The 228988-nt window shown below is 71.5% G+C and carries 206 protein-coding genes, 3 tRNA genes and 1 riboswitch (2 of these 210 only partly in view); of the genes, 117 read left to right on the forward strand and 92 right to left on the reverse strand.

Annotated elements, in window-relative coordinates; translation table 11 throughout:
- The 8 genes from IH50_RS38715 to IH50_RS0111155 all read right to left on the reverse strand — a co-directional run.
- Positions 1 to 557, reverse strand: the 5' end (the start) of a protein-coding gene (locus IH50_RS38715) for a glycosyltransferase (RefSeq protein WP_030859965.1). Its footprint begins 670 nt before the window's first position; only the first 557 of its 1227 coding nucleotides appear in the window; its start codon is at positions 555 to 557; its stop codon lies beyond the left edge, outside the window.
- Positions 554 to 1981 (reverse strand): MATE family efflux transporter, encoded by a 1428-nt coding sequence (locus IH50_RS0111125; protein ID WP_030859966.1) that lies wholly within the window; start codon positions 1979 to 1981, stop codon positions 554 to 556. The genes IH50_RS38715 and IH50_RS0111125 overlap by 4 nt, the downstream gene beginning before the upstream one ends.
- Before the next feature lies 1 nt (position 1982).
- Positions 1983 to 5567, reverse strand: coding sequence for an SDR family NAD(P)-dependent oxidoreductase (locus IH50_RS38720; protein ID WP_051767260.1), 3585 nt, complete (start codon positions 5565 to 5567; stop codon positions 1983 to 1985).
- Positions 5564 to 6418: an ACP S-malonyltransferase gene (locus IH50_RS40870; RefSeq protein ID WP_037872269.1), complete on the reverse strand. Its 855-nt coding sequence runs from the start codon at positions 6416 to 6418 to the stop codon at positions 5564 to 5566. Before IH50_RS40870 ends, IH50_RS38720 begins: the two co-directional genes overlap by 4 nt.
- An 18-nt stretch (positions 6419 to 6436) precedes the next feature.
- A complete protein-coding gene (locus IH50_RS40875) occupies positions 6437 to 7477 on the reverse strand; it encodes a hypothetical protein (protein WP_158801185.1) in 1041 nt (346 codons plus the stop codon).
- 22 nt (positions 7478 to 7499) lie between these two features.
- Positions 7500 to 8510 carry a hypothetical protein gene (locus tag IH50_RS0111145; RefSeq protein WP_158801187.1) on the reverse strand — a complete coding sequence of 337 codons (1011 nt, stop codon included), beginning with the start codon at positions 8508 to 8510 and terminating at the stop codon, positions 7500 to 7502.
- A gap of 620 nt (positions 8511 to 9130) precedes the next feature.
- Positions 9131 to 10405 carry a phosphatase PAP2 family protein gene (locus tag IH50_RS0111150; protein WP_030859971.1) on the reverse strand — a complete coding sequence of 425 codons (1275 nt, stop codon included), beginning with the start codon at positions 10403 to 10405 and terminating at the stop codon, positions 9131 to 9133.
- Between the two features lie 158 nt (positions 10406 to 10563).
- Complete coding sequence (locus tag IH50_RS0111155; protein WP_030859972.1) at positions 10564 to 11475, reverse strand: LysR family transcriptional regulator; 912 nt, start codon at positions 11473 to 11475, stop codon at positions 10564 to 10566.
- A gap of 92 nt (positions 11476 to 11567) precedes the next feature.
- Between IH50_RS0111155 and IH50_RS0111160 the strand changes: the two genes are divergently transcribed.
- The 8 genes from IH50_RS0111160 to IH50_RS0111195 all read left to right on the forward strand — a co-directional run bounded on the left by IH50_RS0111160 (position 11568) and on the right by IH50_RS0111195 (position 20561).
- Positions 11568 to 12398: an oxidoreductase gene (locus IH50_RS0111160; protein ID WP_030859974.1), complete on the forward strand. Its 831-nt coding sequence runs from the start codon at positions 11568 to 11570 to the stop codon at positions 12396 to 12398.
- A 200-nt stretch (positions 12399 to 12598) separates the two neighbouring features.
- Positions 12599 to 13798 carry a DUF4190 domain-containing protein gene (locus tag IH50_RS0111165; protein WP_037872295.1) on the forward strand — a complete coding sequence of 400 codons (1200 nt, stop codon included), beginning with the start codon at positions 12599 to 12601 and terminating at the stop codon, positions 13796 to 13798.
- A 147-nt stretch (positions 13799 to 13945) separates the two neighbouring features.
- A complete protein-coding gene (locus IH50_RS0111170) occupies positions 13946 to 14698 on the forward strand; it encodes a GntR family transcriptional regulator (protein WP_030859978.1) in 753 nt (250 codons plus the stop codon).
- Positions 14699 to 15162: 464 nt separating this feature from the next.
- Positions 15163 to 15351 carry a hypothetical protein gene (locus IH50_RS0111175; RefSeq protein ID WP_030859980.1) on the forward strand — a complete coding sequence of 63 codons (189 nt, stop codon included), beginning with the start codon at positions 15163 to 15165 and terminating at the stop codon, positions 15349 to 15351.
- Between the two features lie 49 nt (positions 15352 to 15400).
- A complete protein-coding gene (locus IH50_RS0111180; RefSeq protein WP_030859982.1) occupies positions 15401 to 15814 on the forward strand; it encodes a (deoxy)nucleoside triphosphate pyrophosphohydrolase in 414 nt (137 codons plus the stop codon).
- A gap of 142 nt (positions 15815 to 15956) precedes the next feature.
- Positions 15957 to 16385 carry an ATP-binding protein gene (locus tag IH50_RS0111185; protein ID WP_030859984.1) on the forward strand — a complete coding sequence of 143 codons (429 nt, stop codon included), beginning with the start codon at positions 15957 to 15959 and terminating at the stop codon, positions 16383 to 16385.
- A 265-nt stretch (positions 16386 to 16650) separates the two neighbouring features.
- Positions 16651 to 19266 carry a SpoIIE family protein phosphatase gene (locus tag IH50_RS0111190; RefSeq protein ID WP_030859986.1) on the forward strand — a complete coding sequence of 872 codons (2616 nt, stop codon included), beginning with the start codon at positions 16651 to 16653 and terminating at the stop codon, positions 19264 to 19266.
- Between the two features lie 146 nt (positions 19267 to 19412).
- A complete protein-coding gene (locus tag IH50_RS0111195) occupies positions 19413 to 20561 on the forward strand; it encodes a glycoside hydrolase family 18 protein (protein WP_030859987.1) in 1149 nt (382 codons plus the stop codon).
- Here IH50_RS0111195 and IH50_RS0111200 read toward each other — a convergent pair.
- The 4 genes from IH50_RS0111200 to IH50_RS0111215 are packed head-to-tail and all read right to left on the reverse strand — an operon-like array spanning position 20558 to position 24447.
- Complete coding sequence (locus tag IH50_RS0111200; RefSeq protein ID WP_030859989.1) at positions 20558 to 21322, reverse strand: succinate dehydrogenase/fumarate reductase iron-sulfur subunit; 765 nt, start codon at positions 21320 to 21322, stop codon at positions 20558 to 20560. The two genes, IH50_RS0111195 and IH50_RS0111200, sit on opposite strands and share 4 nt — an antisense overlap.
- Positions 21319 to 23253: a fumarate reductase/succinate dehydrogenase flavoprotein subunit gene (locus IH50_RS0111205; RefSeq protein WP_030859991.1), complete on the reverse strand. Its 1935-nt coding sequence runs from the start codon at positions 23251 to 23253 to the stop codon at positions 21319 to 21321. The genes IH50_RS0111200 and IH50_RS0111205 overlap by 4 nt, the downstream gene beginning before the upstream one ends.
- Before the next feature lie 16 nt (positions 23254 to 23269).
- Entirely contained in the window at positions 23270 to 24106 is an 837-nt protein-coding gene (locus IH50_RS0111210; RefSeq protein ID WP_030859994.1) for a hypothetical protein, read from the reverse strand.
- Positions 24107 to 24153: 47 nt separating this feature from the next.
- On the reverse strand, positions 24154 to 24447 hold the full coding sequence (locus IH50_RS0111215) for a hypothetical protein (RefSeq protein WP_030859996.1): 294 nt from the start codon (positions 24445 to 24447) through the stop codon (positions 24154 to 24156).
- A gap of 290 nt (positions 24448 to 24737) precedes the next feature.
- On the opposite strand from IH50_RS0111215, the gene IH50_RS0111220 reads away from it, so the two are divergent.
- The 14 genes from IH50_RS0111220 to IH50_RS0111285 all read left to right on the forward strand — a co-directional run bounded on the left by IH50_RS0111220 (position 24738) and on the right by IH50_RS0111285 (position 42633).
- Positions 24738 to 26900: an ABC transporter family substrate-binding protein gene (locus IH50_RS0111220; protein ID WP_030859998.1), complete on the forward strand. Its 2163-nt coding sequence runs from the start codon at positions 24738 to 24740 to the stop codon at positions 26898 to 26900.
- Positions 26901 to 27065: 165 nt separating this feature from the next.
- Entirely contained in the window at positions 27066 to 28973 is a 1908-nt protein-coding gene (gene typA / locus IH50_RS0111225) for a translational GTPase TypA (RefSeq protein ID WP_030860000.1), read from the forward strand.
- A 711-nt stretch (positions 28974 to 29684) separates the two neighbouring features.
- On the forward strand, positions 29685 to 31298 hold the full coding sequence (locus IH50_RS0111230) for a peptide ABC transporter substrate-binding protein (RefSeq protein WP_030860001.1): 1614 nt from the start codon (positions 29685 to 29687) through the stop codon (positions 31296 to 31298).
- 130 nt (positions 31299 to 31428) lie between these two features.
- Positions 31429 to 32358, forward strand: coding sequence for an ABC transporter permease (locus tag IH50_RS0111235; protein WP_030860004.1), 930 nt, complete (start codon positions 31429 to 31431; stop codon positions 32356 to 32358).
- Entirely contained in the window at positions 32351 to 33313 is a 963-nt protein-coding gene (locus tag IH50_RS0111240; protein ID WP_030860005.1) for an ABC transporter permease, read from the forward strand. Before IH50_RS0111235 ends, IH50_RS0111240 begins: the two co-directional genes overlap by 8 nt.
- A gap of 11 nt (positions 33314 to 33324) precedes the next feature.
- Positions 33325 to 34383 carry an ABC transporter ATP-binding protein gene (locus IH50_RS0111245; RefSeq protein WP_030860007.1) on the forward strand — a complete coding sequence of 353 codons (1059 nt, stop codon included), beginning with the start codon at positions 33325 to 33327 and terminating at the stop codon, positions 34381 to 34383.
- Entirely contained in the window at positions 34376 to 35524 is a 1149-nt protein-coding gene (locus IH50_RS0111250; protein ID WP_030860010.1) for an ABC transporter ATP-binding protein, read from the forward strand. Before IH50_RS0111245 ends, IH50_RS0111250 begins: the two co-directional genes overlap by 8 nt.
- 357 nt (positions 35525 to 35881) lie before the next feature.
- A complete protein-coding gene (locus tag IH50_RS0111255; RefSeq protein WP_030860012.1) occupies positions 35882 to 37507 on the forward strand; it encodes a peptide ABC transporter substrate-binding protein in 1626 nt (541 codons plus the stop codon).
- 6 nt (positions 37508 to 37513) lie between these two features.
- The gene (locus tag IH50_RS0111260; protein WP_030860014.1) at positions 37514 to 38437 is read left to right on the forward strand and encodes an ABC transporter permease; all 924 of its coding nucleotides are present in this window, start codon (positions 37514 to 37516) and stop codon (positions 38435 to 38437) included.
- Positions 38430 to 39410 carry an ABC transporter permease gene (locus IH50_RS0111265; protein WP_030860016.1) on the forward strand — a complete coding sequence of 327 codons (981 nt, stop codon included), beginning with the start codon at positions 38430 to 38432 and terminating at the stop codon, positions 39408 to 39410. The genes IH50_RS0111260 and IH50_RS0111265 overlap by 8 nt, the downstream gene beginning before the upstream one ends.
- Positions 39411 to 39416: 6 nt before the next feature.
- Complete coding sequence (locus IH50_RS0111270; RefSeq protein ID WP_030860018.1) at positions 39417 to 40391, forward strand: ABC transporter ATP-binding protein; 975 nt, start codon at positions 39417 to 39419, stop codon at positions 40389 to 40391.
- A gap of 231 nt (positions 40392 to 40622) precedes the next feature.
- The gene (locus tag IH50_RS0111275; RefSeq protein ID WP_030860020.1) at positions 40623 to 41204 is read left to right on the forward strand and encodes a TlpA family protein disulfide reductase; all 582 of its coding nucleotides are present in this window, start codon (positions 40623 to 40625) and stop codon (positions 41202 to 41204) included.
- Positions 41201 to 41767: a TlpA family protein disulfide reductase gene (locus IH50_RS0111280; RefSeq protein ID WP_030860022.1), complete on the forward strand. Its 567-nt coding sequence runs from the start codon at positions 41201 to 41203 to the stop codon at positions 41765 to 41767. The genes IH50_RS0111275 and IH50_RS0111280 overlap by 4 nt, the downstream gene beginning before the upstream one ends.
- A gap of 143 nt (positions 41768 to 41910) precedes the next feature.
- Positions 41911 to 42633, forward strand: a complete 723-nt coding sequence (locus IH50_RS0111285; protein ID WP_078913928.1) for an AfsR/SARP family transcriptional regulator — start codon at positions 41911 to 41913, stop codon at positions 42631 to 42633.
- A 40-nt stretch (positions 42634 to 42673) separates the two neighbouring features.
- Here the strand turns inward: IH50_RS0111285 and IH50_RS0111290 are convergent, their stop codons facing one another.
- On the reverse strand, positions 42674 to 44536 hold the full coding sequence (locus IH50_RS0111290) for an ABC transporter ATP-binding protein (protein ID WP_199822068.1): 1863 nt from the start codon (positions 44534 to 44536) through the stop codon (positions 42674 to 42676).
- Between the two features lie 12 nt (positions 44537 to 44548).
- Here IH50_RS0111290 and IH50_RS0111295 point away from each other — a divergent pair, with 12 nt between their 5' ends.
- A complete protein-coding gene (locus IH50_RS0111295) occupies positions 44549 to 45199 on the forward strand; it encodes a S26 family signal peptidase (protein ID WP_158801191.1) in 651 nt (216 codons plus the stop codon).
- 16 nt (positions 45200 to 45215) lie between these two features.
- Positions 45216 to 45743, forward strand: a complete 528-nt coding sequence (locus IH50_RS38725) for a MauE/DoxX family redox-associated membrane protein (RefSeq protein ID WP_051767262.1) — start codon at positions 45216 to 45218, stop codon at positions 45741 to 45743.
- A gap of 53 nt (positions 45744 to 45796) precedes the next feature.
- Here the strand turns inward: IH50_RS38725 and IH50_RS0111305 are convergent, their stop codons facing one another.
- The 5 genes from IH50_RS0111305 to IH50_RS43165 all read right to left on the reverse strand — a co-directional run bounded on the left by IH50_RS0111305 (position 45797) and on the right by IH50_RS43165 (position 52351).
- Entirely contained in the window at positions 45797 to 46567 is a 771-nt protein-coding gene (locus IH50_RS0111305) for an IS5/IS1182 family transposase (RefSeq protein WP_030860033.1), read from the reverse strand.
- Between the two features lie 60 nt (positions 46568 to 46627).
- Positions 46628 to 49750, reverse strand: a complete 3123-nt coding sequence (locus tag IH50_RS0111310) for an AfsR/SARP family transcriptional regulator (RefSeq protein ID WP_051767263.1) — start codon at positions 49748 to 49750, stop codon at positions 46628 to 46630.
- A 124-nt stretch (positions 49751 to 49874) separates the two neighbouring features.
- Complete coding sequence (locus IH50_RS0111315) at positions 49875 to 51092, reverse strand: hypothetical protein (protein ID WP_030860038.1); 1218 nt, start codon at positions 51090 to 51092, stop codon at positions 49875 to 49877.
- The gene (locus IH50_RS39590; protein ID WP_234328129.1) at positions 51089 to 52189 is read right to left on the reverse strand and encodes a HesA/MoeB/ThiF family protein; all 1101 of its coding nucleotides are present in this window, start codon (positions 52187 to 52189) and stop codon (positions 51089 to 51091) included. Before IH50_RS39590 ends, IH50_RS0111315 begins: the two co-directional genes overlap by 4 nt.
- 36 nt (positions 52190 to 52225) lie before the next feature.
- Positions 52226 to 52351 carry a hypothetical protein gene (locus IH50_RS43165; protein ID WP_267883272.1) on the reverse strand — a complete coding sequence of 42 codons (126 nt, stop codon included), beginning with the start codon at positions 52349 to 52351 and terminating at the stop codon, positions 52226 to 52228.
- Positions 52352 to 53058: 707 nt separating this feature from the next.
- Between IH50_RS43165 and IH50_RS0111325 the strand changes: the two genes are divergently transcribed.
- A complete protein-coding gene (locus IH50_RS0111325; RefSeq protein WP_030860040.1) occupies positions 53059 to 54108 on the forward strand; it encodes an ABC transporter ATP-binding protein in 1050 nt (349 codons plus the stop codon).
- Positions 54109 to 54208: 100 nt separating this feature from the next.
- On the opposite strand, the gene IH50_RS0111330 is transcribed toward IH50_RS0111325, so the two are convergent.
- Complete coding sequence (locus IH50_RS0111330) at positions 54209 to 56347, reverse strand: alpha/beta fold hydrolase (protein WP_030860042.1); 2139 nt, start codon at positions 56345 to 56347, stop codon at positions 54209 to 54211.
- A gap of 186 nt (positions 56348 to 56533) precedes the next feature.
- Between IH50_RS0111330 and IH50_RS0111335 the strand changes: the two genes are divergently transcribed.
- A complete protein-coding gene (locus IH50_RS0111335) occupies positions 56534 to 56728 on the forward strand; it encodes a hypothetical protein (RefSeq protein WP_030860044.1) in 195 nt (64 codons plus the stop codon).
- 377 nt (positions 56729 to 57105) lie between these two features.
- Entirely contained in the window at positions 57106 to 58533 is a 1428-nt protein-coding gene (locus tag IH50_RS0111340; protein ID WP_030860046.1) for an amidase, read from the forward strand.
- Positions 58534 to 58747: 214 nt separating this feature from the next.
- Here the strand turns inward: IH50_RS0111340 and IH50_RS0111345 are convergent, their stop codons facing one another.
- From IH50_RS0111345 to IH50_RS37600, 4 genes are all read right to left on the reverse strand, one after another.
- Positions 58748 to 59692: a phosphotransferase family protein gene (locus tag IH50_RS0111345; RefSeq protein ID WP_051767265.1), complete on the reverse strand. Its 945-nt coding sequence runs from the start codon at positions 59690 to 59692 to the stop codon at positions 58748 to 58750.
- Positions 59693 to 59825: 133 nt separating this feature from the next.
- Entirely contained in the window at positions 59826 to 61031 is a 1206-nt protein-coding gene (locus IH50_RS0111350) for an MFS transporter (RefSeq protein ID WP_051767266.1), read from the reverse strand.
- 355 nt (positions 61032 to 61386) lie between these two features.
- Complete coding sequence (locus IH50_RS0111355) at positions 61387 to 61848, reverse strand: pyridoxamine 5'-phosphate oxidase family protein (RefSeq protein ID WP_030860052.1); 462 nt, start codon at positions 61846 to 61848, stop codon at positions 61387 to 61389.
- Between the two features lie 311 nt (positions 61849 to 62159).
- Positions 62160 to 62333, reverse strand: a complete 174-nt coding sequence (locus IH50_RS37600) for a DUF397 domain-containing protein (RefSeq protein WP_037872301.1) — start codon at positions 62331 to 62333, stop codon at positions 62160 to 62162.
- On the opposite strand from IH50_RS37600, the gene IH50_RS39595 reads away from it, so the two are divergent.
- The gene (locus tag IH50_RS39595; RefSeq protein WP_078913930.1) at positions 62314 to 63258 is read left to right on the forward strand and encodes a hypothetical protein; all 945 of its coding nucleotides are present in this window, start codon (positions 62314 to 62316) and stop codon (positions 63256 to 63258) included. The two genes, IH50_RS37600 and IH50_RS39595, sit on opposite strands and share 20 nt — an antisense overlap.
- A gap of 144 nt (positions 63259 to 63402) precedes the next feature.
- Here IH50_RS39595 and IH50_RS0111370 read toward each other — a convergent pair whose 3' ends face one another.
- Positions 63403 to 65193: a leucine-rich repeat domain-containing protein gene (locus IH50_RS0111370; protein WP_158801193.1), complete on the reverse strand. Its 1791-nt coding sequence runs from the start codon at positions 65191 to 65193 to the stop codon at positions 63403 to 63405.
- Between the two features lie 128 nt (positions 65194 to 65321).
- Between IH50_RS0111370 and mshB the strand changes: the two genes are divergently transcribed.
- From mshB to IH50_RS0111385, 3 genes are all read left to right on the forward strand, one after another.
- Entirely contained in the window at positions 65322 to 66179 is an 858-nt protein-coding gene (gene mshB, locus IH50_RS0111375; RefSeq protein ID WP_030860058.1) for an N-acetyl-1-D-myo-inositol-2-amino-2-deoxy-alpha-D-glucopyranoside deacetylase, read from the forward strand.
- Positions 66176 to 66589, forward strand: a complete 414-nt coding sequence (locus IH50_RS0111380; protein WP_030860060.1) for a DUF6113 family protein — start codon at positions 66176 to 66178, stop codon at positions 66587 to 66589. Before mshB ends, IH50_RS0111380 begins: the two co-directional genes overlap by 4 nt.
- A gap of 194 nt (positions 66590 to 66783) precedes the next feature.
- Positions 66784 to 69039, forward strand: coding sequence for a hypothetical protein (locus IH50_RS0111385; protein ID WP_030860062.1), 2256 nt, complete (start codon positions 66784 to 66786; stop codon positions 69037 to 69039).
- A gap of 48 nt (positions 69040 to 69087) precedes the next feature.
- Here the strand turns inward: IH50_RS0111385 and IH50_RS0111390 are convergent, their stop codons facing one another.
- Together IH50_RS0111390 and IH50_RS0111395 are read right to left on the reverse strand one after the other, a co-directional pair.
- Positions 69088 to 69939 (reverse strand): transglutaminase-like domain-containing protein, encoded by an 852-nt coding sequence (locus IH50_RS0111390; RefSeq protein WP_030860064.1) that lies wholly within the window; start codon positions 69937 to 69939, stop codon positions 69088 to 69090.
- A gap of 17 nt (positions 69940 to 69956) precedes the next feature.
- Positions 69957 to 70979, reverse strand: coding sequence for a GNAT family N-acetyltransferase (locus IH50_RS0111395; protein ID WP_078913931.1), 1023 nt, complete (start codon positions 70977 to 70979; stop codon positions 69957 to 69959).
- A 140-nt stretch (positions 70980 to 71119) separates the two neighbouring features.
- Between IH50_RS0111395 and fdxA the strand changes: the two genes are divergently transcribed.
- Both fdxA and IH50_RS0111405 read left to right on the forward strand, forming a co-directional pair.
- Positions 71120 to 71437, forward strand: coding sequence for a ferredoxin (fdxA, locus tag IH50_RS0111400; protein ID WP_004926152.1), 318 nt, complete (start codon positions 71120 to 71122; stop codon positions 71435 to 71437).
- Positions 71438 to 71554: 117 nt separating this feature from the next.
- Complete coding sequence (locus IH50_RS0111405) at positions 71555 to 72652, forward strand: bifunctional succinyldiaminopimelate transaminase/glutamate-prephenate aminotransferase (RefSeq protein WP_030860069.1); 1098 nt, start codon at positions 71555 to 71557, stop codon at positions 72650 to 72652.
- A 228-nt stretch (positions 72653 to 72880) separates the two neighbouring features.
- On the opposite strand, the gene IH50_RS0111410 is transcribed toward IH50_RS0111405, so the two are convergent.
- Together IH50_RS0111410 and IH50_RS42005 are read right to left on the reverse strand one after the other, a co-directional pair.
- Complete coding sequence (locus tag IH50_RS0111410) at positions 72881 to 73183, reverse strand: hypothetical protein (protein WP_030860072.1); 303 nt, start codon at positions 73181 to 73183, stop codon at positions 72881 to 72883.
- A 181-nt stretch (positions 73184 to 73364) separates the two neighbouring features.
- Positions 73365 to 74357: a heavy metal transporter gene (locus IH50_RS42005; RefSeq protein ID WP_078913932.1), complete on the reverse strand. Its 993-nt coding sequence runs from the start codon at positions 74355 to 74357 to the stop codon at positions 73365 to 73367.
- An 84-nt stretch (positions 74358 to 74441) separates the two neighbouring features.
- On the opposite strand from IH50_RS42005, the gene dapE reads away from it, so the two are divergent.
- On the forward strand, positions 74442 to 75521 hold the full coding sequence (gene dapE, locus IH50_RS0111420; RefSeq protein WP_030860077.1) for a succinyl-diaminopimelate desuccinylase: 1080 nt from the start codon (positions 74442 to 74444) through the stop codon (positions 75519 to 75521).
- Between the two features lie 109 nt (positions 75522 to 75630).
- Complete coding sequence (locus tag IH50_RS0111425; protein ID WP_030860079.1) at positions 75631 to 76389, forward strand: TIGR00730 family Rossman fold protein; 759 nt, start codon at positions 75631 to 75633, stop codon at positions 76387 to 76389.
- A 123-nt stretch (positions 76390 to 76512) separates the two neighbouring features.
- Here the strand turns inward: IH50_RS0111425 and folP are convergent, their stop codons facing one another.
- Positions 76513 to 77373 (reverse strand): dihydropteroate synthase, encoded by an 861-nt coding sequence (folP, locus tag IH50_RS0111430; RefSeq protein ID WP_030860081.1) that lies wholly within the window; start codon positions 77371 to 77373, stop codon positions 76513 to 76515.
- A 251-nt stretch (positions 77374 to 77624) separates the two neighbouring features.
- Between folP and IH50_RS0111435 the strand changes: the two genes are divergently transcribed.
- Entirely contained in the window at positions 77625 to 77981 is a 357-nt protein-coding gene (locus tag IH50_RS0111435) for a DivIVA domain-containing protein (RefSeq protein ID WP_030860083.1), read from the forward strand.
- Positions 77978 to 78595 (forward strand): DNA-3-methyladenine glycosylase I, encoded by a 618-nt coding sequence (locus IH50_RS0111440; RefSeq protein ID WP_420709048.1) that lies wholly within the window; start codon positions 77978 to 77980, stop codon positions 78593 to 78595. Before IH50_RS0111435 ends, IH50_RS0111440 begins: the two co-directional genes overlap by 4 nt.
- A gap of 79 nt (positions 78596 to 78674) precedes the next feature.
- Here IH50_RS0111440 and IH50_RS0111445 read toward each other — a convergent pair whose 3' ends face one another.
- Positions 78675 to 79478, reverse strand: coding sequence for an enoyl-CoA hydratase/isomerase family protein (locus IH50_RS0111445; protein ID WP_030860087.1), 804 nt, complete (start codon positions 79476 to 79478; stop codon positions 78675 to 78677).
- Positions 79479 to 79857: 379 nt separating this feature from the next.
- On the opposite strand from IH50_RS0111445, the gene IH50_RS39600 reads away from it, so the two are divergent.
- Positions 79858 to 80025, forward strand: a complete 168-nt coding sequence (locus tag IH50_RS39600) for a DUF3117 domain-containing protein (protein WP_003966491.1) — start codon at positions 79858 to 79860, stop codon at positions 80023 to 80025.
- 102 nt (positions 80026 to 80127) lie between these two features.
- Here the strand turns inward: IH50_RS39600 and IH50_RS0111455 are convergent, their stop codons facing one another.
- Positions 80128 to 80826 carry an O-methyltransferase gene (locus IH50_RS0111455; protein WP_078913950.1) on the reverse strand — a complete coding sequence of 233 codons (699 nt, stop codon included), beginning with the start codon at positions 80824 to 80826 and terminating at the stop codon, positions 80128 to 80130.
- A gap of 276 nt (positions 80827 to 81102) precedes the next feature.
- On the opposite strand from IH50_RS0111455, the gene sigE reads away from it, so the two are divergent.
- From sigE to IH50_RS0111480, 5 genes are all read left to right on the forward strand, one after another.
- Complete coding sequence (sigE, locus tag IH50_RS0111460) at positions 81103 to 81762, forward strand: RNA polymerase sigma factor SigE (protein WP_030860091.1); 660 nt, start codon at positions 81103 to 81105, stop codon at positions 81760 to 81762.
- Entirely contained in the window at positions 81759 to 82718 is a 960-nt protein-coding gene (locus IH50_RS0111465) for an anti-sigma factor family protein (RefSeq protein WP_030860093.1), read from the forward strand. The genes sigE and IH50_RS0111465 overlap by 4 nt, the downstream gene beginning before the upstream one ends.
- A gap of 128 nt (positions 82719 to 82846) precedes the next feature.
- On the forward strand, positions 82847 to 84985 hold the full coding sequence (locus IH50_RS42500) for a S1C family serine protease (RefSeq protein WP_030860096.1): 2139 nt from the start codon (positions 82847 to 82849) through the stop codon (positions 84983 to 84985).
- A 126-nt stretch (positions 84986 to 85111) separates the two neighbouring features.
- On the forward strand, positions 85112 to 85549 hold the full coding sequence (locus IH50_RS0111475; protein ID WP_030860098.1) for a sec-independent translocase: 438 nt from the start codon (positions 85112 to 85114) through the stop codon (positions 85547 to 85549).
- A 226-nt stretch (positions 85550 to 85775) separates the two neighbouring features.
- On the forward strand, positions 85776 to 86450 hold the full coding sequence (locus tag IH50_RS0111480) for a hypothetical protein (RefSeq protein WP_030860099.1): 675 nt from the start codon (positions 85776 to 85778) through the stop codon (positions 86448 to 86450).
- Positions 86451 to 86512: 62 nt separating this feature from the next.
- On the opposite strand, the gene IH50_RS0111485 is transcribed toward IH50_RS0111480, so the two are convergent.
- From IH50_RS0111485 to IH50_RS0111495, 3 genes are read right to left on the reverse strand one after another with little or no spacing between them, the layout of a single operon-like run.
- Positions 86513 to 87646, reverse strand: coding sequence for an Mrp/NBP35 family ATP-binding protein (locus tag IH50_RS0111485; protein ID WP_030860102.1), 1134 nt, complete (start codon positions 87644 to 87646; stop codon positions 86513 to 86515).
- Positions 87647 to 87689: 43 nt separating this feature from the next.
- Entirely contained in the window at positions 87690 to 88298 is a 609-nt protein-coding gene (locus IH50_RS0111490; protein ID WP_030860104.1) for a DUF1003 domain-containing protein, read from the reverse strand.
- Entirely contained in the window at positions 88288 to 89583 is a 1296-nt protein-coding gene (locus IH50_RS0111495; RefSeq protein WP_030860106.1) for a magnesium transporter MgtE N-terminal domain-containing protein, read from the reverse strand. The genes IH50_RS0111490 and IH50_RS0111495 overlap by 11 nt, the downstream gene beginning before the upstream one ends.
- 215 nt (positions 89584 to 89798) lie before the next feature.
- On the opposite strand from IH50_RS0111495, the gene IH50_RS0111500 reads away from it, so the two are divergent.
- A complete protein-coding gene (locus tag IH50_RS0111500; RefSeq protein WP_030860108.1) occupies positions 89799 to 90554 on the forward strand; it encodes a hypothetical protein in 756 nt (251 codons plus the stop codon).
- Between the two features lie 102 nt (positions 90555 to 90656).
- Here IH50_RS0111500 and IH50_RS0111505 read toward each other — a convergent pair whose 3' ends face one another.
- Both IH50_RS0111505 and IH50_RS0111510 read right to left on the reverse strand, forming a co-directional pair.
- Complete coding sequence (locus IH50_RS0111505) at positions 90657 to 91172, reverse strand: hypothetical protein (RefSeq protein WP_030860110.1); 516 nt, start codon at positions 91170 to 91172, stop codon at positions 90657 to 90659.
- A 32-nt stretch (positions 91173 to 91204) separates the two neighbouring features.
- Positions 91205 to 92326, reverse strand: a complete 1122-nt coding sequence (locus tag IH50_RS0111510) for a magnesium and cobalt transport protein CorA (RefSeq protein ID WP_030860112.1) — start codon at positions 92324 to 92326, stop codon at positions 91205 to 91207.
- A 497-nt stretch (positions 92327 to 92823) separates the two neighbouring features.
- Here IH50_RS0111510 and IH50_RS0111515 point away from each other — a divergent pair, with 497 nt between their 5' ends.
- Positions 92824 to 93408 carry a suppressor of fused domain protein gene (locus tag IH50_RS0111515; RefSeq protein WP_030860114.1) on the forward strand — a complete coding sequence of 195 codons (585 nt, stop codon included), beginning with the start codon at positions 92824 to 92826 and terminating at the stop codon, positions 93406 to 93408.
- 30 nt (positions 93409 to 93438) lie between these two features.
- Here the strand turns inward: IH50_RS0111515 and IH50_RS0111520 are convergent, their stop codons facing one another.
- Positions 93439 to 94674 (reverse strand): MFS transporter, encoded by a 1236-nt coding sequence (locus IH50_RS0111520; protein ID WP_030860117.1) that lies wholly within the window; start codon positions 94672 to 94674, stop codon positions 93439 to 93441.
- A gap of 162 nt (positions 94675 to 94836) precedes the next feature.
- Here IH50_RS0111520 and IH50_RS0111525 point away from each other — a divergent pair, with 162 nt between their 5' ends.
- The 3 genes from IH50_RS0111525 to IH50_RS0111535 all read left to right on the forward strand — a co-directional run bounded on the left by IH50_RS0111525 (position 94837) and on the right by IH50_RS0111535 (position 97225).
- A complete protein-coding gene (locus tag IH50_RS0111525) occupies positions 94837 to 95478 on the forward strand; it encodes a DUF6758 family protein (protein ID WP_030860119.1) in 642 nt (213 codons plus the stop codon).
- Between the two features lie 213 nt (positions 95479 to 95691).
- A complete protein-coding gene (locus tag IH50_RS0111530; protein WP_030860121.1) occupies positions 95692 to 96549 on the forward strand; it encodes a PHP domain-containing protein in 858 nt (285 codons plus the stop codon).
- 70 nt (positions 96550 to 96619) lie between these two features.
- On the forward strand, positions 96620 to 97225 hold the full coding sequence (locus IH50_RS0111535) for a MarC family protein (RefSeq protein ID WP_030860123.1): 606 nt from the start codon (positions 96620 to 96622) through the stop codon (positions 97223 to 97225).
- Between the two features lie 112 nt (positions 97226 to 97337).
- Here the strand turns inward: IH50_RS0111535 and IH50_RS40890 are convergent, their stop codons facing one another.
- Complete coding sequence (locus IH50_RS40890; protein ID WP_106979586.1) at positions 97338 to 97490, reverse strand: hypothetical protein; 153 nt, start codon at positions 97488 to 97490, stop codon at positions 97338 to 97340.
- A 230-nt stretch (positions 97491 to 97720) separates the two neighbouring features.
- Here IH50_RS40890 and IH50_RS0111545 point away from each other — a divergent pair, with 230 nt between their 5' ends.
- The gene (locus tag IH50_RS0111545; RefSeq protein ID WP_030860125.1) at positions 97721 to 98614 is read left to right on the forward strand and encodes an NYN domain-containing protein; all 894 of its coding nucleotides are present in this window, start codon (positions 97721 to 97723) and stop codon (positions 98612 to 98614) included.
- A gap of 6 nt (positions 98615 to 98620) precedes the next feature.
- Here the strand turns inward: IH50_RS0111545 and IH50_RS0111550 are convergent, their stop codons facing one another.
- Complete coding sequence (locus IH50_RS0111550) at positions 98621 to 99481, reverse strand: alpha/beta fold hydrolase (protein WP_030860127.1); 861 nt, start codon at positions 99479 to 99481, stop codon at positions 98621 to 98623.
- Between the two features lie 95 nt (positions 99482 to 99576).
- On the reverse strand, positions 99577 to 102012 hold the full coding sequence (locus IH50_RS0111555; RefSeq protein ID WP_030860129.1) for a DEAD/DEAH box helicase: 2436 nt from the start codon (positions 102010 to 102012) through the stop codon (positions 99577 to 99579).
- 479 nt (positions 102013 to 102491) lie between these two features.
- Here IH50_RS0111555 and IH50_RS0111560 point away from each other — a divergent pair, with 479 nt between their 5' ends.
- Positions 102492 to 103247, forward strand: a complete 756-nt coding sequence (locus IH50_RS0111560; RefSeq protein ID WP_030860131.1) for a ferritin-like domain-containing protein — start codon at positions 102492 to 102494, stop codon at positions 103245 to 103247.
- Between the two features lie 314 nt (positions 103248 to 103561).
- On the opposite strand, the gene IH50_RS0111565 is transcribed toward IH50_RS0111560, so the two are convergent.
- The 4 genes from IH50_RS0111565 to IH50_RS0111580 all read right to left on the reverse strand — a co-directional run bounded on the left by IH50_RS0111565 (position 103562) and on the right by IH50_RS0111580 (position 105461).
- The gene (locus IH50_RS0111565) at positions 103562 to 103831 is read right to left on the reverse strand and encodes a hypothetical protein (RefSeq protein ID WP_030860132.1); all 270 of its coding nucleotides are present in this window, start codon (positions 103829 to 103831) and stop codon (positions 103562 to 103564) included.
- Between the two features lie 177 nt (positions 103832 to 104008).
- Positions 104009 to 104236: a DUF3107 domain-containing protein gene (locus IH50_RS0111570; protein WP_019522837.1), complete on the reverse strand. Its 228-nt coding sequence runs from the start codon at positions 104234 to 104236 to the stop codon at positions 104009 to 104011.
- 153 nt (positions 104237 to 104389) lie between these two features.
- Positions 104390 to 105034, reverse strand: coding sequence for a TetR/AcrR family transcriptional regulator (locus IH50_RS0111575; RefSeq protein ID WP_030860135.1), 645 nt, complete (start codon positions 105032 to 105034; stop codon positions 104390 to 104392).
- Between the two features lie 199 nt (positions 105035 to 105233).
- Positions 105234 to 105461 (reverse strand): hypothetical protein, encoded by a 228-nt coding sequence (locus IH50_RS0111580; protein ID WP_030860137.1) that lies wholly within the window; start codon positions 105459 to 105461, stop codon positions 105234 to 105236.
- Between the two features lie 243 nt (positions 105462 to 105704).
- On the opposite strand from IH50_RS0111580, the gene IH50_RS0111585 reads away from it, so the two are divergent.
- From IH50_RS0111585 to moeZ, 7 genes are all read left to right on the forward strand, one after another.
- Positions 105705 to 106760: an alpha/beta fold hydrolase gene (locus IH50_RS0111585; protein WP_030860139.1), complete on the forward strand. Its 1056-nt coding sequence runs from the start codon at positions 105705 to 105707 to the stop codon at positions 106758 to 106760.
- Positions 106761 to 106768: 8 nt separating this feature from the next.
- The gene (locus IH50_RS0111590) at positions 106769 to 108373 is read left to right on the forward strand and encodes a DUF3152 domain-containing protein (RefSeq protein ID WP_030860142.1); all 1605 of its coding nucleotides are present in this window, start codon (positions 106769 to 106771) and stop codon (positions 108371 to 108373) included.
- 172 nt (positions 108374 to 108545) lie between these two features.
- Positions 108546 to 110222, forward strand: a complete 1677-nt coding sequence (locus IH50_RS0111595) for a DUF3492 domain-containing protein (RefSeq protein ID WP_037872271.1) — start codon at positions 108546 to 108548, stop codon at positions 110220 to 110222.
- Positions 110219 to 111343 carry a hypothetical protein gene (locus tag IH50_RS0111600; protein WP_037872273.1) on the forward strand — a complete coding sequence of 375 codons (1125 nt, stop codon included), beginning with the start codon at positions 110219 to 110221 and terminating at the stop codon, positions 111341 to 111343. The genes IH50_RS0111595 and IH50_RS0111600 overlap by 4 nt, the downstream gene beginning before the upstream one ends.
- A 135-nt stretch (positions 111344 to 111478) precedes the next feature.
- Entirely contained in the window at positions 111479 to 112492 is a 1014-nt protein-coding gene (locus tag IH50_RS0111605) for an NAD-dependent epimerase/dehydratase (RefSeq protein ID WP_030860148.1), read from the forward strand.
- On the forward strand, positions 112480 to 113235 hold the full coding sequence (locus IH50_RS0111610) for a spherulation-specific family 4 protein (RefSeq protein ID WP_030860150.1): 756 nt from the start codon (positions 112480 to 112482) through the stop codon (positions 113233 to 113235). Before IH50_RS0111605 ends, IH50_RS0111610 begins: the two co-directional genes overlap by 13 nt.
- 63 nt (positions 113236 to 113298) lie before the next feature.
- The gene (gene moeZ / locus IH50_RS0111615) at positions 113299 to 114477 is read left to right on the forward strand and encodes an adenylyltransferase/sulfurtransferase MoeZ (RefSeq protein ID WP_030860152.1); all 1179 of its coding nucleotides are present in this window, start codon (positions 113299 to 113301) and stop codon (positions 114475 to 114477) included.
- A gap of 69 nt (positions 114478 to 114546) precedes the next feature.
- On the opposite strand, the gene IH50_RS0111620 is transcribed toward moeZ, so the two are convergent.
- A complete protein-coding gene (locus IH50_RS0111620) occupies positions 114547 to 116097 on the reverse strand; it encodes an alpha/beta hydrolase (protein ID WP_030860154.1) in 1551 nt (516 codons plus the stop codon).
- A gap of 70 nt (positions 116098 to 116167) precedes the next feature.
- Complete coding sequence (locus IH50_RS0111625) at positions 116168 to 118843, reverse strand: lysylphosphatidylglycerol synthase transmembrane domain-containing protein (RefSeq protein WP_030860156.1); 2676 nt, start codon at positions 118841 to 118843, stop codon at positions 116168 to 116170.
- Between the two features lie 185 nt (positions 118844 to 119028).
- Here IH50_RS0111625 and IH50_RS0111630 point away from each other — a divergent pair, with 185 nt between their 5' ends.
- From IH50_RS0111630 to IH50_RS0111655, 6 genes are all read left to right on the forward strand, one after another.
- Positions 119029 to 119415 carry an MGMT family protein gene (locus tag IH50_RS0111630; protein ID WP_030860158.1) on the forward strand — a complete coding sequence of 129 codons (387 nt, stop codon included), beginning with the start codon at positions 119029 to 119031 and terminating at the stop codon, positions 119413 to 119415.
- Between the two features lie 257 nt (positions 119416 to 119672).
- The gene (locus IH50_RS0111635) at positions 119673 to 122975 is read left to right on the forward strand and encodes an ATP-dependent helicase (protein WP_030860159.1); all 3303 of its coding nucleotides are present in this window, start codon (positions 119673 to 119675) and stop codon (positions 122973 to 122975) included.
- A 100-nt stretch (positions 122976 to 123075) separates the two neighbouring features.
- Positions 123076 to 126603 (forward strand): UvrD-helicase domain-containing protein, encoded by a 3528-nt coding sequence (locus tag IH50_RS0111640; RefSeq protein ID WP_030860162.1) that lies wholly within the window; start codon positions 123076 to 123078, stop codon positions 126601 to 126603.
- 10 nt (positions 126604 to 126613) lie between these two features.
- Positions 126614 to 128026, forward strand: coding sequence for a dipeptidase (locus tag IH50_RS0111645; RefSeq protein WP_030860164.1), 1413 nt, complete (start codon positions 126614 to 126616; stop codon positions 128024 to 128026).
- 149 nt (positions 128027 to 128175) lie between these two features.
- Complete coding sequence (nudC, locus tag IH50_RS0111650; RefSeq protein ID WP_030860166.1) at positions 128176 to 129120, forward strand: NAD(+) diphosphatase; 945 nt, start codon at positions 128176 to 128178, stop codon at positions 129118 to 129120.
- An 80-nt stretch (positions 129121 to 129200) separates the two neighbouring features.
- Positions 129201 to 129275, forward strand: a tRNA-Trp gene (locus tag IH50_RS0111655).
- 70 nt (positions 129276 to 129345) lie between these two features.
- On the opposite strand, the gene IH50_RS0111660 is transcribed toward IH50_RS0111655, so the two are convergent.
- Positions 129346 to 129603: a mycoredoxin gene (locus tag IH50_RS0111660; RefSeq protein ID WP_030860168.1), complete on the reverse strand. Its 258-nt coding sequence runs from the start codon at positions 129601 to 129603 to the stop codon at positions 129346 to 129348.
- 186 nt (positions 129604 to 129789) lie between these two features.
- Between IH50_RS0111660 and IH50_RS0111665 the strand changes: the two genes are divergently transcribed.
- The 5 genes from IH50_RS0111665 to IH50_RS0111685 all read left to right on the forward strand — a co-directional run bounded on the left by IH50_RS0111665 (position 129790) and on the right by IH50_RS0111685 (position 133674).
- Entirely contained in the window at positions 129790 to 131997 is a 2208-nt protein-coding gene (locus IH50_RS0111665) for an ATP-dependent DNA helicase UvrD2 (protein ID WP_199822070.1), read from the forward strand.
- Between the two features lie 163 nt (positions 131998 to 132160).
- Positions 132161 to 132475, forward strand: a complete 315-nt coding sequence (locus IH50_RS0111670) for a hypothetical protein (RefSeq protein ID WP_030860173.1) — start codon at positions 132161 to 132163, stop codon at positions 132473 to 132475.
- A gap of 167 nt (positions 132476 to 132642) precedes the next feature.
- Complete coding sequence (locus tag IH50_RS0111675) at positions 132643 to 133011, forward strand: WhiB family transcriptional regulator (RefSeq protein WP_030860175.1); 369 nt, start codon at positions 132643 to 132645, stop codon at positions 133009 to 133011.
- Entirely contained in the window at positions 133008 to 133331 is a 324-nt protein-coding gene (locus IH50_RS0111680; protein WP_030860176.1) for a hypothetical protein, read from the forward strand. Before IH50_RS0111675 ends, IH50_RS0111680 begins: the two co-directional genes overlap by 4 nt.
- Positions 133332 to 133464: 133 nt before the next feature.
- Positions 133465 to 133674 (forward strand): hypothetical protein, encoded by a 210-nt coding sequence (locus IH50_RS0111685; RefSeq protein ID WP_030860177.1) that lies wholly within the window; start codon positions 133465 to 133467, stop codon positions 133672 to 133674.
- A 34-nt stretch (positions 133675 to 133708) separates the two neighbouring features.
- On the opposite strand, the gene IH50_RS0111690 is transcribed toward IH50_RS0111685, so the two are convergent.
- Positions 133709 to 135076 carry an ABC1 kinase family protein gene (locus IH50_RS0111690; protein WP_030860178.1) on the reverse strand — a complete coding sequence of 456 codons (1368 nt, stop codon included), beginning with the start codon at positions 135074 to 135076 and terminating at the stop codon, positions 133709 to 133711.
- Positions 135069 to 136295 (reverse strand): TOMM precursor leader peptide-binding protein, encoded by a 1227-nt coding sequence (locus IH50_RS0111695; RefSeq protein ID WP_030860179.1) that lies wholly within the window; start codon positions 136293 to 136295, stop codon positions 135069 to 135071. The genes IH50_RS0111690 and IH50_RS0111695 overlap by 8 nt, the downstream gene beginning before the upstream one ends.
- 217 nt (positions 136296 to 136512) lie before the next feature.
- On the opposite strand from IH50_RS0111695, the gene IH50_RS0111700 reads away from it, so the two are divergent.
- The 4 genes from IH50_RS0111700 to IH50_RS0111715 all read left to right on the forward strand — a co-directional run bounded on the left by IH50_RS0111700 (position 136513) and on the right by IH50_RS0111715 (position 140429).
- Complete coding sequence (locus tag IH50_RS0111700) at positions 136513 to 137109, forward strand: M48 family metallopeptidase (protein WP_030860182.1); 597 nt, start codon at positions 136513 to 136515, stop codon at positions 137107 to 137109.
- A 136-nt stretch (positions 137110 to 137245) separates the two neighbouring features.
- On the forward strand, positions 137246 to 138964 hold the full coding sequence (locus IH50_RS0111705) for a TerD family protein (RefSeq protein ID WP_030860184.1): 1719 nt from the start codon (positions 137246 to 137248) through the stop codon (positions 138962 to 138964).
- A gap of 11 nt (positions 138965 to 138975) precedes the next feature.
- Positions 138976 to 139656, forward strand: a complete 681-nt coding sequence (locus tag IH50_RS0111710; RefSeq protein ID WP_030860186.1) for an AIM24 family protein — start codon at positions 138976 to 138978, stop codon at positions 139654 to 139656.
- 17 nt (positions 139657 to 139673) lie between these two features.
- Entirely contained in the window at positions 139674 to 140429 is a 756-nt protein-coding gene (locus IH50_RS0111715; RefSeq protein ID WP_030860188.1) for an AIM24 family protein, read from the forward strand.
- A 49-nt stretch (positions 140430 to 140478) separates the two neighbouring features.
- Here the strand turns inward: IH50_RS0111715 and IH50_RS0111720 are convergent, their stop codons facing one another.
- Both IH50_RS0111720 and IH50_RS0111725 read right to left on the reverse strand, forming a co-directional pair.
- Positions 140479 to 141000: an NUDIX hydrolase gene (locus IH50_RS0111720; protein ID WP_030860190.1), complete on the reverse strand. Its 522-nt coding sequence runs from the start codon at positions 140998 to 141000 to the stop codon at positions 140479 to 140481.
- Positions 140997 to 142442 carry a zinc-dependent metalloprotease gene (locus tag IH50_RS0111725; RefSeq protein WP_030860191.1) on the reverse strand — a complete coding sequence of 482 codons (1446 nt, stop codon included), beginning with the start codon at positions 142440 to 142442 and terminating at the stop codon, positions 140997 to 140999. The genes IH50_RS0111720 and IH50_RS0111725 overlap by 4 nt, the downstream gene beginning before the upstream one ends.
- A gap of 192 nt (positions 142443 to 142634) precedes the next feature.
- On the opposite strand from IH50_RS0111725, the gene IH50_RS0111730 reads away from it, so the two are divergent.
- From IH50_RS0111730 to IH50_RS0111745, 4 genes are all read left to right on the forward strand, one after another.
- Positions 142635 to 143798, forward strand: coding sequence for an SDR family oxidoreductase (locus tag IH50_RS0111730; RefSeq protein ID WP_030860192.1), 1164 nt, complete (start codon positions 142635 to 142637; stop codon positions 143796 to 143798).
- A gap of 92 nt (positions 143799 to 143890) precedes the next feature.
- Entirely contained in the window at positions 143891 to 144352 is a 462-nt protein-coding gene (locus IH50_RS0111735) for a molybdenum cofactor biosynthesis protein MoaE (RefSeq protein WP_030860193.1), read from the forward strand.
- Between the two features lie 115 nt (positions 144353 to 144467).
- On the forward strand, positions 144468 to 144632 hold the full coding sequence (locus IH50_RS42010; RefSeq protein WP_199822071.1) for a hypothetical protein: 165 nt from the start codon (positions 144468 to 144470) through the stop codon (positions 144630 to 144632).
- A 100-nt stretch (positions 144633 to 144732) separates the two neighbouring features.
- Positions 144733 to 145827: a PDZ domain-containing protein gene (locus IH50_RS0111745; protein ID WP_030860194.1), complete on the forward strand. Its 1095-nt coding sequence runs from the start codon at positions 144733 to 144735 to the stop codon at positions 145825 to 145827.
- Positions 145828 to 145836: 9 nt separating this feature from the next.
- Here IH50_RS0111745 and IH50_RS0111750 read toward each other — a convergent pair whose 3' ends face one another.
- Entirely contained in the window at positions 145837 to 146379 is a 543-nt protein-coding gene (locus IH50_RS0111750) for a PPA1309 family protein (RefSeq protein ID WP_030860195.1), read from the reverse strand.
- Between the two features lie 164 nt (positions 146380 to 146543).
- Between IH50_RS0111750 and IH50_RS0111755 the strand changes: the two genes are divergently transcribed.
- The 4 genes from IH50_RS0111755 to IH50_RS0111770 all read left to right on the forward strand — a co-directional run bounded on the left by IH50_RS0111755 (position 146544) and on the right by IH50_RS0111770 (position 151971).
- Positions 146544 to 149480, forward strand: coding sequence for a UPF0182 family protein (locus tag IH50_RS0111755; protein WP_234328138.1), 2937 nt, complete (start codon positions 146544 to 146546; stop codon positions 149478 to 149480).
- 55 nt (positions 149481 to 149535) lie between these two features.
- Positions 149536 to 149609: transfer RNA gene (locus IH50_RS0111760), tRNA-Met, on the forward strand.
- 223 nt (positions 149610 to 149832) lie between these two features.
- Positions 149833 to 151647 (forward strand): tetratricopeptide repeat protein, encoded by a 1815-nt coding sequence (locus tag IH50_RS0111765; RefSeq protein ID WP_199822072.1) that lies wholly within the window; start codon positions 149833 to 149835, stop codon positions 151645 to 151647.
- A 250-nt stretch (positions 151648 to 151897) separates the two neighbouring features.
- Positions 151898 to 151971 (forward strand) — tRNA-Met (locus IH50_RS0111770).
- A gap of 28 nt (positions 151972 to 151999) precedes the next feature.
- On the opposite strand, the gene IH50_RS0111775 is transcribed toward IH50_RS0111770, so the two are convergent.
- Positions 152000 to 152416 carry a Fur family transcriptional regulator gene (locus tag IH50_RS0111775; RefSeq protein ID WP_030860200.1) on the reverse strand — a complete coding sequence of 139 codons (417 nt, stop codon included), beginning with the start codon at positions 152414 to 152416 and terminating at the stop codon, positions 152000 to 152002.
- Positions 152417 to 152560: 144 nt separating this feature from the next.
- Here IH50_RS0111775 and IH50_RS0111780 point away from each other — a divergent pair, with 144 nt between their 5' ends.
- The gene (locus IH50_RS0111780) at positions 152561 to 154012 is read left to right on the forward strand and encodes a catalase (RefSeq protein ID WP_030860202.1); all 1452 of its coding nucleotides are present in this window, start codon (positions 152561 to 152563) and stop codon (positions 154010 to 154012) included.
- A 71-nt stretch (positions 154013 to 154083) separates the two neighbouring features.
- Here IH50_RS0111780 and IH50_RS0111785 read toward each other — a convergent pair whose 3' ends face one another.
- Both IH50_RS0111785 and hisN read right to left on the reverse strand, forming a co-directional pair.
- Positions 154084 to 154485, reverse strand: coding sequence for a cyclic nucleotide-binding/CBS domain-containing protein (locus tag IH50_RS0111785; protein WP_030860203.1), 402 nt, complete (start codon positions 154483 to 154485; stop codon positions 154084 to 154086).
- A gap of 170 nt (positions 154486 to 154655) precedes the next feature.
- A complete protein-coding gene (gene hisN / locus IH50_RS0111790; protein ID WP_030860210.1) occupies positions 154656 to 155456 on the reverse strand; it encodes a histidinol-phosphatase in 801 nt (266 codons plus the stop codon).
- Between the two features lie 128 nt (positions 155457 to 155584).
- Here hisN and IH50_RS0111795 point away from each other — a divergent pair, with 128 nt between their 5' ends.
- Positions 155585 to 156196 carry a TetR/AcrR family transcriptional regulator gene (locus IH50_RS0111795; protein ID WP_030860212.1) on the forward strand — a complete coding sequence of 204 codons (612 nt, stop codon included), beginning with the start codon at positions 155585 to 155587 and terminating at the stop codon, positions 156194 to 156196.
- A 6-nt stretch (positions 156197 to 156202) separates the two neighbouring features.
- Here the strand turns inward: IH50_RS0111795 and IH50_RS0111800 are convergent, their stop codons facing one another.
- The 4 genes from IH50_RS0111800 to IH50_RS0111815 form a co-directional block, all read right to left on the reverse strand.
- On the reverse strand, positions 156203 to 156526 hold the full coding sequence (locus IH50_RS0111800) for a DMT family transporter (protein ID WP_030860215.1): 324 nt from the start codon (positions 156524 to 156526) through the stop codon (positions 156203 to 156205).
- 119 nt (positions 156527 to 156645) lie between these two features.
- Positions 156646 to 157656 carry a ribosome small subunit-dependent GTPase A gene (gene rsgA / locus IH50_RS0111805; protein WP_030860216.1) on the reverse strand — a complete coding sequence of 337 codons (1011 nt, stop codon included), beginning with the start codon at positions 157654 to 157656 and terminating at the stop codon, positions 156646 to 156648.
- Between the two features lie 9 nt (positions 157657 to 157665).
- The gene (gene aroA, locus IH50_RS0111810) at positions 157666 to 158982 is read right to left on the reverse strand and encodes a 3-phosphoshikimate 1-carboxyvinyltransferase (protein ID WP_030860218.1); all 1317 of its coding nucleotides are present in this window, start codon (positions 158980 to 158982) and stop codon (positions 157666 to 157668) included.
- 125 nt (positions 158983 to 159107) lie between these two features.
- The gene (locus tag IH50_RS0111815; RefSeq protein ID WP_030860220.1) at positions 159108 to 159830 is read right to left on the reverse strand and encodes a M50 family metallopeptidase; all 723 of its coding nucleotides are present in this window, start codon (positions 159828 to 159830) and stop codon (positions 159108 to 159110) included.
- Positions 159831 to 159894: 64 nt separating this feature from the next.
- Here IH50_RS0111815 and IH50_RS0111820 point away from each other — a divergent pair, with 64 nt between their 5' ends.
- From IH50_RS0111820 to IH50_RS0111865, 10 genes are all read left to right on the forward strand, one after another.
- The gene (locus IH50_RS0111820) at positions 159895 to 160710 is read left to right on the forward strand and encodes an SOS response-associated peptidase (protein ID WP_030860222.1); all 816 of its coding nucleotides are present in this window, start codon (positions 159895 to 159897) and stop codon (positions 160708 to 160710) included.
- A gap of 1 nt (position 160711) precedes the next feature.
- On the forward strand, positions 160712 to 161461 hold the full coding sequence (locus IH50_RS0111825) for an alpha/beta family hydrolase (protein ID WP_030860224.1): 750 nt from the start codon (positions 160712 to 160714) through the stop codon (positions 161459 to 161461).
- Positions 161462 to 161716: 255 nt separating this feature from the next.
- Positions 161717 to 162403 carry an RNA polymerase sigma factor SigR gene (gene sigR / locus IH50_RS0111830; protein WP_030860226.1) on the forward strand — a complete coding sequence of 229 codons (687 nt, stop codon included), beginning with the start codon at positions 161717 to 161719 and terminating at the stop codon, positions 162401 to 162403.
- A complete protein-coding gene (gene rsrA / locus IH50_RS0111835; protein WP_030860228.1) occupies positions 162400 to 162711 on the forward strand; it encodes a mycothiol system anti-sigma-R factor in 312 nt (103 codons plus the stop codon). Before sigR ends, rsrA begins: the two co-directional genes overlap by 4 nt.
- Positions 162712 to 162856: 145 nt before the next feature.
- Positions 162857 to 164488, forward strand: a complete 1632-nt coding sequence (locus IH50_RS0111840; protein ID WP_078913937.1) for an HD-GYP domain-containing protein — start codon at positions 162857 to 162859, stop codon at positions 164486 to 164488.
- Positions 164485 to 165786, forward strand: a complete 1302-nt coding sequence (locus IH50_RS0111845; RefSeq protein WP_051767269.1) for an HD-GYP domain-containing protein — start codon at positions 164485 to 164487, stop codon at positions 165784 to 165786. The genes IH50_RS0111840 and IH50_RS0111845 overlap by 4 nt, the downstream gene beginning before the upstream one ends.
- Before the next feature lie 102 nt (positions 165787 to 165888).
- Positions 165889 to 166869: a tetratricopeptide repeat protein gene (locus tag IH50_RS0111850; RefSeq protein WP_030860234.1), complete on the forward strand. Its 981-nt coding sequence runs from the start codon at positions 165889 to 165891 to the stop codon at positions 166867 to 166869.
- A gap of 149 nt (positions 166870 to 167018) precedes the next feature.
- Positions 167019 to 167669, forward strand: a complete 651-nt coding sequence (gene def / locus IH50_RS0111855; protein WP_030860235.1) for a peptide deformylase — start codon at positions 167019 to 167021, stop codon at positions 167667 to 167669.
- 221 nt (positions 167670 to 167890) lie between these two features.
- A complete protein-coding gene (gene cyc1 / locus IH50_RS0111860; protein WP_078913952.1) occupies positions 167891 to 168976 on the forward strand; it encodes an epi-isozizaene synthase in 1086 nt (361 codons plus the stop codon).
- Positions 168973 to 170343, forward strand: coding sequence for a cytochrome P450 (locus tag IH50_RS0111865; protein WP_030860237.1), 1371 nt, complete (start codon positions 168973 to 168975; stop codon positions 170341 to 170343). Before cyc1 ends, IH50_RS0111865 begins: the two co-directional genes overlap by 4 nt.
- Positions 170344 to 170359: 16 nt before the next feature.
- On the opposite strand, the gene IH50_RS0111870 is transcribed toward IH50_RS0111865, so the two are convergent.
- A complete protein-coding gene (locus IH50_RS0111870) occupies positions 170360 to 171322 on the reverse strand; it encodes a GlxA family transcriptional regulator (protein WP_030860238.1) in 963 nt (320 codons plus the stop codon).
- 92 nt (positions 171323 to 171414) lie between these two features.
- On the opposite strand from IH50_RS0111870, the gene IH50_RS0111875 reads away from it, so the two are divergent.
- The gene (locus tag IH50_RS0111875; RefSeq protein ID WP_030860239.1) at positions 171415 to 171639 is read left to right on the forward strand and encodes a hypothetical protein; all 225 of its coding nucleotides are present in this window, start codon (positions 171415 to 171417) and stop codon (positions 171637 to 171639) included.
- Positions 171640 to 171663: 24 nt separating this feature from the next.
- Here the strand turns inward: IH50_RS0111875 and IH50_RS0111880 are convergent, their stop codons facing one another.
- The 7 genes from IH50_RS0111880 to nagB form a co-directional block, all read right to left on the reverse strand.
- The gene (locus IH50_RS0111880; protein WP_030860240.1) at positions 171664 to 172677 is read right to left on the reverse strand and encodes a ribonucleotide-diphosphate reductase subunit beta; all 1014 of its coding nucleotides are present in this window, start codon (positions 172675 to 172677) and stop codon (positions 171664 to 171666) included.
- Positions 172677 to 175037: a ribonucleoside-diphosphate reductase subunit alpha gene (locus tag IH50_RS0111885; RefSeq protein WP_030860242.1), complete on the reverse strand. Its 2361-nt coding sequence runs from the start codon at positions 175035 to 175037 to the stop codon at positions 172677 to 172679. The genes IH50_RS0111880 and IH50_RS0111885 overlap by 1 nt, the downstream gene beginning before the upstream one ends.
- A gap of 122 nt (positions 175038 to 175159) precedes the next feature.
- Positions 175160 to 175328: riboswitch (cobalamin riboswitch) on the reverse strand.
- Positions 175329 to 175343: 15 nt separating this feature from the next.
- Positions 175344 to 175850 carry a GNAT family N-acetyltransferase gene (locus tag IH50_RS0111890; protein ID WP_030860244.1) on the reverse strand — a complete coding sequence of 169 codons (507 nt, stop codon included), beginning with the start codon at positions 175848 to 175850 and terminating at the stop codon, positions 175344 to 175346.
- A gap of 78 nt (positions 175851 to 175928) precedes the next feature.
- The gene (gene mctP / locus IH50_RS0111895) at positions 175929 to 177557 is read right to left on the reverse strand and encodes a monocarboxylate uptake permease MctP (RefSeq protein ID WP_030860246.1); all 1629 of its coding nucleotides are present in this window, start codon (positions 177555 to 177557) and stop codon (positions 175929 to 175931) included.
- Entirely contained in the window at positions 177554 to 177820 is a 267-nt protein-coding gene (locus IH50_RS0111900) for a DUF3311 domain-containing protein (protein WP_030860248.1), read from the reverse strand. The genes mctP and IH50_RS0111900 overlap by 4 nt, the downstream gene beginning before the upstream one ends.
- 204 nt (positions 177821 to 178024) lie before the next feature.
- Complete coding sequence (locus IH50_RS0111905) at positions 178025 to 178789, reverse strand: GntR family transcriptional regulator (protein ID WP_030860249.1); 765 nt, start codon at positions 178787 to 178789, stop codon at positions 178025 to 178027.
- A gap of 157 nt (positions 178790 to 178946) precedes the next feature.
- Positions 178947 to 179732: a glucosamine-6-phosphate deaminase gene (gene nagB, locus IH50_RS0111910; protein WP_030860251.1), complete on the reverse strand. Its 786-nt coding sequence runs from the start codon at positions 179730 to 179732 to the stop codon at positions 178947 to 178949.
- 501 nt (positions 179733 to 180233) lie between these two features.
- On the opposite strand from nagB, the gene IH50_RS0111915 reads away from it, so the two are divergent.
- On the forward strand, positions 180234 to 181709 hold the full coding sequence (locus IH50_RS0111915; RefSeq protein ID WP_030860253.1) for a sensor histidine kinase: 1476 nt from the start codon (positions 180234 to 180236) through the stop codon (positions 181707 to 181709).
- 166 nt (positions 181710 to 181875) lie between these two features.
- Here the strand turns inward: IH50_RS0111915 and IH50_RS0111920 are convergent, their stop codons facing one another.
- Positions 181876 to 182133 carry a WhiB family transcriptional regulator gene (locus IH50_RS0111920; protein ID WP_030219886.1) on the reverse strand — a complete coding sequence of 86 codons (258 nt, stop codon included), beginning with the start codon at positions 182131 to 182133 and terminating at the stop codon, positions 181876 to 181878.
- A 318-nt stretch (positions 182134 to 182451) separates the two neighbouring features.
- The gene (locus IH50_RS0111925) at positions 182452 to 183420 is read right to left on the reverse strand and encodes a diacylglycerol/lipid kinase family protein (protein WP_030860255.1); all 969 of its coding nucleotides are present in this window, start codon (positions 183418 to 183420) and stop codon (positions 182452 to 182454) included.
- Between the two features lie 115 nt (positions 183421 to 183535).
- Here IH50_RS0111925 and IH50_RS0111930 point away from each other — a divergent pair, with 115 nt between their 5' ends.
- Positions 183536 to 183982 carry a hypothetical protein gene (locus IH50_RS0111930; protein WP_030860257.1) on the forward strand — a complete coding sequence of 149 codons (447 nt, stop codon included), beginning with the start codon at positions 183536 to 183538 and terminating at the stop codon, positions 183980 to 183982.
- 361 nt (positions 183983 to 184343) lie between these two features.
- On the opposite strand, the gene IH50_RS0111935 is transcribed toward IH50_RS0111930, so the two are convergent.
- The 3 genes from IH50_RS0111935 to IH50_RS0111945 form a co-directional block, all read right to left on the reverse strand.
- Entirely contained in the window at positions 184344 to 185483 is a 1140-nt protein-coding gene (locus IH50_RS0111935) for an RNA polymerase sigma factor SigF (RefSeq protein ID WP_078913938.1), read from the reverse strand.
- Between the two features lie 17 nt (positions 185484 to 185500).
- Positions 185501 to 185914, reverse strand: a complete 414-nt coding sequence (locus tag IH50_RS0111940) for an anti-sigma regulatory factor (RefSeq protein WP_004925829.1) — start codon at positions 185912 to 185914, stop codon at positions 185501 to 185503.
- A gap of 258 nt (positions 185915 to 186172) precedes the next feature.
- Positions 186173 to 186433: a UBP-type zinc finger domain-containing protein gene (locus IH50_RS0111945; protein ID WP_030860259.1), complete on the reverse strand. Its 261-nt coding sequence runs from the start codon at positions 186431 to 186433 to the stop codon at positions 186173 to 186175.
- Positions 186434 to 186493: 60 nt separating this feature from the next.
- On the opposite strand from IH50_RS0111945, the gene IH50_RS0111950 reads away from it, so the two are divergent.
- Positions 186494 to 188086, forward strand: coding sequence for a Na+/H+ antiporter (locus tag IH50_RS0111950; RefSeq protein ID WP_030860261.1), 1593 nt, complete (start codon positions 186494 to 186496; stop codon positions 188084 to 188086).
- Between the two features lie 24 nt (positions 188087 to 188110).
- On the opposite strand, the gene IH50_RS0111955 is transcribed toward IH50_RS0111950, so the two are convergent.
- The 3 genes from IH50_RS0111955 to IH50_RS0111965 all read right to left on the reverse strand — a co-directional run bounded on the left by IH50_RS0111955 (position 188111) and on the right by IH50_RS0111965 (position 190163).
- Positions 188111 to 189022 carry a 1-aminocyclopropane-1-carboxylate deaminase/D-cysteine desulfhydrase gene (locus IH50_RS0111955; protein ID WP_030860262.1) on the reverse strand — a complete coding sequence of 304 codons (912 nt, stop codon included), beginning with the start codon at positions 189020 to 189022 and terminating at the stop codon, positions 188111 to 188113.
- Entirely contained in the window at positions 189019 to 189444 is a 426-nt protein-coding gene (locus tag IH50_RS0111960) for a DUF6010 family protein (protein WP_030860264.1), read from the reverse strand. Before IH50_RS0111960 ends, IH50_RS0111955 begins: the two co-directional genes overlap by 4 nt.
- A 140-nt stretch (positions 189445 to 189584) precedes the next feature.
- Entirely contained in the window at positions 189585 to 190163 is a 579-nt protein-coding gene (locus IH50_RS0111965; protein ID WP_037872279.1) for an N-acetylmuramoyl-L-alanine amidase, read from the reverse strand.
- 306 nt (positions 190164 to 190469) lie between these two features.
- Here IH50_RS0111965 and IH50_RS0111975 point away from each other — a divergent pair, with 306 nt between their 5' ends.
- The 9 genes from IH50_RS0111975 (at position 190470) to IH50_RS37605 (ending at position 198179) form a co-directional block, all read left to right on the forward strand.
- Entirely contained in the window at positions 190470 to 191876 is a 1407-nt protein-coding gene (locus IH50_RS0111975; RefSeq protein WP_030860267.1) for a family 2B encapsulin nanocompartment shell protein, read from the forward strand.
- Between the two features lie 238 nt (positions 191877 to 192114).
- Entirely contained in the window at positions 192115 to 193122 is a 1008-nt protein-coding gene (locus tag IH50_RS0111980; RefSeq protein ID WP_234328139.1) for a family 2 encapsulin nanocompartment cargo protein polyprenyl transferase, read from the forward strand.
- Positions 193123 to 193312: 190 nt separating this feature from the next.
- Positions 193313 to 193927: a GNAT family N-acetyltransferase gene (locus IH50_RS0111985; RefSeq protein ID WP_030860271.1), complete on the forward strand. Its 615-nt coding sequence runs from the start codon at positions 193313 to 193315 to the stop codon at positions 193925 to 193927.
- A gap of 177 nt (positions 193928 to 194104) precedes the next feature.
- Positions 194105 to 194641: a hypothetical protein gene (locus IH50_RS0111990; protein ID WP_051767280.1), complete on the forward strand. Its 537-nt coding sequence runs from the start codon at positions 194105 to 194107 to the stop codon at positions 194639 to 194641.
- A 124-nt stretch (positions 194642 to 194765) separates the two neighbouring features.
- Entirely contained in the window at positions 194766 to 196469 is a 1704-nt protein-coding gene (gene ctaD, locus IH50_RS0111995) for a cytochrome c oxidase subunit I (protein WP_030860273.1), read from the forward strand.
- 3 nt (positions 196470 to 196472) lie between these two features.
- A complete protein-coding gene (locus tag IH50_RS40895; RefSeq protein WP_030860275.1) occupies positions 196473 to 197000 on the forward strand; it encodes a hypothetical protein in 528 nt (175 codons plus the stop codon).
- A gap of 133 nt (positions 197001 to 197133) precedes the next feature.
- Positions 197134 to 197718, forward strand: a complete 585-nt coding sequence (locus IH50_RS0112005) for a dihydrofolate reductase family protein (RefSeq protein ID WP_030860277.1) — start codon at positions 197134 to 197136, stop codon at positions 197716 to 197718.
- 26 nt (positions 197719 to 197744) lie between these two features.
- Positions 197745 to 197942, forward strand: coding sequence for a hypothetical protein (locus IH50_RS0112010; protein WP_030860279.1), 198 nt, complete (start codon positions 197745 to 197747; stop codon positions 197940 to 197942).
- 9 nt (positions 197943 to 197951) lie between these two features.
- Positions 197952 to 198179, forward strand: coding sequence for a hypothetical protein (locus tag IH50_RS37605; RefSeq protein ID WP_037872280.1), 228 nt, complete (start codon positions 197952 to 197954; stop codon positions 198177 to 198179).
- On the opposite strand, the gene IH50_RS0112020 is transcribed toward IH50_RS37605, so the two are convergent.
- The 4 genes from IH50_RS0112020 to sodN all read right to left on the reverse strand — a co-directional run bounded on the left by IH50_RS0112020 (position 198176) and on the right by sodN (position 200353).
- Complete coding sequence (locus IH50_RS0112020; RefSeq protein WP_030860281.1) at positions 198176 to 198919, reverse strand: VOC family protein; 744 nt, start codon at positions 198917 to 198919, stop codon at positions 198176 to 198178. The two genes, IH50_RS37605 and IH50_RS0112020, sit on opposite strands and share 4 nt — an antisense overlap.
- 29 nt (positions 198920 to 198948) lie before the next feature.
- On the reverse strand, positions 198949 to 199380 hold the full coding sequence (locus IH50_RS0112025) for a VOC family protein (protein WP_030860283.1): 432 nt from the start codon (positions 199378 to 199380) through the stop codon (positions 198949 to 198951).
- Positions 199381 to 199389: 9 nt separating this feature from the next.
- Positions 199390 to 199812 (reverse strand): helix-turn-helix transcriptional regulator, encoded by a 423-nt coding sequence (locus IH50_RS0112030; RefSeq protein WP_030860284.1) that lies wholly within the window; start codon positions 199810 to 199812, stop codon positions 199390 to 199392.
- Positions 199813 to 199957: 145 nt separating this feature from the next.
- Positions 199958 to 200353, reverse strand: coding sequence for a superoxide dismutase, Ni (sodN, locus tag IH50_RS0112035; RefSeq protein WP_004983535.1), 396 nt, complete (start codon positions 200351 to 200353; stop codon positions 199958 to 199960).
- A 146-nt stretch (positions 200354 to 200499) separates the two neighbouring features.
- On the opposite strand from sodN, the gene sodX reads away from it, so the two are divergent.
- Positions 200500 to 200934 carry a nickel-type superoxide dismutase maturation protease gene (gene sodX / locus IH50_RS39615; protein WP_030860287.1) on the forward strand — a complete coding sequence of 145 codons (435 nt, stop codon included), beginning with the start codon at positions 200500 to 200502 and terminating at the stop codon, positions 200932 to 200934.
- Here sodX and IH50_RS0112045 read toward each other — a convergent pair.
- Complete coding sequence (locus tag IH50_RS0112045) at positions 200817 to 201467, reverse strand: CGNR zinc finger domain-containing protein (RefSeq protein WP_030860288.1); 651 nt, start codon at positions 201465 to 201467, stop codon at positions 200817 to 200819. The genes sodX and IH50_RS0112045 overlap by 118 nt on opposite strands.
- 100 nt (positions 201468 to 201567) lie before the next feature.
- On the opposite strand from IH50_RS0112045, the gene IH50_RS0112050 reads away from it, so the two are divergent.
- A complete protein-coding gene (locus tag IH50_RS0112050; RefSeq protein ID WP_030860290.1) occupies positions 201568 to 202338 on the forward strand; it encodes a class I SAM-dependent methyltransferase in 771 nt (256 codons plus the stop codon).
- A 57-nt stretch (positions 202339 to 202395) separates the two neighbouring features.
- Here the strand turns inward: IH50_RS0112050 and IH50_RS0112055 are convergent, their stop codons facing one another.
- Genes IH50_RS0112055 through IH50_RS0112065 form a run of 3 tightly spaced genes read right to left on the reverse strand, consistent with a single transcriptional unit; the run spans position 202396 to position 205126 of the window.
- On the reverse strand, positions 202396 to 203148 hold the full coding sequence (locus IH50_RS0112055) for an amino acid ABC transporter ATP-binding protein (protein ID WP_030860292.1): 753 nt from the start codon (positions 203146 to 203148) through the stop codon (positions 202396 to 202398).
- A gap of 53 nt (positions 203149 to 203201) precedes the next feature.
- Positions 203202 to 204137: an amino acid ABC transporter permease gene (locus tag IH50_RS0112060; protein ID WP_030860294.1), complete on the reverse strand. Its 936-nt coding sequence runs from the start codon at positions 204135 to 204137 to the stop codon at positions 203202 to 203204.
- A gap of 32 nt (positions 204138 to 204169) precedes the next feature.
- Complete coding sequence (locus IH50_RS0112065; protein WP_030860296.1) at positions 204170 to 205126, reverse strand: ABC transporter substrate-binding protein; 957 nt, start codon at positions 205124 to 205126, stop codon at positions 204170 to 204172.
- 582 nt (positions 205127 to 205708) lie between these two features.
- On the opposite strand from IH50_RS0112065, the gene IH50_RS0112070 reads away from it, so the two are divergent.
- The 4 genes from IH50_RS0112070 (at position 205709) to IH50_RS0112085 (ending at position 208948) form a co-directional block, all read left to right on the forward strand.
- Entirely contained in the window at positions 205709 to 206947 is a 1239-nt protein-coding gene (locus IH50_RS0112070; RefSeq protein ID WP_030860297.1) for an NAD(P)-dependent malic enzyme, read from the forward strand.
- A 162-nt stretch (positions 206948 to 207109) separates the two neighbouring features.
- Positions 207110 to 208075: a zinc-binding dehydrogenase gene (locus IH50_RS0112075; protein WP_030860299.1), complete on the forward strand. Its 966-nt coding sequence runs from the start codon at positions 207110 to 207112 to the stop codon at positions 208073 to 208075.
- 100 nt (positions 208076 to 208175) lie between these two features.
- Positions 208176 to 208385 carry an HTH domain-containing protein gene (locus IH50_RS0112080; RefSeq protein ID WP_030860301.1) on the forward strand — a complete coding sequence of 70 codons (210 nt, stop codon included), beginning with the start codon at positions 208176 to 208178 and terminating at the stop codon, positions 208383 to 208385.
- On the forward strand, positions 208385 to 208948 hold the full coding sequence (locus IH50_RS0112085; RefSeq protein ID WP_030860303.1) for a Clp protease N-terminal domain-containing protein: 564 nt from the start codon (positions 208385 to 208387) through the stop codon (positions 208946 to 208948). Before IH50_RS0112080 ends, IH50_RS0112085 begins: the two co-directional genes overlap by 1 nt.
- A 353-nt stretch (positions 208949 to 209301) precedes the next feature.
- Here IH50_RS0112085 and IH50_RS0112090 read toward each other — a convergent pair whose 3' ends face one another.
- The 7 genes from IH50_RS0112090 to IH50_RS0112120 all read right to left on the reverse strand — a co-directional run bounded on the left by IH50_RS0112090 (position 209302) and on the right by IH50_RS0112120 (position 218661).
- The gene (locus IH50_RS0112090; RefSeq protein ID WP_030860305.1) at positions 209302 to 210339 is read right to left on the reverse strand and encodes a PadR family transcriptional regulator; all 1038 of its coding nucleotides are present in this window, start codon (positions 210337 to 210339) and stop codon (positions 209302 to 209304) included.
- Position 210340: 1 nt separating this feature from the next.
- Positions 210341 to 211213: a DUF4097 family beta strand repeat-containing protein gene (locus IH50_RS0112095; RefSeq protein ID WP_030860307.1), complete on the reverse strand. Its 873-nt coding sequence runs from the start codon at positions 211211 to 211213 to the stop codon at positions 210341 to 210343.
- Positions 211214 to 211647: 434 nt separating this feature from the next.
- Positions 211648 to 211827: a DUF6104 family protein gene (locus IH50_RS0112100; RefSeq protein ID WP_023586593.1), complete on the reverse strand. Its 180-nt coding sequence runs from the start codon at positions 211825 to 211827 to the stop codon at positions 211648 to 211650.
- 81 nt (positions 211828 to 211908) lie between these two features.
- Entirely contained in the window at positions 211909 to 215706 is a 3798-nt protein-coding gene (locus tag IH50_RS0112105; RefSeq protein ID WP_030860311.1) for a multifunctional oxoglutarate decarboxylase/oxoglutarate dehydrogenase thiamine pyrophosphate-binding subunit/dihydrolipoyllysine-residue succinyltransferase subunit, read from the reverse strand.
- A gap of 291 nt (positions 215707 to 215997) precedes the next feature.
- A complete protein-coding gene (locus IH50_RS0112110; protein WP_030860314.1) occupies positions 215998 to 217110 on the reverse strand; it encodes a HAMP domain-containing sensor histidine kinase in 1113 nt (370 codons plus the stop codon).
- A complete protein-coding gene (locus tag IH50_RS0112115) occupies positions 217107 to 217847 on the reverse strand; it encodes a response regulator transcription factor (protein WP_030834147.1) in 741 nt (246 codons plus the stop codon). Before IH50_RS0112115 ends, IH50_RS0112110 begins: the two co-directional genes overlap by 4 nt.
- A gap of 124 nt (positions 217848 to 217971) precedes the next feature.
- Positions 217972 to 218661, reverse strand: coding sequence for a spermidine synthase (locus IH50_RS0112120; RefSeq protein ID WP_030860316.1), 690 nt, complete (start codon positions 218659 to 218661; stop codon positions 217972 to 217974).
- Between the two features lie 150 nt (positions 218662 to 218811).
- Between IH50_RS0112120 and lon the strand changes: the two genes are divergently transcribed.
- Positions 218812 to 221226 (forward strand): endopeptidase La, encoded by a 2415-nt coding sequence (lon, locus tag IH50_RS0112125; protein ID WP_030860318.1) that lies wholly within the window; start codon positions 218812 to 218814, stop codon positions 221224 to 221226.
- Positions 221227 to 221372: 146 nt separating this feature from the next.
- Here lon and IH50_RS0112130 read toward each other — a convergent pair whose 3' ends face one another.
- On the reverse strand, positions 221373 to 222200 hold the full coding sequence (locus tag IH50_RS0112130) for a lysozyme (protein ID WP_030860320.1): 828 nt from the start codon (positions 222198 to 222200) through the stop codon (positions 221373 to 221375).
- Between the two features lie 262 nt (positions 222201 to 222462).
- On the opposite strand from IH50_RS0112130, the gene IH50_RS0112135 reads away from it, so the two are divergent.
- Positions 222463 to 222957, forward strand: coding sequence for a MarR family winged helix-turn-helix transcriptional regulator (locus IH50_RS0112135; protein ID WP_030860322.1), 495 nt, complete (start codon positions 222463 to 222465; stop codon positions 222955 to 222957).
- An 81-nt stretch (positions 222958 to 223038) separates the two neighbouring features.
- Here the strand turns inward: IH50_RS0112135 and IH50_RS0112140 are convergent, their stop codons facing one another.
- The gene (locus IH50_RS0112140; protein ID WP_030860324.1) at positions 223039 to 223833 is read right to left on the reverse strand and encodes a protein phosphatase 2C domain-containing protein; all 795 of its coding nucleotides are present in this window, start codon (positions 223831 to 223833) and stop codon (positions 223039 to 223041) included.
- A gap of 395 nt (positions 223834 to 224228) precedes the next feature.
- On the opposite strand from IH50_RS0112140, the gene IH50_RS0112145 reads away from it, so the two are divergent.
- The 4 genes in view from IH50_RS0112145 to IH50_RS0112160 are tightly spaced (each overlapping or abutting the next) and all read left to right on the forward strand, a layout consistent with a single transcriptional unit that may run on beyond the window.
- Positions 224229 to 227576: a nitrate- and nitrite sensing domain-containing protein gene (locus tag IH50_RS0112145; RefSeq protein ID WP_078913939.1), complete on the forward strand. Its 3348-nt coding sequence runs from the start codon at positions 224229 to 224231 to the stop codon at positions 227574 to 227576.
- The gene (locus tag IH50_RS0112150) at positions 227573 to 228079 is read left to right on the forward strand and encodes a roadblock/LC7 domain-containing protein (RefSeq protein ID WP_030860327.1); all 507 of its coding nucleotides are present in this window, start codon (positions 227573 to 227575) and stop codon (positions 228077 to 228079) included. The genes IH50_RS0112145 and IH50_RS0112150 overlap by 4 nt, the downstream gene beginning before the upstream one ends.
- Complete coding sequence (locus tag IH50_RS0112155) at positions 228076 to 228495, forward strand: DUF742 domain-containing protein (protein ID WP_030860330.1); 420 nt, start codon at positions 228076 to 228078, stop codon at positions 228493 to 228495. The genes IH50_RS0112150 and IH50_RS0112155 overlap by 4 nt, the downstream gene beginning before the upstream one ends.
- Positions 228476 to 228988, forward strand: the 5' portion of a protein-coding gene (locus IH50_RS0112160) for a GTP-binding protein (RefSeq protein ID WP_030860331.1). It continues 129 nt past the right edge of the window; only the first 513 of its 642 coding nucleotides appear in the window; it begins with the start codon at positions 228476 to 228478; its stop codon lies beyond the right edge, outside the window. Before IH50_RS0112155 ends, IH50_RS0112160 begins: the two co-directional genes overlap by 20 nt.

A 228988-nucleotide genomic window follows, 5' to 3' on the forward strand; every position in this document is an offset into this window, starting at 1 on the left:
ACCACGGCCACGTCCGCCTCCCGCGCCACCCGCCGGTGGACGCGGCCCCACCAGGCGATCGACCGCCGTGCCTGCACGCGCTGCCACGGCGTCAGCGGCACGTCCCACACGCCCCGGCCGAGCCGCGCCCAGCGGCGGATCAGCACGTCCTCGAAGTCGTCCACGTCGACGACGGTGCGGCCGGTGAACCGGCCGCGCAGCGGCAGCCAGGCGCGTTCCCGGTTGAACCACACCAGGTCGTAGCGGGTGCCGGTCGACCAGCCGGGCAGGACGGGCGCGAGCGTGCGCCGCTGGTGACCGGCGTAGGCGGCGGACGGCCCGCGCGCGGCGATCTCCAGGAAGGCGCGGGCGCCCGTGTACGGCGGTACGGCGGCGACCCCGGTGCGGGCGAAGCGGACGGTCTCCTCCGGCGGCGGCACGGTGTCCGGCGGTGCGAGGAAGAGCGCGTCCACCGGGCCCAGTTCGGCGAGCGCCCCGGTGACCAGGTCCATCCGCTGCACCGCGCCGCCGGCGGGGCGGCGGGGCAGGACGTCGCTGACGAACAACGACCGGATCACCGGACGGCCCTCCCGTCCGGCCGCGCCACCGGGGCGGCGTCCTCGTCGGAGCCGGCGTCCCCGGCGGGACCGGCCCGCGGCGCGGTCACCGCGGGCCGGACGGCCAGCAGCGTGCAGCCCAGCCCCACGGCCCAGCCGATCACCGTCGCCCACATGATGCCGTCGACCCCCCACGCGTGGCCCAGCGCGTACGACAACGGCAGCCGGACCACACCCAGCGAGGCCACCGTGCAGATCAGCGGCACGACGGTGCGGGCGATGCCGTTGAACCAGCCGTGCAGTACGACCGTCAGCGTGTAGCACAGGAAGAACGGCGTCGTGATGAGGATGTACCGCTCGGTCACCAGCCGGGTCTCGGCGCTGCCGGAGAACAGCGCGGCGATCGGCCCGCGTCCGACGAGCAACAGCAGGGACACCACCGCGGTGAGCGCGACACCCAGCCACACGGAATGACGGACCCCCTCGCGGACCCGCGCGGCCCGGCCGGCGCCGGTGTTCTGCGCGGTGAACACCATCAGCGCGCCGGACAGGTTGAGGAACAGCACGCTGGTCAGCAGCTCCAGCCGGGCGACGACGGTCAGCGCCGCGAGGGCCTCCTCACCGAACGGCGTGATGATCCACACCAGCACCAGCACGCCGACGCCGATCAGCAGGTACTGCACGGCCATCGGCGCGCCGATCCGCAGGCCGCGCCGCACCTCGGCGAGCACCGCGGCGGCCGTGACCGCGGCCGTCCCGGCTGTCCCGTCCGCCCCGTCCGCCCCGACCGGCCGCGGCCGGCGCTGCTCGCGCACCAGGCGGGTCAGGCCGACCACCGCGGTCAGCGCGTTGGAGGCCACCACGGCCAGCGCCGCGCCCGCCATCCCGAGCCCCCAGGGGCCCACGAACAGCCAGGCGAACACCGCGTTCAGCACGCTCGCGGCGATCATCAGGGCGGTGGCCCGGCGGACGTCGCCGCGGCCGGTCAGCACCGCGCACACCGCGCCGAGCGCGTAGACCGCGACCATGCCCGAGCACAGCGTCACCACGAAGGTCCGGGCCTCGGCGGCGACCTCGCCGGTCACACCCGTCAGCGCCAGCAGCGGCGCCGCGGCCAGGACCGCGACCGCGGCGCAGAGCGCCGACCACACCGCGGTGCAGACCGCCAGCGCCAGCAGCGCGCCCGGATCGTCCCGCCGCCCGGCGCCGGCGAGGTGCCCGAGCCGTACCGTGAACGCGCCGGACACACCGGTGAACAGCGAGGTCAGGATCGCGTACAGCGGCTGTGCCGCGCCCAGCGCCGCCAGCCCGGTGACGCCCACGTACCGGCCGACGACCGCGCTGTCGACCAGCAGGTAGCCCTGCTGGAGCAGGTTGGCCAGGGCCAGCGGGGCCGCGGTGCCGACGATGCCGGTCAGGACCGGGCCCCGGGTCAGGTCCGGCACGTCAGTCTCCGGGCAGGGTCAGCAGCTCGTCGAGCCACGCGTCGTCGTCGCCGTCGTCGTCCGGCGCGTCCGTGTCGTACTTGTTCTCGATGAGCAGGGCGACGGCGGCCACGGTGCGCTCGCTCATGAGGTCGACGGCGTCGAACTGGCGGCCGAGGCAGGCGGAGATGCTGTTGCCGATGGTCAGCGCCATGATCGAGTCGGCGCCCAGATCCCGGAAGTCGGCGTGGACGTCGATCACCGGGTGACCGAGGGTGTGCGCCAGGCAGCGGCCCACCATCCGTTCCCGGTCGGTGTACCCGTCGTCCGGACGCCCGGTGAGCCGTACCTCGGTGGACTCCACGGCCTCGCGCACGCGGGCGAGGCTCAGCCTGGACCGCTCCTCGAGCGCCGCCAGTCCCGCCTCGATCTTGCCCTCGAGGTCCGCGGACAGGGCGACGTGGTACGTCGGCAGGACGCTCATCAGGTCGCTGCCGTAGTTGATCTCACCGGCGAAGAACCCCGCCCGGTCCCCGCGCAGCGCCGCGTCGATCAGGCCGAGGCCGGTACGGGTGCGCAGCGACCGGAACACCAGGTCCTCGCTGACGCCGGTGGCGACCGCCATGCCGACCTCCCGCCAGGCCACCCAGTCGACGCTGACCACGCGGTGCTCCGGTGTGTTCAGTGTGCGGGCCAGGTGGTCCAGGTAGAGGTTCGCGGCCGCGTAGTCGGCCTGCCCGAGGGCCGGGAACACCGCGGCCACCGAGGACATGTGCAGCACGAAGTCCGGCCGGTCGTCCCGGGTCAGGTAGTGCAGCAGGAACGCGCCGCGCAGCTTCGGCCGCAGGACGGACGCGAACTCGTCGGCCTCCCGGTACGCGATGAGGTTGTCGCCGGGCACGCCGGCGGCGTGCACGATGCCGTCCACCCGGCCGTGCGCGGCGCGGATCGCGGCCAGCACGTCCGCCAGCGCGGCCTCGTCGGCGACGTCGGCGGCCACCGGGTGCACGCCGGCGCCGAGTGCGGCGATCTCGCGGACCGCCGTGACGCGCGCCGCGGCGGGGTGCTGCGGGTCGGCGGCGACCGCGTCCCACTCGGCCTCGGGCGGCAGGGCGGTGCGGCCGAGGAGGTACAGCTGGACGCCGGGGGCGCCGGCCGCGAAGTGCCGGGCCGTCTCCAGACCGATGCCGCCGAGACCGCCGGTGATCAGATACGCGCCGCCGGGCCGCAGGTACGCGTCGCGGACCGCCGGGACCTCGGGCAGCTCGGCGAAGGACTCGCGGTACTTGTCGGTGCCGCGCAGCGCGTACACGCCGGCCTGCGCGGCGAGGATCTCCGTGCCCAGCAGCGCGGCCGGCACCGCGTCGTCGACGTCGAGCAGCCGGACGGTCACGTACGGGTACTCCCGGCCGATCGCCTTGGCCAGCCCGGCGAGCGCCGCGTGCTCCGCGACCACACCCGTCTCGCCGGGCACGACCGCCAGCGCCCGCCGGGTCAGCACCACGAGGTCGACCGTCGCGCTCGCGTGCATCAGCGCCTTCGCCAGCCGGAAGAGGCCGGTCAGGTGTGCGTCGACGCGGCGGTCCAGTTCCGCGGGACCGTCCGCCGGTGCGTCGTCGAAGGCGAGCGCGTACACCAGATGGGTGTAGCCCTCGTCGACGAGTTCCTCGGCGAGCCGGTCCGGTCCGGCGTCCGCGGCGTCCGGCGTGCGCAGCACCGCGTCCGGCGGCAGGGCGGCGGCCACGGCGCCGGCCGCGGCCGGACCCACCAGGGCCAGCACACGGGCCGACGGGTCGCCGGCCCCGGCGAGCGGCGCCGGCGTGAACCCCACCTCGTGCGTCAGCGGGTGCTCGGCCCGCGGTGCGGCCAGCGCGAACCTCTCACGCCAGGTGTCGGGGAAGTCGACCCAGGCGCGGGTCTCGTCGAACTCGTACGGCGGCAGGTGCACGGTCCGCGGACCCGGCCCGCGGTACTGCGCCCTCAGGTCGAGGTCGGCGCCACCGGTCCAGGCGCGGGCGGCCTCGGTGCCGGCGGCGTCCGGCACCTCACCGGCCTCGGTGGCCGCCAGCGCCGCCCGCAGCCCGGCCAGGTCGGCGACCGTGTAGGCGAGCCGGTGCCGGTGTCCGGCGCGGGAGACGTTCGACGTCCAGCACACGTCCCGCACGCTCCCGTCGATCCGGCCGCCGTCGATCGCCTCGCGGTAGCGGGTGACCAGCCGGCCGAGCGACGCCGGGCTCTGCGCGCTGAGCGTGAACAGGTAGGGCGGCCGGTCCTCGCCGGACTTCGGCGGCGCCGCGGTGAACTCCTCCAGCACGACGTGCGCGTTGGTCCCGCCGAGGCCGAAGGCGCTCACCCCGGCGCGGCGGGGGCCGTCCCCCTCCGGCCACGCGTGGGCCTCCCGCGGCACGTACACCGGGCCGTCGTCGAGGTCGATCGCGGTGTTCGGCCGCTCGTAGTTCGCCAGGGGCGGGATCACGCGGTGCCGCAGCGCGAGCGCGGCCTTGATCACGCCCATCACGCCCGAGCCCTCGAAGAGGTGGCCGATGTTCGCCTTCACCGTGCCCACCGCGCAGAAGCGCCGGTCGTCGGTCCGGGCGGCGAACGCCCGCCGCAGCCCCTCGAACTCGATCGGGTCGCCGACCTTGGTGGCGGTGCCGTGCACCTCCAGGTAGCCGATCGTGCGGGGGTCGACGCCCGCGTCCCGCCACGCGGTCTCCAGCAGGCCGGCCTGGGCGCGGGAGTCCGGCGCGGTCATCATCTCGGACCTGCCGTCGTGGTTGACCGCGCTGCCCTTGACGACCGCGTACACCTGGTCGCCGTCGGCCAGCGCCCGGTCGAGACGCTTGAGCACGACCGCCCCGGACCCCTCGCCGAAGCCGGTGCCGTCCGCGCTCTCGTCGAACGTACGGGTCACGCCGTCGGACGACTCGATGCCGATCCGGGTGTGCGGGTGCCGCATCGGAGCCATCACGATCCGGGTGCCGGCCACCACGGCCATCTCGCAGTCGCCCAGCAGCAGCGCGGCCCTGGCCTGGTGCAGCGCCAGCAGCGACGCCGAGCAGGCGCTGTCGATCACCATGCTGGGGCCGCGCAGGTCGAGCAGGTACGAGAGCCGGTTGGCCAGCATCGTGACGATGTTGCCGGTGATGCCGAGCTGTCCCAGCGCGGGGTCGATGCGGCAGAAGTAGTCCAGGTACGACCCGCCGGGGTTGCCGGCGTAGCCGACGTACACGCCGGTGCGGCTGCCGGCCAGCCGCTCGCCGGTGTAGCCGGCGTCCTCCAGCGCGCGGTACATCGTGCGCAGGACCAGCCGCTGGTGCGGGTCGGTGACCGCGGCCTGCTTCGGGGTCATGCCGAAGAAGGCGTGGTCGAACAGGTCCACCCGGTCCAGGAAGCTGCCGTCGTGGAAGTCGACCCGCTCCTCGGCGTCCGGTACCAGCGCCGACTCCCGGTGGTAGCGCAGGTACTCCTCGATCTCCCGGCGCCGCCGCGCCGGGAACGGCCGGGTGAGGCTGCGGCCGGTGCGGACGACGTCCCAGAACGCGTGCTGGTCCGGCGCGTCCGGCACTTCGACGGACAGTCCGACGACAGCGATGTCCGTGGTCATACGAGTTCCTCCGTGGGCTGTGCGGCGATCCGTGCGATGAAGGCGGTGAGGGTGGTGCCGTTGACCTCGTCGAAGTGGTCGACGCCGGCCGCGCGCAGGGCCCGGACCGTGCGCACCCACTCCACCGGGCGGTGGATCTGTCCGCTGAGCAGCCGGACCGCCTGATCCAGGGCGAACTTTGTGCCGGTGACGCTGGACATCACCGGCGTGTGCCCGGCGCGGAATGCGTACGCGCGCAGGACCGTCGCGAACGCCCGGCCGGCCGGGGCCATGAGGGGGGTGTGGAACGGGCCGCTGACGGACACCGGCAGGACCCGGGCGCCCCGGCCGCGCAGCGCCTTGACCGCGAGCGCCAGTTGCGGCCGCTCCCCGGCCACCGTCACCTGCTGGTCGCTGTTGCGGTTGGCGACGTGCACCAGGTTGAGCCCGGCGCCGTGCAGCACCGCCTCGACCTGCGCCGGGCTCAGCCCGACCACCGCGACCATCGCGCCGCGGGTGACGTCGGCCATCAGTTCGGCGCGGCGCCGGACCAGCGCCAGGCCGTCCATCAGGTCGATGACGCCGGCGGCCACCAGCGCGTTGAACTCGCCCAGGCTGTGCCCGGCGACGTAGTCGTACCGCCGGCCGGCGCGCTCGAGGTCCATCCAGGACAGCGCGTTGACGAGGAAGACGGCCGGTTGCGCGTAACGGGTGTCGGCGAGCCGGTCGTCGGGGTCGTCGCGGCACAGGTCCGCCACGGGATAGCCGAGCAGCTCGGTCGCGGCCGCGGTCTCCCGCGGATACCGCTCGAACAGTTCCCCTCCCATGCCTCTGCGCTGTACGCCTTGGCCGGGGAAGACCAGACAGTGCATGCGTGGACGCTCCTTCACTCAAGCGGTCGGTGCGGGGACGCTGCGGTAGCGCAGGCCGTGGTGGCCGCCGCGCAGGGTCTCCCGGGTGAACACCCGGGCCGACGGGCCCGGTCCGAAGTCGACTACCTGGTCGGGCCGGCAGTCCTCGATCGCGGCGCGGACCGTTCCGGGCCAGTCCAGCGGGCGGCACACCGCGTGGGCGAGGACGTCCGGCAACAGGTCACCGCGGTGCTGGAGGTTGACCGGCGCGTCGGCGACGTACACCGGTACGGCCAGCCGGTCGCCGGTGAGCGGGAACGTCATGAAGTGCCGCTCCTCCAGCGTCGCGCGCACCGCCGGCTCCAGGAGCGGCGTGTGGAACGGCGCGGTGCTGCGCAGGTAGGTCCACCCCACCCCCGGCTCGGCCAGTCGCCGCGTGTGCCTCGTCCGGAAGCCGGCGAGGTCGTCCGGGTCCCCGGCCAGCACGTGCGAGCGGCCGGAGTTGGCGAGGGCCAGGTGCACCGGGGAGTCCGCCGCCAGTGCGCGCAGCTCCTCGGCCGGTACGCCCGTCACGGCCGCCATCGGTGTGGCCGCGCCCTTCCGCGGCGGTGTCAGCTGGTGGCAGCGGATCAGCGTCAGCGCGGTCATCGCGATCAGGTCGTGGCAGAGCGCCGTGTACTGCCGGCGGCCGGTCACCCTCAGGCCCGCGGCCATCGCGCCGATCAGGCCCAGGCTGTGACCGATGGCGGCCACCGGCGCGGGCCGGTCGTCGTCCGCGCGGCCGACGGCGGGCTGCAGCAGGCACAGGTGGTAGATGTGGGCGCACAGGCCGTCCACGATGGAGTGTTCCAGGGCGCCCGCCTCCGGCGGGTCGCCGCGCAGCCAGGCGGTCAGCGGGATGCCGCCGGGCAGCTCCCGGCGGTAGGCGTCCGGGCCGACGTGGTCGAGCACGCGCGCCACCGCCTCGGCCGCCGCGGTGAAGTACCGCGCGTTCTCCGGGCGGGCGTACAGCGCCCGCAGTGCGGCGAGCGGCGGGCCCTGTACGCCCGCCATGCCGCTGAACAGGTATAACCGTCGCACTTCTCTTCCCCGTGTGAGGTGGTTACCGGCCACGGGCCGGGACCGGCAGGATCCGCGGGAGGGTGGCCGCCTCGTCGACGAGGAGCCGTGCCGCCCGCTGTTCGTGCAGCCGTAGCTGCGTGAGGCCGCGGCGGATCCGGTCCGCCGGCAGGGCGGGCAGCCCGGCCTGGAAGGCGGTGACCCGGTCCGACAGCACGGTGGCCAGCTGCGCGACGCGGGTGTAGGCGGCGCGGACCCGCTCGCTGTGCTCGGTGAGCTCCAGGAACCGGCAGAACAGGGTCCGTGAACCGGCCAGCAGCGCCATGCTGTTGACGCCGGGCGCGCGATAGGCGGCGGCGACCGAGGCGCGCTCCACGACGAGGTTGTCGCCGATGACGTCGTAGAGCTCGAAGCCGTCGCGGAAGCCGGCCAGGAACGCGCGGTAGGCGTCCTCGAACCCGTCCCGGTCGGGCTCGGCCACCTGCCGGACGGTGGCGCAGCCGGTGAACCAGCGTTCGGGTTCCCGGGCGTAGCCGTCGCGCAGCACGTCCCATCCCACGGTCAGCGGGAAGTACTCGTGGTCGTCGGCGGTGTTGTCGACCAGCAGGACGCCGGTGCCGCTCGCCCCGCAGACGAGGAACGAGTGCAGGAGCCGGTACTCCTCGGGGAGCGTGCCGACCCGGCGCATGAACTCCACCCAGTGGGGGAAGTGGTGCCGGGGCGCGTAGAAGAACACCGGCTGTCCCGCGGCGAGGAAGTCGGTCAGGCCGGACTCGAAGCGGTCCAGGTCCACGGTCCCGGCCGAGAACACCTCGAACCCGAGCAGGCGCAGGTCGTCGTCGTCCACGTACGGGGTGTCGAACGCCCAGCGGTCCCCGCCGCGCAGGTGGCAGTGGCGGTGGATGGCCGAAGTGGAGCCCAGGGCCCGGTACATCAGCAGGTCGGACCAGGGGGTGTGGCCGCCGACGTACGCGAGGAGCTGGGTCTTGCGGCAGTGCAGGTGGTTGTTGGGGTCCCGGGTGCGGATCCGGTCCAGACCCGGTAACTCGATCATCTGGTCGACGGACAACAGCGTGAACCTCCGTTCGGCGACGCCTTCGCCGCGGGTGCAGGTAGCGAGGAGTGCCGTACTCCGGCGGGTTCGATCCGTCACACGGGACGGTGGTGCCGTGGTGGGCGCGACGGGTTCGGTGGGGCCGTGCACGACGATGTGCGGATGCTCTTCACGGCGCGCCGGGGATTCCCGCCATTGGGCGATCTCCGGCGATGCGCTCAGAAGCAACGAGCAGAGGGGTCCTGTGGGACCCGGTAGGCGAAACATTCGAAGTTGATGCGGATGACGTTCGACCGTTCACCCGGCGTTCAACATCATGACAGGCCCCAAGTAACGAGGCAATAAAAGTCATATGATTTGGTTCGAGTCGGAGTTCACCGCAGGTCAACGGGGTGGAGCGGGCGGCGCAGGTGTCGTGCCGGAGCGTGAAGGGGTGGCGGTCGCCCCGGACATGCGCCCGGATGGAGCGGAAACTTACGCGCCGATTGCTCGAAAGTGTCGATGGTTCCGGCGCATGTGAAAGTCGAGTCGTCCTCGGTTCCACCGAGCCGGTCGGCATGAAGCCCGGCGCCCACCGGGCCGGAGCCGTCCACGGCGGCCGGCTCCTGACGCGGCCCGGATCAGACGGGTTCCGGCCGTGGCTCCGGGGCCGGCCGCGCGGGTGCGGCCGTCGTCTCCCACCGCGCGGTGGCGCGCGCGTAGCCGTGGATCACCGAGGCCATCAGCAGGAGGAGAAGCGGACCGAACGCCCACGGGTACGCGGCCATCCGCTCCGGCAGCCACCGGTACGACACCAGCAGCACGGTGAAGACCGTCGCGCCGTGGACGACCAGCCAGGTGGCCGGCCGGTCCCAGCCGCGTGCGAGCGCGCGCATCGCCGCCTCGACCGTGAGCGCGAACACCACACCGGCGACCAGGTCCACGCCGTAGTGGTAGCCGAAGCCCAGCGTCGCCGAGAGGGTGGCGACCAGCCAGAACGTGCCCGCGTACCGCATCGCCCGCGAGCCCTCGCGGGTGTGGACGAAGAGGGTGACGGCCCACGCGGTGTGCAGGCTGGGCATGCAGTTGCGCGGGGTGATCCCGTCGAACGGGACCGGGTGCGGGGTGCCGATGGACGGCAGCGTGTCCGGCCACAGGTGGCCCACCGCCCACGCTCCGCCGTCGGCGCCGTAGGCGTAGACCGGTCCGACGACCGGGAAGATCATGTAGACGGCCGGTCCGAGCAGGCCGATGACCAGGAAGGTGCGCACCAGGTGGTGGGCCGGGAAGCGGCGCTCCACCGCCACACGGCGCAGCTGGTACAGCCCGACGAGCGCCGCCGCCAGCGGGAGCTGGCCGTAGACCACGTGGAGGAGGAAGGGGCCGACCGGATCGGTGGCCTCGACGATCCGGCCGGCCAGCCACGACGGGTCGCCCAGCGCGCGGTCGGCGAGCGCGACGTACGGGTCGAGCACCGTCGGGCGGGTCTTCGAGGTGATGAGCAGCCAGGTGTCGCCCGTCTTGTGGCCGGCCACCAGGAGCAGGCCCAGACCGGAGCCCTTCAGCAGCAGGAGGCGTTCCGCTCCGGTGCGGCGGGTGACGGCGACGACCGCGAGGCCCAGGACCACCCACAGCGCGCCGTTGCCGAAGTTCATCTCGGCGCCGGCCGCCCACCGCACCAGGAAGAAGACGACGTCGACGCCGATCGCCGTGCCCGCCGCGACGAGCCGCTGCCGCCAGGTGAGCACCACCATCGCCAGTGCGAGACCGGCGTACAGCAGCGGTCCCGAGTCGGGGGCGAAGACCAGCTCGCGGGCGTGGTGGGTGACCGGGCCCGGCAGGCCGTAGCGGCGCGCGGTGACTTCCAGGGCTATGAGGAATCCGAGGGTCGCGACGCCCGCGGCCGCCCACAGCATCGCCTGCGGCTGACGTATGCGCGCCGGTGCGCGGCTGGGTTCTGTTCTCACTGCCTGGTCTGTGTATGAAGATCGGGTGATCGGTGGGTCGCCATGGGTCCGCACATGCTAACGGCCCCCTGTGCGCCCGGTGCGAGCCAGGGCCGCTCCCGCCCGGACTACGCCCGCCCCGTCGCCCGGCGGCACGCCTGCGCGTACCCCCGGACCAGGGGGCGGGAGCCGTCCTCCACCCGCCAGGCCAGGACGTACCGGCTCGGGGAGAGGCCGTGGACCGGGCGGGTCGTGACGCCGCCGAGGGTGATCAGGGGGGCGTTGCCCGCGGCCACCAGACAGATGCCGAGGCCGGCGACCAGGGCCTCGTAGGTCTCCTCCGTGCCGGCGACCTCCGCGCCGACACGGGGCGGGCCGCCGGGGCGTTCGTCGAGGGCGAGCCAGTGGTCGCGCAGGACGCCCGCGCTCGGGGGCAGCGCCAGGAACGGCTCGCCGGCGAGGTCCGCGAGCGTGAGGTCCGTACGGGCGGCCAGGGGGTGCGTCTCGGGGAGGGCGACCAGGCGCGGCTCCTCGGCGACCACCGCCCAGCCGTAGCGGCCGGCGTCGGGCAGCGGCAGCCAGACGAACGCCACGTCCGCCCCGCCGTCCGTGAGCCCCGCCGTCGGGTCCTCCCAGCCGACCTGCCGCAGCCGGACCGCGGCGTCCGGGTACGCGGCGGTGAAGCGGGAGCGGATCGCCGGGAGCAGGCCGCCGCGGCCGGGGCTGGTGCTCATGCCCACGACCAGCGTGCTGCGCTGGGCCGCCCGCGCCCGCTCCACCGCCGCGGCCGCCTCCTCCCAGCCCTCCAGTACGCGCCGGGCGTGCGGCAGCAGTGCCGTACCGGCGGCGGTGAGCGCCACACTCTGCCGGTCGCGCCGGAACAGCTCGACGCCGAGCTGCCGCTCCAGCGCGCGGATCTGCTTGCTCAGCGCGGGCTGTGACACGTACACGCGCTCGGCCGCACGGGTGAAGTGCAGCTCCTCCGCCACGGCCAGGAAATAGCGCAGCTCCCGCAGGTGAACGTCCGTCCTCATAACCATCGGTTGTCAGCGTAGGTCTTGGACGGGCGCCCCGTCCCGGCGGCAGGGTGGTTCACACGAACCGAAGGGCGACCGAGGCACGAGGAGCCGGGATGAACAAGGTGTGGCTGATCACGGGCGCGAGCAGCGGATTCGGCCGGGCGATCGCCGAGGCGGCCCTCGCCGACGGCGATGTGGTGATCGGCGCGGCCCGCCGGCCCGAGGCGCTGGACGACCTGGTCGCCGCCCACCCGGACCAGGTGGAGTCGCTGCGCCTGGACGTGGCGGACGTCGAGGACGCCGAGGCCGCGGTGCGGGACGTGCTGGCGCGGCACGGCCGGATCGACGTCCTGGTCAACAACGCGGGCCGGACCCATGTCGGGGCGTTCGAGGAGACCACCGACGACGAGCTGCGCGAGCTGTTCGACGTGCACGTCCTCGGCCCCGCCGCGCTGGTGCGGGCCGTGCTGCCGAGCATGCGGGAGCGGCGCTCGGGGGCGATCGTGCAGATGAGCAGCATGGGCGGGCAGCTCTCCTTCGCCGGTTTCGCGGCGTACAGCGGAACCAAGTTCGCGCTGGAGGGCATGTCGGAGGCGCTCGCGGACGAGGTGCGGGAGTTCGGCGTCAAGGTGCTGATCGTCGAGCCGGGGTCGTTCCGGACCGGTCTGTTCGAGACGAGCCGGGCCGGGGTCAGCCCGGACAGCGGCCTTTACGCCAAGGTCGGCGAGACCCGTTCCGCCGTCGCCGGCGGTGACGGCACCCAGCCCGGCGATCCCGCGAAAGCGGCGGACCTGATCCTGGCCGCCCTGGAGGCGGCGGACACCCCCTTGCGGCTGCCGCTCGGTGCCGACGGAGTCGACGGGATCCTCGCGCACCTCGACCAGGTCCGCGCGGAGGTCCTGGCCTGGGAGAAGCGCGCCCGCGCCACCGCCTTCGACGACTGAACGGAACCGGGTGGTCCACCCCATGGACGGGTCACCCGCCGTCGTGCCGCCGGGGCAGCCGGTTCAGGTGCTCGCGCGGGGTCCTTGTGCGTTCCCTGCGCGGCCCCAGGGTCACCCGGCCGGCACCCGGGCCCCGCCGCCGAAGCCGGTGAAGGTGCCCCGGGGACGAGGGCCGTCACCTCGCGCCTACGATGCGGCTCGTGTCCATGCCTCCGCCCCACGGGCCCCCGCAGGAACCTCAGGTCCCCCCGGGGCAGCACCCCGCTCCCCAGGGCCAGGTCCCGTGTCCACCGCCGCGGTTCCCCCACGGCGGCGGGCCCGGTCCCGCGCCGTACGGGCTCTACGGGCCGTACGGTCCCCGGCCGCCGGCCGTCGTCAACGGTGTCGCCGTCGCCGCCCTGGTGTTCGGCGTGCTGTGCCTGGTGCCGGCCGCCGGGCTGGTGCTGGGGCTGGTCGCGCTGCGGCAGATCGAGCGGCGGGGGGAGCGGGGGCGGGGGATGGCGATCGCCGGGGCCGCGCTGTCGTCGCTCGGGCTCGCGCTGTGGACGGCGGCCTTCTCCTTCGGTGTCCTGGGCGACGTCTGGGAGGCCATCGAGGAAGGGACGCGCGGCGACAGCGTCCTCGCCCTGGCCAAGGGCGAGTGCTTCGACTCGCCCGGCGGGCTGGAGGGCTGGTCCGCCGACGCCGACCGGGTGCCCTGCGCGCGGGAGCACGACGGTGAGGTCTTCGCCGTCGTCCGCCTCCCCGGCGACCGCTATCCGGGCGACGACGGCCTCGCCGGCACCGCCGGCGAGCGGTGCCACGGCCTTCAGGACGCCTACGTCATGGACGGCTGGGCGCTGCCCGCCACCGTGGGCGTGTACCACCTCGTCCCGTCCCGGGAGAGCTGGCGCCTCGGCGACCGCGAGATCACCTGCATCTTCGGCGACCGGGACCCGCGGAAGACCCTCACCGGGTCGCTGCGCCGGGACGGGACCACCCTCGACGCGCACCAACTGGCCTATCTGGAGGCCGAGGCGGTCCTCGACGCGGCGCTCGACGCGTCCCCCGCGGCGGATTACCCCGAGGACGACCTGCCGGGACACACCGCGTGGGCGGCGAAGGTCGCGGACGCGCTCGCCGAGGAGGCCCGGATGCTGCGTGCGCACGAGTGGCCCGCCGGTGCCGCACAGGCGGTGGGGGACCTCGCCGCCGGTCTGGAGGAGGCGGAAGGAGCGTGGGCGAAGGCCGCCGGGGCCGACGACGCGGACACGTACATCGAGCACGCCGACGCGGGCTGGGAGGTGACCGATCCCTATGTCTCGGTCACCGCGCGCCATGCCCTGGGGCTGGCCTCCACGCCGCCCGCGTACGACGAGGAGGCCGAGCGCGACACCGGCGACGGTGGAATGAAGGTGTGAGAGCCGCCATAGCGGGGAGAAAGTGCCTGCGTAAAGCCCTCCCTCGGCAGATGTCATCACATCGAGTGATTCTTTGGCCTTCGCTTGCCTGAAACAACCTACGGTTGCCACGCTGTTGCTGTCTGTACAACCTGATGGGAGCGGCCCGTGACATTCGGTGAGCAGCCGGCGTACCTGCGTGTCGCGGGTGATCTCCGCAAGAAGATCGTCGACGGCCGGCTGCCGCCGCACACGCGGCTCCCCTCCCAGGCGAGGATCCGCGAGGAGTACGGCGTCTCGGACACGGTCGCGCTGGAGGCGCGCAAGGTCCTCATGGCGGAGGGGCTCGTCGAGGGCCGCTCCGGTTCGGGGACGTATGTGCGCGAGCGTCCGGTGCCCCGGCGGGTCGCCCGCTCCGGGTTCCGTCCGGAGCGGGGGGCCACGCCGTTCCGTCAGGAGCAGGCCGACGCGGGCGCCCGGGGCACCTGGGAGTCCAGCAGCGAGCAGGCCGAGGCCTCCGACGCCGTCGCCGGGCGGCTCGGCATCGAGCCCGGCGACCGCGTGATGCGCACCACGTACCTCTTCCGGGAGGCCGGTGAGCCGATGATGCTCTCCACCTCCTGGGAGCCGCTCGCCCTCACCGGCCGGACCCCCGTGATGCTGCCCGAGGAGGGGCCGCTCGGCGGCATGGGCGTCGTCGAGCGCATGCGCGCCATCGACGTCATCGTGGACAACGTCACCGAGGAGGTCGGCGCACGCCCCGGCCTCGCCGAGGAGCTGGTGCTGCTGGGCGGCGTCCCCGGGCACGTCGTCCTGGTCATCGAGCGCACCTACTTCGCCTCGGGCCGGCCGGTCGAGACCGCCGACGTGATCATCCCCGCCGACCGCTACCGGGCCGCCTACCACCTCCCGGTGAAGTAACGGCCCCACGGGACGGCCCCGCCTGCCGGACGATCCGCCGCCCCCGGCCCCCGGCGCTCCCGCGGAAACTCCCCGCACCCCGGGACCCGGTCCCCGGCCCTCCGTGTTCCCGTCGGGTGATCCTCGCGCGCCCTCACGCGCCCTTCCGCGCCTCTCGGTCCGTCTCCGCTCCGGCGCTCCGCCCGTGGCGTCACCGCCCCCGTGCCGTAGCAATCTGGCCGTTCTCCCAGGTCGCCCCCGGAGCACGGCGTGCCGGGCGGCGTGCCGCTGACCGGACGTGTCAGCCTTCCCGCACGGCGCGTTCGCCACCGTGCGCCCCCTGCGTTCTGGCTGGTTGCGTGCCTCTTTGTGAAAAGGCGTATTCGCTCAGTGAAGGTAAGGCGTAGGCTCGGGCATATGCGGACTGGGGTTTCCTTATCGGGCGGGGCGCGGCACCGGCCGCGGACGGGAAGTGGAGGGGAGCGATGAACGACGGCACGGTGACTCTTCCCTGGCTCGTCGTACGGCAGGACGACAACGGCAATCGCTACCGGGTGGGCAGGTACGCGACCCGCGCCGAGGCCGAGCGGATCGCGGACAGCCTCGACGGGCGCGGACACAAGCAGCTCTACTGGGTCGAGCGGATCGGCCAGAACGGAACGTCCGCCGACTGACCCGGACCGCCGGCGGGCCCCTGCCCGCACCTCCCGTAGGCTCCGGCGCATGAGCGAGCGGATCGTGGTGGCCGGTGCGGCCCTGTGGCACGAGGGGCGGCTGCTCGCCGCCCGCCGGAGCGCACCCGCCGAACTGGCCGGGCGCTGGGAGCTGCCCGGCGGCAAGGTCGAGCCGGGCGAGACCCCCGAGGCGGCCGTCGTACGGGAGTTGCGCGAGGAACTCGGGATCGACGCCGAGGCCGTGGAGCGCGTCCCGGGGGAGTGGCCGCTGCGGACGCCGTACGTGATGCGGGTGTGGACCGCGCGGCTGCGCCCCGGATCCGCCGCGCCCCGGCCCCTGGAGGACCACGACGAGCTGCGCTGGCTCACCCCCGACCGGATCTGGGACGTCGACTGGCTCGACCACGACGTGCCCGCCGTCCGCGGCACCCTCGCCCACCTCGGCCTCCGGGAGGGCGTGTGACGTACGAGTCCGGCGCGCGGGGGCAGGAGTGACGGTGTGTGGGCGCCCTCCCGCGCCGCTCGTGCCACGATGCGCCGTCGAACGCGGTACGCCGTCCGGGATATCGGGTATGTGCCCATTAACCCCATGAAACCGGACATGGGTGGACTCCCTTGCCGGGGAAGTGATCCGCGTGCTCGACACCGACGGCGACCACGCCGTGTGGACCTTCTCCGCGGACCCGGGAACCGTGCGCGCCGCCCGCCACGCCGTCCGTGACCAGCTGCGCCTGTGGGACCTCGACAGCGTCGGCGACCTCGCGGCCCTGCTCGTCAGCGAACTGGTCACCAACGCCCTGCGGCACGCCACCGCCCCCGTCGGCGTACGCCTGACACGCCCCACGGGCCGCACCGGTGTCCTCCTGGTGGAGGTCTCCGACCCCCTCCCCGAGCCCCCGCACGAACGCACCGCCCGGCCCGAGGACGAGGGCGGACGCGGGCTTCAGCTCCTGGCCTCCGCCTCCCGCCGCTGGGGCACCCGGCCGGGCGCCGTCGGCAAGACCGTGTGGTTCGAACTCGCGGTGCCGAGATGAGGGATCGCACGCCCGTTCACGGTGTACGCGCCCGCCCCTTCCGTCGAGTGACCGGCCGGGGGTCGCGGAGGTTGTCGAAGAAGGGGTTCGATGACGTGTCCGCTGGTTAGAAGACTGGAAGTGTTCTCACGGCGCGGACCGAAAAGCATCGGGACCGTGCTGTGATCGTGAACACCGTGTTGTGCGGCGCCGTAGTGCTGGATACTGCGGGCAGCCGCCCCCGGTGACCGGTGCCGGACGCGGTGAGCTGGAGGGGACGGTTCGCGTGAGCGAGATACCAGCGAAGGCCACGGAGTCCGAGGACTTGTCGGGTGGCGCGAGAAGCGGGGCCGCGGACGGTCCCGTCTTCGGCGATGCCCCGTCCGCCGACGCGATGTGGCAGAGCAGTCCGCCCGGCTCCATCTACGACTACATCAAGGTCGCCTCGTTCTCCATCGGCCCGGACGGGCTGGTCGACCAGTGGAGCCTGCGCGCCGAGCAGATCTTCGGCATCCCCGCCGAGCGTGCCGTCGGCACGGACCCCATCGAGGCGTTCATCGAGCCCGTCCGGCGGGAGCGCGGCCAGCGCAAGATGGCCGAGATCCTCGACGGCCGGGAGTGGACCGGAGTGGTGCCCTTCCGGCTGCCGTCCACCATGGTGGCCGACGAGCGCGACCGGGAGGGCCTCGCCGAGGTCTACGTCATGCCGACGCGGACCGAGGAGGGGGAGAAGGCCGCCGTCTGCATCGTCGTCGACGTCCGCACCCTGCGCCGCATCGAGACCGACCTCGCCGCCTCACAGGCCATATTCGGCCAATCCCCGTTCGGCTTCCTGCTGATCGACCCCGACCTGCGGGTGCGCCGCGCCAACCAGCGGTTCGCGTCCATCTTCGGCGGCACCCCCGACGACCACCGCGGCAAGGGCGTGCACGACTATCTGCCGCGCGGGGAGGCCGAGCGGGTCGCCGCGACCCTGCGCCGGGTCCTGGAATCCGGCGACTCCATCACGGACATGCACGTCACGGGCTTCGTGCCGGGCTCCGACGAGCGCCGTCACTGGTCCGTCAACCTCTACCGCGTGCACAGCGGAAGCGGCCGGCCCATCGGCGTCGCCTGGCTCGGAACCGACATCACCGCCCGCCGCGCCGCCGCCCGGGAGGCCGCCGCCGCACGGCGCAATCTCGCCCTCCTCAACGAGGCGGGCGCCCGGATCGGCAACTCCCTCGACCTGGAGACGACCGCCCGCGAACTCCTCGACGTCGTCGTCCCCGGCTTCTGCGACCTGGCCACCGTCGACCTGTACCAGGGCCTGCTGGTCGGTGACGAGACCGCGCCGGGTCTCGCCGACGGCAGCGCGGAGGTGCGTCGCGTCGCCTTCGCCAGCGCCGTGTCCGACGCGCCGTTCAGCGTCACCGGGGAGCCGGTGAAGCTGGGCGCCGTCCACCACTACCCGTTCAACTCGCCCTGCGCGGACGCCCTGCGCACCGCCCGCCCGCGGAACGTCCCCGGCGGGGACGGCGGCCTGGTGCAGTCCACGCTCGCCGTGCCGATGGTCGCCCACGACACGGTCGTGGGACTCGCGCAGTTCGCCCGCACCAAGGGCAGCGAGCCGTTCGGCGACCGCGACCGCGAACTCGCGGTGGAACTGGCCGCGCGCGCCGCCGTCTGCATCGACAACGCCCGCCTCTACCGGCGTGAGCACGAACGCGCGTTGATACTGCAGCGCTCTCTGCTCCCGCCCGGCGACCCCGAGGCCTCCGGCCTGGACATCGCCTGCCGCTACCTGCCCGGCAACGTGGCCACCGGCCGGCCCAGCGAGGTCGGCGGCGACTGGTTCGACGTCATCGAACTGCCCGGCCACCGCACCGCGCTGGTCGTCGGCGACGTCATGGGGCGCGGTCTGCGCGCGGCCGTCGCGATGGGCGAACTGCGCACCGCCGTACGGACCCTGGCCCAGCTCGACCTGGAACCCGCCGAGGTGCTCTCCCAGTTGGACGAGATCGCCCGGGGCCTCGGCGCCCCCGGAGGCGTCCAGCAGGCCACCCGGGCCGCCCGCCGCCCCCGCGAGGCCGACCTCTCCGAGGTCTACCTGGCGACCTGCGTCTACGCCGTCTACGACGCGGTGACCAGACGCTGCACCTTCGCCAACGCGGGCCATCTGCCGCCCGTCCTGGTCGAACCGGGCGAGCCCGCGCTGATGCTGGACGTACCGCCCGGGATACCGCTCGGCGTCGGCGGCGAGCCCTTCGAGGAGGTCGAGGTCGAACTGCCCGAAGGTGCCCTTCTCGCGCTCTACACGGATGGACTGGTCGAAAGCCGCGATCACCCCCTCGACGAGGGTCTCCAGGCCTTCGTGCGCGCCCTGACGGACCCCTCCGCCCCCCTGGAGGACGTCTGCGACCACGTCCTCAACACCCTCGACACCCACCACGGCGAGGACGACATCGCCCTGCTGATGGCCCGCGTCCAGGGGCTGCCCGCCGAGTCCGTCGGCGATTGGACCCTGCCCCGCGAGCCCCGCAGCGTGGGCCGCGCCCGCGAGTACGCCCGTGCGCAGTTGCTCGCCTGGGACATGGAACCCCTGGTCGACACCACGGAGCTCCTGGTCAGCGAGTTGGTCACCAACGCCCTGCGGTACGGCGAGGGGGAGATCAGACTCCGTCTCCTCCTCGACCGCACCCTGGTCTGCGAGGTCTGGGACTCCGGCCTGGTCCAGCCGCGCCGCCGCCGCGCCCGTGACACCGACGAGGGCGGCCGGGGCCTCCAGCTCGTCGGCCTGCTCAGCGCGGCCTGGGGCTCCCGCCGCACCCCCCGCGGCAAGACGGTCTGGTTCGAACTCCCCCTCCCCGGCACGGACACCGCCCTCACCGACCCGGCGGAGGCGCTGCTGAGCCTGTTCTGACGGTCCGTGCGGCACCACCTCGGTGCGCCCGAGGACACCGCCCGGCGCCGCATGATCGCAACCGGAACACCCGTTCCCCTCGTCCTCCCCCTCGACATCGGTCACGCGGCTGCCCAGGGGGCGTCGACGAGCGAAGGGGAGCCGGCATGGAGCGTACGGAGCCGCGGGAACCGGCGACCCCGCCGGACGGGACCTCTCCGGACGAGGCTTCCCCGCCGGAGCCGGCCGGAGGGGACTCCGTCGTGACCCCCGACGCGCAGGCCGGCAAGCGCCGTAGACCCTGGGTCCGCCGGGTCCGGCGTGGTGCTCTCGTGGTCGTGCTTCTCCTGGTCGTCCCTCTCCTGGCCATCGAGACCGCCCTGCGGATCACCTACATGGGCGACCCGGCGGACGGTACGTACACCCGGGACCGGGACGCCATGTGGCTCGGGCACGCCTGGGTCGACGGGCGGAAGAAGGACGCCGACGTCACCGCGCTCGCCCGCCGTCTCGAGGGCACCGGGATCCGGGACCTGTACGTCCACTCCGGGCCGCTGGAGCACGACGGGACGCTGCCGGAGTCCAAGTACCCCCGCGCCCGCTGGCTGATCGACGCCGTGCACCGGGAGCTGCCCGGTGTCCGGGTCCAGGCCTTCCTCGGGGACGTCCTCGCCACCGAGGGGCCCGACGGCATGCGGCTGGACCGCGCCGCCACCCGCGCGGAAGTCGTCCACAGCGCCGGTCAGGTCCTGGACGTGGGCTACGAGGGCGTCCACCTCGACCTGGAGCCCCTGCACTCCGACGACGCGGACTACCTCTCCCTCCTGGACGACCTGCGCGCCGTCACCCGCGCCCGGGACGCGCAGCTGTCCGTCGCCGCCCACCAGATCGACCCGCTCCCCGGCCTCCACACCGTCGCCGGCCTCTTCGCCGACCACCCCAAGTGGTGGTCCCAGAAGTTCTTCGGCCAGGTCGCCCGGCGCGTCGACCAGATCGCCGTGATGTCGTACGACACCGCCCGGCCCCTGGAGAGCACCTACGGCGGCTACGTCGCCCAGCAGACCTCCCTCGCCCTGGAGGTCACCCCGCCCACCACGCACCTGCTGATGGGCCTGCCCTTCTACTACGAGAGCAACCCCAGCCACTGGGGCCACGCCGAGACCGTCGCCGCCGCCGTCCGCGGCGCCCGCCTCGGCCTCTCCCGCACGGACCCCGACCGCGAACTCTTCGGCGTCGCCCCGTACATCGACTTCGCGGCGACGGAGACGAACTGGAGGGAGTACCGGGAGGGCTGGCTGCGTCCCGACGCCTCCTAACGCCTCCTGATCTTCGACCCCAGCCACACCAGCGGGTCGTACTTACGGTCCACCGCCCGTTCCTTCAGGGGGATCAGCGCGTTGTCCGTGATCTTGATCCCCTCGGGGCAGACCTCCGTACAGCACTTGGTGATGTTGCAGTAGCCGAGGCCGTGGTCGTCCTGGGCCGTGCGGCTCCGGTCCAGGCCGGTCTCCCCGGCCGCGTCCAGCGGGTGCATGTCGAGCTCCGCGACCCGCATGAGGAAGCGCGGCCCGGCGAACGCGGGCTTGTTCTCCTCGTGGTCGCGGACCACATGACAGGTGTCCTGGCACAGGAAGCACTCGATGCACTTGCGGAACTCCTGCGACCGGTCCACGTCCTCCTGCGTCATCCGGTACTCGCCCGGACCGACCCCGGCCGGCGGGACGAAGGCCGGGACCTCCCTGGCCTTGGTGTAGTTGAAGCCGACGTCCGTCACCAGGTCGCGGATCACCGGGAAGGCCCGCAGCGGGGTCACGGTGATCGTCTCGTCCCGCTCGAACACCGACATCCGGGTCATGCACAGCAGCCGGGGACGCCCGTTGATCTCCGCCGAGCACGAACCGCACTTGCCGGCCTTGCAGTTCCAGCGCACGGCGAGGTCGGGGGCCTGGGTGGCCTGGAGGCGGTGGATGATGTCGAGGACCACCTCGCCGTCGTTCACCTCGACCGCGAAGTCCTTCAGACCGCCGCCCTCGACGTCCCCGCGCCACACCTTGAAGCGGGCCTCGTAGCTGCTCATCCGTGGAGCTCCTCTTCGGCCAGGTACTTGACCAGCTCCTCCTTCTCGAAGAGGGCGAGCAGGTCGGGGCGGATGGGTTCGGTGGTCTCACGGGTGAGGGCGATCCGGCCGCGCGCCGTGCCGGCGTCCGTGAGACCGCCCGTCGGGTCGGCGAGCGCGCACAGCAGGTTCACGTTGCGCCAGGAGCGGTCCATCCCGGCGTGGTCCTCGCGGGTGTGCCCGCCGCGCGACTCGGTGCGCTCCAGCGCCGCCCGGGCCACGCACTCGCTGACCAGCAGCATGTTCCTCAGATCCAGGGCGAGGTGCCAGCCGGGGTTGAACTGCCGGTGCCCCTCGACACCGGCCCGGCGGGCCCGTTCCCGCAGCTCGGCCAGCTTGACCAGGGCCTGCTCCATCTCGTGCTCGCGGCGGATGATGCCGACCAGGTCGTTCATCGTCTGCTGGAGCTCCTGGTGCAGGGTGTACGGGTTCTCCGGCGGCCCCCCGTCCGGCTCCCCGCCCTCCGCGGAGAACGGGCGCAGGGCCTCCGCGGCGGCCTCGCCGACCTGGACGTCGTCCACCCGGGGCCGCTCGGCCCCCGCCCCGCTCGCGTACTCGGCCGCGTGCCAGCCCGCCCGGCGCCCGAAGACCAGCAGGTCGGACAGGGAGTTCCCGCCCAGCCGGTTGGAGCCGTGCATCCCGCCGGCCACCTCACCGGCCGCGAACAGCCCCGGCACCCCGCGCGCCGCCGCCGAGTCGGAGTCGACGGCGATGCCGCCCATCACGTAGTGACAGGTCGGCCCGACCTCCATCGCCTCCGCCGTGATGTCGACGTCCGCCAGCTCCTTGAACTGGTGGTACATCGACGGCAGCCGCCGCTTGATCACGTCGGCCGGCATCCGTGTGGACACGTCCAGGAAGACCCCGCCGTGCGGGGAGCCGCGGCCCGCCTTCACCTCGGCGTTGATCGCGCGGGCCACCTCGTCGCGGGGGAGCAGTTCGGGCGGGCGCCGGTTGTGGTCCGGGTCGTCGTACCAGCGGTCGCCCTCCTCCTCGGACTCGGCGTACTTCTCCTTGAAGACGTCCGGGATGTAGTCGAACATGAACCGCTTGCCCTCGGAGTTGCGCAGCACCCCGCCGTCCCCGCGCACCGACTCGGTGACGAGGATGCCCTTCACCGACGGCGGCCAGACCATCCCCGTCGGGTGGAACTGCACGAACTCCATGTTCAGCAGCGGGGCCCCGGCCAGCAGCGCCAGCGCGTGCCCGTCGCCGGTGTACTCCCACGAGTTCGACGTCACCTTGAACGACTTGCCGATGCCGCCGGTGGCGATGACGACGGCGGGCGCCTCCAGGACGAAGAAGCGCCCCGACTCCCGCTCGTAGCCGAAGACCCCCGAGACCCGCTCACCGTCCTTCAGCACGCGGGTGACCGTGCACTCCTGGAAGACCTTCAGCCGGGACTCGTACTTCCCGGTCTCCCGGAAGTCCTCCTGCTGGAGCGAGACGATCTTCTGCTGGAGGGTGCGGATCAGCTCCAGGCCCGTACGGTCGCCGACGTGCGCGAGACGCGGGTACTCGTGGCCGCCGAAGTTGCGCTGCGAGATCCGGCCGTCCTTCGTCCGGTCGAACAGCGCGCCCCAGGTCTCCAGCTCCCACACCCGCTGCGGCGCCTCCTGGGCGTGCAGCTCGGCCATCCGCCACTGGTTGAGGAACTTCCCGCCGCGCAGGGTGTCGCGGAAGTGGACCTGCCAGTTGTCCCCGGCGTTGACGTTGCCCATCGCCGCCGCGATGCCGCCCTCGGCCATCACGGTGTGCGCCTTGCCGAACAGCGACTTGCAGATCACCGCCGTACGGGCGCCCCGCTCGCGCGCCTCGATGGCGGCGCGCAGGCCCGCGCCGCCGGCCCCGACCACGACGACGTCCCACTCCTGTCGGTCGACCACGGACATCAGTCACAGCCCCCAGCTAGAAGAAGCGCGGATCGTCGAAGACACCGGACGCGACGAGATAGACGTAGAAGTCGGCGAGGGCCACGCTCAGCAGCGACGCCCAGGCGAGCTGCATGTGCCGGGCGTTCAGCCGGCCCACCCACTGCCACATCCGGTAGCGCACCGGATGCTTCGAGAAGTGCTTCAGCTTCCCGCCGACGATGTGCCGGCAGGAGTGGCAGGAGAGGGTGTACGCCCAGATCAGCGCGATGTTGACCAGGAACACCAGGGTGCCCAGGCCCATGTGGCCCCACGCGTAGTGCTCGTCGCGGAAGGCGAGCACGGTGTCGTAGGTCAGGACGCCGGCGACCAGGATCGCCGCGTAGAAGAAGTACCGGTGGACGTTCTGCAGGATCAGCGGGAAGCGGGTCTCCCCGGTGTATTTCGCGTGCGGTTCGGCCACCGCGCAGGCCGGCGGGGACGCCCAGAAGCCCCGGTAGTAGGCCTTGCGGTAGTAGTAGCAGGTCAGCCGGAAGCCGAGCGGGAAGATCAGGATGATGATCGCCGGCGAGATGCCCCACCAGCTTCCGAAGATCTCCCCGTTCGGCCCGGCCCGCATCGGCTCGCAGTTCTCCGCGAGGCACGGCGAGTAGAACGGCGAGACGTACGGCGCCGCGTAGTAGTCGGCGTTCGCGAAGGCCCGCCAGGTCGAGTAGACGACGAAGGCGAGCAGGCCGGCCGCGGTGGCGGCCGGGGCCAGCCACCAGCGGTCGGTCCGCAGGTGCGGTGCGGCGATCGCGGCGCGCGTACCGGTTCTCACACCGCCGCTTCGGGGACGGGGTTGTGTGGCGGGAGGTTCCGTACCAGTGGCCACTTGTCCACTCCGGTAGGGGTCGGGGGGCGTCGCGATCGGCGGGAGGGTCAGGGGGCGTGACGGTCACGGGCGCCGAGGCCCTCGTCGTCCGTGTCCACCCACAGCGAGGGGTCGTACGGCGTGTCGGAGATGGTCACGAGATCGGGGCGCTTCCGCGCGGCCGCGACGACGGGGGCCGTCTCCCGCAGCAGCGCCACGCTCTCACGCAGATGATCGGTGTCGACGCGGACGCGGCGCATCTCCAGGCCGCCGCTGCCGATCTCCTTCTCCAGGCGTCCCACCGACCGGATCAGGTCGTCGAGACAGCGCTGGACGGATGTCAGTTCGTCGTGCACGGACATGACTTGCCCTCACTTCCACGGGTCCTTCTGGCCCAAGGCGGCAACGTTCGTGCGCCTGCGAGTGTTGCGCGTCACACCTTGTGCTGTGAAGGGATGTGCATCGATTGGCCGAGGCGCACGGGTGCGCTCTCCGGTGCTTTGCGCCGCACGGGTGGGCTTGACACCCGTGGCCGCCGTGTCGCCCTGAGTTGCCGAACCCTTTCCTCTTCAGTGGGCCGCGTACATCGGATGAGCGCCAAATACCACCAAAAGTGATCGTAACGCCCGCGGCTTCCCGGAGGTACCCAGAGATGTCCTACGACGGTGTCGGCCCGCGCGCGGCTCTGCGCCCGCTCGCCCTCCTCACCGTCGGCGTGCTCGCGGTGCCCGCGCTGGCCGGATGCGGCTCCGACGACCCGTCGGGCAAGCCCCTCGCGGGAGCGGACATCGCACGCGCCGACCGGTCTGCGATCGCCGACGGAGGCACCCTGCGCTGGGCCGTGGACACCGTCCCGGAGACCCTGAACACCTTCCAGTCGGACGCCGACACCACCACCGCCCGGGTCGCCCAGGCCGTCCTGCCGTCGATGTACCGGATGGACGGCCGGGGCCGGCCGGTGCGCAACCCCGACTACCTGGAGTCCGCCGAGGTCGTCGACACCGAACCCCGGCAGGTGGTGCTCTACCGGCTCAACCAGCAGGCCGTCTGGAGCGACGGCCGCGAGATCGGCGCCGCCGACTTCGCCGCCCAGTGGCGCGCCCTGTCCGGCGAGGACACCGCCTACTGGAGCGCCCGCAACGCCGGCTACGACCGCATCGAGAAGATCGAGCGGGGCGAGAACGACCTGGAGGTCAAGGTCACCTTCAGCCGTCCCTACGCCGACTGGAAGTCCCTGTTCACACCGCTGTACCCGAAGGAGGTCATGGGCACCCCGGACTCCTTCAACGACGGCGCCCGCAAGAAGCTGAAGGTCACCGCCGGGCCCTTCACGGTGAAGAAGGTCGACACCCGGAAGGACGAGGTCACCCTCACCCGCAACGCGCGCTGGTGGGGCGACCCGGCGAAGCTCTCCACGATCGTGCTGCGGGCCGTGCCCCACGCCAAGCGGATCTCCGCGCTCGGCGCCGGCACCGTCGACCTGGCCGAGATCGGCCCGGCCGCCGCCCGCCGCATCACCGCCGCCGCGCTGCCGCGGAGCGCGAGCAGCCCCCTGATGGGCCCCGGCGCCGAGCGGTCCGCCGCGGACGCGCTGCGCTCCTGGGCCGTCGCCAACGGCTCCGACGAGGAGGCCGCCGACGAGGAGATCTCCGCCCGCGAGCAGCTGCGCGAGAAGAAGGTGAGGTACGCCCGTCAGCGGAAGGCCCTCACCGGCTTCGAGGTGCGCACGTCACTGGAGCCCGCCTACACCCAGCTCGCCCTCAACGGCGCCGACGGCCCCCTCGCCGACGAGCGGGTCCGCCGTGCCGTGGCCCGCGCACTGGACCGCAAGGCCATCGCCGAGACGGTCCTGAAACCCCTCGGCCTGCCCGCCGTGCCCCTCGGCAGCCACCTCGCGCTGTCCGGCCAGGCCGCCTACGCCGACGGCAGCGGCGCCCTCGGCGAGCAGGACGCCAAGGAGGCGAGGGCGCTGCTCGCGGACGCCGGCTGGGTGCCGGGCGGGCCGGTGAAGAAGGAGAAGGAGAAGGACGAGGAGGAGGCGGCCGGCCCGGAGGGCGGGGACTCCGAGGAGGACACCGAGTCCGAGGGCGACGACGGCACGTACATCGTCGGGGAGGACGACAAGGCCCCGCGGGACTCCGGCACCAGTACCAAGCGGCTGAAGCAGGGCGGCGCCCCCGGCGCCTACGCCCCCGAGGGCACCGCCGCCCCGGCACGGGCCGGGAACGCCCGCGTCGCCAAGGACGGCAAGGCGCTCACCCTCCGCTTCGTCCTGCCCTCGGGACCGGGCTCGGGCACGCTGCGCACCGTGGCCGGCCGGATCTCGGCGATGCTGGAGCGGATCGGCATCGGCACGAAGATCACCAAGGTCGACGACGAGAGCTACTTCAAGGACCACATCGCCTCCGGCGAGTACGACCTCGCCCTGTACTCCTGGCCCGCGACCGCCTACCCCGCCACCGACGCCCGCCCCGTCCACGCCAAACCGGTCCCGGCCGCCGACGGCTCGCTGAACGTGGAGCAGAACTACACCCGCGTCGGCACCGACCAGGTCGACCAGCTCTTCGACCAGGCCGTCACCACGCTCGACGACTCCGCGCGCCGCGCCCTGCTCCGCAAGGCGGACTCCCGCATCTGGGCGGCGGCCGGCTCCATCCCCCTCTACCAGCGCCCCCAGCTCATCGCCGCCCGCAAGAACCTGGCCAACGCCGGCGCGTTCGGATTCCGTACGCCGGTGTACGAGGACATGGGCTTCCTGAAGAAGCCGGCGCGGGGGCCGGGCGCGGAGAGCGCCAAGCCGTCGGCGGACGACTGACGGGCAGGTCACCGGGGTGTCGGGCAGACCGCGACGGCCACGCGAGCCCTTGTCGCCGTCGCCCCGTACCATGGGGTGAGGCCGAGGCGTGTTCAGCCCGGCAGGGCCCGCACACCACAGACGCTCGTGCGGGGCATTCCTCAGCACTCCGGGAGTACGCCTTTTATGGCCACGCGCCACGACATCCGCAACGTCGCCATCGTCGCCCACGTCGACCACGGCAAGACCACCATCGTCGACGGCATGCTCAAGCAGGCCGGCGCCTTCGCCGCGCACCAGCTCGACTCGGTCGACGACCGCATGATGGACTCGAACGACCTGGAGCGTGAGAAGGGCATCACGATCCTCGCCAAGAACACGGCGGTGAAGTACCACCCCAAGGACGGCGGGGAGCCCATCACGATCAACATCATCGACACCCCCGGCCACGCCGACTTCGGCGGCGAGGTCGAGCGCGGTCTGTCGATGGTCGACGGCGTGGTGCTGCTGGTGGACGCCTCCGAGGGCCCGCTGCCGCAGACCCGTTTCGTGCTGCGCAAGGCGCTCCAGCAGCGGCTGCCGATCATCCTCTGCATCAACAAGACGGACCGTCCGGACTCCCGGATCGACGAGGTCGTCAACGAGACCTACGACCTCTTCCTCGACCTGGACGCCGACGAGGACCAGATCGAGTTCCCGATCGTCTACGCCTGCGGCCGCGACGGCATCGCCTCGCTGACCAAGCCGGAGGACGGCACGGTCCCGGCGGACTCCGACAGCCTGGAGCCGTTCTTCTCCACCATCCTGGAGACCATCCCGGCCCCGTCCTACGACGAGGACGCCCCGCTCCAGGCGCACGTCACCAACCTCGACGCCGACAACTTCCTCGGCCGCATCGCCCTGCTCCGCGTCCACCAGGGCGAGCTGAAGAAGGGGCAGACGGTCGCCTGGATGAAGCGCGACGGGTCCGTCTCCAACGTGCGCATCTCCGAGCTGATGATGACCGAGGCGCTCACCCGCAAGCCCGCCGAGAAGGCCGGCCCCGGTGACATCTGCGCGGTCGCCGGTATCCCGGACATCATGATCGGCGAGACGCTGGCCGACCAGGAGAACCCGGTCGCGCTGCCGCTGATCACGGTGGACGAGCCGGCCATCTCCATGACCATCGGCACCAACACCTCCCCGCTGGTCGGCCGCGGCGGCACCGGCAAGGGCGCCGACAACAAGGCGGCCGTCAAGGACCGCAAGGTCACCGCCCGCCAGGTCAAGGACCGCCTGGACCGCGAGCTGATCGGCAACGTCTCGCTGCGCGTCCTGGACACCGACCGTCCCGACGCCTGGGAGGTGCAGGGCCGCGGCGAGCTGGCGCTGGCCATCCTGGTCGAGCAGATGCGCCGCGAGGGCTACGAGCTCACCGTCGGCAAGCCGCAGGTCGTCACCAAGGAGATCGACGGCAAGGTCCACGAGCCGGTCGAGCGCATGACGGTCGACGTCCCCGAGGAGCACATGGGCGCCGTCACGCAGCTCATGGGTGTCCGCAAGGGCCGGATGGACAACATGTCCAACCACGGCTCGGGCTGGGTGCGCATGGAGTTCGTGGTGCCCTCCCGCGGTCTGATCGGCTTCCGTACGGAGTTCCTGACCCAGACCCGTGGCACGGGCATCGGCCACTCCATCCACGAGGGCCACGAGCCCTGGTTCGGCACGCTCACCACCCGGAACAACGGCTCCCTGGTCGCCGACCGCGCCGGCGCGGTCACCGCGTTCGCGATGACCAACCTCCAGGAGCGCGGTGTGCTGTTCGTCGAGCCCGGCACCGAGGTGTACGAGGGCATGATCGTCGGCGAGAACTCGCGCTCCGACGACATGGACGTCAACATCACCAAGGAGAAGAAGCTCACCAACATGCGGTCGTCCACGGCCGACGTGGCCGAGTCGATCGTGCCGCCGCGCAAGCTGTCGCTGGAGCAGTCCCTGGAGTTCTGCCGCGACGACGAGTGCGTGGAGGTCACCCCGGAGGCGGTCCGCATCCGCAAGGTGAACCTGGACGCCCGCGAGCGCGCCCGCGCCGCGAGCCGCGCCAAGCACGGCTGACGCTCACCAGCAGCGGCTCCTCACGGACGGGAACGGCGCCGGACACCCGCACAGGGCGTCCGGCGCCGTTCGCGTGTATGAGGCGAGGGACGCCGTCGGGAGCAGCCCGGAGTCAAGGCAAGGAAAAGGGCGGGGCGGGAAAGGGAAAACACGGAGAGGGAAGCAGACGCGCGGGTAGGGAAAACCCTTGACCTGGCCGGTGCATGCCGTCGAAACGGCCGGATCGCACTAGCCTGCTCACGGAGCGGCGCGCCCCGCGGCCGACGGATCCGGGCCCCGAGGTCCCTGACCAACGGCCCTGCCGGCCGGGCGTGCTGAGCGCACGGCAGCCCTCAGGCACACCTTGCACGGCGGCCACGTTACGCGCAATCGGTTTTCCCCCAGGTGATCGTCCGATATTCGGACAGCAACCCCCGATAGATGTGTAACAAGTCCGTTTCGCAGGGATCTTTCACCAAACGCTTTGTCCGGATTTTGGAAGATGTAGGACCCAGCTGTGATCGAACCGATACCTCGGGGGTGTGGTTCGGCCGGTGACGAATGGCAGATAGTTAGGCGCGTAGAGCTCGGCTGAACGGGTCACGCGCTGACAGCGCCGACTCACGAGCGCGGGGGCACTTGACGATCTCCGGTACCGGCGACGGGCGGTGGACGGAGAGATGTCGTGTGCTCCTCTTTGCGGTGAACCAATGGACTCATGAGGAGGAACCCATGCGCGGTGCCAAGAGCGCCAAGTGGGTCGCGGGTGCGATAGTCGTCGCGCTGGCCGCTACTGCCTGTGGAGGCGGCGACAGTGGCGAGGGGGAGAGCAAGGGTTCCGGCCCTGCGGGGTATGTCTCGATCGACGTCGGTGAGCCGCAGAAGCCGCTGATCCCGGCCGACACCAACGAGTCCAACGGCTCGTACGTCATCCAGGCGCTGTTCACCCAGCTCCTGGACTTCGACGCCAAGGGTGAGATCGTCTACACGAACGCCGAGTCGGTCACCACCGAGGACTCGAAGACGTGGACGGTCAAGCTCAAGAAGGGCTGGAAGTTCCACAACGGCGAAGAGGTCACCTCCAAGTCGTACATCGACGCCTGGAACTGGTACGCCAACATCAAGAACAACCAGCAGAACTCCTTCTGGTTCCAGGACATCAAGGGTTACGACGACGTTCACCCGGAGAAGGGCGAGCCGAAGGCCGAGACCATGTCCGGTCTGAAGGCCGTGGACGACCACACCTTCACCATCGAGCTGAAGTACACGATGCCGTACTTCAACTACAAGCTCGGCTACACCACGTGGGCCCCGCTGCCCAAGGTCTTCTACGACGACCCGAAGGCCTTCGGCCAGAAGCCGGTCGGCAACGGTCCCTACACCTTCGAGAAGTGGGACCACAAGAAGCTCATCCAGGTCAAGGCCTGGGACGAGTACCAGGGCCCGAACAAGGCGAAGAACAAGGGCGTCCAGTTCAAGGCCTACACGACGCTCGAGGCCGCCTACAAGGACGTCGTCTCCGGCAACCTGGACATGATCCGCCAGGTCGGCCCGACGGACCTGCCGAAGTACAAGCAGGACCTCGGTGACGGCGCCATCGAGCAGCCGTACGCGGCCATCCAGACGCTGACCCCGGCGTTCTACTCCAAGACGTTCAAGGACATCGACCCGAAGGTCCTGCAGGGCCTGTCGATGGCGATCGACCGCGAGACGATCACCAAGACCGTCCTGAACAACACCCGCACGCCGGCCGAGTCCTTCACCCCGCCGGGCGTCAAGGGCAACCAGGACCTGGACACCGACGTGTTCACGTACAACCCGGAGAAGGCCAAGCAGCTCATCAAGGAGGGCGGTGGCGTTCCGGGCAACAAGTTCACCGTCCAGTACAACACCGACGGTGGGCACAAGGAGTGGGTGACCGCGGTCTGCGAGTCCATCCGCAACGCCACCGGCGTCAACTGCGTCGGCGACCCGAAGCCGGACTTCGCCACGGACCTCGAGGCCCGTGACAACGACCAGGTGAAGGGCATGTACCGCGGTGGCTGGGTCGCCGACTACCCGGTCAACGCCAACTTCATGAAGGAGCTCTACCACACCACCGCCGAGGCCAACAACGGTCGCTTCTCCAACAAGGAGATCGACGACCTGATGAACGAGGCCGACAAGGCCGGTTCCCTCGAAGAGTCGGTGAAGGCCTTCCAGGAGGTCGAGAAGAAGCTGGTCGAGCACATGCCGGCCATCCCGCTCTGGTACTACCGCATCAACGGCGGCCACGGTAAGAACGTCGACAACGTCAACGTCGACTTCCACGGTGACCTCGAAGTGTGGGCCGTCACCACCAAGTAAGAGGATCCTCGGGGATCTTCCCACTCGGCCGTAAACCCGCCGCCGCTCAGGCGGCGGTGGGAGGTGCGCGGGGCCGTCTCGTCATCAGGAGGCGGCCCCCCACCTGCGTTAACCCCTCACGGAGGCACCTATGGGGCGCTATGTCGCACGACGACTGCTCCAGATGATCCCGGTCTTCATCGGGTCAACCTTGATCATCTTCTGTATGATGTACGCCCTGCCCGGCGACCCCGTCCGGGCGATGATGGGGGATCAGGCGTACGACCCGGCGGTGGTCGCGAGCATCAAGAAGGACCTCGGTCTCGACCAGCCACTGCTGCAGCAGTACGTGCACTACATGACCGGGCTGGTCCAGGGCGACTTCGGCACCCAGATCGCCAGTCAGCGGCCCATCGGGGACGTCATCGCCGACGCGTTCCCGGTGACGATCAGACTGACGATCTTCGCCTTCACCTTCGTCACGCTCGTGGGCATCGGCCTCGGCGTCGTCGCCGGCCTGCGCCCCGACACGCTGCGGGACCGCGGACTGCTGACGCTGACCCTGTTCCTCGTCTCGATGCCGTCCTTCGTGCTGGGCTTCCTGCTGCAGTACCTGCTCGCGTTCAAGTGGTCCGTCACCACCCCCACGGTGACCGACTCGACGAACTTCTCCCAGCTCGCGCTTCCCGCCACCGTGCTGGCGTCGCTCTCCCTCGCCTACGTCGCCCGGCTGACCCGTACGTCGATCGCGGAGAACCTGCGCTCCGACTACATGCGCACCGCCATCGCCAAGGGACTGCCGCGCCGCCGCGTCATCGGTGTCCACCTGATGCGCAACTCGCTGATCCCCGTGGTCACCTTCCTCGGCATCGAGATCGGCAGCCTGATGACCGGCGCCATCGTGACCGAGGGCATCTTCAACGTGCGGGGCATCGGTATCGAGATCTACGAGGCGCTCAGCCGGCGTGAGGGCGCCACGGTCGTGGGCATCGCCTCGCTGATGGTGCTCATCTACCTCGCCGCCAGCTTGATCGTCGACCTGCTTTACGCGGTCCTGGACCCGAGGATCCGGTATGCCTGACAAGACCATCGAGAAGACGGTCGACGCCCTTCCGGGGGACACCGCGAGCACCGCCGGCGTCGTCGTGACCGACTCCGGCCCGGCCCCCGACAAGGCGCGCAGCCTCTGGTCCGACGCCTGGCACGACCTGCGGCGCAACCCGCTGTTCCTGGTCTCGGCCGTGCTGATCGTGTTCCTGCTGGTGATGGCGGCCTGGCCGGGACTGTTCACCAGCGCCTCGCCGCGCGACGCCGACCTGGCCAAGCACTACCTGGGCAAGCCGAACTGGGGCCACTTCTTCGCCCCGGACTGGTTCGGCTACGACGTCCAGGGCCGCTCGATCTACGCCCGGGTCGTCTACGGCGCCCGCGCCTCGATCACCGTCGGTGTGGGGGTCACCCTCGCCGTCACCGTCCTCGGCACGGTCATCGGCATGGTCGCCGGCTACTTCGGCGGCTGGACCGACACCCTGCTCTCGCGGCTGACCGACATCTTCCTCGGCATCCCGTTCCTGCTCGGCGCCCTGGTGATCCTCAACTCCTTCGACGACCGCACCGTCACGGTCGTCATCCTGGCCCTCGCCTTCCTCGGCTGGACCCAGATCGCCCGTGTGGCCCGCGGCGCCGTGATCACCATCAAGCAGGCGGACTACGTGGTCGCCGCCAAGGCGCTCGGCGCCTCGACGTCCCGGATCCTGCTCCGGCACATCCTGCCCAACGCGGTCGCGCCCATCATCGTGGTGGCGACCATCGCGCTCGGCGGCTACATCGCGGCCGAGGCCACCCTGTCCTTCCTGGGCGTGGGTCTCGGCGACACGGCCGTCTCCTGGGGCGGCGACGTGGCGCGTGGACGTGAGCAGCTCCGTATCGCCCCCCACACCCTGATCGTCCCGTCGGTGATGGTCTCGATCACGGTGCTCTCGTTCCTGATGTTCGGCGATGCGGTACGCAACGCCCTCGACCCCAAGCTGCGCTGAGGGAGGCGTACGTGACCATCATCGATGAAACGGCCGAGAGCCCCGGGCCGGACGGCTCGCAGGACGCCGGCCGTCCGCTGCTCGAAGTCCGCGACCTGCACGTGGAGTTCCACACCCGCGACGGGGTCGCCAAGGCCGTCAACGGCGTCAACTACTCCGTCGCCGCGGGCGAGACGCTCGCCGTGCTCGGCGAGTCCGGCTCCGGCAAGTCCGTGACCGCCCAGGCCATCATGGGCATCCTCGACATGCCGCCCGGCCGCATCCCCAAGGGGGAGATCCTCTTCCGCGGCCAGGACATGCTGAAGATGTCCGGCGAGGAGCGCCGGAAGATCCGCGGCAACAAGATCGCGATGATCTTCCAGGACGCGCTGTCCTCGCTGAACCCGGTGCTCTCCGTGGGCTACCAGCTCGGCGAGATGTTCCGCGTCCACCAGGGCCTGTCCAAGAAAGAGGCCAAGGCCAAGTCGATCGAGCTGATGGACCGGGTGAAGATCCCGGCCGCCGCGGCCCGGGTCAACGACTACCCGCACCAGTTCTCGGGCGGTATGCGCCAGCGCATCATGATCGCGATGGCGCTCGCCCTGGAACCGGACCTGATCATCGCCGACGAGCCCACCACGGCCCTCGACGTGACCGTCCAGGCCCAGGTCATGGACCTGCTCGCGGAGCTCCAGCGCGAGTACAACATGGGCCTGATCCTGATCACCCACGACCTCGGTGTCGTCGCCGACGTCGCGGACAAGATCGCGGTGATGTACGCGGGGCGGATCGTGGAGACCGCGCCCGTGCACGAGCTGTACAAGCGGCCCGCGCACCCCTACACCAAGGGCCTGCTCGACTCGATCCCGCGCCTGGACCAGAAGGGCCAGGAGCTGTACGCGATCAAGGGGCTGCCGCCCAACCTGACGCGCATCCCGTCCGGCTGCGCCTTCAACCCGCGGTGCCCCCAGGCACAGGACATCTGCCGTACGGACGTCCCGCCGCTGTTCACCGTCACCGAGCGGGACGGCGGCGAGCTGGCCGGCCGCGGCAGCGCGTGCCACTTCTGGAAGGAGACGATCCATGGCTGAGCTGGAGAAGAAGGACGAGGCCGTGGACGCCACCCCCAACGTCACCGAGGTCGAGACGGTCGACGCCGCGACCGAGGCCGAGGCGGTGGCCGCGCTCGACGCGCCCGTCGACCGCGGCGAGCCGATCCTCCAGGTGCGCAACCTGGTGAAGCACTTCCCGCTGACCCAGGGCATCCTGTTCAAGCGGCAGGTCGGCGCGGTCAAGGCCGTGGACGGCATCTCCTTCGACCTCTACCAGGGCGAGACGCTCGGCATCGTGGGCGAGTCCGGCTGCGGCAAGTCCACGGTCGCCAAGCTGCTGATGATGCTGGAGAAGGCGACCGCGGGCGAGGTCTTCTACAAGGGCCAGGACATCACCAAGCTGTCCGGGCGTGCGCTGAAGGCGGTCCGGCGGAACATCCAGATGGTGTTCCAGGACCCGTACACCTCGCTCAACCCCCGTATGACGGTGGGCGACATCATCGGGGAGACCTTCGAGATCCACCCCGAGGTGGCGCCGAAGGGCGACCGTCGCCGCAAGGTCCAGGAACTCCTGGACGTCGTCGGCCTCAACCCCGAGTACATCAACCGCTACCCGCACCAGTTCTCGGGCGGTCAGCGCCAGCGCATCGGCATCGCCCGCGGCCTGGCCCTCAACCCCGAGATCATCATCTGCGACGAGCCGGTCTCCGCGCTGGACGTGTCCGTCCAGGCGCAGGTCATCAACCTGATGGAGAAGCTGCAGGACGAGTTCAACCTCTCCTACCTCTTCATCGCGCACGACCTGTCCATCGTCCGGCACATCTCGGACCGCGTGGGCGTGATGTACCTCGGCAAGATGGCCGAGATCGGCACGGACACGGAGATCTACGACCACCCGACGCACCCCTACACCCAGGCGCTGCTGTCGGCGGTCCCGGTCCCCGACCCGGAGGCCCGCGAGGGCCGGGAGCGGATCATCCTCACCGGCGACGTGCCGTCGCCGGCCAACCCGCCCTCGGGCTGCCGCTTCCGCACCCGCTGCTGGAAGGCGCAGGACAAGTGCGCCGAGGAGGTCCCGCTGCTGGCGGTGCCCGAGCGCTTCAAGGGCGCGGACTCCCCGGTGGCCCACGAGTCGGCCTGCCACTTCGCCGAGGAGAAGGACGTCGTCCACGCGGCCTGACCGCACCACGGTGGCATGAGCCGGTCCCGGCACCCCGCACGACGGGGTGCCGGGACCGGCTTTTCTGGGTTCGGCCCCCGGGGCCGGACGGGTTCAGGGCTCACCGGGCGCGGGTTGTCCTGGGCCCGGTGAGGTGCTCACCGGGCGCGGGCCGTCCCGAGCTCCAAGGCGGTGCTCACCGGGCGGCCTCTTCCCCGAGGGGCGGCCGGTTCCGTGACGGCCCGCGTGGGTCATCCGTTCGGAGTCCCGCCGCACCCCGACGGTGGAACCGGATGAGCCGTGTGCGCCTCGTGCGGCGATATTGGCGGAAAGGACCGGCGTACGCACCCAGCCGGCCCACGTACGAGGAGGCACCCGATGCGCGGAGCCACGCACGCCCGATGGGCCGTCTGCGCGGTGGCGGTCGCCCTCACCGCGACCGCCTGCGGAGGCGCGAGCAGCGCCGACGACACCGGCGCCGTACTGAGCGCCTCCTGGGGCGACCCGCAGAACCCGCTGGAGCCGGCCAACACCAACGAGGTCCAGGGCGGCAAGGTCCTCGACATGATCTTCCGGGGGCTGAAGCGGTACGACCCGGTCACCGGCGAGGCGAAGGACATGCTCGCCGAGAGGATCGAGACCTCCGACTCGCGGAACTTCCGCATCACCGTCAAGGACGGCTGGACCTTCGGCAACGGCGAGAAGGTCACCGCCCGGTCCTTCGTCGACGCCTGGAACTACGGCGCGAGCCTGAAGAACAACCAGCGCAACGCCTACTTCTTCGGCTACATCGAGGGCTACGACAAGGTCCACCCCGAGGACGGCGGCAGACAGACCGCCGACACCCTGTCCGGCCTCAAGGTCGTCGACGAGCGCACCTTCACCGTCAGGCTCACCCAGAAGTTCTCCACCTTCCCCGACACCCTCGGCTACAACGCCTTCGCCCCGCTGCCCCGCGCCTTCTTCGACGACCACGACGCCTGGGTGAAGAAGCCCGTCGGCAACGGCCCGTACCTGGTCGACTCGTACACCCGCGGCTCGCAGATGTCCCTGCGCACCCGGTCCGACTACCCCGGCCCCGACAAGGCCCGCAACGGCGGCGTCGACCTCAAGGTCTACACCGACAGCAACACCGCCTACACCGACCTGATGGCCGGCAACCTCGACCTGGTCGACGACGTCCCCGCCGCCCAGCTCAAGAACGTGAAGAGCGACCTCGGCGACCGCTACCTCAACACCCCCGCCGGCATCCTCCAGACCCTCGCCTTCCCCTACTACGACGACGCCTGGAGCAGACCCGGCGCGGAGAAGGTCCGCAAGGGCCTGTCCATGGCCATCGACCGCGAGCGGATCACCGACACGCTCTTCCGCGGGACCCGCACCCCCGCCACCGACTGGACCTCCCCGGTCCTCGGCAAGGACGGCGGCTACCAGGCCGGCCTGTGCGGGGAGTACTGCGCCTACCGGCCGGACGAGGCCAGAAAGCTCATCCGGGAGGGCGGCGGCCTGCCCGGCGGCAAGGTGACCATCACCTACAACGCGGACACCGGCTCCCACCGCGCCTGGGTCGACGCCGTCTGCAACTCCATCAACAACGCGCTGGACAATGAGCGTGCCTGTGTCGCCGCGCCGGTCGGCACCTTCGCCGACTACCGCAACCGGATCACCGGCCGCAAGATGAGCGGCCCGTTCCGCGCCGGCTGGCAGATGGACTACCCGCTCATCCAGAACTTCCTCCAGCCGCTCTACTACACGGGCGCCTCTTCCAACGACGGCAAGTGGTCCGACGAGCGGTTCGACGACCTCGTCGACCGGGCCAACCGGGAGACCGACCCCGCCAAGGCCGTCGGCCTGTTCCAGCAGGCCGAGAAGGTCGTCCGCGACCACATGGCCGCCATCCCGCTCTGGTACCAGAACGGCAGCGCCGGCTGGTCCGAACGCCTCTCCCACGTCAGGCTCAACCCCTTCAGCGTCCCCGTCTACGACCAGATCAAGGTGAGCTGAACCGCCATGGGACGCTACGTCGTCCAGCGGCTGCTCCAGATGATCCCGGTCTTCGTCGGGGCCACGCTGCTGATCTTCCTGATGGTCAACGTGATGGGCGACCCCGTCGCGGGCCTCTGCGGCGAACGCCGGTGCGACCCGGCGACCGCCGCCCGGCTGCGGCGGGAGTTCGGCCTCGACCGGCCGGTCTGGCAGCAGTACCTGACCTACATGGGGAACGTCTTCACCGGCGACTTCGGCACGGCCTTCAACGGCCAGGAGGTCACCGAGCTGATGGCGACGGCGTTCCCCGTCACCATCCGCCTCACCCTGATCGCGATCGTCTTCGAGGTCGTCGTCGGCGTCACCCTCGGCGTGGTCACCGGACTGCGCCGGGGCCGCCCCGTCGACACCGGCGTCCTGCTGCTCACCCTCGTCGTCGTCTCCGTGCCCACCTTCGTCACCGGCCTGCTGCTCCAGCTGCTGCTCGGCGTGAAGTGGGACTGGATCCGGCCCTCGGTCTCCGCCGAGGCGCCCTTCGCCGAACTGCTCCTGCCCGGCCTGGTCCTGGCCTCCGTCTCCCTCGCCTACGTCACCCGGCTGACCCGCACCTCCATCGCCGAGAACCGGCGCTCCGACTACGTCCGCACCGCCGTCGCCAAGGGCCTGCCCCGCCACCGGGTGGTCGTACGGCACCTGCTGCGCACCTCCCTCATCCCCGTGGTCACCTTCATCGGCGCCGACATCGGCTTCCTCATGGGCGGCGCGATCGTCACCGAGCGGATCTTCAACATCCACGGCGTCGGCTACCAGCTCTACCAGGGCATCCTGCGGCAGAGCACCCAGACCGTCGTCGGCTTCGTCACCGTGCTCGTGCTGGTCTTCCTGGTCGCCAGCCTCGTCGTCGACCTCCTCTACGCCGTCCTGGACCCGAGGATCCGCCATGCCTGAGCAGCACTACGAACCCGAGCCCGCCGTCGCGGGCGCCGCCGTCGGCGGCACCGTGGACGTGGGCGTCGAGGAGGCCGGGACCCTGAAGGAGCGGCCGAAGGGCCGAGGGGGCTCCGGACCGCGGGACAAGCCGCGCTCCCTGTGGTCCGACGCCTGGCGCGACCTGCGCCGCAACCCCGTCTTCATCGTCTCCGGGCTGGTCGTCCTCTTCCTCCTCTTCGTCTCCCTGTGGCCCTCGGCGATCGCCCCCGGCAGTCCCCTCAAGTGCGACCTGGCCAGGGCCCAGGAGGGTGCCCGGCCGGGCCACCCCTTCGGCTTCGACGGCCAGGGCTGCGACGTCTACACCCGCACCGTCCACGGCGCCCGTACGTCCGTCACGGTCGGCGTCCTGGCCACCCTGGGCGTCGCGGTCCTGGGCAGCGTCCTGGGCGCCCTGGCGGGCTTCTTCGGCGGCGTCTGGGACGCGGTCCTCTCCCGCGTCACCGACGTCTTCTTCGCCGTCCCGGTCGTCCTCGGCGGACTGGTGCTGCTGTCGGTCGTCACCAGCGACACCGTCTGGCCCGTCATCGGCTTCATCGTGCTGCTGGGCTGGCCGCAGATCTTCCGCATCGCCCGCGGCTCCGTCCTCACCGTCACACGGAACGACTACGTCCAGGCCGCCCGCGCGCTCGGCGCCTCCCCCGCCCGGCTGATGCTGCGGCACATCGCGCCCAACGCCGTCGCCCCGGTCATCGTCGTCGCGACCATCGCGCTCGGCACGTACATCGCCCTGGAGGCCACCCTGTCCTACCTCGGCGTCGGCCTGAGGCCGCCCAGCGTCTCCTGGGGCATCGACATCTCCGCCGCCTCCCCGTACGTCCGCAACGCCCCGCACGCGCTGCTGTGGCCCTCCGGGGCCCTCGCGGTCACCGTCCTGGCGTTCATCATGCTCGGCGACGCGGTGCGCGACGCCCTCGACCCGAAGCTGAGGTGAGCCGCCGTGCTGCTCGAAGTGCGGGACCTGCGCGTGGAGTTCCACACCCGCGACGGGATCGTGAAGGCCGTCGACGGCGTCAGCTACGGCGTCGACGCGGGCGAGACCCTGGCCGTGCTCGGCGAGTCCGGCTCCGGCAAGTCCGTGACCGCGCAGGCCGTCATGGGCATCCTCGACACCCCGCCCGGCCGCATCACCGGCGGCGAGGTGCTGTTCCGGGGCCGGGACCTGCTGAAGCTGAGGGAGGACGAACGCCGCAGGGTCCGGGGCGCCGAGATGGCCATGATCTTCCAGGACGCCCTGTCGTCCCTCAACCCCGTGCTCACCGTCGGCGACCAGCTCGCCGAGATGTTCACCGTGCACCGGGGCATGTCCCGCAAGGACGCGCGGGCGAAGGCCGTCGAGCTGATGGACCGGGTGCGCATCCCCGCCGCCCGGGAGCGGGTGAGGCAGTACCCGCACCAGTTCTCCGGCGGCATGCGCCAGCGCGTCATGATCGCCATGGCGCTGGCCCTGGAACCCGCCCTGATCATCGCCGACGAACCCACCACCGCCCTCGACGTCACCGTCCAGGCCCAGGTCATGGATCTGCTCGCGGAGCTCCGGCGCGAGTACCGCATGGGCCTGATCCTCATCACCCACGACCTGGGCGTGGTCGCCGACGTCGCCGACCGCATCGCCGTGATGTACGCGGGCCGGATCGTCGAGTCGGCCCCCGTGCACGACCTCTACAAGGCCCCGGCGCACCCGTATACACGAGGCCTGCTGGACTCCGTCCCCCGCCTGGACCTCAAGGGCCGGGAGCTCTACGCCATCAGGGGCCTGCCGCCCAACCCCACGCACATCCCGCCGGGCTGCTCCTTCCACCCCCGCTGCCCGTCGGCCCGCGACGTCTGCCGTACCGGCGAACCCCCGCTGTACGAGGTCTCGCCGACGCGGGGGAGCGCCTGCCACTTCTGGAGGGAGTGCCTGAACGGCTGAGCCGGTCCTGGAGGCCGGCGCGGGCCCTCGCGTCCGGAGGAGCACGGAAAAGCTCCGGAAAGGTAATGGACAGGCATCCCGTCGACGATGGGGCCCCGGCCCGGACCGAGTCGGCGGACGGCTCCACGGACTCCTGCCGCCAGGAGACGGGTCGGTCGTGCACGAGCGGGCTGTACCGAACCGAGTGCCTACGACGACTACCACGCCGTTCATGGCTGAAGGGAACGTGACATGGTTGTTCCTATTGTCATTATATCGATCTTCGTCTCGTGTTTCAGTGCCTTCCTCGCGCTGAGCGTGGCGCTTCGTGTGAAGAAGACGCTCGATCCCCTCATCGAGGAGGGGGTGTTCAAGCAGCGGTCCGAGGCCGAGGAGTCCTCGGACGTGCCCCTGGGTACAGAGCTGCCGGCGGTCGGGAGCCTCGTGGACCACGAGGGGCGGACCGTCGTCCTGCCCGCACGGCAGGACGGCCCGTGGGTTCTCACCTTCCAGTCGACCGAGTGTGGCGAGTGCAAGACGCAGCTTCCCGTGTACCGCGGGTTCCTGGAGGAGCACCGGATCCCTCGGGAGCGGGTTCTCTCGGTGGTTTCCGGAGCGCGGCAGAACCTTGACGCCTACGTGTCCGGCGTCGGGGACCTGGCCACCATCGTCCACTCCGACGACGCGAAGTCACTCGCCGAGAGCATCGGCGTGCGGGCATGGCCCACATACCTGATCATTTCGCCTGACCACACGGTCATCTACTCGACCGACTACGCCGGGGCGCTCCCGGAGTTGGACCTGACGCCCGCACCCGACGAGGTGACGGTGTGATCGCGCTGGCACTGGTGGGTCTCGTCGTGGCGTGCTGCGGATGCTCCGTGGCGCTGGCGCTGGCGCTGCGGGTGAAGCAGATCACATCCGGGGCGCAGGTCCGTGCTCCGCGTGGCACGGACGTGGAAATCGGCGCGGCCGTGCCCGGCTTCCGCGGCCTGACGGGCCTCGACGGCCTTCCGTGGGAGAGGTCGCCGGCCGGGGGAGAACCATGGCTCTTGACGTTCGTCTCGCCCGAGTGTCCGGGGTGCAGTGAGCAGCTTCCCCGTTACATCCGCTATCTCCGGCATCACGGCATTCCGGCGGAGCGAGCTGTCTCGGTGACAGTCGGAGACGAGGTGAACCACGACTCGTTGCCGACGGAATTGTTGCGGTCCACCCAGATTGTTCGGGCTTCGGCCGCCTCCGCCCTGGTCATGGGTCTGAGAATCTCGTCCTGGCCGACGTATCTCATTGTGGACGGTGATGGAAAGGTCGCCTACGCGACACAGAGTGTGTCCCGGCTTGTCCATATTGATCCGCGTCTGCCGGAACGCGCCGGCGCCGCGCTCTCCAAGGCGTGAGAGACCGGCTTCCGGAAGAAGTGCGTACAGGGGCGTGGGTCCCCCCCCCATTCGGGGGGGGGCCACGCCCCCTTACCCACTTCTTCCGGAAGCCCGTCTCTCCCGCCCTGGAGAGCCGCACAGGTGACGAAGAATTGGTCGAAATGCCGGAGGGCGCCCGTCGCCTGCTGGCATCCCTCTCCTGGAACCCGAACGACATGGTGTCGGACGACATCATGATCGACCGCATATGGGATTCCGCCCTGCCGCAGAGCCCGCGGCAGACGCTCTATACACACGCAGCCAGGCTCCGCAAGGCACTCCGTGAGGCCGGTGGCGGTGACCCTTCCATCACAGTCGACCGCAGGCGCGGAGGATACCTGCTGTCCTGTGACGAATCCGCCATCGACCTGTTCCGCTTCCGCCAGGCGTCCCAGCGCGCGAAGAGTCACGGGCGGGCCGGCGAGGCGGACGAGGCGTTGGCCTTCTTCGACGAGGCCCTGCTGCTGTGGCGCGGTACACCCCTCTCCGGGTTGCGTTCCAGTTGGGCGACGTCCGTACGGGCCGCGCTCGCCCACGAGTACCGTGCGGCGCTCACGGGCCTCGTCAACGTGGGTCTGAGCAAGGGGACGTACGACGACTACCTGTCCGTTCTGCACAGGTTCTGCGCCGACCATCCCCTGGACGAGGGGATTGCCGGACTGCTGATGATCACGCTGCACCGGAGCGGGCGCCAGGAGGAGGCGCTCAACTGCTTCCGGACGATACGCCAGCAGATGATCGACAAACTGGGGGACGAGCCGGGCCAGGAGCTCCGGACCCTGCACGCTCAGATACTGAAGCGTGAGCCGGTGCTCCTGACCTCACATTTCGCTCAGGCACACTGAAGACGAGCACCGGCGGGGCTCCACTGCCGAAAGAAGCGAATCACCGGACGGGGCTCTGGTAGCTCGCTGCCTGCGTGGTGAAGAGACGGGCGTACACACCGGTCGTGGACATGAGTTCCTCATGTGTTCCACGCTCGGTGATGCGCCCGTTCACGAGAACCACGATGTGGTCGGCTTCTCTGACGGCGCCCAGTCGATGCGAAATCAGCAGACTCGTACGTCCCTTGCGGTATATCGCCAACGACTGATGGATCTCGTTCTCGGCCTCCGGGTCGAGGCCGGACGAAGGTTCGTCGAGTATCAGGAAATCCCTGTCGTCCCTCAGCAGAGCACGCGCCAGGGCCAGCCGCTGCCACTGGCCGCCCGAAAGCACCACCCCGGTCTCGGCGTTGTTCTTGTCGAGCTCGCTGAAGAACATGCGGGACAGCAGGGTTTCGTAACCGTGCGGGAGGGACTGAAGTTTCTCGTGCGCTCCGGCGCGGACGGCGGCGTGGCGGACCTTAAGCATATCGGCCATCGCGGTCAGATCACCCAGGCCGATGTTCTCCCGCACCGTGAGGTCGTATTCCATGTAGTCCTGGAACACCGCGCCCATACGCGCTCGAAGCTGCTCCGGATCCATGGTACGGATGTCCACGCCGTCCCAGAGGACCTGACCGCGGGTCGGGTCGTAGAAGCGGCAGAGCAGTTTGATCAGGGTGCTTTTCCCCGCCCCGTTGAGCCCTACGAGCGCTGTGGTCTGCCCGGCCCTGATCTCGAAACTGGCGCCGCGCAGCACCCAGTCCTGGTCCTCCCCGTAGCGGAACCACACATCACGGAGCTCGATCGACTCCGCCAGCGCGGGCACTGCCTTCGGCCGGGGTGCGACCGGCAGATCGGCCTCGGACTCCAGGACGTACAGCAGGTGCTGGAACATCAGCATGATCTCGTGCACTGTCGCGGCCCGGGCCGCGAACTCCGTCAAAGAACCCTGGACGGAGGAGATGGCCGAGATCAGCATCGTCACATCGCCGATGGAGATCCGCCCCTGATGCGCCGCCCAGACCGCCCAGACCAGCCCCGCCCCGGAAACGATCGAGGCGATCAGGCCGAGTCCCACCTGGATCCGCAGCGTCTTGCGGTCCACCAGGTCCTTGGCTGCGTTGATGCTGCGACGATCGGCCAGCATGCGTTCCCGGAAGTACGGTCCGAGACCGAAGAGACGGATCTCCTTCGCGGCCTCGACACTGGACAGCAGCTGATCGAAGAAGAACTCCCGGCGCTCGCTGGGGCTCACCTCCCACACCAGGTTGACGCGAGACGTGGCGAGCGAGAGCTCGGCGAGGAGGACGGCGGAGCCGAACAGCAGTACGAAGAGGGCGAGCACAGGAGCCACGGTCAGCAGGGACCCCATGAATCCGAAGACCGTCAGGAGTGCGCGTGTCATCCCCAGAAGGCTCTCGAGCAGTCCGACGGCCCCACCGCTGCCGGCCTGCTTGGCGAGCCGCAGCCGGTCCAGGAAGGCCGGGTCCTCGAAACGTGCCAGACCGGTCATGCGTTCCATCGCGCGGAACACGTCGGCCTGCGACCTCAACCCGACCGCCCTTGCGAGACGGGCGCTCGCGAAGGTGCTGAAGTGAGGCAGCACCCCCATCAGGACTCCCGAGGCCACCATTCCGCCTGCCGGCAGGACGAGGGAGAACATCGGGCTTCCTGAGGTGATGTGGTCCAGAAGCGCCTTCGTGAACCAAGCCATCGCGACCGGCACGATCCCCGCGGCCAGAGCTCCCGCCACGTACAGCGTGGTCAGCCATGGCGCTGTGCCGAAGACCAGGATCAGCGCCTTCTTCGCCGTCGCGGCCGTTCCGTTCAGTTTGATCAGCCCGTCCGGGCCACGATTTCGCAAGACCTTGCGCCCTTCCACGACCGTTGGTCAGTGAGCAAGCACTCTGGCGGAAGGGCATCTCGCAAATCGCTCCGTGATCTGTCTGAGGAGACCGGGGCCGAGGCCGCGACAGATCGCGGAAAGGTCGAAGACGGCACAGGGGGAGAGGCTGAGACGGAGCGACCACCCCGGTGGCTCCCCCTCGCAGCCGAAGGGCAAGCCATGTTGAAGGACCTCCAAGCCGTGGCCACGACCGTCGCGCTCGTCGCCGCCGTGACCGTCTGTGCTGCGGCGGTTCTTCTGGTGGTGCTCCGTCGCACGTTCGTGGTCATCACCGTGACCGGGCTGAGCATGCTGCCGACCTATCGGCCGGGGGACCGCGTCATCGTCCGGCGCGGGCGCGTGCCGGCCAGCGGCGGGGAAGTGGTCGTCGAGATGCCGTGCATCGAGGACCGGACCTGGCGGTCCGCGGCTGCGGGACTGGGAGCGCCGGGCGTCGATGTCGCCCGGCGTTCGTGGCTGATCAAACGGGTTGCGGGGGCTCCCGGAGACGTTTGTTCCCCCCTCACCGGTGAGCCGGTGGAAGTTCCCCCAGGGCATCTCTTCCTGCTGGGCGACAACGCCGATCGGAGCTTCGACTCCCGGCAGATGGGGCCCTTCCGGAGCGATCGCGTCCTTGGCTCCGTGTGGTACCGGCTTTAGAAACCTCGGAGGAGAAATGAGCTTCCTGCTCATCTTTTGCAAGCTCTCGCTGGTCGTCATGTTCGTCTGTTCGTCCGTCACCAAGCTGCGCGACATGGACTCCCTGAGCCGGCACATCGAGACGACGGCCCGGCTGCCGCTGCTTTCTCCCCGGTTCCTGGCCCGGACGGTCGTGGTCGCGGAGGTGGCGGCAGCCCTGGGGCTCGTGCTGACCGAGCGTTTCGGCTTCCTGGCCGCCGCCGGAGTACTGGCCGGCTTCACTGCCTACCTTGTGCACGTCCTGCGGTCGGGCCGTTCGATCTCCTGCGGTTGCACCGGTGCTTCGGGAGCGGATGTCTCAGGGATCCATCTGGTACGGAACGGAATCGCGCTGGTCCTGGCCCTTGCCGGTCTGGTGGTGCCGCATGTCCCCTTGCAGGGACACCTGGTGGAGTACGCGGTGATGACCGGACCGTCTCTCATCGCCGGCGGCGCGCTGCTGTACCTGGCCGAGCTCCGGGATCTGCTGTCCTTGGGCTCCGCCGACCTCGGCGTGCGTGGCTAAGGGGTGTCCCGTAAATGATCTTTGACATGCCTGGTGACCTGGTGGTTTCTGTGTCACCCGGCCAGCGTGAGGTTGTGCAGGCGGGCGATGCCGAGCATGGCGTGGTGGACGCCGTCGCCTTTGAGGCGGCAGTCGCGGAGGATCTTCCAGGTCTTCATGCGGGCGAAGGCGTGCTCGACGTGGGCGCGGACCTTGCGGTGTGAGCGGTTGTGCTCTTCTTTCCAGTCCGGGAGTTCGCTCTGCCCGGGGTCGCGGCGGTGCGGGATGACCAGGCCGGTGCCGCGGTAGCCGCCGTCCGCGATCACCGTGGTGTGGCCGACGGCGTCTTTGGCGCCGGACAGCTCCCATGCCTTGCAGTCGTTGCGGTTTCCGGTGACCGGCCGGCCGACGGCGACGACGAGCCGGGTGTCGGCGTCGATGACGACCTGGTGGTTGGTGGAGTACCGGTAGTTCTTCGACTGCTCGGCCACGGTGTGGTCGCGGGTGGGGACCAGGGTGCCGTCCACGATGAGCACGGTGTCCTTGCGGAACCGCTTGCGCTGCTGGAGCGCGAGCGCGGGCCCGAGGTGGTCGATGATGCGGTCGGCCGCCGACTTGGACACCCCGAACAGCGGGGCCAGCTGGCGCAGGGTGAGGTTGGTGCGCCAGTACGCGGCGACCAGCAGGACCCGGTCTTCCAGAGGAAGGCTCCAGGGCCGGCCCTTGCGTATCGGGTCCGCACCCTCACGCCGGAGCGCGGTGATCAGCTTGCCGAACTGGCGCGGGCTCAGCCCGGTGAACGGGGCTATCCAGGAAGGCTCCGACGCCGTGATCACACCAGACACGACAAGATCATCTCACCCGTGACCAGCAGTTACGGGACAGCCCTTAGCACCGTACCGGGGTCAGGCGTCCGGGGGCAGTCGGTCCATGACGCGAGCGATTCTTTCGACGAGCATTCCCCCCTTGGACATGTCGGTGAGCCGTGCCGCGTCGTTCACGGCCGACCTCGCGCCGGCGAAGTCCCCGATCGCGTACCTGGCCTCTGCTTCCGACAACCGCAGCCGTGCCGTGAGGAAGGGAGCTCCTCGTTCCACGAAGAATCCGGCTTCACGGATGTGCTGAAGCGTGGCGCCGGGTTTTCCCAGCGCCAGTTCCCAGTCGGCCCTTTCGAGCAGCAGAGTGGCCTGACTGATGGCCTCACAGGTACGGTCCACTATCTTCCCGGCGGACGCCAGGAACGTTTCGGCTGCTTCCAAGCGTCCGCGCGTCCGAGCAGCTGCCGCGAGACCGAGCAGACAGGCGACTTGGCAGTTCTCGTTCTGAACGGCCTCCGCTTTCGTCAGGGCGTCTCTGAAGTGTTGCTCGGCCATGGACGCGTCTCCTGCGTCCAGGTGCACCAGGCCGAGCGTTTCAAGGGTTATCGCCCTGGCGTATTCGGAATCCACGGCATCGGCGACTTCCAGCGCCTCCGACAGAACCGTTTCAGCCTCCTCGAAAAGGCCCATCCTTTGGCGGGTCAACCCCTGGTTCACCAGGATGATCGAGCGGAAATGCTGATTCTCGCAGGCCAGTGGCAGGGCCTTGGCCAGGGCTGCCTCGGCTTCCTCGAGTTCACCGAGAGCCAGATGTGCGGACGCGGTGTTGTTCAGCGCTGCCACTTGGTCGGAGATACGGCCATTGACCATGAACAGGGCGGTCGCCTGTTTGTAGTGGAGGAGCGCCTTGCGTGGATGCCCCTGTTGCTTTGTGGCCACTCCCATGCCCTGCAGCGCCACCGCCTCGCCCTGTACCCAGTCCTCCTTCCGCGCGAGCTCCCGAGCCTGGGAGTACTCGACGAACGAGCGTTCCAGATCGGTGGCCCGCCAGTAAGCCGACCCCAACGTCAGTCCCATGCACGCCGCGCCGAGGACGTCGTCATTACGGAGAGCGGAATCACGTACCAGGGTTGCTATTCTTATCACCTCGGTCATGGGGCGACGTAGCTGTAGCAGATCGTGCAGCGAAGAAATTATCTGCCATGTGGGATATTCTTTGTCTGATTGCGCCGCGTGGCTTACGACGACGGCTATGTGGGGCCATTCCTTGTCGAACCAGGAGATCGCCTCTGCCCGGTTCGTGAAAGCAGGAGGAATCGATCCGGTGCTTGCCGGGGGCAGATCGATTCGGGAGGCTCCGAAGCCGCAGGATATGGCGGCGTTGTAGGAACCGTGAAGATAGTGGTCCAGAATCCTGCGCGAGGCTGTCAGGATCTTTTCACCGCCATCGGCTTCCTCGCACAGTTCCGTTGCGAACTCACGAACCAGATCGTGCCATGCGTATACCCTGTCGTCGCACTCCTGTATCAAGTGGAGACGGCTCGCCTCCATGAGTACTTTCTCTACTTCGCGTTCGTCCGCGCATGCTCCTGCCGCGAGTGCAGCCAATGATCTTTTTGATCCCGGAAACACTCCGATGGACCGAAAAATAGCCTGGCTTGCCGGCTGGAGCGTTCTATAGGACAGATCCAAGGCGTGTCGGATCGCCAGGTCGTTGTCTCCGGCCACTCGCAGCTGGGTGAGGCGGCCCCGGAGCTTCAGATCGCTGACGTAGCGGGCCATGGACATGTTGGGGCGCTGGTTGATGGCGGACGCGGCGATCGCCATCGCAAGCGGAAGCCTTTCGCACATCGATATGAGCTGGCCCGCCGCCTCCGGCTCGGCGGCCACACGTCCTTCTCCGACGACGCGTCGAAGATACGCATGGCAGTCGGCCTTCCGCATGGTGCCGCATCGGACCTGATGGGCGCCGAACATGATGCTCAGGCCGTTCAGTTGGTCGCGGCTCGTCACCAGTACCAGGACGTCTTCGCCGGCCGGCAGCAGATCTCTTACCTGCGACGTGCTCGAGGCGTTGTCCAGGAGCAGGATGAGCTTGCGATCCGCGCAGAGCGTGCGCAAGAGGGCAGATTGCGCGATCGGTGACGTCGGAATCTCGTCCGGCTCACAGCCGAGGGCCTGCAGGAGGATGGGGAGGGATTCATCGAGTCCCATCGGGGCGGAGCGGTCGAATCCGCGGAGATCGAGAAATATCTGACCGTCGGGAAACTCGTGTGCGATGCGCCTGGCCCAGGCAATGGCCAGGGTCGTCTTCCCGGCTCCGGCTTCCCCCGATATCACTATCAGGCGTTCACCCCGCCTGAACGCGGACTCAAGTGATCCGATCTCTTCGGCGCGTCCGCCGAAATGAGGAGTGGCATGGGGCAGTTGACGAGGGACGACGTCTTTGAGTGCGTGCGTGCCGACGCCTTCGGTGCTTCCGGAGAGCAACGCGGTGTGCAACGCGGCCAGCTCGGTGGACGGTTCTATTCCCAGTTCCTCCACGAGACGTCGGCGCAGGAGGCGGAAGACCTCGAGGCCGTCCACCGTTCGCCCGACGTTGTGCAGCGCCTTCATGAGCAGTGCGTGAGGCTTCTCGCGCAGAGGATACTCCGTGGTGAGGCGCGTCAATTCGGTGACGGCGAGGCCGGATTGGCCACAGAAGATCCATGCTTCCAGCCGGGTCTCCGCCGCCGATGCGTAAAGCTCGTTCAACTGGTGGAGGTCGGGAGGGGACTGCAGGTCCGGCAGGGGATCGCCCCGCCACAGCTTGATCGCCGCGTCGAGTTTGTGCTGCGCTTTCTCCCATTCCCCCTGGGCGGAGTCAGCGATTCCCTCTCGGGCGATCCGGGTGAACTCGACGTAGTCCACCGACGCATCCGGTATCTTGAACAGGTATCCGCTGTCCGCAGTCCACAGTATTTCCGTGGCGTGCGGCCCTATCGCTCGCCGGATCTCCGCGATGAGTGAGCGGAGGCGAGCCGCGGCGCTTGCCGGTGGATGGTCACCCCACACCATCCGGGACAGATGAGCCTGGGACACCGCACGGTTCGCGTTGAAGATCAGCGCTGAGCAAACCGCGCGCTGAAGGCGAGCCATCTGTACGGCTTCGCTGTCGATGATGAGCTCGAAGGGCCCCAGGAGACAGGCCCGTAGAACGGGGTGGCGCATCCTCGCAGTGTAGTGAACGCCGAACCGTCACCTCGGTGGTGCGTCGACGGCCTGGGGCGCCTGGTCCCGTCGAGGGCCGCGCGCCCCGGTCGAGCGCGGTCTGGGGCGGCGGCGCTGAAGGAATTCAATGACCGCTGGCGCGCAGGAAGCGGCCCATGCGCCGCAGGGCGGCGCCGTGCCGCCTCCACCACAGAAATCCCCACAATGACTGCATGCACACCAATATGGCGAGAGTCGCCGCACTGTCCATCACGACCAGAGGGCGTCCGCCAATAAGCCCCTCCGCTGCCCGGAAAAGCAGCGGCATACCTGCCGAAAATATGACGTGGACGCCTACCAGAAAGCATAGGACGGAACCGATCGCACAAACAATCGCATAGATCCTGACGGATCTGCTTTCGGCGGGCCCCAGGGATCTGCTCGGGTCGACGAGGTTTCTGTGCCGAAGGACATGTCTTCGAGTCAGGTGGGCGAGGTACCTCGTCGCGTCAGTGTACAGATTTCGGCATCGAGACAGATCCTGCATGACGAAGTACAGATCGGTCCGCATGAATACGAGCAACTGATTGAAGACCGAAAGCATGAGCAGGACCGCAGCGATTCGGAGTATCGGGACCGAAGGTTCGAACCCCGCCCCGATGCCGATCAGGCAGAGGCCGTACACCGCACAGTCCAAGGTGATGCCTGCCAGATAGACGGTCAGTCGTGCTCGTCTTCCGCGAAGCCATATTCCAGTGACTTCCGTCTGGACGACAAGGAATTGCAGACGCGTCCCCAGGTACACTCTTCCCGGCACGTCGAATGCTCGGGCGGCGGCCAAGTGGGAGAGCTCGTGCAGAGCTATCAGAGCAGACGAGATGAGGATCTGCGCAGCGATGTTCAAGGTTCCATAGGGGGACCACAGGAGATCAGAGGCGGAGGGTATCTCGCCTCCCGCCAGGAACAGCACCGCAAAGCCGATAAAAGGCGTGAGAAGTGCAAGGCATTGCAGAACCGGATTGAGGACGAACTGCACATGATGCGGTTTGATCCAAGGTAGAGAAGCAGGCGGCCGACTGACAGTCGGCATTTCTTTGTCCGAGATTCCCGAGACGAAGCCGATCTCTACCATCCGGGTGACGAAACCCGAGATGTCGAGGTGTTTTCCGGTCGCCCTGAAAAGCTCGGACCTGGTTTCTCCGACAGTCTTACCGGACTGAAGGAGCCGCAACGCGTCCGCGCCGGCCTCGGGCATGCATATGACGCGCCGAACCGCCTGGACCCCGACGATCCACTCGTCCCCTTCCCGGCGGAATTCAAGTGGATGGAAACTTACCCGTCTCGAATCCGTTCCGGCGGTCACGAGCCGCACACCGTGCAGTCGGGGCGAGAAGGGTGGCGGACGTAGACAAGATGGTCGGGTGCGATCAAGTTCACGCCTCGTACGAACCCTGGGGCCTGCCGTGCGGTCCCTGTGACGATGCCGATGATCTCATTAGCGAGGAGGGCTCCCGCGAGTGCCGCGGAGGGGGACATGACGCCGCTGCTCCCGAGGGGAGGGTGCCACCCGTCCTTGAGTTTCGAAGACTCACCCGCGCCGAGGCACTCGTAGCAGGGTCCCCCGGGACCGAACACCCCCACTGTGGACAGGGGGCCGCTGTAACCTGCGCACACCCACCGGGTGCCGCTCTCGGCGCATGTCGCATTGACCATTCTGGTGAGGACGTCATTTTTTGGCTCGTCGGCGCACAATGCCAGGACGTCACAGTCGCCGACGACTTCTCTGATTTTTTCGGGTGAATCCACCCGGTCAGGAGAGTAGGTGAAAGTGCCGGCAGAGTTGATGTTCGCCAGACGCCGGGCTGCAGCTTTCGCTTTAGGGGCGCCCAGGTCCCGTTCGTCGAACAGGACCTGACGCGTCAGATTCGATTCCTCGACCATGTCGGGGTCGATCAGATGCAGCTGCCCCACGCCGGCGGCGGCCAGTGCCCATGCAGCATGACAACCGACCCCGCCCACGCCCAGAATTGCGATGCGAGAATTCATGAGGTCACACTGAGCTGCCACCTCGTGAGCCCCTGGTCGCAAATCTATGTGACGGAAGTACGCGAGGTTCCGGATGTAGCGCTTCATCTCGTGCGGAGATGCTCCACGGAAGGCGATTCCGTCTGCGGAATGCCCTGCTGCATCCTCGACGTACCCCGATTCGCACAGGAGGGAAATCACAGTGTCTGCACCCGTGTGCCCGAGGTCAGGATGTTTAGTGGAGAGCGAATCTCTTATGGCCTCGATGGAGGTTGATCCATCCATCTGCATGAGAGCTTCCCACGCCCACCCCCGGGGGTCCCGGATCTGCGCCGCCACTCCGTATACGCCACCGCCGATCTGGATCGATCCGTCGTCGAACCGGTGCGGTGTGTGCTCAGGCTTGACCCGAGGCAGACGCATCGGATAGTTCATCCGGGCAGCTCCAATCCTGTGATTTCCCGAAGCCGCCTAGCGCGCCACGGCCTTGCTGTCGATGGTTTCGATCGCGTCGAGAAGCCGTATCTCGATCATCTGCTCCTCGCCTTCCTTGGAGTCGAGGACCTGCTCGTCGTAGGTCTGCTCGTCAATGTTCACAGTCAGCTCCGATTCCAGTTGGTTCACGAAAAGAAAAGGGGCTGTGGAGGTACACGTTCCGCAGCCCCTTTCTGATGTTTCGACCTGTGAGAATGCCTCGGTGATTCAGAGACAGCTCAGGGTTCTCCGGCTAGATTCCGCCGCAGCGCTTCCCTCCCACGACGCCGAGCGCGCAGTTGGGGTAGGGCACGGCCGGGTCGCAGTAGTAAGAACAGGTGGGTGAGTACTGGCACCTGATGCGGAAGGCGCCTTGGCACTTGTAGCACGGATCAGGCGCACAGGCTGCTGCCGCGCTGGTCTGGGGCAGAACAGCCCCAGCCAGCCTCTCCAGAAGTCCTCGCACGGTAAACCCCTCTCGTAACCGTCAGGTCTGCATGTGAAGGCGTTCACTTCGATTGAATCCGCCTTCATGCGGAGTCAGTTAAGGTGTCTGGCCTTTCTGATCTATTTCTCCTATCTTTCCAACAGCTTTCGGGTATGAAGTCGGGTGGTGCGGACGATGCGCGAGACAACGGCCGGCAGGTGCCTTTTTCCAGCCGGACGGCGGATCGCATGCAGCCGTTGGCGGCATGGGCCGCCCGTCGTCCGACTGCGTGTCTCCTCGAATGGTCGGACCGGACGTGCGGAACGACAGCTATCAATGGATATTGGCTGAAATGCCGAGCGGATGAGTCAGGGGACGTGACACTTCTGGAGGGAGTGCCTGAATGGCTGAGCCGGTCCTGGAGGTCAGCGGCCTGGTCAAGCACTATCCGCTGACGCGGGGTGTCGTCTTCCGCAAGCAGGTCGGCGCCGTACGGGCGGTCGACGGCGTGGACTTCACGCTCGGCCGGGGCGAGACACTGGGCATCGTCGGCGAGTCCGGCTGCGGCAAGTCCACGGTCGCGAGGATGCTGGTCAACCTCGAACGCCCGACGGCCGGTTCGATCCGCTACAAGGGCGAGGACATCACCAGGCTGTCGGGCAAGGCCCTGAAGGCCGTACGCCGCAACATCCAGATGGTCTTCCAGGACCCGTACACCTCCCTCAACCCCCGCATGACGGTGGGCGACATCGTCGGGGAGCCGTACGACATCCATCCCGAGGCGGCCCCGAAGGGCGACCGGCGCAGGAGGGTCCAGGACCTGCTGGACGTCGTCGGCCTCGACCCGGACTACGTCAACCGCTATCCGCACCAGTTCTCCGGCGGCCAGCGCCAGCGCATCGGCATCGCACGCGGCCTGGCGCTGCGTCCCGAGGTGATCGTCGCCGACGAACCGGTCTCCGCGCTGGACGTGTCGGTGCAGGCCCAGGTCGTCAACCTGATGGACCGGCTGCGAGCCGAGTTCGGTCTGGCGTACGTGTTCATCGCGCACGACCTGTCGATCGTCCGGCACCTCTCCGACCGGGTCGCGGTGATGTACCTGGGGCGGATCGTGGAGACCGGCACGGACACCGAGATCTACGAGCACCCCACGCACCCGTACACCCAGGCCCTGCTCTCCGCCGTGCCCGTACCGGACCCGGCGGCGAGGGAGCACCGCGAGCGGATCGTCCTCAGCGGGGACGTCCCCTCGCCGGCGGACGTCCCCTCCGGCTGCCGCTTCCGCACCCGCTGCCGGAAGGCGCGGGAGCGCTGCGCGCGGGAGGTGCCGGCGCTCGCGGTGCCCGCGTGGTTCCGCACGGCCGGGGGGCCGGCGGCACACGACTCGGCCTGCCACTTCGCCGAGGAGAAAGTGCTGGTACCGGTGGAGGGGTACGGCGACGGGCCGGGGTGACATGGCGCACCCCGGCCCGTTTACGGCACCCGCACGGCCGTACGCTGATCAGCGTGCCGTGTCCGTATATCGGTACCGCTTCCGTCAAGTTGCGTGTGTGTTAACGCGGTTCGTCCCCGTTTGTGAGCCCCAGTGAGCGCTTGAGGAAGCCGAGCTGGAGCCGGAGCAGGTTCTCGGCGACCTCCTCCTGCGGGGTCATGTGGGTGACACCGGACAGGGGCAGCACCTCGTGCGGGCGGCCGGCCGCCAGCAGCGCGGAGGAGAGCCGCAGGGAGTGGGCGACCACCACGTTGTCGTCCGCGAGGCCGTGGATGATCATCATCGGGCGGTGCGGTCCGGCGGCGTCGACCAGGCCCGCGTCGTCGATCACCGAGTTGCGGCGGTAGACCTCCGGCTGTTCGTCCGGGTGGCCGATGTAGCGCTCCTGGTAGTGGGTGTCGTACAGGCGCAGATCGGTGACCGGGGCGCCCACCACGGCCGCGTGGAAGACGTCGGGCCGGCGCAGGGCGGCGAGGGCCGCCAGGTAGCCGCCGAAGGACCAGCCCCGGACGGCGACCCGGTCCAGGTCGAGCGGGAAGTCGGCGGCGAGTGCCTGGAGGGCGTCCACCTGGTCCTGGACGACGAGGGCGGCGATGTCGTCCCGGACGGACTTCTCCCAGGCGGGCGAGCGGCCCGGCGTCCCGCGCCCGTCCGCGACGATCACCGCGAACCCCTGGTCGGCGAACCACTGCGAGGTCAGGTGCGGGTTGTGGGCGGCGAGCACCCGCTGCCCGTGCGGACCGCCGTAGGGATCCATGAGCACCGGCAGAGGACTGTCACCGGCGTAGTCCCGGGGCATAAGCACGGCGCACGGAATTCGGCGTGCGCCCCCCTGGGTCAGCGTCACGCGGGGGGACATACCGGGGTCTTCGGCGTACGACGGGACAGTCGCCATCGGTTTCCCGTCACGCAGCACCTGGACCCGTGAACCTGGCCGGTCCAGGACCGCCGAGACGAGTACGGTCACACCCCCGGCACGTACCGCCGAGTGCACACCGGGCTCCTGCGAGACGCGCTCCACGCCGAGTTCGTTCACCCGGTAGACGTGCACCTCACCGATCTCGGGGCCGGCCGCCTCCTCGCCCGCCGACGCCGAGACCAGCACGTCGTCGTCGGAGACGTCCAGGACGGCACGGATGTGCAACTGCGCTCCGGTGAGCGGTCGTTCACCGACGGCGAGTCGTCGCGCACCCCCCTCGTCCGCGATCCGGACCAACTGCCCGGAAGGGCTCCAGCACGGCACCCCGGGGAAAAGTTCCAGCCAAATCGGATCTTCGTCGGCGTGCACCATCCGGGTCGCCCCGGAGTCCGGGTCCACGGCCAGGATCAGTGCGGCGCGCTGGTCGCGCGCCTGGACCAGCAGCAGCGGGGCACCCGCCGCTGACCAGTGCACATGCGCCAGATACGGGTAGCGCGCCCGGTCCCAGGAGACCTCGGTGCGCGCTCCGTCGAGGTCGATCACGAACAGCCGGACGTCCGCGTTCGGGGTGCCCGCCGCCGGGTACGCCACCCGCTGCGGCTCCCGTTCCGGATGTGCCGGGTCGGAGATCCACCAGCGCCGTACCGGCGTGTCGTCCACGCGCGCCACCAGCAGCCGGTCCGACTCCGGAGCCCACCAGAAGCCCCGCGAGCGGCCCATCTCCTCGGCCGCGACGAACTCGGCCAGACCGTAGATGACGTTCTCCGACTCCGGGGTGGCGAGGGCCCGTTCGTCCGTCCCTTCGGCCCCCACGACGCGCAGCGCGCCCCGGGAGGCGTAGGCGACGTACCGTCCGTCGGGCGACGGACGCGGGTCGATCACGGGTCCCGGTACGCGCAGTTCGCGTGCCGTCCCGGCCCGCAGTTCGGCCGTGAAAAGCCGCCCTGACAAGGCGAAAGACGCCAACTCGACGGCCGCGTCGGTGGCGTAGCCGACGATGCCGGCGCCGCCCTCACGGCTCCGCTCGCGCCGTGCGCGCTCCTCGGGAGAGAGGTTCTCGGAGGCCCCGCCCAGGAGGGCGCGCGGGTCGGCCGCCACACGTTCCCCGCCCCCTTCCGTGTCGAGGACCCAGAGCGAATTGGCCCGGTCCGTACCGGAACCGGAGCGCAGGAACACGACACGCGAGCCGTCGGGAGCCACGCTGAACGAACGCGGCGCGCCGAGGGTGAAACGGAGGGTGCGGGCGTGCCGCCGGGGGAAGGAGTCGGTCTCGGTCGTCATGCCCTGACCATATTGGCCATGCGCCCCCTTGTGCGGCTGTGCGCCGACAGATGCGCACGTACGGATAGTTATGATCGTTAGCGCATAGTGGGTATGAACCTGCTGGCTGCTGTGTCGCTTTACCTGCCCCCATGTTCCTACGTCTCCCTTACCCCCGCGCCCTGGGATCTTTGGAGGTGAACCGCCGTGGCACTCTCGATTTCGGCGGTGGTGCTGCTGGCGATCATCGTCTTCCTGCTGATCAAGAAGTCGGGCCTGAAGGCAGGGCACGCCGTGGTGTGCATGCTGCTCGGCTTCTACCTCGCCTCGTCGACGATCGCCCCGACCATCAGCGAGCTGACGACGAACATCGCGGGGATGATCGGCAGCATCAACTTCTGAGCGACCGTTCCGTCTTCCGGCCGGGTCCCGAGGCACGTCCCGGGACCCAGCCGGAGTCCACGTCCCACCCGTTCCTCCGGCATGCCCGTTTCGGTCCTGTCTTCCGGCCGGGTTCCGAGGTGTGTCGCGGGAGCCGGCGGGGGGGCGTGTCCTGCCCGCTCTTTCGGCGTGCCCGTTTCCGTCCTGCCTTCCGCCGGGCCCCGAGGCGCGTTCTGGGGTGCGGCTGGAGTCCCGTCCCGGACTCCGTGGGCGGTTGGGGCGGGGCCTCTCGGGGGACGGTGGACCGGCCGACTCGTGCTTGACGGCCCCTCGCCTGTTACTCGCGGGTAGGGAATGATGGCGGGCACTCATCCACGCGTTCAGGGGCGGAGCCGACGGTGACGACTTCCGAAGAACAGAGCGAGGCGCGGACCAGGGTGCACGTCTTCCGGGACGACGCCCTCGGCGACCACGACGCGGTCGGCCTCGCCCGCGCGATCCGCCGGCGCGAGGTCGGCGCCGCCGAGGCGGCCCGGGACGCGGCGGCCCGGGTCAAGGCCGTAGAGCCCCGGCTCAACGCGGTCCAGACGCACCTCGACGTCCCGGCACACGGCTCCGACTCCGGTGGCCTCCTGGCCGGGGTGCCGACCTTCGTGAAGGACAACACCGACTACCAGGGACTGCCGACGGGCCATGGAAGCGCCGCGTTCGCACCCCGCGCCGCCCGGCGGCACGCCCCGTTCGTCCGCCAGTTCCTGAGCACCGGCGTCACGGTGCTCGGCAAGACCCGGCTGCCCGAGTTCGGCTTCAGCCCCACCACGGAGTACGAGGACGCCGAGCCCGTCCGCAACCCGTGGCACACGGGCCGTTCGGCGGGCGGCTCGTCCGGCGGCAGCGCGGCGCTCGTCGCCGCCGGAGCGGTCCCGATCGCGCACGCCAACGACGGCGGCGGATCGATCCGCATCCCCGCCGCCTGCTGCGGCCTGGTCGGCCTGAAGCCCACCCGCGGCCGGATGGTGGCGAACGAGCAGGGCCGCCGACTGCCCGTCGACCTCGTCGTCGACGGCGTCGTGAGCCGCTCGGTGCGCGACAGCGCGGCGTTCCTGGCCGCCGCGGAGAAGCACTGGCGCAACCCGAAGCTGCCGCCCGTCGGCCTCGTCGAGGGCCCCTCGGAGCGCCGCCTGCGCATCGGATTCCTGCTGGACTCCCCGAACGGTGTCCGCTCCGACGCGGACACCCGGGCGGCGGTGACGGAGACGGCCGAGCGCCTGGAACGGCTCGGCCACACCGTGGAACCGGTGGAACTCTCCATCGACCCGCACTTCACGGACGACTTCCTCACGTACTGGGGCCTGCTGTCGTTCCTGATCGGCGTCACCGGCAGAACGCTGGGCGCGGACTTCGACCGCCGCCGCATGGACGGGCTGAGCCGGGGCCTGCGCGAGACGTACGTGAGGGCCTGGCGGACCACGCCGGCCGTACTGCGCCGGCTGAAGCGCACACGTGAGGCGTACGCGGCGGGGTTCCGCGGCCTCGACCTGATCCTCTCCCCGGTCCTGGCCCACACCACCCCGCCGATAGGCCACTTGAGCCCGACCGTCCCGTACGCCACGCTGATCGAACGGCTCCTGAACTACGTGGCGTTCACCCCGGTCGACAACGTCGTCGGCACACCGTCGCTCTCACTGCCGTCCGCGAGCACGACACCGGACGGACTGCCCATCGGCGTCATGTTCTCCGCCCGCCCGGGCGCCGAACGCACGCTGCTGGAGCTGGCGTTCGCCCTGGAGGCGGACCGGCCGTTCCGGCGACTCCGGGACGTCTGAGGGGGTGCCCTCTGTCTTTGGGCAAGCCATCTCAGGGGCTGACACGTCAAGCGTCGCCTGATGGGCTTGTGGATCACGAGGTGAACCCGTCGTACCCCTGTGATCCCGGCTCGCCCGGAAGACGGGTGATGCGAACGCGGCCGACTCGTCGTACGCCCCGGGTGACCGGCAGCATGACGGCCCGTGCCCTTGGCCGCAGGCCGCCGGTCCCGCTTCAGGCACAGCGCGCGAAGAGCGCCTGAAGGTATTCCTCCAGCCGCCTGGTCAGCAGGGTGGGGGTCAGATCGGCACGGCCCACCTCTCGCCATGGGACGGCGACCTTCTCCGCCTCCGGAGCGAAGGCCAAGGCGTCCAGCAGGCGCCAGTAGAGATGAGAAGCGGAATCCTCGGCCAGCGTCCCTCCCGCCGCGACATAGAGGTCCGCGAACCGCATGCCCGCGGAAACCCCGTGCAGCAGGGCGAGGGCCGTCGAGCAATGGGCTACGTCCAGGTCTGCCGGCCCCCACGAGGTCTCCACCCAGTCGACGACGCCGCTGACCCGCAGCCCGTCGCCGTCGCCTGTGAAGAGGACATTGCCGGGATGGAAGTCCCGGTGCAGGAAACAGGCCCGGTGGGCCGGGGGCTCGCGGCGGATCACGTCCACGGCCCATTGCCACAGCTCAGGCCGCTCGGTGTCTTCGGGCAGGCTCACCCGCTCGGAAGAGGTCCACGCCTGATACGCGCGCGGTCGTGTCTCCGCGGTCACCGACACCTGGTGGATACGCAGCAGTTGGCGGGCCAGTAGTTCGGCACGCCGGTCGGCCCCCTTGTCGCTCAGGCGCACGGTCCCGGGCAACAGGGACATCAGCAAGGAGGGGTGATCGCAGTACTGCGCTGTCGCGTCCACGGCCACCAGCGCGGCCGCGGGTACATCCGTGCCGCCGAGCAGACGCAGAACGGCTGCCTCGCGGTTCAGCAGGCCCTCCGCGTGCCGGACGAAGAAGGGCTTGACGAAGGACCGCAGGACCAGCGCGCGTCGACCTGCCGGCCCACAGACGTCCAGACGGCGCATCTCCGACGTCCAACCGCCGCGCAACCGCACGGCATCCTCGATGTGCTCCGCCTCGGTGAGTCCCTTCTCCACCCAGGCACGCGTCGCATCCCAGCCGTCCGCAACCATGGCGGCAGGCTGATCAGTTCGCCCGACGGATGCCTTCGGCCACCCCACTGCGGAGCCATGGAAAAGACACCTCAAGCGCATAAGAGCCAGGATCGGGGCCGGTGTTCTGCCGGGGCTGCCCGTGTCGAGTGCGTCAGGTGCTCGGAGTGCTGACCGGGTCCAATCGGGGTGGAAGACCGGTTCGGTCCTTGCGAAGCGGGCCGGAGGTCAATCCCAGCAGCCCTGCGCCGACGAGCATGGTGGCGCAGGCGGCAGTCACGACTGTCGGACCTTCGAGGTCTGCGAGTGTGCCGAGGAGGTTGTTCATGAGCAGCAGAGCGAGACTCTGGACGAGTACGAGTACGGCCTGCACACGAGACAGGTGGCTTTCAGGAGTCGCTGTGAGGATCAGCGGCGCGATGTGGGCGGAGAACATCCCGTTCCCGATGCCGATCACCAGGGAAGCGGCCGTCGCTTCCGCCACGCCGGGCGCGAGTGCGAGTGCGAGTACTCCCAGCCCGGCAAGCACCAGCGCGCTTGCCGACAGGAGCCCCGGCCGGCCCATCGGTCCACGCTTCACGACAACCGCGGTGACCGCCACCATGCCGACTCCTTGCGCTCCTATCGCGAGCCCGGTGGCTCCCGCGCCCCACTGCTCCTGGCGTGCGAGAAGGGGGAGGAGCAAGGGGAGTACAGGGAGCAGAAAGCCGGCTGCGGCTCCGGTGAGGCACAGCCCCGGTCGCAGCACGGGATGGGAGAACGCCACGCGCACACCGTCCATCGCGTCCTTGAGGAGACTGGACGCCCTTGTGGGCGGCACGTGGTGGCGTGGCCGGACGACGACGAGCACGGTGAGGGTGAGGGCGAAGGTGACGGCGTTGACCAGAGCAGCGCCTGCCAGTCCGGCGAGGCCGACGAGTACGCCGCCGAGCGGACCGCCTCCCATGTTGACGACCTGGCCGCCGATCTGCCGGAGAGACAGTGCGCGGGGGAGCTGCTCCTTCTCCACCAAGCGGCGAGGCATGGATCCGGAGGCCGGCAGGTAGAAGGCGTCGACGACACCGACGGCTATACCCGCTGTGATGAGCAGGACGGGCGGGGCTCCCAGGTGGTAGGCGACCGCGGCCAGGACGAGAGAGAAGGCCAGCATCGCCGCGTCACCCGCGATCAGTACGCGGCGCGCGCTGAATCGATCGCTGACCGCGCCACCGAGGAGCAGGAGAAGGACGCGGGGAAGCGTGATGGCGCTCAGAGTCAGTCCTGCGACCGTGCCGCCGTGCTCGCTGGCGGCCCAGCCGAGGGCGAAGTAGAAAACCGAGTTGCCTGCCAGGGACACCAGGATCCCGGCCAGCCACAGCATGTAGGAGCGGGGTAACCGGCCCTTGTCCCGCGGCTCGCCAGGTGCTTGGCGCGAGGCGACTGCGTGGGTCGTGGTGGAGGGTTTCGAGAGGCTCTCGTCAGGAGCTGACACCGAGCACCCCCGACTTGGTCCGACCGGGGATTGAGATCACGGACCGTACGGTCTCAGACGGCACTGACACTGGGACTGTCGCGTGTGTGGCGCAGCGCTACTGGGCGGGCCGACTTCCGCTTGTACCGCCGTGAGGTCAGCTGTCGACCCCATGACCTCACGATCTCGTGTCAGGTGTTCTGGTGCTCCAGCCGTAGATCGTGAGTTTGCTGGTGGGGAGAGGGGCGTCGGTCAGCGACGGCCGTTACTCCAGCCACGTCCCGTCGCGCATGATCACTCTGCCGCGTAGTTCCGGTTCGCCGCGCCAAGCGCGCACGCTCCTCGGCACCACACGCACGTACAGAAAGGAACCTTCCTCCGTACGCGGGTCCCACCCGAACTTGGCGGCGAACGCCTCGGCCGCGTCTTCGGGCACGTCCTGGTCCGAGAAGCATTCCGCCTCACCCTGGAGAAGCACCACGTCGAGGGTGTCCGGCAGCGCCAGGCGCACGCGCGGCTCCTCGCGGACGTTCCGCGCGGTCGCGGTAGTGGCACTGGTGCACACCCACACCGCTCGCCCGTCCCACAGGAACCACAGCGGCACCTGGTGCGGCCCGTGATCGGGATGTGCTGTCGACACCCATACATCCCGTTCGGTGGCGAGCCGTTCCAGAGTGTCGCGCCTACGCTCCGCCGCCTGGCGGCGGACGATCCCCGTGGTCTGCATGGGTGCCGACCTTAACCAGCAGGCTCAGGACACGCATGAGGCGAGGGACCTACGCCCGGCGACTGATGAACCTCTCAGCCTCCGTTCCGGAACGGCCGGTACAGGTCGACGACGAAAACCGTGAGCATCTTGGCCCTTACTGTCTTCAGCCTGCTCGTTTGAGCGTCTGGATGACGTTGCTCTGCCCACTGCTCACGCTTTCGGCGAAGTGGGGCTTCTCCGGCGGCGGGGCGTCACGGCAAGGTGACGCCGACCGGGGACCTTCGGCCTGTTCCGCGTCCCCGGCCAAGCTCCGTAAGCGGCCCGCTGGATCAGCCCTCGACCGCGTACGGCAGGAAACCGGCCCACGCGGCGGGGGCGAAGGCCAGCCGGGGGCCTTCGACGTTCTTCGAGTCGCGGACGTGGACGGTGCCGGGCTCAGCCGCGATCTCCACGCACGAGTCGCCCTCACTGCCGCTGCTGTAGCTGCTCTCGCTCCTCGCCATCGGGCTCGGCGTACACCTCCAGTCGCTGCCCGAGGGCTCCTCGGGCGACATCAAGAGCCTCAGCGCCCGGTTCCCCGAGGGGGCCACCCGTATCGCCGCCACCCTGCGCGAGCTGGAGCTCCACGGCTACCTGCGCCGCGAATGCGTCCGCACCTCCACCGGCCGCCTCGTGACCCGCACGATCTCGTGCAACCAGCCGACCGCGGCCCGCCCGCACCCCGAGGCCCCCTCCCGGGCCGTCGACCGGCCGGGACCCTCGGCAGCGGCGGAACCACAGCCGCACCCGCACCCGCAGGAGCCCTGCGAAGAGCGCGCACCACAGCAGACGCGTGAGCGGCGTGCACCGCAGGAGGCCTGTGAAGAGCGCGGACCGCAGGAGACGAGGGAGCGGCGTGCACCGCAGGAGGCCTGTGAAGAGCGCGGACCGCAGGAGACGAGGGAGCGGCGCGCACCGCAGGAGGTCTGCGAAGGGCGCGGACCGCAGGAGACACGTGAGCGGCGCGCGCCCCGCAAACCTCTCCCCGCCGTACCGCGCCCCGCGTGCAACGTCCCCGCGCTGTTCCGGGCCGCCACCGATCTCCTCGCGGACCTCCACCGCCACGAGCCCCGGCTGCTCCTCTCCACCGGTGACGCGGCCCACCTGGCCCCCGGCGTCGCCGCCTGGCTGGAGCGGGACGTCACCCCCGCCGCCGTACGCCGCGCGCTGACCGCCGACCTGCCGCCTGAGGGCGTACGCCGTCCCGCCGCCTTCCTGGCCCACCGCCTCGCCGCCCAGCTCCCGCCCCCGCCCCCGTTCCGTGCGTCGGCCGCCCCGCCGGCCGTACGGCACCCCCTGCAGAACTGCGACGGCTGCGACCGCGCCTTCCGCGCACCCCACCCCGGCCGCTGCCGCGCCTGCCGGACCGGCCTCCAGGAGGCCGCCTAGCATGAACGTGACGATCCTTGCCCCTGGGCACAGACGACGAGGAGCGGGCGCCATGACCATCGCATCCGACGACATGCGACGGAGCGCCTCCCAAGGGACGTGCTCAGGGCCGGGTGATCGATTCCGAGGGGGACGCCCGGAGGGTCAGGGTTTCGGGACGGTCACCCCGCGGGCCGTGAGTTCGGCCACGAGGGGGTGGGGCGGGTCCTGACGGGTACGGAGACTCATCCGCAAGGGCACCCTGGCGGTCTTCAGGGACGGCAGTTCGAACAGGGCGGTGCAGTCCTCGAGGGCGTAGCAGTGGGAGAGGTCGATCCTGACGAGGCCGGGCATGCCGGTCACGGCGCCGATGTCCTCCAGCTCGGTCAGATGGGCGACGTCCAGGGTGCGGAGCTGCTTCTGGCCCGCCAGGCGGGAGAGGTCCTTCCAGGACATGTGACCCACCGCGAGCTTCTCGAAGGGCCCGGCGGGGATGTCCGTCACCCGTGAGCACTCCGAGAGGTACAGGGTCCGCAGCCCCTCGCACGTGCCCAGGGCGCGCAGCGACTTCAGGGCCGGCAGCCGGCGGAGGACCACCTCGGACGCCGGGGAGCCGGCCAGGCCGTCGACGTTCCCGAGGGCGTGGCATTCGTCCACGTACAGCTTGTCCAGTGACGGGAGGCCGCCGAGGTGGTCGAGGTCGGTCAGGGAGGGGCAGTTCTCGATGCGCAGCTTGCACAGTGCGGGCAGGCCGCCGAGGTCACCGGGGGAGCGCAGCAGGCGGCACCCGCTGACCTGCAACTCGGTCAGGCGGGGGAGGCTGCCCAGAGCCTCCAGACTGTGCAGCCGGTTGCACCCGACGACGTACAGGCGTTCGAGGCGGGGCAGGGTGGCGAGGGCGGAGAAGTCCCTCAGCGCGGCGCAGTCCTCGAGGCTCACCGACACCAGGGTGGCGAGTTCCTTGGCGTCCTCGAGAGACGTGATCCGCTCGCACCCGCGGATCGTCAGTGAACTCATCCGCGTCAGGTGGGACACCGCGCTCACGTCGGTCAGTTCGGGGCAGCCCTCGATGCGGACCCTCTGGAGGTGGGGGTGCGCGCCGAGTCCGTCGACCGTCCTCAGCCGGGGGCAGTCCTCGATCACCAGGCGGCTGAGGGCGGTCAGCGCGTCGATGCCCCGCAGACTGCGCAGTTGGCCGCAGTTGCGCAGGTCCAGCTCGGTGACCGCGGGGACGTCGTGCAGCCCGGCCAGGTCACGGATGCCGGTCCAGCCGAGGTCGAGGACGGTGAGCCGGGTCAGCCCGGACAACTGCCGTGTGTCCTTGAAGGACCGGCAGCCGCGGAGTGTCAGCTTCTCCAGAACGGGGAACGCCGCGTCGAACCCCTGAGTGGAACGCACCCTGGTCATGCTCAGGTCCAGCTCACGCAGCCGGCTCAGCGTCAGCAGCGGTGTGACGTCCTCCACGGTCCGGCACCGGCGCAGGCCGAGCCGGGTCAGTGCGGTGAGGCGGCCCAGGGGTGCGAGGTCCTCGACGCCCGTGCAGCCGTTCAGGTCGAGACCGGTCAGTCCGGTGAGGGCGCCGAGTTCGGTGAGGTCCGTCACCTCCTTGCAGCGGTCGATCTCCAGCGTGCGGAGCGTGGTGAGGTGGCGCAGGCCCCGGAGCGACGTCATGCGGCGCAGCCGCAGCCCGGTCCGTTCCTCCTGGGCGAAGGCCGGGGCGAGCAGATGCTCGCAGAAGCCGTCCGGGTCGGCGGCCGTCGGCCATAACCGCAGCAGCGCGTCGGAGCTGTACGCGGCGGTCGGTGTGAACCGGGCGGCCAGTTCGAGCGCCTCCCCGCCGTCGCTGATCAAGACGAGTTCCCGGATGGCCTTGCGGGCGCCGGCCTGCTTCGCAAGGCCCAAGTGGCTGCGATATTCGTCGAGTTGTGCGGTGGATCCGTGGGTGTCCGAGGTCATGGGGCGGACAGTAGGGGAGGAAGGTGACCACGCCGTGTCCGCGGCCCGCCCGACGGGAGGGGCGGAACAGAATGACGGGCGTCCGGGGTGCGGGCGTGGAGGGCCCCGCGCCTCATAGGGTGGAACCCATGACGGAACTCCCCGACCGGCGTCTGCTGCTGGTGCACGCCCACCCGGACGACGAGTCGATCAACAACGGCGCGACCATGGCGCGGTACGCCGCCGAGGGCGCCCATGTGACGCTGGTCACCTGCACGCTCGGTGAGCGGGGCGAGGTCATCCCGCCCGGACTGAGGCACCTGAGCGGGGCCGCCCTCGGCGGACACCGGCTCGGGGAGCTGAAGGACGCGATGCGGGCGCTGGGGGTCGAGGACGTCCGGCTGCTCGGCGGGGCCGGGCGGTACTGCGACTCCGGGATGATGGGGCTCCCCGACAACGACGACCCCGGCTGCTTCTGGCAGGCCGACGTCGACCGGGCGGCGGGGCTGCTCGCCGAGGTGATCCTCGAGATCCGCCCCCAGGTCCTCGTCACCTACGACGACGACGGCGGTTACGGCCACCCCGACCACATCCAGGCCCACCGCGTCGCCATGCGCGCCGTCGAGCTCGCCGCCGACGGAGGGTGGGACATCCCCAAGGTCTACTGGAACCGGGTGCCCCGCTCCGTCGCCGAGCAGGCCTTCGCCCGCCTCGACGGCGACCTGCCCGGCCTGCCCTTCGAGAAGGCGGCCGCCGTCGGCGACGTACCGGGTGTCGTCGACGACGAGCAGATCACCACCGCGATCGACGGCACCGCGTACGCCGCCGCCAAGGCCGCTGCGATGCGCGCCCACGCCACCCAGATCACCGTGGCCGAACCGTACTTCGTGCTCTCCAACGAACTCGCCCAGCCGCTCTTCACCACCGAGTACTACGAGCTGGTGCGCGGCGGGCGTCCCGGAGAGCGGGAGGGCGACCTGTTCGCCGGGATCGGGGAGGCGCCGTGAGCGACCGGTCGCCCTCCGTGCTCGCCCAGCCGCTGCGACCGCCCTCCGCGGGGCGGGTCGTCGCCTGCCTGGGGCTGTTCCTGCTCGGCGCCGTGGTCGGTACGGCCGGGGCGCTGGTGCAGCCCGCGTGGTTCCCCGGCGGGCTGCTGCTCGCCCTCGCCGCCGAGGCGGGGCTGGTCCTGGGGGCCACCCGCGCGCTCCGCAGCCGGGCCGGGGGCGGCTGGGCCGCCGGCGGCTGGACCCTCGTCGTCATCCTGCTCACCACCAGCCGCCCGGAAGGCGACTTCCTGTTCGCCGCGGGCGGCGGCTCCTATCTCTTCCTCCTCGGCGGCATCGCCGTGGCTGTGATCTGCGCCACCCTCTTCTCCGGACGGCAACCGGACGGCCCTCCCGCCCGACTTGGCAAGTGACGTACCACTTCGCCACGTCACGGGCGTGCGGGTCCGGTGTGGGTTTCCCCGGCGGTACTGGGATACGGGCCGGACAGGGCCAGTAAGGTGGTGCGCGCCGCCGAGCCTCCCTCGAACCCTCGGCTTCGCCCGAGCTGGGAGGACTCCCACCGTGAGGTCGTGACGGGCGGCGGAGCCAACCGGGAGAACCTGCCTTGAGTCGTGAAACTGACACTCCGTCCTCCGGGCCCGACGGGCGCGGCGGAGCCGCCTACCCGTCGGGCACGCCGCCCTACGGGATTCCGGCGATTCCGGACGCGGGTACGGACGCGGGCCGTTCGGCCGCGCGGCCGGAGGAACGCAAGACCGAGACCACGCTGACCACGCGGGTCCGCATCAACATCCCCGGATCGCGGCCCATTCCGCCGGTCGTCGTCCGCAAGCCCGTCGCGGACGCGGAGGGCAAGAGCGGCACCACCGACGCCGAGGCGGCGGCGCCGTCCCCGGCTCCGGCCGCCGACGTGGCCGAGTCTCCCGCCCAGCCCGCACAGCCCGACGGGTCCGACCGGCCGGCGGCCGAGGAGAAGCCGGCCAGCGACTGGTTCGCGCCGCGCAAGTCGGGCGGGGGCAAGGGCGGTCCGGCCGGCGGCTCCGCCAACGGCGCGGGCGCGCCGAGCGGTTCGGGCCCCGCCGCGGGCGGCGCCCCGAAGGCCCCTTCCGCGCCCGGTGGCGCGCGGCCGGGCGGCGGCGTCGGCTCCACGGGCGCGCCGGGCGGTTCCCTTCCCGGCGGCACGCGGGGCTCCGGACCCACCGGCGCGACCGGTGCGACCGGCGGACCCGTGGCCCCCGGGCACGGTGGCGGCACCGGCTCCTTCGACGTGACCGAGGCACTGGCCGCCGGGCCCGCGGGCCCCGGCACCCGTCCGGGGACGGGGCACGGCGACGAGCCGCGCCGCGACGACCTGCCGTTCTTCGCGGACGAGGCGCCCCGGCCCGGCCGGCGCGGCCCGCAGGGCCCCACGGGCCCGACCACCGGGCCGGCGACCGGCTCGAGTCCGGTCGCCCGCCAGACGGGCAAGGGCTCCGGCGCTCCCGCCGTCCCCGGCGGTTCGGGCCTCCCCGCCCTCCCGGTCCGCCCCGGTGCCCAGTCCGGTCAGGCGGGTCAGGCGGGTCAGGCGGGCCGGAGTGCCCCCGCACGCCCGGCACGCCCCGGCGCCCAGGCGTCCCAGGGCGCCCCCGCCGGCTTCACCGGCCAGGGCGGCGGCCCCGGCGCCCCCGGCGGCGGTCTGAGCGACGACACCGCGATCCTCACCCCGCAGCGGCCCGCCCAGCCCGGCACCCCGGGCTACGGCCCCCGCCACGACAACGTCTCCGGGCACACCGTCACCAGCGGCATCCCGGTCGTCCCGCCGGGCGCGGACTTCAACGCCCCCGGCACCCCGGCCGACGGCCCGCGGCCGCACACGCCCCCGAAGCTGCCCGAGCCGGTCTCCACGCCCCCGGCGAGCTCCTCGAAGCCGGCGAAGAAGAAGGGGCGCAACAAGCTCGTCCTGCTCTGCGGCTGCGTGGTCCTCCTCGCCGGTGTCGCCTACGGCGCCGGACTGCTGATGAACCGCTCCGACGTCCCGAAGGGCACCACCGTGCTCGGCGTCGACATCGGCGGCGGCACCCGCGACGAGGCCGTGAAGAAGCTCGACGCGGCCCTCGACGACCGGCTGAACCAGCCGCTGAAGCTGTCGGTCGGTGGTAAGACCGTCGAGCTGGAGCCGGACAACGCGGGCCTGCAGTTCGACACCGACGCCACCGTCGGCGGGGCCGCGGGCAGCGACTACAACCCGGTCAACGTGATCGGCTCCCTCATCGGCAACGAACGCGTCGTCGAGCCGGTCATGCCCGTCGACGAGGAGAAGCTGCAGGCCGCCCTGGAGGCCGCCGCGGGCGGCTCCGGCTCGATGGTCGAGGGCTCGATCAAGTTCGAGTCCGGCAAGGCCGTCCCGGTGTACCCCAAGGGCGGCCAGGGCATCGACGTCGCCAAGGCGGCCGACGTGGTGGCGGAGGCGTACCGCACCCAGGTCGAGACCGGGAAGTCCGCCACGGTGAACGTCCCGACGACCGCCCAGCAGCCGAAGGTCACCAAGGCCGAGGTCGACCGGATGATGAAGGAGTTCGCCGAGCCGGCGATGTCGGGCATCGCGACCGTGCAGACCGACGCGGCGCACTCGGTCCCGCTGAGCCCCGAGAACTCGCTGTGGAAGTTCCTCGGGGTCCAGGCCGTCGACGGCAAGCTGGCGGAGAAGCCCGACCTGAAGGCCCTGGAGGAGCTGTACGGCCAGGCGTTCGACGGGGTCCTCATCACCCGGGGCAACGGCAAGAAGACGCCGGTCACCCCCCAGGACGTCTACGGCGCCCTGCGCCTGGCGCTGACCAGCAAGACCGACCGCGTCGCCGTCATCGACACGGACCCGAGCTGACGCGACGTCCAAAAGCGGGCGCCCGGTGATCCACCGGGCGCCCGCTTCCTAGTTGAGCAGTGCCCGCGCCGCCTGCGCCTGGCCCCGGATCCGTTCCGCCGCCGGCCCGTCCACCGCCGCCACCGTCTCCGCGTACGCCTCCAGCTCCCGCGCGCCGTCCCGGAAGTCACCGCGCCGCACCAGCAGCTGCGCCCGCTCGTAGCGCAGCCGTGCCGGGTGCGAGGGGAGCAGCAGGGACAGGTCCACCGCCCACAGCCCCACACCGGAGTGCTCGGGACGCGCCGCCGACCACGCCCGGACGTTGTTCAGGATCCGCAGGACGACGTCCAGCGTCCCCGCCGGCGTCAGCATCGACGCGTCCAGCGGCGCCCCCGTCGCCCCGGTGACCAGCAGCTCCGCGTCGGCGCCGGTCAGCACCCGGCCCCCGTCGAAGGGGTCGGCGAGCACCTGCCCCTCCGCCTCCCCGAAGCCGACGACGAAGTGCCCCGGCAGCGCCACCCCGTACACCGGCGCACCCGCCCGCCGGGCCACCTCCATCCACACCACCGACAGCAGGATCGGCAGCCCGCGCCGCCGCCGCACCACCTCGTGCAGCAGCGACGACTCCAGCCGCCGGTAGTCGTCCGGAACGCCGTGGAAGCCGTACCGCTCGCCCAGCAGCTCCCGCAGCGCCCGCGCCCACGCGTACGGCGAACCGGGCCGGTAGGGCAGCTCACCGGCCAGCCGGTCCAGCTCCACCTCCACGGCGTCCATGCCCGCCTCGTCCAGCGTGCCGTCCGCCTCCGCGCCGACCAGCAGGCACAGCGTGGTCAGGTCCGGCCGCTCGCAGCGGGCCTCCTCGGCGAACCGCCGGCGCAGTTCGGCGGAGCGCTCGGGCGACGGGGGGCGTGGAGCGCGCATACCCGGTTCGTGCCCGCTCACGGCGCTCCCTCACCCGCCGGAGCCGACGATTCCGGAGCGCGGTGGTGGTGGTACGCGTGGTGTGCGGCGAAGCCCATGCGGTCGTACAGCGCCCGTGCCCCGGCGTTGTCCTCCTCGACCTGGAGCCAGGCCGCCGAGGCGCCCTCGTCCAGCGCCCGCCGGGCCAGCGCCGCCATCACGGCCGTCGCCAGCCCTCGCCGCCGCCGCGCCGGGTCCACCTCGACCGCCGCGAACCCGGCCCACCGCCCGTCCACGACACACCGCCCGATGGCGGCCGGAGCGTCGTCGCCGGGCACGGTCGCGAACCACACCGAAGGCCCGCTCCCCAGCACCCGCAGGGCCACCTCGCCCACCCCCTTGCGCCGGTACCGGGCCAGCCACGCCTCGTCGGCCTCCCGCGACAGCACGACCCCGGACGGCTCCCCGCCCAGGTCGGCGACCGGCGCCAGCGGACCCGTCCACAGCTCGGCGGTCACCTCCCGCACCCAGCCCCGCCGCTCCAGCTCCGCGCAGAGCGGCTCCTGCGCCCCCTCGGCGCCGGTCGCGGTCTGCACGTACGCGGGCAGCCCCCGCGCGGCGTACCAGCGGCGTACGGCCGTCAGCGCGTCGTCCAGCGGCACGCCCGGGTCGCCGAGCGGCAGGACGGAGTTGGCCCGCCGCGTGAACCCTTCGGCGGCGCGCAGCTCCCACTCGCCCAGCCGCTCGTTCTCCACTGGCCGCCACGCCCGCGCGGAGACCCGGGCCAGCTCCTCGTACGAGGCCGCCGGACCCCGGCGCCGCGCCGGGGCGGACGGGACTACCTTGCCCGCGACCAGCGAGGACTCCGCGATGCGGACACTCTCGCCGTTCTTCCTTGTGATCCGCAGCACACCGTTGTCCCATGATGTGAGAACACCGACCGTGTCGGTGAACCTCTCACCCGAGGGGCCATGTTCGATCAAGCACCGTACGGAGACCCGTTTTCCCACGTCAGCAGTGGTGATACGGACCTCGAGGCGCCCGGCGGCAGAGATTTCCACAGGTCAGTTCACCCCTCCTGTTCGGATCATGCCCAAGAACGGAGATACTAGGGGCGGGCATCGACGACGCCGCGCTCCCGCGCGCCAGGCGGCGGAGCCTGAGGAGGCCCGCCAGCGCCCTATCGAGGAGGAACGACAGCGTGACCTACGTCATCGCGCAGCCTTGTGTCGACGTGAAGGACAAGGCGTGCATCGAGGAGTGCCCGGTCGACTGCATCTACGAGGGCCAGCGGTCCTTGTACATCCACCCGGACGAATGCGTCGACTGTGGTGCCTGTGAGCCGGTCTGCCCGGTCGAGGCGATCTTCTACGAGGACGACACTCCGGAGGAGTGGAAGGACTACTACAAGGCGAACGTCGAGTTCTTCGACGAGCTCGGCTCGCCCGGCGGCGCCAGCAAGCTGGGTCTGATCGAGCGGGACCACCCGTTCATCGCCGCGCTGCCGCCGCAGGCGTAGCCGTCCCGCCGGAGACGGCCCCGCATCGACGTGCCGCCCCGGTCCCGTACGGTCCGATCCTCCCGATCGCCGTACGGGACCGAGGCGTTTACCGGATCAGAAAGTGAGCCCGTGACCGTGTCCGCAGTCTCCGACCGGCTGCCCGTCTTCCCCTGGGACAAGCTGGAGCCGTACAAGAAGACGGCCGCCGCGCACCCCGACGGCATCGTCGACCTCTCGGTCGGCACCCCCGTCGACCCGGTGCCCGAGCCCGTCCAGAAGGCCCTGATCGCCGCGGCGGACTCACCGGGCTACCCCACGGTCTGGGGCACGCCGGAACTGCGCGACGCGCTCACCCGCTGGACGGAGCGCCGGCTGGGCGCCCGCGGGGTCACCCACCACCACGTCCTGCCGGTCGTCGGCTCCAAGGAACTGGTCGCCTGGCTCCCCACCCAGCTCGGACTCGGCCCCGGCGACCAGGTCGCCTTCCCGCGCCTGGCCTACCCGACGTACGAGGTCGGCGCCCGCCTCGCCCGCGCGGACCACGTGGCGTACGACGACCCCACCGAGCTGGACCCGGCGAACCTGAAGCTGCTCTGGCTGAACTCCCCGTCCAACCCGACGGGCCGGGTGCTGTCCAAGGAGGAGCTGACGAGGATCGTCGCCTGGGCCCGCGAGCACGGCGTCCTCGTCCTCTCCGACGAGTGCTACATCGAGCTGGGCTGGGAGGCCGACCCGGTCTCGGTGCTGCACCCCGACGTCAACGGCGGGTCGTACGACGGGATCGTCGCGGTCCACTCCCTGTCCAAGCGGTCCAACCTCGCCGGTTACCGCGCCGCGTTCCTGGCCGGCGACCCGGCGGTCCTCGGTCCGCTGCTGCAGATCCGCAAGCACGGCGGGATGATGACCTCCGCGCCGACCCAGGCGGCCGTGGTCGCGGCCCTGGGCGACGACGAGCACGTCCGCGTCCAGCGGGAGCGCTACGCGGCCCGCCGCACCGCCCTGCGCGAGGCCCTGCTGGGGCACGGCTTCCGCATCGAGCACAGCGAGGCCAGCCTCTACCTGTGGGCGACCCGCGACGAGTCCTGCTGGACCACGGTCGCCCACCTCGCCGACCGGGGCATCCTGGTCGCCCCCGGCGACTTCTACGGCCCCGCGGGCGAGAAGTTCGTCCGCGTGGCCCTCACCGCGACGGACGAACGCGTCCAGGCCGCGGTGACCCGCCTGACACCCTGAGCCGGCCGGCCTGACTGCGGACCCGCCTGCCCCGGCCTGGCTGTGGGCAGTCGTTCCGCAGGGCGATGGGGGTACCTCCCATGCCTTTCGGGCAATGGGGGAGGGTGGGCACAGCCCACCAACGCCGGGCCACCGCCCGGCACACGTTCACCGCACCGACGTGAACGACGGGGCCTGGGAACACACCCCAGACCCCGTCGTCGTGACAGGCCGGCCGCAGGCCAGGCCTCAGCCGACCGGCAGCCCCTTCACGGGTGCACCCTTGGTGAGGGACCCGGCGGTCTTCTTCACGGTCTTGCCGGCCGCCGGCGCCACCTTGTCGGCGCCACCCGTGGTCTTCGTGACGTCCCGCGTCACATCGTCCACGGTGTCGCCGGCGGCCCCGTCCACGGCGGTCAGCCCGCCGAGGTCCGGCGCGGCCGGCAGCGCCGGAGCCGCACTGGCGGAACCGGCCGCGCCGACCCCGGCGGCCGCTCCCGCAGCGACGAGCAGCGCGGCACGGGCGATCCGACGGGTCAGGGGGAGGGACATGGTGCTCCTTCGACGGGAGAGAACGCTGACGCCGTGACTACCGTCCGACCGCCGGGAAGGTTGCGGCGGGGCAACGCAAAGAGTTGGCAATGCGTCGCATTATCGGCCGTACACGACGCCCGCATGACGCCTGCGGGTGACTCCCCGCACGCCTGCACGGTCGTCCTCCCGCGCGGACGCGCTACGGCATCGTCGTGATGGTCACGACCCCCGCACCGCCCGTGGCCCCCGAGCCCTCCGTGTTCTTGCCGTCCACCGGCCGCCACCGGCTGTCGGTGTGCCCGGCCGTCCACTCCCGCCCCGCGTACGACACCCGCCTTATGCGCAGCTCGGAAGCGTTGGCCACGGCCCAGTGGGCCAACTGCCAGCCACGCGCCCCGGCATCGGCGCCCTCCTCGACGGTGACCGGAAGCCGCACGGTCCCCCCGCCGGACTCCACCGGAGCGGCGCTCACCGAGGGCGAGGGTGAGGGGGAGGGCGAGGACGCGGCCCCCACCTCCGCACCGGCCGGTTCCAGCGCGTCCCGCCCGAAGTCCCGCGCCAGCGCCGCCCGCACCGCGTCCGCGCCCGCCGCCCGCGTCGCCGCCGGCCGGCCCTCGCAGGTCAGCGTCGCCGCCGAGCGCCCGGTGAGGGCGGCGGCCAGCAGCGCGGCGTCCGGCTCGTGCTTGGCGTACGCCTGCGGATAGCCGCTGCGCTGCACCCGCTGCGCGGCGACGGTGAGCGGCAGCCGGGTGTAGCCCGGCACCTCCTCCAGGTGCTCGTAGAACTTCCCCGCCGCGTACGTCGGGTCCATGATCTCCTCCGGCGTGCCCCAGCCCTGTGAGGGACGCTGCTGGAACAGGCCCAGCGAGTCACGGTCGCCGTGCTCGATGTTGCGCAGCGCCGACTCCTGCAGCGCGGTCGCCAGCGCGATCGTCACCGCCCGCTCGGGCAGCTCGCGCGCGGTGCCCACGGCGGTGATCGTCGCCGCGTTCACCGCCTGCTCGGGTGTGAACTCGTACATCGCCCCGTCGCCCTTGCCCGAGACGACCTTGCAGCCGGGAGCGCCCGCGCGGCCGGTGTCGTACTGGACCACGACGTATCCGGCGACCGCGGACAGGACCGCGAAGCCCGCACTCCAGCGGAGAAAACGGCCACGGCGTGTGCGCTTGGAAGGAAGTGACGGCTCTGACACGCGTACAAGGTACTGGAGAGTACGGTTCCTCGTGCGCCAGGTGCGGACAGTGGCCGGGACGCCCGGCGCGCTAGGGTCGACGGCATGGCCGACACCCCGCTTGACCTCACGCTGGACGCCGCGCGCCTGACCGCGCGGCTCGTCGACTTCCCCTCCGTCAGCGGCACCGAGAAGCCGCTCGCGGACGCGATCGAGGACGCGCTGCGCGCCCTGCCGCACCTCACCGTCGACCGTTACGGCAACAACGTGGTGGCCCGGACGCGGCTGGGGCGCCCGGAGCGGGTGATCCTCGCCGGCCACATCGACACGGTCCCGATCGCGGACAACGTCCCCTCCCGGCTCGACGGCGACGGCGTGCTGTGGGGCTGCGGCACCTGCGACATGAAGTCCGGCGTGGCCGTCCAGCTGCGCATCGCGGCCACGGTCCCCACGCCCAACCGCGACCTGACCTTCGTCTTCTACGACAACGAGGAGGTCGCCGCCGACCTCAACGGCCTGAAGCACATGGCCGAGGCGCACCCCGACTGGCTGGAGGGCGACTTCGCGGTGCTCCTCGAACCCTCCGACGGACAGGTGGAGGGCGGCTGCCAGGGCACCCTGCGGGTACTGCTGAGGACCACCGGCGAACGCGCCCACTCCGCGCGGAGCTGGATGGGCTCCAACGCGATCCACGCCGCCGCCCCGATCCTCGCCCGCCTGGCCGCCTACGAACCCCGCTACCCGGTGATCGACGGACTGGAGTACCGCGAGGGCCTGAACGCGGTCGGCATCTCCGGGGGAGTGGCCGGCAACGTCATCCCCGACGAGTGCGTCGTCACCGTGAACTTCCGCTACGCCCCCGACCGCAGCGAGGAGGAGGCCCTCGCCCATGTCCGCGAGGTCTTCGCGGACTGCGGGGTGACGGACTTCGTCGTCGACGACCACAGCGGCGCGGCACTGCCCGGCCTGTCCCACCCGGCCGCGGCCGCCTTCATCGAGGCGGTGGGGGGCACCCCGCAGCCCAAGTACGGCTGGACGGACGTCTCCCGCTTCTCGGCACTGGGCATCCCGGCGGTCAACTACGGTCCCGGCAACCCCCACCTGGCGCACAAGCGGGACGAGCGCGTGGACACCGCGAAGATCCTCGCGGGGGAGGAGCGGCTGCGGTCCTGGCTGACGGCGTGACGCGGACCGGGTTTGCGCCGCTGTGTTCCGGACATGCTCAGGTCCCTCGTACGTAACCCCTGTGGATCTACGCTGAGGCGGAACGACCGGCACGACGGAGGGAGCGCACATGGCTACCGGCAACCCCGAGGGGAAGCAGCAGCCGCCGGAGGAGAAGCGCCTGGGGCCGGTCCTCCGCCGGCGGGACCAGGTGCAGGCGAGCACCACCGACCAGCGGCTGCTGGACGAGCGGGCGCCCACGGACTGGGTCCACACCGACCCCTGGCGGGTGCTGCGCATCCAGTCGGAGTTCATCGAGGGCTTCGGCACGCTCGCCGAACTCCCGCCCGCCATCAGCGTCTTCGGCTCGGCGCGCACACCGGTGGACTCGGCGGAGTACGAGGCGGGCGTCCGGCTGGGCCGGGGCCTGGTCGACGCGGGCTTCGCGGTGATCACCGGCGGCGGTCCGGGGGCCATGGAGGCCGCCAACAAGGGCGCGTGCGACGCGAAGGGCGTCTCGGTCGGCCTGGGCATCGAACTGCCCTTCGAACAGGGGCTCAACCCCTACGTCGACATCGGCCTGAACTTCCGGTACTTCTTCGTCCGCAAGATGATGTTCGTCAAGTACGCCCAGGGCTTCGTGGTCCTGCCCGGCGGCCTGGGCACCCTGGACGAACTCTTCGAGGCCCTGACCCTGGTCCAGACCCAGAAGGTCACCCGCTTCCCCATCGTCCTGTTCGGCACCGACTACTGGGGCGGCCTGGTCGACTGGCTCCGCCACACGGTCATCGCCCAGGGCAAGGCGGCGGAGAAGGACCTGCTGCTGTTCCACGTCACGGACGACGTGGACGAGGCGGTGGCCCTGGTCTCGAAGGAGGCGGGCCGCTAGAGGTCTTTCAAAGGGCGCCTTTTCAACGCACCGAGCCGGGCGGCGGGTGGGCAAAGGCCGGGGGGCCGGGGGCGGAGCCCCCGGAGGACGGGAAGGGAAGGGGCGGCGGGGGCGAAAAAATCCCTACGCCAGCCCCCTCCGAGCAACAGCCGGCTCCCGCTCCCCGGCGATCGCCGACACCATGTCCAGCACCTGCCGGGTCTCGGCGACCTCGTGCACCCGGTACACCCGCGCCCCCAGCCACGCCGACACCGCCGTCGTCGCCAGCGTCCCCACCACCCGCTCCTTCACCGGCCGGTCCAGCGTCTCCCCCACGAAGTCCTTGTTGGACAGGGAGACGAGCACCGGCCACCCGGTGGAGACCATCTCCCCCAGCCGCCGGGTCGCCTCGAGACTGTGCCGCGTGTTCTTCCCGAAGTCGTGCCCCGGATCGATCATCACCGACTCCCGGGGCACCCCCAGCGACACCGCCCGCTCCGCCAGCCCCACGGTCACGTCGAGGATGTCGGCCATGACGTCGTCGTACGTCACCCGGTGCGGCCGGGTCCGCGGCTGCGCACCGCCCGCGTGGGTGCACACCAGCCCCGCCCCGTACCGCGCGGCGACCTCCGCGAGCCGCGGATCGACCCCGCCCCACGCGTCGTTCAGCACGTCCGCGCCCGCCTCGCACACGGCCTCGCCGACCTCGTGCCGCCAGGTGTCCACGCTGATCACGACGTCCGGGAAGCGCCGCCGCACCTCGGCGACGAAGCCGACCGTCCGCCGCACCTCCTCCTCGGCCGTGACCTCCTCGCCCGGCCCGGCCTTCACCCCGCCGATGTCGATGATCGCGGCGCCCTCCGCCACCGCCTGCTCCACCCGCGTCAGCGCCGGCTCGTCGTGGAACGTGGCGCCCTGGTCGTAGAAGGAGTCCGGGGTCCGGTTCACGATCGCCATGACGACCCGCTCGTGCGGTGCGAATTCCCGCCTGCCCAGCCTGAGCATCCCCTGTGACCTCTTCCTCTTCCTCGTGCGATCCCGTCCTCGCGCCGCCTCACGAACACCTGGCGGCCCGAGGGCCTGTCCTCCGGATCACCCCGGCCCGCTCACCGGTGTGTGCGAGGCTCTGTACCCCGGAGTCGGGTTGATCCGAAGGTCAGGCCCCGACTGTCAGACTCGCATGGCACGATCGGAGCCACACATCCGACTCCGAATCGCATCCGACTCATCCGACCGTGGGGGCCCCGGCGATGGTTATGTTCCTGTTCCTGGTCGTCGCGCTCGCCGTCGTGGTCGCCGCGGTGACCCTCGCCGTGGTGGGCGGCGGCGACAGCGCCCCGCTGCCCGAGGCGGCCCCCGAGCGCCTGCGGGACACCCTGCCGCCCGACCGGCCGGTCAGCCGCGCGGACGTGGACGGCCTGCGCTTCCCGCTCGCCGCCCGCGGCTACCGCATGGCCGACGTGGACGACGCCCTCGGCCGCCTCGGCGCGGAGCTCGCCGAGCGCGACGACCGGATCGCCGGCCTGGAGTCCGCGCTGGCCGGCGCCCGCGCCGCCGCGGCCCGCGTCTCCATGGACAAGCCGGCCCCGCACCACGAGGACGAGCAGCCGTGAGCGACGAAGCGGTCGTGAGCGGCGAGGCAGCCGCTCCCGTGGGCCCGGACGGCCTCCCGCGCTGCCCCTGGGCACTGTCCACCGCGGACTACGTGACGTACCACGACGAGGAGTGGGGCCGCCCGGTCCACGGCGACGACGCCCTCTTCGAGCGCCTCAGCCTGGAGGCGTTCCAGTCGGGCCTGTCCTGGATCACCATCCTGCGGCGCCGCCCCGGGTTCCGCGCCGCCTTCGCCGGCTTCAGGATCGCGAAGGTCGCGGAGTTCACCGACACCGACCGCGAGCGCCTGCTGGCCGACACGGGCATCATCCGCAACCGCGCCAAGATCGACGCGACGCTCGCCAACGCGCGCGAGCTGGCCGGATGGGCGCCCGGCGACCTGGACGCCCTGATCTGGTCCCACGCCCCCGACCCGGCCGGCCGTCCGGCACCGAAGACCCTCGCCGACGTCCCCGCGGTGACCCCGGAGTCGACGGCCCTGTCCAAGGCCCTGAAGAAACGGGGCCTGCGCTTCGTCGGCCCGACCACGGCGTACGCCCTGATGCAGGCCTGCGGTCTGGTCAACGACCACCTGGAGACGTGCGTGGCAAGAAAAAGCCCGTCCGGCGATTGAGGACGAGGCCCTTCGGGCCGACACGGGGGTCCGGGGGCGGAGCCCCTGGTAAAGGCCCGCCCCCTATAGGGGCGAGGGCTCACCGCCCCGAATACGTCGGCTTCTCCTTGTTCACGAACGCCCGCACCGCGATCGCGTGGTCCTCCGAGGAGCCCGCCCGGGTCTGGAGCTCGTCCTCCTTCTCCAGGGCCTCCTCCAACGAGTGGCTCAGCCCGTACGCCACGGACTCCTTCAGCGCCGCGTACGCCACCGTCGGCCCCTCGGCCAGCGCCCGTGCCACGTTCTCCGCCTCCGCGCGCAGCTCCGCCGCGGGGACCAGCCGGTTGGCGATGCCCAGCTCGTACGCCTCCTGCGCGGAGACGTTGCGCGGGAAGAGCAGCAGGTCGGTGGCGCGCCCGGGGCCGATCACACGCGGCAGCGTCCAGGAGATCCCGGAGTCCGCGGTCAACGCGACCCCGGCGAACGAGGTGTTGAACGCCGCCGTGTCCGCGACGATCCGGTAGTCCGCGGCCAGCGCGAAGCCGAAGCCGGCGCCCGCCGCGACCCCGTTCACCGCCGCGACCACCGGCTTCGCGGCCCCGGCGATCGCCTTCACGATCGGGTTGTAGTGCTCGCGCACCGTGCTCATCGTCTGCCCCGAACCGGTCTCCCGGTCCTCGGTCAGCAGCCCGATGTGTTCCTTGAGGTCCTGCCCGACGCAGAACGCCCGGTCCCCGGCCGCGGTCAGCAGCACGGCGCGTACGGCGTCGTCGTCCGCGGCGGACCGGACCGCGTCCCGGAGGGCGACCTTCGCCGCGACGTTCAGCGCGTTCATCGCCTCCGGGCGGTTGAGCGTGATCGTCGCGAGTCCGTCGCTCACCTCGTAGAGCACGGTGTCGGCCATGGCGTATCCCTCCGTGTGGCGGCTCGGGGCCTACCGGCCGGTAGGCGCCGTCTGCAGGACAGCATGACGGAGATCACCGGCCGTGGCGGGTGGCCGACGTGTGACCTGCGTCAAACAATCCCTGTCCGTTTCCGATCGGCGGATGTGTGCGCGGTGGCGCAGTATCGCAGTCACATCGCCGAATTGAGTGGTTTTGCTCGCGTGCGTTGCCCAAGCGATGCCGACCGATGTTGGTCATCGGGTCCCGCCATGCGGGATAATGACCTGGAAGCAATGTGTTCGATGCCGGTGGCGTGTGTCCTGCTTCAAGGACCGCAGGTGCCCTTCAGTGGGCCGTCGGCTCAGACGGTTTAGCCGGGTTTCAGGAAGGGGAACGAGCATGGCGGCCATGAAGCCGCGGACGGGTGATGGCCCGCTCGAGGTGACCAAGGAGGGGCGGGGCATCGTCATGCGCGTTCCGCTCGAAGGCGGCGGTCGGCTCGTCGTCGAGCTGACCCCGGACGAGGCCGACGCGCTCGGCGACGCCCTCAAGAAGGTCGTCGGCTGACGCGCAAGCGACCATACCCTTTCGGCCGCCCCGGCACCGCACGCGGTGCCGGGGCGGCTGTTTCGCGTACGGGCGGAAGGGCGCGCGGACCGGGTCCGCCGGTCACCGCTTGACGGCGCAGAGCAGCCCGTCCCCCACCGGCAGCAGTGACGACACCAGTTCCGTGCTCTCGCGCACGGTCCGCACCAGCTCCCGCAGGCGCAGCACCTCGGTCGGCTGCGGTCCGGAGTCCACCGTGCGTCCGTTCGCGAAGAGCCCTTCGAAGGCGACCAGCCCTCCCGGGCGCAGCAGACGCAACGATTCGGCGAGATAGTCCTGGTACTCGTGCCGGTCGCCGTCGCAGAAGACCAGGTCGTAACCGGCGTCCGCGAGACGGGGCAGGACGTCCAGCGCGCGGCCCGGGATGAAACGGGCCCTGTTCCCGGCGAAACCGGCGTCGCGGAACGCCTGGCGGGCGGACTGCTGGTGCTCCGGCTCCTGGTCGACCGTGGTCAGCACCCCGTCCGGCCGCATCCCGTGCAGCAGGTGGATCCCGGAGACTCCGCAGCCGGTGCCGATCTCCGCGACCGCCTTGGCGTCCACGCTGGCGGCCAGCAGCCGCAGCGCCGCGCCCGTGCCGGGCGACACCGAGCGCAGCCCCGCGTCACGGGCCCGGTCACGGGCCCGGTGCAGCGCTTCGTCCTCGGCGACATAGGCGTCGGAGAACGCCCAGCTCGTCTGCCGGTTGGCGGTAATGACCCTCTCCTGTCCCCGTGGAAGCCTCGGCGTGACTGTATCCGTTGGCGTCGGGAACCCGCAGATGGGACCGGTCGTTTGAAGGGGTGAGCAAGTGGCGTGTGCCGTGACGGGGGGCAGGCAGTGGACGAGGACGCCGAGCAAGTGCTGACGCAGCCGTACGAGCCGTGGCAGCCCAGATCAAATTCTCGTAAAACCGCTTATCCGGAGCTAACGGGCGAGGTGGCTATGGTAGGGGCTCCACTGGACACCACCAGAGCCGATAGGGGAGGTGCGGCTGCGCCTGTGGATCGCGCAGGAGTGCTGCGGCGCTTCCTCGGATCGGCGGGCAGGCCGAAATCCGTGAACAACACCGCTGCTGACCATCACCGCGCCGGCGACCCGGCCCAGACCGCGACTTTCTCCACCGACGCGGACGGGCAGGCGTGGACTCCGCCCACCTGGGAGGAGATCGTCAGCATGCACAGCGGCCGGGTCTACCGGCTCGCCTACCGCCTCACCGGCAACCAGCACGACGCCGAGGACCTCACCCAGGAGGTCTTCGTCCGCGTCTTCCGCTCCCTGTCGACGTACACGCCGGGCACCTTCGAGGGCTGGCTGCACCGCATCACCACCAACCTCTTCCTGGACATGGTCCGCCGCAAGCAGCGCATCCGTTTCGACGCGCTGGGCGAGGACGCGGCCGAGCGGCTGCCCAGCAAGGAGCCCACGCCGCAGCAGGTGTTCCACGACGCCCACTTCGACGCGGACGTCCAGCAGGCCCTCGACACCCTCGCCCCCGAGTTCCGCGCCGCCGTCGTCCTGTGCGACATCGAGGGGCTGTCGTACGAGGAGATCGCGGCCACCCTGGGCGTCAAGCTCGGCACCGTCCGGTCCCGGATCCACCGCGGCCGTTCCCAGCTGCGCAAGGCCCTCGCGCACCGCTCGCCCAAGGCGCGCGCGGAGCACCGCTCCTTCGTGCCGCGTGTTCCCGCACTGGGAGGAGGGGGCGCGAGCGCGTGAGCGGTTCACGGCCGAAGTCTGCCGAGGGACACCTCGCAGAGCAGCACCTGGGAGACCGGCTTTCCGCCCTGGTGGACGGAGAGCTCGGTCATGACGCGCGTGAGCGCGTACTGGCGCACGTCGCCACCTGCGCGAAGTGCAAGGCGGAGGTGGACGCGCAGCGCCGTCTGAAGAACGTGTTCGCGCAGGCGGCGCCCCCACCGCCCTCCGAGAGCTTCCTGGCCCGCCTCCAGGGGCTGCCGGCCGGGGGCGACCTCGGCGACGGCGGCTCGCCGCTGGGCGGCGGAGGGCTGCCGGGCGGTACGCCGGGGCGGTTCGGCGGGGACTCCGGGGTCTTCGGGACCAGGCGGGGCGAGCGCTTCGAGTTCGCCTACGAGCCCGTCCGGCGGCACGGGGCCGCGCTGCCGGCCGCCGCGGACGGCCGGGGCTTCGCCGTCCACGACGTCAGCCGCCACGAGAGCGACCGGCCGTCCTCCCGCGGGCTGCGGTTCGCGTTCGTCGCCGCCGGGGCGGTGTCGCTGGCTGCGATCGCGCTCGGCGGGGTCACCGCCACGGGCACACCCACCGAAACGGAGGTGCGCGGCGCGGGCAAGGGCAGCAACGTCACGCCGATGCGCACGCAGGGCACGGGCGCGGCGGTGCCCGAGTCCCAGCGGCGCCGCGGCGTGGGTCCGCTGCTGGGCCAGTCGACGGGCCGGAGCGCGCCCGCGGACACCCCGGTCGCCCCGACCGCGGTCTCCGCGCCGCTGCTGCCCGGCATCCCGGCGCCGACGGAGCACCGTCCCGTGCCGGGCACGCCGATGACGGGCGGTGCGACGGCGATGTCCCCGCTGATACGACCGCTCACCTCGACCCCGCCGCTCACCCTGACCACGTGGGCCGTCTCCGCCGGGCTCAGGGACCCCGGCCTCCTCACCGCGGGTACGACACCGGCTCCCACGCCCACGTCCCGCTGAACCGTTCGGTGCGCGAGGGCGCGCGACCTGGTTGAATCCAGGGGCGCGCCCAGGCCCAGCCGGGTGCCGAGCCTGTAGTTTCGCGGCCACCGCTGTCGTGCGGTGCCGTGTCCAGCCGTGGGGAGAGCATGAACGAGGGGAAGCCGGGCCCATCGGGGGAGGAGCCGACCACGCGTCCCGAGGGACACGACGGCGACTTCGAACTGGCCCGCCCGCACCGCGGGCCGGCCGCCGCCGGCGACGGCCACGAGGGCGACTACGAACTGGACCGCCCCCTGCGGCCCGAGGGCTCCGAGGACCGGCCCCTCGAGCCCGCTCCCGGCGCCCCGGACCCTGTGGCCTCCGCCACACCGCCCGGCGCCTCCGCCGCCGGGACCGACATCCCCGACGAGCCCGCCCGGGACACGCCCCCGTCCGCCCCGGCCCCCGGCGCGTCCGACACCCCTGCCGGGGAGACGCCCCCGTCCGTCCCGGCCCCCGGCCCCTCCCTCGTGAAGGCCGACGCCCCCGCCGGGGCCGTGTCTCCGTCGGCCCCGGTCCCTGGCGCGTCCGACGCCTCCGCCGAGGACATGCCCCCGTCCGTCCCGGCCCCCGGCCCCTCCCTCGTGAAGGCCGACGCCTCTGCCGGGCCCCTGCCCCCGTCCACCCCGGCCCCCGGCGTGTCCGACGCCTCCGCCGGGGACGCGCCCCCGGCCGTTCCCGCACCCGCGGTCTCCGGCCCGCCGCCGGTGGCTTTCGGGCCCTCCGCCCCCGAGCAGCGGACGCCCCTGCACGACCCCGATCCCTACAGCACCCCGCCGTACGGCGAACCGGGCCCCTGGGCGCCCGCCCCGCCCGTACAGCACCCGGCGACGACACCCGCGCACGGCATGACGCTCGCGGCGCCTCCCACGTCCCCGGACCCGACGCCCCACACCGGTCCCGTACCGCAGGGCGCACCCCCGGCGCCTCCCTCGGTCCCGGGCGCGGCACCGCACGGCGCCCCCGCAGTGCCCGTCATCCCCGCGCAAGCGCACCCGGACAGCCAGGTGCCCCCGGCCCAGGACGCCCCGGCCGCCGACCCCTGGGGGCGTTACGACCCCTGGGCGGCGGCCGCCGCCGCGCCGCTGCAGCAGGCCGGGCCCACCGTGGTCAGCGAGAAGCAGAAGCGCCGGCGGGCGCGGCGGGCGCTCATCGGGGCCGCGCTGGTGCTCGCGCTCGTCTCCGGCGGCATCGGCGGGATCATCGGCACGTATCTGGAGCGCAACGGCGGCGTGGGCACCGTGGAGCTGCCGCAGGCCGGGAAGGAGGATGCCGCACGCGACCCCGGCAGCGTCGCCGGAATCGCCGCACAGGCCCTGCCCAGCGTCGTCACCCTGCACGTCAGCGGCTCCGGCGAGGCCGGCACCGGCACCGGCACCGGCTTCGTGCTCGACGGGCGCGGTCACATCCTCACCAACGACCACGTCGTCCAGCCCGCGGGGGACGACGGCGAGATCACCGTCACCTTCCACAGCGGTGACACCGCCGAGGCCACCGTCGTGGGCCGGGACAGCGGCTACGACCTCGCCGTCGTGAAGGTGAAGGGCGTCAGCGGACTCACCCCCCTGCCGCTGGGCAACTCCGACAACGTGCGGGTCGGCGACCCCGTCGTCGCCATCGGCGCCCCCTTCGACCTGGCCGGCACCGTCACCTCCGGCATCATCAGCGCCCGCGAGCGGCCCATCACCGCCGGCGGCGAGGAGGGCGACGGCAGCGACGTGTCGTACGTCGACGCCCTGCAGACCGACGCGCCGATCAACCCCGGCAACTCCGGCGGCCCCCTGCTCGACGCCAGGGCCCGGGTGATCGGCATCAACTCGGCCATCCGCTCCGCCGGCGGCGGCGCCGACCCGGACGCCGGTCAGGCAGGCTCCATAGGACTCGGCTTCGCCATCCCCATCAACCAGGGCAAGCGCGTCGCCGAGGAGCTGATCAACACCGGGAAGGCCACCCACCCGGTGATCGGCATCACCCTCGACATGCAGTACGGCGGCGACGGCGCCCGCGTCGCGGAGAAGGGCGGCGACGGCGGACCCCCGGTCAGCACCGGCGGCCCCGGCGCCCAGGCCGGGATCAAGGCCGGTGACGTCATCACCGAGGTCGACGGCCGGCGCGTCCACTCCGGTGAGGAACTCATCATCAGGACCCGTGCCCACCGCCCCGGCGACCGCCTCGAACTCACCCTGGAGCGGGACGGCGAGGAGCGGACGGTCACCCTGACGCTCGGTTCCTCGGCGGGTGACTGAGGCGGATGAGCCCCGGGACGGTACCGGACGCACGGGGTGGCCGGGTACCGTGGACCCGGCCCGGACCACGGAAGACCGCAGGCCGCCCCGGGGACCGAGGACCGAAGGCATCGCGAGGAGCTTCAGGTGTTCAATGACATAGGACCGCTCGAGCTGGTGACGCTGATCGTCCTCGCCGTGCTCGTCTTCGGTCCGGACAAGCTCCCCAAGGTCATCCAGGACGTGACGCGCACGATCCGGAAGATCCGGGACTTCTCGGAGAGCGCCAAGCAGGACATCCGGCAGGAACTCGGCCCGGAGTTCAAGGACTTCGAGTTCGAGGACCTCAACCCCAAGACGTTCATCCGCAAGCAGCTGGACAACGACGACCTGGGGCTCAAGGAGATCCGTAACGGCTTCGACCTGAAGAAGGAGATGGCCGAGGTCGCGGACGCCGTCCACGGCCGCGACACCGACTCCCCGTCCTCCGCCCCGTCCGCCTCCGGTGGCCGTGTGGACATGACCAAGAAGCCCGAGACGCCGGCGGCAGACGACCGCCCGCCCTTCGACGCGGACGCCACCTGAGCCGTCCGGCGCCGGGGCGTACACCCCCGCGTACGTGATGTGTCTCATACTCCACCCGGGCCCCGCACGGCCTGATCAGGGCGTCCGCACGGCCCACGCGCCGGGCGGTTTCCCAGCCTCCGACGTCAAGGTGGTTATGCTGCCGAGTTGTTGTGCGGAACGGACGAGTACGCCCGAAGGGGGGCGGGCCGCCCGGTCCGACGAGAGCGAGGAGGCGTCCGGCCACATGGAGACGACGAGTTCGGCAGTCGCGCAGGCGCCGGCCGCGGAGGGCGGAGAACCCGTTCCCTCCGCCCGGCGCAGTGTCGACGGCTATCTGCGTGCGCCCTTCCCCTGGTACGGCCTCGACGAGGCCTTCACGGGGCGGCGCTGGCTGATGCAGGTCGGACTGGCGGCCGACGGGGCCGTCGAGCACGGATCGGTCGGGCACGGCGACGAGCCCTCGGTGCGCAGCGAGTACACGGCCGGGACCGACCAGGAGGCCAAGGAGAGGTTCGCGGTCGTGGTGACCGTGGCCGCCAACCCGGTGCGCCGCAGCGCCGACGGCACCGGTCTGCTGGAGGCCACCTCGGTCTCCTCCGCCGCCTGGCTCGCCGGGGTGGGGCTGCTGTCCTTCACCTGGCCCGGCCAGATGGACCACTCCCTGCGCGACGACTGGCTGGACCAGCAGACGGAGACCGCCTGGGTCCTCGCGGACGACCTGGAGAGCGAGGACTGGTCGACGCTGACGCTACCCGTGGACGGGACGCCGACGCCGTTCCACTACCGGGAGTCCGAGTTCGGCTGGGTGCTCGCGGGTTCCACGGCGGCGGGCGTGCACGTGGGGGCGTACGGCAGGGGGATGAGCGCGTACGGCCTCGGCTTCGCCGTGGTCAAGGACATCACCGCGTACGACGCCTGAGCGGGTCCGTACACGGAAGGGCGCCGTCCGGCAGCGGACGGCGCCCTCGTGCGTGAGAGACCTCAGAACTTGTTGCGCGGGGTGATCCCCAGGGACATGCCCGACAGCCCCCGCTGCCGCCCGCCCAGCTTGCCGGCGATCGAGCGGAGCGCCGAGCCCGCCGGGGAGTCGGGGTCGGACAGCACCACGGGCTTGCCCTCGTCGCCGCCCTCGCGCAGCCGGACGTCGATCGGGATGGCGCCGAGCACCGGCACGGTCGCCCCGGTCGTCCGGGTCAGGCCGTCGGCGACGGTCTGGCCGCCGCCCGTGCCGAAGACGTCGACCATCTCGCCGCAGTGCGGGCAGGGCAGCCCGGACATGTTCTCGACCACGCCGACGATCTTCTGGTGCGTCTGCACGGCGATGGAGCCCGCCCGCTCGGCCACCTCGGCCGCCGCCTGCTGGGGCGTGGTGACGACGAGGATCTCCGCGTTCGGCACGAGCTGGGCCACGGAGATCGCGATGTCACCGGTGCCGGGCGGCAGATCGAGCAGCAGCACGTCCAGGTCGCCCCAGTACACGTCCGCCAGGAACTGCTGGAGCGCGCGGTGCAGCATCGGACCGCGCCACACCACGGGCGCGTTGCCCGGGGTGAACATGCCGATGGAGATCACCTTCACGCCGTTCGCCGACGGCGGCATGATCATGTTCTCGACCTGGGTGGGACGCCCGTCGGCGCCCAGCATGCGCGGCACCGAGTGGCCGTAGATGTCGGCGTCCACGACACCGACCTTCAGCCCGTCGGCCGCCATCGCCGCCGCCAGGTTCACCGTCACCGAGGACTTGCCGACGCCGCCCTTGCCGGACGCGACCGCGTAGACCCGGGTCAGGCTGCCCGGCTTGGCGAAGGGCACCTCGCGCTCGGTCTGGCCGCCGCGCAGGGCGCTCGCCAGCTCCTTGCGCTGCTCGTCGCTCATGACGTCCAGCGTCACGTCGACCTGGGTGACCCCCTCGACCCGGGAGACCGCGTCCGTCACACGCTGCGTGATCGTGTCCCGCATGGGGCAGCCGGAGACCGTCAGGTACACGGTGACCGCGACCGCCCCGTCCGCCCCGATCTCCACCGATTTGACCATGCCGAGTTCGGTGATGGGCCGGTTGATCTCGGGGTCGTTCACCGTCGCCAGTGCCTCGCGCACCGCGTCTTCCGTAGCCATACGGACGATGGTACGGCGCCGGGTACACCCGCCGGTAAGGACGTCAGCGGTCGTCTGCGTCACGTCCCGGCGGGTGTTCCGCCCGCATCGCCGGGAAAGTGCCCTGATGGTCCTTGTGGCCGTTCTGCCGTCCCTCCAGTTCCTTGACCATGTCCTGGAGCTCCGAGCGGATCCAGTCCCGCGTGGCCACCTCCCCGAGTCCGATCCGCAGGGCGGCGATCTCCCGGGTCAGGTACTCGGTGTCCGCGATCGACCGCTCGTTCTGCTTGCGGTCCTGCTCCAGGTTGACCCGGTCCCGGTCGTCCTGCCTGTTCTGCGCGAGCAGGATCAGCGGGGCGGCGTAGGAGGCCTGCAGGGACAGCATCAGGGTCAGGAAGATGAACGGGTACTCGTCGAAGCGCAGCTCCTTCGGCGCGGACACGTTCCACACCACCCACAGGACGATGACGAACGTCATCCAGACGATGAACCGCCCGGTGCCCAGGAACCGCGCGACGCTCTCCGAGAGCCGCCCGAAGGCCTCCGGGTCCCACTCGGGCAGGAAGCGGCGCCTGGGAGGGCGCGGCTGGTCCAGACGGGGCGTACGCGGCCGTCCGGCGGCCGTGGCGCCCGCCGGCACGCGCTCGCGCACGCCGTCGCGCTCAGGAGCCATCGGTCACCACCCCCTCGTCCTCGTTCTCGTCGAGGTGGAACTCGGTCTCCCGCCAGTCGTCGGGCAGCATGTGGTCCAGTACGTCGTCCACCGTCACCGCGCCCAGCAGCGACCCCGCCTCGTCGACCACCGGCGCCGCCACCATGTCGTACGTGGCGAAGAACCCGGCGACCACGGGCAGCGCCGCGTCCGGGTCCAGGGGCTGGAGGTCGTCGTCCAGGATCGAGCCGACCAGCGTGTACGGGGGGTCGCGCAGCAGGCGCTGGAAGTGGACCGTGCCCAGGTACTTGCCGGTGGGCGTCTCCTCGGGCGGGCGGCAGACGTAGATCTGCGCGGCGTGCGCGGGGGAGAGGTCCGGCTCGCGGATCCGGGCGAGGGCGTCCGCGACGGTCGCGTCGGGCCGCAGTACGATCGGCTCGGTCGTCATCAGACCGCCCGCCGTGTGCTCCTCGTACGCCATCAGGCGCCGCATGTCGGCCGCGTCGGAGGGCTGCATCAGGCTCAGCAGCCGCTCCTTGTCCGCCTCGGGCAGCTCGCCCAGCAGGTCGGCCGCGTCGTCGGGGTCCATGGCCTCCAGGACGTCGGCGGCGCGCTCCTCCTTCAGCTTGCCGAGGATCTCGATCTGGTCGTCCTCGGGCAGCTCCTCCAGGACGTCGGCGAGCCGGTCGTCGTCGAGGGCGGCGGCCACCTCCGCGCGCCGTTTGGGGGAGAGGTGGTGCAGGACGTTGGCGAGGTCGGCGGGGCGGAGCTGTTCGAAGGTGGCGAGCAGGTTCTCGGCGCCCTGCCCCTGCTCCTCCAGGGAGAACCCGGTGACCGCGGACCACTCGACGGTCAGCGCCTCGCCCTTGCCGCGCCGGAACGCGCCGCCCTTCTTCCCCTTGCGCACGAAGACCCGGTCGATCTCCCACTCGCGGCGGGCCGGGAGCTGATGCACCGACAGGTCCAGGACGGTGACCTCCTCGCCGCCCTCCACGAGCGTCACCCGCCGGTCGAGCAGTTCACCGAAGACGAGCCGCTCGGTGGGCCGCTGCTCGAAGCGCCGGACGTTGAGCACCCCGGTCGTGATGACCTGGCCGGACTGCACGGCGGTCACCCGGGTCATGGGCAGGAAGATACGACGGCGGGTGGAGAGCTCGACCACCAGGCCGAGCAGCCGCGGCGGACGCCGGCCCGGCCGCAGGATGACGACCAGGTCGCGCACGCGCCCCACCTGGTCGCCGGCCGGATCGAAGACGGCGACACCGGAGACGTGCGAGACGAAGAACCGGGGGGCGCCCCCTGCCATGGCCGCCACTCCTTTCCGCGCGGGGTCTTTCGTTGCCGTGTACTGCCTGCCGCGTCTGTTATCCGGATTGCCCGCTCGGGTGGGCTTCAGGCTAGCCCGTACCGATCATCCGTGCGCCGGCGACCGGTCCGGACGGACTGGCTCCGCCCCGTCCACCCGGCCCCGGTACCCTGCGGTACGCCGTTCAGGTCCCCCGTCAGAGAGGCAGCCCACCTGTGATTCCGATCTACCGGGGCCGTTCCCGCAGGGCCGTGCTGGCCGGCGCCGTGTGCGCGCTGCTCGTGACGGGGACGGTGCTCACGGGATGCTCCGAGGATCCGAATGAGGGCACCAACGGTGTCGGCAGACTGCCCGCCGACCAGATCCGGAGCAGAGCCCAGAAGGCCGCCGAGTCGGCCGGCACCGTACGGCTGCACGGCACCGTGGTCACCAGCGGACGCACGTACACGCTGGACATGCGGCTGAAGGAGGAGGGCGGCATCGGCTCGGTCACCACCGAGGGCGAGACGTTTCGCCTGCTGCGGGTCGACGACGAGCTGTACCTGAAGGCCGGTGCCGAGTTCTGGGGGCACGAGGACGGTGAGGCGGACGACGGCAAGGCGGACGCGGCGGCGGCCGGCAAGCTCGCCGAGAAGTATGTGAAGGTGCCGCAGGACGATCCGTCGTACAAGAAGTTCATCGGCTTCGCGGACAAGAATGTCCTCCTCGACGGTCTGCTGACCCTGCACGGCGAACTGGCCACGGACGGCCACCACGAGCAGTCGGGCGTCCGCACCATCCGCGTCACCGGCGACGAGGGGGCGGGCGGCACCCTGGACGTCTCCCTGGAGGGCAAGCCGTACCCGGTGCGCCTGGTGCGCGCCGGCAAGGCGGGCACCCTCACCTTCTCCTCCTGGGGCACCGACTTCGACCTGAAGGAACCGGCCAAGGACGAGACCCTCGACTACGGCAAGCAGCTCCCGACGTCCTGAGGAGCGCCGTCCGGGCCGGGCCCGCCCCGGGCGACGGCGCGCCCTCGTTGAGGGGGGCGCGTGCCGGGGCCCGCGCCCCCGGCCGGATCCGCACGGCACCCCTCAGGCCCGCCGCTTCCTGTTCTTGAGCAGCAGTCGGGGCAGTCCCGCCGGGACGGGGTGCCGGGTCGTCGCCGGTGTCGGCAGGGGGGACTCGGCCAGGGAGCCGTCGGGGAGCGGAGCCGTCGCCCCGGTCGGCTCCAGGCGCAGGACGCGGCACTCGCGGGCCCAGCGCCCGGTCATCGCCTCGCCGTCGGGCGCGTTGAGCCGCTTGCCCTTGAGGTCGGCGACCGCCGCCTCCCACTCCTCGGAGCCCGGCGGCAGTTCCACGACCGTCGCCGTCCAGGAGACCAGCCGGCCGCCCTTGTCCTTGCTGCGGACCGTCACCTCGACGGAGGCGCCGTCGGCCAGCCCCGGCAGCGGCTGCTCCCCGGGCCCGTCGCCGACCACGCACGCGGCACCCTCGTGCCACACGTGCCACAGCGCACGGGCCGCGGCGCCGGGTCCCTTGACCCAGACGAGGCCGGACTTCTTCGTGGCCTCCTCGATGAGGGCCCGGTCGAGCAGCGCACTTGTCATGGGCCCAGCCTATCCAGGCGCTCCCGGGGCGCTCAGAGCCAGCCGTTGCGCTTCAGGGTGCGGTGGATGCCCAGACAGATGGCCACCGTGACACTGAGGATCACCGGGTAGCCGTACCTCCAGTGGGTCTCCGGCATGTAGTCGAAGTTCATCCCGTACACCCCGCACACCATCGTCGGTACGGCGATGATCGCGGCCCACGAGGTGATCTTCCGCATGTCCTCGTTCTGCGCCACGGACGCCTGGGCGAGGTTGGCCTGGAGGATGGAGTTCAGCAGTTCGTCGAAGCCGATGACCTGCTCCTGCACCCGGGCCAGGTGGTCGGCCACGTCCCGGAAGTACTTCTGGATGTCCGGGTCGACCAGCCGCATCGGCCGCTCGCTCAGCAACTGCATCGGCCGCAGCAGCGGCGACACGGCCCGCTTGAACTCCAGGACCTCACGCTTGAGTTGGTAGATCCGCCCGGCGTCGGTGCCGCGCGGGGAGCCCTTGCGGCCCGGCGAGAACACCTCCGTCTCGACCTCGTCGATGTCGTCCTGCACCGCGTCGGCCACCGCGATGTAGCCGTCCACCACATGGTCGGCGATGGCGTGCAGCACCGCCGAGGGGCCCTTGGCCAGCAGTTCGGGGTCGTCCTGGAGGCGGTGCCTGAGGGCCCGCAGGGAGCCCTGCCCGCCGTGCCGGACGGTGATGAGGAAGTCCCGGCCGGTGAAGCACATCACCTCACCGGTCTCGACGACCTCGTTGCTGGCGGAGAGTTCGTCGTGGTCGACGTAGTGGACGGTCTTGAAGACCGTGAACAGGGAGTCGTCGTAGCGCTCCAGCTTGGGCCGCTGATGGGCCTGGACGGCGTCCTCCACGGCCAGCGGGTGCAGGCCGAACTCCCGCGCGATCCCGGCGAATTCGGCCTCGTTCGGCTCGTGCAGACCGATCCACACGAAGCCTCCGTCGCGGCGCACCAGCCGCATCGCCTCGTGCGGGGTGAGCGGGCCGTTCTCGGCCGGCAGGCGGCGGCCGTCGCGGTAGACGGCGCAGTCGACGACGGCGGTGGTCGTCGCGGGGTCGCGGGTGGTGTCGTACGGGCCGCTCTCCTTGCGCAGCGGGACACGGGAGGAGGGACGGACCACGGCGCGCAGGTCGCGGATCATCGACATGGCGGGCTCCTTCGCGGGCGGGCAACGAAAGGCGCCGGAACGACGGGTGGAACAACCCGGAATGAGGACGTCCTGGACTGCGGATGTTTGGCGCGTCCACAAAGCGGGGAGCACCGCACCGTCGCGGTGGCGGGCTTCGTCGCTGATACAGCTACTGGGGCAGATCAGGCGGAACGAAACAAAGTGCTCTTCCGATGAAGACGCGCGAACGAAAGGCGGGAGCCAGACAGGAGCAGCTACATCAGAGGGCGGAAGAGCGGGTGCTACTGCACGGTCGACTTCGGTCCATGCCAGCCCCACCTCCTCCGGCCGGTCCCTCGTAAGGGACGATTTACAATCCCCTCGGGGATTCCTCCCTCTGGACGGGGAGTGTCACACAGGCGTTCGGGACGATCGGACGCTTCTGCGTGCTGCCCGAACCACCGGCCAAGCGTATCAGCCGACTGCCATGTCAAGGCTCTGCTTTGCCCGGTACTGACGAGTTCTATGCTCGCCGCATGGCTGATGTTCTTCCTCTGGTCGAGGCCCGGTTGCGTACGACGCTGGGCGAACCGGACGCCCGCGCGGCGGTCACCTTCCTGGGCACGGACCGCATCGAGGTGCTGCGCTTCCACGAGGGCGACCTCGTGCGCTACGCCACCCTCGGCATGTCCGCGCAGCCCATGACCGACCCCACGGCGGTGATCGCGGACCCGGTCAAGGGGCCGCGCGCCGAGCTGGTGCTGTCCGTCCGGGGCGGCGCGGCCGACACCGACAAGGTGCTCCGCCCGCTCGCCGTGCTCGCCGCGTCCCCGCAGGTCGAGGGCGTGGTCGTGGCCCCGGGCGCCTCGCTGGACGTGGGTGAACCGCTGTGGCCCGGTGCCCCGTTCACCTCGGTACTGGTCGCCGAGCCGGGCGGACTGGTGGAGGACCTGGAGCTCGACGAGCCCCTGGACCCCGTACGGTTCCTGCCGCTGCTGCCGATGACCCCGAACGAGGCCGCCTGGAAGCGGGTGCACGGCGCCCAGGCCCTCCAGGAACGCTGGCTGAACCAGGGAACGGACCTGCGGGATCCGTCCCGCGGGTCCGTGCCGCTGGAGTGAGTGAGGTCACCAACACGCTCCGGGTTCCGGTCAGTTGGCGAAGACGGTGACGCCGTCCTCGGCGGCGTGGCGCGGCTGGAGCTCCTCGGTCTCGTGGACGAGCGCCCGGCGCCGTACGACGACCACCAGCGCGCCCAGCACCGCCGTGACCGCCGCGACCACGAACGGGACGTGGACGTCGGTCCACTCCTCGATCTTCGGCGCGAAGAAGGGCGCGGCGGCCGCCGCGAACCAGCGCACGAAGTTGTAGCCGGCGCTCGCCACCGGCCGGGGCGCGTCCGACACCCCGAGCGCCAGCTCGGTGTAGACCGTGTTGTTCACGCCGATGAGGGCGCCGGACAGGACGGTGCAGACGACGGCGGTGGTGTGGTCGCCGTAGCCGAGGACGAGCACGTCCGCCGCGAGCAGCAGCAGCGAGCCGCCCAGCACCTTCAGCGAGCCGAACCGCTTCTGCAGCCGGGGTGCCACGAGCACCGAGAAGACGGCGAGCAGCACGCCCCAGGCGAAGAACACCGCGCCCGACCGGTACGGGGACATGTCCAGCACGAACGGCGTGAAGGCCAGCACGGTGAAGAACGTGTAGTTGTAGAAGAACGCCGAGACCGCCGCGGACGCCAGTCCGCCGTGCCCGAGCGCCCTGAGCGGGTCGAGCAGCGAGGTCCTGCGGGCCGGCTTCGGCTGTTCCCTCAGGAACACCGCGATGCACAGGAAGCCGACCGCCATCAGAACGGCCGTACCGAAGAACGGGTAGCGCCAGCTCGCGTCGCCGAGCAGCGCGCCCACCAGCGGCCCGCAGGCCATGCCGAGGCCGAGGGCGGACTCGTACAGCAGGATGGCCGCCGCGCTGCCGCCCGCCGCCGCGCCGACGATGACCGCGAGGGCCGTGGAGACGAACAGCGCGTTGCCGAGGCCCCAGCCCGCCCGGAAGCCGACCAGCTCGCCGACCGATCCCGAGGTGCCGGACAGTCCGGCGAAGACCACGACGAGCGCGAGTCCGAGCAGCAGGGTCTTCCGCCCGCCGACGCGGCTGGAGACGAAGCCGGTCACCAGCATCGCGAGCGCGGTGATGAGGAAGTACGAGGTGAAGAGCAGGGAGACCTGCCCGGCGGTGGCGTCGAGGCCCTTGGCGATGGAGGGCAGGATCGGGTCGACGAGCCCGATCCCCATGAAGGCGACGACGGACGCGCCGGCCGTCGCCCACACGGACTTCGGCTGGCGGAGGATGCCGCCCGATCCCGTGTCGAAGGGGTCGTTGGGGTCGTCCATGGGTGCTCCAATCCCGGACAGAGAGCTGTGATTGGGTCGTACACACAATAGCTTAGCTAAGCTAATTAATGCAATCTACATCTAGTTCCTCACGTGGCCGGTTCCGCCCGGACGGGTGATCGTCCTTGACGTGGCGCGGCCGGGGTAGGACCGTGGGGCCCTATGAGGGGCGAACCCAGTTGCCCGAAGTGTGGTGGCCGGGTCAGGGCTCCCGGCCTCTTCTCGGATGCCTGGCAGTGCGCTGCACACGGCACCGTGCACCCGATGCAGCCCGTGATACCGCCGAGCGTCGAGGCCCTCGAAGTCGCCGTGCGCCGCGCGAAGGTGCCGGTGTGGATGCCGTGGCCGCTGCCGGTGGGCTGGCTGTTCACGGGTGTGGCCAGCGCGGGCGACGATCGCAGCGGGGGCCGGGCGACCGCCGTCGCGTGCACCGGGCCGGGGCCACTCGGCGGCATGGGCGAGCTCATCCTGGTCGCCGAGGAGCTCGGCGTGGGCCTCGGCGCGCGGTACGCGGGCGTCGACGGCCCGGACCCGGGGCCGTACATGAACGTCGAGAAGCCGCCCCAGGCCAAGGTGCTGGCCGCCGGCCGCCCGACCCCGCTCTGGCACGTCGCCAAGACGCCGGACGACCGCGCCGTCTTCGCGGGCGAGGCGCTCGGGATGTGGCTGTGGGCGGTGGTGTGGCCGGAACAGTCCGGGCTGCTGATGTACGACGAACTGGTCCTCGCCGACCTGCGGGACGCGGGGGCCGAGGTGGAGCTGATGCCCTGCGGGGCGCTGTCACCGCGCCTGCTGGAGACGTAGGCGTCCGGAGGCGTGGATGCCTGGAGGCGTGACGCCTGGAGGTGCGGACGCCTGGAGGCGTGACACCTGGAGGTGCGGACGCCTGGAGGCATGGGCGCCGCACAGCGGGCTGGTAGGGGGCGCACAGCGGGTTCGGGTGTGACAGGGGACGTGTGAAAATCCGGTTATCCTGGAGCGTCCCCGTCCGTCCGTCACCGCTTGGAGTCATGCGTCGTGCGTATCGATCTGCACACCCACTCCACCGCGTCCGACGGTACGGACACGCCGGCCGAGCTGGTCCGCAAGGCGGCCGCCGCCGGTCTCGACGTCATCGCGCTGACCGACCATGACACCACCCGCGGGCACGCCGAGGCGCTCTCCGCGCTCCCGGCGGGACTCACCGTGGTCCCCGGAGCGGAACTCTCCTGCCGGCTCGACGGCGTCAGCATGCACATGCTGGCCTACCTCTTCGACCCCGAGGAGCCCGCGCTGCTCGCCGAGCGCGAGCTGGTCCGGGACGACCGGGTGCCGCGGGCCCAGGGCATGATCGCCAAGCTGAACGCGCTGGGCGTGCCGGTCACCTGGGAGCAGGTGGCGCGGATCGCCGGTGACGGCTCGGTGGGCCGTCCGCACGTGGCCAGCGCGCTCGTCGAGCTGGGCGTCGTACCCACCGTGAACGACGCGTTCACCCGGGAGTGGCTGGCCGACGGCGGCCGGGCCCACATGGAGAAGCACGAGACCGACCCCTTCGAGGCCCTGCGGCTGGTCAAGAACGCGGGCGGGGTCGCCGTCTTCGCGCACCCCGCCGCGAGCAAGCGGGGCAGGACCGTGCCGGAGTCCGCGATCGCCGAGCTGGCCGAGGCCGGCCTCGACGGCATCGAGGTCGACCACATGGACCACGACCCGGAGACCCGGGCGCGGCTGCGCGGCCTCGCGAAGGAACTGGGGCTCCTGGTGACCGGCTCCAGCGACTACCACGGCAGCCGGAAGACCTGCGTCCTCGGCGAGTTCATGACGGACCCCGAGGTGTACGGCGAGATCACGCGGCGCGCGACCGGGGCGTTCCCGGTGCCGGGGACCGGCGGAGTCTGAGGCTTCCCCTTTCCTCCCCGCACCTTTTCCTCCCCGCACCTTTTTTCACCTGTTCCCCAGCAAGGCTGTCATGCTCGACGTCGCCGTCTTCGGCTCTCTCTTCCTGACCCTTTTCGTCATCATGGATCCCCCTGGGATCACCCCGATCTTCCTCGCCCTGACCGCCGGCCGGCCGGCCACGATGCAGAAGCGGATGGCCTTCCAGGCCGTCTGTGTGGCCGGTGGTGTGATCACCGTGTTCGGGCTGCTCGGCCACCAGATCCTCGCCTACCTGCACGTGTCGGTGCCCGCGCTGATGATCGCGGGCGGGCTGCTGCTCCTGCTGATCGCGCTGGACCTGCTCACCGGCAAGACCGACGAGCCCAAGCAGACCAAGGACGTCAACGTCGCGCTGGTCCCGCTGGGCATGCCGCTGCTGGCGGGGCCGGGTGCGATCGTGTCGGTCATCCTCGCCGTGCAGAAGGCCGACGGCGTGGGCGGTCAGGTCTCGGTGTGGTCGGCGATCCTCGCCATCCACGTCGTGCTGTGGCTGGTGATGCGGTACTCGCTGCTGATCATCCGGGTCATCAAGGACGGCGGCGTGGTGCTGGTGACGCGCCTGGCCGGCATGATGCTCTCCGCGATCGCCGTGCAGCAGATCATCAACGGCGTCACCCAGGTGATCCGGGGCGGTTGAACCCGGCACCGGACGCACGGAGCCCCCGTACCGATGGCGGTACGGGGGCTCCATGGCGTACGTCCTCGGGGCGCCGGCCCGTGCGGCCGGTCGGTGTCCCGCGTGCTGCGCGTTATGAGGCCGGGGTGTCGGCCGGGCGGATCCACAGGCGCTGCCCGATGGCGGCGGCCTGCTGAACGATGCGGTTGACGGAGGCGGCGTCCACGACGGTGGTGTCCACGGGCGTGCCGTCGACGTCGTCGAGTCGCATGATTTCGAAGCGCAAGGGGCTTCTCCCTTCGTCTGGTCATCCTCCTGGAGGAGAACTACTCGGTGAGGCGGCGCACGGACCGGTCGGGGCCGTGTTCCATGACGGGTTCAACGAGATGCGTGAGGCAAACATTCCCTACGCTAAGGAAATTTTTCGATCGACTAAATACTGACCGGTAAGGGTTTCGAAGGAGACCGACCGGGACCGGTTGTGTTCGTAGCGTGACCACCGGGACAATGGAGATGATGAACGAAGACCTCGCGGCTCTGCACGCCCGTATCGACCGCACCAACGAGCTGCTCCATCGCATGCTCGCCGAGGTGGCGAAGACACCCTCGACCCATGCCATCTTCGTCGACGCGGGCTACCTGTACGCCGCCGCGGGGCGGCTCGTGGCCGGGACGGAGGACCGCCGGGCCTTCGACCTCGAAGCCGAGGGACTCATCGACGCGCTCATCGACCGCGCCCGCACCATCTTCGCGGACAGCAGGCTGCTGCGGGTCTACTGGTACGACGGGGCCAGGCGCCGCATCCACACCGCCGAGCAGCAGTCCATCGCCGAACTCCCGGACGTCAAGGTCCGCCTCGGCAACCTCAACGCCAACAACCAGCAGAAGGGCGTCGACTCCCTGATCCGCAGCGACCTGGAGTCACTGGCCCGGCACCGTGCCATCAGCGACGCGGCCCTGCTCGGCGGCGACGAGGACCTCGTCTCGGCGGTCGAGGCGGCCCAGGGGTACGGCGCCCGGGTCCACCTCTGGGGCATCGAGGCGCCCGAGGGCCGCAACCAGGCCGAGCCGCTGCTCTGGGAGGTCGACAGCCAGCGCACGCTCGACCTGGACTTCTTCAAGCCGTACGTCTCCCGGCGCACGGCGGCGGCGTACGAACCCGCGACGGGCCGGCCCGCCCGCGAGGACGTCCGGTTCGTCGGCGCGCAGATCGCCGCGAAGTGGCTGGCCGCGCGGGGCCGGGACACGCTGGTGGAACTGCTTCCCGGCCACCCCTACCTGCCCGGATCCGTCGACCAGGACCTGCTGGTGGAGGCGGAAGGGCTGCTGCAGTACTCCCTGCGGGGCCAGGCGGACCTGCGGCGCGCCCTGCGCGACGGCTTCTGGGACCACCTCCAGGCGCAGTACTGAGCGGCGCTAAGGGGTGGCCGTGAGCCCGTCCCAGAAGTCGGCGAGGGCGCGGGCGGTCGGTGCGGGACGGTCGGCGGCGGGTGAGTGCTCGGCCCCGTCGACGACGGTGCGGTGCGCCCCGAGGCGGAGGGCCATCGCGTCGAGGTCCGGCACCGGCCAGGTGTCGTCGCGCGCCCCCGACAGGACGTGGAACGGCAGCGGGACGGCGGCCAGTTCCGCGACCCGGTCCGGCTCCGTGCACAACTGCCTTCCTGTGGCCAGGAGTTGCGCGGGGCTGGTACCCAGCCAGCGGCGCCGCGGGTGCTCCGGACCGCCGGGCCCGCGCGCCGGACCGCCCACCTCCTCGGGCGGGCCCATGGCCAGGATCGCCTCCCAGCACTCCGCCATCGACATCACCGCGAGCGCGTCCCGCAGCAGCTTCACGCGCTGCTCCTGGGAGACGGAGATCCGCGCGGGGCCGGAGGAGACGAGCGTGAGCGAGCGGAAGGGGGAGTGGTCGAGGAGGACGGCGGCACGGGCGATCTGGCCGCCGAGCGAGTGCCCGACGAGGTGCACGGGCGCACCGACCGCGTCCGCCTGCGCGAGGACGTCCCGCGCCAACTCCTCCTGCGCGTAAGCGGATTCGTCGTCCGCGGGCCCGTCCGACTCGTACTGGCCCCGCCCGTCCACGGCGACGGTGCGGTAGCCGCGCGCGGCGAGCGGTTCGTGCACCAGGGTGAAGTCCTCCTTGCTGCCGGTGCATCCGGGCAGCAGCAACGCGACCCCCCGCGCCGTGACGCCGGCGGCCGGCGGCACGTCCACGACGGCGAACTCCCCGCGTGAGGTACGGAGTCGGCGGGTGCGGGCGGAGGGGGAGTGGCTGGTCACGGGGTGAGGGTAGCGGGTGGCGGACACGCCGACGGCCCGGCCCCACGGGTGGGGACCGGGCCGTCGGCGCGTCGCGCGTCAGCTTTCCGTGCGCATCAGCTTTCCGTGGACTCCGCGGCGGCTGCCGTCTTGCGGGTCCGCCGGACCTTGGGCTTCGCCTCGTCCGCGGCCTGCGCCGGGATCTCGGCGACCTTGCGGGTGCGACGCCGAGGCGTGGCCTCGGTGTCCTCGGCGACGGCTTCGGCCTTCTTGGCCGCGGCCTTCCGCGTACGGCGCGGCTTGGCCTCCGCCGCCTCGTCCTCCGGAACCGCCTGCGCCGGAATCCCGGTGGCGACGGCCGGCTCCGGCGCGGCGACCTTACGGGTCCGACGACGCGGCTTGGTTTCGGCCGCCTCGGCCGGCTCGGTGTTGCCTTCGGCGGTGTCGACGGCGGCTTCGGCCTTCTTGGCCGCGGTCTTGCGCGTACGGCGCGGCTTGGTCTCCGTCGTCTCGGCCGGCTCGGTGTTGCCTTCGGCGGTGTCGACTGCGGCTTCGGCCTTCTTGGCCGCGGTCTTGCGGGTGCGGCGCGGCTTGGCCTCTTCGACCGGCTCGGTGCCGCCCTCGACCGCGTCGACGGCGGTCTCGGCCTTCTTGGCCGCCGTCTTGCGCGTACGGCGCGGCTTGGTTTCGGCCGCCTCGGCCGGCTCGGTGTTGCCTTCGGCGGTGTCGACGGCGGTCTCGGCCTTCTTGGCCGCCGTCTTGCGCGTACGGCGCGGCTTGGTCTCCGTCGCCTCGACCGGCTCGATGGTCGCCTCCGCCGTGTCCACCGCCGCGGTCTCCGCAGTCTTGCGGGTGCGGCGGCGGCGCGGTTCGGCGGCCGGAGCCTCGGGCTCCGCGACGACCGGGGTCTCCGCGACGGCCGGGGTCTCCGCGACGACCGGGATCGCCTCGGCCGCCGGGGTCTCCTCGGCCACCGGGGTGACGACGGCCGTCACCGTGTCCGCCGCGCCTCGGCGCGTCCGGCGGCGGCGCGGCTTCGCGGGAGCCGTGTCGGCCTCCGCCGCCGTGCCCTCCGCCGTGTCGACGGCGGACTCCGCCGCCTCCACCACGGTCGCCGCTCCGTCCGTGACCCCGCCGCGCGTACGGCGACGGCGGCGCGGGGTACGGGCGGCCGTGCCGGCCTCCGCCTCGCCGGCGCCTTCGGCGGCCGGGCCCACGGGCTGCCGCGCGGCCTCGTCCAGCACCGCACCGCCCCGCGTACGGCGGCGGCGTCGCGGTGTACGGGTCGAGGTCTCGCGCTCGGCGGGACGGGAGCCGTCGCGCCCGTCCCGGCCACCGCGCCCGCGCGGTGCACGCCCGCCCGGCTCGCCCAGGTCCTCCAGCTCCTCCGCGTCCAGCCCGGCGCGCGTACGCTCCGAGCGCGGCAGGATGCCCTTGGTGCCCTCGGGGATGCCGAGGTCCGAGAACAGGTGCGGGGAGGTGGAGTACGTCTCCACCGGGTCGCCGAAGCCCAGGTCCAGCGCCTTGTTGATCAGCTGCCAGCGCGGGATGTCGTCCCAGTCGACCAGCGTGATCGCCGTACCCTTCGCCCCCGCGCGGCCGGTGCGGCCGATGCGGTGCAGATACGTCTTCTCGTCCTCGGGGGACTGGTAGTTGATGACGTGCGTCACGCCCTCGACGTCGATGCCGCGGGCGGCGACGTCGGTGCAGACGAGCACGTCCACCTTGCCGTTGCGGAACGCGCGCAGCGCCTGCTCACGGGCGCCCTGGCCGAGGTCGCCGTGGACCGCGCCGGAGGCGAAGCCGCGCTGCTTGAGCTGGTCGGCGAGGTCGGCGGCGGTGCGCTTGGTACGGCAGAAGACCATGGCCAGGCCCCGGCCGTCGGCCTGCAGTATCCGCGCGACCATCTCGGGCTTGTCCATGTTGTGCGCGCGGTAGACGAACTGCGTGGTGTTCGCGACCGTCGCACCCTCGTCGTCGGGGGACGTGGCGTTGATGTGCGTCGGCTGCGACATGTAACGCCGGGCCAGACCGATCACCGCGCCCGGCATGGTGGCCGAGAACAGCATGGTCTGGCGCCTGGCCGGAAGGAAGTTGATGATCTTCTCGACGTCGGGCAGGAAGCCCAGGTCGAGCATCTCGTCGGCCTCGTCGAGGACGAGGGCCTTCACGTGCTTGAGGTCGAGCTTCTTCTGCCCGGCGAGGTCGAGCAGCCGGCCCGGGGTGCCGACGACCACGTCGACGCCCTTCTTCAGCGCCTCGACCTGCGGCTCGTAGGCCCGGCCGCCGTAGATCGCGGTGACGCGCACATTGCGCACCTTGCCGGCGGTGAGCAGATCGTTGGTGACCTGCGTGCACAGCTCGCGGGTGGGGACGACGACCAGCGCCTGCGGCGCGTCGGTGAGGTCCTCGGGCTTCGCGCGGCCGGCCTCGACATCCGCGGGGACGGTGACGCGCTCGAGGAGCGGAAGGCCGAAGCCGAGCGTCTTTCCGGTGCCGGTCTTGGCCTGGCCGATGACGTCCGTGCCCGACAGGGCCACGGGGAGCGTCATCTCCTGGATGGGGAAGGCGGTGATGATGCCGACGGCCTCCAGGGCCTCGGCGGTCTCGGGGAGGATCCCGAGCTCTCGGAACGTCGTAGTCAGGGTGCTGCCTCTTCTGTGTGCGCGGTGCGAGGCGAGCGCGGGGGTCGTGTCGGGACCGTGCCGGGGACGACGGCCGCCTTACGGGCGGGCCGTAGGACACGGGACCACTGCCGACGCTCGAGCGCTCGTACCGCTGAGGGTCCCCCTCCGGAATCCGCACGCAGTGTGGCGTACGGCAAGGAGGGCTGTCGGGTCGGAGCCGATCGGGCCTCCGACCGGGCATCCTCATACATGCGGCCTGTCGAGTACGTCAGAGTGCTCAGCAGGCGCATTACCACCATACCCCGGATTCGCGCACACGCCATGGCCGATTTGGTCACGTAGTCGTCGTCACACTGATCGAGCGGGGCCTTCCGGGGTGCGGCAAGCGGGCTATTGTGCGCTTCATGACGAGCTCTGACAAGCCTGACAACGCCGCGGACACCCCCGACACCTCCGCCGGACCCACCGGCATCGCCGCCATGGACTGGGCGGCCGCCTCCGCCGACCCCCAGTACCGGGCCGCCGTCGTGGATCTGCTCGGCGCGCTCGCGTACGGCGAGCTGGCGGCGTTCGAGCGGCTCGCGGAGGACGCCAAGCTGGCGCCCACGCTGGCGGACAAGGCGGAGCTGGCGAAGATGGCGTCGGCCGAGTTCCACCACTTCGAGCGGCTGCGCGACCGGCTCGCCGGGATCGGCGAGGAGCCGACGCTCGCGATGGAGCCGTTCGTCGCCGCGTACGACGGTTTCCACAAGCAGACGGCGCCCTCCGACTGGCTGGAGGGGCTGGTCAAGGCGTACGTCGGCGACTCCATCGCCAGCGACTTCTACCGCGAGGTCGCGGCCCGCCTGGACTCCGACACCCGCGCCCTGGTGCTGGCCGTGCTCGACGACACCGGCCACGGCGGCTTCGCCGTCGAGAAGGTGCGCGCGGCGATCGACGCGGACCCGCGCGTGGGCGGACGGCTCGCGCTGTGGGCGCGGCGGCTGATGGGCGAGGCGCTGTCGCAGTCCCAGCGGGTGGTCGCCGACCGGGACGCGCTGTCGACCATGCTCGTGGGCGGCGTCGCGGACGGCTTCGACCTCGCCGAGGTCGGCAGGATGTTCTCCCGCATCACCGAGGCACACACCAAGCGCATGGCGGCCCTGGGCCTGGCAGCGTAGGCCGGGGCATGGAGGGGCGCGGGGCTGTGTCGACATGCGGCTCCGCCGCGTGGGCGCGAAGGGGGTCTGGGGGCGAAGCCCCCAGGGACGGGAAGGGAAGGGGCGGCGGGGGCGAGAAAACGTCCAGCCACCCGGTCGACACGGGACGCGGAACCGCGAAGACGCTCCCGCGGCACCACGGTCAAGCCGGGCAAGTTCCGGTGTCGTGCACCGCGGTGCCAGGGCTCGCGAGCCAGGTAAGGGCTGAACGACGCTCCGGGGCGCCGCACGCCGCACCCGGCCGCTTCACCCCCGGCGCCGCCAACGGCGACCGCTCACGCGGTCGCCGAGCGACGACGCAGTCTTCCCGCCGGCCGCAGCAGCAGCGACAGGGACGCCACGGACACGATCACCGCGCCGAGCAGAACCGTCACCATGTTCCCGGCGTCCAGCGCGGTGTGGATGAGGAAGGCACCGAACAGCGCCCCGGCCACGCCGGTCGGCAGGACCAGGGCGCGGGCGGGCAGACGATGCGGCAGACGGCGGGCGGCCACCCACGCCAGAGCCAGGCCGAGGATCGCGGAGCTGAGCGCTTCCAAGAGCATGTCGGGGTCCCTCCCACATGGCCGGCCTGCTCACATCGGTCGTAGCCCGGTCTACCCCTGACCTGCGAAATCCAATCCTCCCTGTGAAGGATCTGTGCGCCGTTCGTGCACATGCGAAGGGCCCGGCGGTCTCGCACCGCCGGGCCCTTCGCACGACCACTCGACTGCCGGTCGCGCCTACAGCGCGCCGAAGCCCACCTTGCGCGGGGCCGGCTCGCCGATCTCGACGTAGGCGAGACGGTCGGCCGGAACCAGGATCTTGCGGCCGTGCTCGTCCACGAGGCTCAGCAGCTGCGACTTCCCGGCCAGCGCCTCGGCCACCACGCGCTCGACCTCCTCGGCGCTCTGACCGCTCTCCAGAACGATCTCGCGGGGCGCGTGCTGCACGCCGATCTTGACCTCCACGGCTATGTCCCTCCGACGGTCAGTGAAGTGCGCGACCTTCCGCGCCGTACCAGCACACATTAGCCCGGTGAGGGGACGTACACGCTGCGCCCGGCAACGCCAGAAGCGAACAGCCGGCGGGAACAAACGGCCGCCGGCGCCCGCCCGCCTTCCTCAGTGGTGCTGTTCGCTGCCGTGCAGCGGGAATCCCGCGATGCCCCGCCAGGCCAGCGAGGCCAGCAGTTGCACCGCCTGGTCACGCGGCACGCTGCGGTCGCTGTGCAGCCAGGACCGCGCCACCACCTGGGCGAGACCGCCGAGCCCCGAGGCGAGCAGCATCGACTCCGCCCGCGACAGCCCGGTGTCCTCGGCGATCACGTCGCAGATCGCCTCCGCGCACTCGTTGGTCACCTTGTCGACGCGCTCGCGCACGGCGGGCTCGTTCGTCAGGTCCGACTCGAAGACCAGGCGGAAGGCACCGCCGTCGTCCTCGACGTACGTGAAGTAGGCGTCCATGGTCGCCCGCACGCGCTGCTTGTTGTCCGACGTCGACGCCAGCGCGTGGCGCACCGACTGGATCAAAGCCTCGCAGTGCTGGTCCAGCAGGGCGAGATACAGATCGAGCTTGCCCGGGAAGTGCTGGTAGAGCACCGGCTTGCTGACGCCCGCGCGCTCGGCGATGTCGTCCATCGCGGCCGCGTGGTAGCCCTGCGCGACGAAGACCTCCTGGGCGGCGCCCAGCAGCTGGTTCCGTCGGGCACGGCGTGGCAGGCGTGTACCCCTCGGGCGTACCGCGTCTGTCTGCTCGATGGCTGTCACGCCGCCTCCCATTGTCGTCCACGTGCGGTGTGAGCCGCGCCGCCATCGTACTTTTCGGTAACCGTGGTGTGCGCGGTGAGAGCGCAGAATTTCACGGACCGGACGGCGGTGAAAGCCATACGGACGGTTTCAAAAGCTGTCAGAGCGGGCAAGAAGTCTCCTCCTCACTGCTCGACGACGGCCCTCGTCGGCGTGCTCGTCACCGGTAGTCGTCCTCGTCGAGGGAGACGATCCTGGCCTGTTCCACCAGGTCCGCCTCACTGGCGCGGTCGGGATCGATGCCGGTCATCGGGTCGTCGCGGTCCGGCTTCACCTCCGCGTGCTGCTCGGCCGCGTCGACCTCGGGCGCCTCGACGTCGAACTCCTCGTCCTCACGGGCGTCCTCGTCCTCCACGAACGTCTCGGGGTCGGTCGGATCTACCGCCATGCCGGGCTCCCTTCCTGCGAACATCTGCTGCGAACGCCCCCGGGACTGCGGGAGCGGTATGCGGGTGCCCTCCCTACGAGCCTAGGAGACACCCGATCCGGACGCTATGCGATCCGCGACCGGGGTGTGACAGGGAGCGCACGACGGATCCCGCGCCTTGCGCCGGTGCGGAACCCGTCCTCCGTGACAGCTTGTGACGGCGAACACATGAGCCAGTGCGTGATCGTCTCGTAACATTGCCGCATGTCTTCGACCGAGCTGCCCTCCGTGCCGCCCGCAAACGTGCTTCCCGAGGTGGCGGCGGTCAGGGTCGCGGAGGGCGAGCGGCTCAGGTCGGTGGAGTTGCCCGGGATCACCCTGTCGGTACGGTCCCGGCCGCCCGCGCGGGAGGGGCTGCCCCCCGCTCTCCACGTCCACGGACTCGGCGGTTCCTCGCTGAACTGGTCGGCGCTCATGCCGCTGCTGGAGGACGTCGTCGACAGCGAGGCCGTCGACCTGCCGGGTTTCGGCGACTCCCCGCCCCCGGACGACGGCGACTACTCCCTCACCGCGCACGCACGCGCGGTGATCCGTTATCTCGACGCGACCGGCCGCGGCCCGGTGCACCTCTTCGGCAACTCGCTCGGCGGCGCGGTCGCGACCCGTGTCGCCGCCGTACGCCCCGACCTCGTCCGCACCCTCACGCTCGTGTCACCGGCCCTGCCGGAACTGCGGGTGCAGCGCACCGCCGTCCCCACGGGACTGCTGGCGGTGCCCGGCATCGCACCGCTGTTCACCCGGCTCACCCGCGAGTGGACGGCGGAGCAGCGCGTCCGGGGCGTACTGCGGCTCTGCTACGGGGACCCCGCGCGGGTGTCGCCGGAGGGGTTCCGCGACGCCGTGCAGGAGATGGAGCGGCGGCTGCGGCTGCCGTACTTCTGGGACGCGATGGCGCGCTCCGCGCGGGGGCTCGTCAACGCGTACACGCTGGGCGGCCAGCACGGGCTGTGGCGCCAGGCCGAGCGGGTGCTCGCGCCGACCCTGCTCGTCTACGGCGGCCGGGACCAGCTCGTCGGCTTCCGCATGGCCCAGCGGTCGGCGCGCGCCTTCCGGGACTGCCGGCTGGTGACGATCCCGGAGGCGGGGCACGTCGCGATGATGGAATATCCGGAGACGGTGGCCCTCGCCTTCCGCGAACTCCTCGCGGATACAACGGATTCGGCGGATCAGGGGGATACTGGTGAGCCGGGCGCGCAGGGTGCTCCGGGTCAACCCGCCGACACCGGTGGGGAGACCACCGTCGAGAACATGAGGGGCTGAGGCGCGACGTGGGACGCCACAGCCGCCGTGGACCCGCCCCGAAGGGCGACGCCGCGGACAGGAACGCCGTACGGGAAGGCCGTTCGGCACCGGGCGATCCGTCGGGATCCGGGCAGGCGGGCAGACCGTGGCAGGCGAACGGCCCGGCCCCGCGCCGGACGCCCGCACCCGCACCGCGGCAGGGACCGGCCCAGGGATACGGGACTCCGCCGGCGTACGGGACACCGGGACACGGGACACCGGCCGGCGGAACGCCGCGTTTCCCGGACGGTACGCCCGCGCACGGTGTTCCGCGTTTCCCGGATGGTACGCCCGCACATGGTGTCCCGAGCCTGCCGGACGGATGGCTCCCGGGCGGTGCGCCCGCGCAGGGCGGTGTCCCGCACCTGCCGGACGGAACGCCGGCGCACGGCTTTCCCCGGCTGCCCGACGGGACCCCCGCCCACGGCGTCCCGCAGGCCCGTGGCGGGCATCCGGAGCAGCGGGAGTCCGGGGGCGGCTGGGGGTCGCCGGACGGTCGTACGGCGCCCGGGCCCGGGCCCGGGCCCGGGCCCGGTTACGGCAGGCCGGCGGAGCCGGGCACGCCCCTCCCGCGGCAGCGGCAGGCGCCTCCCGGAGGGCCGCGCCAGGACTACCTCGACGCCTTCGGCGAGGCCACCGACCGCTTCTCCCCGCGCACGCCCGCGCCTCGCCCCGCGGATCCCTACGCCGCCGTCACCGACTGGAGCGCGGCCCCGTCCGCCGGCGCCCCCGCCGCTCCCGATGACGACGACGCGCCGCCGACCGGGCGGCCCGCGCCGGCCAAGGGAGGCAAGGGGCGGACGTTCACCGGGATCGCGGCCGCCGCCGTCACGACCGTGCTGGCCGTCGTCGTGGCCGGCCAGGTCGCCGACGAACGCGACAGCACCGGCGGCGTACAGTCGCAGGCCACCGGCGAGCAGGCGCGTGACGTCCGGGATTCCGCCTCGCGCGGGGACGACCGGGAGACGCCCTCCGCGCCCAGCGCCGAACCGCTGACGTACGAGCAGAAGATGGCCAGGAAGTACCCGCTGAGCGCCGCGCGCGGAGGCACGGGGAAGTTCGACGCGGTCCCCGGCGTCGACAAGGCTCCGGGCAAGGGGGAGAAGGTCACCTACCGCGTCGACGTGGAGCAGGGACTCGGCCTCGACGGCGAACTCTTCGCCGAGGCGGTCCAGAAGACGCTCAACGACGACCGCAGCTGGGCGCACAACGGCGCACGCACCTTCGAGCGCGTCCACTCCGGCGAGGCCGATTTCGTGATCACCCTCGCCGGTCCCGACACGACCGCGGACTGGTGCGCCAAGTCCGGTCTGGACACCACCGTGGACAACGTCTCCTGCGACTCGGCGGCCACCCCGCGCGTGATGATCAACGCGGACCGCTGGGCGCAGGGCGCGGACACCTACGGCGACGAGATCCACGCCTACCGCCAGATGCTGATCAACCACGAGGTCGGCCACCGCCTGGGCTTCAACCACGTCACCTGTGACAAGGACGGCGACCTGGCCCCGGTCATGCAGCAGCAGACCAAGTTCCTCGACCACGACGGAATCAGCTGCCGCCCGAACGCATGGCCGTACCCGAAGAGCTGACCCCCTAGCGGGGCGAAACGCGCCCCGCGCGGGAAGGTTACGCCCGTTCACCCCTTTTGGTGGCGTGATGGACAACCGTCCATCACGCCACCTCCTTGTCCGCATACGTTCGTCCCGCTGCGAGCCGCCGGACCAACGGCGGCTCCCCACACGGGAGATCGGGGGTGCACACGTGCGCATCGGACTGCTTACGGAGGGTGGTTATCCGTACGTGGGCGGTGAGGGCGGACTCTGGTGCGACCGCTTGGTACGCGGACTCGACCGGCACGAGTTCGACGTCTACGCGTTCAGCGGCAGTGAGGCCCAGGAGGACGCGGGCTGGGTCCCGCTGCCGCCCCAGGTCGGCCGGGTCCGCACCGCACCGCTGTGGGCGGCCGAGGACGACGGGGTGGTGTACGGCCGCCGCGCACGCCGGCGCTTCTCGGAGCACTACGGCGAACTGGCCGCCGCCCTCTGCGCCGCGACGGACCCCGCCGCCCCCGGCCCGGAGCCCGCGACACCCGAGGCGGACCGTTTCGCCACCGCGCTCCGGGGCCTCGCCGAACTCGCCCGCGACGAAGGCGGCCTGGTGGCCGCGCTCCGCTCCGAGACGGCCGTACGCGCCCTGGAGCGCGCCTGTCGTGCGCCCGGCGCCCTGCGTACGGCGCGGGAGGCCCGCGTACCCGATCTGCTGGCCGTCGCCGCACACCTGGAGCGCGCTCTGCGCCCCCTCTCGCTCGACTGGTACGAGGAGGACGGGCTGGGCGCGGTGGACCTGTGCCACGCCGCCGCCGGCGGAGCGGCGGCCCTTCCCGGCCTGCTCGCCCACCACTTCTTCGGCGTCCCCTTTCTCGTCACCGAGTACGGCGTACGCCTGCGGACGCACTACCTCACCCGCCCCGACGCCCCACCCGCGGTCCGCTCCCTGCTCGCCGCCTTCCACGGCAGGCTCGCCGCCGAGACCTACCGCCGGGCCGCGTTCATCACACCGGGCAACACGCACGCCCGCCGTTGGCAGGAGCGCTGCGGCGCCGACCGGGCGAAGCTCCGCACGGTGTACCCCGGCATGGACGCCGCGCCCTTCGCGGAGGCGGGGGAGTCCCCGGAGAGCGCGGACCCGCACACCGTCGTCTGGGTCGGCCGGGTGGAGCCCGCCAAGGACCTGGTCTCGCTGCTGCACGCCTTCGCGGAGATCCGCAAGGAGGAACCGAGGACCCGGCTGCGGATCATCGGCGGTCCGGCGGACCCGGAGGGCGCCGCCTACCTCGGCCACTGCGAGGCACTGGCCGCGCAGCTCTTCCCGGACGAGGCCGAGGGCCCGCACTCCGTGGGCACCAACCCGGTGTCCTTCGAGCGGATCGGCGGCCCGGAGCTGCCCACCCCCGCCGCCGCGTACGCCTCGGGCGCCGTGACCGTCCTGTCCAGCGTCGTCGAGGGCTTCCCGGCCGGCCTCGTCGAGGCGATGCTCTGCGGGCGCGCGACGGTCTCCACGGACGTCGGCGCGGTCGTGGAGGCCATCGGCGGCACCGGTCTCGTCGTACCACCGCGCAATCCGCGGGCGCTCGCCGAGGCGTGCGTCTCCCTGCTGCGCGACCCCGAGCGCCGCGCACGCCTCGGCGCCGCCGCGCGCGCCCGCGCACTCGAACTGTTCACCGTCGACCAGAACATCTCCGCCTTCCACGGCATCTACCTGGAGATCGTCGCGAGCACACCGGTCCGCCGGCCCCTCCTCGACGGCACCGGCGACCTCCTGCCCTTCGCCACCCCCGCCGAGGCCCACGTCCCCGGCCACTGGACCGACCACGCCCCCCGCGCCGTCCCCACCTGGGCCGCGGACACCCCGGTACCCGCGACGGAGACAGCCCGATGACCGACCTCGGCGAACTGAACCGCAGCACTCCGCCCGGCGCGGCCGACCCGGTCAAGACGCTGCTGCACCGCCACCGCGACCTGTGCGAGCAGGCGGTGGACCCCCTGGAGATCGCGGCGGGCCTGGAGGCCCACGGCATCACCGACCGGACCGCCGCCCGCTTCCGCCACCGTGACGTCTTCTCCCTCGCGGAGGAGCTCTACGCCCGGGTCCCCCGCGACGACGCACCGCCCCGGCCCGCCCCGGCCGCCACGACCGGGGGGCCACGCGCCGGCTGGGCCGTCCTCACCCTGCTCCCCGGCGCCCTGTGCGTGGCGACGGTGACCGCCCTGCGCCTCACCCACGGCCAGACCCGCCTCTACGCGGCGGCCACCGGCATCCTGGCCGTCGCCCTCGCCCTGCGCGCGGCACTGCGCCGGGGCCCCCTGAGCACCCGGTCCGACATCCCGCCCCGCTCCACCACGACGTCCTGGACCTGCTGGCTCCTCGGCTACGCCCTCCTGGGCGACGGCCTGCTCGACGCGGCGGTCACCGGCGGCCCCGACGGTCTGCCCGACGGCACGGCGGAGGGCGACTGGCCGCTCACCGTCGCCCCGGTCGTGGCGCTCGCCCTGTCCTGCGCGCCCGCCGCCTGGACGGCCCACCTCCTCGCCGCCCGGGCCCGCCGCAGGCTGGCGTCGAGCCGTGGCCTGGAGGACTTCTCGGCCTCGGTACGCCCCGCGCTCATCGGCGTGTTCACCCTGTTCCTGGGCGCGGTGGCCGTTCTGCTCACGGCGACGGCCGAGCTCCTCGACGAGCCGCTCGCCCTGCCCCCGACGCTCGCCCTGGGCGGCCTCCTCTTCCTGGCCCGCCTCCTCACGATCCACGGCTTCGCCCACGCGCCGAAGGTGATCCTCACGGTCACGGCGACCGCCCAGGCGACGGCCCTGGCCACGCTCTTCGCGGCCCGGCTCCCCGGCTGCGACGCCCTGGCCACCCCGGTCCAGACCCTGACCGCGGCCTGGGGCCCCGCCGCCCTCCCCACCCTCACCTGCGGAACGGCGGCACTGGCCCTGCTGATCCACGCCTCCCGCACACTCGCCCGAGCCTCGGCGCACATCGGCCCGGAGCCGCGACAGTGACGTCGCGCGCGCCGACGCGGCCCCGCCCCGCCCACCGGCCGCGGACACCCGCGCCGCGGCACCCACGCACCCGCACCCGCACCCGCACCTGAAGGAGACCCACATGACCATCCCGGACGCCGAAGGAGTCGCCCGATGAGAGTCCTCCTGATCGGAGCCAACGGCTACATCGGCCGCTTCGTGGCCGACCGCCTCCTCGCCGACCCCGCCGTCCAGCTCACCGCCCTCGGCCGCGGCGACGACGCCGACGTCCGCTTCGACCTCGCCACCGGCAGCCCCGGCGCCCTCACCCGCTTCCTCGACGCCGTCCACCCCGGCGTGATCGTCAACTGCGCCGGTACCACGAGAGGCGGCGCCCGCGAACTCACCCGGCACAACACCGTCGCCGTGGCCACCGTCTGCGAGGCCCTCCGCCGCAGCGGCTGCGGCGCACGGCTCGTACAGATCGGCTGCGGCTCGGAGTACGGCCCCAGCCAGCCCGGCTCGTCCACGGCGGAGGACGCCGTCCCCCGCCCCGGCGGCCCCTACGGCGTCAGCAAACTCGCCGCCACCGAGCTGGTCCTCGGCTCCGGCCTGGACGCCGTGGTCCTCCGGGTCTTCTCACCCGTCGGCCCCGGCACCCCCGCCGGCTCCCCCCTCGGCCGTCTCGCCGAGGCGATGCGCCGCGCCATGCAGTCCGGCGACAACGAGCTGAAGCTCGGCGGTCTCGGCGTACAGCGGGACTTCGTCGACGTCCGCGACGTGGCCCGCGCCGTCCACGCCGCCTCCCTCTCCGCCGCGCAGGGCGTCATCAACATCGGTTCGGGCCGTGCCGTCCGCCTCCGCGACGCCGCCGGAGTCCTCGCCAGGGTGGCCGGCTACGGCGGCGCCCTCAACGAACTGGACACCCCTCCGGGCCTGCACCCACCGCACGTACCCCACCTCACCCACACACCCCACCCCACCACCCCCATCCGCACCACGATCGGCCATCCCCGCCCCGACCCCGACCACCCCACCACCCCCGTCGCCTTCCCGTACCCCGACGGCTGCGGCAGCTGGCAGCAGGCCGACGTCCGTACCGCCCGCGACCGCCTCGGCTGGCGCCCCCGGATCAACCTCGAGGAGTCCCTCGCCGACATCTGGATGGAGGCGGCGTGTCGCATCTGACCAGCGTCAAAGCCGGCACGGCGAGCACCGGCGTCCGCACCGGCTTCGGCGTCCCCGGCCTCGCACACCCCCTCGTCGCCCCGACCGAGTGGAGCGAACTCACCCGCCCGGGCATCCCTCTGCACTGGGTCGTCCTCGACGTGGCCGACGGCCCCGGCACCCGGCCCGACCCGCGGTGCCTGGAAGCGGCCGGCCGCCTCCGCAACGGCGGTGTCCGCGTCCTCGGCCATCTCGACACCGCGTACGGCCTCCGTCCGTTCGGCGAGGTGCTCTCGGACGCCCACCGCTTCATCGACTGGTACCAGGTCGACGGCTTCCTGCTGGACCGCTGTCCCGCCGGCCGGGCCGCACTCCCCGGGGTCCGACGCACGATCACCACGCTCCGGGCGCTCCACGACGCCCACATCGTCCTCGGCCACGGCACCCACCCGTACCCGGGATACGCCGAACACGCCGACCAGCTGATCACCTTCTCCGGACCGTGGAACGACTACCGCTGGTCGCAGGTGGCGGAGTGGACCGCCGACCACCCGCCCGAACGCTTCTGCCACGTCGTGCACGGAGTGCCCCGCCCGCACCTGGACGAGGCCCTGCGCATCGCCCGCTGGCAGGGCGCCGCGACGATCTACTTCACGGACCACACCCATGACGCGGATCACCGTGCTCGCACTGCCTCCTGGGAGCCCCTGCCCGGCTACTGGGACGACATCGTCTCGCGTATCGGAACGGGTGTCTCGGAATGAAAAAGGCCATGGCACTGTTAAGCGAAGAACAACCGTAGTGATCGACCGACCAACGGAGTCCCCGTGTCGCTGCCACCCCTGGTCGAGCCGGCCCCCGAGCTCACCGTAGACGAGGTCCGCAGGTACTCCCGCCACCTGATCATCCCCGACGTGGGCATGGACGGGCAGAAGCGGCTGAAGAACGCCAAGGTGCTGTGTGTGGGCGCCGGTGGCCTGGGCTCGCCGGCGCTGATGTACCTGGCCGCCGCGGGCGTGGGCACGCTCGGCATCGTGGAGTTCGACGAGGTCGACGAGTCGAACCTGCAGCGCCAGATCATCCACAGCCAGGCCGACATCGGCCGTCCCAAGGCCGAGTCCGCGCGTGACTCGGTCAAGGGCATCAACCCCTACGTGAACGTCGTCCTGCACGAAGAGCGGCTCGAGGCCGACAACGTGATGGACATCTTCAGCCAGTACGACCTGATCGTCGACGGCACGGACAACTTCGCGACCCGCTACCTGGTCAACGACGCCTGCGTGCTGCTGAACAAGCCGTACGTGTGGGGTTCGATCTACCGCTTCGACGGCCAGGCGTCGGTGTTCTGGTCGGAGCACGGCCCCTGCTACCGCTGCCTCTACCCGGAGCCCCCGCCCCCCGGCATGGTCCCCTCCTGCGCCGAGGGCGGCGTCCTGGGCGTGCTCTGCGCGTCCGTCGGCTCCATCCAGGTCAACGAGGCGATCAAGCTGCTGGCCGGCATCGGTGAGCCGCTGGTCGGCCGGCTGATGATCTACGACGCCCTGGAGATGCAGTACCGCCAGGTCAAGGTCCGCAAGGACCCGAACTGCGCGGTCTGCGGCGAGAACCCGACCGTCACCGAGCTCATCGACTACGAGGCCTTCTGCGGCGTCGTGTCCGAGGAGGCCCAGGCGGCGGCGGCCGACTCCACGATCACTCCCAAGCAGCTCAAGGAGTGGATCGACGACGGCGAGAACATCGAGCTCATCGACGTCCGCGAGCCGAACGAGTTCGAGATCGTGTCCATCCCGGGCGCCCGCCTGATCCCCAAGAACGAGTTCCTCATGGGCAACGCCCTGGAGGGTCTGCCGCAGGACAAGAAGATCGTCTTGAACTGCAAGACGGGTGTCCGCAGTGCGGAAGTCCTCGCCGTCCTGAAGTCCGCGGGCTTCGCCGACGCCGTCCACGTGGGCGGCGGCGTGATCGGCTGGGTCAACCAGATCGAACCGGAGAAGCCGGTCTACTGACCGGCTCCGGCACGCACACGAGCCGACGGGGGCTCCGGGCACCACGAGTGCGCGGAGCCCCCGTCGTCGTCAAGAGCAGGTCTTGCCGTCCTCGGGCACCGCGCCGTCCAGGAGATAGCGGTGCACCGTGTCCTGCACACACGCGTTGCCGCTGTTGTAGGCCCCGTGCCCCTGCCCCTTGTACGTCAGCTCCACCCCCACGCCCGCACCGAGCGCCCGCGCCATCCTGCGCGCCCCCTCGTACGGGGTGGCCGGGTCGCCGGTGTTGCCGATCACCAGGATCGGAGCCGCGCCGGGGGCGTGGACATCCGGATGCTCGGCGGCTCCGGGCACCGCCCAGTCGGCGCAGCCGGTCATCCCCCACGCCAGGTACTCCCCGAACAGCGGGGACGCGGCCCGGAACGCGGGCAGTCGGCGCTCCACGTCCTCAGGGGTGTAGCGGGGTCTGTCGTCGGCGCAGTTGATGGCCACGTTGGCCGGGACGAGGTTGCTGTACTCGCCGTTCTCGCCGCGCCCGTTCATCGAGTCGGAGAGCACCATCAGGATCGTCCCGTCACCGTCGTACGCCCGCTCGAGGCCGTCGGTGAGGAACTTCCAGAAGTCCTCGGAGTACAGGGCCTGCACGATCCCGTTGGTCGCGGCGGTCTGGGTCAGTTCGCGCGGGAAGACGCCGGGGAGGGGCGTGCGGTCGAGGTCCTTCAGCAGGGTGGCGATGCGGTCCTTCACGTCCTGCGCGCTGTCGCCGACGGGGCACTCCTCGGCCTTCGAGACGCAGTCCTCGGCGTAGTTGTCGAGCGCGAGCTGGAATCCCCGGGCCTGTCCCAGCGAGCCCTGTTCCGCGTTCTCCGTGGGGTCGACGACCGCGTCGAACACCGCGCGGCCCACCTTCTCCGGGAACAGGTGGGCGTAGACGCCGCCGAGTTCGGTGCCGTAGGAGACGCCGAAGTAGTGCAGCCGGTCGTCGCCGAGGACCTGGCGCATCAGATCCAGGTCGCGGGCGGCGTCCGTGGTGCGCACATGCGGCAGCACCCGCGCGGAGTTCTTCTCGCAGGCCGCGTTGAACTCCTCGGTGCCGTCTAGGAGCTCCGTACGCTCGGCGGCGTCGTCGGGGGTGGCGTCCTGCTGGAGGTACGCGTCGAGCCGCCGGTCGTCCAGGCAGGTCACGGGCGCGCTGCGGCCGACCCCGCGGGGATCGAAGCTCACCAGGTCGTAGCGGGTGCGCAGGGTCGCGTAGTCCTCGCCGAACGCGGGCAGGGTGGTGACGCCCGAGCCGCCCGGGCCGCCGAAGTTGAAGATCAGCGAGCCGATGCGTTCGCTCGCCGGGCCGCTCGCCCTGGCCCGGATCAGCGCGATGCCGATGGTGTCGCCCGCGGGGTCGTCCCAGTCCAGCGGCGCCTTCATGGTGGCGCAGCTCCATTCGCCCCGGCCGCCGGGCAGGGGCGACGGGGCGGGGCCCCCGCCCTGCTCCTGGGACGGAGCCGGGCAGTCCTTCCAGTCGAGCCGCTGTCCTGTCAGGTCCTCGGCCTGGTCGTCGCCCTCACCGCAGCCGGCCAGCAGCGCGGACAGCAGCACGGCGCAGACGGCCGGGACGGCGGCACGCGGGCGGAAGGGTCGGGGCATGATCCCATCCTGCCGCCGTCCGGAGCGGGACGCGCGGGGCACGGGCCGTACGGGGGTAAGGGACCCTCGCTCACAAGGCCGCCTTGCGGGTGAGGTGGTTGAAGGCCAGCCAGCCCGGCAGCACCGGCAGCCAGAGCGTCAGGAGCCGGAAGAGCAGCACCGCCGGCGCGGCGACCTCCTTGGGGAGCCCGACCGCGATGAGACCGACCGTGAGGGTCGCCTCGACGGCGCCGACACCGCCCGGCGTCGGGGCCGCCGACCCCAGGGCGTTGCCGGCGAGGAAGACGACGGCGACGCTGGCGATGCTGACCGAGGTCGTCTCGTCGCCGAACGCCCGGATCGAGGCGTCCAGGCACATCACGAAGCAGGCCGTCAGCAGCAGCATGCCGCCGATGCCGGTGACCAGTTTCTGCGGCCGCTGCAGCACGTCGAGCATGCGCGGCACGACCCCCGCGAAGAGCGACCGCACGCGCGTGACGACGAATTTCCGCAGGAACGGCACCGAGGTCACCACGAGCACCAGCACCGCCACCGTCAGCAGACCCCCGATCACCGTGCGGGACGGCGAGAGGGAGGGCGTCTTCTCGGTTCCGGTGAGATAACCGAAGGCCAGCAGCATCAGGATGTGGCAGCCGAGCCCGAAGAGCTGCGACGCGCCGACGCTCGCCACCGCGAGCCCCGGCCGTACCCCCGCGCGCTGGAGGAACCGCGTGTTCAGGGCGACGCCGCCCACCGCGGCCGGGGCGACGATCTTCACGAACGACCCGGCGACCTGTGCCGCCACGGTCCGTACGAACGGCACCCGTTCGGGTACGAACCCGAGGAGGGCCATGGCGGCCGCGACGTAACTGGCCGCCGAGAACAGCACCGCCGCGGCCACCCAGCCCCACTCCGCGTTCTCGACCAGCGGGCCGAACTCGATGTGGGTGAGCTGCGTCAGCAGGAAGTACGCGCCGATCGCACCGGCGATGAAACTGATCAGGGTCCGCGGCCGGACCCGCTCCAGGCGGGCCGGTTCCACCGGGGCCTGCGGCCTGATCCGCAGCACCTCGTGCCGGATCTGGGTGAGCAGGTCCTCCTCGCGCGCCTCCTCCATGGCCTCGTCCACGGCCCGCTTCTCGGCCCGCTGCTCCGCGCGTACGGCCTTCTTGTCGGGCTTGTCGAGCACGACCTGGTGGGCGCCGTGCTCCGCGCGGGCCGGCTTGGACTGCCGGTAGGCCTCCAGGACCGCCTCACGTTCGCGTTCCGCCCGCTCCCGGGCCAGCTGCCGCAGGGTCCCGCGTGTGGAGCGGCTCAGCGCGATGGGCTGGAGCATCGGCAGACAGTCCGCCACGGTGTCGGGGCCGAGGACGCTCAGCGCGGAGGCCACCGCGCGTTCGGCGCCCACCCTGAGACCCAGGGTCACCAGTAGCTGGGAGGTGTCCATGCGCAGCAGCAGATCACCGGCCGCGATCTCGCCGCCGCGCAGATCGGTGAGGATCACCGTGCCGGAACGATCCACCAGGATGGCGTCGCCCACCAGCCTGCGGTGCGCGATACGACGGGACTGCAGGGCCCGTACCTGGTGCCAGGTGTCGCGCAGCAGGTCGTCGGTGATCTCCTCGTCCGGCAGCGAGTCGAGGGTGCGTCCGCCGCTGTGCTCGTAGACGAGCATCACCGCGTCGGGGCCGAGCTCGGAGGTCGCGATCAGCTTGGGGGCGTTGGCGCCGGCCGCGATGGCCGCGTAGGCCAGCAGCGCCTCCTGCTCCAGTGCCTGGCGCAGCGACTGCAGGCTGCTGCGGGTGGCGAAGCCGCGCAGGGCCAGATTGCGCCACGCGCGGTAGAAGAACCCCTGCGCCTGCTGCTCACGGTCGACCACCGTGACGTCCAGCGGCGGGCCGTCCTCCAGGGTGACGAAGTACCGCCGTCCCCGGTCCCCGGCCTCGGAGGCGTCGCCGGACTCCACCCGGGACGCGGTCACGGGGCGGAAGCCGACGGTGCGCAGGCCCGCCATCAGGGTGCGGCCGGTGGGGCGCACATTGGGCGAGCCGACCGCGTAGAGGGTGCCGTAGGCGACGGTCCAGCCGATCAGGACCGTCAGGATGATCGAGAACGGTGTGGTGTACCCGGTGACGAGCATCGAGAAGGCGTCGAGGAGCAGTACCACCCACAGCACCGCGCGCCACCGGGGTCTGCGGGACATCCCGACGGCCGTCATGTACGCGATCACCGGGGCGAGATAGCCGTGCACCGGGTCGGTCAGGGCGTGGATGTCGCCGGGGGAGGGCTGGGTGAGCGCCTCCTGGATCGAGTCCGGAGCGGCACGCGCGACCCACAGGTCGGTGGCGAGTGTCACACCGTGCGCGAGGACGGCGGCGAGCACGCCGTCGGCGATCCGCAGTCCGTCCCGTTTGATCAGCCGCTCGATGGCGAAGGCCACCGGCACCAGGAGGATCGCGATGCTGGAGGCCAGGCCCGCGATCTTGATGAGCAGGTCGGGCGCCTGTCCGGTGCCCTTGTTGATGTCCTGTTCCAGGCCCGAGGTGGTGCCGTGGGCGAACGCGGCGACCGCCAGCAGCACCACGACGGCGAGCACGCCCGCCAGGAGCCGCATGAGGTCGGACGGGCGGTGCACCCGCGCGGGGAGCAGCGGTTCGTCGCCCTCCACCTCGTCGATGTGCGCCGCCCCGGGGGCCGCGGTGTCCGGGTGCGACGAGGCGTCAGGGGTGCCCTCCGTGTCCCCGGGGTGCGCGCCCTGCTGCTTCATCGTCTCTTCTCGGTCTTGTATCACCAGTCACCGCCCGCACGATGGTGGCATGCCGTACCGGCACAAGGGGGCATCAGGGTCGGAACGCGGGCCGCACAGTCTGCCCGAAGTGCCGCTCCGGGGCGAGCCGCGCGTACGCGCGCGAGCGCGTCACGTTGTCGGTGGGGTGGGGCAGGATGGGCCGGATGAGCCAGGAGAGCCTTCCGTCCGACGGCGGCCCGGAGCACCCGGACGCCCTGCCCGAGTACGCCGAGCGGGTCCTCGAGGTGACCGAGCTGATCCCGTCGGGGCGTGTCATGACGTACGGGGACGTGGCCGAGTGGCTGGGGGAGGGCGGACCCCGGCAGGTCGGGCGTGTGATGGCCCTGTACGGAGGAGCGGTGCCGTGGTGGCGTGTCGTCCGCGCGGACGGCGTGCTGCTGCCGGGCCACGAACTGAGGGCCCTGGGCCACTACCGCGCGGAGGGCACGCCCCTGAAGGAGGCGGGCCGGGCCGCGGAGGGCCATGTGCCGCGCCTCGACATGGGGCGCGCGCGGTGGGACGGCGGCGGGTACACCGAAGGTCACACCTGACAGCTTCCGCCCTCGCGCACGCCGTCGTGTGACCTTTGACCCCTTGAGGTGATATGGGGCACATGCGTGGCATGGCGTACGTTCGTGAGACGAGGGACACCTGTGGCCGGAGTGCCCGGAGGGAAGAAGCGGAAAGCCTGCTTCCGCACTTCTCACCGGCGTAGCGTCGGCCGCGCGTGCCCCCTTCACCCCGCGCCCACCGCCCCGCACGCGCGGCGAACAGCCCCACAGCACACCCACCAGGACCGGCGAACCACGTGAGCTCCTCTTCCTCCACCAGCGGCCTGCCGCACCCCCAGGTGCGGCGGGGGAACCGTGGCGCTTATCGACTGGTGCGTACCCCGCCCGCCCGGGTGAATCCCCCTCGCATGGACGCCGCACAGCGCTCCGTGGTTGAGCACACGACCGGCCCGCTGCTCGTTCTCGCAGGTCCGGGCACCGGCAAGACCACCACCCTGGTCGAGTCCGTGGCCGCGCGGATCGCCCGGGGAGGGGACCCCGAGCGGATCCTGGTGCTGACGTTCAGCCGCAGGGCCGCCGTCGAGCTGCGCGACCGCATGGCCTTGCGCATCGGGACCGCGCGCGCCCCGCAGGCGACCACCTTCCACTCGTTCTGCTACGCCCTGATCCGCGCCCACCAGGACAGCGACCTCTTCGTGGAGCCGCTGCGGCTGCTGTCGGGCCCCGAGCAGGACGTCACCGTCCGCGAGCTGCTCGCCGGCCAGGTGGACCTGGAGCGGCTCGGCCTCGCCCATGTGCGCTGGCCGGACGAGCTGCGCGCCTGCCTGACCACCCGCGGCTTCGCCGACGAGGTCCGCGCGGTGCTCGCCCGCAGCCGTGAGCTGGGTCTCGGCCCCGAGGCCCTGGACGCCTTCGCCCGCCGCATCGGACGTCCCGACTGGCGCGCCGCCTCCGCCTTCCTCGCCGAGTACCTCGACGTCCTCGACCTGCAGGGCGTCCTCGACTACGCCGAACTGGTCCACCGCGCGGTGCTCCTCGCCGGCCGCCCGGAGACCGCCGGACAACTGGCCGCGCGGTACGACGCCGTCTACGTCGACGAGTACCAGGACACCGACCCCGCCCAGGTACGGCTGCTGCGGGCGCTGGCCGGCGGCCGCACCCTCGTCGCCTTCGGCGACCCCGACCAGTCGATCTACGCCTTCCGGGGCGCGGACGTGGGCGGCATCCTGGAGTTCCCGCACACCTTCCCCCGCGCGGACGGCAGCCCGGCCCCGGTCGAGGTGCTGCGCACCTCCCGGCGCTCCGGCGCCGCCCTGCTGGAGGCCACCCGGCGGGTGACCCGGCGCATGCCGCTGCCCCGCCTGCCCGCCGAGAAGGTCCGCGCCCACCGGGAGCTGACCCCGGACCGGGACGGCGGCCGGGTCGAGGTGTACACCTACCCGACGTCCGGCACGGAGCTGGACAACATCGCCGACATCCTGCGCCGGGCACATCTGGAGGACGGCGTTCCCTGGAAGGACATGGCCGTCCTGGTCCGGGCCGGCGCCCGGACCCTTCCCGCCGTCCGCCGCGCGCTCACCTCGGCGGGCGTCCCCGTGGACGTCGACGGCAACGACCTGCCCCTGCGCCACGAACCCGCGGTGGCCCCGCTGCTGACGGCCCTGCGCGCGGTGGCCACGGCGGAGGCGGGCGAACGGGAGGACGCCGGAACCGGTGCCGACGCGTGCTGGCTCGACACCGAGACCGCCCTCACCCTGCTCACCTCCCCCCTCGCCGGCATGGACGCCGCCGACCTGCGCCGCCTCGGACGGGCCCTGCGCGAGGAGGAGCGGGCCGGGGGCAACCCGCTGCCGCCGCCCTCGGACGAACTGCTCGCACGGGCGCTGGCCGAACCGGAGCGGCTCGCCGTGCACGACCCCGTCTACGCGCGGGGCGCCCAGCGTCTCGGCGGCCTGCTGCGCCGCGCCCGCGAACGCCTGGCGGGCGGCGGTACGGCCGAGGAGGCCCTGTGGGACCTGTGGGACGGCACGCCGTGGCCCAGCCGCCTGGAACGCGCCGTCCGGCGCGGCGGCGCGGCCGGCCGCAACGCCGACCGGGACCTCGACGCCGTGTGCGCGCTGTTCGCGACCGCCGCCCGCGCGGAGGAACGCACCGGCGGCCGGGGCACCCTGAACTTCCTGGAGGAGATCGAGGCCCAGGACATCGCCGCCGACACCCTCACCCGGCGCGCCGCCCGCCCCGACGCCGTGCGCCTGATGACCGCGCACCGCTCCAAGGGCCTGGAGTGGCGCCTGGTCGTCGTGGCCGGCGTCCAGGAGGGCCTGTGGCCGGATCTGCGCCGCCGCGGCTCCCTGCTGGAGGCCGACCGCATCGGCCGCGACGGACTCGCCGAACCGCTCACCCCCGGCGCGCTGCTCGCCGAGGAGCGCCGCCTGTTCTACGTCGCGGCCACGCGCGCGCGTGACCGGCTCGTCGTGACGGCGGTGAAGGCGCCCGCCGACGACGGCGACCAGCCCTCCCGCTTCCTGACCGAACTCGGTGTCGAGCCCCAGGACGTCACCGGGCGCCCGCGCCGCCCCCTGGCCGTCGCCGCGCTCGTCGCCGAACTGCGCGCCACGACGGTCGACCCCCGGGTCTCCGACACCCTGCGGGAGGCCGCCGCCCAGCGGCTGGCCCGGCTTGCCGCGCTCGCCGACGAGGACGGCCGCCCCCTGGTGCCGTCCGCGCACCCCTACCGCTGGTGGGGCATGTTCGAACCGACGGAGAGCAAGGTGCCGCTGCGCAGCCGCGACCAGCCCGTCGTGCTCTCCGGCAGCGCCCTCGACCAGCTCGCCAACACCTGCGCCCTGCAGTGGTTCCTGAGCCGTGAGGTGAAGGCCGACGCGCCCGCGAACGCCGCCCAGGGCTTCGGCAACGTGGTGCACGTCCTCGCCGACGAGGTGGCCTCCGGGCACACCCCGGCCGACCTCGCCGTCCTCATGGAGCGCCTCGACTCGGTGTGGAACGCGCTCGCCTTCGACGCGCCGTGGAAGTCGGCGCAGGAGAAGGAGCACGCGCGCGTGGCGCTCGAACGCTTCCTGAAGTGGCACGTCATGGACCGCGCCGGCCGCACCCCGGTGGCCGGCGAGCACGACTTCGACGTCACCCTCGAAGCGGGCGACTACGAGGTCCGCATCCGCGGCCAGATGGACCGCGTCGAGACCGACGGCGAGGGACGCGCGTACGTCGTCGACTTCAAGACCGGCAAACAGGCGCCCAGCGCCAAGGAGGTGGAACGCCACCCCCAGCTCGCCGTCTACCAGCTCGCCGTCGAGGAGGGCGCCGTCGACGGCCTCTTCGGCGGCGAGCGCCCCGAACCGGGCGGCGCCGAGCTCGTCCAGCTGCGCCAGGGGGCCGCCAAGCGGGACGGCGGCGAGACCCTGCCCAAGGTGCAGACCCAGGAGCCGCCGGAGGGGGAGTGGGTCGGCGATCTGCTGGCCACGGCCGCCGGGAAGGTCCTGGACGAACGGTTCAGCCCGACCGCGGGCCAGCACTGCGCCCACTGCGCGTTCTGGGCCTCGTGCAGCGCCAGACCCGAGGGCCGGCACGTGGTCGAGTGACCGGAGTGACGCATCGCACCACCCGTGCCGACCTGCGGTTCTCCGCCCCCGGAGGGCTCCGGCGGTCCCCGCTGTCAGTGTCCGCCGCTAGATTCTGCGTGTGCCCGCCCGTATCACCGACGCCGATCAGCTCAAGGAGCTCCTCGGCATCCCGTTCACCCCGGAGCAGACGGCCTGCATCATCGCGCCGCCCGCCCCGCAGGTGATCGTGGCCGGAGCCGGGTCGGGCAAGACGACGGTGATGGCGGCCCGCGTGGTGTGGCTGGTCGGCACCGGCCAGGTCGCCCCCGAGCAGGTGCTCGGCCTCACCTTCACCAACAAGGCCGCCGGTGAACTCGCCGAGCGCGTCCGCAAGGCGCTGATCAAGGCCGGCGTCACCGACCCCGACCCCCTCCCGTCACCCGGCCACCACCCCTCGACGACGGCGCTTCGCGCCGACCCCTTCCCGCCGGACCCGGACAACCCCCCGGGCGAGCCCGTGATCTCCACGTACCACGCCTTCGCCGGCCGCCTGCTGGCCGACCACGGCCTGCGCGTCGGTCTCGAACCGACCTCCCGCCTCCTCGCCGACGCCACCCGCTACCAGCTCGCCGCGCGGGTCCTGCGCGAGGCCCCCGGCCTCTACCCGGCGCTCACCCGCTCCTTCCCCGACCTGGTCGGCGACCTCCTCGCCCTCGACGCCGAGCTCTCCGAACACCTCGTACGGCCCGAGGACCTGCGCGCCCACGACGCCGAGCTGCTGCGCACCCTGGAGAACACCAGGCTCACCAACGCCGACCTGCGCAAGGTCCCCGAGGCGGCCGCCGCGCGGCGCGAGCTCGCCGACCTGGTGCTGCGCTACCGGGCCGCCAAACGCGAACGCGACCTGCTCGACTTCGGCGACCAGATCGCCCTCTCCGCCCGGCTCGCCGCCCTCCCCGAGGTGGGCCGCCTGCTGCGCGACGAGTTCCGCGTGGTCCTCCTCGACGAGTACCAGGACACCTCCGTCGCCCAGCGCGTCCTGCTGGCCGGCCTGTTCGGCGGCGGCACCGGCCACCCCGTGACCGCCGTCGGTGACCCCTGCCAGGCGATCTACGGCTGGCGCGGCGCCTCCGTCGCCAACCTCGACGACTTCCCCGAGCACTTCGCCCACGCCGACGGCCGCCCCGCCACCCGCCAGTCGCTCAGCGAGAACCGCCGCAGCGGCGGACGCCTCCTCGACCTCGCCAACGGCCTCGCCGAGCCGCTGCGCGCCCTGCACGCGGGTGTGGAGGCCCTCCGCCCGGCCCCCGGCGCCGAACGCGACGGCATCGTCCGCTGTGCCCTGCTGCGCACCCACGCGGAGGAGATCGACTGGATCGCCGACTCCGTCGCCCACCTCGTGAACACCGGCAAGGCCCCCGGCGAGATCGCCGTGCTGTGCCGTACGGCCGGCGACTTCGCCGAGATCCAGGGCGCCCTCGTCGCGCGGGACGTCCCCGTCGAGGTGGTCGGCCTGTCCGGGTTGCTGCACCTGCCCGAGATCGCCGACCTGGTCGCCGTCTGCGAGGTCCTCCAGGACCCCGGCGCCAACGCCTCCCTCGTACGGCTGCTGACCGGCCCGCGCTGGCGCATCGGCCCCCGCGACCTCGCCCTGCTGGGGCGGCGCGCACGACGGCTCGTCTCCCACGCGCGCGTGGACGGCGACGACGACCCCGACCGGCGGCTCGCCGAAGCCGTCGAGGGCGTCGACCCGGCCGAGGTGATCTCCCTCGCCGACGCCCTCGACACCTTCCTGGAGACACCGCTGGACGGCCGTGGCGACGACGGCCTGCCCTTCTCACCGGACGCGCGCGTCCGCTTCGCCCGCCTGGCCACCGAACTGCGCGAGCTGCGCCGCTCCCTCGCCGACCCCCTCATGGACGTCCTGCACCGCGTCCTCGCCGTCACCGGCCTGGAGGTCGAACTCTCCGCCTCCCCGCACGCCCTGGCCGCCCGCCGGCGCGAGACCCTCTCCAACTTCCTCGACATCGCCGCGTCCTTCGCCGCCGGCGACAACGAGGCCACCCTGCTCGCCTTCCTCGCCTTCCTGCGCACCGCCGCCCAGTACGAGAAGGGCCTCGACAACGCGCTGCCCGGCGGCGAGAACACCGTCAAGGTCCTCACCGCGCACAAGTCCAAGGGCCTCGAATGGGACGTCGTCGCCGTCCCCGGACTGGTCACCGGCACCTTCCCCAGCGGCCAGGGCCGCGAGAAGTGGACCGCGCAGGGCAAGGTGCTGCCGCACGCCCTGCGCGGCGACGCCGACACCCTGCCCGACGTCGAGTCCTGGGACTCCCGCGGCCTGAAGGCCTTCCACGAGGCCATGAAGGAACACCAGCACACCGAGGAACTCCGCCTCGGCTACGTCACCTTCACCCGCCCCCGCTCCCTGCTCCTCGGCTCCGGCCACTGGTGGGGGCCCAGCCAGAAGAAACCGCGCGGCCCCTCCGACTTCCTCCACGCCCTCCACGCGCACTGCGCCGCCGGACACGGCGAGATCGAGGCATGGGCCGACGAGCCCGCCGAGGACGAGGAGAACCCCGCCCTGCACCGCGCCGGCGACGACCAGGTGTGGCCCCTGCCCCTCGACGACGCCGCCCTCGCCCGCCGCCGCGCGGCCGCCGACACCGTCCTCGCCCACCTGCACCGCCTCGCCGCCCACCCGGACGGCCCTGCCACGGCCGTACACGACCCGGACACCCACGACGACCCGGACTGGCCGCCGCCGCCCGACGACGAGGACCCCCTCCCCGAGGAGGACCCCTTCGCCGACGCCGGCCCGGACGACTGGGACTCCTGGAGCACCGACCGCCCCACCGTCCCGCACCAGGCGACGGCCCCGGAACCCACCGCACACCCCGGCCCGGCGGAGCCGGCCCCTCCGCCGCGCCCCCGTCTCACCCCCGAGGAGGCCCGCACCGTCGCCTCCTGGGACCGTGACCTCGACGCCCTCACCGGCGAGCTCCTGCATCTGCGCGAGAGCGTCACCGAGGTGCGGCTGCCCGCCTCGCTGACCGCCTCCGAACTGCTGCGCCTGGCCGCCGACCCGGACGGCTTCGCCCAGGAGCTGGCCCGTCCCATGCCCCGCCCGCCGCAGCCCGCCGCGCGCCGCGGCACCCGCTTCCACGCCTGGGTCGAGGCACGCTTCGAGGAACTGACCCTGCCCATGCTCGATCCGGACGAACTGCCCGGCAGCGATGCCGAGATCGCCGACGAACGCGACCTGGAGGCCCTCAAGGAGGCCTTCGAACGCACCGAGTACGCCCACCGCACCCCCTACCGCGTGGAAGCACCCTTCCAGCTGTCGATCGCCGGCCGGGTCGTCCGCGGCCGCATCGACGCCGTCTACCGGAAGGACGACGGGGACGGGACCACGTACGAGATCGTCGACTGGAAGACCGGCCGCGACCGCACCGCCGACCCGCTCCAGCTCGCCGTCTACCGGCTCGCCTGGGCCGAACAGCAGGGCGTCCCCCCGGAGAGCGTCGCGACCGCGTTCCTGTACGTGCGCACCGGTGAGATCGTCCGCCCCGGCCCCCTGCCCGGCCGCGCGGAGCTGGAGCGGCTGCTGCTCGGGGAGCCGCCCGGTGAGATACCGCACTCCGAGGACACCGGCGCGGGCCGATAGGCTCGAGGACATGAGCCAGCCCGTTGACACCGCCGTCAGCGCCGTCCGTACGTACATCGCACAGCACCGCGTCGCCTTCCTCGACGACCTCACCGAGTGGCTGCGCATCCCGTCCGTCTCGGCCCAGCCCGACCACGCGCCCGACGTGCGCCGCAGCGCCGACTGGCTCGCCGCCGCGCTCAAGGAGACCGGCTTCCCGACCGCCGAGGTCTGGCCCACCCCCGGCGCCCCGGCCGTCTACGCCGAGTGGCCCTCCGCCGACCCCGGGGCGCCCACCGTGCTGGTCTACGGCCACCACGACGTGCAGCCCGCGGCCCGCGAGGACGGCTGGGACAGCGAGCCCTTCGAACCCGTCGTCCGGGACGGCCGCCTCCACGCGCGCGGCGCGGCCGACGACAAGGGCCAGGTGTTCTTCCACACCCTCGGCGTCCGGGCCCACCTCGCCGCCACCGGCCGCACCACCCCGGCCGTCCACCTGAAACTGCTGATCGAGGGCGAGGAGGAATCCGGCTCCCCGCACTTCCGCGCGCTCGTCGAACAGCACGCGGACCGGCTCACCGCCGACGCCGTGATCGTCTCCGACACCGGCATGTGGTCCGAGGACACCCCCACCGTGTGCACCGGCATGCGCGGCCTCGCCGAGTGCGAGATCCGGCTGTACGGCCCCGACCAGGACGTCCACTCCGGTTCCTTCGGCGGCGCGGTGCCCAACCCGGCCACCGCCGTCGCCCGCCTGGTGGCCGCCCTCCACGACGAGCACGCGCGCGTGGCGATCCCCGGCTTCTACGACGGCGTCGTCGAGCTCACCGACCGCGAACGCGAGCTCTTCGCCGAACTGCCCTTCGACGAGGACCGGTGGCTGCGCACCGCCAGGTCCCACGGCACCCACGGCGAAGCCGGGTACAGCACCCTGGAGCGCGTCTGGGCCCGCCCCACCGCCGAGGTCAACGGCATCGGCGGCGGCTACCAGGGCCCCGGCAGCAAGACGGTCATCCCGTCCTCCGCCATGGTGAAGCTGTCCTTCCGGCTCGTCGCCGGCCAGGACCCCGAGCACGTGCGCGAGGCCGTGGGCGCCTGGGTGCCCGGACAGCTGCCCGACGGCATCCGCCACGAGATCACCTTCAGCCCCGCCACCCGCCCCTGCCTGACACCGCTGGACCACCCGGCCCTGCGGTCCGTGGTCCGCGCGATGGGCCGCGCCTTCGACGCACCCGTCCGCTTCACCCGCGAGGGCGGCTCCGGACCCGCCGCCGACCTCCAGGACGTCCTCGGCGCACCGGTGCTGTTCCTCGGCATCTCCGTCCCGTCCGACGGCTGGCACGCCCCCAACGAGAAGGTCGACCTGGACCTGCTCCTCAAAGGCGTCGAGACCAGCGCCCACCTGTGGGGCGACCTCGCCGAGCACTGGCGGCCCGCCCCCTGACCCCGCACACCGTCCGGACCGGACACCCGCGCGGGGCACACTGGAAGGGACCCGCCGCCACGCCCCGCAGGACCCGGTCCCTCCCGCCGCACGTCCCGCCGAACCGCCCGCCGACCCAATCCGTTCCACCGGGGGAGTTGGAAGCACCCGTGACCACCTGGACCGACCACACCGCCGACCGTCCCATCTCGCTCACCGCCCCGAGCGGCATCGACCGCGCCGCCCACCACCGGCTCGACGAGGCATGGCTCGCGGCGGCGTGGAGCCACCCCTCGACCCGCTGCTTCGTGGTCTCCGGCGGCCAGGTCCTCATCGACGAGACGGCGGACGGACGTACCGAACTCGTCATGACCCCGTCCTTCGAGGCCCCGCTCACCGAGGCCCACCGCTACTTCCTCGGCAACGACGAGGACGGCGTCAGCTACTTCGCCCTCCAGAAGGACTCCCTGCCCGGCCGCATGGACGACTCCGCCCGCCCGGCGGGCCTGCGCGAGGCGGGACTGCTCCTGTCACCGCGCGAAGCCGGCCTGATGGTGCACGCGGTCGCCCTGGAGAACTGGCAGCGGCTGCACCGCTTCTGCTCCCGCTGCGGCGAGCGCACCGTCATCGCCGCCGCGGGACACATCCGCCGCTGCCCCGCCTGCGGCGCCGAGCACTACCCGCGCACCGACCCCGCGGTGATCATGGCCGTCGTCGACGACCAGGACCGCCTCCTGCTCGGCCGCCAGGTCCACTGGCCCGAGGGCCGCTTCTCCACGCTCGCCGGATTCGTCGAGCCGGGAGAGTCCATCGAGCAGTCGGTGCGCCGCGAGGTCCACGAGGAGGTCGGCATCGGCGTCGGCGAGGTCGAGTACGTCGCCAGCCAGCCCTGGCCCTTCCCGTCCAGCCTCATGCTGGGCTTCACCGCCCGCGCCACCACGACCGAGATCAATGTCGACGGCGACGAGATCCACGAGGCCCGCTGGTTCTCCCGCGACGAACTCGGCGCCGCCTTCGAGTCCGGCGAGGTGCTCCCGCCGTACGGCATCTCGATCGCGGCCCGCCTGATCGAACGCTGGTACGGCAAGGAGCTGCCGACCCGCGGCGCCTTCTGACCGGACCGCCGCTTCGACGGAGCCCCGGCGCCGGACCGCCGGGGCCCGTTCCCCGTACCGGCTACGCTGTCGGGCCGGGCGGAGCCGTAGCGCAGAGGTCGTCGCGCGCGGTCTCCAAAACCGCGAGGACGCCGGTTCGAATCCGGCCGGCTCCGCCTCCCCGCCCCCGAAGACACGTCGGCCCCCTCCGGTCATCTCGACCGGAGGGGGCGCGGCGCCGGAACGTCAGACCGCGAGAGCCTGCTTCACCTGGGCGAGGCTCGGGTTCGTCATCACGACCTCGTCGCCACCGACGGAGGGAACCACGCGGACCGTGGGCACTGTCTGGTTTCCGCCGTTCGCCTTCTCCACGAAGGCCGCGGAGTCCGGGTCCTGCTCGATGTTGATCTCGGTGTACGCGATGCCCTCACGGTCCAGCTGGCTCTTCAGCCGGCGGCAGTAGCCGCACCACGTGGTGCTGTACATCGTCACAGTGCCCTGCATGCCTCTCGCGCTCCTTCGGCGGCTCGGGGAAGTCCTTGTCGTGGGAGGAACATACGGGAGGGCGCCGGCATTCCCGCCGGCCGGCCGCACGGGTCCCCCGTGATACCCGCCGCATTAGTACGACTACGGGGGCCTCCCTGTGGACAACCGGCTCGCCTGTCTCCGGCGACCTGGCAGCATGGCTGTGTGACAGCAGCAACGCACTCCACTCTCTTCCCACAGGTACCGGACTCGGCCGACGCGGTGCTCGAGGGGCTCGACCCCGAGCAGCGCGCCGTGGCCACCGCCCTGCAGGGTCCGGTGTGCGTGCTGGCGGGCGCCGGCACCGGCAAGACCCGGGCCATCACCCACCGGATCGCCTACGGGGTGCGCGCGGGCATCCTCCAGCCCTCCAGCGTGCTCGCCGTCACCTTCACCAACCGCGCCGCCGGTGAGATGCGCGGCCGGCTGCGCCAGCTCGGTGCCGTCGGCGTCCAGGCCCGCACCTTCCACTCCGCGGCGCTGCGCCAGTTGCAGTACTTCTGGCCGAAAGCGATCGGCGGCTCCCTGCCCCGGCTCGTCGACCGCAAGATCCAGCTGGTCGCCGACGCGGCCACCGCCTGCCGTATCCGGCTCGACCGGGGCGAGCTGCGGGACGTCACCGCGGAGATCGAATGGTCCAAGGTCACCCAGACCGTCCCGGCCGACTACGCGGCCGCCGCCGCCAAGGCCGGCCGGGAGTCCCCCCGCGACCCCGCCGAGATCGCCCAGCTCTACTCCGCCTACGAGGACCTCAAGCGCGAGCGCGCCGTCATCGACTTCGAGGACGTGCTGCTGCTGACCGTCGCCGTCCTGCAGGACCGGCACGACATCGCCGAGCAGGTCCGCGCCCAGTACCAGCACTTCGTCGTCGACGAGTACCAGGACGTCAGCCCGCTCCAGCAGCGGCTGCTGGAACTGTGGCTCGGCGAGCGGGAGAACCTGTGCGTGGTCGGCGACGCCAGCCAGACGATCTATTCGTTCACGGGCGCAACCCCCGACCATCTGCTCGACTTCCGCACCCGTCACCCCGGGGCCACCGTCGTCAAGCTGGTCCGCGACTACCGCTCGACCCCCCAGGTCGTCCGCCTGGCGAACGGCCTGCTCGCCCAGGCCCGCGGCCGGGCCGCCGACCACCGGCTGGAGCTGGTCTCCCAGCGCGCCGCGGGGACCGAGCCGGTCTTCACCGAGTACCCCGACGAGCCCGCCGAGGCGGAGGGCGTCGCCCGACGTATCCGTGAACTGACCGACGCCGGGGTCCCGGCGAGCGAGATCGCCGTCCTGTTCCGGACGAACGCCCAGTCCGAGACCTACGAGCAGGCCCTCGCCGATGTCGGCGTGCCCTACCAGCTACGGGGCGCCGAGCGGTTCTTCGACCGCCCCGAGGTGCGCAAGGCCGGCATCGCCCTGCGCGGCGCGGCCCGCTTCGGCGGTAACGACGCCCTCCTCGACGACGCCCCCGACCTGCCTTCCCAGGTGCGTGCCGTGCTCTCGGGCGAGGGCTGGACGACCCAGCCGCCGGCCGGCTCCGGAGCGGTCCGGGAACGCTGGGAGTCACTGGCCGCGCTGGTGCATCTCGCCCAGGACTTCGCCGCCGCCCGGCCCGGTGCCACCCTCGCCGACCTCGTCGCCGAACTCGACGAGCGGGCCGGCGCCCAGCACGCCCCGACCGTGCAGGGCGTCACCCTTGCCTCGCTGCACTCGGCCAAGGGCCTGGAGTGGGACGTCGTCTTCCTGGTCGGCGTCACCGAGGGCATGATGCCGATCACCTACGCAAAGACCGACGAACAGATCGAGGAGGAGCGCCGTCTCCTCTATGTCGGTGTCACCCGTGCCCGTGAGCGCCTCCAGCTCTCCTGGGCGCTCTCCCGTTCGCCCGGCAGCCGGCCGAACCGCCGCCCCAGCCGCTTCCTCCACGGACTGCGCCCCGGGTCGAACGCCGCCGCGGGCCGGGGCGGCGCGGCCGGCGCGGGAGGTGTGGAGCGCGGCTCGTTCGGGGCGGCGTCCCCCGCGGTCGTCCCGGGCCCCAGACACGGACAGCGCAGCCCCGCCCGCTGCCGGGTGTGCGGCCGCACGCTGACCGACGCGGGCGAGATGAAGCTGATGCGCTGCGAGGACTGCCCCACGGACATGGACGAGGGCCTGTACGAGCGGCTCCGTGAGTGGCGCGCCGTCCAGGCGGGGCGCAGCGGGCAGCCGGCCTTCTGCGTCTTCACCGACAAGACGCTGATGGCCATCGCCGAGACGGTCCCCGACGACGAGCACGCGCTGGCCAGGATCCCCGGAGTGGGGATGCGCAAGCTGGGCCGCTACGGAGCCGATGTTCTGGCCATCTGCGCAGGTCGTGACATCCATGAGGAACAGGATCAGGACTGATCCGAACTCGTCGGAAAAATAGTTTGCGCATGCCCCGGCAATCCCCATAGGTTCTTAGGCACGGGGATGGCGGCCTTCTCCAAGGCCCCACTACCGTGTTGTACTTGTACGTCCGCGGACCGGTTCACCCCGGTCCCCTAGACGCCGAGAGGAGGCGAGTCCAGTGATCAGCATCAACACCAGCTCCATCGTCAAACTGACCGATCGCTCGGCCGTCTCCCTGTGCATCCTCGGCGCCTCGAACCAGGGCACCGGTCTGTCCGGCATTCACGCCGAACGTCTGGTGTCCTCCCTCGCTCCCGCGGCTCCTGCCGTCCGTGAGCGCGATGAGCGACCGACCAAGGCACTGGAAGCGGTAGTGGCACAGGCGAAGGCCTATGCCTTTGCGGCGGCCGGTGCCGGATTCCGGAAGCAGACGACGCAGCACCACCTGATGTGGGCCTTCCGTGGGCCAGAACCCTGGAGTGATCCAGCCTGATGCGATCAGGCCGGCGCCTTCAGGGCCGCGGAACCCCATCCGGGATCCGCGGCCCTTCTGTTTTCCCTCAAGCGGGGAGAGCGAAGCGCCTCGGGACAAGAAAAGAACCCGGTTCCAGCCGCCACCCGGCCAACAGGCCGGAAACGACCAGACGAGGAAGACGAACCGTGCAACTCGAAGCGCACGTCCCGTCCGTACCGCCTTCCGGCACGATCCCCAAGCCCGGCTCCACGGAGGACCCGACCTTGACTCCGCTCACCGCGCTCACCGCGCTCGACGACGCCATCGAGAACCTCGGCGTGCCCGTCCCGTGCCGCTCCTACGACCCGGAGGTCTTCTTCGCCGAGTCGCCGGCGGACGTCGAGTACGCCAAGTCCCTCTGCCGCACCTGCCCGCTGATCGAGGCCTGCCTCGCCGGCGCCAAGGAGCGGCGTGAGCCCTGGGGCGTCTGGGGCGGCGAGCTGTTCGTCCAGGGAGTTGTCGTCGCCCGCAAGCGGCCGCGTGGCCGCCCGCGCAAGAACCCGGTCACGGCATGAACACCCCAGGAACGATCGACCGCCCCCTCACGCACGACCCCCAGAAGCAGGCCCCGATGATGCCGTCCACTCACGAGCCCTCAGGCTCCGCGACCGAAGACTTCACCACCAGCGGTGCGAACGACTCGCGCCAGAACAGGACCCGAGAGATGCAACTCATCCCAGAAGCCCTGGCCCGTGCGCATATGCACGAGCGACTGCAGGAGGCGCAGCGGGAGCGCCAGGCCGTGCGCCTGGTGACCGCTCGCCGGATGCAGCGCCGGGCCGAGCGCGCCTCCCGGCGCGCCCGCCGCGCGCTCGCCATGGCGGTCATGCAGTAACCCGTCCCACCTGAAGCGGTGGCCTCCCTCGCCGGAGGCACAGCTCTCCCCGCGGGGCCGGCCCGTGCGAACGGACCGGCCCCGCGGTGCGTCGCGTGGGGCGGGCCGTCGGGAACGGCGTTATCGTCGCCGGGTGACGAGTCATCCCGGTGGCGGTGACGACGACGGCTCCGCGGCGGAGCCGGAGCCGCTGGTGTGTGCCCGCTGCGGCACCCGCGCCGAGGGACCGCGGCCGACCTGGACCTTCTCCGTGGAGGGCGGCGCCCGCCGTCACTACTGCGAGGCGTGCTCCCGCGACAACCTGCGGGCGATCGAGGGTCGCCTGGACGCGCGGTGGTGGTAGCGGCCGGCACGGGAAGCGCCCGCCGCCGCGTCCGTCATGCCCGGGCGGCCGGTTCCTCCGCCGCCGGTTCCTCCGGGACGAAACCCGGCAGCCACTCCTCCAGCTCCTCCCGCAGCCGCACCGTCGCGCCCAGCTGACAGAGCACGCCGATCGTGCTCAGGGTCACCCGGTGGATCAGCAGGTAGGCCGGGGGAAGGTTGAGCTGCTTGGCCAGCTGGGAGGCGGGAGAGCGGGGGTCGGCTATCCGGGCCGCCTGGCTCCGCATCCAGCCGCGAGTGAAGGTGAACTCGTCGGCCGCGGCCGGCTCGATGATCGGCAGGAGGTAGTCGAGGACGGTGTCGGGGTCCAGCTCGATCGACTCCTTGACGAAGCCCTCGGCGCAGAGCATCTCGTAGACGGCCTCCGCCTCTCCGTCCAGCGTCATCCGCAGGGCCTCGCCGATGGGCTCGGGCAGCCCGCCCGGGAGCCGGTCGACGGTGCCGAAGTCCAGCACACCCAGACGCCAGTCGTTCTCGCCCCGCGGCCCGCCGGGCAGCAGACGGAAGTTCCCGGGATGCGGGTCGGCGTGCAGCAGACCGGTGCGGGCGGGACCGGAGAACAGGAAGCGGGCCAGGAGCTGGCCGACCCGGTCGCGCTGTGCCTCCGTGCCGTCCGAGATGATCTCCGACAGCGGTATGCCGTCCATCCACTCGGTGATCAGCACCTGCTCGCACTGGTGGACCACATCCGGCACGACGACGTCGGGGTCGTCCGTGAACTCCTCGGCGTGGGTCCGCTGGGCCTGGGCCTCCAGGCCGTAGTCCAGCTCTTCGGAGACCCGGTCCTTGAGCTCCGTGATCAGTGGCTTGACGTCCATGCCGGGGATGAGCGGACCCAGCAGACGGGCGAAGCGGCTCAGCTGGTTCAGGTCGGACAGCAGGGCCTCGCCGGCGCCCGGGTACTGCACCTTGACCGCCACCTCGCGGCCGTCGTGCCACACCGCCCGGTGCACCTGGCCGATCGAGGCCGCGGCGGACGGCTTGTCCTCGAACTCGAGGAACAGTTCCTGCCAGCCTTCGCCCAGCCGCTCCGCCAGCACCGTGTGGACGGTACGGGTGGGCATCGGCGGGGCTGCCTCCTGCAGCTTGGTCAGCGCCGCCCGGTAGGGGCCGGCGACCTCCTCCGGCAGTGCCGACTCGAAGACCGACAGGGCCTGGCCGAACTTCATCGCGCCGCCCTTGAGCTCGCCGAGCACCTTGAAGAGCTGCTCGGCGGTGCGCTGCTGGAGCTCGCGGCCGACAAGCTCCGCGGACTCACCCACGATCCGCTTGCCGAGGCCCCACGTAGCCCGCCCGGCGAAGCCGAGCGGGAGCGCGGCCAGTTTGGCGGTCCGGGTGACCGCCTTCCGGGGAAGATCAGACATGCGCCCTCCAAGTCCCTGCCGGCCGTTTCGTGTCCGCCTCGCGGCGCCACTCCTCCGACGGCCCGTGCCCGGCCATTGTCTCGTGCGACCCCCCGTCCCCGGGGATGTGTTCTCCCTTACCTTTTTCCGGACCTTTGCGCACGGCTCCGCACGGGCAGGCCGGGTGCGGCCGGACCGGACGCGCATCCCAGCGCAGAGCGGGAAGGGAGACCTCCCAGCGTGCGCAGGCGCTGGACGGAACCCGGCCGTCCAGGAAGGCGAGCGCGTGGGCGGCCGCCAGCCCGGCCACCGTCGTGGCCAGCGTCAGGTCACAGGCGCCCACCCGGCGCTGCCGCCCGGAGCGCCACTGGGCGGCCAGACGCGGCCAGGCCGGGTCCCGGTCGGTGCGGTCCTGCTGGAGACAGCCCGCACAGCTCGTCTCGCCGGGCAGGACCAGCGGGCCGACCACACCGGTCCCCTCCACGACACCGGCGTAGAGATGGGGTGTGCCCGAGGACACGAGGGGTTCGGCGGCCGCCGGATCGGGCGCGTGCACGGCGACGTCGTCCCGCGGGGCGAGGACGACCAGACCGAAACCGGGATCGCCCCCTTCGAGGGGAGACCGGGCGGTCCGGCGCGGCGGGCGGTCCGGGGCGGCCCGGCGTACCGCGCGGCGGGCCGCCTCGTCCCTGCGGTCGCCGACGGCCTCGGCGGGCAGTCCGCCCGGCACGACGTCCCACGGCTCGACCTGCCCGACGTCACGCACGTCGACCTCGCCCACCCCGGCCCCCGACAGCAGCGCCGCGAGGGCGGCACCCACCCGGCCCGCGCCTCTCACCTGCACCCGCATACCGCGGCGCGCCGCCAGCCGGCGCAGCGGATCGCCCGGTTCGGAGGTGGTCAGGGCGAGGGACGCCAGGTCCGGACGGAGCCGGTCGAGGACCTCCGGTTTCTCCCGCAGGGCCTCGGCGGCCGGCCCGCCGCCCCGCGAGTCGTCCAGCAACCCGGCCCGCGACAGCCGGCGCACCAGCCGGTCGACATGGCCCTCGGGCAGGTCCATGCGCCGTGCCTCCTCCCGCAGGAGCTCCAGCCCGCGGGCACCGTTGAGCAGGTCGAGAAAGCTGCCCGTGGCCGTGTCCACCGGGCCCAGCGTCAACGCGTGGGCCGGCGTCATCCCGAACTGCACGGTGTTGAGATCGCGCCATCCGCGCCGCAGCGCGGGCTTGACCATCGGATGCATGAAAGGCCCCCGTATGTCCCGGATCATCCCCGTCGGGCGGTCGAGCCCTTCACGGCTCGTCCGACGCATGCCAGCATGCCGGGACGGGCCGGAGGCCGCCGAAAGTTGTCCACAGGCGACGGGATTCATCGTACAAATCCGGCGCCCGGTGGGGGGGATCGCCGTGGAACCGTCCCGGAGCCAAGACTTCCCCGTGTGCAGCGGGTACCGTCGGGACGTGCCCGCCGACCCACTGCACCGCGCCGGAAAGTCACAGCGCAGCACGACGAGCCAGCCGGCGAACGGCTCACGGGCGAGCGCGATCGAGGTCCGCAGGAGCGCCCGCCGCCGCAGAACGGTCTCCGCGTACCGCGAGGGCGATCGCACCGTCGTACTCATCCCTGCCCGGATGTCCGAGGCGGAGGAGCAGCGCTGGGTGACCGTCATGCTCGACAAGCTGGCCGCACAGGAGAGCAGACGGACGCTCGGGGACACGGAGCTGGCCGAGCGCGCCCGGCTCCTGTCCGAGCAGTACTTCGGCGGACGGGCCAGGCCCGCCTCGGTGCGCTGGGTCACCAACCAGAACACGCGCTGGGGCTCGTGCACCCCGTCCGAGGGAAGCATCCGGCTGTCGCACCGGCTGCAGGGCATGCCCGAGTACGTCGTCGACTACGTCCTCTGCCACGAGCTGGCGCACCTTCTGGTGCCCGGGCACGGCCCGCGTTTCTGGCGGCTGCTGGAGGCGTATCCGAGGACCGAGCGGGCCCGTGGCTATCTCGAAGGAGTGGTCGCGGCCGGGCGGCTGCCGCATGTGCCGGGTGCGCGCGATGCGTGAGCACCGCCCGAGGTGAGCGCACCGTAGGCCTGTGCGCGCGTTGTGTACCGGGTCTGTACCGACTTCATCCGGTGTCCGGGTTTGCCGTTAGCCTGGCGCGACGCACTCACATTCGGGATGGGGGACGGTCGTACGTATGGCCAGGGAATTCCAACGCGGCCACAAGGCCAGGATCAGTGACCTCACGGCGGGGACAGATCTGTACGTAGGTGTGCAGATCTCCGGCCCGGGGCTGACCTTCGACATCAGCTGCTTCGGCCTCGACGCCGACGAACGGCTCTCCGACGACCGGTACTTCGTCTTCTACAACCAGCCGAAGTCCCCCGAGGAGTCCGTTCAGCTCCTGGGCGCCCAGGCGGGCGACACCGAGTCGTTCCGCGTGACGCTGGACCGGATCCCGCAGCAGATCAGGAAGCTGTCCTTCACGGCGACCCTCGACGGCGCCGGGCAGATGTCACAGATCGGTCCCGGGTACATCCGTATCGTCGCGGGCGGCGAGGAGGTGGCCCGGTATCCGTTCAACGGCTCGGAGTTCTCCACCGAGCGGGCCGTGATGCTGGGTGACTTCTACTTCAAGGACGTCTGGCGGTTCGCCGCCGTCGGGCAGGGTTTCGACGGCGGGCTCGACGCGCTGCTGCGGAACTTCGGCGGTGAGGTGGCCGAGGAGGAGCCGGCCGCCCCGCAGCAGCCGGCCGCCGGTGCGGCCGCGCCCGGTTTCGCCCCGCCCGCCCAGGCCGCAGCGCCGCCCGCGTTCGGAGTACCCGGCGGCGGCCCGGCCCCCGTGCCGGCTCCGGCTCCGGCCCCCGCGCCCGCCCCGGCTTCCGCGCCCCAGCCCGCCGCACAGGGCTTCGCGCCGCCGCCGGCCCCCGCACCGTCCGTGCCGCCGGTGCACACCGCGCCGACCGTCGTCGCGCCCTTGAACACCCCGCCCGGCGGCTCCCCGGTGCCGCCCCCGGCGCCGGCCCCCGCACCCTACGGTCAGCCGGGCCAGCAGCCGCCGCCGTACGGCCAGCCCGCCCCGCCGCCGGGCTACGGGCAGCCGCCGGCCCCGCAGGCACCGCCCGGCCACGGACAGCCGACGCCCCCTCCGGGGTACGGACAGCAGCCGCCGCCCGGACAGCCGCCGGCCCCGCAGGCCCCCTACGGGGCACCGCAGGGCGCTCCCCACGGCATACCGCAGGGCGCACCGCAGGGCCCCGGTGTCCTCGGCGCGCTCCAGCAGTTCAAGGAGACGCCCACCGGCCAGCGCTGGACGCAGCAGAACAAGAAGCTCGTCCGTGCGGACCTCGGCATCGGCGGTCAGCCCGTGCTCGCCCGGCAGGGCAGCATGGTGCTCTACCAGGGCAAGGTCGACTTCAGCTACAAGGGCGCCGGCTTCTCCGGCCGCATCGTCGGCAACGCCACCGGCCAGGAGATGCAGCTGATGCGCTGCACCGGCCAGGGCCAGGTGTTCTTCGCCGAGAACTCCACGATGCTGCACCCGATCGAGCTCCAGGGCGACGCCGTCTGCGTCTCCGCCGAGAACGTCCTCGCCTTCGACGAGAGCCTGCAGTACGAGGTCCGCCGCATCGAGGGGCACGGCATCCCCGGCGGCGCGCTGTTCACGATGCAGTTCCAGGGGACCGGCACCCTCGTCGTCAAGACCCACGGCACGCCCGTGGTGCTGCCGGTCACGCCCACCACGTTCGCCGACTGCAACGCCGTGGTCGCCTGGTCGGCCGCCTCCCAGGTGGTCGTCTCCAGCCAGGTGCGGATGCGCCGCAACTCCTACCCCGGCGACACCGGGGAGAGCGTGAACCTCCAGTTCAGGGGTGCACCCGGCAACTTCATCGTCGTCCAGCCGTACGAGATCTGAGGGAGCCCGTCATGAACCAGCCACTCGCGGGCTACGCCCCCGCCCCCGTCACCGCCCGCATGGAGAACCACGGCAACCACATGGCGAAGATCGCCATGCAGACCGGGAACGACCTCCTCGCGCGTGTCGGATCGATGGTCGCCTACGAAGGGTTCGTCCAGTACGAGCCCAACCCGCCCGCCGTGCGCCAGATCGCCAAGGACTGGCTCACCGGTGAGGGCGCGCCGCTGATGAAGTGCTCCGGCGACGGCCTGCTCTACCTCGCCGACTACGGCGCCAACGTCCTCGTGATCAACCTCAACGGCGACGGCATCTCCGTCAACGCCACCAACCTGCTCGCCTTCGACGCCCACCTCACCTGGGGCGTGGAGCGGGTCAAGGGCCTGGCGAAGTTCGCCGGACAGGGCCTGTGGAACACCAGGATCTCCGGGCAGGGCTGGGTCGCGCTGACCTCGCGCGGCAAGCCCATCGTCGTCGACTGCGGTGGCGGCGACGACGAGACGTACGTCGACCCGGACGCCCTCGTCGCCTGGTCCCCGAACCTCAAGGTGAAGGGCAAGCGCAGCTTCCGCGCCCAGTCGCTGATCGGCCGCGGCAGCGGAGAGGCCTACCAGATGGCCTTCTCCGGTCAGGGCATCGTCGTCGTCCAGCCCAGTGAGGACAGCACCGACCGTCTCCGGGTCCGGGGCTGAGGGGGAGCAACCACACCATGCAGAGCCCGCTTTTCGCCTTCAACGACCAGCAGACCCAGGAGCGCTGGAGCCTGCAGAACCAGCAGATGCTCCGCGTCGCCCTGGAGGGCCACGACGACATCCTCGCCCGCAAGGGCACCATGGTCGCCTACCAGGGACTCGTCGAGTTCGACGCCGAGTTCCAGGGCAACAGCGCGTCACGCGCGCGTGCGCAGACCGGTGAGGGACTCGACCTGATGCGCTGCCACGGGCAGGGCACGGTCTACCTCGCCAATCTCGCCCAGCGCATCCACGTCATGGAGGTGAAGCAGGACGGGCTGACGGTCGACAGCAGTTATGTGCTCGCGATGGACTCCTCGCTGCACCACGAGGTGATCGCCGTCGACAGCCTGTACGGCATCTCCGGCTCCGGGAAGTACCAGCTCAACATCACCGGCAACGGCAGGGTCGCCCTGATGACCTCCGGCATGCCGCTGCTGATGCGGGTGACGCCGGACAAGTACGTCAACTGCGACGCCGACGCGATCGTCGCCTGGTCCACGTCCCTGCGCGTGCAGATGCAGGCCCAGACCCACTCCTCCGGGGTGTGGCGGCGCCGCGGCAACACCGGCGAGGGCTGGGAGCTCAGCTTCATGGGCAGCGGCTTCGCGCTCGTCCAGCCCAGCGAGCTGCTGCCGCCGCAGAACGCCCAGATCGGCTCGGGCGTCGCCGCCCAGTACGGCGTGGGACAGCAGGGGGCCCGCGGCCAGAACCAGGGCAACGTCTGGAGCTGAACGCACCGGTGAGGGGCGTCCGCCGAGGCGGACGCCCCTCACTCCTGTGTCAGACGCCCAGTCTCGTCCGGGTCGCTTCCACCAAACGGGTGACCGAGGTGTCGGCCACGTCCGCCACCTCGTCGTACGGGAACCAGCACAGGTCGAGGGACTCGTCGCTGATGGCCTCGACGGATCCGGACGGAGCCAGCGCCGCGTACTGGACGTCCAGGTGCCAGGCACACGGTGTGTGATGACGGTCCAGACGCACGGGGCCGCCGGGGACCAGGGTCAGTCCCGCGATACCGGACTCCTCCGTCGCCTCCCGCAGGGCCGCCGCCGCGAGCGAGACGTCACCCGGCTCGCAGTGCCCGCCCGTCTGGAGCCACATCCGCAGCTTCCGGTGCAGGGTCAGCAGCACCCGGCCCCGCTCGGGATCGATCACCAGGCCGCTGGCCGTGATGTGGCCGTCCGTACAGGCCTTCCACATGCCGTCCGGATGCGCCGCGAGGTGGTCCAGATAGGTCTGGCGCAGTCCGGGCTGGTCCTCGTACCCCTTGAGCACGAGGACCGCGTCGTCATGGAGGCTCACTCGGCGTCGTCGCCCTTGTTCTTGCCCTCGTCCTCGCCCTCGTCCTTCTTCTTGAGGTCGGGCTTCCCGCCGGCGGCCTCGCCGAGCATCTTGTCCAGCTCGGAGAAATCGATCTGCTCGCGGTGCACGAAACCGTCCGGATCGTCCAGGTCGGTCGCCGTCGGCAGCATGTCCGGGTGCGCCCACAGGGCGTCCCGGCCGTCGACCCCGCGCGCGTCGGTGAGCGAGGCCCACAGGCGCGAGGCGTCGCGCAGCCGGCGCGGGCGCAGCTCCAGACCGATCAGCGTGGCGAACGTCTGCTCCGCCGGGCCACCCGAGGCGCGGCGGCGGCGCAGCGTCTCGCGCAGCGCGTCGGCCGACGACAGCCGCGGCTTGGCCGCGGCGTGCACCACGGCGTCCACCCAGCCCTCGACGAGTGCCAGCGCCGTCTCCAGACGGGCCAGGGCGGCCTTCTGCTCCGGCGTGTCCTCCGGCTGGAACATGCCCTGCTGGAGGGCCTCCTGCAACTGCTCCGGATTCTGCGGGTCGAACTGGCCGACGACGTCCTCGAGCTTGCCGGTGTCGACCTTGATCCCGCGCGCGTAGCCGTCGACGGCGCCGAACAGGTGCGAGCGCAGCCACGGGACGTGCGCGAACAGGCGCTGGTGGGCGGCCTCGCGCAGGGCGAGATAGAGCCGCACCTCCTCCTGGGAGACGCCCAGGTCCTTGCCGAACGTCTCGATGTTCAGCGGCAGCAGCGCGGCCCGGCCGGCCGGGCTCAGCGGCAGGCCGATGTCGGACGAGCCGACGACCTCACCGGCGAGCACGCCGACGGCCTGCCCGATCTGCGTGCCGAACATGGCGCCGCCCATGGAGCGCATCATGCCGATCAGCGGGCCGGCCATGGCCTGCATCTCCTCCGGCAGCACATCGCCCATCGCGTTCCCGACGCGCTCGGCCACCGGGTCGACCAGCTCCCGCCACGCCGGAAGGGTGGCCTCCACCCACTCCGCGCGGCTCCAGGCCACGGCGGAGCCGGCGCCCGACGGCAGGGAGGTCGCGTCGTCCAGCCACAGGTCGGCCAGACGGACCGCTTCCTCCACGGCCCTGCGGTCGGCGGGCCCGACGCTCGTGTCCTTCGAGCCCTCCGCGGTGCCCTGCGAGACGGTCTGCCGGGCGATCTGCTTGGCCATGTCCCAGTTCACCGGCCCGCCCTCGTAGGAGAGCATCTGGCCGAGCTGCTGGAACGCCGCGCCCAGGTCGTTGGGGTTCAGCGACCCGAACATCGCGGCGAACGGATTGTCCGCGCCAGGGCCGCCAAAGCCTCCGGCTCCGGGCACGCCGAAGCCGAACGGGTTGGCCGGGCCCTGACCACCACCGCTCTGCGGGTCCTTCTTCTTGCCCTCGTCGCCGTCGTCCGGCTCCTCCGGCGGAAGGCCGAATCCGAATGGGGTGTCACTCACGGGTTTCCTCGGCTGGTAGGGCCACCGGTTCTTTCCGGCGGCACGGCTGCCCGACAACACCACCCAGCGTAGACACCTGAAGCGGTTCGGGCCTCGGTGCTTCGCCGACAGAAGGCCTGCGGCAGGATGGATGCCACCTGGTACGTACGCGTCGCTCGCGCCCGTACTGAAGACAACCGCTGGAGACGCCCGGTGAGTTCCCCAGATCCACAGGTTCGCGCAGCGCGAAACGAGTCGGCCCACCCGCCGCCCGACCACCGCCCCTCGACGACGGCGCTTCGCGCCGGCGGAACGACCGCGGCGCGCGGGCCCGTCGTCGCGGTCACCGGTGCCGCGTCCGGCATCGGCGCGCTGCTCACCGCGCGGCTCGCCGCCTCGGAGGAGATCAAGCGGGTCATCGCCATCGACGAGCGGCGCGGCGAGTGCGCCGAGGCGCGCTGGCACATCCTGGACGTACGGGACCCGGCCATCGCGGACAAGCTGCGCGGGGCCGACGCGGTGGTCCATCTCGCGCTCGACCTCGATCTGGAGACCGATGCCGCCGCCCGGACGGCCTACAACGTACGGGGCACGCAGACCGTGCTGACGGCCGCCGCGGCCGCCGGGGTGCACCGCGTGGTGCTGTGCACGTCGACGATGGTCTACGGGGCGCTGCCGGACAACGAGCTGCCGCTGTCCGAGGACGCGGAGCTGCGGGCCACGGCGGAGGCCACCGGAGTCGGCGACCTCCTGGAGATCGAGCGGCTCGCGCGCCGGGCGCCCAGGGCGCACCCGGGGCTCAATGTCACGGTCGTACGCCCCGCCGTGCTGGTGGGAGGCACCGACACCGCGCTGACCAGGTACTTCGAGTCGCCCAGGCTGCTCGTGGTGGCCGGGTCGCGGCCCGCGTGGCAGTTCTGTCACGTCCAGGATCTGTGCAGCGCCCTGGAGTACGCCGTCCTGGAGAAGGTCGACGGTGAGCTGGCCGTCGGCTGCGACGGATGGCTGGAACAGGAGGAGGTCGAGGAGCTCAGCGGGATCCGGCGGATGGAGCTGCCGTCGGCGGTCGCGCTCGGCGCGGCGGCCCGGCTGCACCGGATCGGGCTCACCCCGTCCCCGGCCGGGGACCTGGCCTACACGATGTACCCCTGGGTGGTGAGCGGGAGCCGGCTGCACGACGCCGGGTGGCGGCCCGCGCACACCAACGAGGAGGTGCTCGCGGAGCTGCTGGAGGAGGTGTCCGGCAGACACACGGTGGCCGGCCGGCGCCTGGGGCGCAAGGACGCGACGGCGGCGGGCGCCGCGGGAGCGACGGTGGCCCTGCTGGGCGCGGCCGCGGTGGTACGACGGGCACGCAAGGCCCGGCGCCGGATCTGACGCGCCTCCCGCGGGAGGCACCGGAGGGGCACGCGCGCGTGCCGGACGATGACGCTGTTCCGGGCCGTCGCCGGGTGGGGCACGATGGAGACATGGCATCCACGCACGATCACCCGGGTGAGCAGGCCGCACAGGACCCGCTCAAGCTGATCTCGATACGCGACACGCCGTTGTCCGTGGACGAGGTCCTCCACGCGGTCGGGGACGACGCGGCCGGCGGAACGGCGCTGTTCGTCGGGACCGTGCGCAACCACGACGGGGGCGCCGACGTCGACGGGCTCGGCTATTCGTGCCACCCCAGCGCCGAGGACGAGATGCGGCGGATCGCCGAGAAGGTCGCCGCCGAGTACCCCGTCCGGGCGCTTGCCGCCGTGCACCGGGTGGGGGACCTCAGGGTCGGTGACCTCGCCGTGGTCGTCGGCGTGTCGTGCCCGCACCGGGGGGAGGCCTTCGAGGCCTGCCGGAAGCTGATCGACGACCTCAAGCACGAGGTGCCCATCTGGAAGCACCAGAGGTTCTCCGACGGGACCGAGGAATGGGTGGGGGCCTGCTGAGCAGGCCCGGACCTCCGGTTGCGTAACCCCACCCCTGGCGTGAGCGTTGTCACTGCGGATGGTTAATCTGCTGATCAGTCAGTGTTGCGGACGCTCATGGGGTTGGGAGGTCGGCATGGCGGTGCTCGCCTGGTTGCTGATTCCGCTGGTGGCCGCGATCGGGGCAGGACTGTGGGGCAGTTGGGCCAATCGCACCCGCAAGGTGCGGGGCGACGGCCCCGAACTCATCGGTTACGCCCGGTTCCGCGAGGCCATGGAAAAGTCACACTCGGGTAGCTGAGGGCCGAAGAACAGCAGGTCACGGCAGACGAAGCGAGCAGGGCCGCCCGTCCGGGCGGCCCTGACGGTGCGCTGACAGGCCCGTCCCGTACTGTCGAGGCATGCCACGCCGCACCGCGACGATGCTCGCCTCCACCCTGATGCTGATCGCGCTCCTGTGCGCGGGAGTGTTCATCCCCGTGCCCTACTCGGAGATGTCCCCGGGGCCGACGGTGAACACGCTGGGCGAGCACGACGGCGAGCCGGTGCTGCAGATCTCCGGGCACAAGACCTATCCGACGGACGGTCACCTCAACATGACCACGGTACGGGTCACCAGCGCCGACTACCGGATGAACCTGGTCGAGGCCGTCTACGGATGGCTCGCGCACGACAACAAGGTCGTCCCGCACGAGACCCTCTACCCCGACGGCAAGACGGAGGAGGAGTCCACCCAGGAGAACGCCGAGGAGTTCAGCCAGTCCCAGGAGAGCGCCAAGGTCGCGGCCCTGAAGGAACTCGACGTCCCGGTGAAGTCCTGGGTGATCGTCTCCACGGTGGTCAAGGGGTCCCCGTCCGAGGGCAAGCTGCACGCGGGCGACGTGATCAAGGCCGTCGACGGCGAGGCGGTGAAGGAACCGGCCGATGTCGCCGAGCGGGTGACCGAGCACAAGCCGGGCGAGGACGTCGTCTTCACCATCGTGCCCGCCGAGGAGCAGGCCGCCGCCGAGAAGGGGAACCGGACGGCGACGCGGACCGAGAAGGTGACGATCACCACCACGGCCTCCGAGGACGGCGGTGAGAAGCGCGCCATCGTCGGGATCTCCGCCGGGACCGACCACACCTTCCCGTTCAGCATCGACATCAAGCTCGCCGATGTCGGCGGGCCGAGCGCGGGCCTGATGTTCGCGCTCGGCATCTACGACAAGCTCACTCCGGGCAGCCTGACCGGCGGCGAGTTCGTCGCCGGCACCGGCACCATCGACGACGACGGCAAGGTGGGGCCGATCGGCGGGATCCAGATGAAGACGGTCGGCGCGCGTGACAAGGGCGCCGAGTACTTCCTCACGCCGGCCGACAACTGCGCGTCCGCCGCCAAGGACACCCCCGAGGGCCTCACCCTGGTGAAGGTCGACACCATCGACGACGCCCTGGGGGCCCTGGAGGACATCCGCTCCGGCGACACCTCGGACCTGCCGACGTGCACGGCCTCCTGACCGGCCCCGCTACTCCTCGAACGTCGCCGACAGCGCCTGGGCCAGGCCCGGCACCAGCTCGGAGCCGGTGAGGACCTCCGTGGCGGAGTCCTTCTCACGCAGCCGCAGGGCCGACTCGCGGGTCCCGTCGCGCAGCACCGCGACCGTCATCCGGACCTCCTGACGCTCCGGGTGCCGCGCCACCCACTTCGTCAGCGCGGCCTCGTCCAGGTCCTCGGGGACCTGGGCCTCGGCCGACGGCGGCAGCATCAGCCGTTCCACGGTCAGGGCGCAGCCGGTCACCGCGTCGGGCCAGGCGATGGTGCCCAGGAACTCGTCGAGCGGCTTGCCCGTTGGAATCTCGTCCTGCTCGATCGGGGTGAGAGCGGTTGTCTCCTGTTCGTCGCCCAGACCGAGCCGGTCCGCGAGCGAGGGCTGTTCGGCCCGCAGCCGGGCGGTGTCGACGAGGGCGAACAGGCGGGCGGGCTGGTCCCAGCCGAGGCCGGAGACGTACTCGTCGATCTCGAGTACGGCCCGGGTGAGCGGGTTGGCCGCCATGGGTGTGTTGGACATGGTCACAATCCTCTCTCGTTCCTGGCCGGAATCGGGAACCGAGTAAAGGGTGAGTAAGTTGCATAGGTGTGGGCCTGCGATCACGGGGGACCACATACGGTCCGTGAAGACGCGGGCCTGACGAATCAACAGCGAACTTCGAGGTGCCTACCTTGGCTTTCCAGATGCCGGACCGCGGCGGAGGCCCGACGGGGCCACGGATCAGAGTGGGCCGCCCGTCCCGGCGGGTCCGGACTCTGCTCATGACACTGGGCGTCCTGGCCGTCCTCGGCATGGTGTTCACCATGTTCGCGGGCTTCTGGACCGACTGGCTGTGGTATCGCTCGGTCGACTACTCGTCGGTGTTCACGACGACCCTGTGGACCAAGATCGGGCTGTTCTTCGTCTTCGGTCTGCTGATGGCCCTCGCGGTCGGTTTCAACGTCTGGCTGGCGCACCGCATGCGGCCGCCGCTGAGCGCCATGTCGATGGAGCAGCAGAACCTCGACCGGTACCGGATGGGCATCGCCCCGTACAAGAAGTGGCTGCTGCTCGGCATCACCGCGCTGGTGGGCCTGATCGCCGGCGCCTCGGCGTCGAGCCAGTGGCGGACCTGGCTGATGTGGGTCAACGGCGTGTCCTTCGGCCAGAAGGACCCGCAGTTCAAGCTCGACGTCTCCTTCTACGCCTTCGACCTGCCCTGGTACCGGTTCCTGCTCGGCTTCGGCTTCGCCGCCACGATCCTGGCGCTGATCGCCGCCGCGCTCACCCACTACCTGTACGGCGGGCTGCGCATCACCAGCCCGGGCGCGCGCGCCACGGCGGCGGCCACCGGACACCTGTCGGTGCTCCTCGGTGTCTTCGTCGCCCTGAAGGCGGTCGCCTACTGGCTCGACCGGTACGGGCTGGCGGTGAAGTCCAGCGACTTCAAGGCCACCGACAGCTGGACGGGCCTCAGGTACGTCGACGCCAACGCCTATCTGCCGGCCAAGACGATCCTGTTCTGCATCGCGGTGATCTGCGCGCTGCTGTTCTTCGCCACCCTGTGGCGGCGTACCTGGCAGCTGCCCGTGATCGGCTTCGGCCTGATGGTGCTGTCGGCGATCCTCATCGGCGGCCTGTACCCGGCGATCGTGCAGAAGTTCCAGGTCCAGCCGAACGAGCAGGCCAAGGAAGCGCCGTACGTCGAGAAGAACCTCAAGGCCACGCGTGAGGCCTACGGCATCGACGACTCCAAGGTCACCGACTACCCGGGCACGAGCCAGACCGAGGACAAGACCCGGCTGCGGGACGACGTCACCGACACGGCGAGCATCCGGATCATGGACCCGAACATCGTCTCGCCGACGTTCCAGCAGCTCCAGCAGATCAGGAACTACTACGCGTTCCCGACCAACCTGGACGTCGACCGGTACCCCATCGGCGGCGAGGAGCAGGACACGGTCATCGGTCTGCGCGAGCTGAACCTGAACGGCATCCCCAAGCGGAACTGGATCAACGACCACTTCCGCTACACCCACGGATACGGTGTCGTCGCGGCCGAGGGCACCAGCGTGGACTCCGGCGGCCGTCCGAACTTCATGGAGTCCGACCTGCCCTCCCAGGGCGAACTCCCCGAGTACGAGCAGCGCGTCTACTACGGCGAGCGCACCACCACGTACTCGATCGTCGGCGGTCCCCAGAAGGAGATCGACTACTCCGACGACAGCGGCGAGAAGACGTACAGCTATAAGGGCGACAGCGGGGTCAACCTCGAGAACCCGGTCAACCGGGCCGCCTACGCGGTCGCGTTCAGCGAGCCGCAGATCCTGTACTCCGGGGCGATCGGCGAGGGATCGCGGATCCTGTACAACCGCACGCCCAAGGAGCGCGTCGAGGCGATCGCCCCGTGGCTGACCATCGACGGCGACGCCTACCCGGCGGTCGTGGACGGCCGTATCCAGTGGATCGTCGACGCCTACACCACGACCAACGGCTATCCGTACGCGTCGCGGACGACCCTCGGCGACACCACGGCCGACTCGCTGACCGCCACCAACGACCAGCGCGCGGTGGTGGCCCAGCAGAACCAGGTCAACTACATCCGCAACTCGGTGAAGGCGACCGTCGACGCGTACAGCGGCGAGGTCAAGCTCTACCAGTGGGACACCCAGGACCCCGTCCTGAAGACCTGGATGAAGGCCTTCCCGGACACGGTGCAGCCGAAGACCGAGATCTCCAGCGCGCTGATGGCCCACCTGCGGTACCCGCAGGACCTGTTCAAGGTGCAGCGCGAACTGCTGACCCGCTACCACGTGAAGGACGCCACCACGTTCCTCTCGGGCAGCGAGGTGTGGGAAGTGCCGGACGACCCGACCAACAAGACGGGCGACGCGGTGCCTCCGTACTACCTGAGCATGAAGATGCCCGACCAGCAGGAGCAGACCTTCTCGCTCACCACGACGTTCACACCGAACGGCCGTGACAACCTCAGTGCCTTCATGGCGGTGAACGCCGATCCGGGCACCGAGGACTACGGCAAGATCAGAGTGCTGAAACTGCCGACCAGCACCACGGTCTCCGGACCCAAACAGGTGCAGAGCCAGTTCAACTCCGAACAGGACATCGCCGAGTCGATCAGGCTGCTGCGAGGCGGTGACTCCGAGGTCGAGTACGGCAACCTGCTGACCGTCCCGCTCGACGGAGGGCTGCTCTACGTCGAGCCGGTCTACGTCCGCGGTGGCGGGCTGAAGTACCCGCTGCTGCGGAAGGTGCTGGTGACCTACGGAGGCCAGACCGCCTTCGAGGACACCCTCGACCAGGCGCTCGCCAAGGTTTTCGGAGGCGAGGGAACGCCCACCGAGCCACCGGGCGAGGACGAGGGGACCGGCGAGGAGGAGGGCACGACGCCACCGCCGACGTCCGACAACCCCACGGTCCAGGAGGCGCTGAACGACGCCCAGAAGGCCTTCGAGGCCGGCCAGGAAGCCCTGAAGAAGAACGACTGGGAGGCCTACGGCAAGGCGCAGAAGGACCTGGAGGACGCGCTGCGCAAGGCCGAGGAGGCCCAGTCGGCCGAAGGAGGCGGTGGCGCCGGCGGCGGGGAGAGCGGTCCCCGTCCCGACGCGAGTCCGAGCAGTTAGCGAGCAGGCTGGTCAAACGCCCCTCCCGCGCCGTGCTACGGTTGCAGCACAACGGCGCGGGGTGGAGCAGCTCGGTAGCTCGCTGGGCTCATAACCCAGAGGTCGCAGGTTCAAATCCTGTCCCCGCTACTCAGGTCGCGAAGTCGGCGACGTCAAAGGCCCGGATTCCTCAAGGAATCCGGGCCTTTGTGATGGGCGAACGCATGTGCCTGGGTGAGGGACGGCCGTGCCGCCGACGGGAGTTGGCCGATCTGTGTTTGACTTGTCTCTCTGTGGGCATGTCGACAAAACGCTGTAGTGACCTCACTGACTGCGGTATACCAGGTGTACCCAGGTTGCAGGTGGTGCGACGATGGATGGTATGGGGGACAAGGCAACTCTGTTCGGGACAGGGCGTTTTGTGAAGTCCTCCTCGCAGGAGGAACCCCGGGACGAGACGGGGGAGGCCGCCGACGAGGCGGCCGAGGAGCTGCGTCAGCGGCTCGCCGCCGAGGCCGGCGACGTCGAGGCGATGAGCGTCCTCGGCGCCATGCTGCTGCGCCGCGGTGATCTCGACGGAGCCGAACCCCATCTGCGTGCCGCCACCGCCGCGGGCGACCGCGCCGCCGCCAACAACCTGGGCGTCCTGCTGCACCAGCGGGGCTACGCCGACGAGGCCGCCGGCTGGTGGCGGATCGCCGCCGTGGCCGGCTCCACCGCGGCGGCCCACGCGCTCGGCCGCCACCACCGGGAACGCGGGGACGAACCCGCCGCCGAGTACTGGTTGCGCCAGTCCGCCGAGCAGGGGCACACCCTCGGCGCGTACGCCCTCGCCGACCTGCTGGAACACCGTGGGGACACGGCCTGGGCCGAGCGCTGGATGCGGGCCGCCGCCGAGCGTGGGCACCGGGAGGGCGCGTACCGGCTGGCCCGCGCGCTGGACCGCCGGGCCGCACGGGAGAGCGACGACGCCGCCGCGCTGCTGCGAGAGGCCGAGCAGTGGTACCGGCAGGCCGCCGCGCGGGGACACCGCCGGGCCGCGCTGCACCTCGGGGCGATCCTGGAGCGGCGCGGCGAGCTCAAGGAGGCCGGCCGCTGGTACCTGACCTCCGCCAAGGACGGCGAGCCCCGGGCCGCCTGCGCGCTCGGCTTCCTGCTGCGCGACGCCGGGGACACCGAGAACGCCGCCGTGTGGTGGCTGCGGGCCGCGCAGGACGGCGACGGCAACGCCGCCAACGCGCTGGGCGCCCTGCACGCCGAGCGGGGCGAGACCCAGACCGCCGAGCGCTGGTACCGGGCCGCGATGGACGCCGGCGACATCAACGGCGCGTACAACCTCGGGCTGCTCTGCGCCGACCAGGGCCGGACCGGCCCGGCCGAGCAGTGGTACCGCCGGGCCGCGTACGCCGGTCACCGCGAGGCGGCGAACGCGCTGGCGATCCTGCTGCTGCGGGCCGGGGACGAGACCGGCGCGGAGCCGTGGTTCTCCAAGGCCGCGGAGACCGGCAGCGTGGACGCCGCCTTCAACCTCGGCATCCTGCACGCGGGCCGGGGCGACGAGCGGTCCGCGCTGCGCTGGTACGAGCGGGCGGCGGCCGCCGGGCACATGGAGGCGGCGCTCCAGGTCGGGATGGCGCGGCTGCGGGAGGGCGAGGAGGGCGAGGCGGAGCGGTTCCTGCGGTGCGCGGCGGGCGGGGGGAGCGCGGAGGCGGCGTACCGGCTGGCGACGGTGCTGGACGCCCGTAGACCGCCTGAGCCGGCGCACGAGCTGGGGGAGCCGGTGAACCGGCGCAGCGAGTGCGAGGAGTGGTACGAGCGGGCGGCCTCGCAGGGGCACCGGCGGGCGCAGGTGCGGGTCGGGATGCTCGCGGCGGCGCGGGGGGACGTCGTCGAGGCGGCACGGTGGTACCGGGAGGCGGCGGAGGCCGGGTCGCGGAACGGGGCGTTCAATCTGGGGTTGCTGCTGGCCCGTGAGGGGAGTGAGCCGGAGGCGGTCGTGTGGTGGACACGGGCGGCCGACGCGGGGCACGGCCGGGCGGCGCTGCGGCTCGCGCTGGTCTGTGCGCGGCGGGGGGAGCTCGCGGAGGGGCAGCGGTGGGCGGAGCGGGCGGCCGCGCTGGGGCCGGCGGCGGTTGCGGAGCGGGCCGCTCGGCTGCGGGACGCGCTGCGTGAGGAACTGTCCGCGTGAGGCCGGGAGGGGGTGTACGAGGTGAGGCAGCGGTGGGCGGAGCGGGGGTGGGTTCCGCAGCCCGGCGTTTGCGGGGTGCTGCCGCGCCCACCCTCCCCCACTCTCGGCTCCGCTCGAGCGGGGGGACCCCCATCGCCCTGGGGGTACCTCCCAGGCCCTTGAGGCACTGGGGAGGCACGACTGCCCGCAGCTACGCGCGGAAACGGATTTGCTTCTGTCGGATGCCTTGACGTAGTGTTTCATTCATCGACGCGGGGTGGAGCAGCTCGGTAGCTCGCTGGGCTCATAACCCAGAGGTCGCAGGTTCAAATCCTGTCCCCGCTACTGAAGGCCGAGGGCCGGAATCTGCGTCTCAGGCCGCCGCGCAGTTCGGGCAGATTCCGCGGTACGTCACCTCGACGTCGGAGACCGTGAAGCCGAAGCGCTCCGTGTCGGGGAGGTCGGCCAGCGGATTGCCGGTCGGGTGGACGTCGCGGATCGCGCCGCACCGCGCGCACACCAGGTGGTGGTGCGGGCGGTGCGCGTTGGGGTCGTACCGCTTGGCCCGCTTGTCCGTGGCCACCTCCAGCACCTCACCGAGCGAGACCAGCTCGCCCAGGGTGTTGTAGACGGTCGCCCGGGAGATCTCGGGCAGCTTGGCGACGGCCCTGGAGTGCACCTCGTCGGCCGTCAGATGGACGTGCTCGCCGTCGAGGACCTCGGCCACGACACGGCGCTGTGCGGTCATCCGCCATCCACGTCCACGGAGCCGTTCCAAAAGGTCACTCATAGGCACCAGCCTAGCAGTAAGGGGACAGAAGTCCCGAACGGGTGTGACTTTGGAGCTTTACTTGACTTAGACATTGTCCATTGTAGGATCGAGATCGGATCTGGCCAAGGCACAGACTGGTCAGCGATGAAGCAGGAGGCGCACGTGACGCAGGGACCGCTCACTACGGAGGCCGGTGCCCCGGTTGCCGACAACCAGAACAGCGAGACCGCGGGCGTCGGTGGCCCGGTCCTCGTCCAGGACCAGCTCCTCATCGAGAAGCTGGCCCACTTCAACCGTGAGCGCATCCCGGAGCGTGTGGTGCACGCCCGCGGCGCCGGTGCCTACGGCACCTTCACGGTGACCGCCGACGTCACGCGGTACACGCGGGCCGCGTTCCTCTCCGAGGTCGGCAAGGAGACGGAGACCTTCCTGCGCTTCTCGACGGTGGCCGGCAACCTGGGCGCCGCGGACGCCGTGCGCGACCCGCGCGGTTTCGCGCTGAAGTTCTACACCGAGGAGGGCAACTACGACCTCGTCGGCAACAACACCCCGGTGTTCTTCATCCGGGACGCGATCAAGTTCCCGGACTTCATCCACACCCAGAAGCGCGACCCGTACACGGGCTCGACGGAGGCGGACAACGTCTTCGACTTCTGGGGCCTGTCGCCCGAGTCCACGCACCAGGTGACCTGGCTGTTCGGTGACCGCGGCATCCCGGCGTCGTACCGCCACATGGACGGCTTCGGCTCGCACACCTACCAGTGGAACAACGAGGCCGGCGAGGTCTTCTGGGTCAAGTACCACTTCAAGACGGACCAGGGCATCAAGAACCTGACCGCCGAGGAGGCCGAGATCCTCGCGGGCAAGGACCCCGACTCCCACCAGCGGGACCTGCGCGAGGCCATCGAGCGCGGCGAGTTCCCGTCCTGGACCGTCTACGTCCAGGTGATGCCGGCGGCCGAGGCGGCCACGTACCGCTTCAACCCGTTCGACCTGACCAAGGTCTGGCCGCACGCGGACTACCCGCTGATCGAGTTCGGCAAGCTGGAGCTGAACCGCAACCCGCGGAACATCTTCGCCGAGGTCGAGCAGTCGGTCTTCAGCCCCGCCCACTTCGTGCCGGGCATCGGCCCCTCCCCGGACAAGATGCTCCAGGGCCGCCTCTTCGCGTACGGCGACGCCCACCGCTACCGCGTCGGCATCAACGCCGACCACCTGCCGGTGAACCGCCCGCACGCCACCGAGGCGCGCACCAACTCCCGTGACGGCTACCTGTACGACGGCCGCCACGACGGTGCGAAGAACTACGAGCCGAACAGCTTCGGCGGCCCGGCCCAGACCGGCCGTCCGCTGTGGCAGCCCATCTCGGTGACCGGCGTCACCGGTGAGACGGTCACGCCCGTCCACGCCGAGGACAACGACTTCGTCCAGGCGGGCAACCTGTACCGGCTGATGACGGAGGAGGAGAAGGAGCGCCTGGTGAACAACCTGGCGAACGCCATCTCCGGCGTCACGCGCGACGAGATCGCCGACCGCGCGATCAACAACTTCCGTCAGGCGGACGAGGACTTCGGCAAGCGGCTGGAGGCCGCGGTGCAGGCCCTGCGCGGCTGATCCCAGCGCTGGACCGCTTGCCGGAACACGGGCCGGACTCCCTCGCGGGGGCCGGCCCGTTCGGCATGTCACTACGCCGGCACCCGCTGGGCCGGCTGCCGCCGGGGTGCCCAGCAGCGGATGATGTCGCGGACCGAGACGATGCCGGCCGGCCCGCCCCGGTCCAGGACGATCAGATGGCGGAAACCACCGTGGGCCATGGCGGTGGCGGCCTCCTCCAGGGTCCAGGACGGGGCGGCGAACACGACGTCGGTGGTGGTGTGGGCGTGGGCGCGCTCGGTGTCGGGGTCCTGGCCGAGCCCGACGGAGTTGAGGACGTCCCGCTCTGTGAGGATGCCGATACCGGTGCCGTCGGGATCGAGGACCACGGCCGCGCCCACCTGGCGGGCGGACATCAGGGCGGCGGCCTGGCGCAGGGTGTGGGCGGGGCCGATGGTGAGGACCACGGTGCTCATGGCGTCACGGACGAGCATGGATGGAGCCACCTCCTACCGGAAAACGCGAGGTCACGGGTGTGGAAGTCCGTTCGTTCGCGATTTCACAAGTTCACAAGTGGGGGAGCTCCCAGAGTGGCAGGCAGAGCGGGGGTCAACAAGAGGGCGCGTGCGGCCGGCCGGGGGCGCGCACGCTCACCCCATGCCGCTCAGTAACGCTGGTTGAGGTACCCCAGCAGCTCGTCGTGCAGCAGCCCGTTCGACGCGGCCGCGTTGCCGCTGTGCGGCCCCGGGCGGCCGTCGAGCCCGGTGAAACTGCCGCCCGCCTCCGTGACCACGATCGCGGTGGCCGCCATGTCCCACAGCGACAGCTCCGGCTCGGCGCACAGGTCCACCGATCCCTCGGCGACCATCATGTACGGCCAGAAGTCGCCGTACGCGCGCGTGCGCCACACCTCGCGGGTGAGGTCGAGGAAACCGTCCAGGCGTCCCTGCTCCTCCCAGCCGCTGAGCGAGGAGTACGCGAAGGAGGCGTCGGACAGCTCGGAGACGCGGGAGACTCGCAGCCGGGAGGCCGACGACAGACTGCGGCCGCTGAAGGCGCCGTGCCCCCGCGCGGCCCACCAGCGACGGCCGAGAGCGGGGGCGGAGACCACCCCGACGACCGGCTGGAAGCCCCCCTCACCGGCCTCCATCAGGGAGATCAGCGTGGCCCACACGGGCACCCCGCGCACGTAGTTCTTGGTGCCGTCGATCGGGTCGATCACCCAGCGCCGGGGCCCCGTGCCCTCCACCCCGTACTCCTCGCCCAGGATCGCGTCCCTGGGGCGGGCGCGTTTGAGGTGGCCGCGGATGAGTTCCTCGGCGGCCTTGTCCGCCTCACTCACCGGCGTCATGTCCGGTTTGGTCTCCACCTTGAGGTCGAGAGCCTTGAACCGTTCCATCGTCGCGGCGTCGGCGGCGTCCGCCAGGACATGGGCGAGACGCAGGTCGTCGAGGTAGTCGGGCATGCAACGAACGGTATCCGCCGAGGTCGGTGCGGGGCCACCGGGGGGCGGCTCCCGCGCACCCTTGACAGTGCCCGACGGCGCGTCAAATCTAACCGCAGGGTCGGCCGCTCGCCCCGAGGGAGGCGAAGATGCCTGCAGCGCGGGAGTCTCTGCTGGACGCCGCTTACACGGCACTGGCGCGTCGCCCGTGGTCCGGGGTGCGGATGGTGGACGTGGCCGCCGCGGCCGGGGTTTCCCGCCAGACGCTGTACAACGAGTTCGGCAGCAAGGACGGCCTCGCCCGGGCCCTCGTCCGCAGGGAGGCCGACGGCTACCTCGCAGGCGTCGACCGCGCCCTCACCGGCCACGCGGACCCGCGCGACCGGCTGACCGCCACCGCCGAGTGGATCACTGCCGGCGCCCGCGAGAACGCCCTGGTCCGCGCCATGCTCACCGGCTGCTGGGGCGAACGCCTGCCCGCCCTGGACCTCGCGGCCGTGACGTCGGGATCCACCGCGCCCGCGCAGCGCCGCGCCGACGGCCCGCTGCCCTCACCCGCCGACCTCGTCGCCCTCGTCCGCGACCGTGCCGTCGCCGTCCTGGCCGGCCCCGGCGTCCCCCGCTCCGACACCGCCGACCTGGCCCGCTCCTGCGAGCTGGTGGTCCGCCTCGCCCTGTCCTGCGTCACCGCGCCCCCGGCCGGCACCGGCGTCGCCGACCTGGTGCGCGGCGCCCTGCGCCGGCCCCCGGCGATGCCGTAGCGGGGCTCAGTGCGCGGACCCCGACAACTGCAGCCCGATCACACCGACGATCACGAACGTGATCGACACGATCTTCAGCGTCGACACCAGGTCCCCGAGGAACACCATCCCGTAGATGGCCGTCCCCGCCGCGCCGATGCCCGTCCACACCGCGTACGCGGGCCCCACGTCCAGCTTCTTCAGCGCCAGGGTCAGCAGCCCGAAGCTGCCCAGCGCGAACGCGCAGAACGCGACGGTCGGCCACAGCCGGGTGAAGCCGTGCGACAGCTTCAGACACACGGCGAAGCCGGTCTCGAGCAACCCGGCCACTATGACCAGCAGCCACGCCATGTGTCGTCCTCCCGCATTCCCCACATACAGTGACCGCTTCGCCAGGTTCGACGGGTTCGGGTCCGGCTCGGTGCGATTATGCACTTACCGCCCGGCGGCCACGACAAACAACGCGGAGGTCAGTCGCCCTCCGTGCGCTCCCGCGTCGCCAGCAGCCGGCGCAGCGAGTACAGCCGCGCCGGATCCGCGTGCCCCTCGGCCACCCACGCGTCCAGCGCGCAGTCCGGCTCGTCGTGACCGCACGCGCGCGGACAGCCCTCCGTGCCCGGCTCCAGATCGGGGAAGGCGTGGATCACCCGGGACGGGTCGACGTGGGCGAGCCCGAAGGACCGCACCCCCGGTGTGTCGACCACCCAGCCCTCGGCGCCCGACAGCGGCAGCGCCAGCGCGGACGTCGTCGTGTGCCGCCCCCGCCCGGTCACCGCGTTGACATGTCCGGTCGTACGCCGCCGTTCCTGAGGCACGAGCGCGTTGACCAGCGTCGTCTTGCCGACCCCGGAGTGCCCCACGAACGCGGTGATCCGGCCGTCCAGATGCTCCCGCACCCGGTCCGCCGCCTCGCCGCTCTCCAGTTCCGCGCGGCTGGTCACGACGTACGGGATGTCGAGGTCGCCGTAGAGCTCCAGCAGCTTGTCCGGCGGCGCGAGGTCCGACTTGGTCAGCACCAGCAGCGGCTCCAGGCCGCCGTCGTACGCCGCGACCAGGCAGCGGTCGATCAGCCGCGGACGGGGTTCGGGATCGGCGAGGGCGGTGACGACGGCGAGCTGGTCGGCGTTGGCGACGACGACCCGCTCATAGGGGTCGTCGTCGTCCGCGGTGCGGCGCAGCACCGACGCGCGCTCCTCGATCCGTACGATCCGCGCGAGCGTGTCCTTCTTCCCGGACAGGTCGCCGACGAGCGCCACCCGGTCACCGACCACCGCCGCCTTGCGGCCCAGCTCACGGGCCTTCATCGCCAGGACGACCCGGTCCTCGACGAGGCAGGTCAGCCGGCCCCGGTCGACGGTGAGGACCAGGCCCGGGGCCGCGTCCTCGTGTTTGGGCCGGATGTGGGTGCGCGGCCGGTTGCCCTTGCGGTTGGGGCGGGAGCGGATGTCGTCCTCGTCGGTGTGCTTGCCGTAGCGGCGCATGGTGAACCCCTATGCTCCGAGCATCCCGGTCCACAGCTCGGGGAAGTCCGGCAGGGTCTTCGCCGTCGTCGCCACGTTCTCGATCCGCACGCCCTCGACCGCGAGGCCGATGATCGCGCCGGCGGTGGCCATGCGGTGGTCCTCGTAGGTGTGGAAGACCCCGCCGTGCAGCCGGCGCGGGCGGATGTGCAGGCCGTCGGCGGTCTCGGTGACGTCGCCGCCGAGCTCGTTGATCTCCTTGGTCAGCGCGGCCAGCCGGTCCGTCTCGTGCAGCCGGAGGTGGGCCACGCCCCGCAGGGTCGACGGGGAGTCCGCGAGCGCCGCCACGGCCGCGATGCCGGGCGTCAGCTCGCCGACCTCGCCGAGGTCCACGTCGATGCCGTGGACCGACCCGGAGCCGGTGAACACGAGCCCGAACTCGGTCAGCTCGCAGGAACCGCCCATCTCGGTGAAGATCTCCCGCAGCCGGTCGCCGGGCTGGGTGGTACGGGCCGGCCAGTCCGGGATCACGACCTTGCCGCCGGTCACCAGCGCCGCCGCCAGGAACGGCTGGGCGTTGGACAGGTCCGGCTCGACGGTCAGGTCCCGGCCCAGCAGGGCGCCCGGCGTGACCCGCCAGACGTTCGGCTCGCCGCCCGACTCGGGGGTGTCCACCTGGGCACCCACCGCGCGGAGCATGTCGACGGTCATCCGGATGTGCGGCAGGGACGGCAGCGTCGCGCCGGTGTGGCGGACCTCGACGCCCTGGTTGAAGCGCGGCGCGGACAGCAGCAGGGCGCTGACGAACTGGGAGGACGAGGACGCGTCGACCTCCACGGTGCCGCCGTCCAGGGCGCCGCCGCCGTGCACGGTCATCGGCAGCGCGCCGCGCTCCTCGTCGTCGATCCGCGCGCCCAGCCGGCGCAGCGCGTCGATGACGCCGTTCAGGGGACGCTCGTAGGAGCGGGGGTCGCCGTCGAAGCGGACGGGGCCGTCGGCGAGGGTGGCGACCGGGGGCAGGAAGCGCATCACCGTGCCGGCGTTGCCCACGTCGACGGTGGCCGGGCCGCGCAGGCCCGTGGGGAGCACCCGCCAGGCCTCGCCGGTGCCGTCCGGACCGACGCCCTCCTCGATCTCCACGCCCATCGCGCGCAGGGCGCCGGCCATCAGCAGGGTGTCGCGGGACCGCAGCGGGCGGCGCAGCCAGCCCGGTTCGGAGGCCAGGGCGGCGAGGACGAGGGCGCGGTTGGTGACCGACTTGGACCCGGGCACGTGGACCGTCGCGTCGACGGCTCCGCTCGCGTGCGGGGCGGGCCAGAGGGCGGTGTGTGCGGGGTTCGGGGCCATGGGGCCCACTTTATAAGGAGGTCCGGGGGCAGGCCGTCTTCCGGGTGCGGCCAGGTGAGGGCCTGTCGCGCCCGCGCGGCGGAGCCGCGTCGCGTTCCGGGGAGCCGCCGACGGCCCTCGCCGCCTCACAGCCCCAGGAGCCACCTGCCGCCGCCCAGCAAGGAGCACAGGGACACCGCGTGGAACAGGAACAGCCACAGGCCCGCCGGGACGTGGGTCAGGCGCGAGAGCTGGTCCGCGTCCGAGTCGGGTGCGCCGCCGTGGGAGCGCTTGGCCTGGAGTTCGAAGGCCGGGCGTACTCCGCCGAGGAGGAGGAACCAGACCACGGCGTACGCGAACGCCGCCTGCACCTGGGGGCCGGTCAGCCAGGACACCAGCAGGAAGGTGCCGCCGGTGAGGACCACGGTCAGCGCGCCGTACGCGTTGCGGATCATCACCAGCATCGCCACCAGCAGCACCGTGGCCAGCCACAGCAGCAGCGTGACGCGGCCGGCGCCGAGCAGCGCGGCGCCGCCCAGACCCAGCAGCGGGGGAGCGGTGTAGCCGGCGGCGGCCGTGAGGATCATGCCGACGCCGTGCGGTTTCCCGCGGCTGACGGTCAGGCCGCTGGTGTCCGAGTGCAGACGTATCCCCGTCAGCGTGCGGCCGGTGAGCAGCGCCACCAGACCGTGTCCGCCCTCGTGGGCGATCGTGACGGCGTTCCGGGACAGCCGCCACAGCCCCTGCGGTACGACGACGGCGGCCGCGGCGGCCAGGGTGGCGACGACCACCCACATGTCCGGGTCGGGCTGGGTGCCGGAGACCTCGTCCCAGAGGGAGGCGAGTGAGGCGGACGCGGTACTGACCATGCTTTCCATCTGTTTCCGGTTGCTCCCTCTGCCTGGGCGTACGGAGTCTGGCAGTGTTGCACGTATGTGCGGACGGTATGCAGCGAGTCGCAGGCCCGAGGATCTCGCGGGAATCTTTGAAATCGACACGTGGGACCCGGAGGAGACCCTGGAGCCCGACTACAACGTGGCGCCGACCAAGGAGGTCTACGCCGTCCTCGACCGTGCCCTGAAGGACGCGGCGGACCCGCGCCCGGTTCGGCAGCTGCGGAAGCTGAAGTGGGGCCTGGTGCCCTCCTGGTCCAAGACGCCCGAGGGCGCCGCCCGGATGATCAACGCCCGCGCGGAGACCGTCCACGAGAAGCCGTCCTACCGCCGGGCCTTCTCCTCCCGGCGCTGCATCCTGCCCGCCGACGGCTACTACGAGTGGGTCACCGGCAAGCAGGAGCGGGACCTGGAGGTCGAGGGGAAGAGGAAGCGGCCCCGCAAGCAGCCCTACTTCGTGACGCCGGCCGACGGTTCGGTGTTCGCCATGGCCGGGCTGTACGAGTTCTGGCGGGACAAGACGCTGCCGGACGACCACCCCCGGGCCTGGTGGGTGACGTGCTCCGTCATCACCACCGAGGCCGAGACAGGACCGCTCGCCGTGTCACCGGCGGACGGCCCGCACACCCTCGCCGAGATCCACCCGCGGATGCCGCTGATGCTCACGCCGGACCGCTGGGACGCCTGGCTCGATCCCGCCCGCACCGACGCCGGCGAACTGCGCGAGCTGCTCGCCCCGCCGCCCTCCGGCCTGATGCGCGCCTACCCGGTCCCCACGGCCGTCAGCAACGTCCGCAACAACGGACCGGAGCTGCTGGAGGAGCTGGCCGCGCCGGAAGAGGGCACACTCTTCTGACGTGACCCCCGACACGGCAGACACGACCGACACGGCAGACACGACCGACACGAGCGGCGCGGCCGTCTCGGCCGAGACCGTCGAGACGGACGCCGGCACCGCCCGCGTCACCTGGCACCCCGCCGTGCGCCGCGCCCGCCTCGTCCTCGCGGTGAGCCACGGCGCCGGCGGCGGCATCGAGGCCCGGGACCTGAAGGCGCTCGCCGCCGTCCTGCCCGCACACGGCGTGACCGTCGCCCTGGTCGAACAGCCCTGGCGGGTGGCCGGCAAGAAGATCGCCCCCGCGCCGAAGACCCTCGACACCGGCTGGCGCGGCGTCTGGCCCGCGCTGACGAAGCCGGGCCTGCCGGTGATCTCGGGCGGGCGCAGCGCCGGAGCCCGCGTCGCCTGCCGCACCGCCGCGGAACTCGGCGCCCACGCCGTACTCGCCCTGAGCTTCCCCCTGCATCCGCCGGGCAGGCCCGAGAGGTCCCGCGCCGACGAACTGCTCGGCACGGGGGTGCCCACCCTCGTCGTCCAGGGCGGCAACGACCCGTTCGGCAGGCCCGGGGAGTTCCCCGGGTACGGGAGGGGCCGCGCACGGGGCGATGGTGCGAGGACGGTGACGGGAGACGGGTGGGCGTACGAACTGGTCGAGGTGGACCACGGCGATCACGGCTTCGCCGTGCCCAAGCGGGCGGACCTCACGCAGGAGGAGACCGTGACGGTGATCACGGACGCGGTCGTGCGGTGGACCGGCACCCTCGGATGAGGCCCGGGAATGCCCGGACGGATCCCGCTGTTGGGACGGACGTACATGCCGGTCAGCGGCATCACCGTCCTAGGAGAGGGAGTCCGCCGCATGGGTTCGACCTTCTGCCCGAGTCGCAGTGCCCGCGCCGATCTGGACTGGACGGTGCTGCACGCGGCCAAGACCGTCCCTGTTCGGGCGGCGGGTGGACCGGATCGTCGTCTATCCTCCGATTCGGGTGAGACCGGTTTCGGTCTCACGACAACTCTGGAGGAGGTGGGTCCGGTTCCCGGTACCGACGCAGGGACCGAACACGGCCAGGCGGAGCAGCCCGAGGGCCAGGGCAGCACGGGCGCGGAGTCGACCACGGAGCGCAGCGCGCGCTTCGAGCGGGACGCGCTCGAGTTCCTCGACCAGATGTATTCGGCCGCGCTGCGCATGACGCGCAACCCGGCCGACGCGGAGGACCTGGTGCAGGAGACGTACGCCAAGGCGTACGCGTCCTTCCACCAGTTCCGTGAGGGCACCAACCTCAAGGCGTGGCTGTACCGGATCCTCACCAACACCTTCATCAACTCGTACCGCAAGAAGCAGCGCGAACCCCAGCGCAGTGCGGCCGAGGAGATCGAGGACTGGCAGCTCGCGCGCGCCGAGTCGCACATGTCCACGGGTCTGCGCTCCGCGGAGTCGCAGGCGCTGGACCACCTGCCCGACTCGGACGTCAAGGAAGCGCTCCAGGCGATCCCGGAGGAGTTCCGCATCGCGGTGTATCTCGCCGATGTCGAGGGCTTTGCCTACAAGGAGATCGCGGACATCATGGGGACACCCATCGGTACGGTGATGTCCCGGCTGCACCGTGGCCGCCGCCAGCTGCGCGGCATGCTGGAGGACTACGCGCGTGAGCGCGGACTGGTCCCGGCCGGCGCCGGAGAGTCGAACGAAGCGAAAGGCTCGGGGTCATGAGCTGCGGAGAGCCGCACGAGACGGATTGCAGCGAAATCCTCGATCATCTCTACGAGTTCCTCGACCGTGAGATGCCGGATTCCGACTGTGTGAAGTTCGAGCACCACTTCGAGGAATGCTCGCCGTGCCTGGAGAAGTACGGGCTCGAGCAGGCGGTGAAGAAGCTGGTCAAGCGCTGCTGCGGACAGGACGACGTGCCGGGTGACCTGCGTTCCAAGGTCATGGGCCGGCTCGACCTGATCCGCTCCGGCCAGGCCGTCCCCGACCAGGACATCACGGCCTCGCCGGCCGCACCGCAGGAGTCCTGACACTCCGCGGTTCCCCGGCCCCTGTGTCACTCGAACGTGCTAATCCGCGGGTTATCGGCCCGTGGAGGCACCCCTCGCCGTCCTAGGCTCCAGAGCCTGGCAGACGGCAGGTCGGGTGCCGACGGGCACGGTCGGGGAGGGGCACATGGAGGCGTTACCGGCACGGGTCCGCGCGTATGTCGCCTGTGTCACCGTGCTGGGCCTGCTCTGTCCACTGCCGCTGGTTCCCTCCGTCCCGGTGTCACCGCCGGGCGGTGCCCGCTTCTCCTGGTGGGCGGTCGCCCTGCTCGCCGCGCTGTACGCGGGCTGCGAGCGTCTCGCCCGATCGCGTCCGGTCGCCGCCCCGCACCCGGGCGGAACCTTTCACCCCGTCCTGCTCGCCGGCGCCTTCCTGCTGCCACCGCCCGCCGCGGCGCTGGTCGCGCTCCCCGGGGCGCTGCTGCTCCCCGGGGAACAACGCCCGTACCCGGCGCGCGGGCTCTGGCGGGCCGGCAGGCTGATGCTCGCCGTATGGGCCGCGAGCCGGGTCCACCTGGCGGTCGGCGGACGGGACGCGGTGGCGGACTGCGACGTCCCGGCCGCGCTCGGCACGGCCGGGGCCGCGGTGCTGGCGTTCTGCCTGGTGCTCACCCTGCTGGACGGCGGCATCCCGGCGTCGGCGCCCGGCGTGCTCCCGCGCGGGAGGCGGATTCCGGCCCCGGCCGCCTGGTGGCGGCTGTTCCTCGGGTCGCTGGCCCCGATCACCGTGCACGGCCTCGCCGGCCTCATGATGGCGCTGCTGTGGCGCAGCCCCTACGGTCCGGTGGCCGCGCTGCTGGTGCTGCCGCCGATGGGCGTCTCCTGGTGGGCGTTCGTCCAGTACCACCGGGAACGCGCCGCCCATCAGGCGACGATCCGCGCCCTCGTCCAGGCCGTCGACATCAAGGACGGCTATACGCGCGGGCACAGTGAACGCGTCGGACAGGCGTCCATGATGATCGCGCGGGAACTCGGCATGGACGACGAGCGCGTCGAGGTGCTCCGCTTCGCAGGCATCCTGCACGACGTCGGCAAGCTCGGCGTGCCCACCCGGCTGCTCACCAAGAACGGCCCGCTGACCCCCGAGGAGCGCCGGGTGATCGAACTGCACCCCGAGTACGGGCACGAGATGGTGCGGGGGATCTCCTTCCTCGGCGAGGCCCGCGCGGCGGTGCTGCACCACCACGAACGGCTGGACGGCACCGGCTACCCCTACGGGCTGGCGGGTGGTCAGATCCCGGAGTCCGCGCGGGTGGTCGCCGTCGCCGACGCCTTCGACGCGATGACCTCCACCCGCTCCTACAGCAGGGCGCGGCCCGTGCCCGTGGCGCTGGAGGAACTCCGGCGGTGCGCGGGTGCCCACTTCGACCCGCGGATGGTGGCCGCGCTGGTCCGGGCGATCGGCCGGACCGGCTGGCACCCGGCGGTGACCGCCGACGAAGCACGCCCCGCCCCCGGTGACGCGCGGTCCGCCCCCGGCGGCCCCCGGCCGGCCGACGGTGCCTCCGGGCCCGCTACGGGCGGCAGCCGACCGGCTCTTGGTGACGCGCGGTCCGCCCCCGGCGGCCCCCGGCCGGCCGACGGTGTCCCCGGGCCTGCCACGGGCGGCAGCCGGTCGGCTTCCGGTGGCACGCGGCCCGCCGACGGTGGCGCGTCGTCCGCCACCGAGGGCACTCGGTCCGCCACCGGGGACACACGGTCCGCGGCCGCGCCCGGAGCCGCCGGGCCGGCCGTCGGCCGGCCGGGAACGCGCCGATGAGGCCCCGGCTGCACACCGTCGTGCACCTGTGCGCCGCCGTCCTCGCCGCCGGTTCCCTGGGCAGCACGCTCTACGACGGCGTCGAGGAGCGCGGTACGGCCCTCGCCTTCGGGGTCCTCATCGCCGTCGGCGAGCTCACCCGGCGCAACGGAACGCGGATCAGGGAGGCCGCGCCGCTCGCCGCCGCGGGTTCACTGTCGTACGCCCTGCTCGGCGAGACCGCGGCCCGGCCCACCCACCACGGCGCCGCCCAGGTCGTCACCGTGGTGCTCGCCGCGTCCCTGCTCGGCAGCGTGCCGCACGTCGGGCGCGGTGCGGGGCCCGCCCTCGACCCGCCGGCCCGCAGGGTGCTGACCGTCGGCTTCGTCGCCCTGTGCTTCCAGCCGCTGTACAACCGGGGCACCTTCGACGGCTGGAGCGGCCCCGCCCACGCGCTGCTCCTGCTCGCCCTGCTCTCCCTCACCGCGCTGTACGACGCCGTCCTCGCCGCCGCGCTGTCCCACTCCCGCACCGGCTGGCCCTTCCCGCCGACGCTGCGCGACGAACTGCGGGCCCTGCCCGGCATCGGGGCCGCCGTCATCGCCACGGGCGCGGTGATGGCGCTCGGGGTCGCGGTCGTGGGGCTGTGGGCGCTGCCCGTCTTCTCCGTACCCCTGCTGCTCGCACAGCTTTCCTACCGGCGGTACGCCGCCGTGCGCGCCACCTACCGGCAGACCATCACCTCCCTCGCGCGGGCCACCGAGATCGCCGGATACACCCCGGCCGGGCACGCCCGACGGGTCGCCGCGCTCAGCCGGGCGGTGGGGCGGGACCTCGGACTGACCGAACCCGAACTGACCGTGCTGGAGTACGCCGCCCTGATGCACGACATTGGCCAGCTCAGCCTCGTCGACCCGGTCCCCGACGGCGCCACCGCCGTCCTGCCGGTCACCGAACAGCGGCGGATCGCGCTGCTCGGCGGCGCCGTGGTGCGCCAGACCGGGGTGGACCCGCGCGTGGCCGCGATCGTCGAGCGCCAGGCCGACCCGTACCGGGAACAGCCGCTCGCCGCACGTATCGTCCGGGTGGTCAACGCATACGAGGAGAAGTCCCGGGAAGGCGGACCCGGCGGGCCGCTGACCGCGCTGGAGGAACTGCGCCTGACGACCGCCGGGGAGTACGCGCCGGAGGTGGTCGAAGCACTGGCCCGGGTGCTGTCACGGAACACGGAGGGGACGCGTGAACACCAGGGCCGAACGTGGCGAGGGCCACGAACGGGACTGTCTGACCCCGGCCGAGGCTGGGTAACCCATGGGTAATGAGCGCCCTCGCGGCCGTACGTGGTTGGATGCGAAGGAGAGGGTGTCCGGGGGCGCGGACAGGTACGGCCAGCCCACCGACGGAACTGGCAGGCGGGAATCGTGAGGATCTTCGGCAAGGGACGGCACCGGCCCTCCGCCTCCTGGCGGCAGGCCACGGACCGTGCGTTCACGCTCATCGGCGACGGCCGGTACGAGGACGCGGGCGCGCTGCTGACCCGTGCCGCCGACCTGGAGCCCTGGTTGTCGGAGTCCTGGTTCAACCTCGCGCTGCTGCACAAGTTCCGGCACGACTGGGAGCAGGCGCGGTCGGCCGGTCTGCGGGCCGTGGCGCTCCTCGACCGCGACACGGGCGCTCCCGACTGGTGGAACGTCGGCATCGCCGCCACCGCCCTGCAGGACTGGCCACTGGCCCGGCGGGCCTGGCAGGCCTACGGACTCAAGGTGCCCGGACCGGCCACCGACTCCGGCGAACCCCTCGGCATGGAGCTGGGCAGCGCGGCCGTACGGCTGTCCCCGGAGGGGGAGGCGGAGGTCGTGTGGGGGCGGCGCCTGGACCCCGCCCGGATCGAGGTGCTGTCCATTCCGCTGCCGTCCTCCGGGCGCCGCTGGGGCGAGGTCGTCCTGCACGACGGCGTGCCGCACGGGGAGCGGAGCACCGCCGCCGGGCACACCTACCCGGTGTTCGACGAGATCGAGTTGTGGGCGCCCTCGCCGGTGCCGACCTGGGTGGTGCTGCTGGAGGCCGCGACCGAGGCCGACCGGGACGCGCTGGAGCAACTGGCCTCCGACGCCGGGTTCGCGGCCGAGGACTGGTCGTCCTCCGTACGGCTGCTGTGCCGGATGTGCTCGGAGTCGCGGATGCCGTCGGACGAGGGGGAGGGCGAGCATCTGGACCCGCACGATCACAGTGAGCCGGGGCATCCGGGGCCGCTGGGGCACCGTACGGACGGGCAGTTGTGGGTGCCGGAGCGGGAGTGCGGCGTGGCCGCCCCCGCCTCTCTCGTCCGGGGGCTGCTGGACGGGTGGGTCGCGGACAGCCCGGACTCGCGGGACTGGCGGGACCTTGAAGAGGTCTGTTGAGGCCGTCGGCCGCGCGCGGGTCCGTCGTGCTTGTCCACGCCCACGCGGAGGGGCCGCGCACGGCACGGTCCCGCGACCCTGAAGGGGCGCTTCGCCGTACCCTTGTCAGATCACGACCCCGGTTTCACTCAGGAAGGCACACGTCGGTCATGGCTCAGCAGGACACCGATCAGCAGCACGCGGGCGTGCTCCCCGTCGACGACGAGGGGTACGTCGTCGACACGGAGGACTGCGAGGAGCGCGAGACGGCGTGGCGGGAGCGCGGTACCTCGCGTCCGATCACCGTGGTCGGCCACCCGGTGCTGCACCAGGAGTGCAAGGACGTCACGGACTTCGGCGACGAGCTCCAGCAGCTGGTCGCCGACATGTTCGCCAGCCAGCGCACCGCCGAGGGCGTGGGCCTGGCCGCCAACCAGATCGGCGTGGACAAGAAGGTCTTCGTCTACGACTGCCCGGACGACGAGGGCGCACGGCACGTCGGTGTGATCTGCAACCCCAAGCTGGTCGAACTGCCCGCCGAGCGGCGCCGGCTGGACGACAGCAACGAGGGCTGCCTGTCGGTGCCCACGGCGTACATGCCGCTGGCCCGCCCCGACTACGCCGAGGTGACCGGCCAGGACGAGAAGGGCAACCCCGTCCGGGTACGCGGCACCGGCTACTTCGCGCGGTGTTTGCAGCACGAGACCGACCACCTCTACGGCTACCTCTACATCGACCGGCTGTCCAAGCGTGAACGCAAGGACGCGCTGCGGCAGATGGCCGAGAACGAGCCGCGTTACCCCGTGGTGGCCAACGACTGACCGGCCCCCGGAGTCCCTCCCTCTCCTCACGAACGGCGTCCGACCGAGCACCTTTTCGGTCGGGTGCCGTTCGTCTGTGTGACCTCCGTAGTGGCGAAATAAGCAAATCCGTTCCCAGAGCGGTCAGTTGTGGTGCTGAATGGAGGTGCGGGGATACGCACGGCGTGCGCCCGGCTCGGGGGGCGGGCGCACGCCGACTGGCGGCAGAGAGGGGATTGTTCGTGCATGCTTTGTCACACGGCACCACATCGACACCGACCACCATCGCAGTTCCACCGGCGCTGTCTCTTCCGGTGATCGAGGCGGCGTTCCCCCGGCAACTCCATCCGTATTGGCCCCGACTTCAACAGGCGACCAGGGCGTGGCTGCTCGAAAAGCGGCTCATGCCGGCGGGCAAGGTGGAGGAATATGCCGATGGTCTGTGCTACACCGATCTCATGGCGGGCTACTACATAGGCGCCCCCGACGACGTCCTGCAGGCGATAGCGGACTACAGCGCGTGGTTCTTCGTCTGGGACGACCGGCAGGACCGCGACATCGTGCACGGCCGTGCCGCCGCCTGGCTGCGGCTGAAGGACCTGCTGCACAGGGCCCTCGACAGCCCCGGTGACCACCTGGACCACGAGGACCCGGTGGTGGCGGGGCTCGCGGACAGCGTGGAGCGGCTGTACGCGTTCCTGCCGGGCGGCTGGAACGACCGGTTCGCCCGGCACTTCCACGAGGTGATCGAGGCGTACGACCGGGAGTTCCACAACCGTACGGAGGGGATCGTCCCCACCGTCGAGGAATACCTGGAACTGCGCCGGCTCACCTTCGCGCACTGGATCTGGACCGATCTCCTGGAGCCGAGCGCCGGCAGTGAACTGCCGGACGGGATAAGGAAGCACCCCGCCTACCGGAAGGCGGCACTGCTCAGTCAGGAATTCGCCGCCTGGTACAACGACCTCTGTTCCCTGCCGAAGGAAATAGCGGGTAATGAGGTGCACAATCTCGGCATCAGCCTCATCATCCACGAGAAACTCACACTCGAAGAGGCGATCGCGGACGTGAGGCGCCGCGTCGAGGAATGCATCAGCGAATTCCAGGACGCCGAACGGGACGCCCTGCACTTCGCGGACGCCCTCGACGACGGCACGGTGGGAGGAAAGGAAAAGAGCGCCGCCGTACGCGCCTGCGTCGGCAATATGCGGAACTGGTTCAGCTCCGTCTACTGGTTCCACCACGAGTCCGGCCGGTACCGGGTCGACAGCTGGGACGACCGGTCCACACCCCCGTACGTCGACAACGAAACGGCAGGTGAGTCATGAGCGTCGAGTCGGCGGACCCCCGCACGGCCGAGGAGACCGGACTGCGTGAGCCTCCCGTGGCCGGCGGAAGCGTCCCCGTCCTGGGCCACGGCTGGAAACTGGCGCGCGATCCGCTGTCCTTCATGTCCGGGCTGCGCGACCACGGCGACGTCGTGCGCCTCAGGCTCGGACCGAAGACGGTGTACGCCGTCACCACCCCCGCCCTCACCGGGGCGGTGGCGCTGAGCCCCGACTACATCATCGCCGGACCGCTCTGGGAGTCCCTGGAGGACCTGCTCGGCAAGGAGGGCGTCGCCACCGCCAACGGCCCGCTGCACCGGCGCCAGCGCCGCACCATCCAGCCCGCGTTCAGGCTCGACGCGATCCCCGCCTACGGGCCGATCATGGCGGAGGAGGCGTACGCGCTGGTGGAGCGCTGGCGCTCCGGCGAGGCGCTGGACGTCACGGCGGAGTCCTTCCGCGTGGCTGTCCGGGTGGCCGCCCGCTGCCTGATGCGCGGCAGCTACATGGACGCCCGCGCGGAGCGCATCTGCGTCGATCTCGCCACGCTGTTCAGCGGCATGTACCAGCGCATGGTGGTACCGCTCGGACCGCTGTACAAGGTCCCGCTGCCGGCCAACCGGGAGTTCAACCGCGCACTGGCCGATTTACATGTCCTGGTCGACGAGATCGTCGCCGACCGACGGGCAAGCGGTCAAAAGCCGAACGATTTGCTGACGGCTTTGCTGGAGGCGAAGGACGAGAATGGCGAGCCCATAGGGGAACAGGAGATCCACGACCAGGTCATCGCCATACTCACCCCCGGCAGCGAAACCGTCGGATCCACGATCATGTCGCTCCTCCTGGTTCTCACCGAGCACCCGGAACTCGGCGACAAGATCCGCGACGAGGTGAAATCCGTCGCGGGTGACCGCCCGGTCGCATTCGAGGACGTCCGGAAACTGACGTACACCGCGAATGTCGTCACCGAGACCCTGCGGCTGTATCCGGCCGTATGGGTATTGACACGCCGCGCGGTGACCGACACGGAACTCGGCGGATACCGCATTCCCCAGGGCGCGGACCTCATCTACAGTCCGTACGCGATCCAGCGCGACCGGCGGTCGTACGGGCGGCACGAGGAGTTCGACCCCGACCGCTGGCTTCCCGAGCGGGCGGGGGACGTGCCCAAGTACGCGATGAGTCCGTTCAGCGTGGGCAACCGCAAGTGCCCCAGCGACCACTTCTCGATGGCCGAGCTCACGCTCATCACCGCGGTGGTCGCCTCCGCCTACCGCTTCGACCACGCGCCCGGCTCCGACGCCAGGCCCCGGATCGGCATCACGCTCCGGCCGCGCCGGCTGATGCTGCGGGCGGTGCCCCGCTGACCCGCGCGGCGCGCGTTCAGGCGGCCTGCGGGCCCCTGAACGTGCGCCGGTAGGCCTGGGGCGTCGTACCGACGGCGCGGACGAAGTGGTGGCGCAGCGCCGCGGCGTTGCCGAAGCCGGTACGGCCCGCGATCGCGTCCACCGTCTCGTCCGTCGCCTCCAGCAGACGCTGGGCCAGCAGCACCCGCTGGCGCAGGATCCAGCGGTAGGGCGTGGTGCCGGTCTCCTGCTGGAAGCGGCGGGCGAAGGTGCGCGGCGCCATGTGGGCGCGGGCGGCGAGCTGCTCGACGGTGGTCTCCTCGTCGAGATGCCGCTCCATCCACATCAGGACCTCGGCGACGGTGTCGCCCCCGGACCGCGGCAGCGGGCGCTCGATGTACTGGGCCTGCCCGCCGTCGCGGTGCGGGGGCACCACCATGCGCCGGGCGATCTTGTTGGCGACCTCCGGACCCTGCTCCTTGCGCACCAGATGCAGACAGGCGTCGATGCCGGCGGCGGTGCCCGCGGAGGTGATCACCGGGTCCTCGTCGACGTAGAGCACATCCGGCTCGACCGTCAGATGGGGATACCTCCCGGTCAGCGCCTCCGCGTGCTTCCAGTGGGCGGCGGCACGCCGGCCGTCGAGGAGCCCGGCGGCGGCGAGCACGAACACCCCGGAGCAGACGCTGAGCACCCGCGCGCCCCGGTCCACCCCTCTGCGCAGGGCGTCCAGCAGCTCGGGCGGGAACTCCCGGGACACATAGGAGGAACCGGCGGGCACGGCGATGAGGTCCGCGGTCTCCAGCCGCTCCAGACCGTGCTCGACCTGGAGGGAGAAGCCCGCGTTGGTGCGCACCGCCGGGCCGTCGGCCGAGGCGGCGGCGAAGTCGTAGACCGGCAGGCCGTCGTCGCTGCGGTCGACGCCGAAGACCTCGCAGACGACACCGAGTTCGAAGGGGTTCACACCGTCGAGGAGGACGGCGGCCACGTTCTGGAGCATGGCTCCAGTGTGCCGCGCCTTTGGCAGTAAATCGAGGGTGTACGGCAGTTCTGCCACTGCCGGTAAGGGGTATCGGGCGCGACAGTGGTGTCATGGATACGACGCAGATGGAAACACTGATCGCGATGGTGGCCGTGTTCGGCCTGTTCCTCTTCATGACCCTGCCCGCGCTGATCGGCATCGCACGCGACCGGCGGATCGACCGGCAGATCAGGCAGGCCGAGGCCGCCCGCGCCGCCGCCGAGCGCCGCACCGGGCCGGCCACCGCCCGCCCGGCGCGGGGTGCCGCCCCCCACCGCACCGCACGGGCGGCGTGAGGCGGCACCGGGAGGCCCGGCTCCCTAGAAGTCCTCGTCCAGGTCGACCGTGCCCTCCACGGCGACCTGGTACGCGGACGGGCGCCGCTCGAAGAAGTTCGTCAGCTCCTGGACGCCCTGGAGCTCCATGAAGGAGAACGGGTTCTCCGAGCCGTACACCGGCGCGAAGCCGAGGCGCACCAGCCGCTGGTCGGCGACGCACTCCAGGTACTGCCGCATCGACTCGGTGTTCATGCCCGGCAGCCCGTCCCCGCACAGGTCCCGCGCGAACTGCAGCTCCGCCTCGACCGCCTCGCGCAGCATGGCGGTGACCTGCTGCCCCAGCTCCTCGTCGAACAGCTCCGGCTCCTCCTTGCGCACGGTGTCGACCACGTCGAAGGCGAAGGACATGTGCATCGTCTCGTCCCGGAACACCCAGTTGGTGCCGGTCGCCAGCCCGTGCAGCAGACCCCGGCCGCGGAACCAGTAGACGTAGGCGAACGCCCCGTAGAAGAACAGGCCCTCGATGCACGCGGCGAAGCAGATGAGGTTGAGCAGGAAGCGGCGCCGGTCCGCCTGGGTCTCCAGACGGTCGATCTGCTCCACCGAGTCCATCCACGTGAAGCAGAACTCGGCCTTCTCCCGGATGGACGGGATGTTCTCCACGGCCGCGAAGGCCGCCGCCCGGTCGTCCGGGTCGGGCAGGTAGGTGTCGAGCAGCGTCAGGTAGAACTGGACGTGCACCGCCTCCTCGAAGAGCTGCCGCGACAGGTACAGCCGCGCCTCCGGGGAGTTGATGTGCTTGTAGAGCGTCAGCACCAGGTTGTTCGCCACGATCGAGTCGCCCGTCGCGAAGAACGCGACCAGCCGGCCGATCAGGTGCTGCTCCTCGGGGCTGAGCTTCGCCAGGTCGGCGACGTCCGAGTGGAGGTCGACCTCCTCCACGTGCCAGGTGTTCTTGATGGCGTCCCGGTAGCGCTCGTAGAAGTCCGGGTAGCGCATGGGGCGGAGCGTCAGCTCGAAGCCCGGGTCGAGCAGGTTCTTCGTGGTGCTGGTCATTACTGGCAGGCCTCGCAGGACTCGGGGTTTTCCAGGGAGCAGGCGACGGCCTCGGGGTCGGCCGCCTGCGGGACGGGGACGGTGGTCCGGGCCGCCGCGCGGGCGATCCGGGTCGCCGGGCGCGAGCGCAGGTAGTACGTGGTCTTCAGGCCCTGCTTCCAGGCGTACGCGTACATCGAGGAGAGCTTGCCGATGGTGGGCGTCTCCAGGAACAGGTTGAGCGACTGCGCCTGGTCCAGGAACGGGGTGCGGGCGGCGGCCATGTCGATCAGACCGCGCTGCGGGATCTCCCACGCCGTGCGGTACAGCCGCCGCACGTCCTCGGGGATCCAGGCGAAGTCCTGCACGGAGCCGTTGGCCTCGCGCAGCGCCTCACGGGTGCGGGCGTCCCACACGCCGAGCCGCTTCAGATCGTCCACCAGGTACGAGTTGACCTGGAGGAACTCCCCGGACAGCGTCTCGCGCTTGAACAGGTTGGACACCTGCGGCTCGATGCACTCGTACACGCCCGCGATCGACGCGATGGTGGCGGTGGGCGCGATCGCCAGGAGCAGCGAGTTGCGCATCCCGGTGGCCGCGATCCGCGTCCGCAGCGCCGCCCAGCGCTCCGGCCAGGTCAGCTCGGCGTCGTAGTGGTCGGGGTGCAGCACGCCCCGGGCGGTACGGGTCTTCTCCCAGGCGGGCAGCGGGCCGCTCCGCTCGGCGAGGGCCGCGGAGGTCTCGTACGCGGCGAGCATGATCCGCTCGGCGATCCTCGTGGACAGCGCCTTCGCCTCGGGGGAGTCGAAGGGCAGCCGCAGCTTGAAGAAGACGTCCTGCAGGCCCATGGCGCCGAGACCGACGGGACGCCACCGGGCGTTGGAGCGGCCCGCCTGCTCGGTCGGGTAGAAGTTGATGTCGACGACCCGGTCGAGGAACGTCACGGCGGTACGCACCGTCTCGTCGAGGCGCTCCCAGTCGATGTCCCCCCGGTCCACGAAGGCGCCGAGGTTGACCGATCCCAGGTTGCAGACCGCCGTCTCCCCGTCGTCGGTGACCTCCAGGATCTCCGTGCAGAGGTTCGAGGAGTGGATGACGTGGCCCGGCTCGGCGGTCTGGTTCGCCGTGCGGTTGGCGGCGTCCTTGAAGGTCATCCAGCCGTTGCCGGTCTGCGCGAGGGTGCGCATCATGCGGCCGTACAGCTCGCGGGCCGGGAGGGTCTTCCTCGCCAGGCCCTTCGCCTCGGCCGCCCGGTACGCCGCGTCGAACTCCTCGCCCCACAGGTCGACCAGCTCCGGCACGTCCGCCGGGGAGAACAGCGACCAGGACGCGTCGGCGTTCACCCGGCGCATGAACTCGTCCGGTACCCAGTGCGCGAGGTTCAGGTTGTGGGTGCGGCGGGCGTCCTCGCCGGTGTTGTCGCGCAGCTCCAGGAACTCCTCGATGTCGGAGTGCCAGGTCTCCAGGTAGACCGCCGCCGCGCCCTTGCGCCGGCCGCCCTGGTTCACGGCGGCGACCGAGGCGTCCAGCGTCTTCAGGAACGGGACGATGCCGTTGGAGTGCCCGTTGGTGCCCCGGATCAGCGAACCCCGGGCGCGGATGCGGGAGTACGACAGGCCGATGCCGCCGGCGTGCTTGGAGAGGCGGGCGACCTGGTGGTAGCGGTCGTAGATGGAGTCCAGCTCGTCCTTGGGGGAGTCCAGGAGGTAGCAGGACGACATCTGCGGGTGGCGCGTGCCGGAGTTGAACAGCGTGGGGGAGGAGGGCAGGTAGTCCAGGCGGCTCATCAGCCCGTACAGCGCGGCGACCTCGTCCACGGAGCGGGTGCTGTCGTCCTCGGCGAGTCCGGCGGCGACCCGCAGCAGGAAGTGCTGGGGCGTCTCGACGACCTTGCGGGTGAGCGGGTGCCGCAGCAGGTAGCGGCTGTGCAGGGTGCGCAGGCCGAAGTAGCCGAAGCGGTCGTCGGCGCCGGTGTCGATCAGCGCGTCCAGGCGGTCCGCGTGCAGGCGGACGAACGCGGCGGTCCGGTCGGCGATCAGACCCTCGCGGTGCCCGGTCGCGACGGACCCGGTGAACGAGGTGACGCCCTGCGAGGCGGCCTCGGCGCGGATGCCGAGGGTCAGCAGCCGGGCGGCGAGCCGGGAGTAGGCCGGGTCCTCGGAGATCAGCCCGGCCGCCGCCTCGGTGGCCAGCTCCCGCAGCTCCGCCTCGTCGGCGGAGGCGGAGCGGCCGCGCAGCGCGGCGGCGGCGACCCGGCCGGGGTCGGCGTCCGGCAGGTCGGCGGTCAGCTCGGTCAGGGTCCGCAGCAGCGCGGCACCGGGGCCGCCGCTCTCCTCGGGCACGTCGATCGCTGAGGCCGGATCGGCTGGCGCGATGGTCACGTGGGGCTCTCCCTCGCTCGGCACGGGGCCTCGAAGAGCGCAGGGGGCAGTACACGAGCGCACGCGGCGTCGCGTCCACCGGCCCATTCCGCGAGGCCCGGACGTTCACGCACCCGGACCGGACGGCCGGGTGCGCTGTCGGCAGGTCCTCGGACTGACGCCCAGGCACACGCGTACGCGGGCATGGGTACACCGTTGCGGGACAGTCCCGGATTCACACCGGATTCCCCTGCGGCGACAGCGAGCATGAGCATACATCTTGTGTCGGGTGCCGTCGGCAACCCCATATGTTGTGTCGCGGAGGTGTCAGAGCGTCAACTCGTAGGTGAGGAGAGTGATGTCGTCCAGCTCCGGCAGGGGGTTCCAGTCGCGCTCCGGGGTGCGGGTGAAACCGAGCCGCTCGTAGATGCGGTGGGCGGCGCGCATGGTGCGCTGGGTCGACAGCACGACCCGTACGCAGCCCTCGGTGGCCCGCGCCCGGTCCACGCAGGCCCGCACCAGGGCCTCCCCGGCGCCCCTGCCCCGGCCCGCGCGGGCGACCGCGAGCATCCGGATCTCCGCCTCGCCCGGCCCCGCTATGTCGGCCATCGGGCCGGGGCCCGGCACGAAGGTCACCCCGCCCAGCACCGTCCCGTCCGCCACGGCGGCCAGCACCTCGGCGGCGGCCGCCCGCTTCCCCACGTCCCGCAGCTCACCGAGGTATGCGTCGCTCTCCCCGAAGTCGAGCAGCCCGTCCAGCAGATAGGCCTGCGCGGTGATCTCACCGAGCTCCGCGTGCTCGCCGGGCTCCACCGGCCGGATGACGATGTCCATGAGGGGAGTGTGCCGGACGGGTACGACAACGGGCCGCCGGATTTCTCCGGCGGCCCGTCGCTCACGGTACGTACGGCGTCAGTGCGCGCTGCCCGCCGTGGCCGGCGGGAGCTCCACCTGGACGCCGGGGTCGCCCGCGTCCGCCGTGTAGTCCTGCGGCCTGGTCTCGTCGACGCCCTCGGGCGCCTTGAGCGCCCTCATGACGAAGGTCAGGACGACCGTGACCAGGACGTTGAGCACGAACGCGGTGAGGCCGATGTAGCCGATCTCGCCGATGCCCGGGATCTCCTCCGACGACCCGCCGAAGTGCTTCTGCGTCGGCGAGGCCACCCCGTACGCGGCAACCGTGCCGTAGATCATGCCGACCGCCCAGCCGCCGATCAGCGCCCAGCGGTGGAACCAGCGGGTGAACAGGCCGCCCACCAGCGCCGGGAAGGTCTGCAGGATCCAGATGCCGCCGAGGAGCTGGAAGTTGATCGCGACCGTCTTGTCCATGGTCAGGACGAAGACCAGCGCGCCCACCTTCACCAGCAGGGACACCAGCTTGGAGACCTGGGTCTCCTGCTTCGGCGTCGCGTCCGGCTTGATGAAGTCCTTGTAGATGTTGCGGGTGAACAGGTTCGCCGCCGCGATCGACATGATCGCCGCCGGCACCAGCGCGCCGATGCCGATCGCCGCGAAGGCCACGCCCGCGAACCAGTCCGGGAACATGTTCTCGAACAGCTGCGGAATGGCCAGCTGGCCGTTGCCGACCTTGACCCCGGCCGCGATCGCCATGAAGCCGAGCAGGGCCAGCAGGCCCAGCATCAGGGAGTACAGCGGCAGGATCGTGGTGTTGCGACGGATCACCTCACGGCTGCGCGAGGAGAGCGTCGCCGTGATCGAGTGCGGGTACATGAACAGCGCGAGCGCCGAGCCGAGCGCCAGCGTGGCGTACGTCCACTGGCCCGCCTCACCCGGTACCGTCGCGCCGCGCGGCGCGCCCGTGGCCGGGTTGGTCTGGCCGAACGCCTCGCTCGCCTTGGCGAAGATCTCGTCGAAGCCGCCCAGCTTGATCGGGATGTAGATGATCGCCACCGCGATCACGATGTAGATCAGCGTGTCCTTGACGAACGCGATCAGCGCGGGGGCCCGCAGACCCGACGAGTACGTGTACGCCGCCAGCACGCCGAAGGCGATCAGCAGCGGCAGGTCCTTGACGAACCAGTTGGTGTCCTCGCCGCCGCCGACGCCCATCACGTCCAGCACGGCCTGGATGCCGACCAGCTGGAGCGCGATGTACGGCATCGTCGCCAGGATGCCGGTGACCGCGACGGCCAGTGACAGCCCCTTCGAGCCGAACCGGCCGCGCACGAAGTCGGAGGTCGTCACATAGCCGTGCTTGTGCGACACCGACCACAGCCGGGGCAGGAAGGTGAAGATCAGCGGGTACACCAGGATCGTGTACGGCACCGCGAAGAAGCCGGCCGCGCCCGCCGCGTAGATCGCCGCCGGTACGGCCACGAACGTGTACGCGGTGTACAGGTCGCCGCCGAGCAGGAACCAGGTGACCCAGGTGCCGAAGGACCGGCCGCCCAGGCCCCACTCGTCGAGGCTGTGCTCGTTCTCGGCCTTGCGCCAGCGCGCGGCCATGAACCCCATGGCCGTGACCAGCAGGAAGAAGAAGATGAAGACGGCGAGTGCCACGCCGTTGACGCCGTCGTTCACTGCGACGCACCGCCCTTCGCGGCCGAGCGGGCGCGCTGGTCACGCTGCCAGAGCTTGTACGCGATCATCGTCAGGGCGGTGGAGATCAGCACCCACAGCATCTGGTACCAGTAGAAGAACGGGATGCCGATGAACGTCGGGTCGGTCTTCGCGTAGGACCCGACCCACAGCATGGCCACGAACGGTGCGACGAGACAGAGGGCGATGACGACGCGTACGGGCGTCACCACCGGCCCTTCTGCGGTTTCTGGGGCTTGTGACATCAGACGGTTCCCGTCCCCTCACTGATCACCGGCGTTGATGCGCGGAAATGTAGGTCAGGGCGTAGCACGGTCGTAACCCCTCGTCCGCATAGCGGTACCCAGGCGCCGCTCAAACGAAAGGCAACAGCAACGAAAACCTTGTCAACCGCCCGGTTCGCCGGTTTTGCGGAACCCGTCGAAGGTGAGTGCGGGGCGGGTCCGGGCTCAGTCCTGGGGACGCTTCAGGCGCGCGACGAACTTGTACCGGTCGCCCCGGTACACCGACCGCACCCACTCCACCGGCTGTCCGTCGCGGTCCCGTGAGTGCCGGGACAGCATCAGCATCGGCAGGCCGACGTCGGTGCCGAGCAGGCCGGCCTCGCGCGGGGTGGCCAGGGACGTCTCGATGGTCTCCTCGGCCTCCGCGAGATGGACGTCGTACACCTCGGCGAGGGCGGTGTAGAGGGAGGTGTACTTCGTCAGGCTGCGGCGCAGCGCGGGGAAGCGCTTGGCGCTCAGGTGGGTGGTCTCGATGGCCATCGGCTCGCCGTTGGCCATGCGCAGCCGCTCGATGCGCAGCACCCGCCCGCCGGCCGTGATGTCGAGCAGCCCGGCGAGCCGGTCGTCGGCGGTGATGTAGCCGAGGTCCAGCAGCTGCGAGGTGGGCTCCAGACCCTGGGCGCGCATGTCCTCGGTGTACGACGTGAGCTGGAGCGCCTGGGAGACCTTGGGCTTGGCGACGAAGGTCCCCTTGCCCTGGATGCGTTCCAGGCGCCCCTCGACGACCAGCTCCGAGAGCGCCTGGCGCACGGTGGTGCGCGAGGTGTCGAACTCCGCCGCCAGGGTGCGCTCGGGCGGGACCGGAGTGCCGGGAGGCGCCGTCTCGGTCATGTCGAGCAGGTGCTTCTTCAGCCGGTAGTACTTAGGCACACGCGCGGTACGGACCGTGGGCCCACCCTCGTTCTCCGTACTGCTGACGTCGGTGCTCATGCTCTGCCTTCCCGGCTCCGGGTGCCGAAACGACCGACATCCCCATCGGCCGCGGCTGACATCGTGGCACGGCTCGGGGCGGGGGTGCGCCCCGCACGCTCCGTGATCCCCTTTGTATACCCCTGGGGCGAGGGATGGTCCAGACCACGGAGGGCGGTCAGATCCCCTGCCACCGCGGCTTGTTGGCGTAGGTGTGCCGGAAGTAGTCGGCGAGCTTCAGCTTGGCGGCGGCGGCCTCGTCGACGACCACCGTGGCATGCGGGTGCAGCTGGAGCGCGGACGCCGGGCACACCGCCGCCACCGGCCCCTCGACGGTCGCGGCGACCGCGTCCGCCTTGCCCTCGCCGGTGGCGAGCAGGACCAGGTGACGGGCCTCCAGGATGGTGCCGATGCCCTGGGTGATGACGTGGTGCGGGACCTGGTCGATGTCGCCGTCGAAGAAGCGGGCGTTGTCCACCCGGGTCTGCTCGGTCAGCGTCTTGATCCGGGTGCGGGAGGCGAGCGAGGAGCAGGGCTCGTTGAACCCGATGTGCCCGTCCGTGCCGATCCCGAGGAGCTGGAGGTCCACGCCGCCGGCCGCGGCCAGCTCCCTGTCGTACGCCTCGCACGCGCCCTGCACGTCCTCGGCGGTGCCGTCGGGGCCCATGAAGGCGTCCATCCCGATCCCGAGCGGCTCCAGCACCTCACGCCGCAGCACCGAGCGGTAGGACTCGGGGTGGTCGGCGGGCAGCCCCACGTACTCGTCGAGCTGGGCGATCCGTGCCCGGGAGGTGTCCACGGCACCGGATTCCACCTGGGCCGCCAGCGCCTGGTAGACGGGCAGCGGCGTCGAACCGGTCGCCACGCCCAGCAGGGCGTCGGGCTTGCGTCGCAGGAGCTGTGCCATGGCCCCGGCGATGAGCTCGCCGCCCGCCTTGGCGTCCGCAACGATGACAACTTCCACGGTGGGCCTGCCGATCTTGAGGAGGACTCGACTGGGACCGGATCCGCGAGCACGGATCCGCAGGGTGGTGCAATGTGGTTTAGACCAATCTCAATCTAACAGAGCGGGCGTGCCGGCCGCGCGCCGAAATTGCCCTGTCCGACCGGCCCCGCGCGGGAACCCCACGGGTTAGGCTGCGTGACGGACGCCCGTACGGCCCCGGTGGGACGAACGGCGTCCGACGTAATCGGTCCGACGCATTTACAGGGACAGTGGTCTAGTCCACAATGCGTAGCAGGACGCACCAAGCCTGCCTTCCCCGCACAGGAAGGCGGAACCGAGGAACCGGAGCTCTCTGCCCTGACTGCCCCGGCTCCTCGTCCCTCGGCCGACCGGGACCGCACACCCCACGGCCGATGTTGCTCCGGGCTGCGGTGCCGGGAGGGTTGAGGGTCCCTCTCAGGCGCCGCGGCCCGCGGGTGTTCTCGGAGGTGGCGCCGGCCCCCGGGTACGCTCGCTGACGTGCCCTCCATGAACGAACTCGTACGCCAGCACACCGCCCTCGACGACACCGATCTCGAGTGGCTCCATCTGCTGGTCTCGGAGTGGCAGCTGCTCTCCGACCTCTCCTTCGCCGACCTGGTCCTGTGGGTCCCCACCCGCGACGGCACCCGCTACGTCTCCGTCGCCCAGATGCGGCCCAACACCGGCCCGACCTCCTACCAGGACGACATGGTCGGCCATCTCGTCCCGCGCGGACGCCGTCCCATGCTGGACGCGGCCCTGGACGAGGGCCGGATCGTGCGCGAGGGGGACCCGGAGTGGCGCGAGGAGGTCCCCGTACGGGTCGAGTCCATCCCCGTACGGCGTGAGGGGCGCGTCCTCGGGGTCATCGCGCGCAACACCAACCTGCTCACCGTGCGCACTCCGAGCCGGCTGGAGCTCACCTACCTCCAGAGCGCCTCGGACCTCGCGCAGATGATCGCGGCCGGCGCCTTCCCGTTCGCGAACCAGCAGCTCGAGATGGACGCCTCGCCCCGGGTCGGCGACGGGCTGATCCGCCTCGACGCCGACGGCATCGTCCAGTACGCCTCCCCGAACGCCCTGTCCGCGTACCACCGCATGGGCCTCGCCGCCGACCTGGTGGGTCATCACCTCGGCCGGACCACCGCCGAACTGGCACCCTCCCGCGGGCCGGTGGACGAGGCGCTGGCCAAGGTCGCCAGCGGCTGGGCACCGCGCGAGTTCGAGATCGAGGCACACGACGGGGTGATCCAGTTCCGGGCGATCCCGCTCAAGCCGAAGGGGACGCGCATCGGTTCGCTGGTGCTGCTCCGTGATGTCACGGAACTCCGCCGCCGCGAACGCGAGTTGATCACCAAGGACGCGACCATCCGGGAGATCCACCACCGGGTGAAGAACAACCTCCAGACGGTGGCGGCGCTGCTGCGCCTGCAGGCACGGCGCATTGGGTCCGAGCGCGGCCGTGCGGCTCTGGAGGAGGCGGTGCGCCGGGTGGGGTCCATCGCGATCGTGCACGAGACGCTGTCCCAGAACCTGGACGAGCGCGTGGAGTTCGACGAGATCGCCGACCGCGTCCTCGCGATGGTCGCCGAGATCTCCCCGGGCAAGGTCACCGGCCGGCGCACGGGCCGCTTCGGCATACTCGACGCCGAGGTCGCCACCCCGCTGTCGATGGTGCTGACCGAGGTACTGCAGAACGCCCTGGAACACGGCTTCCGCGAGGGCGAGACCGGCACCGTCGAGGTGTCGGCGGTCCGCGGCGGCACCACCAAGGAGACCCGCCTGCTGGTCACCGTGCAGGACGACGGCGTGGGTCTGCCCGAGGGCTTCGACCCGCACACCGCGGGCAACCTCGGTCTGCAGATCGTACGGACCCTGGTGGAGGGCGAGTTGGGCGGAACCTTCGACATGGTGCCGGCGCCGGAGCGGGGGACCAGGGTGATCCTGGACATCCCGGTGCAGTCGGACAAGTAGCGGGCGCGGACCCGCAGATGTGTGCGGGTCCGCGTGGACGGCGAAGAGCCCCGGACCGCTGAAAGCGGTCCGGGGCTCTTGCTCAACTGCGCGCTGCGGCTCGGGGCGGGAGATGCGTACGCGCCGTACGCGCCGCCAAGCTCAGGCTGTCAGCAGGGGTGGGTTGTCAGGCGGATGCCTGACGGGCCCGGTTGCGGGCGGCACGGCGCTTCATCGCGCGACGCTCGTCCTCGCTGAGACCACCCCAGACGCCGCTGTCCTGACCGGACTCGAGTGCCCACTGCAGGCAGCTCTCGATCACCGGGCAGCGACGGCAGACGGCCTTGGCTTCCTCGATCTGCAGCAGCGCAGGACCGGTGTTGCCGATGGGGAAGAAGAGCTCGGGGTCTTCCTCGCGGCAAACGGCGTTGTGACGCCAGTCCATGGCTGCTACCTCTCCTGGGTATGTACTGCGATTGCTTGTGAATGTGAACGCTTTCACGAATCCCTCGACAAGGGAAGGGCCGACCGCCAGGTTCACTGGCGTCGTCCTTGGGTTTGAAGAGGGGTTCCGGTGATCTGTCGAGGCCGGTGTTGCGGGCCGTCCCGATCGCCAAGAAGAGACTCGCAAACCTCGGCGGCGGATACAACCCCTTCCGGAAAGTTTTTTTTGATTCTTCGGTGTCGACTAGGTCACAGCCGTACTTCCATGGGGTGGATCCTGGCCTAAACGTTCGACTGAAAGGACTTTGGCCCTTTCTGCTCACACAATCACACGCAGTGCACGGCGTACGCCTGTGAACGTCACGCTGGTTCGCAGCCCCAGGTGGTCACCGTCCATCTGGAGGGGTAGCGGCACCTTCGAATGCAAGGTGAAGGACGTCAGATCGTGCCGGGAGACCGCATGCCTGCCGCGGGGTCCGCGCTCCGGGGACGAAGTGAGCAACTGGGTGCCATACCGGGCAACCGCGGCGGTGGAGAGCCGGTGCAGACCGAAGAGATCGAGCGCCGTATCGAACGAGGCCTTAGGCGACGCGTAGATCGGGCGATTGCCGAGAAACGTCCATGGCGAGGTGTTCGAGACTATGGAGAGCGCGAGATCGGTGACCGGTTCCTCGTCCGGGTGCTCGAACGTGATCACCCCGTTCCGCCGGTGCGGATCGCCGAGCAGTTGACGCACCACCTGGCGCATGTACAGCGCGTGGGTCGATTTCCTGCCGCGCTCCCGCTGCTGCTCCACCCGGCCGACCACACCGGCGTCGAAGCCCAGCCCCGCGTTGAAGGTGAACCAGCGGGCCGGTACGGCCTCGTCGTCCGAGCCCGGCGTGCCCGAGGTCAGACCCAGGCCGACGGTGCGCTCACGGCCCTCGCGCAGCGCGTCCAGCAGGACGCCGGTGGCCTCCACGGGCTGGTTCGGCAGGCCCAGCGCGCGGGCGAAGACATTGGTGGAGCCGCCGGGAACCACGGCGAGACCGGGCAGGTGCTCCGGGTCGGGCCCCGCGTGCAGCAGACCGTTGACGACCTCGTTGACCGTGCCGTCCCCGCCGAGGGCCACCACCAGGTCGATGTCGTCGCTCTGCGCGGCCTGCCGGCCGAGGTCGCGCGCGTGCCCGCGGTACTCGGTGGTGACCGCCTCCAGCTTCATCTCGCTGGCGAGCGCGTGGATCAGTACATCGCGCGTGCGCGCACTGGTGGTGGTTGCCGCCGGGTTGACCACGAGAAGTGCACGCATGACGTGCAGGGTACCTACTCAGTGGTACCGGGCCCAGACCGAGTCGGGGCGGAGGGGGTAGACGGGGCGTGAGCCTCACCACGGGGGCGTGCGCGGCGAGGGCTACCCTTCAGGGGTGAGCAGTGAGCAGACCCCCCCCACCACCACCCCGGACGCCACCGGCCCCCGCCCGCGCCGTCTGACGTACGCCGCGGCGCTGGCCGCCCTGGAGGGGCTCGCGCTGGTGGCCGGCGGCGTGTGGATGGCGGTCCTCGCCCTCACCGGCGAACCGGACGACCGCCAGCAGGCGGTCACCGGCGGGGTGACGCTGATCGTGCTCGCGCTGCTCCCGCTGCTCGCCGCGCGGGGACTGTTCGCCCGGCGGAGCTGGAGCCGCGGTCCCGCCGTCATCACGCAGATCATCGCGCTGCCGGTGGCCTACAACCTGCTGCGCTCCGACAGCGTGGCCATTCCCGCTGGAATCGCGCTCGCCGTCGTGTCCGTCACCGCGCTCGTTCTGCTGGTCAACCCCGAGACGACCCGGGCCCTCGGCATCCGGGGGCCCGGGAACGCCGAGAAGTAGCATCCGCCCCGGATCCTGCCGGGGGCGCGGAGGTCCGGCGTGCACCCTCCCCGGGAGGGACCCGGCGGCGGTGTCGTCGGTCGCCGGCTCCCCACGCTCGACTGCTCCTCCCGGCTTCGTTCGAGCGGGAGGACTCCCGTACACGGGAGGGAGCCCCGCCGGTCGTGGCACGGGCGGTCCAAGCTTCGAGAGGACTCCCGTACGCGGGAGGGAGCCCCGAGGGTGTGGAGGTGTGCGGCCTGTCCCGGTCGGGGACCCCGCGCGCGGGAGGGAACCCCATGACCCCCGCCCGGCCCGGCCGCCGGGCGCCGTCACCCGGGGCGGCCCGATCCGGGAGACGGACCCCGGCGCCCGCGCCGGGTCACTCCTCCACGAGCAGCTTCTCCCGGAGCTGGGCCAGGGTGCGGGCCAGCAGCCGGGAGACGTGCATCTGCGAGATGCCGACCTCCTGCGCGATCTGCGACTGGGTCATGTTGCCGAAGAAGCGCAGCAGCAGGATCCGCTTCTCGCGCGGCGGCAGGTCCTCCAGCAGCGGCTTGAGCGACTCCCGGTACTCCACGCCCTCCAGCGCCTCGTCCTCGGCGCCGAGGGTGTCGGCGACCGCCGGGGACTCGTCGTCGGTGTCGGGGACGTCCAGGGACAGCGTGGAGTACGCGTTCGCGGACTCCAGGCCCTCCAGGACCTCCTCCTCGGAGATGGCCAGCTTCTCGGCCAGCTCGTGCACCGTGGGGGAGCGGCCGTGGAGCTGCGACAGCTCCGCCGTGGCCGTGGTGAGCGACAGCCGCAGCTCCTGCAGCCGGCGTGGCACCCGCACCGCCCAGCCCTTGTCGCGGAAGTGCCGCTTGATCTCGCCGACGACCGTCGGGGTCGCGTACGTCGAGAACTCCACGCCCCGGTCGGGGTCGAAGCGGTCGACCGACTTGATCAGCCCGATGGTGGCGACCTGGGTGAGGTCGTCCAGCGGCTCACCCCGATTGCGGAAGCGGCGCGCGAGGTGCTCGACGAGCGGCAGATGCATGCGCACCAGACGATTGCGCAGCTCCGCGTACTCGGGAGTGCCGTCCTGCAGCGTGCGCAGCTCGAGGAACAGGGCGCGCGCCCCGCTGCGGTCCTGCGGGTTGTGGTGCGCGTGCCCGCCCTGGGCGCCCGGAGCACCGGGGGTGCTCCGCGTGCCCCGGGCGGCGGGCGCCCGCGGCGCCTCGTCCTCGGCGTGTCGCTCGTGCTCGCTCATCGTCCCGCCCGTCGCCCTTCCCCGAGCGCTCGCCTCGTCCCCCGCTGCCGGCCTGGCCCTGGCGGGGGCGCCCCCCTGGCCCGGAGCGACCCCGGCCGGCCCGGCCGCGGGCGCGCCCCGCGCGGCACCGCCGGACTGCCCGCCGCCCGGGGCGACGGCCTCCGTGGAGTCGTCCTCCGGATGCGGCCGGGCCTGCTCGGGGATGCCGTCGATGCCGTCCGGCACGCGCTCGGCCGGCAGCTCCCGTGTGCCGCGTTCTTCGTCCCGCACCGGCCCGTCCTCGCTCCTCACGCCGGCCCGGGTCCCGCGCCGCGCTGTTTGTAGAGGCTGATCGACACGGTCTTGTCCTCGTCCACGGCGGAGGAGACCTTGCCGGCGAGCGCGGACAGGACGGTCCAGGCGAAGGTGTCCCGTGAAGGGGCGTGACCATCCGTGGTCGGCGCCGAGACGGTCACCTCGAGCGAGTCGTCGACGAGCCGGAAGACACAGCTGAGCACCGAACCCGGCACGGCCTGCTGAAGCAGGATCGCGCAGGCCTCGTCGACCGCGATGCGCAGGTCCTCGATCTCGTCGAGGGTGAAGTCCAAACGGGCCGCGAGACCGGCCGTGGCCGTACGCAGCACCGACAGGTAGGCCCCCGCGGCCGGCAGCCGGACTTCCACGAAGTCCTGGGTCGCGGGCTCGCCTGCGATCTGGGACACCCTCACCTCCAAGGTGGTACAAGCGTTTCAGGGCCTGATGCGCCCCCGGGTAACGCGCTACGTGGTTCAGCGGTGACGCTATCGCGCTCTCGACGGTCCTGTCCCCGGGACCCCGACCCGTCTGCTGTCACTCATAGTAAAACTATGAATACGCTCCGTGGCTAGGGGTCTGCGGCTCCCAAATGGGAAGAGCGTGCGCCGCATTGACGTACCCAGACGTCAGACGGTCGAACCGTCCGGCACCGGGGTCGCTCCGGGTCACACCAGTACGTGGTCCACGAAGCACCAGCGCCAGTCCTCGCCGGGCTCATGGGTCCTCATCACGGGGTGGCCGGTTTCCTTGTGGTGCTCCGTGGCGTGCCGGTTCGGCGAGGAGTCGCAGCACCCGACGTGGCCGCAGGTGAGGCAGAGGCGCAGCTGCACCGGATCGGTGCCGTCCCGCAGGCACTCCGGACACGTCTCACCGAGCGGGACGGGTTCCGGGTGCGGCAGCGCGTCGGCGTGCGTGCACTGTTTCATGATTGCCAGATTACGACGCCCGCGCGGGGAGCCGCGCGGAAAAACGAGGGTGGGCCCGACATGGATGTGATGCCGCTGCTGTTGCTGGTGGCGGGCAGCGCCGCGATCGCCGCGGCCGCCCGGCGCACCCCGGTGCCGCCACCGCTGCTGCTGGTCGCCGCCGGGCTGGCGGTCAGCTACCTCCCCGGCGTGCCCGAGTACACGCTCGACCCGCACATCGTCCTGCCGCTCATCCTGCCCCCGCTGCTGCACACGGCGGCCACCGACAGCTCCTACCTCGACCTGCGGGCGCAACTGCGGCCGGTGGCGCTGCTGTCGGTGGGGTACGTGCTGTTCGCGACGTTCGCCGTCGGCTGGGTGCTGTACCTGATCGTGCCGGGTCTGCCGCTGACCGCGGCGCTGGTGTTCGGCGCCGTGGTGGCCCCACCGGACGCGGTCGCGGCGACGGCGGTGGCACGCCGGGTGGGTCTGCCGTCCCGGATCACCACCATCCTCCAGGGCGAGTCCCTGCTGAACGACGCCACCGCGATCACCGCGTTCCGGGTCGCCGTCGCGGCCGCGGTGGGCGAGGGCGCCACCTGGGCCGGGGGAGTCGGCGAGTTCCTGCTCGCGGCGGTCGGCGGGCTGGCGGTCGGCCTGGTGCTGATGGCGCCGCTGCACTGGCTGCGCACCCACGTGAAGGAGGCGCTGCTGCAGAACACGCTCTCCCTGCTGATCCCGTTCGTCGCCTACGCCGTCGCCGAGCAGGTGCACGCCTCCGGCGTCATCGCCGTGGTGGTCGTCGCCCTCTACCTGGGGCACCGCGCGTGGGAGGTCGACTTCGCCACCCGTCTCCAGGAGGAGGCGGTGTGGAAGATGGTCGCGTTCGTCCTGGAGTCCGCGGTGTTCGCGCTGATCGGGCTGCAGCTTCCCGTCGTCCTGAGAGGACTCGGCGAGTACGAGGGCATCGACGCCGTCTGGTACGCGGTCGCCGTCTTCGCGGTGGTCGTCGTGATCAGGTTCCTCTGGGTGTACCCGGCGACCTGGCTGCCGCCGCTGCTGTCGGCGAGGATCAGGGAGCGCGAGGGGAGGCCCGGCTGGAAGGCGCCGTTCGTCATCGCCTGGGCCGGCATGCGGGGCGTGGTCTCACTGGCCATCGCCTTCTCGATCCCGGTCGCCGCCGAGGGCGAGGACTTCCCGCAGCGCAACCTGCTGCTCTTCCTGACCTTCACCACCGTCATCGGCACCCTGGTCGTGCAGGGACTGACGCTGCCCCCGCTGATCCGGGTCCTGAAGCTCCCCGGACGCGACGCGCAGGCCGAGACCCTGGCCGAGGCCAACGCCCAGGCACAGGCGTCCCGGATCGCCGAGCAGCGCCTGGACGAGCTCCTCGCCGACGAGCGCAACGCCCTGCCCGCACCGCTCGCCGAACGCCTGCGCGCCGTCCTGGAGCGCCGCCGCAACGCCGTCTGGGAACGGCTCGGGCAGGTCAACCCGGTCACCGGGGAGTCGGTGGACGACACCTACCGGCGGCTGTCCCGGGAGATGATCGGCGCGGAGCGCGAGGTGTTCGTCCGCCTGCGCGACGGCCGCTACATCGACGACGAGATGCTGCGCGCGCTGCTGCGCCGGCTGGACCTGGAGGAGGCGGCGGCGTTCCGTGAGACGACCTAGCCGGCACGATCCGCCGGACGGGCCCTAAGGGAAGGGCCTGCCGGTGATCACCGCGGCGACCGTGCTCCCGCGCGGGAACGCGTTCTCCTCCACCAGGGCGACAAGGGCGTAAAGCACCTTGGCGACATAGAGACGTTCGACCGGGATGCCGTGACGGTGCTCGAAGTCCCTCGCGAACACGTCGAGTTCCGGGGGGACGCGGGCGTAGCCGCCGAAGTGGAAGCGGTCGTCGAGGCTCCAGTCGCCGCGCGGGCCGCCGAACGCCTCGTTCTGCAGGGTCCGTATGTCATCGGCCAGGAAGCCGCCCTTGAGCACGGGTATGCCCAGCGCGCGCGTCCCGCCGCCGAGCCCGGCGGCCAGTCCGGCCAGCGTGCCGCCGGTGCCGCAGGCCACCGCCGCCACGTCCGCCCGGCCGGCCAGCTCCTCCCCGAGCGCCCGGCAGCCGCGTACGGCCGCGGGATTGCTGCCGCCCTCGGGCACGACGTACGCGTCCTCGGCGTCCGCCGCGCGGAGCACGGCCGCCAGGGTCTCCGGCTCGGCCTTGCGGCGGTACGCCGACCGGTCGACGAAGTGCAGCCGCATCCCGTCGGCCGCGCACCGGGCCAGCGAGGGGTTGAGCGGGCGGCCGGCGAGTTCCTGCCCGCGCACCACGCCGACCGTGCGCAGGCCGAGCAGCCGGCCGGCGGCGGCCGTGGCGCGCAGATGGTTGGAGTACGCGCCGCCGAAGGTGAGCACGGTCCGCCCGGCCGCCTCTTCGAGGTTCGGCGCGAGCTTGCGCCACTTGTTGCCGACCAACTCGGGGTGGATCAGATCGTCCCGCTTCAGCAGGAGCCGTACCCCGTGCCGCTCGAACCGCCCGTCCGCGGCCTCCCGCAGCGGGGAGGGCAGCCGCGGGCGCAGGCCCGCGAGGGCGTCGGGGGTGTCGGAGCCGGTCACCGGGCCATTGTCGCCCGCGGCTCCTCACGGTTTCGGCCGCGGTCCCGGAACATGCCGGTCAGGGAGGGACCGCCCCGCAGGCACCACAGCGCGATCACCGGGTCGCAGATCGCACAGCCCAGGGACGACGTGTGGGCGAACGGGATGATCGGGTTGCCCTTGACGTGGTGGACGACGTCCCACGCGGTGTGCAGCAGCCAGCCGACGCCGATGAACGTCCAGGAGTCCAGGCCGCGGAAGGCCACGTAGGTGACCAGCGCCGTGAAGGCGAACTCCCAGCCGCCCAGCCCGCCGCCGCTGAGGTAGGCGGCGCCCGCACCGGCGACCATGAGGGCGTTCAGGCGCCGCCGGTGCGGTTCACGGACGAGGGACATCAGCAGGGCGTAGAGGACACCGATGCCGACCGGGGCGACGTACTGCATGGCGAGGCCTTTTCCTGGGACCGTCGGGGACGGTTCACCACGCTAGGAGCGGGCCGCCACGGGCCCCAGGGGAGCGGGCGACAGATTCCGACGGGTTGTCGCCAGCCAGGCCGTGCGCCGTGTGCCGTCGCGCCCGCGCGTCACTTCAGCCGGTCGCCGATCCGTTTCCGCATCGAGCCCATCGTGAACCCGCGCGGGTCCACCTTCCCCGGCTGCCACTCCAGGTGCCCGATCACCGACCGCTCGTTCCAGCCGTGATGACGGCACACGGCGGCCGCGGCCTTCTCGATGGCCTCCAGCTGGGCCGCCGGCCAGGGATCCTCGCCGTCGCCGAGGTTCTCGCACTCGAAGCCGTAGAAGTGCCGGTTGCCGTCGGTGTTCGCCTCGTTGTCCGCCGGCAGCGCCCTCTCGGCGATCACCGCGCGGAGCACGTCGTCGTCGCCGAGCCCGGCGTGGTTGGCCCTGCCGTAGCCGACGAGGTGGACCCGGCCGTCCTTGGTGATGACGCCGTGGCACAGGGGGCCGGGCAGACCCTCGTAGCCCTTGCGGCAGATGTCGACCGTGCGGGCGCTGCCCTTGGTCACGGTGTGGTGGATCATCACGCCGTGGACCGGGCCCCACGGGCCCTTGTGGTTGCGGTTGTGGTCGCGCCAGTCGCCGACCTCGACGACCGTGAGTCCTTCCGCCTTCAGAGCGCGCAGGAACGCGCTCGCGGACATGGGTGGGGCCATGACCGCCCTCCTTCGTGCCGGGCGGCGGCCGCCCGGCGCGACCGCTCGCCACCAGGCCTATACCTGAAAGGAGTGAGTTCACCTACTCGTCCGTCTCCTGTACGAGCCGATCCGGACAATTTCCTTCCGGTACGGCGCCGTCGAACAGGCGCCCATGTCTGCCCAGTCCTCCCAAGATCCAATCCCGCTCGATCGGGTAATGGTGTGCGCACGCTGCGTGAGGAAGGCTTGATCGCGCAATGCCACGCCCGGCACGGCCGGGTGCGGGATCACCATCGGGGAGGGCAATTCTCTATGTCGGTAGGCGAAGAGGTCCGCACGGAGCAGACCAGGCAGCAGCAGAGCCTCGGTACCGCGGCCGCGCGGAACCTGGCCACCACGACCAAGTCCGTGCCGCAGATGCAGGAGATCAGCTCACGCTGGCTGCTGCGCATGCTGCCCTGGGTCGATGTGCAGGGTGGTACATACCGGGTCAACCGACGGCTGACGTACGCCGTGGGCGATGGCCGGATGACGTTCGTGAAGACCGGCGACCGCGTCGAGATCATTCCCGCGGAACTGGGCGAGCTTCCGGTGCTGCGGGGGTACGAGGACGGCGAGGTGCTGACCGAGCTGGCCGCCCGCTGCCGGCAGCGGGAGATCGAGGCCGGCCAGGTCGTCGCCTCCTTCGGCAGCCCGGCCGACGAGGTGTACCTGCTGGCGCACGGCAGGGTGGAGCGGGTCGGCACCGGCCCCTACGGCGAGGACGAGTCCCTCGGAGTCCTCGCCGACGGCGCCTACTTCGGCGAACAGGCGCTGCTGGGCGGGGACGCCATCTGGGAGTACACCGCCCGCACCCTCACCGCCTGCACCGTGCTCGTGCTGCCCCGCGAGGCCGTCGAACAGGTCGCCGAACGGTCGGACACCCTGCGCGAGCACCTCAGCCGGCGGCTCACGGTCCCCGGGCAGCGCACCAACAGGTACGGCGAGAAGGAGATCGACCTCGCGGCCGGTCACAGCGGAGAGCCGGACATCCCGCACACCTTCGTCGACTACGAGGCCAGGCCACGCGAGTACGAACTCAGCGTCGCCCAGACCGTGCTGCGCATCCACACCCGCGTGGCCGACCTCTACAACCAGCCCATGAACCAGACGGAACAGCAGATCCGGCTGACCGTCGAGGCGCTGAAGGAGCGCCAAGAGCACGAACTCGTCAACAACCGCGACTTCGGCCTGCTCCACAACTGCGAGTACGACCAGCGGATCCAGCCGCACAACGGCGTGCCGAGCCCCGACGACATGGACGAACTGCTCAGCAGGCGGCGCGGGACCAGGCTGCTGCTCGCCCACCCGCGTGCGATCGCCGCGTTCGGCCGCGAGCTCAACAAGCGGGGACTCGTCCCCGAGACCATCGACATGGGCGGCAACCGCATCCCCACCTGGCGGGGGGTGCCGATCTTCCCGTGCAACAAGATCCCGGTGACCGAGGCCCGGACGACCTCCATCATCGCCCTGCGCACCGGCGAGGAGGAGCAGGGCGTCATCGGACTGCGGGCCGCCGGGATCCCCGACGAGATCGAGCCGAGTCTGTCCGTGCGGTTCATGGGCATCAACGAACAGGCCATCATCAAGTACCTGGTTACGGCCTACTACTCGGCCGCGGTCCTGGTACCGGACGCGCTCGGCGTCCTGGAGAACGTCGAGATCGGCCGTTGGCGGTGACCTGCCGCCGACTCCCGCCCCGCATGCCGTGTCCCCGCCCGTCCGGGCGGGTACACCTCGGGGGTACGCGCTCGACGGGTGCGGAAGCACCGCACCTCCGCTCCTTCACCGAGCCGGTCCCAGGGGGAAGTCGATGACGGAGTCCATCGCGGAGCCGAAGACGGGGCTTACGGCGGAGAACACGGCCGAGACGCAGGCGGTGCCGGAGCAGCGGCCCGGCGACGGGCACGAGGCGACGATGCTGCTGGAGCGGGCGCGGGCCGCGGTCGACCCGGTGCTGCGGGCCGCCCTCGGCTCGCTGCCCGGCCCGATGCGCCGCGTCGCGCTCTACCACTTCGGCTGGGAACAGGAGGACGGCAGCCCGGCCGGGGGCGGTTCGGGCAAGGCGATCCGCCCCGCCCTGGTGCTCGCCGCGGCCTCCGCCCTGGGCGGGCCCGTGGCCCGGGCGTCCGCCGTGCGGGCGGCCGCCGCCGTGGAACTGGTCCACAACTTCACGCTGCTGCACGACGACGTGATGGACCGGGACACCACCCGCCGCCACCGGCCCACCGCCTGGACGGTCTTCGGGGACGCCGACGCGATCCTCGCCGGGGACGCCCTCCAGGCGCTCGCCCTGCGGCTGCTCGCAGAGGACTCCCATCCGGCGGCCTCGGCGGCGGCGGCCCGGCTCGCGGACTGCGTGGTCGAGCTGTGCGCGGGGCAGCACGCCGACACGGCCATGGAGCAGCGGGACCCCGGCGAGGTCACCCTCGCCGAGACGCTCACCATGGCCGAGGCCAAGACCGGCGCCCTGCTCGGCTGCGCCTGTGCGATCGGGGCGCTGTACGCGAACGCCCGGGACGCGGACGTGGCGGCGCTGGACGGGTTCGGCCGGGAGGCGGGACTGGCCTTCCAGCTCATCGACGACGTGATCGGCATATGGGGCGATCCGCGCCGCACCGGCAAGCCGGCCGGCGCGGATCTGGCCGCCCGCAAGAAGTCGTTGCCGGTGGTCGCCGCGCTCACCTCCGGCACCCCGGAGGCCGCGGAGCTCGCCGCCGTGTACACGACCCCGTACCACGAGGAGGACGACCTGGAGGAGATCGCGCTGGCCGTGGAGCGGGCGGGCGGCCGGGACTGGGCGCAGACCCAGGCGGCCGACCGGATGGCCCGGGCGATGCAGGAAGTGGCCCGCGCGGTGCCCGACCCGGAGGCGGCGGGCGGGCTGCTGGCCCTGGCCGAGTTCGTGACACGGCGCACCACCTGACGGCCCTTCGGCCGTCTCCCCGGCCCCGGACCCACGGTGCCGTGCGGCTCCTGACCCCGTACGGCACCGTGGCTCCGGCCCGGCGGGCCCCGCACTTCCCCACGATGTGCGGGGCCCGCCCTCCCCGAGCCCGTCCCGCACTAGGCTCGACGACCGTACGTTCAGCGACGGTTGAGGCGAAGGGGCGGACATGGGCGTGGCGATCCGGACGGCTGGGGACGGAGACCGGGAGCTGATCGTCCGGCTCCTGGACGAGGCGTTCCAGGACGACCCGGTCAGTGGCTGGGTCTTCCCCGGCGACGAGTACCGCCGTACGACGCACCACAGGCTCATGGCCGCCTTCACCGACGTCGTGCTCGCCGAGGGGCGTGTCGACCTCACCGAGGACGGCTCGGCGTGCGCCCTCTGGATGTCCGTACCGGCGGAGGAGCCCGGGCACGGCGGGGAGCAGCAGGACGACGACGATTTCGCACGGATGCGCCGGGCCGTCGACCCGGACAACGAGCGTGTGGAGCTGATCGGCCGGCTCACCGCGGACATCCACCCCTCGGGGCGGGCCCACGAGTACCTGTGGATGATCGGCGTGGCACCCGGCCGCCAGGGCGAGGGGCTCGGCACCGCGCTGATCGGCTCCGTCCTCGACCGCTGCGACCGGGAGGGGCTGGCGGCGTACCTGGAGGCGAGCAGCGAGCGCAGTGCCCTGCTGTACCGGCGCCTCGGCTTCGAGACCACCGGAGAGCCCCTGGCCCTCCCGGACGGCCCGTACATGTGGCCCATGTGGCGCGAACCCCGCACCACCGGCTGACGGACAGGCCGGTCCGGGGCCGGGGAGCCGGCCGTCGGCGGGTCCGGGACCCCGGAAGGGACGTTCGGCCCTGGCCGTCGGCGCGCGTCGGGACTTCACTGGCTCGCGGGTAGCGCCCGCCGGCCGTACCGAGGGATCCGGCGGGTGTCGGACGACGAGGCCGGCGGGGGCATGACGATGACGACGACGGGCGACAACGGCACGACGGGCGGGAACATCGCGGTGGTGGGGCACGCCGACCTGACCCCGGACACGCTCCTGCTGGTGGAGTCCGTGCTGCGGACCCGGCTGGCGCGACGGCCCGCCCCGGCCGTGGCCATGGTGCGCACCGGCGCGGGGACGCCCCTGGCGTCCGGCCGGGCCGCGCGGGCGGCGGGGTGCCCGCTGGCCGTGGTGATCCCCGCGCGCATCGGGATGCCGGCCCTGCCGCCCCGGCGGGACCGGACGGCGGCCGGCGAACTGCTGACCCTCGCCGACGAGGTGCGCCTGCTGACCTACGACCCGGTGGACCGCGGCTCCTGCATCGGCGCGGACGAACGGCTCGTCGCCTCCAGCGGTCTCCTCCTGGCCGTCTGGGACGGTTCCCCGTCCGACGGCCGCGACGCCACCGCCCATCTGGTGACCTACGCCCGCGCCCGGGGCGTCCCCGTGGAGATCGTGTGGCCCGCGGGGGCCGCCCGGGAAGCACCGCCGGCCCTCCGCGCGGAGGGCTGACGGCGGGAACAGGGACCATCGGCCCCCGCCCGGGGACCCTTGAGGGGACCCTTCGACCCATGTGGACCCCTCCCCCCGCCGCCGATCATGGGCGCGCGGAACAGCCTGGGGAGGAAGACGTCCGGTGGACGAGATACGCATGGAGAAGGTCGAAGCCGCGGAGGCCGGACGGTCCCGTCCGGTGCCGCCGTCCGAAGGGACCGCCGCCGGGCCACCCGTGGTGCGCCGGGCCGCGTGGGTGGACTGGCTGACCACCACCGACCACAAGAAGATCGGCACGCTGTACCTGGTCAGCGCGTTCGTGTTCTTCATCGTCGGCGGGGTCATGGCGCTGGTGATGCGCGCCGAACTCGCCCGGCCGGGCCTGCAGATCATGTCGAACGAGCAGTTCAACCAGGCGTTCACGATGCACGGCTCGATCATGCTGCTGATGTTCGCGATGCCGCTGTTCACGGGCTTCGCCAACTGGATCATGCCGTTGCAGATCGGCGCGCCCGACGTGGCGTTCCCCCGGCTGAACATGCTGGCCTTCTGGCTGTTCCTGTTCGGCTCCTCGATCGCCGCCGCCGGTTTCCTCACCCCGGGAGGAGCCGCCGACTTCGGCTGGTTCCTGTACGCCCCGCTGTCGAACGCGGTCTACTCACCGGGTATCGGGGCCGACCTGTGGATCATGGGTGTGGCCCTCTCGGGCTTCGGCTCGATCCTGGGCGCGGTCAACTTCATCACCACGATCATCTGCATGCGCGCGCCCGGCATGACGATGTTCCGCATGCCGATCTTCACCTGGAACGTGCTGCTGACGGCGCTGCTGGTGCTCATCGTGTTCCCGGTGCTGGCGGCGGCGCTGTTCGCGCTGGAGTGCGACCGGAAGTTCGGCAGCCACATCTTCGACTCGGCCAACGGAGGGGCGCTGCTGTGGCAGCACCTGTTCTGGTTCTTCGGCCATCCCGAGGTGTACATCCTGGCGCTGCCGTTCTTCGGCATCATCTCCGAGGTGATCCCGGTCTTCTCCCGCAAGCCGATGTTCGGCTACATGGGCCTGATCGGCGCGACCATCGCCATCGCCGGCCTCTCGGTGACCGTGTGGGCGCACCACATGTACGTCACCGGCGGTGTGCTGCTGCCGTTCTTCGCCTTCATGACGATGCTGATCGCGGTGCCCACGGGCGTGAAGTTCTTCAACTGGATCGGCACCATGTGGAAGGGCTCGCTGAGCTTCGAGGCGCCGATGCTGTGGACGCTGGGCTTCCTGATCACCTTCCTCTTCGGCGGCCTGACCGGCGTCATCCTGGCCTCGCCCCCGCTGGACTTCCACGTCTCCGACACCTACTTCGTCGTGGCGCACTTCCACTACACCGTCTTCGGCACGGTCGTGTACGCGATGTTCGCCGGATTCCACTTCTGGTGGCCGAAGTTCACCGGCAAGATGCTCGACGAGCGCCTCGGCAAGATCACTTTCTGGACTCTCACGGCCGGCTTCCACCTGACCTTCCTGGTCCAGCACTGGCTGGGCGTCGAGGGCATGCCCCGCCGCTACGCGGACTACCTCGCCGCCGACGGCTTCACCGCCCTGAACACCCTGTCCTCCATCGGGTCGTTCCTGCTCGGCCTGTCGATCCTGCCGTTCTTCTACAACGTCTGGAAGACGACCAAGTACGGCAAGCCGGTCGGCGTCGACGACCCCTGGGGTTACAGTCGTTCCCTGGAATGGGCGACCTCCTGCCCGCCCCCGCGGCACAACTTCACCACCCTGCCGAAGATCCGCAGCGAGTCCCCGGCGTTCGACCTGCACCACCCCGAGATCGCCGCGCTCGAACCGGTGAGGTGAGCCGTGCCGCAGCCCGTACTGGCCCTGGGGTGCGCGGTGGTGACGGCCGCCGGAGCGGTCTGGTACCTGCCGGCCCTCACCGATCTGCGCGCCGGAGCCGACCGGCCGCTGTCCCGCCGTACGGCGGCGCTCGCCTGCCTGACCGCCTGGGGCACCCTCGGGGCGGTCACCCCGGTGCTGCTCGTGGCCACGGCATGGTGGGTGCCGGTGGGGGTGGCGGTCGTGGGCGGTACGGCCGCTGCCGCCCTGTGGACCGATGCCGCCGTGCGGCACGCCGCCGAGCAGCGGGAGGCGGCCCGGCAGTGGGCACAGTTGCCGCACGCCCCGCTGCCCGCCGGCACCCGCCGCTCCCGCGGCGCGGTCGCCGCCCTGGCCGTCGCCGGTCCGGTCGCGGGAGCGGCGGTCACTGTCGTCCTCGGTGTGTTCGTCACGGTCCCGGCCCTGGTCGTGGGCCTCTTCCTGGTGATCGCCGTACGGCACACCCGTATGGTCCGCCGCACGACGGCGGGCCGCGGACACCCCAGGCCCTAGGCGTCCGGGCCGCCTCTATGCGGAATCTCTTCACCCACTTGCGTCCGGTCCGGCAAACCTCCTTGTGCCACTACAACTGAAGTACTACAACTGGAGTTGTTCGAGCGAGGACAGTCCACGGAAAGAGACCGCGTTGCGAAAGCTCACGTACTACATCGCCTGCTCCATCGACGGCTTCATCGGGGACCCGCAGGGCGACGCGTCGGCGATGTACGCCTTCGTGGACGAGGAGTTCCTCGGCTTCCTCGTGGCGGAGTACCCGGAGACCATCGCGAGCCCCGCCCGCCGGCAGATGAACATCGACGACCTGCCGAACAAGCGGTTCGACACGATCGTCCAGGGCCGGGGCAGCTACGACATCGCCCTGAAGGAGGGCATCACCAGCCCTTACGCCCACCTGCGCGAATACGTCGCCTCCCGCACGCTGGGGGAGTCTCCCGACCCCAACGTCGAGATCATCGCGGACGACCTGGTCGGCCGGGTGCGCGCGCTGAAGGCGGAGGACAGCGCGTACGACATCTACCTGTGCGGCGGGGCCGAGCTCGCCGGCGCGCTGGTCGACGAGATCGACGAGCTGGTCATCAAGACCTATCCCATCGTGCAGGGCTCCGGCATGCCGATGTTCGGCTCCGGCTTCGCGATCACGCAGTTCGCGCTGGAGTCGGTGCGCTCGTTCGGCAACGGTGCGCTGGTGCGGACGTACAGCAGGAAGCGCTGAACCCGCTCCGGGCCTACCCTGGGGACATGGACAGCGAACAACCCGTCTGTCCCGTCTGCGGACAGCCGGTGGAGACGGTGGTCCGGCGCCACAAGACGCTGGGCGCGTGGGTCCCGGTGTGGACGCACGGCCCGTGCCGCAATCCGAGGTGCCGGGAATCCCGCTTCCAGGAAACGGAAGCGGAAGCGGAGGAAGCCGTGAACCGGGCACCCACCAAGCGCTAGCGTGGCGCCATGGGCGCGGTGTGGCGGTGGGGCGTGGGCATCTGGACGGCCGTCGTGATCATCGGAGGCGGACTGACCCTGTGGCTGCGGGAGGAGATCGAACCACCGCCCCCGGTCGGCTGGGAAAGGACGGACCCGAGCGCGACCCCCCACCTCCCCAGGTGCCCGGTTCCCGAGCTGCCGCCGGACGTCGAGGACGGCACGGTGGCCACCTCCTGCATCCTCACCGCGGACTAGTCCGACCGGCGGGCCAGTCCGCCCGTCTCCGGATCCCGGCCGGTCAGGCAGTACGTACCGCCCGCCGGGTGCCGCATCACCGTCCAGTTGCCGAACACGGCCACACACACCGCACCCAGCTCCTCGTGGAGCGCCCGGGCCGCCCCGATGTCGGCGCAGGCGAGGTCCGGATGGGCGGAGGCCGGCCGTTCCTCCTCCAGTCGCTGGAGCAGGATGCGCACGGGCAGCCCGGCCGGCGGCCTGATGACGTGGAACTCCGGGAGCGAGCCGGGCGCCGAGTCCCAGCCGGGCAGCAGCCCGCTCCAGAAGGCGACTTCCGCGTCGTAGGCGGACGGCGGGAGGTCGAGGCACACCTGGTCCAGCCGGCTGCCGTGCACGACGGGCGGCCGCACCGACTCCCCGTGCCAGGGCACCGCACAGAACAACTGCCCCGCGGGCGACCGCAGTACGGACCACCCCTCGTGCTCGCCGACCGTCTCCGCGCCCAGCCGCGCCGCGTGCGCCACGAACTCCGGCACGTCGTCCACGGAGAAGTCGAGATGGGCGCCGCCCCCGCCCGAGACGACCCCCTGAAGCTTGACGCAGGCGTCGGCGCCGTCCGCCAGCAGGGTCACGAACTCCCCGTCGTCCCCGCGGACTTCGGACAGCCGGGTGCCCGTGACCGCCGTCCAGAACCCGGCGGCCGGGCCGGCCTGAGGGGCGGGTCGGTCGATGAAGGCGTACGTCCAGCGGATGCTCATCGCCCGATCGTAGAGCGAGCGCTGCGTCCCTACCTGGTCCTGGGCCGTTCCATGAACCGCAGCATGTTCCCCGCCGGGTCGCGGAACGCGCAGTCACGCACCCCGTACGGCTGGTCCACCGGCTCCTGGAGCACGTCCACACCGGCGGCACGGACGCGTTCGAAGAGGGCGTCGCAGTCGGTGGTGGTGAAGTTGACCCCGCGCAGCATGCCCTTGGCCAGCAGCTCGGCCATCGCCTGCCTGTCGGCGGGGGAGGCGTCCGGGTGCGCGGCGGGCGGCTCCAGCACGATCTCCACGTCCGGCTGCTCCGGCGAGGCGACCGTCACCCAGCGCATCCCCTCGAACCCCACGTCGTTGCGGACCTCGAGTCCCAGCACGTCACGGTAGAAGGACAGCGCCTTGTCGTGGTCGTCGACGGCGATGAAGCACTGGGCGAGCCGTACATCGTTTCCTGTGTCCATGGACCCACGCTAAAAGGTTTCGCTCGGATCGACCCTCGCCCGGCCCCGGACCGGCCGGGTGTACATCCGCGCCACGCACGGCGGGATGACCGCGCTCTCCTCGTGCGACCGGGCCCGGTACGCGCTCGGCGTCTCCCCGACCAGCTCGGTGAACCGCGAGCTGAACGACCCGAGCGAGGTGCAGCCGACCGCCAGGCACACCTCCGTCACCGTGAGGTCGCCCCGCCGCAGCAGCGCCTTGGCCCGCTCGATGCGCCGGGTCATGAGATAGGCGTACGGCGTCTGCCCGTACGCCTCGCGGAAACTGCGCTGGAAGTGCCCCGCCGACATCAGCGCGGTCCGCGCCAGCTCCGCGACGTCGAGCGGCTCGGCGTACTCCCGGTCCATCCGGTCCCGCGCCCGCCGCAGCCGCACCAGATCCTCCAGCTCCATCCGCCCAGCATCCCACGGCCCGCGGACAGCCGCCCCGCATACGCCGAAGGGCCCCGGCCGCACGGAAGCGGTACGGGACCCCTCGGAATGTCCGCGGACCCGCGATGGCGCACCGATCGCCGGCCGCCGCGCGGGCCGGGCCGGGTCAGGCCTTCTTGGTCTCCCAGAAGATCTTGTCGATCTGGGCGATGTAGTCCAGCGCCTTCTGGCCGGTGGCCGGGTCCGTCGACGCCTTGGCGGCCGAGAGGGCCTTCAGGGTGTCGTTGACCAGCTGGTGCAGCTCCGGGTACTTCTCGAAGTGCGGGGGCTTGAAGTAGTCGCTCCACAGCACGGAGACGTGGTGCTTGGCCAGCTCGGCGCGCTGCTCCTTGATGACCGTGGCGCGGGCCTGGAAGTGCGGGTCGTCGTTGCCGGCCATCTTCTCCTGGACGGCCTTCACCGACTCCGCCTCGATGCGGGCCTGGGCCGGGTCGTACACGCCGCAGGGCAGGTCGCAGTGGGCGCTGACCTTGACCTTGGGGGCAAACAGGCGGGAAAGCATGGAGCGTTTCCTTCCTCGTGATCGTCTTCTCACACTGGACATTACTCCGTGGCGGACGGCTTTTCGCGGGTGCCCCCGCGGGCTTAGGACAAAAGTCCGGGGTGAGACTGAGACTGGTGGAGGACGAACCGGGGAGGTGCCGGGAGATGCCGGAGCTGTCGCAGGACGCCGAGCGGGCGAGGGCGCCGCTGCCCTTCGGGGTGGCCGAGGTGACCGGGCCGTCCATGGTGCCCACGCTGCACCACGGGGACCGGCTCCTGGTGCACTACGGCGCCCGGGTCAAACGCGGGGACGTGATCGTGCTGCGGCATCCGTTCCAGCAGGACCTGCTCGTCGTCAAGCGGGCCGCCGAGCGGCGCGACGGAGGCTGGTGGGTGCTCGGGGACAACGCGTTCGCGGGCGGCGACAGCACCGACTACGGGGTGGTGCCCGACGAGCTGGTGCTCGGCCGGGTCCGGTTCCGTTACCGGCCGCGCGGCTCCGAGCGGCGTTCGCCGCTGGCCGTGGTGGGCTGGGCGCTGTCGGCGGCGCGGCCCGTGCGCTCCGGCCGGTCGGCCTCCAGGCGCTTGCGGGCGCGGTAGGCGGCCACGTTGGCGCGGGTGGCGCAGCGGTCGGAGCAGTAGCGGCGGGAGCGGTTGGTGGAGGTGTCCAGGTAGGCGTTGCGGCAGGGCGACGCCTCGCACAGGCCGAGGCGGTCCACGCCGTACTCGGTGAGGTGGAAGGCCAGGCCCATCGCGGCGATGGCGGCGTAGCCGGCGGTGGCGTTGGACGGGTGGTCGGCCAGGTGCATGTGCCACAGCGGGCGGCCGTCGTCGTCGCGGAAGTCGTGGCCGGAGATCTGCGGGCTGACCGGGAACTCCAGCAGCAGGGAGTTCAGCAGGTCGACGGCGAGGGTCTCGTCGCCGCCGTCCGCCGCCTCGAAGACCGAGCGGAGCCTGGCCCGGACCGAGCGGAACCGCGTCACGTCGGCGTCGGTGGCGCGCCGGGCGGCCGACTGGTTCCCGCCGAACAGATCGCGGACGGCCTCGACCGAGGTCAGCGTGTCCTTCCCCCGGGCCGGTTCCTCGGTGTTGACGAGACGTACGGCGTAATCCGAGTAATAGGCCAGTTCCACTTGTAGTCCTTACGCAGGGGCTCTATGGTCGTGCGTGCGGTCGGGTAATGGACGATCGTGCACCCAGGGTATTACGGGACGTACGTGAGGGAGGCGCTCGATGACGGACGCGGACACCACCACGGCCGCCGCCGACTGGCGGGCCTGGCAGGAGAGCTGGGACCGGCAGCAGGAGTGGTACATGCCGGACCGCGAGGAACGCTTCCGGGTCATGCTCGACATGGTGGAGGCCCTCGTCGGCACCGCGCCGCGCGTGCTCGACCTCGCCTGCGGCACGGGCAGCATCACCGCCCGGCTGCTCGACCGGTTCCCGGACGCCACCAGCACCGGCGTCGACCTGGACCCGGCGCTGCTCGCCATCGCGGAGGGCACCTTCGAAGGGGACGAGCGGGTCTCCTTCGTGACGGCCGACCTCAAGGACCCCGCGTGGCCGGCGGAACTGCCGTACGACTCCTACGACGCCGTACTGACCGCGACCGCCCTCCACTGGCTGCACCGGGAACCCCTCGCGGACCTCTACGGACACCTCGCGGGGCTCGTCCGCGACGGCGGTGTCTTCATGAACGCGGACCACATGATCGACGACACCACGCCCCGGATCAACGCGGCCGAGCGGGCGCTGCGCCACGCGCGCATGGATCGGGCCAAGCGGGACGGCGCCCTCGACTGGGCGCAGTGGTGGCAGCTCGCCGCGAAGGACCCCGTCCTCGCCGGACCTACGGCCCGCCGCTTCGAGATCTACGGCGAGCACGCCGAGGGCGACACGCCGCCGGCCGCCTGGCACGCGCGCGTGCTGCGCGAGAAGGGGTTCGGTGAGGCGCGGCCGGTGTGGTGCTCGCCGTCGGACACCCTGCTCCTGGCGCTGAAGTAGCCGGAGGGAGCGCGAAGGGGCGGTACGGAAGTCCGTACCGCCCCTTCGCGCGTGTGCTCAGAGCACCTTGGACAGGAACGCCTTCGTGCGCTCGTGCTGCGGGTCGGTCAGGACGTCGCGCGGGTTGCCCGACTCGACCACCACACCGCCGTCCATGAAGACCAGGCTGTCGCCCACCTCGCGGGCGAAGCCCATCTCGTGGGTGACGACGACCATCGTCATGCCCGACTCGGCGAGGTCGCGCATGACGTCGAGGACGTCACCGACCAGCTCCGGGTCGAGCGCCGAGGTCGGCTCGTCGAAGAGCATCAGCTTGGGGTCCATGGCGAGCGCCCGCGCGATCGCCACCCGCTGCTGCTGGCCGCCGGAGAGCTGCGCGGGGTAGTTCCGGGCCTTGTCGCCGAGGCCCACGCGCTCCAGGAGCCCCATCGCGCGCTCCCTGGCCTGCGCCTTGCTCACGCCCTTGACCTGGACCGGCGCCTCCATGACGTTCTCGACGGCCGTCATGTGCGGGAACAGGTTGAAGCGCTGGAAGACCATGCCGATGTCCCGGCGCTTGAGGGCGACCTCGCTGTCCTTGAGCTCGTACAGCTTGTCGCCCTTCTGGCGGTAGCCGACCAGCTCCCCGTCGACGTACAGACGTCCGGCGTTGATCTTCTCGAGGTGGTTGATACACCTGAGGAAGGTGGACTTGCCGGAGCCGGAGGGGCCGATGAGGCAGAACACCTCGCCGGTCTTCACCTCCAGGTCGATGCCCTTGAGGACCTCGACGTGGCCGAAGGACTTGTGCACGCCCTCCGCCCTGACCATGGGGACGGCGGACCCCTTCACGGGCGTGTCCGTCCTGCCGAGCTTCTTCTCGCTCATGCCATGCCTCCCTTCGGGCGGCCGAGGGAGAGCATGTTCGCCCTGACCTTCTGCCACGGCGTCGGCGGCAGCTGGCGCGTGGAGCCCTTGGCGTAGTAGCGCTCCAGGTAGTACTGGCCGACGCTGAAGACCGAGGTCAGCAGCAGGTACCAGGCCGCGGCGAGGAACAGCATCTCGGCCGGGGCACCGGAGCTCTGGCCGATGTCCTGCGCGACCCGGAACAGTTCGGAGTACTGGACGACCGAGACCAGCGAGGTCGTCTTCAGCATGTTGATGACCTCGTTGCCCGTCGGCGGCACGATCACGCGCATCGCCTGCGGGATGACGATCCGGCGCAGCGTCTTCGCGTGGCTCATGCCCAGCGCGTGCGACGCCTCGGTCTGGCCCTCGTCGACCGAGAGCAGACCGGCCCGGCAGATCTCCGCCATGTACGCGGCCTCGTTGAGGCCGAGACCCAGCAGCACCGTCAGGAGCGGGGTCATGAACTGCGACCACTCGTCCTTGTAGACCGGCCCCAGGTTGATGTACTCGAAGACCAGGCCCAGGTTGAACCAGACCACCAGCTGCACCAGGACCGGGGTGCCGCGGAAGAACCAGATGTAGAACCACGCGATCGTCGAGGTCACCGGGTTCTTCGACAGGCGCATCACGGCCAGCAGGATGCCGCCGAAAATACCGATCGCCATGGACAGCACGGTGATCAGCAGCGTCTTGCCGACGCCGTCGAGGACGCGGTCGTCGAGGAAGTACTCGGGGATCGCGTCCCAGTTGATCCTGCCCTGGGAGAACGCGTAGACGATCCCGCCGAGCAGGACGAGGGCGATGACGGCGGAGACGTACCGCCCGTAGTGCCGGACGGGGATGGCCCTGATGGCCTCCGGACCGGCCGGGGGTGTGCCGGCCGGGCCCGTCGTCTTGTCGATGTCAGTCACGGGTGCTGCCTTTCAGCGCCGCTCGGCCGCGGTCACTTGCCGCCGTTGACGGTGGCTTCCTTCACGGCGCCTTCCGCGACGCCCCACTTGTCCAGGACCTTCTGGTACTCGCCGTTCTTGATGATCTCGTCCAGCGCGGCCTTGAGGGCGTCCCGCAGCTGCGTGTCCTCCTTGGCGACCGCGATGCCGTACGGGGCGGCCTCGACCTGCTCGCCGACGAGCTGGAAGTCGTTGCCGCCGCCCGAGGTCTTCACGGCGTACGCGGCGACCGGGAAGTCGGAGGAACCGGCGTCGGCGCCGCCCGCGCGCAGGCGGGTCTGGGCCTGCTGGTCGTTGTCGTAGGGCTCGATGGTGAGCTTCTCGCCCGCGGGGCACTTCTCCGCCTCGGCCTTGGCGAGGTCCTCCGAGACCGTGCCGCGCTGGAGCACGATCTTCTTGCCGCACAGGTCGGACCAGGTCTTGATGCCCTGGTCGTCACCCTTCTTGGTGTAGATCGAGACACCCGCGGTGAAGTAGTCGACGAAGTCGACGCCCTCGCCGACCTTCTTGCCGGTCTCGGCGTCGACGCCCTCCTGACGGTCCTTGGTGTCGGTCATCGCGGACATGGCGATGTCGTACCGGTCGGAGCGCAGGCCGGTGATCAGCGTGTCGAAGGTGCCGTTCTCGAACTCGAACTTCACGCCGAGCTGCTTGCCCATGGCGTCCGCGAGATCGGGGTCGATGCCGACGGTCTTGCCGGAACCGTCCTTGAACTCGACCGGGGCGTACGCGATGTCCGAGCCCACCTTGATGACGCCCGCCTTGCGGATGTCGTCCGGGAGCTTGTCGGCGAGGGGAGCGGTGGACGTCTCGGAGGTGCCGGCGTCGTTGCCCTCGTCCGTCTGGTCACCGCAGCCGGTGAGAAGCAGTGCGCCTGCGACCGCGATCGCGCCGGCCGCTGCAAGACGGGAACGCGCGGCGGTGGTACGACGGGTGGTGCTTGCGGTCATGGTGGGTTCCTCCGGCGGATGGGTGGAGATGCCGATGGGCGGGCCCTGCCGACGGGTATCGGCAGCGCCGCAGGTCGACAAGAACACACGTCTTCGAGTGTCGCGACCTCGTGCGATTACGGCATCTTGCCATTCGGTCTGAGCCATTCAGGGGGCCCGCGATGTCAAAATCGGATAACGGGTGACACCCGAACCGCATCACTCCGGGACATCCGACCGGACAGTCTGCGGGAATCAGCCGTTCCGGCCGGAAGATCTGCGGTCCATTCCAGGATATGGACGCGTCGGCCGTGGTTTTTGTCGTGATTGTGGGCTTGCTCGTAGACCGTCCCGACCTTGTCCTGATAAGAAGCGACAATTCAGAGCGGCGGCATGTGACCTTCGCGTTATGGACTCGTCGCCGACGGCGTCCGTCCGGTAAGAAGGTTCTTTACACCCCTCATCCGGGGCTCAGGGCGCGTGTGCGGCGCGCCCGTCGTGTTCGGCCTGTACGTATCAACCCTCCGGGCCGTACGCGGTCCCGCCCACCCCTCACCAGGAGTGGCAACCCTCAAACCATGAACATTTAAGGGGTAAAACCAAGTGGCAGCGGAGATTGTCAATCCTCGCAGCGACAGCGAACACCGGAACGGTCGTACGGAGCAGGGCGACGGGGCCGAGCCCCTCGACTCCTTCGACCCGGCGTTCGCGCTGCACCGCGGCGGCAAGATGGCCGTGCAGGCCACCGTGCCGATCCGTGACAAGGACGATCTGTCCCTGGCGTACACGCCCGGCGTCGCGAAGGTGTGCAGCGCGATCGCCGAGCAGCCGGACCTCGTCCACGACTACACGTGGAAGTCGCAGGTCGTCGCCGTCGTGACGGACGGTACGGCCGTGCTGGGACTCGGTGACATCGGGCCCGAGGCCTCCCTCCCGGTGATGGAGGGCAAGGCCATCCTCTTCAAGCAGTTCGGCGGCGTGGACGCGGTCCCGATCGCCCTGAGCTGCACCGACGTGGACGAGATCGTCGAGACCGTGGTCCGGCTCGCCCCGTCCTTCGGCGGGGTGAACCTGGAGGACATCTCCGCGCCCCGCTGCTTCGAGATCGAGAAGCGGCTGCAGGAGCGGCTGGACATCCCGGTCTTCCACGACGACCAGCACGGCACGGCGGTCGTGTCGCTGGCGGCGCTGCGGAACGCGGCGCGGCTGAGCGGACGGACGCTCGGTGAGCTGCGGGCCGTGATCTCGGGCGCGGGCGCGGCGGGTGTCGCGATCGCCAAGATGCTGATCGAGGCCGGTATCGGCGATGTCGCCGTGGCCGACCGCAAGGGCGTCGTGTCGCGGGACCGCGAGGACCTCACGCCGGTCAAGGCGGAGCTGGCGTCGTTCACCAACAAGGCCGGCCTCTCCGGAACGCTGGAGTCGGCGCTGGCCGGCGCCGACGTCTTCATCGGCGTCTCCGGCGGCACGGTGCCGGAGACGGCGGTGGCGTCGATGGCCGAGGGCGCGTTCGTCTTCGCCATGGCCAACCCCGACCCGGAGGTGCACCCGGAGATCGCGCACAAGTACGCGGCGGTCGTGGCCACCGGGCGGTCGGACTTCCCGAACCAGATCAACAACGTGCTGGCGTTCCCCGGCATCTTCGCCGGCGCGCTCCAGGTGCGGGCCTCCCGGATCACCGAGGGGATGAAGCTGGCGGCGGCCGAGGCGCTGGCCTCGGTGGTCGGCGACGATCTCGCCGCCGACTACGTCATCCCGTCCCCGTTCGACGAGCGGGTCGCCCCCGCGGTGACGGCGGCGGTGGCCGCGGCCGCCCGTGCGGAGGGTGTCGCCCGCCGCTGAGGCGCGCGGACCGTCGGCCGGCCCCGTCCCGAGTGGACGGGGCCGGTTTCTTCTTCCGGGGCTTGGGCCGCCCGGGTGGCGGATCCCGCCGGGTGGCAAGAGGGCGTGTCTCACAGCGGGGCCTGGTTCCTTCGGCGGGGCGGGGAACCTATCGTCAAGGTCATGTTCGCCGTCTACGCCGCCCGAATCGACCGCGACCAGCCGCTCGCGGGTCTGGAGACGGGAGAGCGCCCCGCTCCCGAGTCCCGGCCCGGCTGGAGCACCGTCACGGTCAAGGCCGCCTCCCTCAACCATCATGACCTCTGGTCCCTGCGGGGCGTCGGCCTCGCGGAGGACAAGCTGCCGATGATCCTCGGCTGCGACGCCGCCGGCGTCGACGAGGACGGCAACGAGGTCGTCCTGCACTCGGTGATCGGACAGAGCGGCCACGGGGTGGGGCCCCGCGAGCCCCGCTCCATCCTCACCGAGCGCTACCAGGGCACGTTCGCCGAGCAGGTCGCCGTGCCCACCTGGAACGTCCTGCCCAAGCCGAAGGAGCTCTCCTTCGAGGAGGCCGCCTGTCTGCCGACCGCCTGGCTGACCGCGTACCGGATGCTGTTCACCAACGCCGGGGTCCGCCCCGGGGACTCCGTCCTGGTGCAGGGGGCCGGGGGCGGTGTCGCCACCGCCGCGATCGTGCTCGGCAAGGCCGCGGGGCTGCGGGTCTTCGCCACCAGCCGGGACGAGGCCAAGCGGAAGCGGGCGCTGGAACTCGGGGCCGTGGATGCCGTGGAGACCGGGGCGCGGCTGCCGCAGCGGGTCGACGCGGTGATCGAGACCGTGGGGGCGGCCACCTGGTCCCACTCGGTGAAGTCGCTGCGGCCCGGCGGCACGCTGGTCATCTCCGGTGCCACCAGTGGTGACCGGCCCTCGCACGCCGAGCTGACCCGGATCTTCTTCCTGGAGCTCAAGGTCGTCGGGTCGACCATGGGCACCAAGGACGAGCTGGAGGACCTGCTCTCCTTCTGCGCCGCCACGGGGGTGCGTCCCGTCATCGACGAGGTGCTGCCCATGGACCGGGCCCGGGAGGGCTTCGAACGGATGGAGTCCGGCGGGCAGTTCGGCAAGATCGTGCTCACCAATCCCTGAGGGGCGAGGCTCACCTCGACGGCCGGTCCGGGTCTCCGGGCCGGCCGTCGGCATGTCAACCGGGGTTGACGGCGAGGGGGTGTCAACGTACGTTGACATCATGACTGAGGCAACCGACCTCGCCGAGCGGGCGGGCGATCGCGATCCACGGGTCGGCCTGCGGGCCGTCGCCGCCCTGCGCCGGCTGCTGGAGCAACTGGAGACCGTGCAGGTGCGCAACGCGCGCAACCAGGGCTGGTCGTGGCAGGAGATCGCCACCGAACTCGGGGTCAGCAGGCAGGCCGTGCACAAGAAGTACGGGAGGCATTGATGTTCGAGCGGTTCACGAAGGACGCCCGTGATGTGGTGAAGGGGGCGGTCGGGCACGCGGAGGAGGCGGGGGCCGAGCGGGTCGGTGCCGAGCATCTGCTGCTGGCCCTGCTCGACCGGGAGGGGAGCCGGGCCTCGTTCGTGCTGGCCGCCCTCGGCGCCGGTGAGCGGCGGGAATCGGTGCGGGCGGCGCTGGGGGAGGCCCGGCGGCGGGCCGGGCTGACGCAGGCCGAGACCGACGCCCTCGCCGGGCTCGGCATCGACGTGCCGGAGATCGTGGCCCGGGTGGAGGAGGTGCACGGGGCCGGGGCGATGTCCGGCGACCGGAAGGCCGGGGGCCGCAGGTCGGGACACCGGCCCTTCGACCGCGCGGCCAAGGACGTCCTCACGGGCGCCCTGCGCGCCGCCACCGCCCTGCGCGACCGCCGTATCGGCGACGAGCACCTTCTGCTCGCCCTCACCACCCGCCCCGGCGTCCCCGCCGAGGTCCTCGCCGACCACGGCGTGACGTACGAGTCCGTGACCCGGGTCCTCCACGGGGGCGGCGAGGCCAAGGCGGGCTGACGTCGGCGCGGGCCTGGCCCGACCCGGTCGGGCCTGGTGCGTCCCCGTTGGGCCGGGATCGTCCCGGTGGGCGGGGCCGGAGGGCTTCGGCCGGGCCTGGGTGGGTGCACCGGTCCTGCGGCCACGGCCGGGTCTCGCCGGGCCCGGGGTGTTCCATGGGGCCGGGGTGTGCCGGAGTCCGGGTGCTGGTCCGGGGCCGGAGGGTTTCGGCCGGGCTCGGGTGGGCGGACCGGTCCTGCGGCCACCGTCGGGTCTTGCCGGGTCCGGGGTGTTCCGTTGGGCCGGGCCCCGGGTGCCGCCCCGGGCCGGATGGGCCGGTGCGGGGCCGGTCGTGTCCGGCCGGGGCAGGAGGCCTACCGCTTCGGGGCGCGCAGGATCACCCCGATGTGGGCCGCCGCCGTGGACAGGTGGCGGCGGGCGTCGCGGAGCTGGTCCGGGGTGACCCCGTGGTCGCGGGCCGCGTCGCGGATGTCGTCCCGGAAGCGGTCCAGCAGGCGGTCCAGGTCGCGGGCCGGGTCGCCGGTGGAGTCCGAGGTGTCCTCGTGCGCCCAGGCCGGGGTGTAGTCGGCGGGGAAGTCCTCGGGCGTCTCCGAGTACGCCGGCTCCGAGGTCTTGCCGGAGGCTCCCGTGCCGCTGCGGCCGAAGGCGAAGTCCTTGCCGAACCCGCTCATCTCCTTGGCCAGTTCACCCAGGCCTTCGCGCAGCCCCGTCGGCCAGTCGCCCCGCGCGAAGTGGCCCTGCACCTGCTCCTGGACCTGGCGCATGATGCGCTGCACCTCCTCCTGCGCCCTGTCCTGGGCCTCCTTGGCCTGGCGGCGGGCGCGCTGGGCCTCCTCGCGGGAGCGACGGCTCTCGTCCTTGGCGCGGCGGGCCTGCTCCTTCCACTCCTGCTTGGCGCGGCGCATCTCCTCCTTGGCCGCCTGCCAGGCGTCCTTGTCGCCGAAGACCCCGAAGTCGCCGAAAGCGCCTTCCTCCCCGGCGGACGCCCCGCCCGTACGGCTCTGGCGGGCCTTGCCGGCCGCGGCCCGCATCTCGCGGCGCAGATCGCCCGCCGCGCCGCTGACGTCGGCCCGGATCTCGGCGGCCAGCTCGGCGACCGACTCCCGGATCTCCAGCTCCAGATCGGCCAGCTCGCCGCTGCGTTCGGCCAGTTCGGCGCGGCCGGCGTCGGTGATGGAGTACACCTTGCGACCGCCCTCGGTGGTGTGGGTGACCAGACCCTCCGCCTCCAGCTTGGCCAGGCGCGGGTAGACCGTGCCCGCCGAGGGCGCGTACAGCCCCTGGAAGCGCTCCTCCAGCAGGCGGATCACCTCGTAGCCGTGGCGCGGGGCCTCGTCCAGCAGCTTCAGCAGGTAGAGGCGGAGGCGTCCGTGGGCGAAGACGGGGGGCATGTCAGAGCACCTTCTTGTCGGTCGTACCGGCATTGTCTCCCGAGGCGGACGGCGGTTCGGGCTCGTGCTCCCCGGCCGGGCGGCGCAGCAGGGCGATGGAGCCGGAGACGGTGGTGGCGCGCAGCCTGCCGCTGCCGGTGCCCAGGCGGCCGGTGAGTTTGTGGGCGCCCCACATGCCCTGGACCCGGAGGCCGTCGAAGGCGTTGGAGATGGCGCCGCTCGCCGTGTTCGCCTCGACGTCCGCGTCCGCGGGGTCCGGCAGCCGGATGGCGATCTCGCCCGAGACGCTGGTCAGCCGGACGTCGGTGGGGCCGCCGGGATCGAGGTCCACGATCATGGATCCGCTGACGGTGTCCGCCCGCACGGAGGGGCCGGAGCCCTCGACGACGGTGAGGTCGCCGGAGACGGAGGCGAAGCGGAGGTCGCCGGTGACGGACTGGGCCTCCACGCCCCCGGACACGGTCTCCGCGCGCACCGGGCCGGAGAGGGCGACCAGGGTGGTGTCGCCGGCGACGCCCTTCACCGAGACGGAGCCCTGGACGCCGGAGACCACGGCGCCGGCGCCGACCACGCCCACCTCGATCCGGGTGCGGGCCGGGACGGCGAGGGAGACCACCGCGCTGCGGCGCCAGCCCTTGCGGTCCAGCCACTTGAGGAAGCCCTTCCAGGGGAGGTCGTCGTAGGCGACCGTGAGGGTGTCGTCCTGCTGGGTGACCACCAGGGGTGGGCCCTCGATGTCGGAGACCTGGAGGTGGGCGGTGGGGTCGTCGGTGCCGACGATGTTCACCGTGCCGTTGACGATGCGGACGTGCAGGTCGGTGAGGGGGGTGTCGAAGGTGAGCTTCGTGGGTTGCGCGACGGTCCACTCGGGCATGGTGGGGCCTCCTGCTCGGCGCATGGCGCTCGGCGCTCGATGGCGACGCGGCATATCGCGTCTTACGTGATTCACGATATATCGCGGCAGGGGAAAGTCAAGGCACTCGTTCTGGTGATCCGTCGGCTTGTGGCTGTGCCGATGGTGAGGTGTGCTGGTGCTGGGCGGGAGGTGTTCGCGTGGCCCGGCGCCTTGCGGGTGCCCCGGTGTGGGGGTGGGCCGGGGGTGGGTTGCGCTGCCCGGCGCTTGCGGGGTGCTGTCGCGCCCACCCGTGCCGCCCTGGGGGTACCTCCCAGGCCCTTGAGGCGCTGGGGGAGGCACGACTGCCCGCGGATCGCGGGGCGTGCGGTGCGGCTGCTTGCGGAAGCGGCGGGACGGCACGATTGCCCGTGGGAACGCGGTGCGTGGCTGCCTAGTGGGCAGCCACGCGGGTCCTACTCCTCGTCCTCGTCGTCCAGGCGGGCCAGCCAGGTGGCCAGGCGTTCCACCGGGACCTCGAAGTCGGGGTTGAGGTCGACGAAGGTGCGGAGCTGCTCGGCCAGCCACTCGAAGGTGACCTCCTCCTCCCCGCGCCGCTTCTCCAGTTCCTCGATGCCACGGTCCGTGAAGTACATGGAGACAAGGATAGGTGCGGGAAAACGGGCGGGCCGCACCCCCCTGTGAGGGGGGTGCGGCCCGCGCGTACGGCCGGAGGACTACGCCTCGAAGACCTCGCGCACCAGCTGCTCCTGCTCGGCCTGGTGGCGCTTGGCGGAGCCGACCGCCGGGGACGAGCCGTGCGGCCGCGAGATGCGGCGCAGTCGCTCGGCGTGCGGGAGGTCGGCGCCGACCGCCAGGTCGAGGTGGTCGATCAGGTTGAGCGCGATGAACGGCCAGGCACCCTGGTTCGCCGGCTCCTCCTGGGCCCACAGGTACTTCTCGGCGTTCGGGTACTTCTTGATCTCCGCCTGGAGCTCCGCACCCGGCAGCGGGTACAGGCGCTCGATGCGGATGATCGCCGTGTCCGTGGCGCCGCGCTTCTGCCGCTCGGCCTCCAGGTCGTAGTAGACCTTGCCGGCGGTGAAGACGACCTTCTTGACCGCGGCCGGGTCGACCGAGGCGTCGCCGATGACCGGGCGGAACTGGCCCGTGGTGAACTCCTCCGCCTTCGAGGCCGCGGCCTTCAGGCGCAGCATCGACTTCGGGGTGAAGACGACCAGCGGCTTGTGGTGCGGGTTGTGCACCTGCCACCGCAGGAGGTGGAAGTAGTTCGACGGCGAGGTCGGCATCGCGACCGTCATGTTGTTCTGGGCGCACAGCTGCAGGAACCGCTCCGGGCGGGCCGAGGAGTGGTCCGGGCCCTGGCCCTCGTAGCCGTGCGGGAGGAGCAGGACCACACCGGAGGTCTGGTTCCACTTCTGCTCGGCCGACGAGATGAACTCGTCCACGACCGTCTGCGCGCCGTTGACGAAGTCGCCGAACTGCGCCTCCCACAGCACGAGCGCGTCGGGGCGGGCCAGCGAGTAGCCGTACTCGAAGCCCATCGCCGCGTACTCGGACAGCAGGGAGTTGTAGACGTTCAGCCGCGCCTGGTCCTCGGAGAGGTACTGCAGCGGCGTGTACTCCTCGCCCGTGCTGCGGTCGATGATGACCGCGTGGCGCTGACCGAAGGTGCCGCGCTGGGAGTCCTGGCCGGCGAGCCGCACCGGGACGCCCTCGAGGAGCAGCGAGCCGAAGGCGAGGGTCTCGCCCATGCCCCAGTCGATGGTGCCGTCCTCGACCATCGTCGCCCGGCGCTGCAGCTGCGGCAGCAGACGCGGGTGGACGGTGATGTGGTCGGGGATGTTCACCTGGGACTCGGCGATCCGCTTGACGACCTCCGTGGTCACCGCGGTGTTCACGGCGACCGGGAACTCCGCCTGCGGCTCCGAGGACTCGACCGAGGCCGGCTGCGAGGTGGCCTCGCGGACCTCCGTGAAGACCTTCTCCAGCTGGCCCTGGTAGTCCTGCAGCGCCTGCTCGGCCTCTTCCAGGGTGATGTCGCCGCGACCGATCAGGGACTCGGTGTACAGCTTGCGCACCGAGCGCTTCTTGTCGATCAGGTCGTACATCAGCGGCTGGGTGAAGGCCGGGTTGTCCGACTCGTTGTGACCGCGGCGGCGGTAGCAGATGAGGTCGATCACCACGTCCTTGTTGAACGCCTGGCGGAACTCGAAGGCGAGCCGCGCGACGCGGACCACGGCCTCCGGGTCGTCGCCGTTCACGTGGAAGATCGGAGCCTCGATCATGCGGGCCACGTCGGTGGCGTACATCGACGAGCGCGACGACTCCGGGGCGGCGGTGAAGCCGACCTGGTTGTTGATGACGACGTGGACCGTGCCGCCGGTGCGGTAGCCGCGCAGCTGCGACATGTTCAGGGTCTCGGCCACCACGCCCTGGCCCGCGAAGGCCGCGTCGCCGTGGATCGCCACCGGCAGGACGGTGAAGTCCGTGCCGCCCTTGCCGATGATGTCCTGCTTGGCGCGGGAGACGCCCTCCAGGACCGGGTCGACGGCCTCCAGGTGCGAGGGGTTGGCGACCAGGGAGACCTTGATCTGCTCGCCGTCCAGGCCGGTGAAGGTGCCCTCGGCGCCCAGGTGGTACTTCACGTCGCCGGAGCCGTGCATCGACTTCGGGTCGAGGTTGCCCTCGAACTCGCGGAAGATCTGCGCGTACGACTTGCCGACGATGTTCGCCAGCACGTTCAGCCGGCCGCGGTGGGCCATGCCGATGACGACCTCGTCCAGGCGGGACTCGGCGGCGGAGTCGATGACCGCGTCGAGCAGCGGGATGACGGACTCGCCGCCCTCCAGGGAGAAGCGCTTCTGGCCGACGTACTTCGTCTGCAGGAAGGTCTCGAAGGCCTCCGCGGCGTTCAGCCGGCGCAGGATGCGCAGCTGCTCCTCGCGCTCCGGCTTGGTGTGCGAGCGCTCGATGCGGTCCTGGATCCACTTGCGCTGCTTGGGGTCCTGGATGTGCATGAACTCGACGCCGGTGGTGCGGCAGTACGAGTCGCGCAGCACGCCGAGGATGTCGCGCAGCTTCATCAGGGACTTGCCGGCGAAGCCGCCGACGGCGAACTCGCGCTCCAGGTCCCACAGGGTGAGGCCGTGCTCGACGATGTCCAGGTCGGGGTGCTTGCGCTGGCGGTACTCCAGCGGGTCGGTGTCGGCCATGACGTGGCCGCGGACCCGGTAGGAGTGGATCAGCTCGAAGACGCGGGCGGCCTTGGTGACGTCGTCGTCGTGGGAGGCGTCGATGTCCTTGAGCCAGCGGACCGGCTCGTAGGGGATGCGCAGCGCCTCGAAGATCTCGTCGTAGAAGCCGTTCTCGCCGAGCAGGAGGTTGGCGACCGCGCGCAGGAACTCGCCGGAGGCGGCGCCCTGGATCACCCGGTGGTCGTAGGTCGACGTGAGCGTCATGACCTTGGAGATGCCGAGCTTGTTCAGGGTGTCCTGGGAGGTGCCCTGGAACTCCGCCGGGTAGTCCATGGAGCCGACGCCCATGATCACCGACTGGCCGGGCATCAGGCGCGGCACGGAGTGGACGGTGCCGAGGCCGCCGGGGTTGGTCAGGGAGACCGTGACGCCGGTGAAGTCGTCCATCGTCAGCTTGTTGTCGCGGGCGCGACGGACGATGTCCTCGTAGGCCTGCCAGAACTCGAAGAAGTTCAGCGTCTCGGCCTTCTTGATGGCCGCGACGACCAGCTGGCGGTCGCCGTTGGGCTTCACCAGGTCGATGGCCAGACCGAGGTTGACGTGCTCCGGCTTCACCAGGGTCGGCTTGCCGTCCACCCGCGCGAACGAGTGGTTCATCGCCGGCATGGCCTTGATGGCCTGCACCATCGCGTAGCCGATGAGGTGCGTGAAGGAGATCTTCCCGCCCCGGGCCCGCTTGAGGTGGTTGTTGATGACGATGCGGTTGTCGAACAGCAGCTTCACCGGGACCGCGCGCACGGACGTGGCCGTGGGCAGCTCCAGGGAGGCGTCCATGTTCTTCGCCACGGCGGCGGACGGGCCACGCAGGACGACCTGCTCGGGACCGGTCTTCGCCTCGCCGGCGGGCTCCGCCTTCGGCTTCGCGGCGGCGGGCGCGGCGGCCTTCGCCGGAGCGGGAGCCTGGGCCGGGGCGGCGGGCGCCTTGGCGGCCGGCTGGGCGGCGGGCGCGGCGGCGGGCCGCGCGGCCGGCTGAGCGGGCGCGGCGGGCTGGGCCGGAGCGGCCGGCCGGGCCGGGGTGGTGGTTACCGCGGCCCCCGCGGCCGCGGTACCCGCCGGAGCCGAGGACGCAGGCGCGCCCGGCTTGTAGTCGGCGAAGAAGTCCCACCAGGCTCGGTCCACCGAGTTCGGGTCCTGGAGGTACTGCTGGTAGATCTCGTCGACGAGCCATTCGTTGGCACCGAAGGCCGCAGCGGGGTTCTTGCCCGCTTGGTCGGTGTCGGTCGAGATGCTCGAGTTACTGGGGGACTGTGGCGACACGGCGTCAACCGCCCTCTTCCGCTTCGCAAGATGATGGACAGCGGAAATAAAGGCTACGCCCCCGAGGGCGAGAAGGTCAGGCCGGGCCCGTCCATCGTCGTGTAAGTCACATCGCGGCGGGTGTTTCGGTGCGGGAAATGGCGGGAAACAACCCTGGTTCCGCGTCTCCGGGCCGCTTCAGGGATCGCTCGGACGGGCCCCGGCGCGCAGCTCGCGCGGGCCTTTGCCTGATCACACGTGTCCGTCAGGGCGAACACCGGCGGATCGTGCGGCTCCGCTTCGAACCTTACGTCAACCCGGTACGGAGGACGCTCCCGGAAGAGTGATGAGCATGCGGCAGCCCCGCTCGGATTCGGCCACTCCGATCCGGCCGCCGTGCAGATCGACGGCCCAGCGGGCGATCGCCAGGCCGAGACCGGTGCCTCCGTCGCTGCCCGGACCGTGCGGCCGGTTGACGTTGCCCCGGTTGAACCGCTCGAAGACGCGGTGCCACTCGGCCCGCGGAATGCCGGGCCCCTCGTCCAGCACCTCCAGCTCCAGCGACCCCGGCTGCTCCCCGGGCCGCGCCCGGACCGTCACCCGGCCGTGCGGGGGGCTGTGCTTGACCGCGTTGTCGATGAGGTTGGCGACGACCTGGTGGATGCGCTCGGGGTCGGCGTACGCGACGAGCTCCAGCGGCGACACGTCGAGGTGCAGATGGACGTCCGTACGGGTGTGGCTGCCCGATCCGGAGGCCATGCCCGCGCGGGCCGTGGAGATCATGTTGGCCTCCTTCAGCACTCCGGACAGGTACGGCCACACCTCGAACCGCCGCTTCTTCAGCGGCACCACGCCGTTGTCCAGGCGGGACAGGTCGAGGAGCGTCTCCACGAGGCGGCCCAGCCGCTCGGTCTGCTTCAGGGCCGTGCGCATCGTCTCGGGGTCGGCCCGGGTGATGCCGTCGACGATGTTCTCCAGCACCGCGCGCAGGCCCGCGATGGGGGTGCGCAGTTCGTGCGAGACGTTGGCGACCAGCTCCTTGCGCTGGCGGTCCTGGGCCTCCAGCTCGTCGGCCATGACGTTGATCGTCCGGGCCAGGTCGCCGAGCTCGTCCCAGCGGTTCTCGCGCACCCGGCGGGTGTAGTCGCCGTGCGAGATGGAACGGGCCACGGCGTTCATGTCGTCCAGCGGCGCGGTGAGCGAGTGCGCCACGAACTGCGTGATGAGCAGCGTCGCGATCATCGAGAAGATCGTGATGAAGCGCAGCTCCGTCTTGGTGTGCACGGCGATCACCGAAAGGCCCGTGGTGATCAGGACCGAGACGACGACCAGCGCACCCAGCTTGGTCTTGATCGAGAACGGGCGTACACCGCCCCAGGGCTGCCGCGCCCCGGGGCCTCTGCGTCCGGCCGGACCGCCGTTCATGGCGTCGGTGTCTCCAGGGCGTAACCCACGCCGTGCACGGTGCGGATGCGCTCGGCGCCGATCTTCCGGCGCAGCGCCTTGATGTGGCTGTCGACCGTGCGGGTGCCGGAGGCGTCCGCCCAGTCCCACACCTCGGCCAGCAGCTGCTCACGGGAGAGCACCGCGCGGGGGGTGTTCGCCAGGCACACCAGGAGGTCGAACTCGGTGGGCGTCAGATGGACGTCCTCGCTGCGCACCCGCACCCTGCGCTGCGCGTGGTCGATCTCCAGCTCGCCCAGGCGCAGGATGCCGCTGCGCGGGGTCGTCGCCGCGAGGGCGGCCCGCTCCATGCGGCGCAGCAGGACGTGCACGCGGGCCGCCAGCTCCCGCATGGAGAAGGGCTTCGTCATGTAGTCGTCGGCGCCGACGCCCAGCCCGACCAGCATGTCGGTCTCGTCGTCCCGCGCGGTGAGCATCAGCACCGGCACCGGCCGCTGGGCCTGCACGCGCCGGCAGACCTCCAGGCCGTCGAAGCCGGGCAGCATGATGTCGAGGATCAGCAGGTCGGGCTGCCAGGCCTCCGCCGTGTCCACCGCGGACGGGCCGTCGCCCGCCGTTTGCACCAGGAATCCCTCGGCGCGCAGGCGCGTCGCGATGGCGTCCACGATCGTCGCGTCGTCCTCGACCACCAGGACCCGGCGCTGGGCGCCGGGGGTGGCCGTGGCCGTGCCGTTGTGGGAGGTCTGTGTCTGCTCCATCGCCCGCCCCTGAGGTGTGCTTTTTCCGGAATCCGTGGGGTGATCCGTCGTCTGCGCATCACTGCTATTGACGCTTGAATGACCGCGTCAGGGCAGCAGCGTACGGGGATTCACCGCGGCTTTGCTATCCAGGGCGGACGCCGAGGTGCACGACGTCCGGAACGCCCCGGGCAACGGGGATCTCTTCGGTACGCACCTGCCGGAATCCGGCATTCCGCAAGGTTCCCTCGAATTCCGGGGACGGCTTCGCCGACCACACGGCGAGTACCCCGCCCGGCCTCAACACCCTTGCGCATGCGGCCAGTCCGGCCGCCGAATAGAGCCCGTCGTTGTCCTCGGTGACGGTCCAGTCGGGCCCGTTGTCGATGTCGAGGCAGAGCGCGTCGAACGTGTCCGATGTCTCATCGAGGTAACGGACGAGGTCCGCCTCGACGATCTCCGTGCGCGGATCGGCGAGGGCCCGCGCGGAGAGCCCGGACAGCGGTCCCGCGCGGTGCCACTCGATGATCGCCGGCTCGCGCTCCACCACGGCGATCCGTCCCCACCGGGGCTGCCCGGCGGCGTGTGCGAGCGAGAAGCCCACCCCGAGGCCGCCGATCAGGACGTGCGGCTCCGTCGCGCGCGCGTCGAGGGCGGCCAGGGCGGCGTCGACGAGCCGCCGCTCCGAACGGCCGTCGGAGGTGTCCATCAGGAAGCAGCCGTTGGCGATGATCTGCAGCAGGTCACCGTGCCTGCGCAGCACGACCTCGCCGTACGGGCCCTCGCGGCGGTCCAGGACTTCGGGGGCATCGGGAATGTCGTACGGGGTGGACATGCGTTCATCCTGGCAGCTTCGTTTTCCCGGCGTTCATGGCTTGGGCACTCGCGGACGATGATCGCTCAGAGCGAACAGCCCTCTGGGAACATTCGGCGGCTCACATGCATTGAGTCGGCATAGCTCAACTTGACTGCCGAAGGGGAGATCATGGCTGCTGAGTCCACACCGCTCGCCCTGCCCGTGCTGCCGCTCGACGACGAGGTCGTCCTGCCCGGGATGGTGGTTCCGCTGGACCTGAGTGATGCCGAGGTGCGCGCCGCGGTGGAGGCCGCCCAGGCCGCCGCCCGCGACGAACCGGGCAAGCCCCGGGTGCTCCTGGTGCCACGCGTCGACGGGACCTACGCCGGCACCGGTGTGCTGGGCACGGTCGAGCAGGTCGGCCGGCTGGCCGACGGCGATCCCGGCGCACTGATCCGCGGCCGGGGCCGCGTACGCATCGGCGCCGGTACGACCGGGCCGGGCGCGGCGCTGTGGGTGGAGGGCACGCGCATCGACGAGACCGTGCCCGAGCCGCTGCCGGGACACGTGAGCGAACTCGTCAAGGAGTACAAGGCGCTCGCCACCGCCTGGCTGCGCAAGCGCGGCGCCTGGCAGGTCGTCGACCGGGTCCAGGCCATCGACGACGTCTCCGCGCTCGCCGACAACTCCGGCTACTCGCCGTTCCTGACCACCGAACAGAAGACCGCCCTGCTGGAGACCACCGACCCGGTGGCCCGGCTCAAGCTCGCCACCCAGCAGCTGCGCGACCACCTCGCCGAGCAGGACGTCGCCGAGACCATCGCCAAGGACGTCCAGGAGGGCGTCGACAAGCAGCAGCGCGAGTTCCTGCTGCGCCGCCAGCTCGAAGCGGTCCGCAAGGAGCTGCGCGAGCTCAACGGCGAGAAGGAGGGCGAGGAGTCCGACGACTACCGGGCCCGCGTCGAGGCCGCCGATCTCCCCGAGAAGGTCCGTGAGGCCGCGCTCAAGGAGGTCGACAAGCTGGAGCGCGCCTCCGACCAGTCGCCCGAGGGCTCCTGGATCCGCACCTGGCTCGACACGGTCCTGGAGATGCCGTGGAGCGAGCGCACCGAGGACGCCTACGACATCCAGGGCGCCCGCGCCGTACTGGACGCCGAGCACGCGGGCCTGCAGGACGTGAAGGAGCGGATCACCGAGTACCTGGCGGTGCGCAAGCGGCGCAACGACCGGGGGCTCGGCGTCGTCGGCGGCCGGCGCGGCGGTGCCGTGCTCGCCCTGGTCGGCCCGCCCGGCGTCGGCAAGACCTCCCTCGGCGAGTCCGTCGCCCACGCGATGGGCCGCAAGTTCGTGCGCGTCGCCCTCGGCGGCGTCCGCGACGAGGCCGAGATCCGCGGCCACCGCCGTACCTACGTCGGCGCGCTGCCCGGCCGGATCGTGCGGGCGATCAAGGAGGCCGGGTCGATGAACCCGGTCGTCCTCCTCGACGAGATCGACAAGGTGGGCTCCGACTTCCGCGGCGACCCGGCCGCGGCGCTGCTCGAGGTCCTCGACCCGGCGCAGAACCACACCTTCCGGGACCACTACCTGGAGGTCGAGCTCGACCTGTCCGACGTGGTGTTCCTCGCCACGGCCAACGTCCTGGAGGCCATCCCGGAGGCCCTGCTCGACCGCATGGAGCTGGTCCGCCTCGACGGCTACACCGAGGACGAGAAGGTCGTCATCGCCCGCGACCACCTGCTCCCGCGCCAGCGCGAGCGCGCCGGACTGGACGGGGACGAGGTGACGATCGACGAGGGCGCGCTGCGCAAGCTGGCCGGCGAGTACACGCGCGAGGCGGGCGTACGTACCCTGGAGCGGTCCATCGCGCGGCTGCTGCGCAAGATCGCCGCCCAGCACGAACTGGGGGAGCGGAAGCTTCCCTTCACCGTGACCGACGGCGACCTGCGGGACCTGATCGGCCGTCCGCACCACGTGCCCGAGTCCGCCCAGGACCCGGCCGAGCGCCGTACCGCCGTCCCCGGTGTCGCCACCGGCCTCGCGGTGACCGGCGCCGGCGGTGACGTCCTCTACGTGGAGGCGTCCCTGGCCGACCCGGAGACGGGCGCGGCGGGGCTCACCCTGACCGGCCAGCTCGGTGACGTGATGAAGGAGTCCGCGCAGATCGCGCTGAGCTTCCTGCGCAGTCACGGCGCCGAGCTGGAGCTCCCGGTGGGCGACCTGAAGGACCGTGGCGTGCACATCCACTTCCCGGCGGGCGCGGTCCCCAAGGACGGCCCGAGCGCGGGCATCACGATGACCACGGCCCTGGCCTCGCTGCTCTCCGGCCGGCTGGTCCGCACCGACGTGGCGATGACCGGCGAGGTCTCGCTGACCGGGCGGGTGCTGCCGATCGGCGGGGTGAAGCAGAAGCTGCTCGCCGCGCACCGGGCCGGCGTCACCACCGTGATCATCCCCAAGCGCAACGAGCCCGATCTGGACGACGTCCCGGCGGAGGTGCTGGACAGGCTCGACGTCCACGCCGTCACCGACGTCCGCCAGGTCCTGGAGCTGGCGCTGTCCCCGGCGACGAACGGGGCGGCGCCGGAGGTTCCGGTCGCAGCGTGACGGACGCGGCCGGATGAGGGAAGGCCCGGGTCCCGTGAGGGAGGCCCGGGCCTTCGCCACGCCCGGCCGCCGCCGGCACATCCATGAACCGCTCCCCTCGGCGTCCCGCCGCCGGCTTCCGTGCCGCCCGGCGGGGACCGGCCGGGTCAGCCCAGCGCGAAGGTCCGCACCCGGTCCAGGGTGCCGTTGAAGAGGTCGTGGTCCCCGACGGTCGGGCCGGTCGAGGTGTACTGCCACATCGTGTACGTGCTCCAGCCCGCGGGCAGCTCGCCCACGGTGGAGGCGTACCGGGCGATCCACAGCGGGGTGGTGGCGCCGAAGCCGGCGTAGTCGCCGGTGCACTGCTTCCACCAGCTGGTCGCCGTGTAGAGGACGGCGTTCCGGCCGGTGCGGTACCGGTACTGGTCCAGGAAGTCGCGGATCCAGCTCACCATCGCGCTCTGCGACTTGCCGTAGCAGGCGTCGCCGTACGGGTTCCACTCGATGTCGAGCACGCCCGGCAGGGTCCGCCCGTCCGCCGACCAGTCGCCGCCGCGGTCGACGAAGTAGTCGGCCTGGGCGGCGCCGCTCGCCGTGTCGGGCGTGCCGAAGTGGTAGGCGCCGCGGACCATGCCGACGTCGTAGGAGCCGCCGTACTGCTGCGCGTGGTACGGGTTGGTGTAGTACGTCCCCTCCGTGGCCTTGGCGTAGGCCCAGCGGACCCCGCTGTTCCACAGGGTCGTCCAGGCGACGTCGCCCTGGTGGCTGGAGACGTCCACCCCCTCCGTCCGGGTGGAACGGCCGGTGGGCAGGCCGCCGCCGCCGTCGTCGTGGGCGGCGACGCCCATGCCCATGCGGGCGGAGCCGCGCGGAGGCACGGTGGGGGCGGATCCGGCCGCGGCGGCCGGGTGGGGGAGGGAGACCACCGCGAGCAGGACCGCGCCGGCGGTCGCGAGCGCGCGTATGCGGTGGAGGCCGGATCTGTGTACGGGCATGACGCATCTCCGAAAGGTCGGTGTGGGGCGGACCCGGAATGTGGACCACGTCCTGTGTGGTGGGCATGCCGCGCGATCGCCCGGTGAGGAAACCGCGCACGTGGACCACGACGGGCACGGGGCGTCCTCCCCGCTGTCCGAACGAGGCGGGAGGCGGCCCCGGCCGTCATTGGTCCACGCCTGCGAAATACTGGTGGAGCCGCGGCGACGTCGCCACTTGGCGGGAAACTCGTCGGACCGGAAAACCGAAGCAGGGGCAGACGTGCACGAACAAGGACACCGCGGCGAAGAGCGCGCCGCCTCCCCGGAGCCCGCACCGGGTGTGGACCAGCCGGGATTCCTGGCGCTGGAACGCGAGTTGACCGTGCTGCTGCGACGCGCCCGGGCCAGCCAGGGGGAGATGGCCCGCGCGGTCCATCCCGACCTGGAGCCGTCCGCGTACGGGCTGCTGGTCCGTCTGGATGAGTGCGGCCGGCAGCGGGCCACCGAGCTCGCCGCCTACATCGGCGTCGGCAAGGCGACGATGTCGCGTCAGCTGCGCGCGCTGGAACAGCTCGGCCTCGTCGCCCGCGAGCCGGACCCCGCCGACGGCCGCGCCTGGCTGATCGCCCTCACACGGGAGGGCCACGAACGGGTCCGCAGGGTCCGCGAGGCCCGCCGCGCACGCTACGCCGGCCGGCTCGCCGACTGGGACCCCGCCGAGGTCACGGAACTCGCCCGGCTGCTGAACCAGCTCAACCGGGGCATGGAGAAGTGACCCCGTACGGGCTGCCGCCGACGGGGTGACAGTTCGGCGTACGCCACCCCCGACGGGGCGACAGCTCGGCGCGCCCCACCGCTAACGGGGTGACAGCTCGGCGTACACCACCGTCGCGTCGTCGTGCGTCTTGCCGCGGCGCGGCGGCAGCCGGTCCGCGTCCGCCCGTTCCAGGGTCCGTACGCGCTCCACCAGGGAGCGGGCTCCCTCCTCGCGCACCAGGGCGAGGCAGTCCGCCCAGTCGCCCTCGTGGAACCTCTCCACCCAGCGCGCCGCACCGTCCGTCAGGGCGGCCAGGGCGCGCACCCCGTCGCGCGGCAGCGAACCGGTGACCGCGCGGGAGGCCACCGAGGGATCCGCCGCCGCGGTGAAGAAGCCGCCCTCCTTGTTGCGCAGCGTGGTGTCCACCAGGGTGTGGGAGGCCAGCGCCGAGCGGGGCAGCCGGTCCAGCCGGTCGTCCAGGAACGGGGTGACCGTCCCGTCGGGGGACTCGACGAGCAGGGCCGAGTCGGACAGCACCAGGTAGTCCACCGAGGCCGGTGACCAGCGGGCCAGCACCACGGTCGCCTGCGGCGTACGGGGGTGAGAAAGGTCACAGGTTGCCGCGTGGCCGGCGGCGGTACGCGCGAGGGCCCGGGACAGCAGCTCGGCCAGGGGCACATCCGGGAGGGAAACGGTCAGTTCGGTCAGCGCCCCGCCCAGCCGCGCGGTGAACCAGGGCACGGAATGCAGACATCCGCCGCCGTCCCCCGGTGGCGTGACCCCGTCCAGCACCACGAGCGAACCGCCCTGTCCGGAGGCCGGAAGGCCGACGCTCGCGAAGTCCTCGTTGGGGCGGCCGGGGTCACCGGGCTCCGAGACAAGCTCCGTACGCATTCCGTCAGTCTGCACGACCCCTTCACCAGGGCCGCGAAAGGCCCTCACCGGTCGCCGGATCCCCGCAGCCACGCAGGTCAGGCGCCTGGTTTGGGAGGGAATACAGTGCTCCGGGAAGACGTGGCGGCGAATATTGCCACCGCCCGTCGCAGACGTCCAACCGGCGTGCCGCGCGGGGCCGCTGCGGCAGCCGGCGGAACTTGCCCCTCAACTCACCTCCGGGGTTCACTCCTTCGAGTGGCGGGTCAGGTGATGCGCATCCACTGTCCACGCTCACTGGGAGGGTCGGGGAGCGATGGGGGCGCCTCGCTGTCCGAGCGCGGTCAAGAGCTCGGGGTGAACGCCCGCACCCGTTGACGGAGCGTCACCCGGACCCACGGGTACACGAGTCAGGAATGCGAGCACCGGTGCAGAAGTCGCGGCCTCGTCGCACAGGCAAGCAGACGGCCCCCACGGGGGACGCGGAGCGGAAGCCCACCGTCGGCAGGGGTCGCCCCACCCATGTACGCAACCGGCTCATCGTCGCCGTGGCCGTGGTGGCCGCCGCGATCGCCGCGGCCGGGGCACCCGCCGTGCTCACGGCCTCCGGGCAGCTCAAGGACTCACAGGACCTGGTGACGCTCGCCGAGCAGACCCAGGACGCCCTCACCCTGGCGCACTCCCTCGCCGACGAGCGCGACGAGGTCGTCCCCTACATCGCGGCCGGCCGCCCCAAGTCCAAGGCGCCCTCCGAGGAGCACAGCGCCCGCGTCGACCGGCAGGCCGAGGAGCTGCGCACCGACGCCGACATGCCACGGGAGCTGCGCGACGGCCTCGACGCCGTCGCCACCGTGCGCAGAGCGGCGCTCACGGGCAAGAGCAGCGCCCTCGAAGCGCATCAGGCGTACTCCACCGCCATCACCCTGCTGCACCGGCTCGCCGAACAGCTCGCGGAGCAGACCCCGCCCCGCGCCGGCTCGGGCGCCTACGCGCTCGCCGAACTGGACTCCGCCGTCCAGCAGGCCGCCGCCACCCGCGGGCTGCTGCTCGCCGCGCTGAACGTGCCGGCCACCACCGAGACCGTGATCGACCCGATCACCGGCCTGCCGTCCACCGTCACCGGCTCCTCGGACGCCGACACGAAGCGGCGCGACGCGCTGACCGCCGCCGCGCTCCAGGCCCGGCTGCGCTCCGACGCGGCCCTCGCCGACTTCCACGAGACCGCGCCCGAGAGCGCCCGCGGCTCCTACGACTCCACGGTCACCGGACCCGAGGTCGAGACCGCGGAGAAGTACCTGGCCCGCCTCACCGACGAGCCCATCCTCTCCGACGACGATCTCGACACCAGCGTCAAGAAGCTGCGGGACGCGCTCACCGCGCGGATCGACACGATGCGCGGCGTCGAGTCCGCGCTCTTCGACCAGCGCACCAAGGACCTCGCGCAGCTCCGCGACGACGACGTCACCGCGCTGGAGATCCGGATCGCCGCCCTCGGCGCCCTGATGCTGCTCACGATCGGCATCGCCACGGCGATGGCCCGCACCCTGACGCGCCCGCTGTCGGTGCTGCGCCGGGGCTCCGCCCGCCTCGCCGAGGCGGAGGACCCCACCGGCCAGGAGCCGGTCGCCTTCACCGGCCGCAACGACGAGTTCGCCCAGGTCGTCCGCTCCGTCAACGTCCTGCACGCGCGCGCCGCCGCCCTCGCCGAGCGGGTCGCCACCCTGGAGGCCGACCGCAAGCACCTCGTGGGCCAGCGGCAGAAGATGGCCGACGCCCGCGAGGAACTGCGCACCGAACTCGCCGAGTCCGCCGCCCACCTGGAGCGGCTGCGCGCCGGCATCGGCGGTACGTTCGTCAACCTCGCCCTGCGCACCCTCGGACTGGTCGAGCGCCAGCTCGGCGTCATCGAGGGGCTGGAGGAGCGCGAGGACGACCCGGACCGGCTGGCCACCCTGTTCAAGCTCGACCACTTCGCCACGGTGATGCGCCGGCACAGCGAGAACCTCCTGGTCCTCGCCGGCACCGAGCACGGCCGGCACACGGCCGGCCCGGTTCCGCTGGTGGACGTCGTACGGGCCGCGGTCAGCGAGATCGAGCGGTACGAGCGGGTCCGGATCGCCGCGCTGCCGCCGCACGCGCACATCGCCGGGTTCGCCGCGGACGACCTGTCCCACCTGCTGGCCGAGCTCCTGGAGAACGCCACCTCGTTCTCCCCGCCCGACCTGCCCGTCGAGGTCTCCGGCTGGCTGCTGGAGAGCGGCGAGGTCATGCTCTCCGTCCAGGACGAGGGCATCGGCATGACCGGGGAGCGGCTGGAGCGGCTCAACGCCCGGCTGTCCGACTTCGACCCGGAGGTCACGTACGACGCGGAGGCCGAGGACGGTCTCGGGCTCGGCCTGTACGTCGTGGCCCGGCTCGCCCACCGGCACGGGGTGCGGGTCAAGCTGCGCGAGCAGAAGCAGGGCGGCATCGCCGCGGTCGTCGTCCTCCCCGAGCCCCTGCTGGCGCCCGCCGCCCCCGGCGCGGTCCCCGCCTCCGTCACCGGCGCCACCGCCACGTACACCCTTCCGGGCGCCGACGCCGAGGCCAACTCCAACGTCCTCCGCGGCCGTACGGAGTCGGACGACCCGCTGGTCGCCCTGGCGGAGAAGGCGGTACGCCACCAGGGCGCGCCCGGCGACGGGACACCGGACGCACCGGCGGAGCCGTCGGCGGCGGAGGGGGCCTCGCCGGTTCCCGCGAAGACCCCCGCGGGGGGCTCGGCCGGGCAGTCCGCGCAGGCACCCGCGGAGGACGCCGTACCGGGTGGTGGGGAGTCGCCGGCGGCGGACGGCGTGGACGGATTCTCGCCGGTTCCCGCGGAGGACGCCCAGCCGGACGGTGACGACGGTCCGGCGGACGCCGGGACTCCTGCCGGGGAGGCGGAGGAGTCCGCGCCCGGCCGCGGGGACGAGTCCGTGAGCGGTCCCGCGGGGCACGAGGGCGGCGACGCGCCGGCCGAGCGGCCCGCCGAGGTCACGATGGAGCTGCTGATCCCGGTGCAGCCGGAAGCCGCCCGGGACCACGGCGCCGGCGCCGACCGCACGGCCGTCCCCGGCGCCCGGGGAGCCGAGGCCGGAACCGGACCTGCCGCCTCCGCCGAGCCCGAGCCCGGTACCGACGCCGTCGGCAGGGCGGAGGGCGAGAGCGTCCGCCCGGGGACGGGTCACACGGGCGGTGACGAGACAGCGGGCGCTGCCGCGCAGCCGTTCGCCGGGGGCGAGGACGACGCCGTCCGCCCGGGCGCCGGTCACGCGGCCGCGGACGAGGAGGCCCCGTCCGGTGCCGCGAGCCGGCCGGCCGGCGAGGACCCGGAGGACACCGCTCACCCGGTCGCGTCCCCCCGGAACACACCCGGCACGGACGCCGGGCCCGGGACCCACTCCGAAGCCGAAGCAGAAGCCGGCGGTGACACGGAGCACGCGCGTGCCGCCGACGGAGACGGGAACGAGGACGGAACCGAGGAACCGGTCACGGACAAGGGGCTGCCCAAGCGCACGCCCCGGATCACCGCGCCCGTCGCGGCCCCGCGCCCGCGTACCGGTTCCGTGGACGCCGAGGCCCTGCGCCGCCGGCTCGGCGGTTTCCGCCAGGGGGCGGACGCCGGACGCCGGGACGTCGAGGCGGAACTCGCCGAACGGACCGGTGGCCACCAGGCGCCGTCCGGCCCGGCCGTCACATCCGAAGAGACCACGGGGGGCACAGTCGAGGAGGCAAGCAGTTGACCGCGTCGCCCAGTACTGTCGGACTGAGCAGTGAGGCCCGCAACCTGCACTGGCTGTTGAGCAACCTCGTCGAGGAGGTGCCCGGCATCCTCTCCGTCGCGGTGGTCTCCTCCGACGGCCTGCTCCTGCTGTCGTCCGACGACTCCCGCAACACCGAGGCCCGCGACGCGCTGAGCGCGAGACGCACCGGCCCCCGCGGCTCCGCCGCCGACCTGGCCACCGTCGTCTCCGGCATCGGCAGCCTGACCGTCGGCGCCTCGAAGCTGATGGACTTCGGTCCGGTCAAGCACACGATGGTGGCGATGGACGAGGGCAGCCTGTTCGTGATGTCCATCAGTGACGGCTCCCTGCTCGGCGTGCACGGCTCCGCGGAGTGCGACATGAGCGTGGTGGCGTACCACATGGCCCTGTTCGTCGGCCGCGCCGGCCACGTCCTGACCCCCGAACTCCGCAGCGAGCTGCGCCAGTCCCTGGAGACCGAGTCCACCGGGAGCCGCCGATGAGCAAGCCCAGGAAGCAACTCCCGGTCCGCGGCGGCGACCGCAAACCCGCCCGGGTCCGCCCCTACTCGCTCACCGGCGGCCGCACCCGCTTCGGCCACGTCCTGCTCGTCGAGACGTTCGTCGGCGTCACCGCCGCGCTCGAAGCCGCCGAAGAACGCAAGGAACTGACGAAAGGCAACCTCACCTCCCGCGTGATGCCGGAGATGCGGGCCATCGTCGAACTGTGCCGCCGCATGCGGACGGTGGCCGAGATCGCCGCGCTGCTGAGGATGCCGCTCGGCGTGGTCCGCGTCCTCCTCAGCGACCTCGCGGACCAGGGAAAGATCCGTGTCTACGGAACGGGAACCGGCCACGGCACGGGCCGCCCGGACCGCGCGCTGCTGGAAAGGGTGCTGAGTGGACTCCGTCGTCTCTGACGTCGCGCACGGCGTCTCCCCGCTCACGGACGAGGGCGACGAGCCGCTGCTGCCCTGGCAGACGGACCGGACCCGCGCGCCCGTCGCCACGAAGATAGTGGTGGCGGGCGGGTTCGCCGTCGGCAAGACCACGCTGGTCACCTCCGTCTCGGAGATCACGCCCCTGCAGACCGAGGCGCTGATGACCGAGGCGAGCGAGGGGACCGACGACCTCACCGCCACGCCCGGCAAGCTGACCACCACCGTGGCCATGGACTTCGGCCGCATCACGCTCGACGACGACCTGGTGCTCTACCTGTTCGGCACACCGGGCCAGCAGCGGTTCTGGTTCATGTGGGACGACCTGGTGCGCGGCGCGATCGGCGCCGTCGTGATGGCCGACACCCGCCGCCTGAAGGACTGCTGGCCGGCGCTGGACTACTTCGAGAGCTGCGGACTGCCGTACGTCGTCGCGGTCAACCACTTCGACGGCAGTGAGCGGTTCGACGCCGAG

The organism is Streptomyces sp. NRRL S-37 (genome assembly GCF_000721605.1).
Lineage (GTDB): Bacteria > Actinomycetota > Actinomycetes > Streptomycetales > Streptomycetaceae > Streptomyces.

What these genes read in the sequence shown, in the direction of transcription:
- IH50_RS0111565 (WP_030860132.1), bottom strand. Translation starts at nt 103,831, where the DNA reads ATGCTCTTGGAAGCGCTCAGCTCCGCGATCCTCGGCCTGGCTCTGGCG.
- IH50_RS0111905 (WP_030860249.1), bottom strand. Translation starts at nt 178,789, where the DNA reads ATGAGCACCGACGTCAGCAGTACGGAGAACGAGGGTGGGCCCACGGTC.
- IH50_RS0111370 (WP_158801193.1), bottom strand. Translation starts at nt 65,193, where the DNA reads ATGACCTCGGACACCCACGGATCCACCGCACAACTCGACGAATATCGC.
- IH50_RS0111580 (WP_030860137.1), bottom strand. Translation starts at nt 105,461, where the DNA reads ATGGCGGTAGATCCGACCGACCCCGAGACGTTCGTGGAGGACGAGGAC.
- IH50_RS0111820 (WP_030860222.1), top strand. Translation starts at nt 159,895, where the DNA reads ATGTGCGGACGGTATGCAGCGAGTCGCAGGCCCGAGGATCTCGCGGGA.
- IH50_RS0112115 (WP_030834147.1), bottom strand. Translation starts at nt 217,847, where the DNA reads ATGGAGCAGACACAGACCTCCCACAACGGCACGGCCACGGCCACCCCC.
- IH50_RS0111145 (WP_158801187.1), bottom strand. Translation starts at nt 8,510, where the DNA reads ATGATCGAGTTACCGGGTCTGGACCGGATCCGCACCCGGGACCCCAAC.
- IH50_RS0111620 (WP_030860154.1), bottom strand. Translation starts at nt 116,097, where the DNA reads ATGCCCCGACCCTTCCGCCCGCGTGCCGCCGTCCCGGCCGTCTGCGCC.
- IH50_RS0111785 (WP_030860203.1), bottom strand. Translation starts at nt 154,485, where the DNA reads ATGCTCGTCCGTGACGCCATGAGCACCGTGGTCCTCACCATCGGCCCC.
- IH50_RS0111355 (WP_030860052.1), bottom strand. Translation starts at nt 61,848, where the DNA reads ATGCAGACCACGGGGATCGTCCGCCGCCAGGCGGCGGAGCGTAGGCGC.
- IH50_RS0111215 (WP_030859996.1), bottom strand. Translation starts at nt 24,447, where the DNA reads ATGTCCGTGCACGACGAACTGACATCCGTCCAGCGCTGTCTCGACGAC.
- IH50_RS0111235 (WP_030860004.1), top strand. Translation starts at nt 31,429, where the DNA reads ATGGGGCGCTATGTCGCACGACGACTGCTCCAGATGATCCCGGTCTTC.
- IH50_RS0111945 (WP_030860259.1), bottom strand. Translation starts at nt 186,433, where the DNA reads ATGAAACAGTGCACGCACGCCGACGCGCTGCCGCACCCGGAACCCGTC.
- IH50_RS0111535 (WP_030860123.1), top strand. Translation starts at nt 96,620, where the DNA reads ATGCTCGACGTCGCCGTCTTCGGCTCTCTCTTCCTGACCCTTTTCGTC.
- IH50_RS0111985 (WP_030860271.1), top strand. Translation starts at nt 193,313, where the DNA reads ATGGGCGTGGCGATCCGGACGGCTGGGGACGGAGACCGGGAGCTGATC.
- IH50_RS39600 (WP_003966491.1), top strand. Translation starts at nt 79,858, where the DNA reads ATGGCGGCCATGAAGCCGCGGACGGGTGATGGCCCGCTCGAGGTGACC.
- IH50_RS0111330 (WP_030860042.1), bottom strand. Translation starts at nt 56,347, where the DNA reads ATGACGACCGAGACCGACTCCTTCCCCCGGCGGCACGCCCGCACCCTC.
- IH50_RS0111205 (WP_030859991.1), bottom strand. Translation starts at nt 23,253, where the DNA reads ATGTCCGTGGTCGACCGACAGGAGTGGGACGTCGTCGTGGTCGGGGCC.
- IH50_RS0111555 (WP_030860129.1), bottom strand. Translation starts at nt 102,012, where the DNA reads ATGACGCTCCCCGTGGCCCTGTCGGGCACGGACGTCATCGGCCAGGCC.
- rsgA (WP_030860216.1), bottom strand. Translation starts at nt 157,656, where the DNA reads ATGCGCCGCTACGGCAAGCACACCGACGAGGACGACATCCGCTCCCGC.
- IH50_RS0112145 (WP_078913939.1), top strand. Translation starts at nt 224,229, where the DNA reads ATGCGAGCACCGGTGCAGAAGTCGCGGCCTCGTCGCACAGGCAAGCAG.
- IH50_RS0112065 (WP_030860296.1), bottom strand. Translation starts at nt 205,126, where the DNA reads ATGACCGCAAGCACCACCCGTCGTACCACCGCCGCGCGTTCCCGTCTT.
- IH50_RS0111435 (WP_030860083.1), top strand. Translation starts at nt 77,625, where the DNA reads ATGTTCCTGTTCCTGGTCGTCGCGCTCGCCGTCGTGGTCGCCGCGGTG.
- IH50_RS0111495 (WP_030860106.1), bottom strand. Translation starts at nt 89,583, where the DNA reads ATGGCAGGGGGCGCCCCCCGGTTCTTCGTCTCGCACGTCTCCGGTGTC.
- mshB (WP_030860058.1), top strand. Translation starts at nt 65,322, where the DNA reads ATGACGGAACTCCCCGACCGGCGTCTGCTGCTGGTGCACGCCCACCCG.
- IH50_RS0111965 (WP_037872279.1), bottom strand. Translation starts at nt 190,163, where the DNA reads ATGTCCGCGAGCGCGTTCCTGCGCGCTCTGAAGGCGGAAGGACTCACG.
- IH50_RS0111645 (WP_030860164.1), top strand. Translation starts at nt 126,614, where the DNA reads ATGAGCCAGCCCGTTGACACCGCCGTCAGCGCCGTCCGTACGTACATC.
- IH50_RS0111800 (WP_030860215.1), bottom strand. Translation starts at nt 156,526, where the DNA reads ATGGCGTGGCTGCTGGTCATAGTGGCCGGGTTGCTCGAGACCGGCTTC.
- IH50_RS0111160 (WP_030859974.1), top strand. Translation starts at nt 11,568, where the DNA reads ATGAACAAGGTGTGGCTGATCACGGGCGCGAGCAGCGGATTCGGCCGG.
- IH50_RS0111715 (WP_030860188.1), top strand. Translation starts at nt 139,674, where the DNA reads ATGCAGAGCCCGCTTTTCGCCTTCAACGACCAGCAGACCCAGGAGCGC.
- IH50_RS38725 (WP_051767262.1), top strand. Translation starts at nt 45,216, where the DNA reads ATGAGCTTCCTGCTCATCTTTTGCAAGCTCTCGCTGGTCGTCATGTTC.
- IH50_RS0111250 (WP_030860010.1), top strand. Translation starts at nt 34,376, where the DNA reads ATGGCTGAGCTGGAGAAGAAGGACGAGGCCGTGGACGCCACCCCCAAC.
- rsrA (WP_030860228.1), top strand. Translation starts at nt 162,400, where the DNA reads ATGAGCTGCGGAGAGCCGCACGAGACGGATTGCAGCGAAATCCTCGAT.
- IH50_RS0111155 (WP_030859972.1), bottom strand. Translation starts at nt 11,475, where the DNA reads ATGGTTATGAGGACGGACGTTCACCTGCGGGAGCTGCGCTATTTCCTG.
- IH50_RS0111490 (WP_030860104.1), bottom strand. Translation starts at nt 88,298, where the DNA reads ATGGCTCCTGAGCGCGACGGCGTGCGCGAGCGCGTGCCGGCGGGCGCC.
- IH50_RS0111200 (WP_030859989.1), bottom strand. Translation starts at nt 21,322, where the DNA reads ATGAGCAGCTACGAGGCCCGCTTCAAGGTGTGGCGCGGGGACGTCGAG.
- IH50_RS0111585 (WP_030860139.1), top strand. Translation starts at nt 105,705, where the DNA reads ATGTCTTCGACCGAGCTGCCCTCCGTGCCGCCCGCAAACGTGCTTCCC.
- folP (WP_030860081.1), bottom strand. Translation starts at nt 77,373, where the DNA reads ATGCTCAGGCTGGGCAGGCGGGAATTCGCACCGCACGAGCGGGTCGTC.
- IH50_RS39590 (WP_234328129.1), bottom strand. Translation starts at nt 52,189, where the DNA reads ATGAACTATCCGATGCGTCTGCCTCGGGTCAAGCCTGAGCACACACCG.
- IH50_RS0111600 (WP_037872273.1), top strand. Translation starts at nt 110,219, where the DNA reads ATGACCGACCTCGGCGAACTGAACCGCAGCACTCCGCCCGGCGCGGCC.
- IH50_RS0111920 (WP_030219886.1), bottom strand. Translation starts at nt 182,133, where the DNA reads ATGGACTGGCGTCACAACGCCGTTTGCCGCGAGGAAGACCCCGAGCTC.
- IH50_RS0111480 (WP_030860099.1), top strand. Translation starts at nt 85,776, where the DNA reads ATGGAGACGACGAGTTCGGCAGTCGCGCAGGCGCCGGCCGCGGAGGGC.
- lon (WP_030860318.1), top strand. Translation starts at nt 218,812, where the DNA reads ATGGCTGCTGAGTCCACACCGCTCGCCCTGCCCGTGCTGCCGCTCGAC.
- IH50_RS0112085 (WP_030860303.1), top strand. Translation starts at nt 208,385, where the DNA reads ATGTTCGAGCGGTTCACGAAGGACGCCCGTGATGTGGTGAAGGGGGCG.
- IH50_RS0111310 (WP_051767263.1), bottom strand. Translation starts at nt 49,750, where the DNA reads ATGCGCCACCCCGTTCTACGGGCCTGTCTCCTGGGGCCCTTCGAGCTC.
- IH50_RS0111795 (WP_030860212.1), top strand. Translation starts at nt 155,585, where the DNA reads ATGCCTGCAGCGCGGGAGTCTCTGCTGGACGCCGCTTACACGGCACTG.
- IH50_RS0111180 (WP_030859982.1), top strand. Translation starts at nt 15,401, where the DNA reads ATGAGCGAGCGGATCGTGGTGGCCGGTGCGGCCCTGTGGCACGAGGGG.
- IH50_RS40870 (WP_037872269.1), bottom strand. Translation starts at nt 6,418, where the DNA reads ATGCACTGTCTGGTCTTCCCCGGCCAAGGCGTACAGCGCAGAGGCATG.
- hisN (WP_030860210.1), bottom strand. Translation starts at nt 155,456, where the DNA reads ATGCCCGACTACCTCGACGACCTGCGTCTCGCCCATGTCCTGGCGGAC.
- IH50_RS0111680 (WP_030860176.1), top strand. Translation starts at nt 133,008, where the DNA reads ATGAACACCCCAGGAACGATCGACCGCCCCCTCACGCACGACCCCCAG.
- IH50_RS0112130 (WP_030860320.1), bottom strand. Translation starts at nt 222,200, where the DNA reads ATGCCCGTACACAGATCCGGCCTCCACCGCATACGCGCGCTCGCGACC.
- IH50_RS0111880 (WP_030860240.1), bottom strand. Translation starts at nt 172,677, where the DNA reads ATGACCAGCACCACGAAGAACCTGCTCGACCCGGGCTTCGAGCTGACG.
- IH50_RS0111630 (WP_030860158.1), top strand. Translation starts at nt 119,029, where the DNA reads ATGAGCCAGGAGAGCCTTCCGTCCGACGGCGGCCCGGAGCACCCGGAC.
- IH50_RS0112010 (WP_030860279.1), top strand. Translation starts at nt 197,745, where the DNA reads ATGGACAGCGAACAACCCGTCTGTCCCGTCTGCGGACAGCCGGTGGAG.
- IH50_RS0111515 (WP_030860114.1), top strand. Translation starts at nt 92,824, where the DNA reads ATGGCTGATGTTCTTCCTCTGGTCGAGGCCCGGTTGCGTACGACGCTG.
- IH50_RS0111175 (WP_030859980.1), top strand. Translation starts at nt 15,163, where the DNA reads ATGAACGACGGCACGGTGACTCTTCCCTGGCTCGTCGTACGGCAGGAC.
- IH50_RS0111345 (WP_051767265.1), bottom strand. Translation starts at nt 59,692, where the DNA reads ATGGTTGCGGACGGCTGGGATGCGACGCGTGCCTGGGTGGAGAAGGGA.
- IH50_RS0111545 (WP_030860125.1), top strand. Translation starts at nt 97,721, where the DNA reads ATGAACGAAGACCTCGCGGCTCTGCACGCCCGTATCGACCGCACCAAC.
- IH50_RS0111525 (WP_030860119.1), top strand. Translation starts at nt 94,837, where the DNA reads ATGAGGGGCGAACCCAGTTGCCCGAAGTGTGGTGGCCGGGTCAGGGCT.
- IH50_RS37600 (WP_037872301.1), bottom strand. Translation starts at nt 62,333, where the DNA reads ATGGCGAGGAGCGAGAGCAGCTACAGCAGCGGCAGTGAGGGCGACTCG.
- IH50_RS0112020 (WP_030860281.1), bottom strand. Translation starts at nt 198,919, where the DNA reads ATGAGCATCCGCTGGACGTACGCCTTCATCGACCGACCCGCCCCTCAG.
- IH50_RS0111625 (WP_030860156.1), bottom strand. Translation starts at nt 118,843, where the DNA reads ATGAAGCAGCAGGGCGCGCACCCCGGGGACACGGAGGGCACCCCTGAC.
- IH50_RS0111410 (WP_030860072.1), bottom strand. Translation starts at nt 73,183, where the DNA reads ATGTCCCTCCCCCTGACCCGTCGGATCGCCCGTGCCGCGCTGCTCGTC.
- IH50_RS0111925 (WP_030860255.1), bottom strand. Translation starts at nt 183,420, where the DNA reads ATGCGTGCACTTCTCGTGGTCAACCCGGCGGCAACCACCACCAGTGCG.
- IH50_RS0112100 (WP_023586593.1), bottom strand. Translation starts at nt 211,827, where the DNA reads ATGTACTTCACGGACCGTGGCATCGAGGAACTGGAGAAGCGGCGCGGG.
- IH50_RS0111445 (WP_030860087.1), bottom strand. Translation starts at nt 79,478, where the DNA reads ATGGCCGACACCGTGCTCTACGAGGTGAGCGACGGACTCGCGACGATC.
- IH50_RS0111890 (WP_030860244.1), bottom strand. Translation starts at nt 175,850, where the DNA reads ATGGACATCGTCATCCGGCCGGTGGAGCCCGGCGAGCACGCGGAGCTC.
- IH50_RS0111950 (WP_030860261.1), top strand. Translation starts at nt 186,494, where the DNA reads ATGGATGTGATGCCGCTGCTGTTGCTGGTGGCGGGCAGCGCCGCGATC.
- IH50_RS37605 (WP_037872280.1), top strand. Translation starts at nt 197,952, where the DNA reads ATGGGCGCGGTGTGGCGGTGGGGCGTGGGCATCTGGACGGCCGTCGTG.
- IH50_RS0111195 (WP_030859987.1), top strand. Translation starts at nt 19,413, where the DNA reads ATGGAGCGTACGGAGCCGCGGGAACCGGCGACCCCGCCGGACGGGACC.
- IH50_RS0111425 (WP_030860079.1), top strand. Translation starts at nt 75,631, where the DNA reads ATGGCTACCGGCAACCCCGAGGGGAAGCAGCAGCCGCCGGAGGAGAAG.
- IH50_RS0111520 (WP_030860117.1), bottom strand. Translation starts at nt 94,674, where the DNA reads ATGGACGACCCCAACGACCCCTTCGACACGGGATCGGGCGGCATCCTC.
- IH50_RS0111735 (WP_030860193.1), top strand. Translation starts at nt 143,891, where the DNA reads ATGGCATCCACGCACGATCACCCGGGTGAGCAGGCCGCACAGGACCCG.
- IH50_RS0111230 (WP_030860001.1), top strand. Translation starts at nt 29,685, where the DNA reads ATGCGCGGTGCCAAGAGCGCCAAGTGGGTCGCGGGTGCGATAGTCGTC.
- IH50_RS0111875 (WP_030860239.1), top strand. Translation starts at nt 171,415, where the DNA reads ATGGATACGACGCAGATGGAAACACTGATCGCGATGGTGGCCGTGTTC.
- IH50_RS0111845 (WP_051767269.1), top strand. Translation starts at nt 164,485, where the DNA reads ATGAGGCCCCGGCTGCACACCGTCGTGCACCTGTGCGCCGCCGTCCTC.
- IH50_RS0111485 (WP_030860102.1), bottom strand. Translation starts at nt 87,646, where the DNA reads ATGGCTACGGAAGACGCGGTGCGCGAGGCACTGGCGACGGTGAACGAC.
- IH50_RS0111900 (WP_030860248.1), bottom strand. Translation starts at nt 177,820, where the DNA reads ATGTCACAAGCCCCAGAAACCGCAGAAGGGCCGGTGGTGACGCCCGTA.
- IH50_RS0111560 (WP_030860131.1), top strand. Translation starts at nt 102,492, where the DNA reads ATGACGAGCTCTGACAAGCCTGACAACGCCGCGGACACCCCCGACACC.
- IH50_RS0111505 (WP_030860110.1), bottom strand. Translation starts at nt 91,172, where the DNA reads ATGACAAGTGCGCTGCTCGACCGGGCCCTCATCGAGGAGGCCACGAAG.
- IH50_RS0111690 (WP_030860178.1), bottom strand. Translation starts at nt 135,076, where the DNA reads ATGTCTGATCTTCCCCGGAAGGCGGTCACCCGGACCGCCAAACTGGCC.
- IH50_RS0112025 (WP_030860283.1), bottom strand. Translation starts at nt 199,380, where the DNA reads ATGGACACAGGAAACGATGTACGGCTCGCCCAGTGCTTCATCGCCGTC.
- IH50_RS0111285 (WP_078913928.1), top strand. Translation starts at nt 41,911, where the DNA reads ATGCCGGAGGGCGCCCGTCGCCTGCTGGCATCCCTCTCCTGGAACCCG.
- IH50_RS0111220 (WP_030859998.1), top strand. Translation starts at nt 24,738, where the DNA reads ATGTCCTACGACGGTGTCGGCCCGCGCGCGGCTCTGCGCCCGCTCGCC.
- IH50_RS0111260 (WP_030860014.1), top strand. Translation starts at nt 37,514, where the DNA reads ATGGGACGCTACGTCGTCCAGCGGCTGCTCCAGATGATCCCGGTCTTC.
- IH50_RS42010 (WP_199822071.1), top strand. Translation starts at nt 144,468, where the DNA reads ATGGCGGTGCTCGCCTGGTTGCTGATTCCGCTGGTGGCCGCGATCGGG.
- IH50_RS0111745 (WP_030860194.1), top strand. Translation starts at nt 144,733, where the DNA reads ATGCCACGCCGCACCGCGACGATGCTCGCCTCCACCCTGATGCTGATC.
- IH50_RS0112095 (WP_030860307.1), bottom strand. Translation starts at nt 211,213, where the DNA reads ATGCCCGAGTGGACCGTCGCGCAACCCACGAAGCTCACCTTCGACACC.
- IH50_RS0111605 (WP_030860148.1), top strand. Translation starts at nt 111,479, where the DNA reads ATGAGAGTCCTCCTGATCGGAGCCAACGGCTACATCGGCCGCTTCGTG.
- IH50_RS0111990 (WP_051767280.1), top strand. Translation starts at nt 194,105, where the DNA reads ATGACGACGACGGGCGACAACGGCACGACGGGCGGGAACATCGCGGTG.
- IH50_RS0111960 (WP_030860264.1), bottom strand. Translation starts at nt 189,444, where the DNA reads ATGCAGTACGTCGCCCCGGTCGGCATCGGTGTCCTCTACGCCCTGCTG.
- IH50_RS0111750 (WP_030860195.1), bottom strand. Translation starts at nt 146,379, where the DNA reads ATGTCCAACACACCCATGGCGGCCAACCCGCTCACCCGGGCCGTACTC.
- IH50_RS0112050 (WP_030860290.1), top strand. Translation starts at nt 201,568, where the DNA reads ATGACGGACGCGGACACCACCACGGCCGCCGCCGACTGGCGGGCCTGG.
- IH50_RS0111275 (WP_030860020.1), top strand. Translation starts at nt 40,623, where the DNA reads ATGGTTGTTCCTATTGTCATTATATCGATCTTCGTCTCGTGTTTCAGT.
- IH50_RS0111765 (WP_199822072.1), top strand. Translation starts at nt 149,833, where the DNA reads ATGGATGGTATGGGGGACAAGGCAACTCTGTTCGGGACAGGGCGTTTT.
- IH50_RS0111975 (WP_030860267.1), top strand. Translation starts at nt 190,470, where the DNA reads ATGTCGGTAGGCGAAGAGGTCCGCACGGAGCAGACCAGGCAGCAGCAG.
- IH50_RS0111870 (WP_030860238.1), bottom strand. Translation starts at nt 171,322, where the DNA reads ATGCTCCAGAACGTGGCCGCCGTCCTCCTCGACGGTGTGAACCCCTTC.
- IH50_RS0111255 (WP_030860012.1), top strand. Translation starts at nt 35,882, where the DNA reads ATGCGCGGAGCCACGCACGCCCGATGGGCCGTCTGCGCGGTGGCGGTC.
- typA (WP_030860000.1), top strand. Translation starts at nt 27,066, where the DNA reads ATGGCCACGCGCCACGACATCCGCAACGTCGCCATCGTCGCCCACGTC.
- aroA (WP_030860218.1), bottom strand. Translation starts at nt 158,982, where the DNA reads ATGGCCCCGAACCCCGCACACACCGCCCTCTGGCCCGCCCCGCACGCG.
- IH50_RS0112080 (WP_030860301.1), top strand. Translation starts at nt 208,176, where the DNA reads ATGACTGAGGCAACCGACCTCGCCGAGCGGGCGGGCGATCGCGATCCA.
- IH50_RS0111980 (WP_234328139.1), top strand. Translation starts at nt 192,115, where the DNA reads ATGCTGCTGGAGCGGGCGCGGGCCGCGGTCGACCCGGTGCTGCGGGCC.
- IH50_RS0111325 (WP_030860040.1), top strand. Translation starts at nt 53,059, where the DNA reads ATGGCTGAGCCGGTCCTGGAGGTCAGCGGCCTGGTCAAGCACTATCCG.
- IH50_RS0112090 (WP_030860305.1), bottom strand. Translation starts at nt 210,339, where the DNA reads ATGCCCCCCGTCTTCGCCCACGGACGCCTCCGCCTCTACCTGCTGAAG.
- IH50_RS0112110 (WP_030860314.1), bottom strand. Translation starts at nt 217,110, where the DNA reads ATGAACGGCGGTCCGGCCGGACGCAGAGGCCCCGGGGCGCGGCAGCCC.
- IH50_RS0112155 (WP_030860330.1), top strand. Translation starts at nt 228,076, where the DNA reads ATGAGCAAGCCCAGGAAGCAACTCCCGGTCCGCGGCGGCGACCGCAAA.
- IH50_RS0111240 (WP_030860005.1), top strand. Translation starts at nt 32,351, where the DNA reads ATGCCTGACAAGACCATCGAGAAGACGGTCGACGCCCTTCCGGGGGAC.
- IH50_RS0112140 (WP_030860324.1), bottom strand. Translation starts at nt 223,833, where the DNA reads ATGCGTACGGAGCTTGTCTCGGAGCCCGGTGACCCCGGCCGCCCCAAC.
- IH50_RS0111815 (WP_030860220.1), bottom strand. Translation starts at nt 159,830, where the DNA reads ATGGTCAGTACCGCGTCCGCCTCACTCGCCTCCCTCTGGGACGAGGTC.
- IH50_RS0112120 (WP_030860316.1), bottom strand. Translation starts at nt 218,661, where the DNA reads ATGTCCACCCCGTACGACATTCCCGATGCCCCCGAAGTCCTGGACCGC.
- IH50_RS0111265 (WP_030860016.1), top strand. Translation starts at nt 38,430, where the DNA reads ATGCCTGAGCAGCACTACGAACCCGAGCCCGCCGTCGCGGGCGCCGCC.
- IH50_RS0111660 (WP_030860168.1), bottom strand. Translation starts at nt 129,603, where the DNA reads ATGCAGGGCACTGTGACGATGTACAGCACCACGTGGTGCGGCTACTGC.
- IH50_RS0111840 (WP_078913937.1), top strand. Translation starts at nt 162,857, where the DNA reads ATGGAGGCGTTACCGGCACGGGTCCGCGCGTATGTCGCCTGTGTCACC.
- dapE (WP_030860077.1), top strand. Translation starts at nt 74,442, where the DNA reads ATGGCCGACACCCCGCTTGACCTCACGCTGGACGCCGCGCGCCTGACC.
- IH50_RS0111150 (WP_030859971.1), bottom strand. Translation starts at nt 10,405, where the DNA reads ATGCTGTGGGCGGCCGCGGGCGTCGCGACCCTCGGATTCCTCATAGCC.
- IH50_RS0111695 (WP_030860179.1), bottom strand. Translation starts at nt 136,295, where the DNA reads ATGCATCCGATGGTCAAGCCCGCGCTGCGGCGCGGATGGCGCGATCTC.
- IH50_RS42500 (WP_030860096.1), top strand. Translation starts at nt 82,847, where the DNA reads ATGAACGAGGGGAAGCCGGGCCCATCGGGGGAGGAGCCGACCACGCGT.
- IH50_RS0112075 (WP_030860299.1), top strand. Translation starts at nt 207,110, where the DNA reads ATGTTCGCCGTCTACGCCGCCCGAATCGACCGCGACCAGCCGCTCGCG.
- sodX (WP_030860287.1), top strand. Translation starts at nt 200,500, where the DNA reads ATGCCGGAGCTGTCGCAGGACGCCGAGCGGGCGAGGGCGCCGCTGCCC.
- IH50_RS0112055 (WP_030860292.1), bottom strand. Translation starts at nt 203,148, where the DNA reads ATGGTCAGGGCGGAGGGCGTGCACAAGTCCTTCGGCCACGTCGAGGTC.
- IH50_RS38720 (WP_051767260.1), bottom strand. Translation starts at nt 5,567, where the DNA reads ATGACCACGGACATCGCTGTCGTCGGACTGTCCGTCGAAGTGCCGGAC.
- IH50_RS0111705 (WP_030860184.1), top strand. Translation starts at nt 137,246, where the DNA reads ATGGCCAGGGAATTCCAACGCGGCCACAAGGCCAGGATCAGTGACCTC.
- IH50_RS0112030 (WP_030860284.1), bottom strand. Translation starts at nt 199,812, where the DNA reads ATGGAGCTGGAGGATCTGGTGCGGCTGCGGCGGGCGCGGGACCGGATG.
- IH50_RS0111710 (WP_030860186.1), top strand. Translation starts at nt 138,976, where the DNA reads ATGAACCAGCCACTCGCGGGCTACGCCCCCGCCCCCGTCACCGCCCGC.
- IH50_RS0111755 (WP_234328138.1), top strand. Translation starts at nt 146,544, where the DNA reads ATGCCGGACCGCGGCGGAGGCCCGACGGGGCCACGGATCAGAGTGGGC.
- sodN (WP_004983535.1), bottom strand. Translation starts at nt 200,353, where the DNA reads ATGCTTTCCCGCCTGTTTGCCCCCAAGGTCAAGGTCAGCGCCCACTGC.
- IH50_RS0111865 (WP_030860237.1), top strand. Translation starts at nt 168,973, where the DNA reads ATGAGCGTCGAGTCGGCGGACCCCCGCACGGCCGAGGAGACCGGACTG.
- IH50_RS0111390 (WP_030860064.1), bottom strand. Translation starts at nt 69,939, where the DNA reads ATGCGCGCTCCACGCCCCCCGTCGCCCGAGCGCTCCGCCGAACTGCGC.
- IH50_RS0111350 (WP_051767266.1), bottom strand. Translation starts at nt 61,031, where the DNA reads ATGCTGTGGCTGGCCGGGATCCTGGTGTCCCTGGCAGGCAACTCGGTT.
- def (WP_030860235.1), top strand. Translation starts at nt 167,019, where the DNA reads ATGGCTCAGCAGGACACCGATCAGCAGCACGCGGGCGTGCTCCCCGTC.
- IH50_RS0111775 (WP_030860200.1), bottom strand. Translation starts at nt 152,416, where the DNA reads ATGAGTGACCTTTTGGAACGGCTCCGTGGACGTGGATGGCGGATGACC.
- IH50_RS0111510 (WP_030860112.1), bottom strand. Translation starts at nt 92,326, where the DNA reads ATGTCGATGATCCGCGACCTGCGCGCCGTGGTCCGTCCCTCCTCCCGT.